Source organism: Solibacillus sp. FSL H8-0523 (assembly GCF_038051985.1).
Classification (GTDB): Bacteria; Bacillota; Bacilli; order Bacillales_A; family Planococcaceae; genus Solibacillus.
The window spans coordinates 3,113,073-3,343,758 of sequence record NZ_CP150291.1; the positions used below are offsets into that span (position 1 = coordinate 3,113,073).

The following is a 230,686-nucleotide window of genomic DNA, read 5'->3' on the forward strand; positions in this document are numbered from 1 at the left end:
GTTAACGTTTTATGTAAGCCTGTCTTTCCACCTAAAACTTGGCCATCAATAATATTCACAATCTCCGCAAATGTTAAACGCTCAATGTTTTCTTTCTTTTTCTTCTCAATACGAATTGTACCGACACGTTCAATCGAGCTTACTAAACGGCGATTTTCTGCTTCCTTAATCGCACGGTAAGCTGTTCCTTCACTCACTTGCATTTCTTTTGCAATTTGACGAACAGAAATTTTGTCTCCGACCGGTAGTGATTCGATATATTGTAAAATCTTCTCGTGTTTTGTTGACAATTACATCACCTATTTCTCTTCATTCATTTCTGTCCTTAGTGTAACACATTTAATCATCGCAATTACACCATTTTCACTAGTACAGTTCTGAATTATTTCAGCAATTGATTAAAAATTAGTAATACACAAACAGAAAAAACTGCCCTAGTAAGGACAAACTTACAGGACAGTTTTAAAAGATTAGAACTTCACCGACTCACCGGCAGTTAAAATCTGTACTTCTGCGTCTTCTACTAATTTTGCAAATTCGTTCGGATCTTGTTCGATTGGTGGGAATGTATTGTAGTGAATAGGCACAACAATTTTTGGCTTTAACAATGAAACCGCATAGGCAGCATCATCTGGCCCCATTGTAAAATTATCACCGATTGGTAAAAATGCGACATCAATTGGGTGGCGCTTCCCGATGAGCTCCATATCACCAAACAGCGCTGTATCACCCGCATGGTAAATGGTTTTTCCTTCTGCTGTAAATAAAATCCCCGCCGGCATCCCCATATAAATTATTTCGTTGTTTTCTGTTACATAGGATGAGCCATGAAATGCTTGCGTGAATTTCACCTTGCCAAATTCAAATTGACACGCCCCGCCAATATGCATATTGTGCACTTTGCAGCCTTGCCAACCTAAATAATTCGCCAATTCATTTGGGGCGACAACAAGCGCACCGCTTTTCTTTGCAAGTTCTACTGTATCTCCTACGTGATCATTATGACCATGCGTCAATAAAATGACATCTGGATTTTCATTTTCTACTTGTAAATCCGTTTGTCCATTCCCATTAATAAATGGGTCAATTAAAATCGTTGTACCGTTCGTTTTGATTTTTACGACGGAATGTCCATGATAAGAAATTTGCATAACATACCTCCTAAAAAATTGAGTCCCCCTTTTATTCGTTATTTCTGCACAATTCTCCTTTTTTTGATATGCTTAATAAGCAAAATTCAATTTATGATTTTTTTACAAAATCAAAGGAGTCTTTACTATGTCAAAACTTAATGAATTACAAGCTTATTTAATGGAGCACCAAATCGATGCGGCGTTTATTACAACACCGGATAATGTGTTTTATTTCTCAGGTTTTAGTAGCGACCCACACGAACGTTTACTAGGTATTATGGTCTTTAAGGATGCTGCACCATTTTTAATTTGTCCGAAAATGGAAATGCCTGACGTTGTGGCTGCTGGCTGGACACATGAGGTTGTAGGTCATGAAGATACAGAAAACGCATGGGATGTTGTAGCAAAAACAGTGGCAACACGTGAAACTGCATTTACATTACTTGCGATTGAAAAATCTCACCTAACAGTAGAGCGCTTTGAAGCCATTCAAGAACGCTATGAAAACTTAACATTCAAAGGCATTGACGATAAAGTAAACGCGATGCGTATTTGCAAAGATGAAAAAGAATTAGTAAAAATGCGTAAAGCGGCGGAGCTTGCAGACTATGCGATTCAAGTAGGCTGTGATGCAATTACTGAAGGCAAAACAGAAATGGAAGTCTTAAATGAAGTCGAATCAGCTATTAAAGCAAAAGGCTATGCAATGAGCTTTGATACGATGGTTTTAGCTGGCGAAAAAGCCGCTTCCCCTCACGGTACACCGGGTGACCGTAAAATCCAAAAAGGCGACCTGATTTTATTCGACCTTGGCGTAATTTACGAGGGCTACTGCTCTGACATCACGCGTACAGTAGCATTTGGTCAACCAGGCGAAGAACAAATGAAAATTTACAACACGGTTCGTGCAGCAAACGAAAACGCAATTGCCGCAGTAAAACCGGGCGTTCGCGCAATGGACTTAGATAAAATTGCACGTGACACGATTACAGAGGCTGGCTACGGTGAGTACTTCACACACCGTTTAGGTCACGGCCTTGGGATATCGGTCCATGAATTCCCTTCAATTAACGGGGCGAACGATTTCGTATTAAATGAAGGGGCAGTGTTCACAATCGAACCAGGCGTTTATAAAACAAACGTTGCCGGTGTTCGTATTGAAGATGACGTTGTCGTAACAAAGGACGGCGTTGAAGTATTAACGAAGTTCACGAAAGAATTAGTCATTCTTTAATTTAACTAGGGGGCAATCAGCAACATTTTGTTGTTGGTTGTCTTTTTTATTTGGGACCGTTCTGCTACGCTACGGGGAGAGTACGTTGAATGATGATTTTAGCCCCAAGTCCGTTGTACTGCGTTCCGAGGCATATCGAAATTAGTAGAAAAACTAGTTGAATAAAACGTGAAATTTATGCGTAACCTATAACGAGTAATTGACTAGCAGTAAGCAGTTAATTACTCGTTTTTTTCGTTTGCTAATAGCTAAATTATATCGAAAATGATTTTTTTACAATATTTAACTAGTTTTTAATAGTAAGAAATAAGGAATAGAATACTAATTATCTTTGAAAGGAAGTGGTGTATCATGAAAAAATGGTCAATCATCACCATCGTTGTGTTATTTTTCTCAATTGTACCTATTAGTCAAATGGTGCAACATACAGAAGCGGCCACAACACAATTTGTCGTTGCAAAAAATGAGATCCTTTTACGTGATGCACCTAAAATAAATGCAAAAACAATCACAAAAATTAAGAGTACGTCAAAAGTTATTGTTCATTCAAAAAAAGGGGAATGGGCATTCATTGAATATAATGGTAAAGAAGGATACATTTACGCCTCTACATTAACGAAGAAAAACCCAAATGCATTTGCTTCACCACCAGTTGTCACAAAAGGATTAATGCCAAAAGCGAACCGTAGTTACACGTATGAACCATCATTTGAAGGACCCGAAAAAGTAACATACAAAGCGTCAAATAATCCATCAATTGAAAATTCAATTGAACTGTTAGAATCTGACTATATGGGCTACACCTATATTGAAAGGGAGAACACACTGGAATTAGGTGTTGCGTATTCCGATGTCTTTTTCTTCTCTCTTAGCTATCCGATGAAAGAAAAAGGAACAATCATCGATACAGATTACGGTTTTGACGGCATCAATACGACAACAAAAGTAGCAGTTGAAAGTACTTCTGCTACTGTGAAAACAAAGGCCGGTACATTTAAAAATGTTGTCATTTTAACCTATCCAAATGGTACTAAACTTTATTTAGCTAAGGATTACGGAATTATCCGTATTACTGATTTTGACGGCACGATTACAACGGAGTTAATTGCAGTAAAATAAAAAAAACCACCACACTTTCTCTACTTAAAGAAAGCGTGGCGGTTTTTTAATTTATTGACTTAATCCTGTTAATACACCTAATACATCATCCACTACTACATATGGTAAGCCTTGCGCGTCTGCTACTGCACGGTATACGACTTTCCCATCAATTGTATTTACACCGCGCTTTAATGCTTCGTTATCTAAACACGCACGAATGTAGCCTTTATTCGCAATTTGTAATGCGTATGGTACTGTGTTGTTTGTTAACGCAATCGTTGATGTACGAGGTACGGCTCCAGGCATATTTGCTACTGTATAATGTACTACCCCGTGCTTCAGGAATGTCGGGTTGTCATGTGTTGTTACAATTTCAGATGTCGCGAAACAACCACCTTGGTCAATCGCAATATCTACAACTACTGAACCTGGAGACATCGCTTCGATCATTTCCTCTGTAACTAGTTTTGGTGCTTTTGCGCCTGGAATTAATACAGAACCGATTACTAAGTCAGCTGAACGCACCGCATCCGCAATATTATATGGGTTCGAAATTAATGTTTGCACATCGCGACCAAAAATATCATCTAATTGACGTAGACGCTCTGGGCTTAAATCGATGATCGTCACATCCGCGCCCATACCTACTGCGACCTTAGCAGCGTTCGTTCCTGCGATACCCCCGCCGATTACCGTTACTTTTGCGCGCTGTACACCTGATACACCACCTAATAAAATTCCCTTACCCCCTGGTAATTTTTCTAAGTAATGTGCACCAATCTGAGTAGCCATACGCCCTGCTACTTCGCTCATTGGCGTCAGTAATGGTAGTGAACCGTTTGGTAATTGTACCGTTTCATATGCAATGGCAATCACTTTATTTTCAAGTAACGCCTTTGTTAATTCTGGTTCTGGCGCTAAATGTAAGTATGTGAATAAAATTAATCCTTCGTGGAAATATTGGTATTCACTTGCTACTGGCTCTTTTACCTTTAATACCATTTCGGCATCCCATGCTTCGGCTGCCGTATCTACAATATGTGCCCCTACTAATAAATAATCATTATCTGTAAATGAAGAGCCTAAACCCGCGCCTGTTTCGATAAACACTTCATGACCATTTGCTATTAGTGATAACACTCCTGGTGGTGTCATAGCTACACGGTTTTCATTGTTTTTAATTTCTTTTGGTACCCCGATTTTCATGTGAAATCCTCCTTTGTGAATTATATAATGTACTAATTCAAATCCATTCTACCAACTTTATTCAAAAAATAGTAGATAAATTTTTAATATATAATATTTTCAGAAAAAAGGTGTTTTTATATTGTTTTTATTTTTTAAAAAACTTTACTTACATAGCCATGAAAAATATTTTATAATAGTATTGCAACAATATTTTTACTTTTCTGAAGAAATATTATACATATGCGATAGGAAATAATTGAATTTTTCACATTTTTTTACGTAAAGTGTTTCCAATCGAAAAACATTTGCTATAATAAAGCTATAGAAAACTAGGAGGTAATGGAAATGGCTAATCATTATAAAAGCATTGTAGTCGCAGTAGACGGTTCGAAAGAAGCAGAATACGCATTCCGTAAATCAATTGACGTTGCAAAACGTAACGACGGTGCGACAATTAACTTAGTAAACGTAATTGATACACGTTCATTCGCTGCAATCGAAGCATACGATCGTTCTATCGCTGAGCGTGCACAACAACACTCAGAAGAATTATTAAATGGTTACAAAAAACAAGCAGAAGAAGCGGGCGTTGCTAACGTAAACTTAGTAATCGAGTACGGTTCTCCTAAAAACATCATCACTAAAGAGCTTTCTAATGTTGTAGAAGCTGACTTAATCATCTGTGGTGCTACTGGTTTAAACGCTGTTGAACGTTTCTTAATCGGTTCTGTATCAGAAGCGATCGTACGTTCAGCGAAATGTGACGTATTAGTCATCCGTACGCCTGAGTGATTTTACCTTAACTGGAAATGAAAACGCCATCATCCTTTAATTTGGATGATGGCGTTTTTTAATTATTTTTTGCCTGTGACGGTGGCAAAAAAAAATGGATTTTCCGCGCGGTGCTCCTGTCGCTCTGCTTTCGTCGCAGAATTTAAAGTCAGTCCATAAGGAACTGACTTTAAATTTGCTGTCATGCCGTAGCCCGCCAATAAATATGCAATACTTTATACGGAAATTTCCTACATATGATTAAATTTCATTTATTGATTATTATCTTTGTTGGTCATTCCCCTCGCGCCACATGCTTACTTTTTCAAAGAACATTGCAAGTGCTTCGCGGTTTGACATATTTGGTACTTTTGCTAGTAACACCTCACGTGGTGCTTTTAATGTACTGCTTTGCTTTTGTAAAATTAAAATACTCTTCTCATGCGCACGTGATGTAAATAGGTTTTCCGGTAGTTGAATGACCGCTTGAATCCATGCATTACCTTTAATGAATTTGTGTAATTGCTTTGATTGCTCTGATTCAAACAAGTTTGCTGGCACTAAGAAGAATGCAAAGCCGCCCTCTTTTGTATAATTCATCGATTGCTCGATAAATAAGTGATGTGCATAGCTCATGCCCTCTGTTGCACATAATTCGTAATCAATTGCCACTTCTTCATTTGGATAATAGCCAACTGGTAAATCACACACGACTGCGTCCACTGGATCTACTAATAATTTTTCAAGTGCATCTTGACGGAATAATGTCACCGGCTGCTCGATTAAATCTCCCGTTGCAGCTGCAAGACGAATTAATAAATCATCCACTTCAACACCTGATGCTTGCACATTGCCCTGTAACGCATTCATGACCGTAAATAACAAGTTCCCTGTTCCAAGTGCTGGATCTACTACTGAAATCGGTCCTTGCTTTAATTGGTCCTCGAAGCATTGCTCCACAAAGTGGGCCACGAGTAAGCCTAATGTATCTGGCGTCATTTGGTGGTTGGGCTGTGCACTTTTACGCATGCCTTTTAAAATGGCAATTTGGATCGCTTTACGCATATCTTCCTTTGTTGCCTCTGCTACTTGCCACTCAAACTTGCCATCAAGCGTATCTTCTAACGCCTGTAATAATGCCTCTAAATAATCTAAACCTTCTGCTTCGACTACTTTTTCAGCATAGTCATTTACATATTTAAAAATCTGTTCGAATTTTTCCATCATTATAACTCCTTCATACACTAAAGAAATGAACAACCCACTCAAAGTATTTGAGTGGGTTTATGATACCTTTATTTACTTTACACTAAATTCATAGAAAACGAAATTATTTTGAAAGAGCTTTTACTGCTTCTAAGGCAGCTTCGTAGTTCGGGTGGTTTGTGCCCTCTGGAACATATTCCACATACGCTACTTTACCGTCTGCATCTACTACGAAAATTGAACGCGCTAATAGGCGTAATTCTTTCATATGTACGCCGTACGCTTCACCGAATGATGCTTCTCGGTGATCTGATACTGTTACTAATTTGTCGATACCCGCAGCGCCGCACCAACGTTTTTGTGCAAATGGTAAGTCCATTGATACTGTGTAGATTGCTACATCGTCGCCTAATTCAGCAGCAGCTTCATTGAATTTACGAGTTTGTTGGTCACATACACCTGTATCAAGTGATGGAACAACTGAGAATAAACGAATTTTACCTGCTAAATCATTTAACGTAACTGCTGATAAGTCGTTTGCTGTTACTGTGAAATTCGGTGCTTGGTCACCTACTTTAATTTCGTTGCCGATTAATGTTACTGGTTTGTTAATGAATGTTACTTGTACCATAATAACGCCTCCTTATTTATTACCTTATATTACTAAACTAGAAATACACTTTGCAACTGACGGGACTTAGAAACCAAAGAAAAAAGCCATTTTATAAGTAAGTACTCACAAAATAGCTTTCTTCTTGTTTAGAAGGTGTCGATACTTAAGATTACCCTCTACAATTACGCATTAAACCTTTTGTACATAAATATTTTCATGGACTACCATCGTATCGGCAAAATAATCCGCGATACTTTTATTGTTCGGTGCAAAGGCAACAATTAAATATGGTAAGTTCAGCATCGTACCGTTAATAAAGCGGCCGATACCTTCACGGAATAATACCGTCATCCAGTCTAATGCTTCACCGTTATCCTTTTGTACCTTAATGCCAAATACCATTTTGCCTAATGTTTGTTTGAAAAATTTGGTCATCAATACAAAATAGGCATAAAAGATGAGACCTGATACGATTGTAAACGGCGCATACCATGCACTGTCACTTACGCTCCAGTCCATTACCGCGAATAGCGGCCGTACCGAAATCCCCACAATGGCACTAATTACAATGAAATCTAGTGCAAATGCCCAAAAACGCATCCAAAAACCTGCTGTTTTCAACTGAATAGAAGGTTCAACAACGACTGCTGTATCTACGGTTTCCATTACATCTGACATCGCCAATCCCTCCTATTGCTCACCATATAAGTACATCATACGTGGTGAACTCGTTGATGAAATGATTTTTGAAATCGCCTGTGTTTCTGCTGATGGACTAAACATTGAACCGATTTTCACACCTAACAAAGAAGCCCAGCTATCAGACTCAGCTGCATACTCAAATAGTTGCGCTTCCTCTAATCCTTGTTCGGCACGTAATGTGTCTAATGCGACTTTTTCGTTACCGATTTCATCGACTAAGCCTGCCTTCACTGCTTGTGTCCCACCTAAAATTCGACCGTCTGCTACCTTTTTCACGTCCGCTTCAGACATGTTACGACCGTCTTCGATAATATCGACAAATTGTTCATACGATTCATCAATCATTTCTTGCAACATCGCTAGCTCATCTGGTGTGGATGGACGTGTGCCACCGAACATATCTTTATGTTCGCCTGATTTAATCGTTTCGTATTCGATGCCTACTTTTTCAGCAAGCTTGCTGTAGTTTAATGATTGCATAATGACACCGATTGAGCCAGTAATCGTTTCACGCTGCGCGAAAATTTTATCTGCAGGTGCGGCAATATAATAGCCCCCTGATGCAGCCATTGAGCCCATTGAAACGTAAATTGGAATTTGTTTTTCCTCTTTAATTTGTACGAGCTTTTCATGGATTTCAGCGGATTCAATGACACCGCCACCTGGCGAGTTCACTGAAAGTAGTACGGCCTTGACCGTCTCATCGGCTAATACCGTATCTAATTGTTCCATAAATGCTTGGTGATTATATTCCACCGTTTCCCAAATACTCGGCTCTCCAACATCTTGAATGACCCCGTTCACAGTTAAATGTGCGATACGGCTTGAGAACTCACCCGTTTCGATGACATTTTCATACGTCACCGGATCTCCTAGCATACTATCAAAGCTAGAAAAGAAATCTGTTTTGAAAATAGTAATAATCGTATTTATTCCAATAGAAAAGAATAATAATACAGCTGCGACAATAAGCGCAACGACACGTTTTGTATTCATTTATCTAACCTCCCTATGTACTGTACGAAAGTATTTTACAAAAAGTTTCATCTTTCAAAAAAAGTTTCTCAAAATAAAAAGGATGGAAAAATATCCACCCTCCTTATTACCCAGGAAATATGGGGAATTATCTGCTTTTTTCTTTTGAGCGAAGCTCCACGCGGCGAATTTTGCCGGAAATTGTTTTTGGAAGCTCCTCTAAAAATTCAATAATACGCGGATATTTATATGGCGCTGTTAATTGCTTTACGTGATTTTGTAGTTCTTCTACAATTGTCGGACTGTCCCTTTGACTTGGATCACGAAGTACGATGAATGCCTTTACGACATTACCTCGTATTTCATCTGGACTTGCAACAACCGCGCATTCTTGGACAGCTGGGTGCTTTGTTAAGGCATCTTCTACCTCAAATGGGCCAATTGTGTAGCCCGATGAAATAATAATGTCATCATTGCGCCCTTCAAACCAGAAGTAGCCGTCGTCATCCTTTGTTGCACGGTCACCAGTAATATACCAATCACCGCGGAACTGAATCGATGTGCGTTCTGAATCCTTATAATAGCCTTTAAATAATGCCGGTGTAGATTTATGCACCGCAATATCGCCAACCTCACCAGTAGCGACCGGCTCTCCGAACTCATCAATTAGCTCAATGCGATTGCCTGGAGTTGGTTTGCCCATTGAACCTGAACGTAACTCCGTATTTAATAATGTACCAATTAATAGCGTATTTTCTGTTTGCCCATAGCCATCACGAACGACAAGCTTGTGCTCGCGCTTAAATGTTTCAATAACTTCACGATTTAATGGTTCACCCGCTGAGACGGCACTACGTAATGATGTTAAATTAAACGTGCTTAGCTGATCGAGTTTTGCCATCATACGATATTCTGTTGGCGTACAGCATAGTACGTTAATGTGCTGACTTTGAATATTTTGTAGATACGCTTTTGCGTCAAATTTCCCTTTATAAACAAATCCCGTTGCTCCGCTACCAAGTACCGCTAAAAACGGACTCCAAATCCACTTTTGCCAGCCTGGTGCTGCGGTTGCCCACACGATGTCACCATCTTGCACACCTAGCCACTCACTTGCGGTTGTACGTAAGTGCGCATAACCCCAGCCATGTGAATGCATAACTCCTTTTGGATTCCCCGTTGTACCAGATGTGTATGCTAAAAACGCTAAATCATCCGCCTCTGTTTGAACTGCATCGAATACAGTTGACTGTTTTTCAGCTAAAGACATGAATGACGTCCAGCTTTCGCGTTCCTCACCAACGATAAAACATGTAACATTTGCTAAACTCTCTACCTGCTCAAACTCCGCGATATACTGCTCTTGCACGATGATTGCTTTGGCATTCGAGTGAATTAAACGATAATCTATATCCTTTGCACGCAGTAACTCCGAACTTGGAATAATAACTAATCCTGCCTTTAACGCCCCAATATATGACACATATGCTTCTATACAACGCGGCAGCATAATTAAAATAACGTCACCCTTTTTTAAGCCTTGTGCTAAAAAGGCATTTGCTGCTTGGTTTGCTTTGTCGAGTAGCGCTTCGTATGTATAACGCGCTTCTTCCCCATTTTCCTCTTGAATAATGAGTGCTGTTTTTTCCCCTTTATTAACGTGCTTTTCGAATTCATCCACAATATTGTAAATTTGTGGTGCGATTAATTGCTCGGTATTCATCTTCAACTCTCCCCTTTGATTGAAAAAATGATACTTACCATCTTAGTATAATAATTTTTCACAATAAACTCAAAAAATTCCGCTAATTTTTTGAATAAATTTTTATCACACGTCAAAAATAAAAGGAACGCCTCCATTTTGTAGGCGTCCCTTTTACTAATTATTTATTATTGATTTGAATTGCCGCGTAATTGTTGTTCAGCCATTTGTACAAGACGTTTTGTAATTTCGCCGCCGACTGAACCGTTTGCGCGAGATGATGCTTCTGCTCCAAGTTGCACACCGAATTCTTGTGCGATTTCGTACTTCATTTGATCAAGCGCTTGTTGTGCACCAGGTACACGTAATTTGTTTGAGCTACCGTTGTTGTTTGAAGCCATATGTTGCTCACCTCCTTGTGACATTAGAATGCACCGGATGAACATTTTCATACACGCTCAAAAACAGGTAATTCCTACTTCTACTAGGAAATCAAAGGCAACTTTGTATCAATTATAGTAAATCTGCAAATTTATCTTGTTTGACTTCTTTTTGTGGGAAGCTATAGACTTCGCGGTTTTTCACTGCGCGTTCGATTAATTCCTCGAATTCCGTGAAGCTTTCGAAGTGTTGTACTTTTTCTAGCTTTGGTTTTGTTTTTGGGCTAGATGGTGTGAAAATCGTACAGCAATCTTCGTATGGCTGAATCGACGTTTCGAATGTACCAATTTTTTCAGCGATTTTAATGATATCGTTTTTATCCGATGAAATCAGTGGACGTAAAATAGGTGTGTTTGTTACGTCGTTAATTGCAGTTAAGCTTTCTAATGTTTGAGAAGCTACTTGACCTAAGCTCTCGCCTGTAACAATACCTAATGCGCCAACTTCTTCACGTACTCGGTCTGCAACTTTCATCATCATACGACGCGTTGACGTCATCGACATATTATCAGGTACTGCATCTTTGACTGCTACTTGTAATTCAGTAAATGGAATAACAAATAAACGAATACGCGCACCAAATTTTGTTAATTCGTTGGCAAGATCTTTTACTTTTTGCAAGGCATTATCGCTTGTATATGGCGGGCTGAAGAAGTGAATCGCGTCAATACGAACACCGCGCTTCATCATTAAATAACCAGCTACTGGGCTATCGATACCGCCTGAAAGCATCAGTAATGATTTCCCATTCGAACCGATTGGCATACCACCAGCACCAGGAACTACCTGTGCCATCATGTAGATTGCATCTTCACGTACCTCAATGCGTAATGCAACATCAGGATTTTTCACTTGTACTTTAAAATTCGGGAACTGTGGTAGTACGGTTGCACCCATTTCACGCTGTAATTCATGCGTGTTCAGTGGGAATGACTTATCTGTACGATGAACCTCTACTTTAAATGTAACCAATTCACGCTCACGGTAGTCTTCTAAAATTTCAACAGCTAACGCTTTCATGACATCTAAATCTTTTTCACAAGAAGCAACTGGGCTAAATGATTGAATCCCAAAAACATGCGGTAAACGTTCCATTAATACCCCAAACTTTTCTTGGTTTTCGATTTCGATAAACATACGATCGCGCTCAGCACGAATTTTTAATGGTGCGATATCGTGAAATGAATAACGTACATTGTCACGTAAACGGCTAATAAAGTCTTTTTTGTTACGACCTTTCGTCGATAATTCGCCGTAGCGAACTAGAATTTCTTTAAAAATCATGGTGTAATTTCTCCTTTTAACTCATTCATTACTGCTGTAAATTGTTTTTTAAATGCCTCAATATCAGCATCTGTATTGTTTGCGCCAAAGCTAATGCGTAATACGCCGTTTTTAAAACGTCCATCAATATTTAACGCTTCTACGACATGGCTTGTTTTCGTTTGTTTCGATGAACAAGCGCTTGACGTCGATACAATAATATCACGTTTTTGTAGCGCATTAATTAATACTTCACCTTTTAAGCCTCGAACGCTAAAACTCATGATATGTGGTGCACCTTCACGCGTTGATAATACATGGACTTCTTCCCCAAATGTTGCAAAGAAATCATGTAGCTCATTTGCCCACTTTTTATAGTTTTCGAAGTGTTCCTGCATACTTTCAATGGCTAAACGGGCAGCTTTTGCCATCGCAACCGCTTGCGGCACAGCAACCGTACCACTACGTAGACCAAACTCTTGTCCCCCACCAACGATGAATGCCTTCACTTGTGGCTTTTTACGGAAGGCTAACACACCCGTTCCTTTTAACGCATGAATTTTATGACCTGAAATCGAAATTAAATCCGGGCCTAAGTCATCGTTAAATTTGATTGGTAGTTTCCCAAAGCTTTGAATGGCATCGACATGGAACATCGCTTGGCATGTTTCGTGAATCAGCTGTGCAGCTTGTTCGATCGGCTGAATCGCGCCGATTTCGTTATTCACATGCATGATGCTGACGATAATTGTATCTTTACGTAATTTCGCGCGCAACTCATCTAATGAAATGACACCTTGTTTATTTACTTTTAAATAATCGATTTCGTAGCCTTCTTCGGCTAAGCGTTTTGTCGCTTCTAAAATCGAAGGGTGCTCTACTTCTGTTGTGATGATGTGCTTACCACGGAATTCACTTGATTTTGCTAAACCGTAAAGCGCTGCGTTATTTGACTCTGTTCCACCCGCTGTGAAGAGTATATTTTTATCTTCTGTATTTAAAAGCTTCGCGATTTGCTCACGTGCTTTTGTCAGTAATGCATTCGATTCCACACCCGCTTTATGAATTGATGACGGATTGGCAAAGTACTGTTCATTCACTTGAATAAATGCTGCTAAAACATCTTTGTGCGGCTTTGTTGTCGCACTATTATCTAAATAGATCATTTTTTCATACCTTCTTTTTTTGTCCTAATATCCGAAAGAAAACCACCCGCATCATACATGCAAGGTGGTTGTTCATTTTGCTTATTTATTATACCGCTAAAATACTTAACATGTAACCGTTATGCTTATGAATTTGCTAGCAATTGCTCTTCAACTAATTCACCAATGCGTTTAATAGCACTTGGATCAATCATTTCTACCGCTTTTGCTGCATCTTCAAGCGCCTTCGCGTAACGGAAATTTTTAAAAGCTTCCTCTGCGTCTAGTAAACTTTCGTGTACTTGACGGTTATTCGCACGGTAACGGTTACCAAATTGAATTAAACGTTCAATAATTAATACATTTTCAATCATTTCTTGCGCTTTTTCGTGTGTATTTTCAATCGATTGCTTGGCCGCTACTAAATTCTGATTAACTTTAACAATATTCAGTGGCACTTCTTGCAAGCTTTGAATAACAACATAAATAAGTTCTTCCGCTTCTTCTAAACGTGCATCCATTTCTTCAGGGATTCCTGGAATATTAGCACGGTTTAATAAGCGGTCTGTATTTTGTAGTGTACGCTTTAACGCCTCTAAATCAGCACGGGCTTTGTTTTCATCGATGCGCAGGTTTTTTAATTGGTTCGAGAATCGTTCTTGCTCTTCTGCAATACGATCGATATCTTCGGTAATTTCGGATAGCTCTTCTTGTAAGCTAGAGTATGCGGACTTTTCTTCCTGTACACGCATTGATAACATCTCATAACGCTTTTGAAGTACTTCTAATTGCTTTAATCCTACTTTTGGAATTTCGGCTTCTTTTTCTTGTAAACGGTAACTGTGCTGTACATATTCAACTTCATTACTCATGTCTTTCGTTAAGCGCATGACGTCTGTAATCGTTGTGTACATTCCTGCACAATGACGTTCGACATATTTACGTGCCATTACCTCTTTTTCAAGTAAATCATAGAAATGATCGATTTCATCGTTAATTTCTTGAATACGCGGTGACACGGTTTGTAAATTTAATTCTGCTATGGCTGTTTTTAATGTATCTAATTCCCCGTCGAGTGCATCTAAGTATTCTGTCATCTCTAAATGACGTAAATAATAATTTTGTTCTTCCATTTCACGTTGACCATTTCGCAGTTCGTGAATCGACGTTGGAATTTTTGCTTGAATTTCAGTAAGTAATGTTGGCACTTCATTTAACAGGTTAAAAATTTCCTGTGCTTCGCTATTTAGCTGCAACACAATTTCGCGCGCCTGCAAATAATTTCCTTCTTTTGTTAATTCAGTAAACTCTTCGAATCTTGGTGTGAATTGCTCTAGACGCTTTTCTAAGCCTTCTAATGCAGGACCAAACGAGTGTTGATGAGCTAAAATCGTCTTACGCGCTGAGCGGTAATATTCTTTTAGTTGCTCCATTTCAATACGGTTCTTTTCTTCACTGCCAATTAATTCATCAAGCTCTGTAATAATTTGCACACGAACTTGCTCACAGTTTGTTAATTGCTGTTCAATTTCACGCTCAGTAGTAGATGCCTTTTTAAATTGGAAGCGATCAATATGCTCCTCTGCATCAAACAGCATTTCGTCTACTTTTGGAATTTTTTTATCCATTACATCTAGCCAACGATTACGCCAATCTTCGAACAACTCTTCTGTTTGACCATTCATGTTTAGTGCTTTCACTTTTGCTAACTCTTCAAAAATTGGATAATGTTGAATTTGTAACTTTTCTTTATCTAATCGCCCTATTTCTGCATTATGTTTACGTCGTATTACTAAGCCGACAATTAATAATGCTAATAGTATGACGACAACAATGATGATATACTCCATTGTAAGCCCCCTAATTCCAAGAAAAAATCAATAAATTGGCTATATACATATAACTAATAATAACACGTTTTTTTGGATTTGTTTAACTATTTACAGGTTTTTTTACAAGGAATCCCTTAATTTTAAAGGAGGACAATTATGCAAAAGCGAGACGGTCATATACATACACCTTTTTGCCCACATGGTAGTAGTGATTCATTCGAAAAATACATTACAAAAGCCATAGATAATGGGTTTACTGAAATTACGTTTACAGAGCATGCACCACTGCCATTTCCCTTTACCGACCCTACTCCGGACAAAGATAGTGGGATGAAGCATGAATTATTACCCGCGTATTTCGAACAATTACAAGTGGTAAAAGAACGCTACAAAGGGCAAATAATTATTAATATTGGTTTAGAAGTTGATTATATTGTAGGCTTTGAAGAGCAAACACGAAATTTTTTAAATAAAGTGGGGCCAATGCTTGATGATGCCATCCTTTCCGTACACTTTTTACAGCATCACGCACGTTACACATGCATTGATTTTTCAGATGAGGTGTATTTACAATTTGCAAAAGAGGTTGGTGGCATCCAACCAATGTACGATTTGTATTATGAAACAGTGAAGCAATCGATTTTAGCGGATTTAGGTCCATATAAACCGAAGCGCATCGGACATCCAACACTCATTCATAAATTTCAGCTTGCGCATAGTGAAACAATAGATGATAGTGCACAAATCGAATCTGTCCTACAACTCATGAAAGCACATCACTATGAACTTGATTTCAACAGTGCTGGCTTAAGTAAATCGTTTTGCCAGGAGCCTTATCCTACGATTGACCATGCTTTGTTTGCTAAAAAAATCGGTGTCCCCATCGTTTTTGGATCCGATGCACATACTGCTAACGATTTACATCAACACTATAATGTGTTACAACAAAAACTAACTTTTTAAATTTGGAGGCTACTATGTTCGCAAAAACAATGTATAACGGCACCCTTGCCGATCAGTATGACTTATTATCAAAACAGCTCGATGCATTATGCACAGGCGAAACAGATGCCATTGCGAACTACAGCAATGCTTCTGCCTTGTTAAATCAATTTTTAACGGACATTAATTGGGTAGGCTTTTACTTTATGAAAGGCGGCGAGCTTGTTCTTGGGCCATTCCAGGGGCTACCTGCTTGCGTACGTATCCCAGTAGGTCGTGGCGTTTGTGGGACAACAGTTGCTAAAAAAGAAACGATGGTTGTTGAGGATGTACACGCATTCCCAGGTCATATCGCTTGTGATGCTGCATCAAAATCAGAAATCGTTGTTCCAATTATAAAAAACAACGAAGTAATCGGCGTACTTGATATCGATAGTCCAATAGAAGCGCGTTTTAATGCGGAAGATCAAGCAGGCTTAGAAAAGTTTGTTGCTGTCTTACTTAAACATGTCTAACACTAAAAAGCTCCCCACGACTGTGGAGAGCTTTTTAATATTGTAATTCCATTGATTCTTCAAATAAGCAAACACGATTTTTCCCACTTCGTTTTGCATTATATAATGCAGTATCTGCATGTAGGAAAATCTCTTGGAAGTCTGGGCGTACTTGTTTATGCCATGTAATGAGTCCAGCTGAAATGGTTACAGATGGGCTAGTCGTTTGCGGTACAATGTCCACAACCATTTGCGCGATTTTTATCGCTTCGTGGTCTAAAATATTTGGAATATAGACCGCGAGCTCTTCCCCGCCCCATCTTGAGCAAATGCCACGCGTCCCGATTTCTTGTTGTAAAACAGAACCAATCTGAACGAGTACTTCATCACCGACCTGATGCCCATAGGTGTCATTTACCTTTTTAAAGTTATCAATATCGATTAATAAAAACATACCTGAATCATCTTGCTGAATCGATTGTTCTACATAATTATCCGAAAATCTTCGTGCATATAGCTTCGTTAAATGATCACGGTCCACCATTTCTTGCAAGCGGTTACGTAAAATTGAATTCGAAATGGCAAGTGATGAATGATGAATCAGTGATTGCATTAATTTAAAACTATCAAACGAGAAGAAATAAGGGTCTTCATGTAACACAATGCTAAATCCATTGATTCGTTCCTCGACAATCATTGGAATGGCCATAATCGATTTAAATGGGATTTCTTCATCGATTAAACGACTAAAATCCGCAATAAACAGCGAATCTTGTGTCACTTCAAAATGTTTTTCCACATGCTCGATATATGTCTGACTTGATTCGTGTAGGAGGAAATTTGTACAAGCCTTCATTGCCTTATATTCGTCTCCCTCTTTAAAGAAGAAGCCTATTTCCATTGGCTGGAATGATTTTAGAAGTTGCTTTTGTAAAAACAGTAGCATCTCATTAATGGACAGCTTCATATTTAAACGATGCGACGTTTCGTTGATTAATTGTAAATCGCTCACTAGGCGATGTGACTGATGATAAAGTTTTGCATTTTCTAATGCATTGCCTGACGCTTGCGCGAGCATACGAATAAATTCTTTTTCTGTATTTGAAAAAGTATATTCAATCGGTGCCTTTACTTGTAAAATTCCGTAGATCGCTTGTCGTCCTTTAATTGGCGCGTTTAATAAACGAACACCTAACTCAACTACTTCATCTTCCTTCATTTCACCTGAAACAAACGATTCAATTGTTGACGGGCGCTCTGACAAATAATCAAACGGCTTAATATGTACGCGCGTTTGGCGATCTTGGTCATTCGATAAAATAAGCTCTACTTCAAAATTCGTGAAGTTTTCTTCAATTGTGACCAGTACATTTTCTAAAATCACATCAATGTTCATCGTTGAATGGAATAAATCTGTGATGTTATATAATTTACGATATTTATTCTCATTGGATTGCACTTCATAGTTACGAAGTATAAATTGATAGATATTTGAAATTTCTTTAACAATATCTTGCGTTAGATTTATTTGGAGCGTAGGATCTTCATAGCTAAAAATGAGGATTGCTAAAATCTCTCCATCTACCATTAATGGCACAGCGTGTGTATAATGTTGAAAATACGGATACACGCTAAATACATCTGGTATCTCGATAATCTGTTGTCCATTTAAATAGGGTTGCACTTCGCTAAATGTAAGCTCAACCGAAAATTTAAATTCTTTGAAGTTCGGCTTCAGTACATCGTGACTTACTCGAAACAAAAAGCAATCTTTCATTGCAAAATTCTTAATTAAACTTTTTTCTAGTAAAATAAATGATTCATTAGACATGCCGTGTTTTTTGTTCATGCTAATAAAACTCAAGACATCTGATTTAAATCGGTCAACCAATAGCTGATAATCTACCATTTAACCACCTTTTCTTTCACATTTGCCGTTTTTACATTTTATTTTAATTTATTCTAAGTATACACATCTCGTGTCTATTTGACCATTTAATTTTGTTATATTTTTCTAATTTATATAACGAAAGATCTTATTTCAGACATTTTCTAGCACTTTCGTTAAATCAAAGCCACCCACCCATAGGTAATTAAACCTAAGAATTCCTCTAAATAAATAATTTTATTTTACAAATTAAATCCTTTAGCATATAACACTCTTATTGGTTGACGCCCACTTTAAAAAAAGTTACAATAGCAGTTGTGTAAAATGAATGCAGTAGTTGTATAGCTTATGTGTATATTTTATTCCTTCTATCTTAGTAGAATGGTGTATTGCGTAACCCTCTAGGCTGCATGGGCGAAGGTACATGAAAATAAAATATCTCGTAAGACAGGGTACAACTGGTTTTTTCTTTTACAACAAAAACCAAATTTGAAGGAGGAGACACAATTATGTCTCGTTATACAGGTCCATCTTGGAAACTTTCTCGTCGCTTAGGTATTTCTTTAAGCGGTACAGGTAAAGAAATCGCAAAACGCCCATACGCACCAGGTCAACACGGCCCGAATGCTCGCGGTAAAAAATCAGAATACGCTTTACAATTAACTGAAAAGCAAAAGTTACGCCACACTTACGGCATGACTGAGCGTCAATTCAAAAACGTATTCTTAAAAGCTGCTAAATTAAAAGGTCTACACGGTGAAAACTTCATGATCCTTCTTGAAACTCGCCTTGACAACTTAGTATACCGTTTAGGTTTAGCTCGCACTCGTCGTGCAGCTCGTCAATTAGTAAACCACGGCCATATCTTAGTTGATGGTAAACGCCTTGACATCCCTTCTTACTCAGTAAAACCAGGTCAAACGATCTCTTTACGTGAGAAATCAGCTAACTTAACAGTTGTTGCTGAAGCTATCGAAGTTAACAACTTCTTACCTGAATATGTATCATTCGATGCTGACTCTAAAGTAGGTACTTTCGTACGTTTACCAGAGCGCTCTGAATTACATGCTGAAATCAACGAACAATTAATCGTAGAGTACTACTCTCGTTAATCGTAACGAACTTCAGACAAAAACCATCAAACATTATGTTTGGTGGTTTTTTTTACGTTCTAAAAAAGACATTCACAGTCAATCCGTGAATGTCTTTTTATTAAAATAGCAGAGCAATTGCTAGTACACCTAAAATAATTAACACTAACAACGACGCAAAAAATGCTTTCCATTTCGAAATTTTATGCACTTCCGAAATCCCGACAATTGTTAGGATATACGTCCAAACACTGGCAATAATAATAAATGTCCCGCAAACAAACTGAAGTAGGAAATCGCTCATTTGTTGTGGCATGTAGGCTATCTCAAAAAATGATTGCGGAGCGAATTGCATCCAAAATAGGATAACCGGTAATATCCAAATATACGGCACCATCGTTATACTGATCATGCGGAACATATTTTTGAACGTTCCCACACCACCAAATGCTTTGGCGGATAATGTTAATACTCCAGCAGATAAGAACGTAGAAAGAAAGTACATTAAAAAACTCGATAGAAATGTTGAATAAATAATATCCCCTAATGTATATTCCCCGGTAAATTTTGTCCCCACAAAGCTAATCAGATTGCTCGCGAACATACCAACAATCCCAACAAAAATGAAATACGGTAGATTTTTTGTCGCTAATACATAGCGCATTGTCTCACGAGGTTTTAGCGCAATACTCAAAATCGCGTGACGATCATCGGCTAATGTATTTTGTTCAATAGTCAAAGATAGAACCTCCTAAAAATATGTATAGTATCTATTATACTAATATCATACAAGGGATTCAAAGTTATTGAAGCACAAATTATCTAGCCCTACTCTTCTTCCTTCAAAGAAACATAGCCTGCCTCTTCTATTAACGCTTGCCCTTCATCAGATAAAATCCAATCAATGAGTGCCTTTACATTTCCCTTTGGTTCACCCGCTGTTACAATATAAAATTCCGAGGCAATCGGATAACTATTTGCTCGAATCGTTTCTTTCGTCGGTTCTACACCGTTAAGCTTTAATAATTTGATTTCGTTATTTTTCACCATTTCATTTGAATAATATCGGAATGTATAGCCAATCGCATTTTTATAGTTCTTGTACTGTGACACCTCATGAATGATCCCACCCATCCCGGTTGCTACGTCTTCACTTGGCGCTTCCATTAATGGTGTCTCGCCCATTAAACGCTCGAGTGCGGTTTGTGAGCCACTATCTGCTGGACGCTGGAAGGCACGAATTTTTTCATTGTCCCCACCAACTTCAGACCAATTTGTCAACTCGCCTGAATAAATGCCCTTTATTTGCTCTAGTGAAAGCTCATCAATGTCATTTTTACTATTCACAAAAAACACAAACGCTTCTCTGCCAATCGGTGTTAAATGAAACGCAACACCTTGATTTTTCGCGCGCTCAATTTGCTGATCAGATGGACCTGCTACAAAAATCATGTCTACGTTACCATAAATTAAATTATCATACGCACCATGTGTTTGATTGACCATCACTTCACTCGCATAGGGGTTATACGTTTTTTCTGGATATACGGCCTCTGCAACGGCAGCGTATAGCGGATACAGCGCAGTTGCCCCGTCCATGATTGGTAAGTTGTCTTGTAATTGTAGTGAAGCCGGCTGATCTAAACGCACGATATTACTCTCTTCCACAAACGGCTCATACTGGTAAATATTTACTTCCGCGCTTACCGTTGACACTCGGCTATCAATCCATTTCATCATAGGCTGTATAGAGGCTGCAATCACCACAATCGCTACAATTCCCCAATACAGTTGTACACGCCTTTTCTGTTGAACAAAGAAACCAAATAGTTGAAGCACAAAGCCAATATAAAAACTGACCACTACTGCAACTAACAACGGTAAATAATGCATTCCACCACTTAACGAAATCATAAAAAATGCAATAAACGAAAAGAACCCTATCGGTATCAACGTAAATATCGCCAAAGCAATCTTTCCACCACAAGATTTTTCCACTATCATCACCCTCCTTTTTATAGTGTAATTTTACACTATCAGTTTAAAATTACAACTAAAAAATAAAAGATTCTCATTATTATAAGGATTGTTTTAAGTATAAATTTCTACATATTTATTGGTGGGCTAGGCATGACAGCGCTAAAGCCATGTATACTCCTGTGGGAACAGCAAATCTTTATTTGCGACGAAAGCGTAGCGACAGGAGCACCGCGCGGAAAATTCATTTTTTGTGCCGTCATCAAGAAAAACAAAAACGCCCTAGAAAATACTAGGACGCTTTGTACTTGCTTCTTTAATTAAGCAAATTTCACCATATGATATTTTTTCTTACCGCGGCGGATAATCGCGAATGCGTCCTCTAAACGGTCTTTCCCGTCGATTACGTATTCTAAATCCGTCACTTTTTCACCATTTACACTAATTGCACCGTTTGTCACATCTTCACGTGCTTGGCGTTTTGATGAAGAAATACCTGCTTCTACGATAAGATCTACAATGTTCTTGTCTTCTTTTGATACTTCTACAGAAGGAACACCTGCGAATGCGACTTTCATTTCCATTACTGATAATGCTTTTAAGTCACCAGAGAATAATGCAGCCGTAATGCGCTCTGCCTGCGCTAAGCCTTCTTCACCGTGAATCAGCTTTGTCATTTCAGCTGCTAATGTTTTTTGTGCTTTACGTAAGTGTGCTTCTGTTTCAACACTTTCTGCTAAGCCTTCAATTTCTTCGCGTGTTAAGAACGTGAAGATTTTTAAGTATTTCACAACATCTGCATCCGCTGTGTTAATCCAGAATTGGTAGAACTCGTATGGCGATGTTTTCTTCGCATCTAACCATACGGCGCCACCTGCTGTTTTACCGAATTTCGTACCATCTGCTTTTGTTACAAGTGGAATCGTAATACCGAATGCTTTGGCATTTTCATCATGCGTTTTACGGATCATTTCTAAACCAGTTGTGATATTGCCCCACTGATCTGAACCGCCTACTTGAATACGCACGTTGAAGTGGTCGTATAAATGGTTGAAGTCCATCCCTTGGATTAATGTGTACGCAAATTCAGTAAACGAAATCCCTGAATCAAGGCGTGATGCCACAGTATCTTTATTTAAAATGTAATTGACGTTAATTAGCTTCCCGTAATCGCGTAGGAAATCGATTAATGTCATTTGGCCAGCCCAGTCATTGTTGTTGACTAAAATCGCACCGTTGTCTGCATCCGATGAGAAGTCGAATAAACGCTCCATTTGCGCTTTTAAACCGCGCACGTTTGCATCTACTTGCTCCATCGTTTGTAGTTGGCGCTCTTCTGAACGACCTGATGGATCCCCTACTGTACCTGTTGCCCCACCTACTAGTAAAACTGGTTTGTGACCTGCTTTTTGGAAGCGACGTAATGTTAAAAGTGGTACGATATGACCGATGTGCATTGAATCTGCTGTTGGGTCAACCCCTACGTATAACGATACATTTTGCTCATTTAATAATTTTTCCATACCTTCTGCGTCTGTTTGTTGGTATAACAGGCCGCGCCACTCTAAATCTTGTAATAATTCGTTTGTCATTGTATTTCTCTCCTTTTACATGTTTGTTCATCTGCAATGTAAGGAAAAATAAAAACGCCCCTACACGCAAATTTGCATGCAGGGACGTTAAATTAACAGTTTAACGCGGTACCACCCGGCTTGAAGAAAAAAATTTCTTCCACTTTAAGCGTTTTTATCGCAGACGATGCGTTCAAGCTCCAAGAACGTAATTCGTAAAATCGTTTTGTCTAGCTTTCACCAACCGCTAGCTCTCTAAAACAGGGAACGTTTTTACTACTGCAAACTCTTCAATGCTTGAAATTTATACTCTCTATTCTACTTAGTATTTAGACGATGTCAATAATTATATTCGCTTAGATGGCAAATATGCTATAATAAACAGGATTTTAGGAGGGCGATACTGTGAAAGAATGGCTTGATCAATTAAACGAAAAAATCGAATCCCTTGCTTCTTCAAAGCCGATGCGCTATTTAAGAATTAGTGGTGGCGTATTTTGGAATCTTTCGTTATTAGCAATGATTTTTCTAACGACCGCCGTTATTGCCGTTGGTGGTATTGGCTTAGGTTATTTTGCTTCATTAGTAAAAGACGAGCCCCTACGTTCCAAAGAAGAAATGCGCGAACAAATTCTTAGCTATGAAGAAACAAGTGAAATTTACTTTGCAAATGATATTTACATAGGAAAAATTCGTACAGATTTAGACCGACGTGAAACATCACTAGCAAACATATCTCCAATTGTTATTAATGCTGTTATGGCAACTGAAGATGAATACTTCCGCGAGCATCCTGGAATTGTACCAAAAGCGGTGCTGCGCGGGCTATTACAAGACGTCTCGAACTCATCGACACAAACAGGTGGTTCAACGCTAACACAGCAATTAATCAAAAACCAAATTTTAACGAATGAAGTATCCTACGAACGTAAAGCAAAAGAAATTTTGCTAGCATATCGTTTAGAGCACTTCATGAGTAAAGAAGAAATTTTAGAAGCATACTTAAATATTATTCCATATGGTCGTAACTCATCAGGGCGTAATATTGCCGGGATTGAAACAGCCGCACAAGGAATTTTCGGTGTCAAAGCATCCGAGTTAAACTTACCTCAAGCTGCTTACATTGCCGGGATTCCGCAAGCACCTTTTAAATACACGCCATTCACGAACAAAGGTGAAAAAAAGAGTGCAGAGGGTATGCAACCAGGGATTGACCGTATGAAAACGGTACTTTACCGCATGCAAGAAGTTGGCTACATTACAGAAAAAGAATACGATGAAGCCGTTAAATACGATATTACAAAAGACTTCAAGGAGCGCGAAAATCGCCCCGAAGACAAATATCCTTGGTTAACTATAGAACTCGAGGAACGTGCCAAAGAGATTTTTGCAAAAAAGCTCGCTGAAAAAGATGGCATCGATCCCGCGCGTTTTACAGAAGAGTCCAATTTAAAACTAAAATATGGTATTTTAGCTGACCGTACATTACGTTCTGGTGGCTATCGTATTTACTCAACTATCGATAAAGATATGTATGACGCCATGCAACAAGTAACCAAAGACTTCACGCTTTATGGTCAAACCTATAAGAAAAAGGTAAAAGATCCTGAAACGGGCGAAGAAATCGAAGAGGATGTACCTGTTCAAACAGGTAGTATCGTCATTGATAATAAAACTGGCAGAATTTTAAGTTTCGTTGGTGGACGTGACCATGAACTAAATAAGTTAAATCATGCCACACAAGCATACCGTTCAAACGGTTCAACGATGAAACCATTATTAACGTATGCACCAGCATTAGAATACGGTGTGATTGGTGCAGGTAGTCCAGTGGTCGACGTAAAGTTCATACGTGCATACGATGACTATGAACCAGTAAACTATAACCCAGAGCAGCAACTTGGGATTATTCCTGCGCGTCAAGCGGTGGCGTCTTCTCAAAACTTACCGGTCTTACGATTATATGACTCAATTTTAGATCGACGCCCTGCAACCTACTTAGAAAAAATGGGCTTCTCAAGATTAACAGAAGGTGATTATGTCCACCTTTCAACAGCAATCGGTGGTATAACAAACGGTACGACAGTTGAAGAAAACGTGAATGCTTATGCAACGTTCGCAAATAATGGTCAATTCCTTGATGCGTACATGATTGAACGTATTGAAGATTTAGACGGCAACATCGTCTATGAGCATAAAGTAGAACCGGTTGAGGTATTCTCTCCGGAGACAGCTTACATGATGACAGATATGCTACGCGATGTCTTACAAGAAGGTGGTACCGCAACTCTTGGTAAAAGCCAGTTGAAGTTCTCATCTGACTTTGCAGCTAAAACAGGGACAACGCAAGATCATAAAGACGTTTGGTTAGTCGGTTACAACCCAAATATCTCGATTGGTGTTTGGCTAGGTTATAGTCAGCCACGTACATTATTTGCATTTAATAACCGTTACCAGCATCCAAGTAATCGTGTGAACCGCTTATGGGCCAATTATTTAAATGCTCTCTATGACGTTAATCCTGAATATATTGGCACGAAAGATACCTTCGAGCAACCTGAGGGCGTTGTCACACAAGACTTCTGTGGTATTTCTGGTCTAGCTCCTTCAAGCTCTTGCTCGAATGCAGGATTAGTTCGTTCTGATTTGTTTAATAAAAATGTATTCTTACCAACAGAACCTGATGATAGTTTCGTATCATCAACTACCGTTGTCGTAAACGATGGCACATATGCTGCCTTGCCAACAACACCAACAGAATTTGTCCAAATGAGTGGTTATGGTTTAAACCAAACATTCATTGATCGAATGCTAGGTAAATTAGGTGGCGATGCCTCAAGATTATTACCGTTTAGTTCAGGTAATGGCGTTGTGACTGCACAATTTAATGCTGACAGCGCTGCTCCAGAAGCAGTTTGGGCAACATTAACTGAAGGCTCGTTATCATGGACAGCTTCTGCTTCGAGTGATGTTGTCGGTTACCGTGTTTACAGTATGACAAACGAAGGGACAGCACTCGTAGGCTCACGCAAGGCTTACGAAGGGTTCCAAATGAGCGTAACACCTGGTGTACGCTACGTAGTTGTTGCTGTGGATATTACAGGCTTTGAATCACCTTACTCAAATGAGGTGGGTGAAATTACCAGTATTCCTGAACCACCAGAAGAAGAAGAAGAAGAAGAAGAAGAAGAAATTATCGAAGATGAAGTCATCGAGGAAGAAATCGATGTAGATCCATTTGAATCAACGGTAGAATAAACAATAAAATCCCTAAGCCAATATTAGCTTAGGGATTTTTTTCGTTTAGTTAGCCATTCTATAAAAAATCCCTGCACATGAAATACGATTCGCATACAGGGAGCGTTGTCATTTTATTTTTTAATAACTGCTACTAGCTTTTCAACCGCTTCATCGATTTCTTGCTCTGTTACCGTTAATGGCGGTAATAAACGGATGACTTTTGGGCCAGCTGCTACAGTTAGTAAGCCGGCTTCATCTAAAGCCGTTACATACGGTGCTACCTCTTCGCCACCTAAGCTAAGGCCCAGCATTAAGCCTTTCCCTTGAATACTATACTTCGCTTCAGGAAACGCTTGCTGTAGCTTATCAACGATGTATGTAGACTTGTGCTGGACATTTTGTAAGAATGCTTCGTCAAATATATGGTTAATGACTGTTTGTGCTACTGCCACACCTAGTGGATTGCCACCAAATGTCGTACCGTGCGTGCCCGCGCTAAATGTATCAAAGAATTTTGCCTTCGCTAAGATCCCACCAATTGGGAAACCACCGCCAAGACCTTTTGCCATCGACACAATGTCCGGTGTAATCGCTGTTTGCTCAAACGCAAAGCGCGTACCCGTACGGCCAATACCCGTTTGCACTTCATCAACAATGACTAATACATCCGAGCTTGCTTGAATGTCCGCTATCGCCTGTGCGAATTCATCAGTAACGCTGTTTACGCCACCTTCACCTTGAATGATTTCAAGCATGATTGCCGCAGTTTCTCCGTCTACCGCTGCTTTCAACTGCGCTACGTCATTAAATGGTAATGTAATGAATTCACTTACTAATGGACCGAAACCTTGGCGCACCTTATCTTGACCTGTCGCACTCATCGCACCAAATGTACGACCATGGAAGCTTTGCTCAAAGACAATAATTTTATGCTTGCTTGTATGCTTGCGTGCTAATTTAATGGCAGCTTCGTTGGCTTCCGCACCACTATTACAGAAAAATGCGTAGTCTAATGGAATATCTTTGACTAAAGACGCGGCTAATTGTTCTTGGCCTGGGCTTTCAAATAAGTTGCTAATATGCCATAGCTTTTCACTTTGGGTTTTAATCGCTTCCACAATCGCTGGATGTGCGTGACCTAAGTTACACACCGCAATACCACTTGTAAAATCTAAATAACGTTTACCTGTTGTATCAAAAACCTCTGTGCCTTTTCCTTCGACAATGGCAAACGGTCTTCTTGCGTAATTTTGAAATAATGCACTCATCTTACTAGCTCCTCACTTTGTATCGTCGTACCAGTTAATGTTTCATTGACAATTCGAACGGATGGAATCCCGGCTTGTAGGCAATTTAGCGCGCCCTGTACTTTCGGTATCATCCCTCCGTATATGTGACCTTCTTTAATCCAAGTATCGATTAAACTCGGTGTCACTTCGGTTTGGTATTCATCGTTAATACGAATTCCCGCAACATCTGTGACAAGTAATAGGCAATCTGCGCCAACTGCGAGCGCGATTTCACTTGCTACTGTATCCCCATTAATATTTAATGCCTGACCTGACTGCGTTGCGCCAATACAAGCAATGACTGGCACAACGCCTGCTTCAGTTAACGTATTTAAAATATCGACATTTACTCGTTTGACTTCCCCTACGTATTGATACGTTTCAAAATCTAAAAAGTCACTTGTTAGCAGCGCGTTATCAAAGCCGTTTAAGCCGATCGCTGCAATACCTGCCGCCTGAAGCTCATGTACAAGTGCTGGGTTTACTTTACCAATTAACGTTGATTGGACAAGGCCAATCATTTCTTCACTCGTAACACGCAGGCCGTTTACTGTATGTGACGTAATGCCTGCCGCTGCTAATTCGCGGTTAATTGCCGGACCGCCACCATGGGTAATTATCAGCTCAATCCCTTGTGCTTGCAGCGCTTTGAAATTACGAAAGAAGGCTTCGTTTAGACCTTCTAGCGCACTGCCTCCAAGCTTAATGACCATTTTACGAGCGGTATGATGCGTTGATTTGAACATAGTCATAAGTTAAATCACACCCCCATGCAAATCCGTGCCCTTCGCCAACTTCAAGCGACACGTAAATTTTTACTTCATGCTGCTTTAAAATTTCGATTAGCTCATCTTCTGAAAATTTAATTGGCTCACCGTTTTCGACCATTGTTGCGCCACCAATTTTAATTGTAATTTTTTCTGGATCAACCGTTGCACCTGAATAACCGACCGCGGCGATAATACGACCCCAGTTTGCATCACAGCCAAATACCGCTGTTTTAACAAGTGGTGAACCGACAACTGTTTTTGCAATTTTACGTGCTTCCTCGTCTGAAACCGCTCCCTCTACTTCCACTTCGATTAACTTCGTTGCCCCTTCACCATCACGTGCAATGGATTTCGCTAAATCCTCTGCAACAAGGCGTAGTGCTGTATAGAAGTTTTCCCAATCTGGATGTGCTGGTGACAGTGGCTCATTACCTGCTAGACCATTCGCCATGACAACAACTGTGTCATTTGTCGACGTATCTCCGTCTACTGTAATTGAGTTAAATGTACGGTCTGTCACGCTTGATAATGCCTTTTGTAATTCATCAGATTCAATGTTTGCATCTGTCGTAATAAAACCAAGCATTGTTGCCATGTTTGGCTCAATCATCCCTGAACCTTTTGCCGCGCCTGAAACTAACACTTCTTTTCCGTCAATAACGGTTGCGTACGTAGTATTTTTCATCACTGTATCTGTCGTCATGATTGCTTGCGCAAAATCAATGCCGTTTTCTAATTTTGAATCTGGTTTCAGTAGCGCCATCCCGCTTTGCACTGGCTCCATTTTCATAATTTCACCGATTACCCCTGTTGAAGCAACCCCTACTAAACTTGCATCAATGCCTAATTTTTCAGCAGTTAGCTGCTGCATTTGGTACGCATCTGCTAATCCTTGCTTGCCTGTACAAGCATTGGCATTTCCTGAATTGACGATTACTGCTTGCATTTTTTTCGTATTGTAAACAACTTCTTTTGTTACCTTAATCGGTGCTGCTTGCACAGCATTTGTTGTGAAGACACCGGCAACGCTCGCCGGAACGTCACTAATTAAAATGGCTAAATCTTTTTTCTTATGTTTGATTCCGCAGTGTACTCCTGCTGCTGTAAAGCCTTTTGGTGACACGATATTTTTGCTTGATAATTTTTTCATTTCAATTGTTGATGCCATGAGTTTGCCCCCTAAATAAAGTATGGTACAAGTTGTAAACCTGTTTGTTGTGGTAGCCCGAATTGCACGTTCATATTTTGAATCGCTTGACCTGCCGCGCCTTTAACTAAGTTATCAATCACCCCAATGATTGTTGCGCGCTTTGTTCGTTCATCAAGCTTGACGTAAATGTCACAGAAGTTGGAGCCCTTCACTCGGTTTGTGCCAATCGCATTCGCATCTTGAATAACACGCACGAATGGATGGTTTTTATACGTTTCATTTAAGCAATCGATTAATTGCTGCTGCGTCACACCTTCTGTCACTTGTGCATAAGACGTCGCTAAAATGCCGCGCGTCATCGGCACTAAATGTGTATTAAATGTAATCGTCGTATCAATACCTGCAAATAAGCTAATTGCCTGCTCGATTTCCGGAATATGCTGATGCTCATTAATTTTATAAATCGAGAAGCTTTCGTTCGCTTCACTATAATGTGCCGCTTGTGAAGGTTTGTTGCCCGCGCCTGAAATGCCACTTTTCGCATCAATAATTAATAAGCTCGGATCGATTAATTTATGCTTAATTAACGGAAGTAGTGATAATAATACCGCTGTTGGATAGCAGCCAGGATTGGCGATTAATTCAGCGTCACGAATTGCTTGTTCATTCCATTCCGTTAAGCCGTATACACTTTTATCAACGGCCGCTTGTGGCGCTGGTGTTTTTTTATACCACTGCTCGTAGCTTGCTAAGTCCTTTAATCGGAAATCACCTGATAGATCAATCAGTTTTGGACCTAAGCCAACAAGGGGTGGAAATAGACTGCTTGAGACTCCAGACGGCGTGCTCGCAAACACAACATCGTATTTTGCTAGTGCGTCATAATCAATTTTCTGTAATGGTACATTATATAAATCTGTTAAATGTGGAAATTTATCTGAGAATACCGTGCCTTCTTCAGATGATGTAAATAAGCCAATTTGTTCTACCTCTTTATGGTTATGCAAAAAGCGTAGCAGCTCTAACCCGCCATAGCCTGTTGCACCAATTATTCCTACCTTCATGATGTCACCTCGGATTTTCATTTCGTACGTCATTTCATTAAAAGATAAAATTAAGTATAGTTATGTATAATTATTTAGTCAACTGTATTTTTATATATTCTTAAATAATTCTAAATTTTTAATTTCATTATAGAACCAAACAGGCAAAGCTAGTGTAAAGTAGCTTTGCCTGCTCATTTAATCTTCCATTGTTGATAAGTCGCCCGTTGGTAAATCAAGCTCCCATGCTTTTAACACGCGACGCATAATTTTACCACTGCGTGTTTTCGGTAATTTGTCTTTGAATTCAATTTCACGTGGTGCTGCGTGCGCTGAAAGACCCGTTTTTACAAATTCACGAATTTCTGCTTCAAGCGCTTCACTTGGCACGGCACCTTCACGTAATGAAACGAATGCTTTAATTATTTCACCGCGTATTGGGTCTGGCTTTCCGATTACACCAGCTTCCAGGACATCCGGATGTTCAAGCAATTTACTTTCAACTTCAAACGGACCAACGCGCTCACCTGCTGTCATAATGACATCATCCACACGCCCCTGGAACCAGAAGTAACCTTCATCATCCATATAAGCAGAATCCCCCGACACATACCACTCACCTTTTAAGAAGTACGAGTCATAGCGTTCTGGATTGCCCCAAATCCCGCGCATCATTGCCGGCCAACCTTTTTTTATAGCTAAATTGCCCATTGTAAACGGTGGTACTTCATTTCCCGCATCATCAACAATCGTTGCGTAAACACCTGGCACAGGTTTTCCCATTGAACCGAGCTTGATTTCCATTGATGGGTAATTACAGATCATGTGGCCACCTGTTTCGGTCATCCACCATGTGTCATGAATACGGTGATCTAAGGTATCCATACCCCAGCGTACTACCTCTGGGTTTAACGGCTCCCCAACCGATAACACATGACGTAGTGACGATAAATCGTACTGTTGAATGACACTTGGACCTGCACCCATTAACATACGAAATGCGGTCGGTGCACTATACCAAACGGTTACCTTGTATTCTTGAATTGCACTGTACCAGGCTTGCGGACTAAAACGACCACCGATAATGACATTCGTTACCCCGTTCAGCCACGGACCGAAAATCCCGTATGCGGTTCCAGTTACCCAACCTGGGTCTGCTGTACACCAATAAATGTCGTCATCTTTTAAATCAAGTACCCACTTTGACGTTTGATATTGTTGAACCATCGCATAATGTACATGGAGTACCCCTTTAGGTGCACCTGTAGAACCTGACGTATAGTGTAAAATTGAGCCATCCTCTTTATCAACCCATTCGATGTCAAAGTCTGTAGATGCCTCTTGTAAGTGCTTGTTAAAGTCGATAATTTTATCTGTTTCTTCTATATGTTCTCCTACTAAAAAGACCGTTTTTAAGTGTGGCAATTTTTCAAGTGGTATGCGACTCAGTAGCGCTGACGTTGTTACGATTGCAACTGCCTCACTATCCGCTAGACGGTCATATACTGCACCTTCCATAAAGGCTTCGAATAATGGTCCAACAATTGCTCCAATTTTAAGCGACCCTAATAAGCTAAAATAAAGCTCTGGTGTCCGCGGCATAAAAATGAAAATCCGATCCCCTTTTTGTAAATTCGCTTTTGCCTGAATAACATTCGCTGCTTGGTTTGAATAGTACTTCATTTGTTCAAACGTATACGCCTCTTTACGTGAACCATCATTATAATGGAGCGCAACCTTGTCTTTTAGCTGTGAATCGGCGTGGCGATCAATCGCTTCATATGCAATATTTACCTTGCCTGTTTCATACCAAGAGAATGCTTTCTCAGTATTTCCCCATTCGTGTGTAGCAACTGTTTCCTCATAATTTTTTAAATTATGTTCCCCTGGAATCGCCGCTAATTTCTCCATTGTTTTCATCCCCATAAAACGCCCCCCTTTTTATATAACACAAAAACATTTTAACCCACTGTACTATAATAATCAAAAACTTTTTTAAATTTTCTAAAAATTAAGTTATAACATGTAAATTTAAGCGTTTTTTTACATTAATTAGAGTATAATGGAAATATCATAAGCAGGTGGTGTGACTATGAATCATGTAAAAAATCATTATTGCGTTGAGCTTGATACAAGGCATGGCAAAGTTTTAGTGGAGGGACCTGTTCCTTCTGAGCAGCTTGCTTCGTATACTTTACACGAAGATTTAAAAGCATTTCGCCCTTCTCAGCAGCAACACGAGGCACTTGTGGACATTGCAAAATTAGAGGAAGGCCGCATTATTGTTATTCGCCAAGATCATATGATTGTTGGCTATGTAACGTATTTGTACCCTGACCCACTTGAACGCTGGGCAGAAGATCGTATTCCAAATATGATTGAACTCGGTGCCATCGAGGTAATTCCATCATTTCGTGGGACAGGTGCAGGTAAAAAATTACTAGAAGTATCATTTATGGACGATTCAATGGAAGATTATTTAGTCATTACAACCGAATATTATTGGCATTGGGACTTAAAAGGCACAGGTCTTTCAGTGTGGGATTATCGTAATATGATGGAACGTATGATGACAACGACCAACTTTGAATACTATGCAACGGATGATCCAGAAATTACATCGCATCCAGCGAACTGTCTCATGGCACGTGTGGGGTCACGTGTTGGACCAGAAACGCTTGAGCGTTTTGACAGATTACGCTTTAGAAGCCGCTTCATGTATTAATTCTTATCACAAAGGGGACCTGAAAATGATTGTCGAAGAGATTATGAACCGTGAACTACATACGCTCACGCCTGAAAATTCAGTGCGTGATGCCGTGCGCTTAATGCGCGAAAAAAATATTCGTCATGTACCCATTGTGAACAATGAACATAACGTTGTTGGAATCGTCACAGATCATGACATCAAAAAGGCGTTACCTTCCTGCTTACGTGAGGAGCCGAACTCGACGATTTACGATGCAGCAGTTGATGAAATTATGACGAAAAATCCACTTGTTGGTCATCCGCTCGACTTTGTTGAAGAGGTTGCATTGACATTTTACGATGCTAAAATTAGCTGCTTACCGATTATTTCTGCCAATAAGTTAGTGGGGATTGTCACAACAACGGATTTATTGTACACATACATTGAATTAACTGGTGCGCATAAACCGGGCTCCAAAATCGATATCCGTGTAGAAGACCGTCCTGGCATCTTGAACGAAATCACAAAAGTATTTTACGAAAATCATGCCAATATGTTAAGCGTGCTTGTTTATCCAGATGGTGATAGTGAAAAAACGCGTATTTTAAGTGTCCGATTACAAGTAATTAATCCACTTCCGATTATTGAAGATTTACGAAATCAAGGCTTCCATGTATTGTGGCCTCATTTACCTGGCGTAACACGATGAAAAAAGCCGTTTTTATTTATTCACCAGATCAGCTTAATTACAAATTTTCGGACACACACCCGTTTAATCATAAACGCTTACATTTAACAATTGATTTACTAAAAAATATTGGCGCGCTTTCAGAAGATGACATCGTACCCGCGCGCATCGCAACAGATGAAGAAATCGCACTTGCTCATGACCCACAATATATAGAAGTTGTCAAAAAAGCCGGACATGGTGACTTAACAACGCAGCAAGGCGAACCATACGGCATTGGAACAGAGGATACACCGATGTTCCCAAACATGCATGAAGCGAGTGCCTTACTCGTTGGTGGTACACTTCAAGCCGTTGACTATGTGCTTCAAGGTAAAGCCGAGCACGCCATTAATTTAGGTGGTGGACTGCATCATGGTTTCCGTGGCCGTGCTTCTGGTTTTTGTATTTACAATGACAGTAGCGTCGCCATTAAATACATCCAAGAAAAATATGGATTACGCGTGCTCTATGTCGATACGGACGCGCATCATGGGGACGGCGTGCAATGGTCGTTTTACGATGACCCGAATGTTTGTACGTTATCAATTCATGAAACAGGCCGCTACCTATTCCCAGGCACCGGCAATATTACGGAACGCGGGAACGGAGAAGGTTACGGCACATCCTTTAACTTCCCTATTGATGCTTTTACTGAAGACGAAAGCTTTTTACAAGTGTATGAAGAATCTATGCGCGAAGTATTTGAATTTTTCAAGCCGGATGTTGTGTTAACACAAAACGGAGCCGATGCGCATTATTTCGATCCACTCACACATTTATACGGCACGATGAATATTTATCAAGAAATTCCAAAGCTTGCGCATAAACTTGCCCATGAATATTGCGAGGGTCGTTGGATTGCGGTAGGTGGTGGCGGCTATGATATTTGGCGAGTAGTGCCGCGCGCTTGGTCGTATATTTGGACGGAAATGACGGATCAGCAATTACCGAGCGGGCCATTACCACAAGCCTGGCTCGACAAATGGCAGGGCGAGTCGCCAGTACCATTCATTCCTACATGGGAAGATCCAAATCCATTATACGAAGCCATTCCACGTAAAGCCGAAATCGAGGAAAAAAATGCACAAATGCTCGAAAAGGCCTTACATATGATTCGCACAGAAAAAAATCGGAGTTAGTGAACAAAAGAGTGCTAAAGTGCCTTTTAAGCCCCGATCGGTCAAAACGCCTAAAACTATGCACGCTTTTGACAAAGTTTGCATAGTTTTTTTCGTTTTCACAAGGGAATTGCACCAAAATTTGAAAATATATACTATAATAATTACATTAACAAATTGGGGGTTTTTTTATGTATAAACACATTTTACTAGCTGTTGACGGCTCTGAAAACTCATTGCGCGCAGCACAAGACGCTGTAAAAGTAGCTTCTGAAGAATCGTTAATCGAACTGATTACCGTGATTCCAGCAGAAGGTATCGCTTCTCAGGCAGTACATGAAGGTACATTAGACAACCTAGAAGCAGAGTATACGCAAAAAGTAAATACAGAACAAGAATATATTCAACAAAACCATACGAACTCTAAATTAACGATTGTACACGGTCCAGCTGGTCGTATGATCTCTAACTATGCAAATAATAATAAAGTAGACCTAGTCGTAATCGGATGTCGTGGCCTAAACCCAATGCAAGAGATGGTATTTGGTAGTGTCAGCACCTACGTTACAAAAAACGCGAACTGTTCAACGCTACTCGTTAAATAATTTTTACTGAGCTTTTTTAATTCCAAATGAAAAGTCAGCCCGGCAATTCGGGCTGACTTTCACTGTTTTACAAGCTACTTTTTATTTACTTGAATCTCGTTTTTCAATGCGGTGAGGTAAGATGACATGCGGTTCATCTACTTCCTCTTTATTCATGTACTTCGTCAGTAGGCGCATTGCTACTGCACCAATATCGTACAGTGGTAAGACAACGCTTGATAATTGTGGTCGGACCATGCGTGCAAGCTTTGAATTTTCAAAACTAATCACTTCTACATCTTCAGGTACACGTTTGCCGTTATCTTGAACGCCGTGTACTAAGCCGATTGCTAGCTCATCATTGCCCACAAAAATAGCTGTTGGTGGTACGTCAATTGTTGCTAAGGTCGCCCAGCTTTCTAACCCATCATCATACGAGCCATCACCCGATACAATTAACGCCTCATCTAGCTCAATGCCTGCTTGCTGCAAAGCGTCTTTATAGGCCGCTAATTTATATTTCCCATTCACTGTGTACTGTAGTGGACCTGAAACAAAAGCAATGCGCTGATGGCCGTTGTTAATTAGTAGCTCTACCGCTTCTTTTGCTGCTGAATAATAATCAACGTTTACAGAAGAAATTTTTTCTACATCACAAATCGAACTTGCAAGTACAATTGGCACTGGGGATGTCTCTACCGCACGCTGAATATTTTCAGTTACCTCTTCACTCATCATGACAATCCCGTCTACTTGTTTTCCGAGCATTGTATCAAGGAGTGAGAGTTCCTTGTCTTCGTTTTGATCTGAGTTCGCCAAAATAATATTATAACGATACATCGTTGCAATATCTTCAATACCGCGCGCAAGCTCCGCATTTAAATTGTTCGAAATATCAGGGATAATGACTCCTACTGATGTTGTTTTTTTGCTTGCTAGCCCACGTGCAACCGCATTTGGTCGATATTCAAGTCGTTCAATAACTTCCAATACTTTTTTTCTCGTTGCTGGCTTAACATTTTGATTTCCGTTAACTACGCGTGAAACCGTTGCCATCGATACATTCGCCTCGCGTGCAACATCGTAAATTGTGACAGTCAAACTAATCTCCCCCTTTTACCTTAACCTTTTCATTAAAAATATCAAGAATACCGATATTTATGTATAGTTTCATCATATAATACTTTCATTTCCATTTTCAATTGAAAACCCAGTAAATTACTAGATTTTTCGACATTTTTGTGGAAATTATGATGAAAAGAGTCCTATCTCTACTGATAGTCCCCTTTTCCCCTTATTCTTTGTGCTGTATTAGCTTTTTTTGAAGCGCTAAATATGTTTCAATTTCTTCTGCCGTTAACGCTGAAAATAGATCCAAATAAATCTGTTCACCAATTTCTGCTGCCTTTTTTAGTGCATTTCTTCCCTCATCCGTAATATCAAGTTGAATTGTACGGCGATCCGTTTCATCATAAATGCGCACGACTAAGTCATTGGCCGCAAGCTTGTTGGCAATGCTTGTCATCGCTCCTTTTGTAAAACCGAGCATACCCGCTAGTTCTATTTGCTTTTTTGGTCCATTTACTTTCAATTCTTGTAAAACTAGAATGGGCGAAATGCCTATTGGGTACGGGAACTTTTTCGTGAAACGAACGATGTTGGCATTACTTACTTGTTCGAGTGTATGAATTAATTGAAAAATATTTTGTTGATCCATTGTTGTCAAACCCTTTACTTAATTACTTAATTTATCCTGTTAAAACGGATTATTATTTATTGCATCATACCGCTTTTTTCACCTACTTTTCAATAGTTTCCTACGGATCTAAGTACTTCTATATAAAAAGCCCCCAAAGTAGATACACTACTTAAGGGGCAAAAATTTTATTTAGACACTTCGTATTGCTTCATGAATTTTAAAATTTCGTTGTAGTACGCATTGAACGTTGGGATATCCATTTGTTGCTGTTGATCTGATAAGGCAACCGATGGATCTGGGTGAACTTCTGCCATAACCCCATCTGCACCAATCGCGATAGCAGCTTTTGTACATGGTAATAATAGATCACGACGACCTGTAGAGTGCGTTACGTCAACCATTACCGGTAAGTGCGTTTCTTGTTTTAAAATCGGTACAGCTGAAATATCTAACGTATTACGCGTTGCTTTTTCGTATGTACGAATACCACGCTCACAAAGGATGATGTTTTCGTTCCCTTTAGACATAATATATTCAGCAGCGTGAATGAACTCGTCGATTGTTGCTGCTAAACCACGTTTTAATAAAATTGGTTTTTTCAACTCGCCCGCTGCTTTTAATAATTCGAAGTTTTGCATATTACGTGCACCAATTTGGATTACATCTACGTAATCTAACGCTGTTTCTAAGTCAGCTGGTGTTACGATTTCAGTCACAACGCCTAAGCCGTGCTTGTCCGCTGCTTGTTTTAAGATTTTTAAGCCTTCTAAACCTAAGCCTTGGAAATCATATGGCGATGTACGTGGCTTGTATGCACCACCACGAATTAATTTTAAGCCTTTTTCAGCAATTGTTGCTGCAACTGCCTCTACTTGTTCGTATGATTCAACAGCACATGGACCGAATACGAATGATGGACCACCAGCACCTACTAAATCACCATTAATATTAATAACAGTATCTTCTGACTTTTCTTTACGTGAAACAAGTAATTCTTTTTTCTTTTCAGCTTCAAGTTGTTTTAAAGCCGTTTTGAAGATTTGTTTGAAGATGTAATCAACCGTCATTTGGTTTAATGGACCGTTGTTATGCTTTTGGATTAAATCGAGCATGTGACGCTCACGTAATGGATCGTAACGGTGCACACCTTGCTTCTCTTTAATTTTACCGATTTCTTCCACGACAGCTGCACGCTCATTAATTAAACGTAAAATATCTAAGTTCAAGCTATCAATCTGACTACGTAATCCTTCTAAATCTTGTTGACTCATATTCCTCTTACCCCTCTTCTTTGCGTATACGGCACTTTCAGATAACTTAAAAGTGTGATACATTTTTAAATAATAAACCTATTATAATCAACTCTCGCCAAATTGTCACGCATTTTTAATTTAGCGCATCAACTCGCTAAAGTATATTATAATAATAAAAGGAAAGGAAGCGTTTTCATATGACAAATAAATTGTTTGCACTCGACATCGGTACACGCTCAGTTGTCGGGATTATTTTAGAGCAACAGGGAGATCAATACCACGTTGCCGATATTTTAGTAAAAGAACATAAAGAACGTGCCATGGTAGACGGCCAAATACATAATGTCCTGTACGTAGCAGAACTCATCCAAGAAATTAAATCTGAGCTTGAACAAACACATGGCGATTTAAAGAAAGTAAGTGTAGCAGCAGCCGGTCGTGCGCTTAAAACGGAGCAAGCCAGTGTGACGATTCCGATAAAAAATCGCCCAATTTTTACTGAAGAAGACATCAACCGCATGGAATTACAAGCCGTACAGCAGGCACAGCAACAGCTCTTACAACAAAAAGAAGATGCTAAAAATAATCATTACTACTGCGTTGGTTATTCGGTACTGTACTTCCGCTTAGACGGTGAAGAAATCGGTAGCTTACTTGATCAGCAGGGAGACGAAGCAAGCGTTGAAGTAATTGCTACATTCTTACCACGTGTCGTTGTCGAGTCGTTACTTGCTGCGTTAAAACGCGCGGATTTAGAAATGGAAGCACTCACACTTGAGCCAATAGCTGCAATAAACGCCTTAATTCCACCGACAATGCGTCGATTAAATGTAGCCCTAGTCGATATAGGGGCTGGGACTTCGGATATCGCGATTACTGATAAGAGTACAGTCGTTGCATACGGAATGGTGCCAACAGCTGGTGACGAGATCACAGAAGCCCTTAGTGACCATTATCTATTAGACTTCCCAATTGCAGAGACAGCTAAGCGTCAAATGCATACAAGTGAGGAAATATTAATTCAGGATATTTTAGGCTTTGATCAATACTTCCCACGTGAAGAAGTGTTAGAAGCTATTTTCCCAGCAATTGAAAACTTAGCAAAATCCATTGGCGAGGAAATTCTACGTCTAAATAGCAACGAAGCGCCAAAAGCGGTCATGCTTGTAGGTGGTGGGAGTTTAACGCCTAACCTAACAGATGAACTATGCAAAATTTTACAATTACCTAAAAATCGTGTGGCTGTACGTGATGTCAACGCCATTCAGAACCTAACACGTGCAGAACATATTATGGCGACACCGGAGCTAGTAACACCGATTGGGATTGCAATCGCTGCACAAAAGGCACCTGTACATTACATGTCATTAACGGTAAATAACCAAGTAGTACGTTTATTTGAATTAAAGGAAATGACGGTCGGTGATGCCTTTTTAGCGGCAAATATTCGCGCAAAACAGCTATACGGCAAACCTGGACACGGCTTATCTATTACCGTAAATAATCAAAATGTTTTAGTACCCGGCGAACACGGACAAGCAGCAAAAATTTTAGTTAACGGTGAGGAGGCCTCTACAAAAACGCAAATTAAAAGTGGAGACATCATCGAGCTTGTTGCAGGCTTAGACGGCACGGATGCAAAAGTAACGGTGCGAGAAATTATTGACGAGGCGTCGGTACTATCCGTAACGATTCGCGATACCCAATATATGATTGAACCAAAAGTGTATGTAAATGGTGCCGTTGTAAATTTAGATACAGCATTAAATGACCGTGATGTAGTCGTTGTCGAAAGCGTGGAAACGATTGAGGATGCATTTAAGCATACGAATAACTTAATGCATTTACAGCAATTTAGTTCATACTGCGTGCATATTGATGGCAAGCCACTGTATTTACCAGAGTTCTCATCTCAGCTCTACGTAAACGGCAAACAAGGCAAAATTAATTATCCTGTTCAAAACGGGGATATCATTACATTTGAACAAAGTTCGCTACCAACAGCTGATCAGCTAGCAGCGCATTTGAATTTATTGTTAGAGGAAAAAGTTATCGTGACATTCCAAAATGAACAGGTTGAACTAATCAAACAAGCTCGTGAATTCTTTGTAAACGGACATGTCGTTCAATCAATTGCGACTGTACCAAACGGCGCAACGATTAAAATTTCAGAAAAAGATACGAGTAAATGGATCTATCAAGATGTATTCCGCTTCTCTACTTGGCAATTGCCAACTGCATTTAAAGGGTCCTTTACGATTTTGCGTAATGGCCAGCCTGCTACGTTTGATGCAGAAATTTTTGGCGGCGATCGTTTAGAAATTCAATTAACCGAACAACCGATTGTCCAATAAATTAACGCCTGGTGTGAAAGTTCTCACACCAGGCGTTTTTATGAAAAAAACGGCCCTCAAATTATTGAGAGCCGTAGTTCTTATTCTACATTTGAATGACGTGTTGAGTTTAATAACTCGTCTTGTGCTTCTTGTGCCACATCGACAATACCCTCTGTAGCCTCAGCTACTGCATCACCGACTGCATCGATAATTTCATCTAATGGCTCTTCGCCTTCAGAAGAAACCGTACCGTCATCTAGAATTGGTGCTTGCTTGGCTGTTTTTGCTTTTACCTTTTCAACAAGCGTTGTTGATTGCTCTTTTAACTGGGAAGAAAGCTGCACGGTTTTATCTTTCGCTGTCCCTGAAAGCTCAATCCCCTTATCCTTTAATGTTACAGCTTGTACAGCAACATCGTTTCGTAGCTCGCTGCCTGCTTTTGGTGCAAGTAACAATGCTACCGCAGCACCTACAATGCCTCCAACTAATGCGCCAATGACAAAGTCTTTTGCATGTAGTTTGTCATCACCATAAATCGCGTCGTTAATTTGCGTGTAATCTTGAGTTGCATTGTAATTTACTGGTTGTTCTACCGTCATAACAAATTCCCCCTTCGTTCACAAAATTAATAAGTATTATTTACGTTTTAAAAAGCCAAACTTTTGCTTTTGTTCCATAGATGGTGGTGTTTCGTTTGTTTTTGTACTTGTGTATACAACCTCATCTTGGTCGATTGGTTTACGTTGACGCCATTGACTGGCAATCCCCATCGCTACGTTACTCCATTGAACAACTTGTGCAATTTTGTCTTCGTTTTTATGAACTTCTGAAGAAATCGAAGAAGTGACACGCTGTACAGAGTTATTTAACCCATTTACCGATTCACCAACGCCTTTTACTGCATCTATGACAGAATTCAGTTTTTCCGATTTATCAGAAATATCATCTGCTAAAGCGTTTGTTTTTGTCAGTAACGTTGTCGTTTCACGCGTGATGCCTTCTAATTGACCCTCAATCCCTGCAACTGTTCCTGCAATTGAATTTAACGTATTCTTTAGTGAAAACAGTGTCATACCAATACTTACACATAATACTAAAAAGCCGATTGCTGCAACAAGTGCTGCAATATACAGTACTACTTCCATTCAATACGCCCTCCTCTATCTAGTTCAATTTAAACATTCGACAAAAAATAGTACAATCCCTTTTCTTTAAATTGAATTACATTTTTGTCCATATTTATATATTTCCCATTCGACCTTCAAATAAAACGCTTATTTCTTCGTTATGTATGAAAAACAGCTTAGCCAGTCATGCCGGTAAGCTGTTAAATTTGTTCTTATTTCAAAATTGCTTCAAATGCGTCTTGGTATTTGTGTACGTCGCCTGCGCCCATAAATAGGAACACTGCGTTGTCATGCTTTTTCAAGTGATCAATGGCTTCTAGCTTTAAAACTTCACAGCCTTCGATTAAGTTTGCTAAGTCTTCGATCGATAGCTCGCCTTGTTTTTCACGTGCTGAACCGAAAATGTCACATAAATAGACCGAATCGGCAGGGCTTAAGCTATCCGCAAAGTTTTGTAAAAATGCCTTTGTACGTGAGAATGTATGCGGTTGGAAAATCGCGACTACTTCACGCTCTGGATATTTTTGACGAGCAGATTGTAATGTTGCCGCAATTTCTGTTGGGTGATGCGCATAGTCATCTACTAATACAGCATTACCAATTTTTGTTTCCGTGAAGCGACGTTTCACCCCACCGTATGTTAGTAAACGCTCTTGAATTAAATTCGCTGGAACACCTTCGTAATGACATAACGAAATAACAGCAAGTGAGTTTAATACGGTATGGTCGCCGAATAACGGAATAAAGAATTTACTGTAAAATTCATTACGTACATATACGTCAAACTCCGTACCCTCTGTCGTTTTCACGATATTGCGCGCGGCAAAATCATTTTCCTGACCGAAGCCGTAGTAAATAACTGGTACGTTTGCTTGAATTTTTTGAAGTTGCTCATCGTCACCACAAGCGATAATCGCTTTATTTACTTGATGTGCTAGCTCTTGGAATGCGTTATACACATCTTCAATATCAGTAAAGTAATCCGGGTGATCGAAATCGATATTCGTCATCACTGCATAATCTGGGTGATACGCTAAAAAGTGTCGACGGTATTCACATGCTTCCATCACAAAATATGAAGCATCCGCTTTACCTGATCCTGTACCGTCACCAATTAAAAACGAAGTTGGCATATAACCACCGACAACATGACTCATTAAGCCTGTTGTTGACGTTTTACCATGTGCGCCAGTAATCGCGATTGATGTGTAATGATTAATGTAGTCACCTAAAAACTTGTGGTAACGAATGACTTCTATGCCTAAGTCGCGTGCACGTACTAATTCAGGATGCTCATCTGGAAACGCATTGCCCGCGATGACTGTTAAGCCTTCTGTAATATTATTTTCATCAAATGTTAAAATTTCAATTCCGCGGTCACGTAAAGGCTGTTCTGTAAAGTAATATGTGTCGACATCAGAACCTTGTACTTGCTCTCCAGCATCAAATAAAATTTGTGCAAGTGAACTCATGCCTGAACCTTTAATACCGGTAAAATGATAGCGTGTCATTATTGTTAAAACCCTCCTAGGATACGAAAGATCCCATTGAATTATGAATGATTATTTCTAAAAAGTATTCCTATATTATAGCACTAAATGCACAAAAGAATAATAGAACGACAATTCTAACTTTTCATTTCCTTCTATTTTTTAGTGCTTTAGTCACCAAATTGAATAGCCAAATCTTCTTCTGTAATAAAGACATCTCTTGGCTTACTTCCTTTTGGCTCGGAAACATACCCTTGACGCTCTAACATGTCAATTAGTCTAGCCGCGCGATTATAGCCAATATGGTATTTACGTTGTAAGAGAGAGGTTGAAGCTGAGCCTTGTTCGTAAACAAAACGGCATACTTCTTCAAATAATTCGTCTTGCTCTTCAACAGCTTCTGAACGCTTAAGAAGCTCCTCTTGCTTGAAAATATATTCTGGCTCCCCTTGCTCACGAACGAATTCGATAATTTCTTCAATTTCTTCATCCGTTACAAACGTACCTTGAATACGAGTTGGTGCTGACATACCGTTTCCTAAATATAACATATCTCCTCGGCCAAGTAAGCGCTCCGCTCCTTGTGCATCTAAAATCGTACGTGAATCGATTTGCGAAGATACCGAAAACGCAATACGTGTCGGGATATTTGATTTAATTAAGCCCGTAATGACGTCTACTGATGGACGCTGTGTCGCAACGATTAAGTGAATTCCTGCAGCACGTGCCTTTTGCGTAATGCGCACAATACTATCTTCCACATCTTGTGGGGACATCATCATTAAATCGGCTAACTCATCAATTACGATTAATAAGTATGGTAACTTTTGCGCGTGCATACCATTTTCGTCACACATTTTATTGTATGCTTCAATTTTACGTGCACCGCTATGCATAAATAACTGATAACGACGTTCCATTTCCTCAACCGCCCATTTCAAGGCAGCAGTTGCGGCTTTTACATCGGTAATAACCGGACTCACTAAATGCGGAATGTGGTTAAATGGTGCAAGCTCCACCATTTTCGGGTCGATTAACATCAGCTTTAACTCGTTTGGATTGGACTTATAAAGTAAACTCACTAAAATCGAGTTAATACAGACAGATTTTCCTGAGCCGGTTGCCCCTGCGATTAATCCGTGTGGCATTTTGCGTAAGTCAATTGTTACTGGTTTACCCGTTAAATCTAAACCTAATGCCGCTTCTAACGGTGAGTCTGAATTACGGAATGAATCAGAGTCCGTTACTTCTGACAGGCGCACTGAACGAGAAATACGGTTCGGAATTTCAATACCGATTGAACGCTTACCTGGAATTGGTGCGTCAATACGAATATCTTTTGCGGCAAGCGCAAGTTTAATATCATCTGCTAGGTTACGAACTTTACTTACTTTTGTCCCTTGACCAACTGTAATTTCAAACTGTGTAACTGCCGGCCCTTGAACGATCGATTCAATGTTCGCTTGGACTTGGAAATACGATAAGGCTTCTACTAAATTTTCACCTTGCTCATCCATCCATTCACGGTCTTCAACCATTTCCTCTGGTGGCTCTAAAAAGTCTAGTGGTGGCTTCACATACGGAATGCGTTTTTTCTCGGGTTCTTCAACCAGTTGTGCCACTTCTGGCTCTTTTTCTACTACTGGTGTTAGGATTGCCTCCGGTACAATCGTAGCAACTACCTCATTTACCTGCGCTTGTGTTTCTTGTGGCTTAACTTCAATAATCGACTCCCCTTCGATAAGGGGGGTCGGTAAGTTTTCTTCAACAGTTAACGATGTAGATACTCGTTCGGTTTCTGAAACTTCTCCAATGGCTTGTGCTAGTTCTTCTAATGACTCAATTTCCAGCGAAGTTGATGGGTCATTTTCTAATTGTTCAATTTCTACAATTGATTCGATTTCTATCACTTCTGCTTGTGGTACATTCATTGGCTCGTCATACTGATGTACTTCAATCGATTCATCTGGTTGTTCACGCTCTAGTAACCCGATTGCTGCTTGTTGTACTTGTTGCTCGTAAGCATTTGTTGGCTCCGCGCTTCCAGCTTGTGGTGTCTCTACTGTGAATGTCACTACTTGTTCGATTTGTAAACGCTCTTGTTCTAGCACTTCTGGCAGTTCAACTGGTTCCAGTTCTTCCACTTCATTGACTGGCTCAATCACGATTTGTGGCTTGGCTTCCAGAAGTTCTTGCTCTTGTTGTACCTCTACTTTTGGCTCGACTTGAATCGGCTCTTGTTCAAAAATAATTTCATTTGTTAACTGTTCATCGACTTCTTCTGGAGTTGTTTCTTCCGCTTCTGAATTATTTTCAGGAACTTCATCTAATTTTTCAATGCGCTGTGCAACGTATTGCTTTGTTAAGAGCTTTTGTTTATCTGACTTGAGCATTAACACATTAAACGGCAGACGGCTTCCCGAAGGCTGTGGCTGTACTGGCGTAGGTGTCATTTGCTGTGCTTGCTCCATTATTTTGTCCTGCTCTTGCTGCGGTAATTGCTCGACATTTAGCTGACCAATATGGATTGTGGAGTTTTCAATGGTCACATGCTTTACTTGCACATCGTTTAATACATCCTCTACAGACTGCGCTTTTGGTGAAGCTTCCTCTTCTTCTAACAAAATAGTAGGTGGATTCAAAGGCTCCAGAACCGGCTCTAATACGATTGGTTCTGGTTCTGTCACAGCAGGCTCATCTTCAAATAAAATTGGCTCTGCGTGTATTACAGTGTCTTTAGCAATCGGTTCTTCTACTACAACAGATGCTTCTGGTTCATGCATCACTTCTTGTTGCTGTAGTTCAAATGGCTCAATGATTGGTGGAAACACTTCTTCAACTGGCTCTTTATGAACTGGAAGATTCGCTTGTGGCTCTGATATTGCTATTTTTTCTAGTTGTGGCGCTACCTGTTCATCCGCTACGGGCATGATAGCTATTGGTTCATCGAATTTTGTTAGCTGCTCGACTGCAGCTTCTTTCGCTGGCTCAATCTTAACGGGCGTCTCTTCTTCAAGCTTGTGCTTTAAGTCATGCTGTTTTTCAATCAACTGCTCAATCGGTGTTGGCTTTAAAAAGCCATGCACCGGTGATGGCACTTCCGTCGGCACAAAACGTTTTCGATTTTCAAGCGGATTAATAAATTCCTTATTCACCGTTTTGCTGTCTTCACGCTTCGGATTTTTCGTCAGCACTTGACGCTCTTCCTTCGATACTGGCACTTTACGTACTTGTTCTGGCGTGCGAATCACATTCGAGTGCCCTTTCCCTTTACGGCGTCGTTCTAACAGATCACGAATGCCTGATACCTCTACATTAAGCACCTCATTTGACGGTCTTTTTTGCAAATGATTCGGTAAGGATAATCGCTCGTTATCCTCATTGTAATAGCCCGTCGTTTGCTGCTCGACACGCGGTTTCGGCTGTTGTTGTGGTTGTTGTGGTTGTGGCTCATATTCATCGTCCATTAATGGAAAACGAAACGTCTTCTTAGGTGACTGTGGCTCTTGATAGACGTCTTGTTGTCTTTGCCTGTTTTGCTCGGTAGACTGTTCCATTTCCTCGTCGTATTCTTCGTATTCATCGTATTCATTACTTTCATCCATCTTAAAATATTTATTAAATTGATTTTTAATCCAACTCATCTTAATCACTTCTTTCTCTAAAAACATTGCCTTACAAATACTTTATTTGTAGCGGTCTTATACGTATTACTTCAAAATACGTATACCTCAAAAGCATATCATATTTATTGCATAAATGCGCCATTCCTAAAGATTTTTCAAAGGCAAAATAAAAAGTCAGTACGAAAGACTTCCCTTCGTACTGACTTGTTTTAATTATCGAGTTGGAACGATGAATGCGCTACCTACCTCAGCATCTTCTTCTAATACTAAAATACCTTTTACTTCTGGTGCGCCTGGAATTGCTAACTCACGTGCTGAGCAAAGCATACCGAATGAATCTTCACCGCGTAAGTTACCTGCTTTAATTAATAAACCTGATGGCATTACTGCGCCAACTTTGGCTACCACTACTTTTTGACCCGCTTCAACATTTGGTGCACCACATACAATTTGTACAGATTCTTCACCGATGTTTACTTGGCAAACACTTAATTTATCCGCATTTGGGTGTTTTTCTTTTGATTCAACAAACCCAACAACAAATTTAGGTGAGAAATCTACGTCTAATGAAATTTCTACGCCGTTTTCTTTGATGGCTGCTTCTAATTTTTCAACTAACTCAGGTGTTACATCTACGTTACCCGCTACATCAAGTGTGATGTATTTGCTTGCATTGAATAAGTTAAAGGCTTTGATTTCACCTGTTTCTTCTTCTTTCAAGATTGCGATGTCGCCTGTACGCTCCATTTGTGTTTTTACGATTGATTCCATTGCTAATTGGACTAATAATACGTCCCCTACATGTGCTTTGTTGTAAGCTACTTTCATGATATCGTTACTCCTTTTTCTTGTTTTTCGCTAATATAAAGATTGGTTCAAAATGACCGTCTTCGTAGACAAATGAAAGACTCGTAATCGGTACGGCTCCCACAGTAAAGAAGTGCATCGTCATCTGTGCTAATACATCATAACCTACTTCGTTACGAATATCACCAATAATTAATACATCTTGGTGGGGTACAGATACCGTCATTTCGCCTTCAATTTGGCTCTCCATTTCCTTTAGGAAACTGTCATTTAAAATACGACTCGCATCATAGCCGTCGTTCTGATTTAAAAAATAATAGATATTGCCCGAAACTTCATCACGTTTGACAGAAGTCGGCAATTTTTTGACAGAAAAACGTGCTGCTTCACGCACTTGTTCTACCGTTACATTCAGTTTTTGTAGCATGGATTCATCAATTAAACGAAACGTTGTGCCTAAATCAAGCGCATAGAAAATACGTGTTTCTGCTGTATGATCTGTTGTGACAAACGCGTGACCCTCATTTGATTTTTGAGGGAATGAAGTTGAGCGAATAACCGGGTACACAGATGCCAGTCCATCAAAGCCTTGCTCTTTTTCACGTGTCATCGCTTGAAATGTTTGCTCGATTGTATAAATCACTTCATCAATTGCTGTTTGTTTTTTTGTTTCGTACTTCGATAGAATTCCCGCTAATGAAATCTCCATCCCGCGCCCAATCGTTTTATGATCAAGACGTAATTTATCGTGTTTTTCATCAAATGTAAATGTATATTGGGCCTCGCCTAGTTTCTTTTTTAGCTCGGCGACTAATTGTTTCGACTCCATGAGGTCACTTCCTTTTCTATTCCACCAACACAAAACGGCTCACAATTGTGAACCGTTTTGATTAACTCTCAATATTGTATCAAAAACGCTATGCATTTACTGCGTAGAAAGCTCGCGTTAATGAACAACCTTCACAGATTTTGCAATTTCCATCATGTTTTGGAGTTTTTCATCGATTTTTTTCTTATCAGAAATCGTTGAAATTTTTACACCACCAACACTGACTACTAATTCAAACGTTTCTTCATCTTGTTTATTTACTGCTGAAAACCCGAATACGCCATCTTTTTCAAAGGTTTTATCTTCGATGATGTTGTTCTTCGCATCATTCTTTATAAGTTCGTAATGTAATTGGCTATCTTCTGTTTCGTTTGGATTGACAAATAAAATATACGAGCTCTTACCGTTAATGACTGTATAGTTAGATTCATCGATGCCCTTTTCAATATTAAAACCAGTTGGTAAATACAGTTCGATATGGCCGATTGCTTTGTTCGTTTCATTTGGTTCACTCGTAAATACTAATTCTGCGTTTTCAATACCTGCTGTTGCATTTTCCTCTACCGTATTCCCACAAGCCGATAACACGAGGATACACGCTGCGACTAACAGTACATGAATCCATTTTCGATTCATTTAATTCCCTCTCCTTCGAACGTTCATTCGTTATGATTGATTGTGTTGCTTAAATAACACTTGTCCTACAAGTAATTTCAAAATATGCTCAAACATTTGCTGACGATCGATTAAATTGTTCGTAAAAATACCAATCGCCCCTTGATGATGACGAATATTTTCCGTATTGGTATAGACGTCCATAATTGGCCCAAGTTCCTTACCTATTCGAAGCTCTTTTGCAATAACTTCTGGTAATGCAAACTGCGCGCCTGAGCTTGAAATTACGGTGCCGTCTTTCATGGCTACCGCGCCCCAGTTACAGCAGTACATGACCCCTTCGATTTCATCCACGCCACCTTCTAAACCAAATGCTAAATCCGCATTCGTTTTCAGTAAAGTATTACGCGCTCGATTAATGGCACCTTGCCGTGTTTCTTCATTCGAAAACGGCTGCACTGAAACGTCCGATGCCACTTCTAAATTTTCCAACTGTGCTTCAGGGTAGTATTCACGAACAATCGCTTCTACCGCGCCAACCTTTGCTTTATTTTCTGTTCCAACTGCGATTTTCATTCGTTCATCTCCAAGATTATAATATCGTTTTATTTTAACAAACTAAAAACGAGAATGTGAACAATCCACATCCTCGTATTATAATACATGATTTAACTTTTTTACACGTTTGCACGAATTGAATCGATTGTCGAACGGTCTGCTGATTGAATTAATTTCACTAATAATTCTTTCGCAGCAGCATAGTCATCTACATGAATAATCGATGCAGACGTGTGGATGTAGCGTGAGCAAATGCCGATTACCGCTGAAGGAATCCCATCATTTTGCGTATGCACGCGACCTGCATCCGTACCACCTGGTGAAACAAAGTATTGATACGGGATATTATTTGATTCTGCTGTATCTAACACGAATTCACGCATCCCACGGTGTGTCACCATAGAACGGTCAAAAATTCGTAGTAATGGGCCGTTTCCTAATTGACCAAACTGTGTTTTGTCACCTGATGTATCATTCGCTGGTGATGCATCGAGTGCGAAGAATAAATCTGGCTTGATTAGGTTTGCTGAAACCGCTGCACCGCGTAAGCCAACCTCTTCCATAACGTTTGCACCTGAATAAATATGACTTTGTACTTCTTTGCCATGTAATTCTTTTAATAATTCGATGGCTAAACCACAGCCGTAACGGTTATCCCAAGCTTTTGCCATGATCTTATTCGGATTGGCCATTGGTGTGAATGGGCAAACTGGAATGATCGATTGACCTGGGCGTACCCCTAAGTTCATCGCATCTTCTTTAGAGTCTGCACCGATATCAATCAACATATTTTTAATGTCCATCGGTTTTGCACGCTCTGCATCTGTCAATAAGTGCGGAGGAATTGACGCAATAACCCCTGGAATTTCGCGGTCTTTAGCATATACTGTAACGCGCTGTGCTAGCATGACTTGGTTCCACCAGCCACCAAGCGTTTGGAAACGAATCATTCCGTTATCTGTAATCGATGTCACCATGAAAGCTACTTCGTCCATGTGACCGGCTACTAAAATTTTTGGCGCATTTTCATCCTGTGCTTTACGCACACCGAAAATCCCACCTAAATTGTCTTGAATCATTTCATCTGAATATTTTTCTAATTCTGAGCGCATAAAATTACGTACTGCACGCTCATTCCCTGGTGCACCAGGAAGCTCTGTTAATGTTTTAAATAAGTCCAATGTCTCTTGATTCACGCTGAACACCTCTAAAATAGATTTTTTTCATTATATCATAAATTCCAAATAGTATTTCGATTTTCGAACCATCTATTTTTTGTACACAAAATTCAGAGTATGATAAAGTAAAAGTACACTTAATTTTAAGGGGGATTTTTCATGAATGTAAAAGATTTCGCACTTGGTGTTGTCACAGGTATTGCAGCAGCAATCGTTGTAAAAGAACTTAGCAATCGTGCTGTACCATACGCTAACCCAAATAACATTTTAGCAACGGTTAAATCAGAATTTAAAAAACAAGCACCAATCGACGGTTCGTGGATTTATATGAAAACAGAAAACTTCAACAACGGCTTCACAGAAATCCCGGTGTTTAAGGGTGGTATTACGCGCACAATTGAAGGCGAAGTAGAGAACTATGAATTCGCTGCAGACGCTCGTTCTGGCGCAATCGTTAATATCGCACAAGTAAATTAATCTATAAAAAAACCTGAAGCACATGACGCGCTTCAGGTTTTCGTTTGTTAAAATGTAATCTTTGCTTCTTTAGAGCGCTTTAGACTATCGGTAATTTCCTTACCTGTTGCATCCCACTGAATCATACGGTAGTAGGCGTCATGGTAGAAAATAAAACGGTAGTTGTTTGCTAGCCCTTCTTTTATCAGCTTTTCTTTCGCAAATACGCTTGTCATTGGGTAATCGTCATACGCTAATACCCATAATGGATTTTGGTGTGCATGTGTTGGCATAATATCCGCCATATGTAGCGCCACTTCTCCGTTTTGCTCTAGGCGAATAACCGCATGCCCATCACTATGCCCACCCGTATGGATCATTTTAATACCTGGTGCAACGGTAAGTTCCCCGTCAAACGGCTTCACTAGATGCTGCACTGGCTCCCAATTTTCTTTCCAGTACGTATTTTTTGAACGAATATTTGGGTTACGCATCTCGTCCCATTCCGTTTGCGTGACGAAAATGTCTGCATTCGGAAACACGGGTACAAGCTGTTCACCTTCCCATTTCGTTAAACCGCCTGCATGATCAAAATGTAAATGCGTCATTAGAATCCCGTCGATGTCCGCTGGCTTCATGTCGAGTTCCACCAGGCTTCGTTCGATTGATGATTCTTCTGATACCCCAAAATTACGAAGTTGCTTTTCATTTAATTTTCCAGCACCTACACCTGTGTCGATTAAATAATTTTTGCCCTCGTATTGCAGTAACATCGGCTCACACGGTAATTCAATTTGGTTCAACTCATTCACCGGATATTTGCGAGACCACAGTGCTTTTGGCACTACCCCAAACATTGCCCCGCCATCTAGTGCTGTAACACCACCCTCTAACCAAGTAAGTGTCATGTTGTGAAATTCAAAACGATCCATTAATCCATCCCCCAAATCAGCAAATTATTTTGTTTTAAATTGACATTCTAATCGATAAATCGGTTGACCTTTTTTCGAGAATTTTTCCTCGTATTCAGTCATTACATTATCTTCTGGCATATTTACGTGTAAATCTAACGATACGTAGTTTAAAGCCATGCCGTATTGGTTCATGCTTACTAATGAATATTCAAAAAGACCACGGTTATCCGTTTTGAAATGGATTTCCCCGTTATCGACTAAAACAGTTTCATAAAGTTTTAAGAAGCCTTCATGTGTTAAACGGCGTTTCGCATGACGCGATTTTGGCCATGGATCCGAGAAGTTTAAATACACACGGTCTACATCGTTTTTCGCGAAGAATTTTTCTAAATCTTCCCCGTTTACTTTTAGTAGACGTAAGTTTGACGGTTTGTTTGCAGCTTCGATTTTTTCTAATGCACAAACAATCACGCTATCAAATAATTCAATTCCGATATAGTTGATTTCCGGGTTTTGTTGTGCCATTCCTAATACAAATTGGCCTTTACCCGTACCAACCTCAATGTGTACCGGGTTGTTGTTGCCAAATACTTCGTGCCACTTGCCTTTATAATCTTCAGGGTTTGGAATAATTACATCTTGATGCTGTGCAATATATTCTGCTGCCCATGGTTTATGCTTTAATCTCACTTCTATATCCTCATTTCTTTTATAACATCCTCTTTATTATAGCGTAAAAGGATGCGTTTTACTGTTATTTTGCTAAATGCCACGCTTTTTCGTCGACGTACACCAAAATCACATTCGTACCTGGCTGAAGCTGTTGCTTTTCACCGTCCGCATGGGACATCACTTGTTCATCAAACTGAAACTCAAATTGAATTTGTTGGACTTCAAACTGTTGCACTTCTTTCATTTGCGTATGCTTCGCAAAAAATACACTACCAAAAAGCAATAATAATTTCCACTTTGATAAATTCGATACGACGGTCACTTCAAGTTTACCATCTTGTGTATTCGAAACAGGTGATAAATTCATCCCGCCTCCAAAAAATGGTTGATTACTAACGGTTGCAAACCAAACATCATTATACACTTCACGCTTACCATTATGTATCGCTGTTAATTGAAACGGTTTAAATGTGAATAAGGCTTGTATAACATAATACGGATAGCTCAGTTTCCCAAGCTTCCACTTATTAAGTTTTTTCTTAAGCTGCGATTCGTTTGCCATAATGGCTACAAATGCATCAAAACCGATGCCGAAATTATTGACAAATCGCTTTTCATAATCATTAATTCGCGCCACACCTACATCATGCACAGTGGCTTGCTTACTTACTACGAACTGTTCAAGCTGCTTAGCATCTTTAAAAACATGATAGCCCCTCGCAAAATCATTGCCCGAACCTGCTGCAATAGCCCCAATATACACATGTTCACTCATTGCAACCCCATTTACAACTTCATGGAGCGTACCATCGCCACCAATCGCAATGATGCATACCGGTTGCTTTTTTGTTGCCGTCCTCGCAATGGAACGAGCAAGCTCACATGTATGTCCTGCATATTCGGTTTCATGAAATTCATACGGAATCGTTAAGTGTGGTTGCAATTGTCGCCACTTTTTTTGACCACGTCCATTGCCCGCATTTGGATTTAAAATAAAATGAACAAACATCTTAGCTTTCCTTATTTTCTGTGCTTCCCGTATTCCAAATGTCACGATGGAATGATGTTGTTTGCACATTATTCAAAATCGCTTGTGCTGCGCGCATTTGCATATGCTTCATTGGCGAAACAGAGCGATTCAACTGTTTCATCCATTCTGGGAACTTACGCTTGTCGACAAATTGCGTCCCGTACATCGATCCAGGGTAATCAATATAGCCATTGCGTGTTAATAACACTTTTTTGATGGGTACTTCGATTCCATTTTGCGTGAATAATTGCTCCATCAGCGTCTCCATACGATTTAATTGAATTAACGGGCTAAGTACTTTTTTATCATTTTTTCCAACCTTTTTAATCCAAAAGCGCTCACTATTTGCAATATAAACGGCTTGCTCTTCCTGCTCTAATATCGTAATACAAAGACAATCTGTCGGCGTTAAAATAATAATATCCAGTTCAATCGGCGCTTTTTTCACTTTAATAATTGGATAATAGAAAATTAAGTAGTTATCCGGCAACGTTTGCAACATCGCGCGCAGTAATGTGTCGCGCATGAACTTCGGATCGACATAGGATTTTTCGCGCATGGTAGAGCTTGCCCATTTCATTTGGAAATGGAAAAACTGATCGATAAACATTTTCTTTAATTCTTCTAATGTTTTTGGTGCATACACGATGTTTGGTTCAAAAAATAGCGTTGTATCTTCATCAGGCACTTCTTCTTCAATCGCCCAATCATTTGAGATTTTCACCTTTTCAATATCGTCAGTAGACTCCTCAACAATTTTTGCCTTTTTACCGAACGGGAAAATTTTTGATAAAAGTGATGACTTTTTCTCTTCTTCTTGGATTACTTCTTTCTCTAAATGTTCCCAACGGTCAATTACTTCACCTGTTTGCCATTGATGCTTGACACGATTCCACTGATTTTGTTTTAAACGGATAAACTGTGTCGGGTAACGCGCTAAATCAATTTGATAGCGCGAAATATAATCCTGTAATTTTACTAACTGAGCCATTGCATCTTCTCCCTAAATTCTCATCTATCATTTATTTTACAAGGTATTGGCAAAAAAAAATAGCGGATTGCGTGAAAGCAACCCGCTATTTTCATATTTTAGCAATTAAGCGTTAATCCCTTTAGGTATTTTCGTCTCGAATTGCGCTTGTAATTTACGTGTCCATTCTCCTGGTGTTCCGTTTCCAATCGCTGTTCCATCGACATCAATAATCGGTGTTACTTCAGACGTTGTAGAAGAAACAATCACTTCATCCATTTCAAGTAATGCCGCTTTTGTCATTGGCTCTTCTTTTACAGACATCCCAATCTCAGCAGCACATGTTAAAATCACTTGGCGTGTAATCCCGTTTAAGATTAGGTTATCTGCTGGGTGTGTGTATAACACGCCGTCTTTCACGCCGTAAATATTAGAAGATGAACCTTCTGTTATCGTTTCACCGCGGTGTAAAATCGCCTCATAGCAGCCTTTTTCGTGTGCTTCTTGTTTAGCAAGTACCGCACCTAGTAAGTTCAGTGATTTAATGTCGCAACGTAACCAACGAATATCTTCTACAAATGTTGCTTTTACACCATTTTCAAAGTTTGCCACTGGACGTGGATTTTCCTTCGCGTTCCCTGTAAGCACTGGTTTGACATCATCGCCCGGGAATACGTGATTACGTGGGCAAGTGCCGCGCGTAATTTGGAAGTATACGTGACCTGTGTCGATGTTATTTGCTTCTACTAATTGGTGTACTAGTTGGTGTAATTTATCCTTTGTATACGGAATGGCAATGCGAATTTTTTCAGCACTCGCGTAAAAACGATCGATATGCTCTGTTGCTGTAAATAATTCACCATTATAGACTTTCACAACTTCATAAACGCCGTCTCCAAACTGATAGCCACGGTCTTCCTTATCAATTACTACTTCTTCATCTTTTACAATTTGGTCATTAAATAAACTATAGCTCATTCTCGTTACCACCCTTTTGTTATTTAGTTGCTAATTTTACAATCGCTTCTGCATAAATCGCTGCTGCTTTTACTAAGTTCTCTACGACAACAAACTCATCGGCTTGGTGTGCAACATCTGGCTCACCTGGGAATAACATCCCAAAAGCTACACCTTTTTTCATGACACGCGCGTACGTACCACCACCTGTTGATAGTGGTTTACGGAAATCACCACTATACTTTTGGTAGACGTTCATTAATGTTTGCACGAGTTCATCATCTTCACTTACGTAGTGTGGTGCTGAGTTACCCGCTACATCTAATGTGAACGCTTCGTTTTGTAATAAACTTTGCGCAGACGTCATTTTTTCTTCAAATGGATACGTCACAGAGTAACGCATACTCACTTCAATGACTGCCCCGTTTTCAGTAAATGACACAATACCTGGATTTAACGTTGTTGGACCCGACATGTCGTCTTCAAAGTTTAATTGTAAAAACGTACCGTAGTGATCGTTGTCAAATACATTCACGATGAAGTCAACAAAGGCCTTTGCTTCTGCTGTTGTCACCACGTTTTGTAAAAATTTCGCTAACATCACCGCTGCATTTCGTCCTTTTTCAGGCTCCATTGCATGCGCGGATTTCCCTTTAATCGTAATTATAATCGTATCACCCTGCTCAATGAAAGAACCTTGAACATCATTTTCTTTTAAAAATGTGTGAAAATTCTCACTTGCGTTTAATCCGACATATTTCAATGTTGCAATTGCTTCATCCGGTACCATATTTGTACGCTTACCCGCTTTAAAGGATACAAGCTCATTTACTACTGGCTTTTCTTTGCTCGCAAATACTAAATGCGCGATACCTTTTTCCGCGTTGATTAATGGAAAATCTGCATCTGGTGCGAAGCCGATTGTAGGCATTTCTTCTTTTTCGAAATAACGATCGACACAACGGAAGCCACTTTCTTCGTCTGAGCCAATAATCATACGCACACGCTTGTTTAACTCAATGCCTTCATCTTGAATCATTTTCATCGCAAGCCACGCTGCCATTGTTGGGCCTTTATCATCAATCGCTCCGCGCGCATATAACTTACCGTCTACAATACGCCCTTCAAACGGCGGATACGTCCATGTTGCAGGGTTACCCGCCGGTACAACGTCCACGTGACAAAGAACACCGATTAAATCTTCACCTTGTCCCATTTCAATATGCCCCGCCATATGGTCCACATTTTTTGTGACCATACCACGTGCTGCACCTTGTTCAAGCATAAAATCTAACGCCGCTTTTGGCCCAGGACCGAATGGCATTTCGGCTGTTGCCTGTTCTTCATCAAGTACACTTTCGATTTGTAGTAATTGCTGTAACTCGGCAATTAGTTCCTGTTCACGCGCCTGTGCAATTTTTAACCAATCCATGAATAACACCTCGTTTATATAATATGATTTATTTTACTCCTTCTCGCTAAAAATACAATAACGAAAAGTAAGGGTATAACAAAACAAAATTCAATATAATTTTGTTCACCATCTTATTAGAGAAATACTAGTTTTCCCAATTCATCATTACTAAACTCACACTAGTTTATGAATTTTCTGTAAATTTTTTATTAATTGTGTTGTCGTTATGGAAAAATACTAAATTTTCCGCTATAATATAGGTGTCAGAACATTCATTCTGGCCAAACTTTCAGAAAAGGGGATGTCTAAGGCAAACTAAAAAGGCCTAAGTGCACTCCGCACAACACTTGTCGTCCGCTAGTCTTATGCCATGAGAATTTAAGATGAAGGAGTGGTTTTTAATTATGAAACCAACTACTGACAGAATGCTTAATCGTATTAAAGACGTGTACATGTTTATCCTGAATAAAGGTGAAGTAACTACACAGGATTTAGTCGAAGAGTTCAACATCACTCCTCGCACCATTCAAAGAGATTTGAATGTGTTAGCCTTCAATGACTTGGTAATGAGCCCAAGTCGAGGTAAATGGACAACGACGAAGAAAAAAGTAAAAATGACATCTTAGAATTCTTGAAAGCGGCTGATTCTTATTTTGTGAACAAAGGACTAAACTCCAAACATAACTTAAGGTGTCGATCAGTTACAACCTGTTATAAAGAGACTTTTATGCTGAAGTCTCGCCTAGTTCTTAAAACACTGAGAACGAAAAAAACGAACGTCCTTTTCGTCGGGGACGTTCGCTTTTTTTTGTCTATTTTTTTCTTAACGCTCTAATAAACTTTGTAATTCTTCTTTTGTCAGCTCGCGGTATTCACCAAGTGCTAATTCTTCATCTAAGGTAAGCGGCCCCATCGATAAACGTTTTAAATACGTCACCGTTTTACCAACCGCTTCAAACATACGCTTTACTTGATGGAACTTGCCCTCTTGTATCATTAATTCGATTTCCGACTGCTCACCTGAAGTTAAAATCTTTAATTCACCTGGCTTTGTATGATAGCCATCATCTAATGTAACCCCCTGTGCGAACGCTTCGATATCCGCCTCAGTAACAACCCCATCAATTTTCGCGTAATACCATTTCGGTACATGCTTTTTCGGTGAGAGTAAATTATGTGTTAACGTACCATCATTCGTAATGAGTAACAGCCCTTCTGTATCCTTATCTAATCGCCCTACCGGAAACGGCTCGAAATTCTGGAAATATGGGTCAAGTAAATCAATTACTGTTTGATCGTATTTATCTTCCGTTGCCGAAATGACACCTGGTGGCTTGTTCATCATGACATAAATGAACTCTACATATTCCACGCGCTCCCCTAAAACCGAGACATTTTGCTTTTCTGGATCCACATGCATCGCGGAATCCTTCACGACGTCACCATCTACCGTGACTGCCTTTTGCTTTAATAATACCTTTACTTCTTTACGTGTGCCGTAGCCCATGTTCGCTAATAATTTATCTAAACGCATATAAATCCCTCTCAAGTGAAAGAGGACGCCCATATAGACGTCCACTTTTCTTATTTTGCTAATCGTAATTTACGTAATATTTTTGTTAATTTTTCACCTAATAATAGCTGTGCTAAACCTAATTTAATCGAAATCGCTCCGTAAACTGCAACTCCAACAGCGGCACAAATCACGGCATATGCTAGTGCTAGTAATTTTGAATCGGCTGGTGCAATTGCACTTAACGCGAAATGCGTCACCCAAACCGATACCGCCATGAAAGCAGTTAATAAGAAAATCAATAAAATGCGACGACGCGCTACTTTCATTTGATAGTTTGTCACTTTGTTAATGACAAATACATTAATAACAATCGTGACAACATAACCAATTGCTGTTGCTAAAATCGCACCATCTACTGACATGAGCTTAATCAGTGGTGTGTTTAAGATTGTTTTGACAAACAGCCCTGCAAGTAAGCTGAACACCACCCATTTTTGATAATCGACCCCTTGTAAAATGGCAGCCGTCACCGAGAATAAACCAAATAAAATCGCAAGTGGTGCGTAGTGACTTAACACTTGCGTCCCCATTTCGCTATATGAATAGAAGAAGTGATATAAATCTTCTGCTAAAATGGCAATCCCAATTGCTGCCGGTACTGTAATAAATAACAGCACCTGATACGTTTTATCAATCGCGGCATGTACTTGACCTAAGTTACCCTGCGTGAAAAACTTCGTTACGGTTGGAATGATGGCCATCGAAAAGCCTGTCGCTAATACAACGGGAATCATGACGATCTTTTGTGTTAATAAGTTCAGCATTGTGAAGTACGTATCCGTTACTTCTGCTAGACCTGCTGCAGTCATCGCGCGGTTAAACGTTAGCATATCCACTAATTGGAAGAGCGAGCTCCCTAACCCAACAAATACTACTGGAATCGAATACTTAAAGATTTCCTTATACATATCTGAATAGGGCAACTGGTATTCCTTTGGTGCCACTACTTGCACCGCTTTTATTTCAGGACGCAGCTTTTTCCAGAAATAAAATAATGTAACAAGTCCGCCAAGTGCGCCAATAAACGCAGCAAATACCGACAAGTTGACAGCAGTTATGACGTCCCCATCAAACACATTTACAACTAAGAACGCCCCAGCAAGTAAGAAAATAATTCGTACAATTTGTTCAATGAGCTGTGATACCGAAGTTGGCATATAATGACCATACCCCTGCAAATACCCGCGCACTAAACTCATAATTGGCACAACAAGCAATGCATAGCTTACCCACTGAATTACATCAGAAATTTGCTGTACACTAAATGCCTGCTCTTTATCTGCAATAACAATATTGGCAATCGGTGTTGCTAATAAATTCATTAAAATAAACGCTACAATTCCTGTAAGCGTCATTAACAGTGCGCCCGTTTTTACTAAGCGGCGTCCGGCATCATAGTCACCGAGCGCATTGTATTTCGAAACAAATTTCGAAACCGCAATTGGCAGCCCGGCAATGGCAATACTTAGCATAATATTATACGGAATGTAAGCATAGTTATATAAACCGATATTTTCTTCGCCTACAATCGCATAAAACGGGAAAATATAAATTAAGCCTAAAAGCTTTGATAAAAATAAGCCGACCGTTAAAATCGCCGTTCCCTTCATTAAAGAAGACATGAAAAAACCTACCGTTCTCTATATAAGTTCAAGTGGTGTTCTTCTAAACACCTTTTAATTTCCAGTTTTAATACTGACGACTTCCCTTTGTTGGAAGTTCCAATACATTCCCTTTAACAGTTTACATGTGAAAGACCATTTACTCAAATAGTTTCTTCAATTCATGTATAATAGGTCATAGAAAACATTGAAGCATTAAGAAAATTATACGTAAAGAAAGTGAGAATTAACTATGTTTGATTGTATCGTTATCGGAGGCGGGCCTTCAGGTTTAATGGCCGCGATTGCCGCAGCCGAAAAAAATAAAAAAGTATTATTACTAGAAAAAGGCTCGAAGCTAGGGAAAAAACTAGCCATTTCTGGTGGTGGGCGTTGTAACGTCACGAATCGTTTATCGGTCGAGGAGATTATTAAGCACATTCCGGGTAACGGACGCTTTATGTTTAGTCCGTTCACGGTGTATAACAATGAAGACATTATTCGCTTTTTCGAAGGCTTAGGTGTGCCGTTAAAAGAGGAAGATCACGGGCGTATGTTCCCTGTTTCAAACCGTGCACAAGATGTGGTTGATGCACTGATCAATGAATTAAAACGTTTAAAAGTCGAAGTTCGTCTGCATACAGCGGTAAACAAATTAATGATGGACGACGAAAAAATTCATGGTGTCCGCCTAGAAAGTGGCGAAGAAATTCGTGCGAATACTGTGGTTGTCGCAGTTGGCGGTAAAGCTGTTCCACAAACCGGCTCAACAGGTGATGGCTATCCGTGGGCAGAGCGCGCTGGACATACGGTCACAACATTATTCCCAACAGAAGTACCCGTAACATCTAAGGAACCATTCATCCAATCACGTGAACTCCAAGGGTTAGCACTGCGCGATGTCGCCGTTTCTGTGTTAAATAAAAAAGGTAAAGTACTTGTGACGCACAAAATGGATATGCTGTTTACGCACTTCGGCTTAAGTGGCCCAGCGATTTTACGTTGTAGCCAATTCATCGTGAAAGAACAATTAAAAACGGGTAGTGCACCTGTACAAGTACGCATTCAGTCGTTAACAGACTACAATGAAGAAACAGCTTTCCAAATGTTAAATAAAACAATTAAAGAAGATCCGAAAAAGGCCGTTAAAAATTTATGGAAATCTCTTGCCCAAGAGCGTTGGTTACTATTTTTACTAGAACGTGCTGGCATTGATCCAATGCTTACAGGTATCGAATTATCACAGGAAAAGATTCGTAACTTTGCGCGTGAATTAGTCGGCTTTACGATGAATGTACACGGTACACAATCTCTCGATAAAGCTTTCGTTACAGGTGGCGGTGTATCAGTAAAAGAAATCGAACCAAAAACGATGGCCTCTAAGAAAAAACTAGGTCTTTATTTCTGCGGTGAAATTTTAGATATTCATGGCTATACAGGTGGCTACAACATCACATCCGCTTTAGTAACTGGTCGTATTGCGGGTATGAGCGCAGGTTCTTTCACTTTTTAAAGAAAGCACCTAGCGATTCCACTCATTACCTAGTATGATAAAAGCTATGTAAACTCAGGAGGCTATAGCACGATGCTAAATTCTGACGCAAAACAATCCAATTTATATTTAGCGGCAGATGAATCGATGCAGATTCATTTGTCCGTTAAAAAAATACGTGACCTAAACAAAGATGAGCTGTCTTTTGCAGTTCGTACATTTTGTTTTCTCGAACAAGAAGATGGCTTTGCCCAAAGTACGCTATTAAAGCTCGTTTTAGGGATTCATAAACAGGGCGATGGCATGACGCTTGCTATTGATTTAGTGGATCTCCCGAATATTTTTCCATTGCAATTAAAAAATATTATTGAGCACCTTCAAAAAAGCCCAGTTTTACTACAGCAGATCACACAGCAGCTTTCGTACATACAGGCGTCTGATAACCGTGAAAATGCCGAACAAGCTGCACGCGCAAAGGAATTTTTTGTTTCCCATACGCAAAGAGGCATTACAAGCTTTACAACAAACCGCCAAGCAACGGAAATGCTGTGGCTAACGAATCAACAACAGATTATTGCAAATATCAGTCCCTTTAAGCTGGATGAAAAAGGCGGGCATATTAACTTTACCGTAAAAATCGGCTTCAAAAATAGTCACTTACTGCAATGCTACGAAGTGGAATGCATGATGCACATGTTCAATGAAGGCGAAAAATTAGGCTATTATTTCGAGCTCTATTTAGATCAAGATAATTATCATCATCAATTAATGTATGAAAAATTACCAGATCAGTTCATGGACAACAAAGCTTTCCTACAACAAATTTTAGTGCAAATGAAAAAACGCAACGAAGAACACTACGATGAATACTTACAAGTTTTAATAGAAAAATTTATCGCGAGTATTTAATAGAAAAGCGCACAAAAGTCGGCCCTCATAAAGAGAGCCGACTTTTGTTCTTTATACATATAAATAAACCGCTAAAAACATTGCTACACTACCGCCCATTACGAATACATGCCAAATCGCATGGTTGTAGGGAATGTTATTGTTTTTATAAAAATACGTCCCGAATGTGTAGCAAAGACCACCCGCAAGTAGTGTTAAAAAACCTGCAATTCCAATATGCGCTAATAATGGTTTTACAACTAAAATAATAATCCAGCCCATCCCGATGTAAACAAGCAGCGATGCCTTTTTAAATCGGTGGACGAAAAATTGTTTCAATAGAATACCCGTTGCTGCTAAAATCCACTGAATCGCAAAAATGGTCCATCCGAGTGTGCCACCAATTGCGACTAATACAATCGGTGTATACGTTCCGGCAATAAGTAAAAAGATTGAACTATGATCGAGCTTTTTGAGGAAATTTTTATGGTTTGGCCATACGTGATACATCGTTGAGGCTAAATACAAGCAAAACATGGAAATGCCAAAAATCACATAACTAATAAGTTCTACCGTCGAGCCACTCACCTGCGCTTTTGCGATCAAAGCTAATGTTGCAGGAATTGTTAACAGCGCGGCGACACCATGTGTTAAGCCATTCCAAAATTCTTCCTTCGCACTATAACCACTTTGTTCCACCATGATTTGAGTCATAAAAAACACCTCTTTCTTACACTCATTATAAAAAAGAAGCGCTTTTTTCCATATGGGAAGATGTCATAGGTTTCATATGATATTTATCATATCGCTATAATAAAAGCCCATTAGAAAAGAGATTCTAATGGGCTCATATGTATTACGCTTGGATGTGACGCGCGATTTTTTCTGTTAAACGTGTTGTGATTTTTGGTAATAACACTTTAATTGCTGGTGTTAATACAGCACCTGATAAGCCACCTGCTGATACTTCAACGATACCTGTCATCAGTGTGCCGCCATCTTTTGCTTCGGCTTTGAATTCGCCGCCACCAGAGAAGTTATCTGAAAGGCCTTTGATTTGAAATTTGATGTTTGTTGGTTCGTTCATTTCAACGATTTTAATCTCTAATTCGATTTTTTTCGATAAGCCCTTGAAATTGCCTTCGAATGTCCAATGCGATGTTTGATCATCGACTTGTTTGTGCTCTTTGTAGGCTGGAACTAATGTTGCCCACTTTTCAATTTTGCTTACGAACGCCCATACTTTTTCTTGCGCTACTGGAATTTGTACTGCATGTGATGCTTGTGCCATCGTGCTACACTTCTTTCTACATAAATCGTTAAATGAAAATCATTTACATCCCTCATTATACTTGAAAATACTGTCGACTAAAGTCTTATTTTTGACGTTCATGTAACATTTGTACAATTGGCTTGAGTTGTTCCATTGAAAACTGATCCACATGTGCTACGCCATCTTCACGAAATGCGACCGTACCAACTTCCATTTGAAACAGTGGCTGTTGTGCAATGAATAGCTCGACGGAAGTGAACAATTCCGGTACATCTAGCCATTCTAACCCCGTTCCATTTAGTTGGATTTTCATGCCGTAATACACGCCGCCCCCCATTTCAAAGCGGTCGAGTAATGTTAGCTTCATGTTCGATAATTCATAACCGTCTGGTACAGTACGAAGCGCTAAATACGCGGCATTGCGCTTTAAGAATGCGGCCTGTTCGTATGTTGTCACAAAGTAAAACACTAATTTATTTCTTGAAGAATACAACTTTTGAATTTGATCGATTTGTAGCGCTTCTACAAGCGCGGGATCGAATTCATAGTCTTGCTCTACCGGAAACGGTTCTCGTGCCGAGTAATCCGCGCTACAGCCTGCTAGTACTACTACACATATCACACTCCATAAAAATCGCTTCACTCTCTCACTCCTAACCAAAATTCATTAAAATCCAAATGTACACTACACCTAATGCAATGATCAGCCAATCAAGCACTTTCTTTTTAAAAGGGGCATCCTCTTTTTGTAAGAAGAATTGTACCCCGATAATCGGTAACACGACTAAAATAAAATGAACATCGATCTGCATGACATACTCATTCACACGTAAATAATACAAATACCCATTAATTACGAGCACCAGCGCAATTGCAATTGAAGTTGATTTCCAATCCTGCTTTTGTTCACGTTTTATTTTCGGCATCTTCAGTAACCGAGCACTAATGATCGCGATTCCAGCCATAACACCACTTATTAAAAAAATACTTACTACACTTAACGTGGAGCGATTTATTTTTTCCAGCGATCGCTCATACGCTTTCGATTCCGTGTGCATCACTTCATATACTAATTTGGTATACACATCTTGTACGAGGTAACGGTCCGTTTTCCGCACAACTTTCAACTTCAGCTGTTCTCCGTTTGACATCGTAATGAGCACATCTTTTGCGCTCCAGTGCTCCATCGACGTTTCAACAAGTTTCATTACCTGTAAGAATTGTTGCATCTCGCTTATATCTTGCACGGATTTAAATTCATGTACTTGTACATAGCGGCTTGAATCTCGCGCAAAAAAACGTGTCTCCTCCGTGTACTGTGTACTAATATAAAATTCATCCACGCTCGCCTCAAGAATTAATCGCTCAAATGGCGTGACCGTTGTGACTTCCTGCTCCACCTGTGTAGGCCCTGTCAAAAACAGCAGTAGTGCTACGAGGACAAACGAAACAGCCGTCAGTGCATAACGCCAGTGAAACGTACGCTTTGTTGCCCTTTTCAATATTTTGTTTTGCAGTGCTTCGTTAAATTTCGGATCAAACCCTAGGGCTACGTCAATATCATCCTTCCATTTCGTCATTCAGCAGCACCTCCCATTCAAAATCCACGAGCAGCGTTTTTAATTTGTCTCGTCCACGCACAAGTCGGGTTTTCACTGTACTTTCACTCACCTGCAAAATATCCGCAATTTCACGAATTTTATAATCATCGTAATAATGTAAGAGCAACACTTCACGGTATTTAATCGGTAGCTGTAGCAAAGCAGCCAGTAATTCGGTTTGCTGCTCTTGCTGAATTTTGATTGCTTCAACAGATGGAGTCCCCGCTTTTGACGGCATAAATAGCTCTACTTTTCGCTTCCAACTCTGCAAATAATCATGACTTTTATGTACCGTAATTTTCACTAAATACGTTTTTAATGAAGAACGCCCTGCATATTGATGGTGCTGCTTGTAGTACGCTAAAAACACATCTTGTACAATTTCCTCAGCAGCAGCCCAATCCTTTACATACAAATAGGCGACGCGTATGCAGTATTCACCATAAGCGTTCATTACTTCCTTTAAATGCTCCGTCACACACCCACCTACTTTATCTATTTTCTATATAGTCTCAGATTCTCGAAAAATAGTTTCATTTTATCTAAAAATTTTTCTAATACGCTTCTTTTCACAGAATTCCACATGAATTCACAAAATTGTAATATTTAGAGTTGATAATAAATCTTTTTGCCTATACACAAGCTAGTTATTTTGATTTTATTATTAAATTCAACTAAATACTTTATACTTAATATTTTTATTCATTTTTATTCAACAAGTTACTTTTTCATTACTATATTTCCAGTAAAAATTAAAATATATCCATTATTGAATAAATTTAACATATAATAAAGTCATATACTGTATGCAACTTAAGTAAGGAGTGTAATGAATGCCGAAAATTGAACAACTTTTGCTTCAAGATATTCAGCCCGGTGATATCCTTGCTGCCGATATCTACGTTGAACGACAACTCATCATGACAAAGGGCAGTCCCATCACAGAAAAAGCAATCGATTTGCTTAAACGAAAAAGTGTGCATTTTGTTTCGATCTATTATAACGAGCAACCAACTGTATTGACGGATTTAGGTCTATCCGCGTTAAAAACTGAACAAGCTACACCAACTGAAAGCTTTACATTTAACTTTGCAACTACGTCAGAAGAAAGCTTCCAAACCTTTGACTTCTATGCGGTATTAGCAGAACTTGATATCGAAATTCGCTACGGACAAATGCTAAAAAATGAAAATAATATTGATTACTTACGTACGTTATTAGACTCCATTTTATCAAATAATGTATATTCTAATTATTTAATGCAATTAAAGAAGTGGGACTACCACTCTTATATCCATTCAATTGACGTGTTTATTATCGGTACGCTGTTTGCACGCCATTTAAATTTAGATAATATCAAACAGCTAGCAACAAGCTATTTACTACATGATATCGGGAAGTTAAAAATCCCGCGCGAAATCTTATCAAAACCTGGTCGCTTAACGATACAAGAGTTTGAAGAGATGAAAACCCATACGATTCAAGGGGAGGCCATTTTCAAGCAAATCGGCTTAGCTGACCTTTCTTATATAGCGAAATCTCACCATGAACGCCGCAATGGTGAGGGCTATCCAGAAAGCGTCCCGACAGCATTTACAGCGGAGCTTGAATTATTGCAAATTATAGACGTATACTCTGCGACTACGATGAAGCGTACTTACCGCGATGCGATGCGTGCAGCTGACGCCTTTAGTTTACTTTATCGTGATGAAGAGCAATTCAACGATAGTCTATTAACACTATTTGTTGACTTTATTGGCATTTATCCTGAAAACTCGATTGTCCTTTTATCTGACGGTTTTCATGGAATTGTTGAAAAAACAAATCCGCAATTCCCAACGTCTCCACGTGTGAAATGTATGGAAACGAACATTTCAATGCATATTTCAATCAATAACGACATCACAATTGTCAAAATGATTTCACACCAATCAGAGGATAAAACAGAGCTATTAAATACCTTTTATAACGAACTTGTCAGCGCAAATGTTGAAAGCGCGAAAAAGACCTATTTAAAGATTGTCGATAACTTTAAAGTAATTGAGTATTTTACGAAAATTTTTATTCCGGTATATAAAATTTTAAATTTACTGCATATGCAAAAAGCCATTTCAGATAAAAAGCATTCTGATGTAATTGGTTATATGAAGCAGCTAATGGAACAAAAAATTACGGAACAAATCGACAATGATTTATATAAAGAAGATGTGTTGATTTTAGTAGATGATCAATTCCAAAAAGATTATTTCTTTACCGTACTTTTAGGCCTTATTCATAATGACCACGTGAAGCCACACATCATGCCATTATCCTCAAGCTTAGATATGATTTTAAACAAGCTCGACACAGCCAATTTCACAACAACTTGTGTGCTGAGCAACGCCAATACCGATACGTTATTACTATCCTATTTACCGAATATGTTTGAAGTACCGAAAAATAAAATCGAAAACTACTTATCTAGCCTGATTGGTGATAATAAGGACGCATTTAACTTCCATTATTTGCTTGAAGATTTAGCAGTCGATAAAGTTCCGGTATTTATATAAACGAACACAAAGAGGACCATGCAACGATGCGTGATCCTCTTTTGTATGAAAAGCCCCTTTTATTTTACTTCAAATTTATAACCAAAGCCTCGAACCGTTTGAATGTATATCGGTTTTGCTGGATTCGTTTCAATTTTTTTCCTCAGCATACTAATATGTACCGTAACCGCCTTTAAATCGACAATTTCATCATAGCCCCATACCTGATTAATAATCTGGTCAACACTTAATACTTGATTACGATTTTCGACAAGATAAAATAAAATTTGCTTTTCTTTTGTAAACAAATGAACTTGCTCACCGTTTTTATAAACACTTTTTTCTTCAAAATCAATCATAATATCATTCACTTGAAGCCTTTGCTTCTTCATGCCTTTGTTCCTTCCTAAATGAGCATTAATGCGAGCAATGACCTCTTTTGGAATAAAAGGTTTTGTAATATAATCATCCGCTCCAACATCAAAGCCCATTAGCTTATCTTCTACCGTATCATTAGCGGATACAAAGAAGATTAACACTTCTGATTGTCGTCGAACGTCACGTGCAAAATCGATTCCTGATCCATCAGGCAAATTTACATCCACAAGCATTAAGTCAATTGTATGTGCCGTAAATTGAATTTTAGCTTCATCAATTGTTTTTGCTTTGACAGTACGGTGTCCAGCATTTTGTACATATAATGATAACACTTCTAATATATCTGCATCATCTTCAACTATTAAAATCGTCGCTTCCTCCATTAGTATTCCTCCACTTTCTGAATTTTCTATTTATCTAATATATAATAATATTTCATAATGTAAGACCTCGGCTGATGAACGAATAACATCGTTAAACATAATAGTGTAACGATTGAAACTATTTTTTCATTGTCCTTCCTCTTCGTTTTAATTTCACTTACCTTTTAATCTTATTCAATCCCTTTTACTATACTCACGTCAATTTTCACTGAATACTGACAAATGTTAATTTTTTAAACTATATCTTTTAATCTACAAAAAAAATAAGATACAATAGATAGTATATATGTAAAATTTGTGAAATTACTTAAATCCGAGGTGGACGTAATGATAAAACTGTATTCAACACCGAAAATCCAAATGCCCGTGTCACATGCAGATATAATTGACAGACCCAGACTGCTTTCTTTACTTCAGCAAGCTCACCATAAAAAACTAACCGTTATTCGAGCGCCCGCTGGATATGGTAAAACCACATTAGTGCTGCAATATTTTTATTCGCAAAATAAGCCAGTCGCATGGTTTTCAATTGATAAAGAAGACAATGATCCAGTACGTTTTTGGACATTTTTTTGCCATGCAATAGATCAGGCACATGGGCTTAGTGACCTATCCTCTTCGATGAAATCACTTATTCAATCACGTGAGTCCTATACAAATGGCTTTTTTATCGATAGTTTACTGCTAGAGCTATCGCATATTGAGACGCCTTTTTCTATTGTATTAGACGATCTACATATTATTGAAAACCCTATTATTTATAAAATGGTGGAAAATTTTATCGAATATTTACCAAGCCACATCCATTTATTTATTACAACAAGGTCTACCTTACCGCTCCCCACTACAAAATGGCATGTAAAGCAAATTATTAATGAAGTAAATACAGACGACATACGCTTCTCCCCGTATGAGGTTTTGCAATTTTTACATAATACGTCATTAACACATCATGAGGTAGAGGCGATTCATTCCAAAACGGAAGGCTGGATTTCAGGCATTATATTAATGCAGTTAAATGAAAATAACAGCTGGAATAAGCGGTTACTTGAAAATCAGCGTTATACATCTCAATATTTATGGGAGGAAATGCTTCACAATCTCCCACCTTATATTCAACAATTTTTAATCAAAACGTCCATTCTTCCTCTACTTGATATTGATTTATGCAATGCACTTACACATCGCACAGATAGTTTTGATATATTATCAGATTTGGTGGAAAAAGGCTTATTTATCATTCAAAATGACGGAGAAAAAACTACATTTCGCTATCATCATTTAATGATTGACGCCTTGCATACACAATTGCATAAACAGTTTACCCAAGATGAATTACTACAGTTAGCATTGGAAGCAGCTCAGCTCCTGTACCATTCAGAGGATATTGCCGCTGCTATCGAGCTTTCATTACGGTTTCAGCTGTATGAGATAGCGCATCAATGGTTAATGATTCATTACTTATATTTTTGTCAAATGGGGCAATTAACTACCTATCTACGCTGGTTACAGGTATTGCGCACGCATGTTTCACAAGTAGATTTTAATTTGTTAGTAACTGGCTATAATATTGCCATTACGATAAATGACACAAATACAGCAACATCCATAACACACGAATTAGAGGCACTACACGAGAAAAATGGCTGGAAGGAAAAAGCAGAACATGCGGAAATCTCGTATACATATGAGACAACAAAGGCGTATTCTATGATTGCAAACCGTAAAAATGTAAATGACGTATTAGCAATCTTGTTTAAGCAAGTTAAAGAGCCTATTGCCACCGATCATATATTGCCCTCACCTTTTGTGTATAATCCATTAGAATATACATTATTACGAACAAATTTAGCTGGAAAAGGTAATTTACCATCTATAGAGGATACAGAAAAAATCACCTCATTATTCCAGCAAACAAAATTCCAAAATTTGTATGTTTCGGCATTTATCACAGGAATTGCAGCTGAAATCTATTTTGAACGCAATCATTTTTCTTTAGCCAAAAAGCATATGGACTTGGCGCTAGAATTTGCTCATACGTACGATGATGCGAGCTTATTTGTTCCTATGTATATATTAAAAGCGAAGTTAGCCATTGCTAAACAACAATTTACACAGGCAAAAAGTATTTTACACGTAGTTCAACAATTAAATATCGAAAAGCAATGGACCTATTTTATAAAAATAACGGAGGCGTATTGTTTTATACAAGAAGGACAACTATTGCAGGCAGAGGAGATTTTAGAGGGCCATGCATTACAGCATCCATACTGGCATTTAACGCATGCAAGGTTAAAGATAAAGCTAGAGCAATATGACAGTGCACTACAATCGATTATAAAGGTGAAGTTAGAGGCGAAGATGAACGAGCAAATTGCTACTTGGCTTGAGGCCACTACGCTAGAGACAGTTTGCTACATAGCAAAAGGTGAACATGATGAAGCAGCAGTGATATTTGACGAAGTAATGGAAAAGGCTGCAACGTATTTTTACAGTCGCTTACTCGTACAGGAGCCATTATTACTGCCTTTATTACAACAATATGTAACCAATGAACAACTAGCTAGCCACTGGTCCATTGATTCAACCGAGTACATTGCGTTTATCCAGCCGTTTATAAGTGATAAAAAGGGGATAATTGACATACTTACCCCCCGCGAAATATCAATTTATGAATTGCTATGTAATGGTTTTTCTAATCGTGAAATTGCTGAAACGTTGAATCTTTCTGTTGGAACAATTCGAATTTATTTATCAACAATTTATGGGAAATTAGGTGTCAACTCACGTACACAGGCTATTTTAATGAAGGCAAAAATGTAATGCCTACTAATGTGTGCTGAGTATAAAACAGCTTAGATAATTAACAACAATTTAATCATCTATATAAAAAATGCACTGAAAAATCTAACCTAAATTAGATTTCTCGGTGCATTTTACTATTCATTATACTAACGCCAACCAAGCCACTGCTTCACACTATAGTGAATGCTGGCATTGATAGTTATCAATGTGATGTAGCTGATTCTTACAAAAAATAACTAGACAGTAACATAAAATTATTTTACAACAATATTTACTAATTTACCTGGGATGACAATGACTTTCACGATTGTTTTTCCTTCAATAAATTCTTGTACTTTGCTATCTTCAAGTGCAACTTTTTCTAATTCTTCTTTAGAAACGTCTTTTGCTACTGTTACTTTCGCACGCACTTTACCTAATACTTGTACAACGACTTCGATTTCGTCGTCTACAAGCTTCGATTCATCGAATGATGGCCATTCTGCATACGTAATAGTACCTTCGTGCCCTAAGATTGCCCAAAGCTCTTCTGCCACATGTGGTGCAAGTGGGGATAATAATTTTACAAAGCCTTCTGCGTATTCAGTTGGAATCACTTCTGCTTTGTAGCAATCATTAATGAATACCATCATTTGTGAAATCGCTGTGTTGAAACGAATACCTTCGTAATCGTCTGTCACTTTCTTCACTGTTTGGTGGTACGCTTTTTCTAAGTTTTTATCGTCAGACACTTGGACTTTATCAGCTAATTTGCCTTCTTCTGTCACGAATAGACGCCAAATACGATCTAAGAAACGACGCGCTCCGTCAAGACCATTTGTGCTCCATGCAACAGATGCCTCTAATGGACCCATGAACATTTCGTATAGACGTAATGTATCGGCACCATGAGACTCGATGATATCATCCGGGTTAACTACATTCCCTTTAGATTTCGACATTTTTTCGTTACCTTCACCTAGAATCATCCCTTGGTTGAATAACTTTTGGAATGGCTCTTTCGTGTGAACAACACCTAGATCATAAAGGACTTTATGCCAGAAGCGTGCGTATAGTAAGTGAAGTACTGCGTGCTCCGCGCCACCGATGTAAATATCAACTGGTAACCAACGTTTTAATAACTCTGGATCCGCAATTGCTTTGTCATTTGTTGGATCGATATAACGTAGGAAGTACCATGAAGAACCAGCCCACTGTGGCATTGTATTCGTTTCACGACGACCTTTTAACCCTGTAACTGGGTCTACAACATTTACCCACTCCTCGATGTTCGCAAGTGGCGATTCACCTGTACCTGAAGGACGGATATTTGTTGTTTTTGGTAACTCAAGAGGTAGTTGATCCTCTGGAATCGTTGTCATTGTGCCATCTTCCCAGTGAATAACTGGAATTGGCTCGCCCCAATAACGTTGACGTGAGAATAACCAGTCACGTAGGCGATACGTTACTTTCTTTTCACCAACCGCATTTTCTTCTAACCAAGTGATTGCCTTAGCAATCCCGTCTGCTTTGTTTAAGCCGTCTAAGAATTCTGAGTTAATGTGAACACCGTCACCAGTGAATGCTTCTTTATCGATGTCGCCACCTTCAAGAACCGCTGTAATTTCTAGGCCGAACTCTTTCGCGAATTCATAGTCACGCTCATCATGCGCAGGAACCGCCATAATTGCACCTGTACCGTAAGTTGCTAATACATAATCCGCGATCCAAATTGGCACTTGTTTGCCGTTGATTGGGTTCACTGCATAAGCGCCTGTGAAGACACCTGTTTTTTCTTTCGCTAAGTCTGTACGTTCTAAATCAGATTTTAGTGAAACCTTTTCAAGATACGCTTCTACCGCTTCTTTTTGCTCTGGAGACGTAATTTGTGCAACTAATTTATGCTCTGGTGCTAGTACACAGTATGTTGCACCAAATAATGTATCTGGACGTGTTGTAAATACCTCGAAGTCTTTGTCTGTGTTTGCAACAGTGAATTTCACTTGTGCACCTTCAGAACGGCCGATCCAGTTACGCTGCATATCCTTAATTGATTCAGGCCAGTCAACGTCTAGTAAGTCGTCGATTAAACGGTCTGCGTATTTTGTAATACGTAGTACCCATTGGCGCATTGGTTTACGCACAACTGGGTGACCACCGCGTTCAGAAAGACCATCGATTACTTCTTCGTTTGCAAGTACTGTTCCTAATGCTTCACACCAGTTCACAGCCACTTCGTCCACGTAAGCTAAATCCATTTCCACTAATTTCGTGAAAATCCATTGCGTCCATTTGTAGTATGAAGGATCTGTTGTGTTAATTTCACGATCCCAGTCATATGAAAAGCCTAGCTCATTAATTTGACGCTTGAATGTCGCAATGTTTTTAGCAGTGAATTCTGCTGGGTCATTTCCTGTATCAAGTGCGTATTGCTCTGCTGGTAAACCGAACGCATCCCAACCCATTGGATGAAGTACGTTATAACCTTGCATACGTTTGAAACGAGAAAGGATATCTGTTGCTGTGTAGCCTTCTGGGTGACCTACGTGAAGGCCTGCACCTGATGGGTACGGGAACATGTCTAATGCGTAGAATTTTGGTTTTGATTCGTCATTTTCAGTTTTGAATGTTTTGTTAACATCCCAAAACGCTTGCCATTTTTTTTCGATTTGCTGATGATTAAAGCTCACAATATTTCCTCCTTTTAAATACGATTGATTGCGCTGTAATGTAGTATTTCTTATTCACTTTAAAATTAACTGAATATTTGAACAATAAAAAAATCCCGTCCCCATCTTATAAAAGACAGGGACGAGAGATATTGTTAACTCCCGCGGTACCACCCAAATTAGTGACACAGCACTCAGCTTGTAGATTCTTAACGCGAATTCACGGCTTTCCTTACTAAAGTTCAGAAAAGCATACTCCGAGGCGAGTTCAATTTATCACTTACTAGCTTCCACCAGCCGCTAGCTCTCTAAAAAGTGAAACCATCTACTATTCCTCATCACAGTTCAATTTATTGTTATTCCATTCATTTTAATGGAAAGCTGGTAAAAGTACAAGTGCGAGATTGGTTACGAATTGCAGAGGTATCGTATAAAGTTTTACTTTTATTATCGGTGGGCTACCGCACGACTGCTATAAAGCCACGTAATATGTTAAAGTGCCGCTATGGATATTACAGCCGCTCCGCTTTCGCGAGGCGACCAGTTACTAAATAATTTAGTTAACTTTCTAGATTTTTTAAGCTCCTATCATATAGAAGACATGGAATAATCGCGAATACTAGTAAAATCGATAAAATGATCATGAGCACCTGCATACCGTACATATCGACCATGAAGCCGCCAAACACGGGACCGATCATGCGGCCAATCGTTGTAGCGCTGTTCACTAAGCCTTGATAAAAGCCTTGCTGTCCAGGTGGCGCAAGTCGATTAGCTATTAATGGAATGACGGGTGTAAAGAATACTTCACCAAACGTTAAAATAATCATTGCCGCTGCAAACATTTTGAAGTCCCCTGCAAAATAGACCACGATAAATGACAGAGACATTAACACTAAACCAAGCACTAATTGATGCTTAATTTTATTTTCCCAACGTTTAATAAGTGGGCGGATAATTGGCTGCACTGCGACAATCAAAAATCCATTTAGCGTCCAAAGTAAGCTATACTCAGACAAGCTCATCCCTAGCCCTTGTGTATAAGAAGAAATCGTCGCGCTCCACTGTGAATAACTTAACCAACATACAACAAGTGAAATACTTAAAATACCTATCGCTAGAATCGGACCTTTTTGACGTCCTTGCTCGTCTTTTCCAAGCGATTTTGTTGTGACATCTCGCTGATCAAAGCGTTTGTATGTCGTTAGGACAAGTACGAAAAACACCGCATAGAAAAATAAGTTTGCACTAAATACATAATCAAATATAAAATCTGCAATAATCCCAGCAAGTGCAGGACCAATCGCCACCCCGACATTATTTGCTAAGAAAATCGAGTTAAACGCCTTACGCCCACCTTCTGGCCACGCACTTCCGGCAATCGCATAAATCGCTGGATACACAATCCCGCCACTAAAACCGAGCATTGCTAAAAAGATGACGTATTGTGGCCAATCATGCCACAACGTTAATAAGGTAATCGAACACAAATTGAGCACGACCCCAATTAAAATCGCTTTATAACCACCTAATTTATCAAATAAAAAACCACCAACTAAATTACCAAACACCCCTGCTAACGAATTTAGCATCAGTACGACTCCAGCAACCGTTAATGACTTTCCTAAATGGTCATGAATATAAATACTATTTAAAGGCCATAAAAATGAATTTCCAACTGTATTAATAAACGTGCCAAGTATTAAAAACCAAACCTGTTTCGGCACAAAATTTCCTCCCCCAAAAAATTACTCAAGCAACAATTTTATTCCTATTACTAGAAATGTACAAGAAAAAAGATTTTCTATTAGTAGAGTTCCTAGCTCCATGTTAAAATAAATCGTTAGAGGAGTGAACAGACTTATGACTGAAACAAATTTCCCTTTCCCATCAGACGGAAAGCGCTATTATACATGGAACCGTTATTTACGTAACGAATTTGGTAAAAAGGTATACAAAGTTGCACTAGATGCTGGTTTTGACTGCCCGAACCGTGATGGCACGGTTGCATTTGGTGGCTGTACATTTTGCTCGGCAGCTGGCTCAGGCGATTTTGCCGGCAATAAAGTAGATCCAATCCCGGTACAATTCGAACAAATCAAAGCAAAAATGGAGAACAAGTGGAAAGACGGCTTAACGATGGCCTATTTCCAAGCCTACACAAATACACATGCCCCGCTTGAAGTATTAAAGGAAAAGTTCGAGGCAGCACTTGCTTGTGAAGGGGTTATGGGGATTTCCATTGCAACACGCCCTGACTGCTTACCAGACGATGTTGTCGAATATTTAGCAGAACTAAACGAGCGTACGTATTTATGGGTAGAGCTTGGCTTACAAACTGTACATGAAAAAACAGCAAACTTAATTAACCGCGCACATGATTACGCAACTTATGTCGAAGGGGTTAATAAACTGCGCAAGCACAACATCCGCATCGTCACACATATCATTAACGGCTTACCGCTGGAAGACTACGATATGATGATGGAAACCGCGCGTGAAGTGGCGAAACTTGATGTACAAGGCATTAAAATCCACTTACTTCATTTATTAAAAGGCACACCTCTCGTAAAACAATACGAAAAAGGCATGCTTGAATTCATGGAAAAAGACGCCTATGTAAATCTTGTGGCGGATCAGCTCGAAATTATTCCCCCGGAAATGATTGTGCACCGCATTACAGGTGACGGCCCAATCGACTTAATGGTCGGTCCTATGTGGTCAGTCAACAAATGGGAAGTACTAAACGGCATTGACGCGGAGCTCGAACGCCGCGGGTCTTGGCAAGGGAAACACTACAAAGCGGACGTGATTGAAAAATGAAGCTAGAACGCGTTATTCAGTACGCACAATCGCTCCTACAAATGTCGGTTGCTGAAGGAGATATCGCCGTTGATGCGACAGCGGGCAACGGACATGACACGCTCTTTTTAGCAAATCTTGTCGGTGATGACGGCTATGTCTACGCATTTGACGTTCAGAAAGAAGCCGTTGATGCCACGCTACACCGCCTGCTTGATAATGCATTAGAGCACCGTGCCCTCGTCTTACGCGACGGGCACGAAAACGTAGCAAAATATATTACCAAGCCGGTTTCAGCAGCCATTTTCAACTTGGGTTATTTACCAGGTAGTGACCACGAAATCGTGACAAAACCCAATACAACGATTCAATCCCTTGAAAGCCTACTCCAATTATTAAAAGTTGGCGGCATGATTGTGTTAGTCGTTTATCATGGCCATGAAGGTGGTAAAGAAGAACGCGACGAAGTCATTCGCTTTGTGAGTGACTTACCACAAAAATACATTCATGTACTTCGCTATGAATTTATTAATCAAAAAAATGATCCCCCGTTTATTATTGCTTTAGAAAAAGTAAAAGAACTTCCAACAGAGAGCTAAAATTTAGCTCTCTGTTTTTTAGAAAGGATGACTATTATGCGTTTATGGCATTTCGAATTAATCCCGTATTTACCAAAAAGTCAGCTTTTAGCACAGTGGCGCGAGCTCAATAGTATTTATGCCAAAGAAGATAGGCATGTTCTCATCAATTATATTTACGAGTACCCTAAGAGCGAGTTATCGATTTATACGGCGCTTGTCTTAGAAGAAATGAAAAAGCGCGGTGTCAACATTCGTACCGTTGATAAAATGAATCGCTATTTTGAAGGCGTTGACGTATTAGAAAACGATACACCTTACAAAAGACACCATAACGATGACTATTTAACAATTTGCTATTATAATTTATATGAGAAATTCATTCGTGGGCAAAAGGATTTTTCAAAGCAGCAATTCGAAGCGCTTGATGCTTTTTACAAACAGAGGGGGACACAGATTGAAAAAACGCTTACGTAAAAAAGCAGGAACTCGATACCATGTTTTAAAGCGTGCACAAAGGGCAAAAGTAAAGCGTAAAGGCAAAGGATGCATTGATTATGCGCTCGTGCCAATTGGCCTAAACGATCAATTAGCACTCGCTTCTGAAGGCTATACAATTGATTATCCATATGCCACGCATTGGCTCCTTCAACTCAATGAGGCAAAAGAAAAATTCCCAATCAAAAATGATGTGTATGATGCGATTCATTATCTACTCGTTGTCTATCTTTGCAACGAACAAGGGAAAACAAATAGCGATTTCGCCATTACTATTCATTTTTTACCTGCATCAACAGTCGATAACGTACAGGCATTTTTTAATACTCTATTAGATGCAATGAAACAGGATGTGTTTTGGGAAAACTAGCATTGCTGCAAGCGCCAGTTTTCCACTAAAAAAGTACATCACCCTAAAGTGATGTACTCAGCCCATGGATGGCGAAATGCCGTCATCCATTATTTTTTATTGTACTCTTCCCAGAAGTCCGCGTTTTTAATGCCTAACTTCTTCGGATCAAATACAGGATCCTTGCCCTCTTTTTTCTGCTGCTCATAGTCTTTTAATGCAAGAAGCGCTGGTTTCATAATAAATAGCATCATAATAACGTTGATCCATACGGTTAAACCTAGCCCTACGTCACCAAACGCCCACGCTAAGTCGGATGTTTTTACTGTTCCGTAGAATGCAGAAGCAAGTAGAATCACTTTCATTAAGAAAATACCGATTTTTTCAGCGCTACCTTTAAACATGTACGACACATTTGTTTCGGCAATGTAGTAGTAAGCCATTAATGTTGTAAATGCGAATAAGAATAAAGAAATTGCGACAAATCCTGAACCGAAGTTATTTAATGCAGGGAATGCATTATTTACAGCGGCTTGTGTGAAGCCTGAATATGTGATGGTTTCATCTAATTTCGCTTCGATTAATACTCCGTCTTGACTACCATCATGTACATTGTACGTGCCCATGAATAAAATCATTAACGCTGTCGCAGAACATACTAAAATTGTATCGATATAAACCGATGCTGCTTGTACTAAGCCTTGTTTAGCTGGATGAGAAACTTCAGCAGCTGCGGCTGGATGTGGGCCTGTACCTTGACCTGCTTCGTTTGAGTAGATCGCACGTTTTACACCCCAGAAAATTGCGCTACCGATCATCCCACCAAAAATCGCATCCGATGCAAAGGCACTACGGAAGATTAAAGCAAATACTGCTGGTACTTCAGAAATATTCATAATGATAACAATAAGTGCAACTAATAAATAAATTAATGCCATGAATGGCACTAAAACTTGCGCTACGTTGGCAATACGTTTGATTCCACCAAAGATGATGATGCCAAGTAAGATAACCGTTACTAATCCTGTAATCCATGGCGCAATCCCGAATGCATTTTCTACTGCACCTGAAATAGCATTAGCTTGTACACCTGGCATTAAAACTGCCACTGACATAATCATTGCAATGGCAAAAACGACACCTAATGCTTTAATTCCTGTCGATTTTTCGATGTAAAATGCTGGACCACCACGATACTGTCCGTCTTTCTTTTCCTTGTAAATTTGCGCTAATGTTGACTCCATATAGGCTGTCGATGCACCGATAAAGGCTGTCACCCACATCCAGAACACGGCACCTGGGCCACCAAATGCAATTGCTGAAGCCGTACCGATAATGTTACCCGTACCTACACGACCAGATAACGCAATCGACAATGCCTGGAATGACGATACCCCTGCATCTGATTTTTGCCCTGTAAACATCAGCTTGAACATATCACCAATTAAACGAACTTGAGCGAATTTTGTCAGAATAGAAAAGAACAGCCCGACAATTAAAATTCCATAAATCATTACTGGACCCCATAAAATATTATTGGCCCAACCTACAAAGTTATTAATAAAATCCATAACCTTCCCCCTTATTGAATTAGTGTATTAATTTAGATTTTAGTATATTACAAAGATTCAGAAATTTCGATATAAATTTTATAATAATTGAAAAAACCTAGCAAACAATTACTTATTTGCTAGGTTTCGTTTTATTCAATAATATAACCTAAGTCCCGTAAAACATTGTCAATAAAGTCTACACTATAGCGGAAAACTTCTTCACGCTCTAATTCAAAATAGAGACTATGTAAGCAACCTTTCCACTGTTTGTAGTGGAATTCAGAATGCTGAATTTGTTCATATGCCCATTTTTTTGTCGCCTGAACGTCTGTTACTTTATCATTTTCACCAGTCATCACAAGCAGTGGCACATTCGGTAGCTTAAATTCCGGATCACGAATGACGCGTGTCGCTTGCTGCCAATCACGATACCATTTTACCGTCACCGTATCATTTAACGGTAAATATTCTTTAAGCTCCATTAACACATCCGTGTTACGTGTAAAATGCTGTAATGACAGTTCATGCTTCAGTTTCATATTGGATGTAATGGCACTAAAACTCGATAACGCATTCGTTAGCTTACCTGGCGTTAGTTTTAGCTGAAGCCACGGTGATGTTAATATAATTCCTGCACAATCTATTTTTTTCTTTTGAAGTACGTAAGTTGCAATCGTTGCGCCTAACCCATGACCAATAACAAATAACGGTAAATTATATTCTAGTGCTACTTTAAATAGTAGTTTCGTATATTTTATATAGCCTTCAAAGTCTTCGTCGTGATATCTTGCAAATTTTGCTTGCTCTCCATGTCCCGGTAAATCTCCCATGACAACGTGAAAGCCTGCACTTCGAAACTTTTCAATTAACCATGCGTACCAGCGATGATGCTCATATACACTGTGAAGAATTACGATGACTGCTTTTGGTTGCTCTTCAGCTTCCCATTTCCACATGGCCAACCCACGCTTTCTATCAAATCTCTATTTTCTATCATACATCGCACCTAGAAGAAATGCTAATTGAAAATTCCTGTCCATCTGTTACGATAATAATAGCACTTACTATTTTATCTAAGAAAAGAGGAATTGCCCATGATTTACCCTTACAAAGACAAATCACCCGTGATCCACCCGAGCGCATTTATTGCTGATTACGTAACTGTTACAGGTGACGTGACAATCGGTGCTGAGTCAACAATTTGGTTTAACACGGTAATACGTGGTGATGTAAACAAGACGATTATCGGCGAACGTGTGAGTATTCAGGATTTATCATGCCTTCACCAAAGCCCAGCTTACCCGTTAATTATTGAAGATGAGGTAACGGTTGGACATCAAGTAACGTTACATAGCTGTACAATCAAAAAACGTGCTTTAATTGGTATGGGTTCCATCATTTTAGATGGCGCTGAAATTGGTGAAGGAGCCTTTATCGGTGCAGGTAGTCTTGTGCCTCCTGGAAAAGTGATTCCGCCTAACTGTTTAGCGATGGGGCGTCCTGCAAAAGTAGTACGTGAAATAACTGAAGAAGACCGCGCTGACATGGATCGTATTATTCGTGAATACGTAGAAAAAGGGCAATATTACAAGTCATTACAAAATGACGCTACGAACAATCACATGTAACAACATACAGTTTCTTCCTATTAAAGAGCGTAATTTTGTTTAAAAAAATGGAGTCACCAGTAGTTAATTACTACCGATGACTCCATTTGCATTTTATAGACCTGCTTTTGCTTTAAGAATTTCTGCTTTATCTGTTTTTTCCCAAGGGACATCTATATCTGTACGACCGAAGTGACCGTAAGCAGCTGTTTGCTTATAAATCGGACGACGTAAGTCTAACATCTTAATAATTCCTGCTGGGCGTAAGTCGAATAATTCACGTACCCATTCAACGATTTGCTCTGAATTTACTTTGCCTGTACCAAATGTGTCAACCGCGATTGATACCGGTTGTGCTACACCGATTGCATACGCTAATTGTACTTCCGCGCGATCAGCTAAGCCTGCTGCTACGATATTTTTTGCTACATAACGTGCTGCATAAGCGGCAGAACGGTCAACTTTTGTTGCGTCCTTACCAGAGAACGCGCCACCGCCATGACGTGCATAACCACCGTAAGTGTCTACGATAATTTTACGACCTGTAAGACCTGCATCCCCTTTAGGTCCACCGATTACGAAACGGCCTGTTGGGTTGATGAAGTATTTTGTCGCTTCATCTAATAATTCAGCTGGTACAACTGGTTTAATAACAAATTCTTTCATGTCTGCTTGAATTTGCTCTAATGTTGCTTCTTCATCATGTTGCGTTGAAATAACGATTGTATCCACACGTACTGGTACGTTGTTTTCATCGTATTCGATTGTTACTTGTGTTTTACCATCTGGACGTAAGTAAGCAAGTTCCCCTGATTTACGTACTGCTGCTAAACGACGCGCTAATTTATGTGCTAGAGAAATCGGCATTGGCATAAGCTCTGGTGTTTCGTTACATGCATAACCGAACATTAAGCCTTGGTCACCTGCACCAATCGCTTCTAACTCATCATCTGTCATTGAACCTTCACGTGCTTCTAACGCTTGGTCAACACCTTGCGCGATGTCAGGAGACTGTTCGCCAACCGCTACAAGTACTGCTAAGTTTTCAGCGTCAAATCCGTACTTACCGCGTGTGTAGCCGATTTCTGCTACCGTATCACGAATAATTCCTTTCATATCTACATATGTTGAAGTTGTGATTTCGCCCGCTACTAATACTAAACCTGTTGTTACCGTAGTTTCACAAGCTACACGTGCATTTGGATCTGCTGCTAAAATGGCATCTAAAATAGCATCTGAAATTTGGTCACAGATTTTGTCTGGATGTCCTTCCGTTACACTTTCTGATGTAAACAGTCGACGATTTGTCATGTCATTTTCCTCCTAAATTCACTCTTACTAAAGATACGGTACTCATTACCCATGTCCGCTTATTTTTTCGATAAAGTGAAACTTGGCTCGGTGCGATTTAACATCCCCAAGCTTTTACCAATCGGGCTTTAAGAGACCGTTGCTTGTCCACTTACGCCATGTTTCACTTCCCCATTAAAGTAAACAGTTACTGTCCCTTAATGCAGGATAAACGTCAAGCATTTGCTTTGACACGAGGTTTTGAAAGGCTGTTACTTTTATCGTTCTAATTTATAAACAAAAAAATCCCTTTTCTCATGAGTCGCGTTCATCACGCGTGAGGAAAGGGAATTATATTCGATACCTTTCACTCTTATCGTTCAAGGGTAGTTTTGCCCTTGCATCAGGTTGGCACCAACACGCGACTTGCGCAGGTTGCCGGGTTTCATAGGGCCTGCCCCTCCACCAGCTCGGGATAAGAGTATCCGTTCAATTACACATCTTACGTAAAAACGATGCCCCTGTCAATTAATTTTGTCTTATTTCGTACAGTTTTAAAATCGTTAGAAATTCATTAAAAAATAATTCAGAATTAGTATAGATTATTATATTCAATGTGTTATACTATTTTTGAATTAACAAACAACTCCCCTTCACAAGGGAATACTATAAAAAAGGATGGTATTTAATAGATGAATTCGGTAGAAATTGCTAACGAGCTGAAAGAACTTTTAAACGGGGAAAACATTCAATCTCAATTATCAGTTCCACAATTAGTTGAAAAAGCTACATCACGTGGAGAAGCAATGTTAACTGTAGAAGGCGCATTACGTGCTGAAACAGGTAAATATACTGGCCGTTCTCCTAAAGATAAATACATGGTTGAAGAAGAAGGTTCAAAAGACAAGATCGACTGGGGCAAAGTAAACCGTCCGATTTCTGCTGAAGTCTTCGACAAGCTTTACGTAAAAGTAATGGACTACCTAAAAGAGCGCGATGAATTATTCGTATTCGACGGCTTTGCAGGAGCAGATCCAGCTTCTCAATTATCTATTAAAGTAATTAATGAATATGCATGGCACAACTTATTCTGCCACCAATTATTCATCCGTCCAACAGCCGAAGACTTAGCTTCTTTCGCTGCTGACTTCACAATCGTATCTGCTCCAAACTTTAAAGCAGATCCAGAAGTAGATGGCACAGGTTCTGAAACATTCATCATCACTTCACTTGAAAAGAAAATCATCTTAATCGGTGGTACTGAATATGCTGGAGAAATGAAAAAATCAGTATTCGGTATTATGAACTACTTATTACCAGAGCAAGGGATTTTCCCAATGCACTGTTCAGCAAACGTTGGTGAAGAAGGCGATGTTGCTTTATTCTTCGGTTTATCAGGTACTGGTAAAACAACGTTATCAGCAGACGCTGACCGTAAATTAATCGGCGATGATGAGCACGGCTGGTCAGATACTGGCGTATTCAACATTGAAGGTGGTTGCTATGCAAAAACAATCAACTTATCAGAAGAAAATGAACCAGAAATTTACAACGCGATTCGTTTCGGTTCAGTATTAGAAAACGTCGTAGTAGATACTGAAACACGCATTTGTGACTATGATGACGGTTCATTAACTGAAAATACACGTGTAGCGTACCCAATCGACTACATCGATAACATCGTATTACCATCAGTAGCAGGTCACCCAAATACAATCATCTTCTTAACAGCAGATGCATTTGGCGTATTACCTCCTGTTTCTAAATTAACAAAAGAACAAGCAATGTATCACTTCTTAAGCGGCTTCACTTCGAAATTAGCTGGTACAGAGCGCGGCGTTACAGAGCCGGAGCCAGTATTCTCTACATGCTTCGGTTCACCATTCTTACCACTTCCTGCTACTGTATATGCGGAGCAGTTAGGCCAAAAAATCGACGAGCACGGTTCTCAAGTGTTCCTAGTAAACACAGGCTGGACTGGCGGCGAGTACGGTGTAGGTTCTCGTATGAAGCTTTCTTACACGCGTGCAATGGTTCGTGCAGCGATCGAAGGCAAATTAAACAATGTAGAAACAATCCAAGATGGCGTATTCGGATTAAACATCCCTGTCGCAATCGAAGGTGTTCCAACAGAAGTATTAAACCCTCGTGAAGCATGGGCTGACAAAGCAGCGTACGATAAAAAAGCAGCTGAACTAGCTGAGCTATTCAACAACAACTTCGCGAAGTTTGCAAATGTTGATGAAGTAATCGTGAAAAAAGGCGGTCCTTTAGCGTAATTTGCTAGGAAAAGGCATTCGCGCCAATATACTGGCGCGAATACCTAGACTCGCTCAATCAATGCGACATAACGTTTAACCTACGAGTGTCTTACTAACATGTTGCTCAGATCAGGATAAACATCATATAAATGTAATGTATATCATAGTACACAAAAAGGATGCTACGCACGGCTCTAATGCGTAGCATCCTTTTTTGATTTCATCCAACTACATAATTTCTGAACAGTTAAACGATTTAACTTCGGTGGGAAATGATGCTTTAAGCCAAATGAAAACCAGGTTTCTACAACTTTGCCTTCATCTTTTAAATAGAGCTCAAGCTGATAGGCATGCTCGATATCCACGTGCTGGTCTTCAGTACCATGAATGATCAGTACGGGCGCTTGAATGTCTGCCACATCATATAATGGTGTGCGGTCCTCATAGTTTTCTGGTACTTTATTTGGCGTGCCCCCAACAATACGCTTTAAGCCGCGACGCATATCCACACGTTCCCAATAAGTTGCCGTTGCATCTGAAACCCCAGCCCACGTTACAAGTGATTTCACCTCATCCGATAAAATTGCTGTCCATAACGCCATTAAACCACCGCGCGAAAAGCCGAATACATTCACTTTTTCAACCGCAATAAATTGTTTTAATACCATGATGGCGTTCATCGCATCATGACGATCATCGCCTGCAAATTCGTCTTTCCCTTCGCCCCCTCGATTGCCTCGGTAATACGGTGCAAATACGACAAACCCTTGGCTAGCAAATTGTGCAACACGCGCTGGGCGTACCATGCCGATTGACTGTAACCCACCTCGTAAGTAAAGAAGTGCTTCATAGTCCCCTGCTTCTTTCGGGCGTGCTAATAAGCCTTTTACACGTAACCCCTGTGACCAATAAGTGACCTCATCCAAACGAATGTGCGCATTTGGCGATGGGTATGGGCGTATTGCAAAAACCTTACCATTGTCGTTCATGATTTTTCACTTCCTGTAACATCTTTTTCATGCCGGCATCTCGCATGTAAAAGCTTAAATTTGGCTGTTGCCAAAGCTCTTCTTCTGTTAGCCATAATATCCCGTCTGTCTCATAGTCACCAACAAAAGGTTCGATTTCTTTTACCTTCACTGTGAAAACCGCCTTACAAAACGGAATGTTATCGTGCACAATATAATACGCAAACCACTTTGCACCTTCTACAATCACATTGGTTTCCTCATACACTTCACGAACAGCCGCTTCTACGAGTGTTTCTCCCTCTTCTTGCTTGCCTCCCGGAAACTCTACGCCTCGGCTTGTATGAATAGTACAAAGCCATTTCCCTTCGTGCTGCACGAGCGCTAATACATGCCTCGGCTCCACGGTAAATGGCCCTTCATCAAAACGTAAATCTACCTTTAATCCGTTTTCATCTATAAATGTAAACATTCGCTCAACTCCTACTTATTAGTGTAGCGAACGAACGCGGATCATTCAATAGACGTGTGCACGAAAATACGGTAGCTGTTCAACAAATCGCTTTGCTTCATCATCGCCAAACTCATGAATGAGCGCATAGATTTTTTGGAGCCGGTAATCAATCTCATGATTTAGTCGGTCCATATGATACGGAATATACGGCAGATGCGCACGAAACGCATTCGCTGCTTCTAAGCTTTGCATTTGTGTAAATAACTTCGAAAACACACGCGCTTTAATTGGATCCATTTGTAATACAAACTCATAGGATGACCCTGGTTGCAAGTTACATGTTAAATGAGCAACCGATACATAAACATTTTGCTTTCCCAAATTTACTCACCTCTAAGCGTAACATGAGCAAATTCGGCAAAACTATGCAAAAAACGACCCCAAATTCGGAGTCGTTTTCTTTATTATTTCCCTAAATACGCGTTTAACATCCAAGCGTGTTTTTCTAAGCTTTGGTAGGTTGCGTTTAATAAGTCTTCCGTACGATTATCCCCCGCTTCACCAGCTGTTTCCATCGCTTGTTTTAATGCTTTCATAATCGTTTCAAAATCGGCAATTGTTGTTTCTACCATTTGCTCTGTTGTTTCTTTGCCTGTTGCCTCTTCGATTAACGACAAGGCTAAATGCTCTTTTAACGTCGCAATCGGCTTACCACCCTTAGATAAAATGCGCTCAGCGACTTCATCTAAATTTAGTGTTACTTCGTTGTAAAGCTCTTCGAATTTTGTGTGTAGCGTGAAGAATGATGGACCGTTCACGTACCAGTGGTAGTTATGTAGTTTTGTGTACAATACTGACCATGTTGCAACTAATTCGTTTAATTGACCGTTTAATTTTGCTTCTGCCATGCTTGTCACCTCATAAATTATATTTAAAATTTCTATATAGAAATTTTATACCTAATTGAAAAACATTCTCACCAATATCATAATACACTTTCCTCACAATAACTGTGACAAAAAACTGAATTTCACCAATCTTTTTTATTATTGCCGAATGAAAACGTTTTAAAACATAATATAGTCAAATTTCACACTCCCTATTTATTGTAAAATAGAAGAGAATTTAAAAAGCTGGAGGTAAGATGATGACGACAACCATTATTATCATCGCAATTTTCGTAATTGTAATCATTACGGCTTTATTTTTAACAGCAGTGAACTGGGGTTATAAAGTAAAGCATACCGTCGATGTCATTACGCATCATGATCAAGAAAAAACAGAGGTGAAAAAATGAGCTTACCAATTGTATTAATTATTATCGTAACAATTATGAGTATTTTTGCGTTCTCAATTATTTTACTTGCTCGAAAAAACAACGTATCATTAAAGCAGACGGTTGATGCAAAACCGATTCGAGCCTATAAAAATGGAGAGCAAAAGCAGTGAAAAAATTAGTTATCGGCTTCATTCGCCTATATCAAAAATACTTATCCCCAATGAAGCCACCGTCATGCCGATTCCACCCTACTTGTTCGAGCTATGGTATTGAAGCCATACAAAAGCATGGGGCTATTAAAGGGTTGATTATGACGACTATACGCATCTTAAAATGCCAACCACTTCATCCTGGTGGCTTTGATCCAGTACCAGACAAATGGCCTTCGAAAAAAAAATAATTTTCGAAGGCTTTTTTTATTGTATTTTTTCCGATTTTCTTGTATTATTGGAACTGTTGAAAATAATCAAATCGTAATTATTACTATTTAAGGGGCATATACAGTATGAAAAAATGGTTTTTATTCATTCCAATGTTAGCATTATTATTAGCAGCATGTAATTCAGATAATGCTACACCTACAACCGATACAGAAAAAACAGATGACACTTTATCAATTTATACAACGGTTTATCCGCTACAATATTTTGCAGAACGAATCGGTGGCGAGGCCGTTAACGTTTCTTCTATTTACCCAGCAGGTGCCAACGAGCATACATTTGAACCGACTCAAAAAGATATGATGACGTTAGCAGATGCAGACATATTTTTTTACATTGGTCTTGGTTTAGAAGGCTTTGTTGAAAATGCTAAGAAAACATTAGCCAATGAAGATGTAAAATTAGTCCCTACTGCAGAAGGTGTAACAGAAGAACAGTTACACATCTCAACAGGACATACACACGAAGAAGCAATTGAAGAAGAGCATGATCACGAACATGATGAAGATGAACACGCAGAAGAAAATCATGACGACCATGCACATACAGACCACGATGCACACGTTTGGTTATCACCAATCATTTCACAGCAATTAGCATTAGCGATTAAAGATGAATTAGTTGCTGCTTTACCAGATCAAGAAGCAACATTCACGAAAAACTATGAAACACTTGTAGCCGATATAGATACATTAAACGCAGACTTTGAAACAATGGCTGCTGCAACGAAAAAGAAAACATTCTTCGTTTCACACGCGGCATTCGGCTATATCGCTGGTCACTACGGGTTGAAACAAGTACCTGTCGCAGGCTTGAACTCGCAAAGTGAACCTTCACAAAAAGAGTTAACATCAATTGTTGATTTAGCGAAAAAAGAGAACATTGAGTATATTTTCTTTGAGCAAAATGTTTCATCAAACTTAACTAAAATTATTCAAAACGAGCTTGGTGCACAAACGTTAACACTGCATAACTTAAGTGTGTTAACTAAAGAAGACATTACAAACAACGAAGACTACTTCACATTAATGCGTAAAAATATTGAAGTTTTAAAACAAGCATTAAACTAATTCAATGAAAAAGAGAGCTGTCACAAATGTGATGGCTCTCTTTTCATATACTCTGAATTTTACACGACTACGCTTTTTTACTTTGTTGGTACTGCTTTGCTGTAATCGATTTGACTTTTAGTGTTTTTAAATTCATTTGATAATATTTTTTATCTTTTTCATTCATGTAGAATAACTCATTTTTTTTAGTAAAGGCCTGCGTTGCGATATGGAAACTCTTATATTTTTCACTTTTTGCAACAGGATATTCCGCTTTTACCCAGCTATGAGTTGCAGCGATTTGCTTATCCGTTAACATGAAGTACTTGTAGCGCACTTCATCTGCTTTGTTGCCGATAGGATCATTCCACGTTGGATCAATGTGGTACCATTCCTTGTCAACCTTCGCTAAAATCCATGCATGGCGCTCATTATTTGAGTAACCCTTCACATATTTCGCTTCGATTTTTAGTTCTTCAAACATTTTTAACATTAACAATGCGTAAGCCTGACAAACACCTTTCTTTTCCGTTAGTAACGTGTACGTAATGTACTGGCTGTTTTTTGTTTTGCTTGAATAGCTACTATTTAACACGATGTAGTCATGGACTGCTTTAATTTTATCGATTTGCGTTGCATTTTTCTTAATGATTTTTGGAAGAATTTTTTTTACTTCAGCTGTTACATGATCTTCTTTTTTCTTGTCTGTTAAATATATTATTTTAAACGTTAATGTACCCGAAGTGCCCGTGTACGTCATCGCTAACTGCCATTTTGAAATATTTTCATACACATACTGTTCATTTTTTTGAATGTGATTTAACGCATTTTGTACAACCGTTTTAATTTTTGAGAAATCTCCCTCATACGTTAATATAAAATCCGTATTAAAGTTGCTTAGCTGCTGGAAAATATCGTTTGTTAACGTTTTCTCTGTTGAAACACTATTGGCACTTGTTGGGGCCGATCCCGTTGTTGGCAACATACTGAAAAGTAATACCACTATTAAAAATGAAGTAAATAATTTTTGCATTTTAAGTACCTCCCTAATTTTGCACTGAACTTATCCGATTGATGTTTATATACTATTAACATCATACTCAACCTATGTTGAAAACCTTTTAAAAATTTTTGGTTATATAATAAAAAGACTCGTTGAAATGATTATTTCACCATTTAAACGAGTCCTTTTTGTTATTTTTTTATCACTCAACTATTAACTGTTTCAACTGCCTTCTAAGTAGCTTATTAGACCCATTACGAGGCATATTATTGATAAAATGAATTTTTTTAGGTATTTTATAGTTCGCTAGATTCATTTTACAGAAATCGATTAATTGTTGTTCTGAAACTTTTCCTTTCAACACGACAAAACCAATTGGCACTTGTCCCCATTTAGCATCATCAATACCGCATACACCTGCTTCCTTCACCGCTTCATGAGCTAGTAACACATTTTCTATTTCAGCAGGGTAAATATTCTCGCCACCCGAAATGATTAAATCACTGCGACGGTCGACCACGTATAAAAAGCCTTGCTTATCTAAATAACCGATATCTCCCGTGTGTAGCCAGCCGTCTCTAGTCGTTGGCTTGTCTTTAAATTTGCCGACATAGCGTGGTGTCACATGTGGACCGCGCACTAGAATTTCACCAATTCCCTCTACATTAGGCTCATCAATGCGTACCTGATTGAAAAAGAGCGGCTTTCCTGCTGAGCCCACTTTACGAAAAGCATCTTCACTCGTTAAGGTTGTTGTTTGGGAAGAAGTTTCGGTCATTCCGTATGTTTGTGCTACGCATAATTGAAGCGCCTGGGCACGGTGTAAATACGCAGCAGGAACAGGTCCACCACCTGCAAGCATCGTTGTAAAGTTTTTATGTGCGGTTAAATTTGCCTCTTCCATTTGCGTTAAAATATTTTCTAACGTCACCGCAACGACCGACATTTTCGTCACGGAGCCTGATGCAATTTCTGCTGCACATCGTTTTGCATCAAATTTTTCATATAAACGAATTTTCATACCATATAATAAAGAGCGTACAATAATTGAAAAACCACTTATATGAAAAATTGGGACCGTACACAGCCACGAATCCTGTTCAGATAGCCCTAAGTTTAGCGCTGAACTTACCGCACTCGCGCTATGATTTCCAACTGTTTGACACACCCCTTTTGGGAAACCCGTTGTACCTGATGTATACATAATCGTTAATGCGAAATCATCGTCCCATTCTGAAGCAATTTCATATGCTTTTGGCTCTCTATCCGAAAGCGCTGAAAATAACAACATCCGGTCATCTGGTGCTAATTTTCCAAACTCAGAATCCGCAACTAAAATCATATCCACTTCAGCATCGGCAATTTGATAGCTCAGTTCCTGTTTAGATAAACGACCATTTAATAGCACCATTTCGCACTGCGCTTGCATACATGCATACAGTACTTCAATTAATGCCGGTGTAGAGGGCGCTAAAATTGCGACACGTTTTCCTGTTAACTCATAGGCATTTAATTGATAAGCACGTATCACGGATTTCTCGTATAACTCATGGAATGTCCACTGTTCATCATGAAAACTAACCGCTATACGATTTGGCGTTAAATATGCACGTTGTTTGATCCAGTTCGGTTGCATACAAATTCCTCCTTTAAATCCACTAAAAAAAGAGCACACAAATGTATGCTCTTTTCTTGATTGTTAACAACAAATCAAGGGAAACGTGGGAATTGACCGAAGTCAGGTTGACGTTTCTCTTTGAATGCGTCACGACCTTCTTTTGCTTCATCTGTTGTGTAGTAAAGAAGTGTTGCGTCACCAGCAAGCTGTTGAATACCAGCTAAACCGTCTGTATCTGCGTTCATCGCAGCTTTTAAGAAACGTAACGCTGTTGGAGACATTTGTAACATCTCTTCACACCATTGTACTGTTTCGTCTTCAAGCTGAGCGTAAGGAACAACCGTGTTTACTAAGCCCATATCAAGTGCTTCTTGCGCGTCGTATTGACGGCATAAGTACCAGATTTCACGTGCTTTTTTGTGACCTACGATACGAGCTAAGTAGCCTGAACCGTAACCAGCGTCGAATGAACCAACTTTAGGTCCAGTTTGACCGAAGCGAGCATTGTCAGCAGCAATTGTTAAGTCACATACTACGTGTAATACGTGGCCGCCACCGATTGCATAGCCTGCAACCATTGCTACTACTGGCTTAGGAATTTTACGGATTAATGTTTGTAAATCTAATACATTTAAACGAGGAATGTTGTCGTCGCCTACATAGCCGCCGTTACCGCGAACTTTTTGGTCGCCGCCTGAGCAGAATGCATGCTCGCCTTCACCTGTTAAAATAATTACGCCAATGCGCTCATCATCACGTGCACGTGTGAAAGCGTCGATCATTTCCGCTGTTGTTTTTGGGCGGAATGCGTTGCGTACTTCTGGACGGTTAATCGTAATTTTTGCGATTCCGTTATAGAACTCATACTTAATGTCTTCATAAGTATGTAATGAAGTCCATAGACGTTGCTTTGTCATTTGAGTTGTCCCCCTATTTTGTGCTTAAAAGCAATTAGTTAGTATTAACTTTAGTATAGACAAAAGTTAAATCATTTCCTCTACTATTGTAGCAAACTTTAGCGGATTTTCCACATGAATTGCGTGCCCCACTGCTGGAATTGTAAGATGTTTTGCATGAGTGAGCAAGTTTTGCATCTTTTCGTTCAGTGTGACAAATTTTTCGTCAAGCGCACCTGTAAGTAAAGTTACAGGCATTGGAAGTATGGTTAAATCATCCCAAAGGTTTGGCATGACACCTGTCCCCATACCACGTAAGCTATTTGCTAATCCAATTGCACGCTGCTGTAGACGTTCGGTGCGAATTTCTTGTTGTACATGTTCACTTAGTAATTTTTGTGAGGCAAAGAGTGCAATGTTTTCCCACTTGTCGACAAAGGACTCGATGCCGTTTGCTAGGATTTTTTCAGCTAATGCATCATCCGCCTCTTTACGTGCCGCGCGTTCTTCTTCGGATTTTAACCCTGGTGATGCGCTTTCTAATACTAACTGCTCAACCTTATCCGGATACTTCACCGCATAGCTCAACGCCACACGCCCGCCCATTGAATAACCGAGTAATGTAAACTTCTCTAAATGGAGCTGTTGGAATAATTCGTGCAATGTATCGATTTGATAAGTCATTGAATACACCGCTACGTTTTTAGGAGCTGATGTCTGCCCATGTCCAGTTAAATCAACCAGGATGCAGCGTACCGACTTTGACAGCGCCTTTACAACATGCTGCCATGTTTTCGTACTGCCTGTAAAGCCGTGTAGTAACACGAGCGTTTTCATACCTAGTGGATTCACTTGATCGACAAAAACATCGATTCCGTTTACAGCATATCGAGCCATTGTTCAATCACCTCATTAATGCGTGTCCATAATGCGCGGTGTTCACTGACGTTTTCCTCACGATTTGTAAACACTTCAATTAATTTAAGGGATTGTTGTTTATCGGCTGTAACCGTCGCTAAAAACTGCTCTTTTGTTGTGACGTTTACGTATTCCATGTCATACATTTTGGCCACTTGTTCGAACGTTAATGCTGTTGGTGTACCGAATAACTCCTCGTAATGTGCCTCAATTTTTGCCTGCGGTAAATATGAGAAGATCCCACCACCATCATTGTTTAGCACAACAATGGTTAAATCACAGTCTTGATAACGACTTGCGATAAAGGCATTGGCGTCATGTAAAAACGCTAAATCGCCGATTAATAAATAAGTTTTACGTTCCTTGCGACCGTTACTAAAGCCTAGCGCTGTCGAAGTAACGCCGTCAATGCCGTTCGCACCACGATTGGCAAATACTTGCACATCTCGATTCATCACAGGTAAAAACGTATCGATATCACGAATCGGCATACTGCTGCTGACAAAAACATCCGCGCCTTCTCGTAAATTTTCAAGCATTAATTGGACATAAGCGCCTTCGTCATTCGCTGATTCCCCGTATTTACTAATGACATCCGCTGCTAATAAATCTGCTGTTTTCCAAAACTCAATATAGGCAAGCTCCGTCGCCATCTGACCAAGTTCAATCTCACGTAACCATTCACCTGGTAACGCATGGATAAAGTGAGTTGCAGCATGTGTTGAATCACGGAACATCGGGTCTTCATCAATGACAATATAGTAATGTGGATTTGCCTGTGCGATAAACTGCATTAAAAATTTTGAAACGGGTTGCGCGCCAAAGCGAATGACCGCTTGCGGACGGACGTTGCGTTTAAAGCGTTCGTTTTTCATTAATGCATCATATGTAGTAATCGCAAAAACCTGGCAATCTTCAGGTACTTCGGTACGCAAGTTTGATAGACTCTCGATCATAACGGGCCATTTCAACTCGCGCACAAAATCCCAAAGCGCGGTTGTATCTGTACCAAGTGGTAGCTCTCCAATAACGATAATTCCGTTTTTCGTTTGCGTAATCATCGCCGTTAATTCCGTAAGCGTTTGCTTTGACGGGGTTAAGTTATTGGTAAAGCTTTTCACGAAACTTGTGCGTGGTAGTGTTTCTTTAAAATCAATGACTAACGGCTCGCGGAAAGGAATATTTACATGCACGGGTCCAAATGGTGCTGTTAAGGCAATCGTTACCGCGCGTGCCGTGTGGCGCTCAATATACGGTAGCGTTTGTGGTGCTTCGTCTGGAATTGGAAACTCTGCTGACCATTTCACATGTTCACCGTATAGACGCACTTGATTAATCGTTTGCGGAGCCCCGACTTCACGTAATTCATGTGGACGATCCGCTGTTAACACAATTAATGGCACACGAGCATATTTCGCTTCTACAATTGCTGGATAGTAATTTGCCGCTGCTGTACCGGATGTACAAAGTAGGACAACTGGTTTTGCTGTCGCTTTCGCTAAGCCCAACGCATAAAAGCCAGCCGCGCGCTCATCGACTTGACGATGCACGGCCAACTCCTTCGTTGATGCAAACGCATAAGCAAGCGGTGTTGAACGTGAACCTGGGCTCACAACTACTTGCTCGACTCCTGACGCAACAAGCGATGCGACAATCTTATACACATAATTCGATAACACTTCACGTTCATTCATGTAATTGTCCCCCTAATGCTCGTAACATTGGTCGGAATTTCACGAGCGTTTCTTCGTATTCCGATTGCGCTTCCGAATCGGCAACAATCCCGCCACCTGCATATAAATATGCCTTGTCCTGAACAAGTGCTGCCGAGCGAATCGCTACTGCGAATTCCCCGTTACCATCCGCATCTAACCAACCGACCGGGGCAGCGTACAGCCCACGATTCATCGGCTCGTAGTTACGAATAATCTGCAGCGCATCTTCCCGTGGAACCCCTCCAAGTGCTGGTGTTGGATGTAGATGCTTCACAAGCTGTAAAATCGTTGCTTCCTCATTTAATTGTCCTTCAACCGGTGTGTATAAATGCTGAATATCGCGAATTTTTAATAGCTTCGGTCCAGTTGGTACTTTTACGTCACGACAGTTTTTCTCAAACGTATCCGTAATCATTTCTACCACATAGTGATGCTCACCACGGTTTTTCGCGTCGTTTAATAGGTTACTCCCTAACGCCTCATCCTGCTCTGCCGTTTGTCCACGCTTAATCGAGCCTGCCACACACGATGAAAAAGCACGGCCATTATCAACCTTCACTAAGCGCTCCGGTGATGCCCCGTAAAACAGCATATCGTTATACTCTAAGCCAAATAAAAAGCTTTCCGGCTGCTCATTTGCGACATGCGATAAAATTTGTGGAGATGTAATCGCTTCCTCAAATTGCAATGCTAATGAACGCGCAATGACAACCTTTTGCGCTTCGTTTGCTTTAATTAAACTTGTTACTTGATCGATCGATTGTAAATATTCTTCTTTAAACGGCTCTGCGTAGCTTGTCATCATCGGCTTCGCATACGTTTTCACTTCTTTTACTTGCGTTGCGTGAATCAGTTCATCACGCTCTTTGCGTAATGCTTCAAATGTTTGCGCGCTACTTTCTTCACTCGTAATTAAATTGATCGTCACAAACGCTTGGTCGTTTCGAATGACTAACTGATGCGTTGACACGGTGAAATAGCTCTGCGGAAATTTCGCCCATTCGCCTGTCACTTCATTTTTCGGGTCAAACGTAAAGCCACCAAATAAAATCGGCTGTAGGTGCTGGTCTTCTTGAACGATTTGACTCGTAAGTTGCTTCCACTCTTGCTCTACATGATCAAAGCGCTTAGTGCCTTCATTATTTTCAATTGTATACGCGTGTCCTAAGCCAACTAACGTGAATGTTTTCTCACGGTTTTGCCAAAAATTGCGCTTACCTTTATATTTCGCTTCGCCTGCAGCAAAAAAGGCCAGTGCCGATAAGCGACTAACTTCGATTGTTTCCATATAAAAAATTTGCTTTGAATTCGAACCTACTTCGATTTCAGTGGCGTTGTACCACTTGTGTTGCATGAAAATTCCCTCCGTCATGTTGCAAATTCACTAGTATGATGCAAGTTGCGTTCTGTTTTGGAACACGTTAAATTCTCTAAATATTTGCTCATTTTATTTGCGTTCGTTCTTTAAATAATACCTTTCCTATCATACCATTTTTCAAACAAACGTTACATGTAATCACGCTTGTCTCTGTTCTTTTTGTTGCATTTCCTTTACAATAATGAAAGATTGTTTTCAAGTAAGGAGCGTTTTTTATTATGACAAAAGTCATTGAAGCGGACAAAGGCTTTAAAGTTTGGTGGCATTTAACACGCCCCCATACATTAACAGCTTCATTTGTTCCCGTATTTTTAGGAACAGCGATTGCGTTAGCAGTGGATCACGAAACGATTCATTTCGGATTGTTTTTTGCAATGCTCATCGCCAGTATGCTGATTCAAGCAGCAACGAATATGTTTAATGAATACTACGATTACAAGCGTGGCTTAGACAACGAACATTCAGTTGGCATCGGAGGTACAATCGTTCGTCACGGTGTGGCACCAAAGACAATTATGCTGATTGCATTAGCATTCTACGCCGTTGCCATGCTGCTAGGCGTCTACATTTGTGCGATGTCGTCATGGTGGTTAGTGGCTGTCGGCCTTGTTTGTATGTTAATCGGATATTTATACACAGGTGGGCCCTACCCAATTGCCTATTCGCCGTTTGGGGAAATCGTTTCAGGTGCTGTCATGGGGATGGGAATTGTACTGATTGCCTTCTTCATTCAAACAGGTGAAGTAACAGTTGAAGCGGTACTTATTTCGGTACCGAGTATGATTTTAGTTGGTGCGATTATGTTATCGAACAACATTCGTGACATTATTGGTGATACTGAAGGTGGCCGTAAAACAATGGCAATTTTAGTTGGTCGCCATAACGCAGTATCGGTTTTAGCTGCATTCTTTATCGTTTCGTATGTATGGATTATTGCGTTAGTCGTCTTTACACCACTTACAGTTTGGGCACTACTTGTGTTACTAAGTATTAAAAAGCCAATCGACGCCGTAAAATTATTCCGTGCTAAAGAAAAACCATTAGAAGTAATGCCTGCCATGAAATATACCGCGCAGACAAATACCATTTTTGGTTTCCTATTAGCAATTGGCTTACTAGCTTCATATTTTATCTAACAAACAAAAGCTGTACAAAGCGTATCGATTTACGCCTTGTACAGCTTTTTTAATGTTCTTCATTCACATGGTCAATACATGTTCACCGTCACCTTTTATAGCTTCGCGTACGCAACAATCGCATCATGCAAAAGGCGAGTTGCCCCTTCACCAACCTGGCTATCGTAATACGTTGTAAAGCGGTCATCATACAGATACATTTGCGCTAATCCAACATGTGCTTCCTTCGTATACTTTTTCCAGTAAAAGCTTAACCAGCGTTTGTGCAGTTCTGCTACTTCCATTGCCACTTCACTTGTCGCGTCATTCTCTACTATTGCTTCTTGTAAACGCATAAATAATTGTTGCTCTAACTGTTGTACAGCTTCGTACTGCGCTTCTGTCATGTCCTTTAATTTACCGTAGCCTTCTAGCACTTGCTGTTGGCCGTATTTTTTGCGAATTTCCTCGCCATATTTTTGCTCGTTGTCTTCAATTAACTTATTCTTAAATGCCTCAAATTTTTGTTCGTTTGTCATTGTTGTTTCCCCTTCCATCGTACTAATTGTTTGGTTGATTGTTTGTAGTAAGCCATCTAAATAACTGCGCTTTTGTTCAAGCAACCTTTGTTGATTTTTTAGCGCCTCTTTTACTTCAAAATCAGGATTTTCAAGTAATCCCTTAATTTGCTCTAGCTTAAAATCCAGCGCTCGGTAAAACAAAATTTGCTGCAAGCGGTCAATATCTGCCTGACTGTACTGGCGGTAACCATTTTGTGCGACCATTGAAGGCTTGAGTAATCCGATTTCATCATAATAGCGCAGTGTACGTGCACTGACACCCGATAATTTTACTAATTCATTTATAAGCAATACAATCACCTCTAAGGATTACTATAAAGTGTAACGTAACGTGAAGGTCAACGAAAAAAATAATTTTTATTTGAACTTTTTACCCCATTCAAAACTCTTACTTATAGAGAGGTGAACACGATGACAATTACCAAGCTGGTGAAAAAAGCAAAAAAAGGCCATAAAGATGCCCTCGTACAGCTTATTATGCAAGAACAGCAGCAATTTTACCATTTAGCCTATACGTATGTCGGCAACGAGCATGACGCACTCGATGCCCTTGAACAAATGATTGTTATTTTATACGAAAAAATTCATCAGCTCAAAGACGACACAGCGTTTTATAGCTGGAGCAAAACCATTTTGGTGAATGAATGCCGTGCCATCCTGAAAAAAAAGCACCGCGTCATTTTTATTGAGGATGAAGAATCGATCGAATTAACCGTCAATCCAATCGATCAACTCGATGATGAACTAACGCTCGAACATTATTTAACGATACTATCACCGGTGCATAAAGAAGCGATTCAGCTCAAATATCTACTCGATTACAATTACGAAACAATTGCTGAACTTACGAACGTTTCAATCGGTACCGCCAAAACCCGCGTATTTTATGCACTCAAAAAGCTACGGGCACATTTTGGAGAGGAGAATTTCCATGAATAAATTTGATCAGCAAAAAGCGAAACTAAACGATATCCCAGTACCAGAACAGCTTGAACAACGCTTACACAACGCCTTAGCAAAGCAATCTCAATCTAAAAGAGGGAGCAAAAAAGCCGCTCTTGCCCTACTAGTAACCGCAGCTCTTGCTTTATTATTCATTTCTTTTAATATGAATACATTCGCCTACTACGGCAAAAAACTATTCGGCTATGAACAGCTCATGGATGACACACTCGCAAAGCTAAACGAAACAGGTGCCGGCCAAGTCGTCGATGAGTCTCTCGTATTACAAGATGGAACAACCGTAACTATCGAAGGTGTGCTTTCCGATGCCAATCGCTTTATTATCTATTACAAGGCGCACAATCCGGTAAAATCATTAGAAAATGGTATTACATTTACAAAATTAACTGGTTTTTTAACCAACCATTTGCCAAGCAGCACGTATGTATTAAGCAGTGATCAACATACATTAACGGGTATTGCGAGTTATGATGCCGTTAATCCATTTGCCAAAAAACTCACGGTTTCTTTATATGACGATGCCCATAACGAATATGATTTCACATTCAAATATAACGCGAACGACGCACTCGCACCAACTTTGAAACATACGATTAATGAAAAAATCAAAACGGATATTGGTACGTTCACGATTAAAAAATTAACAACAACAAATGCCTCAACACTCATTACAGGAACTTTCAATAAAACAATCGATCGAACATTTCCAATACCTAGAGATTTTGTATTATACGCAGATGACAAAGCAATCCCAGTAAAAGAAAGCAGTATGCAAAGTTCCTTATTTAGTGGCTACACCATGGATCTATTATTTGACACCATTCCTGCTGACACAAAAAAACTCGAATTAAAGCTCGAGCAATCTTATTCAAAAGAGACAATTGATGTGGCCATTCCATTAAACCCTCTACCTGAAACAATCGTGGGGCCAAAAAACTTACAAATTTTAAATGCTTCTATACAGGATGGCATTACAGAAATTACGATTAGCTCCGAACCAAATGTAATTTTTGATGAGGTATCATTACAAACTCCCGACGGTAAGGTATCGCTTCAAACAACGAAAGGTTTTCACGAAAGCGATGCAGGCTATATCCGTACGTTACAATTTAATACAACAAATGAAGGTACCGATTTGCTTATAAAAAATATGTACTTCCTTGAGATGCAAACCGATACAATTACTATCCTCGATTAATTAACAAAAGCGTAGTCATGAATTGTTTTTCACGACTACGCTTTTGATTTCATCCATACTTGTAATTTTTCTATAAAAGGCATGCTATACATCTGTGGCAATGTTTGCATCTGATCTAAACCTAGTTCCTGACGATCATTTACTTTTACATCTGCTTGATAATAGTAACCGGTTACAGGTGCTTGCTCCTTCTCCCCACTTGCTAATTCGTAAAACTGGTGCAATTTCATTCGGTATATCCCGTCTAGCTCTTCTCGCTGAATTTGAAATCGCTCAAAGCCATTTTTGATTTCATAAACAAACACATTCGCAAATTCATAATCCTTTATTTGCTTATCGTCTATCTGATAAGCAATTACGCCTAAGCTATTTAATTCATCACCTGTTACATTTAAACCTAATTCTTCATTTAACTCTCTTACACCATCTAAAACCGTTTCGGTTGCCAGTAAATGGCCAGCAGCCGTAATATCATACTGACCAGGATAATCCTTCTTACATTGACTACGGAGCTGTAAATAAATCATCCATTCATCTTCTACCTTCTCAATCACCCAACAGTGAAATACTTCATGCCAAAAGCCCTTTTCATGTACTTCATCACGCAATGCCGTACCTATTTTATTATATTGTTCATTAAAAATCGCTAAACATTCTGTCATCTTCTTCATCCTCCGTTTTATTGGACCAAAAAAACGCTAAGCACTTAAATAAATGCTTAGCGTTTTCTATCTGCCTATGTATGACCCGTACGGGATTCGAACCCGTGTTACCGCCGTGAAAGGGCGGTGTCTTAACCACTTGACCAACGGGCCGTGGCGGAGAATGAGGGATTTGAACCCTCGCGCCGGTTACCCGACCTACACCCTTAGCAGGGGCGCCTCTTCAGCCTCTTGAGTAATTCCCCTAATTAAAAAATGGCTCCGAAGGCAGGACTCGAACCTGCGACCTGCCGGTTAACAGCCGGATGCTCTACCAACTGAGCTACTTCGGAACAGTCTTATATGGTGGGCCTAAATGGACTCGAACCATCGACCTCACGCTTATCAGGCGTGCGCTCTAACCAGCTGAGCTATAGGCCCTTTTTAAAAACTGGAGCGGGTGATCGGAATCGAACCGACAACATCAGCTTGGAAGGCTGAGGTTTTACCACTAAACTACACCCGCAAATGGTGGGTTTGGACGGAATCGAACCGCCGACACTTAGAGCTTCAATCTAATGCTCTACCAACTGAGCTACAAACCCACAAATGGCGGTCCCGACCGGGATCGAACCGGCGATCTCCTGCGTGACAGGCAGGCATGTTAACCGCTACACCACGGGACCATTTGGTTGCGGGGATAGGACTTGAACCTATGACCTTCGGGTTATGAGCCCGACGAGCTACCACTGCTCCACCCCGCGACAATATTATTAAGTTTATTATCGCCTGTTCTGAGTTCTACTTAGTTGACATCAACTTCGTTCCTCAGTTGCTGCTAATCGCTATCTTCGTTTAGCGATTTGCTCCACCCCGCGATAATACTATTTAACTTTTTTCGAGCTGTTCTCACCTGTAAATTATGGAGGAGGTAGAGGGATTCGAACCCCCGCGCGGTGTTACCCGCCTGTCGGTTTTCAAGACCGATCCCTTCAGCCGAACTTGGGTATACCTCCATGTTAATTATATGATTTACTGGTGGACCTTACAGGACTCGAACCTGTGACCGGACGGTTATGAGCCGTCTGCTCTAACCAACTGAGCTAAAGGTCCTTAAGATGGCTACCGAGGGAGTCGAACCCACGACCTTTCGGGTATGAACCGAATGCTCTAGCCAGCTGAGCTAGGTAGCCAGGATCTTTATTGGTTAATTTATGGTGGAGCCTAGCGGGATCGAACCGCTGACCTCCTGCGTGCAAGGCAGGCGCTCTCCCAGCTGAGCTAAGGCCCCATATAGTGGTCGGAATGACAGGATTCGAACCTACGACCCCTTGGTCCCAAACCAAGTGCTCTACCAAGCTGAGCTACATTCCGGAAAATGGTGCGCTCGACAGGACTTGAACCTACAACCTTCTGATTCGTAGTCAGATGCTCTATCCAATTGAGCTACGAGCGCAATTATTTATTTAAAAGATGGTGCCGAGGGCCGGAATCGAACCGGCACGGTGATCACTCACCGCAGGATTTTAAGTCCTGTGCGTCTGCCAGTTCCGCCACCCCGGCATTTTTTGGAGCGGAAGACGAGGTTCGAACTCGCGACCCCCACCTTGGCAAGGTGGTGTTCTACCACTGAACTACTTCCGCAAAATGCATAAGCTATTTTTATCTGACAGTATATGAAATTAAAATGGTGCGGGTGAAGGGAGTCGAACCCCCACGCCTTGCGGCGCTAGATCCTAAGTCTAGTGCGTCTGCCAATTCCGCCACACCCGCAGCAGACAAATATAAAACTGGTGAGCCATGAAGGACTCGAACCTTCGACCCTCTGATTAAAAGTCAGATGCTCTACCAACTGAGCTAATGGCTCTCTAAAGTGGTGCCGGCGAAAGGAGTCGAACCCTCGACCTACTGATTACAAGTCAGTTGCTCTACCAACTGAGCTACACCGGCATTTTAGAAATGGTGGAGGATGACGGGCTCGAACCGCCGACCCCCTGCTTGTAAGGCAGGTGCTCTCCCAGCTGAGCTAATCCTCCTGGGTATTAAAGTTACACTGTAAAGTGCTTGTCCTTTCTCTTAAGGACAAGATTTATATTATCAGCATTTGAGAAACAATGCAATACTTTTTTGAAACTTTTTTTAAAAATAATATTTCCTTCAAAGTTTCCCAGTAACTAGCCTTGTTTCCTAATGAAAACGATTACTTGGCATAACGAAATTTTAATATGATTACCCATTTTTTTCAACACTTGTTTTGCATTTTTATAAAATATTTTTTATTATATTAGTAAATTAATACGTCACAATGCCCAATTACAAAGGGAATCCGTTCATTCTTACAGTTAAATCCCCTTTAATTGTAGGTTATTTTATAATTATATCAAAACTCTAAATATTACCTGCTTATTTTTTTTAACATTATCTATTCGCTCTAATTTTTCAGCATACTTAACATAACCTATAACCTCTGAAAAAATTAGTGTCGGTATTTGATACATTAATTGTCCATAAATCGCGTTTGCTATTTTTAAAATTGTATCATTCCCCTGCTCTACCTGCTTTACAATCCGTTGCACCTTATAGTCCATTTTCGCTAAATTCGCCTGCGCAACTTCTTCAAAATTATCAAAAATTGCTTCATGTCCAGCAAAAACAGTCGATACATGTAAGTTTAAACATTGTTCAATCGATTTACGTTGCTGCCATACTGTCGGCAATAATGATTTGTTTGCATCAAAATCAATGAGTGCATTTGTCGTTCCTTTTTCAATAATTAAATCCCCTGTAAATAGCCAGTCTGTTTGTTGATCATATAGCGAAATCGAATCCAATGAATGTCCTGGTGTCTCTAAAACGAGTAAATCCCCGATAAAATCCTGCGCTTGAATAGGTTGTACAAATGTTTGAATTCGTAAACCTTCATCATTATATAGTGTTTTATACATTTTTTCTATACGCGTCTTCATGAGATCTTCGCAGCCATAGTATGTATACAATTCCTCAAAAAATTGAATTTTAGTATGCTGATATTGTTCTGTCAATGCTAAACGTTCTATTGCGGAAGGATGGGCAAATACCGGCATTTTCTTTGTCTCTATAATTTTATTAACCATTCCAATATGATCAGTATGATGATGCGTTAAAATAATTTGATCTATATCCGTTAAATCAAATCCATATTCAGCTAGCTTTTTATAAAAAAATGTTTCGTATTCAACTGAATCTATTCCCGCATCAATTAGAGTCAGTCTATTTTGAGACTCATATAAATAACAATTGATATTGGTCATTTGTCCGTATCTCTCTGGGTAAATAATGGGATACACTTTTTTACCTTTATATTCAAATATTGAACTCATTTCTAAATCCTCCATAATCCCATTTACGGTATAATCTTCGGAATAATAAATTACTATCGAACAAAAGTATATCGTTTCTAATTAAATATGAAAAGGAGTTCTACTATAAACGCGTTAGCTTCTAAATTTCAGTAGCTTGTAACCCCTCATCATGCACTTCAAACAAAGGATTTATCTTCGTTGCACTATTTTATCAAACTTAGAAATACCAGAAGTTTATTATTTCCACTGGAAACAGGCTAGTACTATAGAAACCGTAGAAGGTCCAGCGCAATTATTTAGAAACTCTAGCATTTAAAGCTGAGGTAGCTAATCAATCTGAACTATATATACAAAAAACTTTACCGCTCTTAGCCAATCCCGTCAAAGCCCTTTACAGATTAGAAAGAGTTGCTACAGTTCGGATTTACCCAACCGGTACATACCAATTTCGAACAGAATTTTATGACTGGTTTTCAAGCTGAACTATTCATTAAAACACCATCAATACTTGAATCCGACAAGATTACCATAGCAAATTGCCAACTTCCTATTCGTCAGTTAGAAGAAATTAATCATGTATACTAAGTAACAATTTAAAGCCTCTCGCAAAAAAATTACTTTAACGCTTGCCTCCAAAAAAGCGAGCGCCTTCACTTTTACACAAGACATTAATGAACCTCTATAACACAAAAAAACGCTAAGCACTTGAATAAATGCTTAGCGTTTTCTATCTGCCTATGTATGACCCGTACGGGATTCGAACCCGTGTTACCGCCGTGAAAGGGCGGTGTCTTAACCACTTGACCAACGGGCCGTGGCGGAGAATGAGGGATTTGAACCCTCGCGCCGGTTACCCGACCTACACCCTTAGCAGGGGCGCCTCTTCAGCCTCTTGAGTAATTCCCCTAATAAAAAAATGGCTCCGAAGGCAGGACTCGAACCTGCGACCTGCCGGTTAACAGCCGGATGCTCTACCAACTGAGCTACTTCGGAACAGTCTTATATGGTGGGCCTAAATGGACTCGAACCATCGACCTCACGCTTATCAGGCGTGCGCTCTAACCAGCTGAGCTATAGGCCCTTTTTAAAAACTGGAGCGGGTGATCGGAATCGAACCGACAACATCAGCTTGGAAGGCTGAGGTTTTACCACTAAACTACACCCGCAAATGGTGGGTTTGGACGGAATCGAACCGCCGACACTTAGAGCTTCAATCTAATGCTCTACCAACTGAGCTACAAACCCACAAATGGCGGTCCCGACCGGGATCGAACCGGCGATCTCCTGCGTGACAGGCAGGCATGTTAACCGCTACACCACGGGACCATTTGGTTGCGGGGATAGGACTTGAACCTATGACCTTCGGGTTATGAGCCCGACGAGCTACCACTGCTCCACCCCGCGACAATATTATTAAGTTTATTATCGCCTGTTCTGAGTTCTACTTAGTTGACATCAACTTCGTTCCTCAGTTGCTGCTAATCGCTATCTTCGTTTAGCGATTTGCTCCACCCCGCGACAATACTATTTAACTTTTTTCGAGCTGTTCTCACCTGTAAATTATGGAGGAGGTAGAGGGATTCGAACCCCCGCGCGGTGTTACCCGCCTGTCGGTTTTCAAGACCGATCCCTTCAGCCAAACTTGGGTATACCTCCATGTTAATTATATGATTTACTGGTGGACCTTACAGGACTCGAACCTGTGACCGGACGGTTATGAGCCGTCTGCTCTAACCAACTGAGCTAAAGGTCCTTAAGATGGCTACCGAGGGAGTCGAACCCACGACCTTTCGGGTATGAACCGAATGCTCTAGCCAGCTGAGCTAGGTAGCCAGGATCTTTATTGGTTAATTTATGGTGGAGCCTAGCGGGATCGAACCGCTGACCTCCTGCGTGCAAGGCAGGCGCTCTCCCAGCTGAGCTAAGGCCCCATATAGTGGTCGGAATGACAGGATTCGAACCTACGACCCCTTGGTCCCAAACCAAGTGCTCTACCAAGCTGAGCTACATTCCGGAAAATGGTGCGCTCGACAGGACTTGAACCTACAACCTTCTGATTCGTAGTCAGATGCTCTATCCAATTGAGCTACGAGCGCAATTATTTATTTGAAAGATGGTGCCGAGGGCCGGAATCGAACCGGCACGGTGATCACTCACCGCAGGATTTTAAGTCCTGTGCGTCTGCCAGTTCCGCCACCCCGGCATTTTTTGGAGCGGAAGACGAGGTTCGAACTCGCGACCCCCACCTTGGCAAGGTGGTGTTCTACCACTGAACTACTTCCGCAAAATGCATAAGCTATTTTTATCTGACAGTATATGAAATTAAAATGGTGCGGGTGAAGGGAGTCGAACCCCCACGCCTTGCGGCGCTAGATCCTAAGTCTAGTGCGTCTGCCAATTCCGCCACACCCGCAGCAGACAAATATAAAACTGGTGAGCCATGAAGGACTCGAACCTTCGACCCTCTGATTAAAAGTCAGATGCTCTACCAACTGAGCTAATGGCTCTCTAAAGTGGTGCCGGCGAAAGGAGTCGAACCCTCGACCTACTGATTACAAGTCAGTTGCTCTACCAACTGAGCTACACCGGCATTTTAGAAATGGTGGAGGATGACGGGCTCGAACCGCCGACCCCCTGCTTGTAAGGCAGGTGCTCTCCCAGCTGAGCTAATCCTCCTGGGTATTAAATAAGCGAAGCGACGTCCTACTCTCACAGGGGGAAACCCCCAACTACCATCGGCGCTAAAGAGCTTAACTTCTGTGTTCGGTATGGGAACAGGTGTGACCTCTTTGCCATCGCCACTTCACTTATTAAGTTGAAAGAATTTATTCTTTCAAAACTGGATAAACGTTTCATTGATGTTCATAAATTGTGGTTAAGTCCTCGACCGATTAGTATTCGTCAGCTCCACACATCACTGCGCTTCCACCTCGAACCTATCTACCTGATCGTCTTTCAGGGGTCTTACTTACTTGCGTAATGGGAAATCTCATCTTGAGGGGGGCTTCATGCTTAGATGCTTTCAGCACTTATCCCGTCCACACATAGCTACCCAGCGATGCTCTTGGCAGAACAACTGGTACACCAGCGGTGTGTCCATCCCGGTCCTCTCGTACTAAGGACAGCTCCTCTCAAATTTCCTACGCCCACGACGGATAGGGACCGAACTGTCTCACGACGTTCTGAACCCAGCTCGCGTACCGCTTTAATGGGCGAACAGCCCAACCCTTGGGACCGACTACAGCCCCAGGATGCGATGAGCCGACATCGAGGTGCCAAACCTCCCCGTCGATGTGGACTCTTGGGGGAGATAAGCCTGTTATCCCCGGGGTAGCTTTTATCCGTTGAGCGATGGCCCTTCCATGCGGAACCACCGGATCACTAAGCCCGTCTTTCGACCCTGCTCGACTTGTAGGTCTCGCAGTCAAGCTCCCTTATGCCTTTACACTCTACGAATGATTTCCAACCATTCTGAGGGAACCTTTGGGCGCCTCCGTTACTCTTTAGGAGGCGACCGCCCCAGTCAAACTGTCCGCCTGACACTGTCTCCTACCCCGCTAAGGGGCATGGGTTAGAAGTTCAATACAACCAGGGTAGTATCCCACTGACGCCTCCTCCGAAGCTGGCGCTCCGGGATCTCTGGCTCCTACCTATCCTGTACAAGTTGTACCAAAATTCAATATCAGGCTACAGTAAAGCTCCACGGGGTCTTTCCGTCCTGTCGCGGGTAACCTGCATCTTCACAGGTACTATAATTTCACCGAGTCTCTCGTTGAGACAGTGCCCAGATCGTTACGCCTTTCGTGCGGGTCGGAACTTACCCGACAAGGAATTTCGCTACCTTAGGACCGTTATAGTTACGGCCGCCGTTTACTGGGGCTTCAATTCGCAGCTTCGCTTGCGCTAACCACTCCTCTTAACCTTCCAGCACCGGGCAGGCGTCAGCCCCTATACGTCACCTTACGGTTTTGCAGAGACCTGTGTTTTTGCTAAACAGTCGCCTGGGCCTATTCACTGCGGCTCTCTCACGCTTGCACGCTAACAGAGCACCCCTTCTCCCGAAGTTACGGGGTCATTTTGCCGAGTTCCTTAACGAGAGTTCTCTCGCACACCTTAGGATTCTCTCCTCGACTACCTGTGTCGGTTTGCGGTACGGGCACCTCTCACCTCGATAGAGGCTTTTCTTGGCAGTGTGAAATCAGGAACTTCGTCCATACGGACTCGTCATCACAGCTCAATGTTAAAGTATGCGGATTTGCCTACATACACACCTTACTGCTTGAACACGCGCAACCAACGGCGTGCTTACCCTATCCTACTGCGTCCCCCCATTTCTCAAACGGTGAGGAGGTGGTACAGGAATATCAACCTGTTGTCCATCGCCTACGCCTATCGGCCTCGGCTTAGGTCCCGACTAACCCTGAGCGGACGAGCCTTCCTCAGGAAACCTTAGTCATACGGTGGACGGGATTCTCACCCGTCTTTCGCTACTCATACCGGCATTCTCACTTCTAAGCGCTCCACCAGTCCTTCCGGTCTGACTTCAACGCCCTTAGAACGCTCTCCTACCACGCATCCTATTGGATGCATCCACAGCTTCGGTGAATCGTTTAGCCCCGATACATTTTCGGCGCAGCGTCACTCGACCAGTGAGCTATTACGCACTCTTTAAATGATGGCTGCTTCTAAGCCAACATCCTGGTTGTCTAAGCAACGCCACATCCTTTTCCACTTAACGATTACTTTGGGACCTTAGCTGGTGGTCTGGGCTGTTTCCCTCTTGACTACGGATCTTATCACTCGCAGTCTGACTCCCGTGTATAAATATCTGGCATTCGGAGTTTGTCTGAATTCGGTAAAGCGAGATGCCCCCCTAGTCCAAACAGTGCTCTACCTCCAGTATTCTCAATCACGAGGCTAGCCCTAAAGCTATTTCGGAGAGAACCAGCTATCTCCAGGTTCGATTGGAATTTCTCCGCTACCCACACCTCATCCCCGCACTTTTCAACGTGCGTGGGTTCGGGCCTCCAGTAAGTGTTACCTCACCTTCACCCTGGACATGGGTAGATCACCTGGTTTCGGGTCTACGACCACGTACTAATTCGCCCTATTCAGACTCGCTTTCGCTGCGGCTCCGTCTTCTCAACTTAACCTCGCACGTAATCGTAACTCGCCGGTTCATTCTACAAAAGGCACGCTATCACCCATTAACGGGCTCTAACTACTTGTAGGCACACGGTTTCAGGATCTATTTCACTCCCCTTCCGGGGTGCTTTTCACCTTTCCCTCACGGTACTGGTTCACTATCGGTCACTAGGTAGTATTTAGCCTTGGGAGATGGTCCTCCCGGATTCCGACGGAATTTCACGTGTTCCGCCGTACTCAGGATCCACTCAGGAGGGAATAACTTTTGGGCTACAGGGCTTTTACCTTATTTTGCGGACCTTTCCAAGTCGCTTCGCCTAAATCATTCTTTTGTAACTCCGTATTGAGTGTCCTACAACCCCAAAGAGCAAGCTCTTTGGTTTGGGCTCTTCCCGTTTCGCTCGCCGCTACTCAGGGAATCGAATTTTCTTTCTGTTCCTGCAGGTACTTAGATGTTTCAGTTCCCTGCGTCTGTCTCAAACACGCTATGAATTCACGTGAGTGTACTATCCGATTAAAGATAGTGGGTTCCCCCATTCGGAAATCCCCGGATCAAAGCTTACTTACAGCTCCCCGAGGCATATCGGTGTTAGTGCCGTCCTTCATCGACTCCTAGTGCCAAGGCATCCACCGTGCGCCCTTATTAACTTAACCAAAAGTTAAACTTAAATCAGAAGATTTAAGATTTTAAGGATATTGCACGACCAATTTCTTGATCTATTGTTTGTTTATTACTTATCAATGTCGTTTTATCCAGTTTTCAAAGAACAAAGCAGCTGACTTCAATCACTTCATGACTGAACTTCGCTGAATTCGCTTCATGCAGCTTTGCGACGATAGCGCTAGCGACAGGAGCAAATATTTTTTTGAAGTATCTCATTCAATTAAGAATGAACCTTCAAAACTGAACAGCAAACGTTAATGAGTATCTTTCCCATGGAAAGATTTCCGAAATAATCCTTAGAAAGGAGGTGATCCAGCCGCACCTTCCGATACGGCTACCTTGTTACGACTTCACCCCAATCATCTATCCCACCTTCGGCGGCTGGCTCCATAAAGGTTACCTCACCGACTTCGGGTGTTACAAACTCTCGTGGTGTGACGGGCGGTGTGTACAAGGCCCGGGAACGTATTCACCGTGGCATGCTGATCCACGATTACTAGCGATTCCGGCTTCATGTAGGCGAGTTGCAGCCTACAATCCGAACTGAGAACGATTTTATCGGATTAGCTCCCCCTCGCGGGTTGGCAACCGTTTGTATCGTCCATTGTAGCACGTGTGTAGCCCAGGTCATAAGGGGCATGATGATTTGACGTCATCCCCACCTTCCTCCGGTTTATCACCGGCAGTCTCCTTAGAGTGCCCAACTAAATGATGGCAACTAAGAACAAGGGTTGCGCTCGTTGCGGGACTTAACCCAACATCTCACGACACGAGCTGACGACAACCATGCACCACCTGTCACCGTTGTCCCCGAAGGGAAAACTGTATCTCTACAGTGGTCAATGGGATGTCAAGACCTGGTAAGGTTCTTCGCGTTGCTTCGAATTAAACCACATGCTCCACCGCTTGTGCGGGCCCCCGTCAATTCCTTTGAGTTTCAGTCTTGCGACCGTACTCCCCAGGCGGAGTGCTTAATGCGTTAGCTGCAGCACTGAGGGGCGGAAACCCCCCAACACTTAGCACTCATCGTTTACGGCGTGGACTACCAGGGTATCTAATCCTGTTTGCTCCCCACGCTTTCGCGCCTCAGTGTCAGTTACAGACCAGATAGTCGCCTTCGCCACTGGTGTTCCTCCAAATCTCTACGCATTTCACCGCTACACTTGGAATTCCACTATCCTCTTCTGCACTCAAGTTCCCCAGTTTCCAATGACCCTCCCCGGTTGAGCCGGGGGCTTTCACATCAGACTTAAGGAACCACCTGCGCGCGCTTTACGCCCAATAATTCCGGACAACGCTTGCCACCTACGTATTACCGCGGCTGCTGGCACGTAGTTAGCCGTGGCTTTCTAACAAGGTACCGTCAAGGTAGCGCCAGTTACTACGCTACTTGTTCTTCCCTTGCAACAGAGTTTTACGAACCGAAATCCTTCTTCACTCACGCGGCGTTGCTCCATCAGACTTTCGTCCATTGTGGAAGATTCCCTACTGCTGCCTCCCGTAGGAGTCTGGGCCGTGTCTCAGTCCCAGTGTGGCCGATCACCCTCTCAGGTCGGCTACGCATCGTTGCCTTGGTGAGCCGTTACCTCACCAACTAGCTAATGCGCCGCGGGTCCATCCTATAGTGATAGCCGAAACCATCTTTCAACTTCAAAACATGTGTTTCGAAGTATTATCCGGTATTAGCTCCGGTTTCCCGAAGTTATCCCAGTCTATAGGGTAGGTTACCCACGTGTTACTCACCCGTCCGCCGCTAAATCAGAGAGAAGCAAGCTTCTCTAATCATTCGCTCGACTTGCATGTATTAGGCACGCCGCCAGCGTTCGTCCTGAGCCAGGATCAAACTCTCCATAATAGTTAGTTTGAAAGCTCATTTGCTTTGCTAGCGATTCAACTAATTAAAGTTGTAATCTATTGTTTGTTTCATTTAAGAAACTTGTTTTTCATTAACGTTGCTTGTTCAGTTTTCAAGGTTCATGTTTTTAAAAGTAACTTCTCCATGTTATCATTTATAAATTATTATGTCAATAACATTTTTTGCTTTAATTTTCCGCTTCATTAGCGACTTCATTACTATACATGAATGTATTTTTGAAGTCAATAACTATTTCGAAATATTTTTCTGAAGTTGTTATCCTCTTGAGGACAATTAATAATATACCTCAAAAGGATAAACAAAATCAAGCTTTTTTTGAAAAATATTTTTTAGGATCCACAACAAACATCATAATCCCAGTAATAACAATGATTCCTCCGATAATTTGTGTTGCTGTTAAATATTCATTAAAGATAACGATTGCTAAAACGGCCGCGCCTACTGGTTCAAATAATATCGCGATTGAGATAACATTTGTACTCACCCATTTCAGTGACCAATTGAATAAATTATGTCCTAATAAGTTTGGAATAATGGCTAACAAAACAAACCAGAACCAATCCATCGCTACATAAGGCCCAAATGATTCACCTTTTACAATTATATAGAAGAATAATGTAATCGTACTAATTGAGTAGACAACCATCGTATATGTCACCAGTGATAATCGCTTACGAACATCTTGACCAAATAATAAATAACCAGTTACAAGAGCGCACGCTACTAGCGCTAACAGATCCCCATATAAAGCAGAGCCACTAACTTTAAAGTCTCCCCAACCAATGAGTACACTTCCTATAATGGCAATACCTCCAGCTACAAACGTTTTGAATGTGATCTTTTCTTTAAAGAATAAGTACGTTCCCAAAAAGGCAAATAACGGTTGCATCGTTACAAGTACAGTTGAACTGGCAACCGATGTATAGTTCAACGATTCAAACCACAAAATAAAATGGAACGCTAAAAATACACCCGCAATCGCAGAAAAAATCCAATCACGTTTCGATAAATCCTTCACTTCATGTCGATACTTCATTAAAAACCACGGTAGCATAATCAATACCGAGAAAAGCATACGATAAAATGCAATGACGCCTGCATCTGCACTCGCTAGTTTTACAAAAATCGCAGAAAGGGAAACAGATATTACACCAATTAGAATTGGAATATACGGATGAATAGGTGGTTTGTTCATACCTCTCCCCCACTTTCTATTGAATTGAATTGTCCATGAGTATTCATTTTACTCGTTCTAATAGTAGAAAACTATAATAAATAGAGGATTTTCTTGATGTTAGTTCGAATCTCGATATACAAAGGAGATGGACATCATGGAATGGTTAACAAATAATCAATTTACCATTGAAATTTCAATTAAATTATTAATTGCTGCTACACTGAGTTTAATTATTGGGATAGAAAGGGAACTTAAAAAGAAGCCGGTTGGATTAAAGACAAGTATGGTCATTGCTACATTCAGTTGCTTACTAACAATCATATCTATTGAAACTGCGTATTCAACACCCGCGCGACCTGATATTAATATTACGATGGACCCCTTGCGCTTAGCTGCACAAATTGTGAGCGGGATTGGTTTTTTAGGTGCTGGAGTCATTTTACGTAAAGGTAATGACAGCATTACTGGGCTTACGACAGCAGCTATGATTTGGGGAGCTGCAGCGATTGGAATTGCCGTTGGTGCTGGGTTTTACATACATGCCTTTATCACAGTTGTTATCGTTGTTATTGGAATCGAAGTAATAGCACCGCTTCTCATGAAGTTCGGGCCAAAGCGATTGCGTATGCGTGAGGTAAAGCTTGTTATTATTACCGAGCAAGCAGAGCGCATTAAAGATTTGATTGATTATATGAAGGAACACGATATGCACATCGAAAATTTATCCATTCGTGATGTGCCGGCTTCTGAAAAACTTCTACATGAAATCGATATGCGTTTTTCAACAGTGGAAGCAAACCATACACTTTCGCTATACAACCGACTTCGCAAGTTACCATTTGTAAAAAACATTAAAATCGAGTATTTAGATTAACGGAGGAGAAGGGCAATGGGAGAATTATTTGGCTTATTAAAGGGTGGCAATCGACCGTCCCTCTTAGCAGCATTTATTAACACTTTTTTAGGAATCATTAAAGGCGTGGCATTTTTCTTTACCGGCAATGTCGCGATGTTTGCAGAAATGATGCACTCCTTTGGGGATGCAGCCAACCAATTTTTTGTATTTATTGGTTCGGCTCTTTCAAAAAAGGCACCAACACCAAGGTTCCCAAATGGTTATGGGCGTATTGTTAACTTAGTATGTTTAGGCGCCGTTTTAATTGTAGCGATCCTTTCCTACGAGACAATTAAAGAAGGTTGGCATCACTTCATGCATCCAGCTACAGAATCATCAGGTATTTGGATTGCATTAGCCGTTTTAGCACTTGGTTTTGTTTTAGAATTATTCGTGTTGCACAAAGCGGCAAAAGAAATTTTACATGAAGTAGGTGTAGAACCAAAAGGCATTCCTATTATTCAGTCTATACCCTATTTAAACCGCGCTAAGCCAGCAACGAAGCTTGTTTGGATGGAAGATTTAGTTGCGACTTCGGGGAATTTATTAGCGTTCTTAGCAATCATTATTGCGTATTTCACTGGATTTTATCGTTTAGAGGGGCTTGTATCAATGATTATCGGGCTTATGATGTTTTACGTAGTAGGCCGCGTATTTTTAGATAACGCTCGCGGGGCTATTGGTGAAACGGACGAAGAGATGCTTGTGCATATTGGGAATCTTGTTATACAAGATCCAAATGTAACCGACATCGCGCGCTTAGAAGTGGTTAAAGAGGGTGAATTTTTACATGTAGAGTTGGTTGCGGAAACGGATCCGAATCTTTCACTCGCTTATTTAGATGATGTACGTGATCATTTAACGCAATTACTCCTAAACCAAAAAGGCGTTACAAAAGTAACAATGGCCTTTGATGAGGATGACGGGGAGCGTAAATGGACACATACCGCTACAAAGCCTGAACAAGAAAAGGGCATGATTTAAAATCGAGTAGGAGGGAGTGATTAACTCCCGACCTCTCATACCACCGTACGTACGGATCCGTATACGGCGGTTCAATTAAGATGAATAACGCAAAGTTTCGTAACGAACTTGCAGACTTTTCAGCCCTTGGCTTTCCCAATAGGAATTGCCGAGGGTTCTGTGTAATATGGGGCTATTTGAAATGCGCCAGTACCCTTTTCGGGTATTTCCCCACTCGTATGCTTTCCCGTAAGGTACTTTTAGACGAATGAGATTTCTGACTCTTGTTCGGGGGTTCTTCCAATTCTTCCACAAACACATACGTAATCTTCGTTTAATCCAGCCATCTAATGCTTTAAATATGGAGTACGTATCCGCTAGAGCGAAGTAGCCACACCAACCTATCAGATATTGATTCAACTTTTCGATTCTGTATTCGATGGAATAAGGCATCTTTCTTGAGGTAATTTCTCGTATTTTCTTCTTCATTCGTATGAGGCTTGATTTCGCAATGCGAACTTTCGGTTCTTTATGATGTGTAAAACTGAAGCCTAGGAATTTACGGTTCCACGGACGGTCTACCGCTGATTTCTTTTCATTTACTTTCAGGCGAAGTTTTCCTTCGATAAATCGCTGTACACTTGCCATTACCCGTATTCCTGCACGCTCTGTTTTCACATAAATATTACAGTCATCTGCGTATCGAACGAATTTATGTCCACGTTTCTCTAATTCTTTATCGAGTTCGTCTAAGACGATATTAGAAAGTAAAGGACTTAAAGGACCACCTTGAGGTGTCCCTTCTTCTGTACTTGAAACTACTCCATTTATCATGACACCCGCTTGGAGGTATTTACGAATCAGTATTAATAATGGTTTATCTGAAATTCGTTTTGCTAATGTTGCCATTAGACGGTCATGGTTGACCTTATCAAAGAATTTCTCCAAATCCATATCAATCACCCATCGATAGCCCTCTTTTAAATAGCCTTTCGCTTTTCTGACCGCATCATGAGCGCTTCGATTTGGACGAAAGCCATAACTGTGGTCTGAAAATGTTGGGTCATATTCTTTTGATAAAATCTGCGAGATGGCTTGTTGAATCAAACGGTCTGTCACAGTTGGTATTCCTAATAAGCGCACACCGCCATCTGGTTTCGGGATTTCGACACGACGGACTGGCTGCGGTTCATAGGTACCATCTAAAATCTGCGATTTAATCGTATGCCAATTTTCGAGGATGTGCTGTCGTACGGTTTGTACGGGCATCATGTCTACTCCGTGGCTTCCTTTATTCGCTTCTACTCGCTTTAATGCTTGTATCATGTTTTGTCGCTCCAAAATTTGATTCAACATCACCATTTCGTTCCTTTCCGTGAATAGCTGTTCTTCTTTTACCCAACTGGACTACACCCTCCGCAAATACCCTCGTGGAATTCACCACTACTTTCTAAGCGTGAGGTTTCTACTGTTTTCTGTGTTCGTTCATCCTAATTGGAAAGCCAAGGGCTATTCTCTCCTAATTGTTCAGTCCTTCCAAGTAATTCTAGACTTACTTGTACTATGACCTCTGCTGACTTCTGACAGTTCAGCTACTTGTCACCAAGTAGGTTATGAAGGGTACTTCACATTACTGTCAGACCTCCCCGGGTAAGCGCATGCACTTTCACACCATCTATCCGCCTCATTTACTTGATATGACCTTCGACAGAAGGGACTTTATCTTGTCTTGCAGATTCATCCAATCATACCTAGCCTTCTATGAGATTCGTGTTCCTCGGACCGGTGTTTTGCCGCCAGCTTCCTTCAGATTCCGCGTCGCCACGGACACCCTTGCTTTTGGCTAACCTCTACTTCTGTCTTCGGGGTTCGGGACTTGCACCCTATAGTTCATGCGCATGCCGGGCGCACAAGAAGGGCATGTAGTCAAAATCCATGACTACATGCCCTTTCCTTATATTATAAAGACATTTCTAAAATTTTGCGTACGTCCTCAGCTTGTAACTTATTAAAGTTGCCGAATGGGCCGTTTACCAAGCAATGCTTCACCATTTCATTAAAGTGCGTTGAATCAATCTCGTAATCTGCTAAGCGACTTGGTGCGCCGATTGACGTCCAAAACGCTGAGAGTGCGTCGATTCCTTCTAACGCAACTTGCTCCTCTGTTTTACCTGCTGCGTCAATACCGAATACATTCACTGCTACTTTCGCAAAACGCGCTGGGTTGATATGGACATTATGCTTCATCCAGTTCGGGAAAAGGATCGCTAATCCACCTGCATGCGCGATGTCATAATAAGCCGATACCGCATGCTCAATATTATGCGTTGCCCAGTCACCACGTGAACCTAATGCTAAGAAACCATTTAAGCCAAGTGTCCCTGCAAGCATTAATGTCTCGCGGTGCTCATAGTTTGTTGGGTCCTTTAATGCTTTTGGTGCTACGTCAATTAAAGTACGTAAAATACCTTCGCTCATTTCATCCGTAATTGGCGTGTTCGTTGCATTGTTGAAATATTGCTCGAAAATATGTGACATCGTATCCACGACACCGTTAACTGTTTGATTGGCTGGTACGGAATACGTATACGCTGGATCTAAAATTGAGAATTTCGGGAAGCATGCCGGACTACCCCAGCCGAATTTTTCCTTCGTCTCTAAATTTGTAATAACCGAACCAGAATTCATCTCAGATGCAGTTGCTGCTAATGTTAACACTGTTGCTAGTGGTAAAGCTTCTGTTGCCATTACCTTTTTCATTACAATGTCCCATGCATCCGCGTCTAGTTTTGCCCCAGCGACGATTAGTTTTGAACAGTCGATTACCGAACCGCCACCTATTGCTAATACGATGTCGATGTTGTTTTCCTTACAGATTGCAATCCCTTTACGTGCTGTTTCAACACGTGGGTTTGGTTCGACACCTGCCAATTCAAACACATTCATATTTAAATCGCTTAAAATCGCCTGAATGTCCCCGTATACACCGTTTGTTTTAATGCTGCCGCCACCGTATACGATTAATATGTTTTTGCCGTACTGTGGAAGCTCATTACGTAGGTGCTCAATGCTTCCTTTACCAAAGTGAATTTTTACTGGATTATAAAATGAAAATGCGTTCATGCTGATTCCTCCTATTTTTAAAAAGCCCCACCTCTAATAATAGAAGTGAGGCTAAATGTTCAATTACACCTCGGCGTAATAGCGTCCAGATTTTTTCGAGTATACTCGAAAAACTCCTTAAAAATCTGTGACATCCGCCGGGGGCTTGGGCCAACACGAAGTTGGTCACTTAGGTGGGGGTTGCCGCATGACGCGGCGTTCTTAGCCTAAGTTCCTCTATTCAGCTGGGGTTTGAACCCCAACTGAATTAATTTAATTTATACCCAACCACGGAAGCGTGATGCTTCTGCAGTGCGACGTACACCTACCATATAGGCAGCTAAGCGCATGTTAATGTTACGGTTTTGAGCTGTTGTATATACATTGTCAAATGCCGTTACCATCTTCGCATATAATTTTTCACGAATTTCTTCTTCTGTCCAGTAGTAGCCCATGTTGTTTTGTACCCACTCGAAGTATGATACAGTTACGCCACCTGCTGATGCTAATACGTCTGGTACTAAAAGAATACCACGCTCTGTTAAGATTTTTGTTGCTTCTGCTGTTGTTGGACCGTTTGCCGCTTCCACAACAATGTTTGCTTTAATATTATGTGCGTTTTCTGCTGTAATTTGGTTTTCAATCGCAGCTGGCACTAAAATGTCACAGTCTAACTCTAATAGTTCTTTATTTGAAATCGTATTTTCGAATAATGTTGTTACCGTACCGAATGAATCACGACGATCTAATAAATAGTCGATATCTAAACCGTTCGGATCGTGTAGGGCACCATGTGCATCTGAAATACCGATTACTTTTGCACCTAAATCACTCATGAATTTTGCCAAGAAGCTTCCTGCGTTACCAAAACCTTGAATAACCACACGTGCTCCCTTCACATCGATGCCACGTTTTTTCGCTGCTTGTTCAATAACAATCGTTACACCTTCTGCAGTTGCACGATCGCGGCCTTGTGAGCCACCAAGTACGATTGGCTTACCTGTAATGAACCCTGGTGAGTTAAACTCGTCCATACGGCTGTATTCATCCATCATCCACGCCATGATTTGCGCGTTTGTAAATACGTCCGGTGCTGGAATATCCTTTGTCGGCCCAACGAATTGTTTAATTGCGCGTACATAACCACGGCTTAATCGTTCAATCTCGCCCATCGACATTTCACGTGGGTCACAAATAACGCCACCTTTACCGCCACCATACGGAAGATCCACGATACCACATTTTAATGTCATCCACATAGAAAGCGCTTTCACTTCCTCTTCACTAACCATCGGATGGAAGCGTACCCCGCCCTTAGTAGGTCCTACTGCATCATTATGTTGCGCACGGTAACCAGTGAATACTTTTGTCGACCCATCATCCATTTTCACAGGAATACGTACTGTCAACATGCGAAGTGGTTCCTTTAATAGGTTGTACATCGCTTCGTCATAACCAAGTTTATTTAATGCCTCATGTATTACTTCTTGGGTTGATGTGAACAAGTTTAAATTTTCAGCCATTGTTATTCGCCTCTTTAAAATTTAATGTATTTGTGTGTTTCCGCCAACATTGTAACATACTTCAATATAACTTTGTTAAATAATTCGTCACATTTTGAACACTTTTCTAAATTCAGTTGAATATCACTAAATTAAGTGTATTTTCAACAAAAAATTCTGCATAAACACTAATTTTCACTCAAAAAGAAAACATGTCCAAGCGCTTAACGAAGCAGGCTTGAACATGTATCTCTTTAATGGCCCGATTGTTCAATCCAGTCCTTTAATTTGTCTTTTAAAATTTTAAATCCGTCTGCATCGACCTCATCCACACGATCTTGCAAGGAACGTCGAGGTTGCGACTCTTTTTTGCGATAATACGGTGCTTCTTGAAGTTCGCGAATCGATAAGCTGATTTTCTTTTGTTCTTCATCGACTTCAAGCACCTTTACTTGAATATCTTCCCCTACCGATAGAAAGTCATTCACATCTTTTACAAATCCGTAAGTAATTTCTGATATATGCACGAGACCTTGCGTCTGTTCATCTAAAGCGACAAAAGCTCCGTATGGTTGGACTCCTGTTACTTTACCGGTTAGCACGTCACCTACTTCAATTTTTTTTACCATACTTTGTTCCTACCTTCTATTTTTCGTAAATACACAAATGTCATGTTAAATTATAACATATGATAAGTTTTGGAACAAAGAAACGCCTTAATCTAGAATTTTTCGTGTATAGGAGATAGATAATTCAACGTAATTGGAAAGGATTGTGCGGGATTTCATCTAGAATAATTGCATTTTCAAAAAATTTTGCATTATTTCATCGGATTGTTGTAAAATGGGTACTTGTATATTTATAAGGAGGTCATATTTTGTCATCTAGAGATCAATTCACATCTAAGATTGGATTCATTTTAGCTGCTGCTGGTAGTGCAATCGGATTAGGGGCGATTTGGAAGTTCCCTTACATGGCCGGCACAAATGGTGGTAGTGTTTTTATTTTATTATTCATTTTATGTACAGTCATTATCGGGCTACCGATTTTAATTGCAGAATTTATGATAGGGCGTCGCGGTCAAAAAGATCCGATTACGTCATTTAAAGAGCAAGCACCAGGGAAGCCTTGGTACATGATTGGTTGGATCGGTCTTGTTGCTTGTGGATTAATTTTATCGTTCTATAGCGTAGTTGGTGGATGGATTTTAAGTTATATCGGCCGCGCACTGACATTTTCATTAACAGGAAAAGACGTTGATTTTGGCGCACTATTTTCAGATATTATTGCAAATCCTTGGGAAGTGTTGCTTGCACAAGCCGCATTTATGCTACTTACGTTATTGATTGTACAAGCTGGAATTAAAAAAGGCATTGAAGCAGCGAGTAAGTGGATGATGCCGCTGTTATTTATTTTCTTCATTTTACTATTCATTCGTTCAATTACATTAGACGGTGCAATCGAAGGCGTGAAATTCATGTTCATTCCAGATTGGTCGTACTTTAATGGAGAAACATTAATTTTAGCGCTTGGTCAGGCATTCTTCTCGTTAAGTATTGGGGTAGCAGCGATGATTACATACGCCTCGTATTTATCGCGTAAAGAAAAGATTGTTACTTCTGCGATAAACGTGGCGACAATGAACATCGCGATTTCATTACTTGCTGGTTTAGTTATTTTCCCAGCAGTATTCGCGCTTGGCTTCTCGCCAACTGAAGGACCTGGACTCGTATTTATAATGATTCCGGCTGTCTTTGAGCAATTACCGTTTGGTAGCGCACTATTACTGGTGTTCTTTATTCTATTATTATTCGCAACTGTCACATCAGCCATCGCTTTACTAGAAGTTGTTGTCTCGATGGGAATTCGCGAAAAAAGCGAATCGCGTAAAAAAGCATCTTGGCTGTTTGCGGCCATTATTTTCATCGTTGGGATTCCGAGCGCCCTATCATTTGGACTTTTATCTGACGTTTCAATTTTTGACCGTTCGATTTTCGACTTTGTTGATTATTTTACAAGTGCCATTTTAATGCCTATTGGTGCCTTGTTAACATCGATTTTTGCGGGCTATCATTACTCGAAAAATATTTCACGTGAAGAAATGCAAACATCACCTGTGATTTATCATATTTGGTACTTTATCGTGCGTTACTTAGCGCCAATCTGTATCATCGCTATCTTCGTTAATAAAGTATTCTTTAGCTAAATTATAAGCTACCTCATTTGTGGGGTAGCTTTTTTATTATTCATCTTTTTGACAAAAAATTGCATTTCATAACGCTTGCTGCATATTATAATTAGAATTATCAAAAAACTAATCGGAAGGATGTGCACCACATGAAACTTGCACTTCATGAACAACTAAAGCTATTACGTTTAGAAAAAAATTTGACGATTGAAGAGCTTTCAAAGAAAACCCAAATCGGTGTTGAAAAATTAACAGCCTTTGAAAACGGTGACCAAACCCCTTCAACACAAACCATGCTCTTATTATCAACAATTTTACAAGTACCCGTTTCCAACTTAGTAGATGGCACCACAAATGTATCTTAAACCAAAAAATGTGAGCGCCCATCTAGGTGCTCACATTTTTTAAATAATACATTTTGCTTCGAATTTCACGGCGATTAATTTGTAGGAAATCGCGACGCAATTTTCAAACGGAATCCATTGTTCGTAAGAGTATTCATAAACGGTTTGAATGACTTTTGCTAGCTCAGATGGGTCGTCAATTCCTTGTAATGCCGCAACAACATCTGCAGTCTCCGTTTCATAACTTCCTTGCCCTAAGCTAAATGGATCCCAATCAAGTAATAGCTGGACACACTTCTGGTTCATTTCCACATTTTCCATTTTATTCACCCTACTACTCTCTTTCTATTCGTTAGTATGATAACATAGGTTCGAACAGATCAAAAAGAAAAGAGGGCTAATAATGTCATTTTTTAACGAAATTCATGAGCGCAAGGGTTCTAGCTCGATTAAATTGGATAAAATGCGCGATGTTTACAACTTAGAAGATACATCGAAGCTATTACCAATGTGGATTGCTGACATGGACTTCCCCGCACCACCTGTCGTAAGTGAAGCAATTACAGAACGCTTAAAGCACCCTATTTTTGGTTATACGTACGCAAACTGCGATGTGAAAGATGCTGTCGTGAACTGGTATCAAACACGTCATAACTGGACAATCGATTCCGAAACCATCTTATTCCAACCAGGTGTTGTGCCTGCAATCGCTGCAATCATTGAAACCTTTACGAACAAAAACGATAAAATCGGCATGGTAACACCTGCCTATCCACCATTTGTGAACGTCCCATCTGCCCAGCAGCGTGAAGTTGTAACATGTGAGCTAACAGAGCAAAATGGGCATTATACGTTAGATTTCGACAAACTCGAAAGCATGTTTAAATCGGGCATTGCGATGTTTATTTTATGTAACCCACATAACCCAATTGGCATCGTTTGGAGCAAAGAAGAGCTAGAGCAACTTGTCGCGTTATGTATTAAATATGACGTGTATTTACTTGCCGATGAAATTCATGCGGATATTTTAATTACAAAAACATACACGCCTACATTAACAGTTAAGGATGCTGACAAAGCCAAAATCATCACTTGTATCGCACCTACAAAAACCTTCAACATCGCTGGTATTCATGCAGCAATGATGGTTGTACCAAATAAAGAGCTCTTTACTGCTTTAGAAGCAGACGCGCAAGCACACGGGCAGCTCGGTTTGAATATTTTCGCCTGTACAACGGTAGAGGCCGTGTACACAAAAGGCGCTCCGTGGTTAGATGAGCTGTTACCTTATTTAAAGACGAATATGGAATATGTCGTAAATGAACTAAATGCATTACCTGGCATTCACACAACAGTTCCTGAAGCAACGTACTTAATGTGGATTGATTACCGCGAAACAGGTCTTGACGAACAAGAGATGATGGAACGTCTACTACATAAAGGGTTTGTTGCACTGGATCCAGGTACAAAATACGGCGAAGCAGGTCGCGGCTTCCTCCGTATGAATGTTGCCTCTCCGTTTGATTTAGTAAAGCAAGGCGTTGACGGGATTAAAAAAGCTTTGCAATAAAATGAAGATTTTTAATCCGATCCGTTCTGCCGCGCTACGGCGGACGCTTTCCGCGGGCACGAAAGTAAATTTTATTAGAAAAGCAAGCCTATGCAATGGTGATGAACCAAAACCATACAAAAAAGCGTCTTCCTCGTGGGAGACGCTTTTTTTTGCTTATTGCTTTTGCATAGTTATTTTTTGTTCCTTAGCCATGCGTTCATTACGTTCTTGTAATGCGCGTGCCTCTAGATGTTTTGCCTTTTCGGCTTGACGAGCAGAAATTCGACGGAATAAAAAAAATGTCGCAAAAACAATAATAATTAAAATGCCAAATTCAATAGCAGCCGGGAAGTAAAGCGATTTATCTTCCGGGAAATATAAAAAGCCACCAGAGAAATTGATTAATAATTGATCCACCCGCGAAACACATCCTTTAAAAATTAGTCAATAATTGTGATTGACTCAATCTTAACATCTTCTTTTGGTTTATCGTGCATATTTCGGTCAACGTTCGCAATTTTGTCAACAACTTCCATACCTTCGATTACTTGTCCGAATACTGTATGTTTACCGTCTAACGTTGGTGTACCGCCTACTTCTTTGTAAAGTGCTACTTCTTCTTTAGACCAGCCGCGAACTTCCATTTGTTTTAACATTGCTACATCAAGTGATGGGTTTTGAACGATGAAGAATTGAGAACCGTTTGTATTTGGTCCCGCATTTGCCATTGATAATGCGCCGCGTAAGTGAATTAACGCTTCTACACACTCATCTTCAAATGAACCGCCCCAAATTGATTCGCCGCCCATACCTGTACCAGTTGGGTCGCCACCTTGAATCATAAACTTTGGAATAACACGGTGGAAAATAATGCCGTTATAGTAGCCAGCTTTTGCGTGACCTAAAAAGTTTTCAACTGTTTTTGGTGCATGTTGTGGGAATAATTTAATTTTAATTGAACCCATTGTTGTGTTCATTTCTACTAATACTTCACCTGGATTTAATTCTTTTGCTAATTGTGGAAACATATTTGTCTCTCCTTTAAATAAATTGTAAACGGTTGGGTATAGATAACAAGTAGTATGCGTTTTCTAGTGTTTTCTATGTCCTCCGTCATTGCCAAGTTTCAGTTTACCACAAGTTATGCATTTTCTGCTATTAACTTGCTAAGCACTTTCTTCGGAAATCGAAATAAGTTATACTAAAATTTAATTATTCAAAAATCAAGAAAGAATGTGATCTATTTTGACAAAAAATACGAAACATAATTTCATCATCATTTTGGTAGCCAATTTTATCGTAGCAGCCTCTACTACAATGATTATGCCGTTCTTGTCGCTATATATCGATACGCTAGGTGAATTCAGTGATAGCTATGTACAAACATGGGCAGGTTTAATTTTTGCAGCAACATTTGTTACGGCTTTAATTATGTCACCTATTTGGGGACGCATCGCCGATAAATACGGCTATAAACCGATTATGATTATTAACTGTTTCGGCATCGCGACTAGTATTTTTTTAATGGGCTATGTACAAAATGTCGAGCAGTTCTTCTTACTGCGACTCGCAATGGGCGTTGTTACCGGCTTTATACCAACCTCAATGGCATTCATTAGTAAGCACACACCAAAAGAAGTGGCCGGTAAAACACTAGGCACCCTACAAATGGGTAGTGTCGGTGGGACATTATTCGGTCCGGTACTCGGTGGGATGATGGCCGATGCATTTGGCTTTAAGTATACGTTTATCATTACTGCAACGTTAATTACCGTTGCCGCAATCATCATTATTATTGGCATTCATGAGCCTACCATTATTCGCAAATTAAAAAGCTCGGTTTACGCGCGAAAAAATGTCGTTTGGGCCATTTTCCACCACCGCCTCCTTTTAAATGTCATGCTCGTCACAACACTCATTCAAATCGGCAACTTTAGTATTCAACCGCTACTTTCCCTTTACGTATCCGAACTTTCTCATGCACAGGAAGTCGCGATGCTTGCCGGAATTACCTTTAGTGCCGCGGGGCTTGGGAATCTATTATTTGCACGTTTTTGGGGAAAATTAAGTGACCATCACGGCTATGAAAAAGTGTTATCCTACTTACTCATTTCAGCAGTCGTCTTTATTATTCCACAGGCATTTGTTACCGAGCTGTGGCAACTAATCGTGTTACGCTTTTTATTTGGGATTGTGTCGGGTGGACTTATTCCTATTACAACCGCACTTATTCGCCGTGAAGCACCGATTGAAGTGCAGGGTGAAATTATGGGCTATAACCAAAGTTTCCGTTTCTTAGGTAATATTTTAGGACCTGTACTTGGGGGATTTGTTGCAAGTCTTGGTGGCATTCACTCTGTATTTTATACAACCGGCCTTTTATTTTTAATTGCCTTTGTCGTCATCTACTTTTTACGAAAGCTTCCGATTCAGTACATGGACGAGCTTTTAAAAAATCACGCTTAAATGTATGGTCTAATTATGTTATTCTTTTTAGATATATTTAACGTAATTGATTGGGAGGCTAATCTATGAAACAAGTTTTTGGCTATGTATTAATTTTATGTAGCATCCCTTTACTGCTTTTTGTCGGAAGCGAAGCATGGAAAGAAATCGCGAAAGCACAGCAACACAGTCAAGTCATTGAAAAATCAATCGAGCTTCCAGAAGAAACGGTCTCTCCCTTACCGATTACTTTGTATGACGCAAACAACGCTATTTTTAGTGAGGAATATACAGAATGGTCACAGCCATTGAAGCTTGATGAAATTCCCGAAGTGGTTAAGGAAATTTTTATTTATAGTGAAGATGAACATTTCTATAATCATTTGGGCTTTGATGTCAGTGCGATTGCACGTGCCTTTATCGCCAATACGAGTGAGCAATCCATCCAACAAGGTGGCTCGACAATCACACAGCAGCTTGTACGTATGCGCTATTTATCGGTTGATAAAACATACGAGCGTAAATTAATGGAACTTTTTTATTCATATGAACTTGAAAAGTACTATTCGAAAGAACAAATTTTAGAAATGTATTTAAATGAAATGTACTTTAGTAACCAAGTATACGGGATTGGAGCAGCGGCAACTTATTATTTTGACCGCCCAATTGATAAGCTATCCTTAGCGGAAATGGCATTTATCGCAGCCATTCCAAACAATCCCTCATTATATGATCCGTTACAAAATTTTGACAACACGAAGGCTCGTCAAGAACGCTTACTTGATAAATTAGTCGAGCATCAACTTTTAACTACGCAAGAAGCAGTGATGTATAAGCAAGAACCGATTACGCTTGCGGTAAAATCAAAAATTCAGAACTATCCAAGCTATAGCACCTATGTGTTACAAGAATTAAAATGGTTAATCGGTCAGCAAACCGGCTACCATGAGCAAATTGCCAAAACGACCGATAAAATGGAAAAAGAGTTTTTACAGCTTGAGCTTCAAAAAGAAGTCGATGAAATTTTAAAGCAAGGCATTCATGTGTATACTGCATTACAGCCCGAGAAACAGCAGCAAGACGAAGCGGCTATCAATACAATTTTAGGGAACGCTGAATTACAGGCGAGTGCAACGATTATCAATAATGACACGCGTGAAATCGTTAGCATTTATGGCGGCAAGGATTATAAAAAGCACGATTTACACCGTGCCTTCCAATCGCCTCGCCAGCCGGGTTCTGCATTTAAGCCGATTAGCGTGTTTGCACCGTATTTTGAAACGACCACTGCTACGAAAAATTCGACTGTTAGTGGTGCCCAGTATTGTGTCGGCAATTTTTGCCCGGAAAACTACGGGGGCATTTGGTATGGTAACGTAACAATTGCTAAGGCCTTCCAAGAAAGTATCAATACAAGTGCACTTCGATTATATGATGCAATCGGTGTGGATACCGCATTTTCATATATTGATCGTTTCCAGTTCGGCTCAATCGTAGACAAAGACCGCACATACGCTACGGCTTTAGGTGGCTTAACGTACGGGGTAACTTCACTTGAATTAGCAGATGCCTATTCAAGCTTTATCGATGGGTTTTATGCACCAGCGCGTAGTATTCGCAAAGTCACAAACTTACAGGGCGAAACGATTTATAGCTGGCCACGTGAGCGTGAAGAAATTTGGTCGGCAAGCACGGTCAATACAATGCGCGATTTACTGAATGAAGTTGTGACGTCAGGAACAGGTAAAGGCTTGTATAGCTATTCAGGCTACATCGGCGCGAAAACCGGCACGACGAACCAATTCAAAGATTATTGGGTTGCCGGTTTAACGAATGATTACACAACAGCCGTGTGGATTGGCTACGATACCCCGCGCTCGATGCAAGCCATTGAAAAACAAAAAATTCACTTCAAAATCTTTAATGCAATAACTGATTGAAAAAAGCGTATTTGTCTGGGATTTCCTCAGACAAATACGCTTTTTTATTAAACAAACGGCAAACTCGCGAGTACTCCGTTATATAGCTTCACGACCGCATAGACAATTAACGCGAGTAATAAAAACCATGATAACACTTCAAAGAAAATCAGCCCAATGACACCAACAAATGACATATGCTGACTCATTTTATAGACATTAAAAATAAAATAAAAAAATACCGTTACTATAAAAACCGTTACTAGAACCATAATAGACTGAATCCCGATGACAGAAGCGAAAGCACCAAAGAAGAAAATTACATAGCCTCCACGTGCCGCATGAATTGTTTGGCCTTCTTTATCCTTCGAGAAAAATAACATGCCTAGCTCATGAATCGTTTCGCCAATTAATTTTAAGGCTGAAAAAATCATGAAAAAAATAAGTGCAAACACAATTAATAACACAAAGCGCAACTCTAAATCTGATAAAAACTCGCGCATTCCATTATAAACGCCGATTGCCTGAAAAAGCTGCAGTGATTCTGATACGGCAAATAGCCCAAATGTAAAGCTAAATAAAATGATTGTAATTAGTGGTAAATAGCCATATAAATATGGATTTTTCATAAATAATTTCCCTCAAAACTTGTCATATTTCTTCATTTACCCCGCAGTAACGGGCAGTAAGACGCCCATGTCAAGACTTGGTGGGCGATTAGCTGCCCGCAAAAGCTCGATTGGTGAAAACTAACAATCAGTGGAGTTTGAAAACCCCCACTGATTGAAGTTTTACTTTATCATAGCGAACAATGATGTTACGAGCAACCCTCTATTGACCTTGGCTGTTACCTGTAGCGTCTGCGGTATTGTGGATAAGGGTATGGGTATGATGGGTACGGCGGATAATAATAGTACGGAGGTGGATAACGATTAAATGATCCCCCTAAAAAACTACCTAAAAACCCTCCTAAAAATGGTGCACCAAATGGATAAAGCCCGTAGCCACCGTATGGATATGGATTCACCAACTAAGACTGCCTCCTCCCCTTTCTATTAGCATATGTATGTCATCCTATTGAGTTCGTAAATACTCCTAAAAAAACGCCTGTTAAGTTTTTACACTTAACAAGCGATTTTTAAACGTCTATTATTGGTTGTCACGTAATTCTACTAATGTCGCAAGCGTACGAACCATAGCACCTGTCCCACCTTTAGGGCCTAATGCATGTGGTGCATCTGCATCTGAAGTTCCTGCAATATCTAGGTGAATCCAAGGGGTATTTTCTGCGAATTCTCCTACGAAACCACCACCGAAAATCATATGACCGTCACGACCTGGTGAGTTGTTTAAGTCAGCCACATCTGATTTACGGATACGTTTTTTGTCGCTTTCCGTTAATGGTAAGCGCCATACGAACTCACCTGTTTCGAGTGCAGCATACATAAATTCTTCGAAAAATTCTTCGTTGTTCGTTAACGCGCCTGTTTTATCTTTACCAAGCGCAACGATAACACCACCTGTTAATGTCGCGACATCGATTAAATAATCTGCGCCCTGTTGTTTTGCATACGTAGTAGCATCTGCAAGTACTAAGCGACCTTCCGCATCGGTATTTAACACTTCTACAGTTTTGCCGTTGTACATGGTAATGACATCATCTGGCTTAAACGCTTCGCCTGAAACCATATTGTCTGTAGAACCGATAACTGCGACAACATTTTGTTTAGGACGTGTTTCACCGATAATGCGCATCGCACCAAGTACAGAAGCTGCGCCACCCATGTCGCCTTTCATTCCAACCATGCCTTCGCGTGGTTTTAGTGAATAACCGCCTGTGTCGTACGTTACGCCTTTACCGACAAAGCCGATGACATCTTCCCATTTTTCTTTCCCTTGGTATTTGATAGTAATTAAACGAGGTTCCTCTACTGAGCCTTTATTAACAGATAAGATACCACCCATACCAAGCTCTTCTAGTTGTTCTTTGTTTAACACTTCGATTTCTAGGTCATACTGATTCGCAAGCTCTGTTGCATAGTTTGCTAAATCCGTTGCTGTTAATAAGTTTGGCGGTAAGTTAATTAATGTACGCGCTTCATTTACCGCATCCGCATAAATTTTCCCTACTTCAAAGTTTGTGACAACATCATCCATTTCCGTATCTGTTACGAATTGGATTTGATCAAAGTGTACGTCTGTTTCGTTTGACGTTGTTTTATAGTTTTGTACAGAGTAAAAGCCTAGGTTTAAGCCTTCACCAGCTAAGTAAGCAACTTCTGTTTCTTCTAGATCATCTGTTGTAAATGACTCTATCCAAAGTGCCACATTACCAATTTTCGCTGCTTTTAATTCTTTACCTACTGCGGCAAATACTTCACGTAAGTCATCAGCCTTTAGGTTTTTTCGTTCACCTAAACCAACGAAGTATACGCGTTTTAATGTCGCTTGTGGGCCTGCATATGGTAGTTTCGTAATTTTTTTTAAGTCTGTCGTAATTTCGCCTGCACGTAACCAAGCGTCTACTGTTTCACCGTAAAATTCGCTAAATGCTGGCCAGTTTTTCATTTGCTCGCGGTGCTTTTGTACCCCGATAATTAATGTTTCTGAAGTTTGTGTGTCGAATGTTTGTGCTACTGTATTGATATTCATAACAAAACGCCTCCTTATATCTAGTTTCCATTATAACCAAAAAAGGTAGTTCGGGAAACGAAATACCCTAAATTCCCCGATTTTTTAAGTAATGTAGATGCTTTGCCAACAAACGAGCAATTTCGACTTTTATCGAATTAAGATATAAAAAAATAATAGCATCAGTGCTATAATAATAGCAATTACGAGAAAGTAGGTGTAATCATCGAACTTTTACAAAATACGCCACTTTGGCTAGGTGTGAGTGCCATTCTTTTTGCGCAATTATTAAAGGTGCCGATTAATTTTATTGTCACAAAAAAAATCGACTGGAGCTTACTGACATCTACAGGGGGTATGCCGAGTTCGCATTCAGCCGCCGTTACAAGTATTGCAACCGCAGTTGGCCTTGAAACAGGCTTTGATTCCCCTACTTTCGCTGTCGCTGCGATGCTCGCCGGAATCGTCATGTACGATGCAAGCCACGTGCGCTTCCAAGCCGGACAGCATGCCGCGGTGCTAAATGAACTACGTCACGACTTACAGCTATTTTTCAAGGAAATTAAACGCTGGCCAGAAATGAACGAACGGGAAAGAATTCAAGACTTAAAAACACTCCTTGGACATAAAAAAAGCGAGGTTCTCATCGGAGGACTCGCAGGAATTGTACTGTCTATTACTTGGTATATATTCCTAATCTAAAAAACACGCTTACAATTGTAGGCGTGTTTTTTACATCTTGGTTAGAACATTCGGTAGCCTGCTTTACGTAGCGCGATCATCACAAATCCTGCAACAATTGCCCCACCAAAACCACCTGATAAAATTAAAATATCTACAAGTTGTAGCGCTTGAGCTTTGTCGACTAATGCCGGGAAAGCTGTTCCTGGCTTGAAAATATAATCTAAAAAGCTCACTTCATCAATAATGAAGACAACGACAATCGGATAAAGCACGGCCATTAGCCACGTCATTCGTAATAACATGTTGATCAAAAAGCCAATTCCGAAAAACATGACAAAAAATAACACAATTGAAATAATTAATTGCACTAACGAAACATCATTCATGTTATGTATACCCCCAATAATCTCTCATAATTTTACATGATTAGTGGGTAGCTTTCAATCAGACATCCATAATAATGAAAATAAGAACGTAATTGTCAGAATTTATTCATATTAAATCTAGTTTCTATCATTTTCTAAGTGTTATTTCTTGAAATATAAATGATATTCGCTATAGCCAAATACATCGCCAGGATTAATATCTTCAATAATGGGATGCATGTGACGTGCCACATGCTCTTGTGCCATCTCTTTTAGCATGACAGACGATAACTCATTGACCGCAATGTCACTCGGCGCCATCCAGCATGCCTCGATAATTTCACGCTCTTGCAGTACAAAAGGTGCATCCTCCTCAACTGGTTTACAATAAAAGATCGCCATATTGTCACTAATTTCTCGTGCAATAACACCCGAACGAAATCCAACAAGCCCAATGACATGACACGCAATCCCTGTTTCTTCTAACACTTCACGCATCGCAGCCGTTGTTACCGTTTCTGCTTCTTGTACAAACCCTGCCGGTAAGGACCAAATGCCTTTTAATCCACCATATGTTTTTTTTACAAGTAGCCATTCACCCTTCGCATTTTCTACGATCGAACCCACCCCTAGCCACACTTTCCCTCTGTCCCTCTTTGCCATATTTAGTCCCCCGTATACGAAAAACATGCAAAGTATTCACTTTACATGTTTTTGTTGTTAAGTTCTTTGTACATTAGTTGACAATATTATGCTCATATAAGTAATCATAGGCAATATCAATAAATAAAAACTCTTCATTTGCTAGTGCCATTGAATACGTGCGTGTTAATTCGCCTGTTTCGATATCACTATAAACCGATGACAGATCTCCCTTATGATCCTTCGCTAGCTTAATAATATTTAATAAAAAATACGGACGCCAGCTCCAGTTTTTCCCGACAGCTGTCTCTTGCACTTCCCACTTGCCGTCTATCCAGCAAATGTTCGGGCTCGTTTGAAATCCGTTATTATCACAAATATAAATTCGGAACGCACAGTTTTGAAGTGTGTTCGCTAGCTGCATTAACTTTTCCTGTTGCTTACTAGAGGGTTGTATTTGCTCAACAATTGTACAAATTGTTTTTTCGAGACGTTTCATTTCCTCGTATTTATGCAGTAGCTGCTTTTTCTCCGTCGTAATAAACTGCTCGCATTCACTACGGAAACGTTCCTTTAACGCATCACGTGACGCAAATTCTTTATTTGGTGCTTGTAAATACGGGCCTTTATAATAGCGTGCGCCGTTTTTCCAGCCGTGCTGTAGCTGGTATACCGTTTCAATGTTTTCAATTAATAACAGTGTACCCATCTTCACCGCAAGTGCACGTATTGTAGCAAAGGCATGGTTTTGTGCGCCCCACAAGTTATAGTTTAGCTGCCCGACATTAATTTTTAATACAGCCGGTTCTACCATCAGTAAGTTTTCTAGTAGTGTTTGTGAACCAACATCTGCAAGCGCAATTTTCACCCCATACGTTTTAATGTAGCGAATGGCATGATGAAGTTGCCTCACATCACCTTTGTATTTATGTTCAGCCATCACCAATGTAATTTGCGGTAAATTTTCCTCGTCAATCAGCTCTTTTAACATGGCAAAATAACTTTCTCCGTAATCATTCGCTAACAAATTTGGATTGCACGGGATATAGAGCCCTACTTCCGCGATTAAATGCGACGCTGCTTGCAACGCTTTACGAACAAATAGCTGCTCAATTTCAGCACGCATCTCTATCGGTACCTCTTGCTCGTATGTAAAGTGCTCAATATTTACAAGGCCCGTTTCACCTTCTATTTGGCCAATCACTTCATACGCAACGACACGATGACCATCTGCACTATAAATTGGTTCATATAATATTTCAATTTGATCAAGTTTATCTAGTATTTCTAAAATACCCATGAATAAGCCTCCCTTTGTATAAAGACATATTTTATATGAAAAGGTTATGCCTCCAGATGAAAATTCATCCTCGTTATACCCCTTCTTAATCCCATTAACTTAATAATAATTCAAAAAATTCATTATGACAAAAGTATACGCTATTTCCTAGTAACGCGATAGGGTTTATTTTGTTATAGCAAAAAAAAGCTTTCTTCGATTTATATGTCTCGAAGAAAGCTTTTATTAAAAGTTTACATTATAATCGGTGCCAAAATATTTCGGTACCATTGTTTCGTATACTTGACCGTCAATCTCATGGCGTAGGCGTTTCACTTCGATATGGAAGTAATCGAGAATGTTTTGCTCGGTCATAATTTCTGACACTGGGCCTGTAATAATCGGTTGGTCTTTTGCGACCATTAATACTTTATCACCAAAATAAAAGGCATGGTTTGCATAGTGTGTATTAATAACACAAGCTAAGCCGCGCTCTTTTACTAACTTTTTAATCGTTTGTAAAATAATCTTTTGCTTATGAATATCTAAATGTGATTCTGGTTCATCTAATACTAAAATCTTCGGCTCCGCAACTAATGTACGCGCGATTAGAGCAAGCTGTAGTTCCCCACCACTTACCGCTGTACAAGGCTGATCTGCCAAATGTGAAATACCAACAAGCTCTAGCGCTTCATGTGCGGCATCACGGTCTTTTTGTGATGGCTGTTGGAATGCGCCAATATACACCGCGCGTCCCATTGTCACTAGATCTAAAATCGAATAGCTAAATGTCATTTTCGATGCTTGTGGTACATAGCCGATAATTTTCCACACGTCTTTTTGTGGCATTTTTGATAACACTTTCCCATCTAGCAGCGTTTCGCCACGCTCCCATTTGAATAAGCCCATCATACATTTTAACATCGTTGTTTTGCCGGCACCGTTTGGCCCAAGAATCGATAAGATTTCGCCTGGCTGTAAAGTGAAATTAATGTCGTTATTGTACAAAAACGTTTGCTCTTTTTTACGTCCTTTTTTCTTGTAAAAATAGTTGCCGTCTTTTACTTGTAGCATTATCCCCAGCCACCTCCAGTTTTGCGTAATAAATAGGCAAAGAATGGTGCACCGATAATGGCCGTTAAAATCGATAACGGAATTTCCGCTGCTGTTAAGCTACGGGCTAATGTATCAATAACTAGTAAATACATCGCACCGATCGAAATCGAGGCTGGCAGTACGTATTGGTTATTACTGCCGACAATCATACGCGCAATATGCGGAATAATTAAACCAACCCAACCGATAATCCCGGCAATAGCCACGGCTGCTGCCGTAATTAATGTCGCACCGCCGATTACTAACCATTTTAATTTCGTAACTGAAATCCCGAGTGAACGTGCTTCTTCTTCTGACAGCGATAAAATATTTAAGCGCCAGCGAAGTGTCACTAAAATCAGAATGCCGACTAAAATTAACGGGCCACCAATCATTAAATCTGAATAACTCGCCGTCCCAAGACTTCCCATTAACCAGTACGTAATCGATGGTAGCTTTTCTTCCGGATCTGCTAGAAACTTCACTAACGAAATAAGTGCTTGGAACAAGGCCCCTGTTACCGTACCTGCTAAAACGAGCATGAAAATTGGCATATCGCGCTTCACGCCACCAATTAAAAATGTAAATCCAATTGCCAACATACCCATTACTAACGCAAACATTTGCATCGTGAAACCTGTACCGAAAAATAATATCCCGATAGACGCACCAAAGCCAGCCCCGGCAGATACACCAAGTATATCAGGACTGACTAATGGGTTTGCAAACATCCCTTGGAATGCAGCACCAGCGATCGATAATCCACCGCCAATTAGCATGGCTAATAAAATACGTGGAAGACGAACGTTCATCACGACCGTCTCCTCTGTATCTGTCCATGTTTGCTCCATTGGAATGACTTGCGATAACAATATTTTCATTTGTACGATGAAATCAATCTGATAACGACCGATTCCAATCGATACAAGCGCTATAATGAGTGGCAATAGTAAAAGTGTCAGTTTAATTAACTTTGACTTCATAATGAGCCACCTTCATTGTGTTAGTATTTTGCTGCTTCTGATGATGGATTGAAGATGCCTGTTACTTGCTCATCAGATAAATCGTAATTGTAGTATCGTTTGTAGTAATCTTTAACCTCTGCGTTCATGTCATAGTCAAACACTTCTGGGTAGTTGTGCTGCGCCATCCATTTTAACATTAAAGGTGCGTCCCCACTTGGTGGATACCAGCGATAGATTCCCAGTGGCATTTTGTAAACTTTGCCGTCTTGTACCGCTTTTACTTTACTCCAGTCTTGCCCTTTGAACGTGTTGTCCATTAAATCTTGTGGTTGCGTTTCTGTGAAGTTTGTAATGTAAATGATGTCTGGGTTCATTTCATATATTTGCTCCATGTTTACTTGCTTAATTCCCTCGATACCTGCTTCAGCTGCTACATCAATCCCGCCTGTTGCGTTTAACCAACGATTACCGTGCATGCCTGTACCGGCAGTTGAAATTTCACCATCGCTATGATATTGCAGGAAGAATACGCGTGGCTTGTCTTCTTCTTTAATCGCTGCTTCAGCTAATTTGTCGTTAATTTCTTTTTGGTTTGCTTCACCTTCAGCAATAATTTGTGCTGGGCGCTCAGTTGTACCTGTAACTTCGCCTGTTAACTTTAACCAACGATTGATTGTATCTAGTGGGTTTAATGACGTATTCGCTGTATCAAGCGCTACCGTTGTAATACCCGTTTCTTCAAGCTTTTTAACTGTTTTTTCTTGGTTGGCAATTTCAAAGTATACGTCTGGATCAAGTGCTAATAATTGCTCCACGTTTACTTCGCCATTTTCAATAAAGTTTGTTTTCGCGTCTAAAATTGTTGGCGAAATATCTTTTAAGATTGAAAATGCTGCTGCGTTATATGAGTTCGGGTGAATCCCTTTAATTTCTTCAGTTGAGTTCGTTGCGATGAACCATGTAGAGAAGTACGGTAAAACAGACCCCATTACCACGCTATCTAATTGTGCTGGAATTTCAACTTCACGATTTAATTCATCGATCACCATTTTCGATTCTTGTGTTAGTTCTAATTCTTTACTTACTGTCGTTTCTTCATCACTACCACAAGCTGCTAATAATAAAGCAGACATTGCCGCCGCTGTTAAAAACTTATACTTGCCCTTCATTTATAGACCCCTCACTAAATTTGTTAGATTTTTCTAATTGAGAATGAGAACGATTTTCATACCTTCTAGTACTTTAATTTAAATAATGGAGATAGTCAATCTTTTTACACATACTTAGAATTTTTAGAATTATTAATTTGATACTACGATAATTATTTTTGATTTAAAATCATTTTTATAATACTTTCATCAGAAAATAGTTTATGCTAATTGAGAATAGTTAAAACGAGGAGGGCTTTTTGTGGCTCAAACAAAAGATATTTTATTTATCGATCCCGGACATGCTTTTGGTATCGAAAATCGAACATCTCCATTTATTACGGAAAACTTTACTGTGATTGACCAATATGATTTTGCCGATTTAGATGTAACACCATATAAATGTATCGTCGTACACGATTTTGTCGATCAAGTGTATTTAACGCGTCACCGTGCGAAAATTGAAGATTACTTAAATGATCGCAATATCGTTGTTTGGAGTGGGCATTTAATTCGTGAATGGCTACCAGGTTGTCCGATTTTCACTCCGAAAATAGTAAACGGCGTTGCGGACTATGACATTTCATTCGTAAAAGAGCACCCGGTTTTTGAGGGCGTTGATACAAATGAAATGACGTACAACAAAGGCGTTGCAGGCTTCTTTGCACGAGGCTCGCATACACCTGTTCCTGAGGGAGCTGAGGTGTTATTAACATTACCGAATGATGCGCATATTACGTATATTGACCGCAACACAACAAACGGCACGATTTTTGCACACGCCGGTCGAGACTTATTTGCACAGCGCATGCAAAAAAAATCTACAGACCGTATTAGTACGCAGTTGTTACAGTGGATTCATGATGAAGCAAAACGCTTAAAGGGGGATATTTAGCCGTGAGGAAAATCGCTGTAATCTTTAGTGGAAATGCACCACATGATCGTACATTTAATGAACCAAAATATAAAAAATACATCACAGAACTATTGTACTTCCCTGACTTCGAGAAGGCAGACTTGTCAGTGTTTGATGTGTTATTCGTGCCTTCTCAGCTAAATGAAAGCTTACTCATGAAAAACCGTGAGAAAATTCAGGGCTTTGCGGAAAGCGGTGGGGTTGTCGTGGCATTTGGTCCACAGCCATTCGACTGGATTCCTAACCAAAAATGGGAAGACCGCGAAACGAACTTCTGGTGGTGGCTTGAAAAAGGTGCCGACAGCGGTTTACGCTTAGCAGCACCCGAGTACGATTTATTTAAAAATTATTTAACGCTTGCTGATGCAACGTGGCACCAACACGGCGTATTTTGGCCAATAGATGGTGCGGAGAAAATCATCACAACCGTCGATGGTGGCGCTGTACTCTACGTCGATAAAGTAAGCTCAAAAGGTACATGGATTGTCACAACACTTGATCCAGACTACCACTTTGGCTCATACTTCATGCCGGCAACAGAACGCTTCTTAGACGGCTTCTTCCCTTGGTTGGTACAAGGCGAAATTTAAAAAATAAGGGTGCCCTTGTTCATATTGAACGAGGGCACCTCTAATCATTTATTCACAAATTTGCGGCTCTGCTGGTCGTGCTGCTGCTTTAAAGCTTGAGCCACAGCCACATGAAGCAAGTGCATTAGGGTTGTCGATGGTAAAACCGCCACCCATAAGTGATTGTTTAAAATCGATTTTTGTTCCTTGTAAAATGCCGGCATCTTCTTTTGACACTAAAATACGAATGCCGTGCTGGTTATCTGTAAAATCATCTTCGTTTACTTCATTATCAAAAGCCATGCCATACGATAGTCCGCTGCAACCGCCGCCTTTTACGGCAACACGTAAGCTCGCGTTGTCTTCTTCGTTATGAGCCATCATTTCTTTGACTTGAAATGAGGCTGCTTCTGTTAAAATTACTACTTCTTTTTCAATCGCCATTCCAGTCACCTTCCTTTGCATTTATCATATCAATAGTATTTCCCATCTGACAACAAAACTGCCTTAAAAGAAAAAAATACTAGTTACGCCAAAAAAACAAAAGGAATATTGTACTAATTTTTTCACAATATTTCTAATTATTAGTTACTACTTGTTAAAATTCTTGCTATAATAAACTATAAAGCCTCCACAGAAAGGTATGGTTACATGGAAATTTCTCCATTTTACGAAAAAAGTGTAGATTGTATACACTGCAAAAAAAGCTTCCCTACATTAAAAGTCCGTTCAAAATCGATTAAAATAGAACATACCGATACGGATTTCCAGCCGATTTATGCAGATCAGCATGTAAATGCTTTATATTATAATGTATTCGTCTGTCAGCATTGTGGATTTTCATTTACTGAAGACTTCAATAAATACTTTGCGCCTGGCGTAAAAGAACAACTCGATGCTCAAATTTGTAATAAATGGGTACCCCATAATTTTAAAACCGAACGTAGTATATTCGATGCAATCCAAGCGTATAAATTAGCATTTTTATGTGCAACGATAAAAAAAGAAAAGTATGTCATCACTTCTGGTTTGGCACTACGTCTTGCATGGTTATATCGTTCATTAAACAATGAGGGCCAAGAAAAACGTTTCTTAAAAATTGCACGCGATCATTACATGGAAACATTCTCAAATGGAGACTATTCAAGCACACAAATGTCTGATGTGCGTGTCATGTATATGATTGCCGAGCTCTCTCGTCGCTTAGAGGATTACGAAAACGCCACACGCTTCTTCTCACGCGTTATTGAGAGCCAACGTGTTGGTGGTGGTGAAGGTAAGCTTGTCGACATGGCAAAAGAGCAATGGGAGCTTGTACGCGAAGCCCGTGAACAACTAGCTAATTCATAAAATGTTATAAGAAAAGCGCATTCGCGCCCTTTTAGCTGCGACAAGTGTTGGAGGAAGGATCCTAGCGTGCTTGCCACGCGTAGAGCCTTTCGAAACGCCTCGAGCAGCTGGCGCGCATGCCTAGACGTAAAAAGAGCAGGAGAAATAATTCTCCTGCTCTTTAGTCATGTTTAATTAGAATACTTGCTCGACTTCAATAATACCTGGCACTTCTTCTAATAATGCACGTTCAATACCAGCTTTTAATGTGATTGTAGAACTTGGGCAGCTACCGCATGCACCTAATAAACGTAATTTTACGATACCGTCTTCAATGTCTACTAATTCACAGTCACCGCCGTCACGTAATAGGAACGGACGTAATTTATCTAAAACTTCTTGTACTTGTTGATATTGTTCTGTTTCTGTCATTTTACTCGACTCCCTTCACTAAAGTTATTATAATGTGAAGAAGTAAAAAAATCCATTATTGAATAACGAAAGGTTTGAATTTCTATGTCTACTAAAGCTCCAGTGATTGAAGTTTTCGGTGCAGATATTATGTGCGCCAGCTGTGTCAATGCTCCGTCCTCTAAGGATACATACGAATGGCTACAAGCAGCCATCTCGCGTAAATATCCAGATCAAGCCTTTTCGATTCGCTATATCGATATCGAAGGTGCTATTGAGAATGAACGCGACCAAGATTTTGCCAATCGTATTCAAGAAGATGAATTTTTCTATCCACTCGTATTAATTAACGATGAAGTGGTCGGTGAAGGCTATGTGCAAATCAAGCCCGTCTTTGCTGCACTTGAAAATGCTGGGTTCACTTCAATCGACGAATAAAAAGAACGTCCAAGCCTATCATACCCTGGCTTGGACGTTTTTATTACACATATTAGAACACTCGCATAACTGTCAACTTTTCACAAAATTGTTCCTAGTTCTCGTTTTGCTTTTTGTAATACCACATATAACCAGATTTCATTAAACGTGCGATACGGCCTGTTACGGTTGTATCTCCTAAATTTACGAAACCTTGTTTTTTACCTAAAGAGCCCATGAAGCCCTTCATTTTAATTTCAGAAAGTTTTTCAGGTAATGTTTCACCTTTCCAACGCATCTTTAATACTTTTACCACGCGCTCTGCTTGCTCTTCTGCTAATTGTGCAGTTGGTGGTAAGTGTGATGATGCACAGTCCCCGATAACATAAACATCCTCGTCCCCTACTACATGGTAGTGATCTGTGATAATTGGACGATTGAATTTATCTTTCTCTACGTCTAATTCACGTACGATTTGAACGGGCTGAACACCAGCTGTCCAAACGATTACATCTGCATCGATGATTTCGTCGTGGTTGTGCAGGTGACCTTCTTCAACACGTGTAATGTTTGAATTTGGAATAACTTCTACATTATTTTTTTCGAACCATTTTTTAATATATTCACTTAGCTTCTCTGGGAAGTCACGTAAAATACGGTTAGAGCGGTCAAATAATTTAATATTTAAATCTGAACGGCTTTCACGTAGCTCACTCGCAAGCTCGATGCCTGATAGACCCGCTCCGATGATTGCAACTGTTGCGCCTGGTGCTAAACCACAAACACGCTCAAATGTTTGACGTGCTTTCCCGATTGTTTGAATGCTCATTGTGAATTCATCTGCGCCCGGAACACCATGGTATTTATCAACACAGCCTAAACCAACAACAAGCTGATCGTAATCAAGTGCTGTATCATCTTCTAAATACACTTTTTTATCTTCGCGGTCGATACGAACGATTTCTCCATATACTCGTTTTAATCGATCATGCTCAGGAAAATCAACACGAACTTCTTTGTCTGTTGATGTACCTGCTGCAAGTGCGTAAAATTCTGTTTTGATGCTGTGGAAGGCTGTACGGTCCACTAATGTAACTTCTACATCTGCTGGTAAGTTCGGTAAAATACGTAATAACACACGCATATTCCCAAAGCCGCCGCCAAGTAATACTAATTTTTGCATAGCGCTTTTCCCTCTTATCTATAAGTAATGATGATTAATCAGACAAGATTTTCATTTAGCAAATATCCCGTCACTTGCTAAATGAAAATCGATTTTGTTCACAAAGTTTCCATAATCATTATAACGGTTTGTGATAAGTTTCACAATATATTAAAATGGATTTTGTGAAAAAATTCACATAGAGAAATTCGATCAATTTCATGAGAACTGATGTAAGTACGTAGCAATTGACGCACAGCAAAAAACAAAGTAGCATGGACAAGTAGTGAGGTGACAGGATGTTTAATATGGCCGAATTTTGTATTACCAATTTAGCAAACGGCGCACAAAAAACATATGAGGCGCTTGAAAAAGACCCTGATTTTGATGTGCTCGAATACGGCTGCATGAGCTATTGTACGAAATGTGCCAATGGTTTTATTGCGGTAGTAAACGGTGAGGTTATTGAAGCTGATACGCCTGACGAGTTAACAAAGGCGATTTATCAATATATCGAAGAAAATCCGATGTGGTAGCCACATCGGATTTTTGTTATTTATTTAACTCAAGTAAGTTCTCTACACAATACGTAGGTAGCTTTTCCTTTTGCTTCACAAGTTCAGTTGGTGTCACGCCCGTATTCACATGAATCGTATCGCAACCAAAGTTGATACCACATAAAATGTCGGTGTCGTAATTGTCACCAACCATGACCATTTCATTCTTAGTAAAGCCGTGCTCGTCCGCCACAATTTGTAGCATCACTGGTGATGGCTTCCCAACAAAAATCGGTTTCACGCCAGCCACGTTAGCTACTAGGTTTACAAATGAGCCATTCCCTGGTGCAAAACCATCTTCATACGGAAATTTAATATCCCCATTTGTGCCAATTAACTCTGCTCCATTTTGTACGTAGCTACTTGCCTTCGCTAGCTTCGCGTACGTCATGTCACGGTCTATGCCCATTACAAGAATGTCTGCTTGTTCATCGGTAATTGTTAATCCCTCTTCCACAAGGGCTGTACGAATCCCTTGCTCCCCGACTACATTCACACGTTTATCCTTACTCCTGCTCGCCACATATTTTGCTGTCGCGAGTGAGCTTGAATAAATATGTGTAAGTGGTGCCGTAATGCCTATGTCTTGAAGCATTTGCTGCAGTGTTTCGCGTGTTTTTGATGAGTTGTTCGTTAAATAAAATGGCTCCACGCCTTGCGCTTGTAGTTCATGAACAAACTGCGCAGCCGATTCAATCCCAGCTTTACCACGATAAATCGTACCATCTAAATCAAAGCAATACGCTTTATACATATTACTTATCCTCTGGTAAAAATGCTGAAACAGGACCTAACTCGTTTGTTAAGTAGTCATGTACTTTGCCTGAGAATTGTTTCAACGTTGGTAAGTTTTTCGTTAACACGTTTAAAATCTCATCATTATCTACAGCGATAAATTCGCGTACAATCATTTTACGTAAGCCTACTACTGCTTTTAAAGGTGCGTCCATTTCAGGTGTAATCACTTTTTCATCCACGAATATATCAATAATATCTTCATAGCTACCTGGGTCACGCATGATGAACCCGTCGATTACTAAGTTCCCTACATCCATCATGGCTTCCATCATGTTGTGACCAATGCGTTGTAATGCTAATGTATGAATTTCGCCCTGTAACCAGTTGTCTGTACCTTCAAAAATGGCGATTAGTTCGTCTAAGTGTGCTAAGTTTTTTGTAATTTTATTTCTATCTACGAAATACATAGATAAAGCCTCCATTCAGTCAAATAAAGTTGATAGTGTTTTCCTATATATAGTACCATATTCTTTAGATATGGAAGGGGTTCAAAACAAAATGGAACGATTTTTCTTATATGATGATGTAGAAGATACAAAAACGCGCTTTGTGAGTTTCGCAGGAAAAACACAGCGCTATGATTTAGCGATTCTACAAAGCAGCCGATTTTTCGGTAAAGTGCTTGTGCTCGATATTCAATTCAATCGCTTTGCCATCCTTGGTTCAGATGACATTGAAGAACCAGGCTACTTAGAACACGCCTATAGCCGCACAGAAGCAGAAACAGAAGATTTACGTGAATATTTACGCGAGTTATTAAGTTAAAAAAACGAGGGAGCATATCATATGCCTCCTCGTTTTTTGTTAATCCATTTGTTGTTCTACTGCTGTTTCTTCTAGTACCGGCGCTTCCACTGTAGCCTCTACTGCTACGATTTCTGGTGCACGCCCTGTTTTTTGCACGATGAAATACGCACAGCCAAAATTACAATACTCGTATAAATAATCTTGAACCGTACTAATTTTCGTATCAAATGTAGATTTCTGATTTTTGTCATCAAAAAATCCTTTTAAACGTAGTTGACCGTAACCCCAGTCCCCAACGATATAATCATATTTTGTTAAAATATCTGAATAACGTGCACTAAATGCCTCTTGTTGGAAGCCTTCACGCACATTTTCAATGATTTCATACGCATAGCCTTCTGCAATAATCAAATTGGACACCACCTATCTTACATTCCATGTTATAGAACATTTCCCTCGAAAGCAATATCGACCTTAAATTTCTAGTTTGTGATTTGCCGCAGCGTTTACTTGCTCATCGGCATGGTAGCTACTACGCACAAGTGGACCAGCCTCACAATGACTAAAGCCTTTTTCCATCGCAATTTTACGCATTTTCCCGAACTCTATTGGTGAATAGTACTTCTTAACGGGTAAGTGCTTTTTCGTTGGCTGTAAGTATTGACCAATTGTCATAATGTCGACGTTGTTTGCACGTAAATCATCCATAACCTCATAAATTTCTTCTAGTGTTTCCCCTAAGCCAATCATTAACGATGATTTCGTTGGGATATTTGGCTCCATTTCCTTCGCGCGGCGTAAAAACGCTAATGAGCGGTCATACGTCGCTTTTGCACGTACACGCGGTGTGAGACTGCGCACCGTTTCGATATTATGGTTTAAAATGTCCGGCTTTGCGTCCATTAAAAGGCGTAAACTTTCCTCGCGCCCTGTTAAATCAGACGGCAATACTTCAATCGATGTTAATGGGCTTTTACGACGAATGGCGCGTACCGTTTCGGCGAGTACTTCCGCGCCTCCATCTTTTAAATCATCACGCGCAACCATCGTAATGACAACATGTTTTAAATTCATTAATGCAACCGAATCTGCTACACGTTCTGGCTCTGCTAAATCCAGCTCATTCGGCAAACCGGTTTTCACCGCGCAAAAACGACAGGCACGTGTACAAATGGAGCCTAATATCATCATAGTTGCAGTTCGACGTTCTCCCCAGCATTCATGAATATTTGGACAACGTGCTTCCTCACATACTGTATTTAGGTTTTTTTCACGCATTAATTTTTTCAGCGCTTTGTACTCATCATTCGTATTTAGCTTAATTTTTAGCCATTCTGGTTTTCGTAAATATTCTTCTTTTGAATTAGTTGGTTTACAAGATGTCATGTATTCTTCTCCTTTTCACTCAACCATTTTTACGTTATTTCTGTTGTCAATGTACCATATTCCGTCATTTACAACAACTGACTTTTCTTGCAAGTCCAACAATTCCGATAGTTCGGTGTTCCGTTATCGATCATAAGGAATTGGTACTTCTATCGATGGCTGCGTTCCTTCCCCTGCACTATAAATATGGGGTACCGTTCCTCTTACTAACCCCATGGCAACGGGAATTTTTTGATTAACCGTCGCTGAACTACTTGCAAACGGGATGATGATTTGCACATTCACTTCAATAAAAATATCCACGTCCACTTTTGCATTGTTAATACCAAATTCGGTGATTGTCGTTTCTACATTACTATCGACACTTCCGATTAAATGCAGTCGAATTGGGATTTTGGGCCCTAAATTGCCTATAATCGGAATATTCAACGCCTGGCCGAGGGGAACAAAAAATACAATCCCGTCCCCAGCTTCCATTTTTCCTACATCATACTCCACGTTATCTAAATTCGGTAAGCTTGTTAAATCGCCATTTTCTGCTTGCTGTAAATATTCTTTTACTAATGTAACCGTTTCGGAACGTACTTGGTTAATAATGTCTGTATTAAACTTTGTCGTGATCATATCATCCGATTGTGTAGGTAGGTCAACAATGATGTCATTTACATCTAATACGCTTGATGTTCTAGAATTAATCGCTTTCGTTACGACATAAGACGCCACCTTATGCGTTTGTACTTCAGCATACTCTAAATAGAGAGGCATTAATCGCGCATTTAATACATAAATACTTACAATAATCATGACAATTAAACTCGTTAATATTAACGTAATAACATTTTTACGTCCGTGTTGTCGTTTAGGAAATCGCATCCGTCTTTTATTAGGAAAATGCAAAAAAATCCTCCTTCCCATAAATTATGAGTAGGAGGACTTTGTTATTCGACTGGGACAACATAGTCTGTTTCAATTTTTTCAACATTTACTATCGGATAATCACTTAAACAAATTTCATAGGTTGCGTCTAATAATTGATCGTTTTCTTCAAATATACGCAACCAAGGACGTGTCACATCCACTAAATTTTGTTTGGAAACAATACCTCTACGTCCATCACTTAAATACACAATCGATCCATTTGCATAATGTACGACACTGCGTAAAAAAGCATCGACTACACGTGCATCGAATTGTTTCCCTCTACCTTCCGCAATAATGGCAATTGCTTCCGTCGGTAACATCTTTTTGCGGTAGACACGATTGGACGTTAACGCATCAAATACGTCTGCAACAGCAATGACTTTCGCAAATGGGTGAATTTCAAAATCAACTAACCCACGCGGATAACCACTACCATCAATTCGTTCATGATGCTGGAACGCACAATGGGCGACAAGTAAGGAAACCGAATGCAGGTTACGTAAAATATCGAATCCAAAACGTGAATGCTGCTTCATTTCTTCAAATTCTTCATCCGTTAATTTGCCCGGCTTTTGCAAAATTTCTGATGGGATTAATATCTTACCAATATCATGTAACAATGCTCCAATACCAATTAAGCGAATGTCTTCATAGGAATAGCCTAACTCTTTTGCAATCGCAACGGAATACATCGTTACCTGAAACGAATGTTGATAAATATATTCATCGTATAAATAAGCATCTGTTAATACCATTAATACTTCGTTACTATTCATAACCGCACTTAGAATATCCTCTACAATGAGCCCAAGCACTTTTGATTGTTGATCTAATATATATGATGCTTGTGAAGCTTTCGCTTGTTTCACATCAGTAAAAGCCATAGTCATATTTCTTACGGCTTCAATTCTCTTTGCAGATGCCACAGTTTCTTCAACTGTAATCCCTGAAGATATATTGTCATCAATATATAAATATTGAATATTTAAATCACGTAATCGATCAACAATGCGGCTTGTAACAATAACATCTTTATGTAATAGTGGATGCCCTGCTTCATTCCAGATAGTTCTTCCGACTACCATACCTTCCTTTAAAACATTAATCGATATTAATCGCATTTCTCGATAATCTCCATTCTAATATTACGTTCATTATATATCCCTTATTATGTCTATGGAAAGATTTATTTGGAGATTAACCAAACTTTTTCATACAATATTCTTTAAATACATCTCGTAAAAATTGTGGTAAAAGATAGTCTTTTTTTGCATATTTGAAACTTGGAAAGAAAAAGCCAAATGTAAATAAATCCAGTGTCGCTAAACGATATTCTTTGCCCGCTTCCACAGGCACTCCGTGAATGAGTAATTCACGTGCGGCATTCATTTTCATACCGTAGTGAAGCATTTTACCGAAAATCACACCACGGAAGCCAAGTCCCTTTAATTCAAGACGCGGCCACTCTTCATTTTCTGCTTGCAGGAAAATTTCTTTTAACTCTGCTCCAGTTAAATGAACTACACATATATTAATCGGGTGCGGCAACATTTTATGAATGTCATACTTTGAAATCGAGCCCTTTTTCATAGACTCAACAAAAACTCCTGCATTAAATAACACACAATCGGCATTGGTATAATTAAAGAGACATTCGGCAAACAAATCCGAGAGCTGTGAGCGATGGAACCATTCTTTATTATATGGTTTTGTCACTTGAAAAACAGGTTGCTCCAGTAGCTGCTTCGCCTCTTTTTGCATCGATTCTAACCATTCCCCTTCACCCATTGCTTCTGGCAATAACGCGTTTTCATATAGCCGATCCGACTTTTTCTCAAGTGTTTTTGTCTCGTGGTCAAACTCCAATGTTAAATGACCTGTATACATCCCAAATTTCCCACCGCCTGTTAATAACACTCCGTTTTCTAAACGTCCTTGCTCGAATACATGGTGTGTATGAGAGCCGAAAATGACATCAATCGCAGGGCATTCCTGTGCGAGTAGCTCGTCTTCTGTAATGCCTAAATGCGACATGCAAACAATAACATCGACTTCATCTTTTAACGCATATGCCCATTTAATGATCTCTGGTCTTGGCAGCGTAATATCCCAGCCAAGCTGTCTGTAAAACAAATCAAACGGGGCCGTCGCTGCTAATACCGCAATTTTCGTACCGTACTGCGTCGTTAAAATCGTATATGGCTTCATCCACTGCGGATTTTCTTTTTGTGTGGAAAACAAATTCCCAACGACAACCTCAAAGCGCGCATCATCGTATAGATGATAAAGCTCATCATGCGACAATGTAATGCCTTCGTTATTCCCAAGTGTGACCACATCATAATTAGCATCATTTAGCATCTTGATATTACATTTGCCGAGTGTGGCTTCTGTTACCAAATTCGAACGGTCTAAATGATCACCTAAATCGATTAAAAAGCTCGTCTCGCCTTGTACTGCGAGCATTTTTCTCGTTTGTTCTATAAAGTATTGGCTGCGTTTCCAATACGTAAAATGACTGTGTAAATCATTTGTATGGAAAATATGAATTCGTTCTCGCATAACGGTCACCTCGTTTGGTATTAATTTGGCTCTTCACCCTAATTTAAAAATGACAAACTTAAATAAATAAAATAAGCACGTTTCAATCTTATCCGTTCTGCTACGTTACGGCGGACGCTTTCTGCGGGCACGGCCAAAAGCATCCCCAACTTACGATGATTAGCCAATTATTCCCCAAACAACCCGAGCTGTTTGGGGGCTAGGTTTTCAAATTCAATTTGTAGGATTTGCTGCATACGCTTCGCGTTTTTGGCAGCGTGTCCACCAGAGTTATTGTTAAACACGACAACCACGTGCTTGGCTTGTTTGTTCAACAAGCGTACTTGCTCGCTTAGCTGCTGTAACTCTTCCTCGTTGTAGTCATATAAAAAACGCACTTTACGCCAGTTTTCCGCATGACCGATGTTGCGCCAACCATGTACATTACGCCCGTGTATACGCACGAGCACCTTGTCATGTGTTGCCACCGGTACGAACGGTACTGAGCCACTACCTGCTTGTGGCTCATCGCACACAACATGAATCAAATCGTTGTCTTTTAGAAAGACCAATGTTTTATCCTTCATTTGCGCGCTGTACCACGATTGATTGCGAAACTCTATGGCCACAGGGTAATTTGCTAATTGTTGCTTTATATAATGGATATAGTTCACATTTTTTGTCTGACAATCAAACCATGGTGGGAATTGGACTAATACCATTGCAAGTTTCTCATGCTTCCTAAACACATCAAGACATGCTCGAAAGGCATTGAACATATCATTTTTCGTTTCAAATGGCAGTTCATCACGTAAATGTCCGGTCATTCCTTGGTACGCCTTGACGACATATTGAAAGGTATCAGGCGTCCCTTTACACCATTTTTCGGCGTTTTCAATAGAAGGAATCGCATAAAAAGATGTATCTAATTCTACGACTGGAAAATGTCCGCTATAATCAAATAATTTATCTTTTGCTGTTGTAACAGAGCTGTAAACATCCGGGTGATCTCCCCAGCCTGTTAAACCGATGTTAATCATGTGGTTCACCTCACTTATATTGTACAAGAAAACGAACTTACAACGTTAGAAAAACAATACGTAACTTAATGTAAACAAAAAATCAGACGCATTCTGGTAGGAAATGCGCCTGATTACATGTGTATTCAATTTTTAATTTAAATCTGTTGCTGTAAAAAATAATTGCCTTGCCTGTACTGAATGATAATAGTGTTGTTGCTGACTTTCTTCTAACAGTGCTTTACGCTTCGCGGGTGAGAGCTCCTGAGCTAATATGCGCTGACGAGCCATAGCTAAGAATGCAATATATTCCGCATAATCAGTTGGATACTGTTCAGCTAATTCATTTCGAATCTTTTTAGCAAGCAACGGGCTCGCACCACCTGTTGAAACGGCAATGACTAAGTCGCCGCGCTGTACCTTTGCCGGAACATGAAATGTGCTCTGTTTTGGATTATCGACAATATTTACTAATTGCTCTGGCTGACAGCAACTCGCCACTTGTGCATTAACGCTCTGACTATTTGTTGCCGCAATGATGATGAAGGCACCCTCTACGTCTGCCACCTCAAATGTTCGCGCTACCCAGTGAACGATCCCTTGTTGCACTAGCTCATAAATTGCCTCATTTATTTTAGGGCTAATCACAGAAACAATACTTCCCTCTGCTACTAGACCAACAATTTTTCGAGACGCTACGTTGCCACCACCAACTACCACAGCTTTTTTGTTTCGTATATTTAACATGACCGGATACATCTTCTCAATCCTTTAACTATGGAAATCGCGTCCATCTGTTACTGCCAGCACGTAGCCTGTACGAATGACAAAGTCACCAAAATGTTCCCCGTCTTCGCGCTCCTTTGCATAGCGCATTAAAATCGGTTCGAGTTCCGCTAATATTTCTTGTTCACCAATATTTTCACGGTATAACTTATTTAAGCGTTGCCCTTTAAAGTCGCCACCTAAGTATAAATTATATTTACCCGGTCCTTTTCCGATAAAGCCGATTTCGCCCATGGCCGCGCGTGAGCAGCCATTCGGACAGCCCGACATACGGATACCAATTTCTGTTTCAAGCAGTCCAATTTCTGCTAGTGTCGCATCAAGTTTTGTAATTAAAGATGGTAAGTAACGCTCTGCCTCAGCCATTGCTAATCCACAAGTTGGTAGTGAGACACAGGCAATCGAATTGCGACGTAGTGCCGAATAATGTGCACCGTCTGTTATATTATATTTTTTCAGTAGCGCATCAATTGCACGTTTCTTTTGCGGTGTTACATCCGCTATTAATAAGTTTTGATTTGGTGTTAAGCGGAATAGCCCTGTATGGATTTTCGCAATTTCTCGAAGACCTGTTTTTAATTGATAGTCTTCAAAATCACGAATTCGGCCATTTTGCACAAATAATGTAAAATGCCACTTTTCGTCTGCGCCTTTAATCCAGCCATACTCATCACCCGTACGTTTGAATGAATATGCACGTACTTCTCCTAACTCCCAACCTAAACGGCGATGTAATTCTTCCTTGAACCAGTCGACACCACGCGCATCCACCGTATATTTAAAGCGCGCATTTTTTCGAACAGAACGATTACCATAATCGCGCTGGATCGTTAAAATTTTCTCTGCTGTTTCTAGTAAACGCTCCTTTGGAATAAAGCCAACTAAACGCCCAAGCTGCGGGTAGGTTGAGATATCGCCATGCGTCATCCCCATTCCTCCACCAACCGCTACATTAAAGCCGATTAGTTCATCGTTTTCTACAATGGCAATAAAGCCAATATCTTGCGAGAATACGTCTACATCATTACTCGGTGGAATCGCAATGCCGATTTTAAATTTACGAGGCAAATACAACTCGCCATAAATCGGTTCAAGTTCGACATCTACTTTCTCTCCATCGTATATTTTTTCACCGTCTAGCCAAAGCTCATGATACGCGCGTGTTCTCGGTAATAAATGCTCACTTAATTTTGCTGACCATTGATAAACCTCATCATGTAGTGCAGATTGATTTGGGTTGACGTTACACATCACGTTTCGATTGACGTCACCGCAAGCCGCGATACAATCGAGTAGCACATCATGAATTTCTTGCATATATTTTTTTACATTCCATTTTAAAATGCCGTGTACTTGGAAGGCCTGACGCGTTGTTAATTTTAACGAACCATTCCCGTATTTTTCAGCCATCTCATCCATCACGAGCCATTGCTGTGATGTTGCTGTACCTCCTGGTGTTCGTACACGCACCATAAATTGATACGCTGGCTCTAGCTTTTGCTTCTCGCGCTCATTACGCACATCACGATCATCTTGCAAATAACTACCATGGAACTTCATGAGGCGGTTATCATCATCCGGAATACCCGAGCTTAAAGGGTATTGCATTGTGCGTTCAAGCGTTCCACGTAAATAATTACTTTCATTCTTAATACGTTCTACATCATTTGGCGTACCAGGTTGTGGTGGTAAGACAATTTTTTCAGTCATTGTAGCTCTCTCCATTCATTTTGCTTAATAAACATCTCGTTGATAACGCTGCTGAGCTCGTAAGCTTTGTACATATTGCTCGGCTTCCTGCTGCGTTTTATTTCCCGCTTGTTCGACAATCGTCTGCAGTGTTTGATCTACTCCGACTGCTAGCGTCTTTTTATCACCACATACATAAACAACAGCGCCTTCTTGTAACCATTTATAAAGTTCATGCACATTTTCCTGTAAACGGTGCTGTACATAAACCTTTTGCTCTGTATCGCGAGAAAATGCAACAGATAGCTCTGTTAATGTCCCGTCCTGTAACCACCGCTTCCATTCGGTTTGATAAAGGAAATCGGTCATAAAATGCTGATCCCCAAAAAATAGCCAAGCCTTCCCTGTATCGCCTCGTTCTGCACGTTCCTCCACAAATGAGCGGAATGGTGCAATACCCGTACCCGCACCAATCATAATAATCGGCGTCGTTGGATCTTTTGGTAATTTAAAGTTCGGATTTTTATGTACGTATACCGGGACACGCGCACCTTCTTCAAGACGTGCTGCTACTTGATTCGAACATACACCACCACGCTCCCGACCATCCGTTTCGTAGCTCACTTTGCCAATTGTCAAATGAACTTCTTCTTCATTTGCTAGCTGACTGCTTGCAATCGAATAAAGACGTACTGGAATTTTGCGTAATAGCTCTACAAATTGCTGACTTGACCATGTAAACGGTCCAAATTTATGTACAACGTCAACAAGGTCTCGCCCATAACTAAATTCCTTCCATGCGTCGTCACTGGCGATTAATGTTGCAAGTGCCTCATTTGCTGTATAGTTAGCAATCTTTTGAAGTAATGGCTTTGATAGCACCGTAATTTCCAGCTTATTTAAGAGTGCTTCTTTTAAAGTGAGATGCTCTTCTTGTACAAGCACTTCCTCATTGCCATCAAACGTTAGTGCCTCTAGCAGCTGGTCCACTAACTCCGGTGCGTTTTGCGGTAAAATACCAATGCTATCGCCTGGCTCATACGTAAGCCCAGAGCCTTCTAGTGACAATTCAAGATGACGTGTTTCTTTATTTGAACCACGACCATTTAAATTGATATTTGCCAATACTTCCGCATAAAAGGGATTTTTCTTTGAATAGCTCGTCTCTACTTGTGCTATTTGTACCTCTTGCTGTACAGGCTGCACTGACGAGCCCGCTAAAGAAGTAAGCGTATTTGTCACATCTTCTAGCCATTTCTCTGCTTGCTCGTCATCATCTAAATCACAATCCACACGTGGAACAATGCGCTGCGCTCCTAATTTTTCAAGCTGTTCATCAAAATCAAGCCCTGTTTTACAGAAAAATTCATACGAGGAATCACCCAGCGCTAACACTGAAAATTTCACTTGTTCAAGCTTCGGTGCGCGCTTACTATATAAAAATTCATGTAGCTGAATCGCGTTATCTGGTGGCTCGCCCTCACCATGCGTACTCGTCACAATAAACAGGTTTGTCAATTTTTTAAGTGCATTTGTTTTAAATGCAGACATTGCTGAAATCGTCACATCCACGTTACTAACTCGTAATTTTGCTGCAAGCTTTTCAGCTAGACCCTGTGCATTTCCTGTTTGCGAGCCAAATAAAATCGTCGCAGCTTGTCGTTCTGTTTTTGTAGCAAGCTTTACGGTTTCTGCCCCTTCACTTTGTGGTACTGCTAGGGCCTGCGTAGCGCTAAAATAGCCTGTTAACCAAATTTTTTGATAGTCTGTTAATGTTGAAAGTAATTCATTTACTAATTTAATTTGATCCTCTTGAAAAGGACTGTTTCCTACATGTAAAGCCAACTTTTCCACCTCGCCAATTTATTTCAAACGAATTTTTTCGTTTTTCTCAATTTGAATGACAATCCCGTCTTGAACGACGAGTGTCACTGTCCCATATTTCAACGATTCTAACGATGCCTTTATGTTTTCTAGCACCTCATCTAAATTACTTTCTTTTTTCGACATGATGCTTCCCTCCTAGCGTATTACCTCATGTACACGTTCAATTAAAACTTGCTCAACATTGTCGTCGTAGCCTAGACTGTCACATAAAATCACATGTGAGGTATCTAGTGTTTCAATTTTCTTTTGAATGCCATTTCGCAATAAACCCGAAAATAATAAATACGGCACGATAAACAGCTGCTTCAATGGTCGCTGCTTCAATTGTGCTACAATCTCCTCAAACGAGGGTGTTGCTCCGTATAAAAAACATGTGCTCACACGGTGGAAGCTATACGTCTGTTCAAGTTGCTGCGCAATCATCGCCATGTCACGCGCAACATCCGGATCACTACTCCCACGCCCAACTAATAACACCTCTGCTTCTGGTACAAGCTCTAGCTGTTGTTCTAAAATACGCTTATATAGCGTCTCAATCAGCTTTGGATGAATACCAAATGGTTGCGCTACGGTTAAAGTCATCTGCGGAAATTGCTCGCTTGCCTGCACAAGAAGCTTTGGTATATCCTCTTTTGCGTGTTGCGCGGCTAATAACAAAATCGGAACAATCGCAATTTTTGTCGCTCCCCGTTTCACACAGTGTTCAATCCCCTGCAAAATATCTGGTTCCGCTAATTCTAAAAAAGCTAACTCTTGAATTTCAATTGAAATGTGCGGCTTCACACGGTCTATAAAGAGAAGTGCCTCCTCGATTCCTTGCCGTACCCTTGTGCCATGCGCAACATATAAAACCGCCTGCATACCTTCACCTACCTACACAATGTGTTCCGTTAACAATGCTTGAGGTCGCAACTGTTCGAACCATTGAATCTTTTCCCGAACTGTTACAACTTCCCCAACAATAATCATGCTTGGATTTTTAATTTTTTGTTCCTCAACGATACGAACAATGGTATCTAATGTACCGACAACTGTTTTTTGCTCCACGTACGTTCCCATGTGCACAACAGCAACCGGTGTCGTACCATTACGACCATTCGTCAAAAGCTGCGAGCAAATATAAGGTAAATTCCCAACCCCCATATAAATAGCTAATGTGTCGATTCCTTTTGCTAAGCTTTCCCATTTAATTGAATCATCCTTACCCTCACGCATATGCCCCGTCACAATCGCAAAACTAGAGCTTAAATCTCGATGCGTCACGGGAATTCCTGCATAAGCAGCTGCTGCGATACCAGATGTGACGCCTGGTACAATCTCATACGGAATGGCATGATCTGCAAGCACCTCTGCCTCCTCTGCACCCCGACCGAATACGAAAGGATCGCCTCCCTTTAATCGCGTCACAGTCAACCCTTGCTGTGCATACTGGACAAGCGAATAATTAATATGCTCCTGAATCATTGCATGACGATTTGGCATTTTACCGCAAAAAATTAATTTTGCATTTGGCTTTGCATAGTTCAGTAAGTCCTGATTAATTAAACGGTCGTATAAAATAACGTCCGCTTCCTTAATGCAACGAAGACCTTTTAATGTAATTAATTCCTCGTCTCCTGGTCCAGCACCTACAATATAAACTTTTCCCATTAAAATACTCTCCTTTAATGCAATAAATGCCCTTTTTATTTATTGTGCCGACTCGTTATTCCTTGATATTTCTAGGTTTTACATTAATTCTTATAAAATAACTAGGTTTACTATATTTTATATTGTAACTACTTTACTAAATATTCCACAATTAGTAAAATAGAAATAAATAATCAGTTCCATTATGAAAAATAATCGTTTAGTGAGGTGATATGAAATGAACCTGGAAGAACTACAAACTTTTATTAAACTTTGTGAAATAAAAAACTTTACCAAAACAGCAGAACTACTAACTATGTCTCAGCCAACAGTCAGTTTGCATATAAAAAATCTTGAACAACAATTTCAATCACAATTAATCCAACGCTCTACAAAGCAAATTAGCATTACCCCTACTGGAGAAATTCTATTAGATCAAGCAAAGCAGATTATTCAATTATATGAACAAACGAAACAACAAATACTTGAGCATCATCACACAATTCAGGGCGATTTAACGATTGGTGCAAGCTTTACAATTGGGGAATACATTTTGCCTACACTGCTTATTAAATTAAAATCGCAGCACCCAAATTTAAGCCTACAAATTTCGATTGGCAACACCGAGGAAATTGTGGCGGCCGTGAAGAAATTTCAAGTAGATATTGGACTAATTGAAGGTGCAACAAACGAAAAGTCACTTATCATCCAACCATTTATGAAGGATGAATTAGTCGTCATTGCATCAAAAGAGCACCCACTAGCAAAGAAGAAGCAGCTTCATGTGTCAGACCTGCAAAATGAAGACTGGGTTTCAAGAGAATTAGGCTCTGGCACACAAGCGAATTTAATGCATTTCCTACACGCCAATGGGTTAAAAGTAAACTCCATGTTGACGATTAGTAGTAATCAAGGGATTAAACAATCCGTTATAAATGGGCTAGGCATTTCCTTACTTTCTAAGCATGTTGTAGAGAGAGATCATGCCAATGGGGATATCGCCATTCTTCAACTAGATACACCGCCTCTTTTCCGGACATTATCGTATATTTATTCGTCGATTATGCTTAAAAAGGGCAATGTCAAAACCTTTTTGGACATACTGACGACTTAAAATAAAAAGAAACGAGGCAGAAAAATGATTGAAACTATAAAGATACACGACATTCTAACAATCGCCTTTGAGGCTGGACAGAAAATTTTAGACATCTATCATGCAGAGTCATTCGAGGTGGATTTGAAAAGTGATGCATCGCCTGTAACAATTGCTGATAAAACAGCGCATCAATACATTTATGAACAGCTTACTGATAAGTACCCAGACATTCCTATTATTAGTGAGGAGGGGGAAATTCTTGATTTTAAAACACGCCAACAATGGCCCTATACTTGGCTTGTTGATCCGTTAGATGGCACGAAGGAGTTTATTAAAAAGAACGGTGAGTTTACGATTAATATTGGCTTAATCGAAAACGGCTCACCTATTGCTGGTGTCATTTACATACCCGCACAGGAGACAATGTACTTCGCAAGTAAAGCAACTGGTTCATACAAATTGAGCGATTGTACACGGATCATAGGGCAATCAACAGAACAACTACTAGCTTCAGCACAAAAGCTACCGCTACCAAAACAGCATGACGCCATTCGCGTTGTTGTCAGCCGCTCACACTTTTCACCCGAAACGGAATGCTATCTAAAGCAGTTAGCACAACTCTATCCAAAGGTCGAAACGATTTCCTCTGGTAGCTCAATTAAAATGTGCCTTGTTGCAGAAGGCGCGGCGGATATTTATCCTCGTCTTAGCTATTCAATGGAATGGGATACAGCAGCGGGCGAGGCCATCGTAACATATAGCGGTGCGCATGTTGAAGTGTACCCGTCTAAAGCACCAATGCAGTACAATAAACAGCAGCTGAAAAATCCTTTCCATATCGTTCATCGTGCATAATGTGTACAAATTAAAAGTGGCTAGCACATAAGTGAACTGATAAAAAAACACTTTTTCTCACATCAAAAAAATACAAATTTTCTCCATGGAAAATTTGTATTTTTGTTTTTTATCTATAATCGTTTTGCAATTTCCTTTACTAAATAATCCGTTGCTTCCTCTAACAAAATATTTGTTGTATCAATCGTAATCGTTGGATTTACTGGTGCTTCATATGGGCTGGAAATCCCTGTGAAATGGCGAATTTCCTCAGCTCTTGCCTTTTCATACAGCCCCTTCACATCACGGGCTTCACATATATGTAATGGCGTGCTCACATAAATTTCAATAAAGTCTTCACCAATAATTTGCTTCGCCTTTTGACGCTCCTGCTCGAATGGTGAAATAAAGGATGTTAATGTAATTAATCCCGCGTCATTCATTAGCTTTGCTACCTCTGCAATGCGGCGAATATTTTCAACACGGTCTGCCTCATTAAAGTTTAAATCTTTATTTAACCCAAGACGGACATTATCTCCATCTAATAACATCGTATGGTAACCAAGTAATACAAGACGCTTTTCCACTGCGTTTGCTAATGTGGATTTGCCTGAGCCTGAAAGTCCTGTAAACCATAATGTTAGTGGCTTTTGATTTTTTTGCTCGGCACGTACCTCGCGCGTAATATCTGTTTTTTGATAAATTACATGCTCCGTTTCGGATATGCCGCGTTCAATAACACCACAGGCTGACGTCATATTCGTTACACGATTAATGAGGATAAATCCGCCTAGCTCTTCGTTTTGGGCAAATACATCGAAAACAACTTTTTCTGCAAGCGCGATATGACATGTTGCGAGTTCATTTTTTTCAATTTGCTCCGTCGAAACTTCTTCGCCTGTATTAATGTCTACTTTATGCTGAATTGAAATGACGGTTCCCGGAATCATTTTCGTTCCAATTTTTACTAAGTAATTTTGTCCCGGCACAAGATTCGTATCATCCATCCATAAAATTTGTGCACGTAACATGTCTGCGATTTTCATGTCAGTTGATGTGGTTAATACACAACCGCGCGATACGTCTACCTCGCGATCTAGCTGAATCGTCACGGGGCTACCATCATGAGCTGTTTGAACTTCTTGATCCGTCAATAAAATACTCTTAACTTTAGCGCTTTCATTACTCGGTAAGGAAATAACCTCATCCCCTATCGTAATTGTGCCGCGCACCTGTCCTTGGAACCCACGGAATGTATAGTTCGGACGACTAACACGCTGCACCGCCATCATAAACGCCTGCTCTGCAGTTTCCTGACCGGTATTAATTTGCTCTAGGTAAGGAAGTAGCGCTAGCTCGTCATACCACGGCGTATTTTCGGATGATGCTGTAATATTATCACCGTTCGTCGCCGAAACGGGAATCACTTGAATCGTTGCAAATGAAAACTCTTTCGCAAATTGTAAAAAATCGTGCTTAATTGCAGCAAAACGCGTCTCATCAAAATCAATTAAGTCCATTTTATTAATGGCTAGCACAATATGCTTTACGCCCATTAATGCACAAATACGTGCATGGCGCTTTGTTTGTGTAATAATCCCTTTTTTTGCGTCAACTAAAAGAATCGCTAAATCGGCAAAGGATGCCCCTACCGCCATATTACGCGTATATTCCTCATGACCTGGCGTATCCGCTACGATAAAAGAACGTGTACTTGTCGTAAAATAACGGTAGGCAACGTCAATCGTAATTCCCTGCTCACGCTCTGCTAGTAAACCATCTAATAGTAATGAATAATCAATTTCTCCATTGCGGCTACCGACCTTACTATCAAGCTCTAGTGCCTTTTCCTGGTCTGCAAATAATAGCTTTGCATTATAAAGCATATGGCCAATTAGTGTTGATTTCCCATCATCCACACTGCCACATGTAATAAACTTCAATAAACTTTTGCCCATTAGAAATACCCCTCTCGCTTACGTCGCTCCATACTGCCGACTGCCTCCTGGTCAATGACGCGTGTCGTACGCTCAGATGTAACTGCTCCAAGTGTTTCTTCAATAATTTCATCCAATGTCACCGCATCAGATTCAATTCCACCTGTCAGCGGATAGCAGCCTAACGTACGGAAGCGAACTTTTTTCATTTCAACTTTTTCACCTAGCTCTAAACGCAAGCGGTCATCATCGACCATGACATAATTGCCATGACGATAAATAACAGGGCGTTCCTTGGCGAAGTATAGTGGCACGATATCGATATTTTCTTGACGAATGTATTGCCAAATATCCTTTTCAGTCCAGTTCGAAAGCGGGAACACGCGAATACTCTCGCCTTTGTTAATTTTTGTATTATAGAGCTTCCACATTTCAGGACGTTGATTTTTTGGGTCCCAGGCATGATTTTTATTACGGAATGAAAAAATGCGCTCTTTAGCTCGTGATTTTTCCTCATCTCGGCGTCCACCACCAAAGGCCGCTGTAAAGCCGTATTTATCGAGTCCCTGCTTGAGGCTTTGCGTTTTCATAATGTCTGTATACGCCGCGCCGTGATCTTGCGGATTAATGTTTTGCGCGATTCCTTCTTCGTTTTTATGAACAATCATTTCTATGCCTAATTCCTTTGCTCGACGATCTCTAAATTCAATCATTTCTTTAAATTTCCACGTCGTATCAATATGCATAAATGGGAACGGCGGCTTTTCTGGATAAAAGGCCTTCATCGCTAAATGCAGCATAACGGAGCTATCCTTGCCGATTGAATAAAGCATTACAGGGTTTTCACATTCTGCTGCTACTTCTCGAATAATGTATATGGCCTCCGCCTCTAGTTGACGCAGGTGTAAGCTTTCTGTCATGTCTATTAACTCCTATCCTATGATTTCGTAGTAAAAAGAGCTTGCTAAAATCAGAACAAGCCCTTCACTTGCCTTTATACGTTCTGCATTATCCATGCAAGCCACACTCCGTTTTTCCTTGCCCTTGCCATCTTCCTGCACGTAAGTCCTCGAGTGTAAAGGCCGGCTTTGTACAATGCTCACAGCCAATACTCGGATAACCTTGATCATGCAGCACGTTATATGTCAATTCATGCTTAGATACGTAGCGCCAAACATCCTTCCACGTCCAATGAATCAGCGGGCATATTTTTACCGATTGAAAGCGGTGATCTTGGTTAATGTACTGCACATGCTGACGTGTTTCAGATTGCTCGCGACGCAAGCCTGAAATCCATGCCTTTGCTCCCGTCAATACTTCATTTAACGGGTCTAGCTTACGGATTTGACAGCATTTATTTGGATTCGTTTCCCATAATTTCTCACCGAACTGCTCAGCTTGTTCCTGTAACGATACATCCGATTTCTTTAATACAATATTTAAAGTGGGATATTTTTCACGTACACGTTCAATCGTTTCATACGTCTCTTTAAAATGGACATCGGTATCTAAAAAGACAATTTGTGCGTCTTTTTGTACCTTCGCGATTAAATCAATTAATACAATGCCTTCTATGCCAAAGCTACACGCGTACACAACATCCTTGCCATATGTGCGATAGCTCCATTCTAATACTTGAAGGGCCCCTTTAAATTCGTCTGTTTCATCAAACGTAACAGACTCCTCTACCCACGTTTCATACGTTAACAAATCAGTTCCTCCTAAATAATAAAATCCTCTGGAATAAACACTTTGATTTCCTTCGGGCTTACATAAACACACTCATTTAACTGAAGCTCCAGCTGTGTGAAATCCTCACGACTCAGCTCGACTTCCACATATGCATCGCTCTCCTCACGCTTCATTTCGATATACCATGTCGGCCCAATCGAATGCATAAACGTAATCGTTGCGGCAATCGCCTCTTCATTATATTTTTCGCGTTCGATTTTCAAATGATGTGGGCGCACATAGCCAACCGCCTGCACATCAGTAGCTTCTATATGATCGGGTACATCAAGCTGCGTTGAACCAAATGCTAATTTCCCTTTATGTAGGCGTCCGTGAAATAAATTGACATTGCCTAAAAAGTCATAAACAAATGGTGTCAATGGCTGGTCATATACTTCTGTCGGTGTGCCAAGCTGCTCAATTTTACCTTTATTCATAATGACAATGCGGTCTGCTACATCAAGTGCCTCTTCTTGGTCATGCGTTACAAAGACACTTGTCACGTTAATTTCATTGTGCAGCTTTCTTAACCAGCGGCGTAGCTCTTTTCGCACTTTCGCATCTAGTGCCCCGAACGGCTCATCTAATAATAAAATTTTCGGTTCAACAGCTAATGCACGAGCTAACGCCACACGTTGGCGCTGTCCACCAGAAAGCTGTGACGGATAACGTTTTGCAAAGCCACTTAGCTTGACTAAATCTAGTAATTCATTCACTTTGTTTGCGATTTCCTGCTTAGACGGGCGTAAGCTTCTTTTACGTACATTTAAGCCGAATGCAATATTATCGAATACCGTCATATGCTTAAACAACGCGTAATGCTGAAACACAAAGCCAACATTGCGTTGATTAACTAGCACATCACTTAAATCTTGACCATCAAATAAAATTTCTCCTTGATCAATTGATTCCAATCCCGCAATAATACGAAGCAATGTCGTTTTACCTGAGCCTGATGGTCCAAGTAAGGCAACTAGCTCTCCTTTTGGAATCGTCAAATTAATATCTGTTAATGCTTGAAAAGAGCCGTAATGCTTTGTTACATTGCGTATTTCAATCGACATATCTCTCACCTAACCTTATACTTGATGTTCTTCTTTTTCTGATTTCCATTCAATCCACGTTTTCACAAGTAGCGTCACAAGCGCTAGTAATGACATGAGTGAGGCTACAGCAAAGGCTGCGGCAAACTGATACTCGTTATACAAGATTTCCACATGCAGTGGCATCGTATTGGTCATCCCTCGAATTCTTCCAGATACAACGGAAACTGCCCCGAACTCGCCAATCGCGCGCGCATTACATAAAATCATGCCATAAATCAGTCCCCATTTAATTGAAGGTAATGTGACCTGACGGAACATTTGCCAACCATTTGCACCGAGTGAAATCGCCGCTTCCTCTTCAGCCGTTCCTTGTGCCTGCATAACGGGAATCAGCTCACGGGCGATAAATGGTAAGGTAATAAAAATCGTGGCAATAATAATCCCCGGTACAGAGAAAATCATTTTTATCCCCCAGTCCGCTAGCCAGGTTCCTAACGCACCACTCGGACTAAAAAGTAAAATAAAGACAAGCCCTGCAATGACAGGAGACACGGCAAATGGCAATTCAATAATCGATAATAAAATTTGTTTTCCTCTAAATTGAAACTTTGTAATACACCACGCAGCCGCAATACCAAAAATCGTGTTAATTGGCACCGTAATGACTGCAACTAGTAGTGTCAGCTTAATCGCGGACAGTGCATCACTTTCTGTAATGGCTGCAAAATAAACTGCAGCCCCCTGCTCAAATGCTTTTACAAAAATAAAAATAAGTGGCACGAGAAGAAACAGAATTAAATACAAAAACATAGTTGATATTAATACACGCTTCGTCCAGTTCACCGGCTCCTTCTTTTTCACAGTAGCCGTCGCAAGCTCCCCCTCGTATTTTGCTGCCTCAGTATTCACATCGTTTCCCCCCTATTCACTTTGAAATTCATGTCGTCTGCTCCATTTTTGAAGCAAGTTAATAATGATTAAACAAATAAACGAAATAACAAGCATCACTGTCGCAATCGCCGTCGCACCCGCATAATCGAATTGTTCGAGCTTTGTCATTATCATCAGTGGCGCAATTTCGGTTTTCATCGGCATATTCCCTGCAATAAATACAACCGATCCATACTCACCTAAGCCACGTGCAAATGCCAATGAGAAGCCTGCTAATAACGCTGGCAATACTTCCGGAAAAATAACCTTCGTAAAGGTTAAGCGTTTGGAGGCGCCTAAGCTTGTTGCTGCCTCCTCCACCTCTTTTTCCAGATTTTCTAATACTGGCTGCACCATGCGTACAACGAACGGTAATCCGATAAACATGAGCGCAATCGTAATCCCGATTGGTGTAAAGGAAATTTTAATACCAAGATCTGCGAAAAACTGACCAATCCAGCCATTCGGTGCATATAGCGTCGTTAACGCAATACCGGCAACCGCTGTTGGCAAAGCGAATGGCAAATCAATAATGCCATCAATGATTCGCTTTCCTGGGAATGTGTAGCGTACAAGCACCCAGGCAATAATAAAGCCAAAGATGGCATTAAAAAATGCTGCGGCAAATGCCGTTGTGAATGAGATTTTATAGGCATGCATCATTCGCGTACTCGTAGCAACCTTCCAAAACTCACTCCAGCTGAGCTTTGACGTCTCAATAAAAATCATCGATAACGGAATTAAAATTAATAAGCTAATATATAATGTCGTAATGCCCATCGACAGTCCGAAACCAGGCAGAACATTTTTCTTTTTACGCTTTTTCATCACTTAACCGCCCTACTATTCATAGATGGAATCAAACACACCGTCATCAGCAAAGTGTGTCTCTTGTGCCTCTTTCCAGCTTCCGAATTTCTCATCAATCGTGAATAACTGAATATCTGGGAATTGGTCTTTGTATTTTGCTGCAATTTCCTCTGAGCGCGGACGATAATAATTTTCAGCCGCAATTTCCTGACCTATGTCCGTGTATAAGTAATTTAAGTAAGCTTCTGCAACCTCACGCGTACCTTTTTTATCAACTATACGATCAACGACCGCTATTGACGGCTCCGCAAGAATACTAATTGACGGTGCGACAATTTCGAATTGATCTTCACCTAACTCATTAATAGCTAAAAAAGCCTCATTTTCCCAAGCAATTAATACATCGCCAATTTGTTTTTCAACAAATGTCGTAGTAGAGCCACGTGCACCTGAATCTAAAACCTCTACGCGCTTATAAATATTTTCAACAAACTGCTGTGCCTTCGTTTCGTCATTGCCGTATTTCTCAAGTGCATAGCCCCACGCTGCTAAGTAATTCCAGCGCGCACCACCAGATGTTTTTGGATTTGGTGTAATAACCGATACACCGTCTTTCACTAAATCATCCCAGTCTTGAATGTCCTTTGGATTGCCTTTACGTACTAAAAAGACAATTGTCGATGTATATGGTGCTGAATTGTCCTCTAAACGATTAATCCAATCTTCATCTAACAGCTGTCTTTCTGCAATCGCATCCACATCATAAGCTAATGCAAGCGTTACTACGTCAGCATCTAATCCGTCAATTACAGAACGGGCCTGACTACCAGAGCCACCATGTGACTGATTAATCGTCACAGTTTGTCCTTTTTCCTGCTGCCAATAATTCGCAAATTCCTCGTTGAATTCTTTGTATAACTCACGTGTTGGATCATACGAAACATTTAATATTTCAATGGCATCATTTGATTTTGCAGAGCCAGATCCTGCTTCGTCTCCACAAGCTGCTAATAATGCTACCGTGCTTAAAATGATTGCTGCTCTGCTAAAAATTGAACGTTTTTTCATAATAAATTCCTCCTAGTTTCCTCAAAAAATGTATTTATGCCTTTAGTTCTTCTAATCAGCAAATTTAAATTATCCTTACTAACTATGTATGAATTAAATAACACTACTTACTCTCCAAAGGATATAAACAAAAAGGCAGCTCGATATAAGCTGCAATTAAGTTGCACCCTTACATCGAACTGCCTCTAGTTTTCTAGTGAGCTTTAATTCATAGTATTCTAATAAACATTATAATATTTGAATCCCTTTAAATTGTCAAGTTTATTTTTAGATTTTTCTGACATCATTAAGATGTTTGCAAATCCTTAAGCGATTACGCATAATTATTAATAGCAATCCGACATAGTGATTGTATACATACAACTTTTTAAAGGAGGATTTTCCATTGCAAGTATTACAATCCATTGAGCAATTTAATGAACTTAAAAATGGTTCAGCAGTTGTCTTCGAATTTACGGCAGACTGGTGCCCCGATTGCCGTTTTATCGATCCTTTTATGCCTGAGGTCGTAGAAAAATTTGCTGACTATGAATTTGTTAAAGTAAATCGTGATGACTTCATCGATTTATGTATCGAATTAAATGTCATTGGGATTCCGAGCTTTGTTGCTTACGAGCAAGACACTGAGCTAGGTCGCTTCGTAAGCAAAGACCGTAAGACACAAGAAGAAATTGAAAACTTTATTGCTGGTTTAAAATAAAAAATGCTTCAAACGCAAAAACCGCGTTTGAAGCATTTTTTAATTATTTAATGATACCTTCATGCTCTTCGTTTTTCCAAAGCTTGCCTTTTTTCTTTTCACCTAATGCCCAAAAGATAATAACAACTGCTACGACAAGTACAGCAGCAGGTACGCCTAATGTAATTGGCCAGAATAAATTTTCCATTAAAATCACTCCTTATATGCTCATTATGTATACTATCCATTATTCCATCTTATACAATTATTGTAAACATATACAGCGCAATTTAGCAAAAATTCCTTATTTTTCAGAACAATTATTCACGAATTCAACACAAATTCTCTTTAAACAAAGAAAAAACACTTGCTGCATCGTACAGCAAGTGTCTGAGTATTGAGTTATCCGATAGAACCTTCCATCTCAAACTTGATAAGACGGTTCATTTCTACTGCATATTCCATTGGTAATTCTTTTGTGAATGGCTCAATGAAGCCCATTACGATCATTTCTGTCGCTTCTTCTTCAGAAATACCACGAGACATTAGATAGAATAATTGCTCTTCAGATACTTTTGAAACTTTCGCTTCGTGCTCTAAAGATACATTATCGTTTAAGATTTCGTTGTATGGAATTGTATCAGATGTTGATTCGTTATCCATGATTAGTGTGTCACATTCAATGTTTGCACGTGCACCTTTAGCATTTTTACCGAATTTTACTTGACCCATATATGTTACCTTACCGCCTTGTTTTGCAATCGATTTTGAAACGATTGTTGAAGACGTGTTTGGTGCTAAGTGAATCATTTTCGCGCCTGCGTGTTGGTGTTGACCTTTACCTGCGATGGCGATAGATAATGTCATACCACGAGCACCTTCACCTTTAAGGATACATGCTGGGTATTTCATTGTTAATTTAGAACCGATGTTACCGTCGATCCATTCCATCGTACCGTTCTCTTCAACAACCGTACGTTTCGTTACTAGGTTGTATACGTTGTTTGCCCAGTTTTGGATTGTTGTGTAACGGCAGTAAGCGTTCTTTTTAACGATGATTTCTACTACAGCTGAGTGTAGAGAGTTAGATGTGTAAACTGGTGCTGTACAGCCTTCAACGTAGTGTACAGATGCATCTTCGTCTACGATGATTAGCGTACGCTCGAATTGACCCATGTTTTCAGAGTTAATACGGAAGTAAGCTTGTAAAGGCGTATCTAGTTTAACACCTTTTGGCATGTAGATGAATGAACCACCAGACCATACTGCTGAGTTAAGTGCTGAGAACTTATTATCTGTGTAAGGGATTACAGTACCCCAGTGCTCTTTGAAAATATCTTCATTTTCTTTTAACGCTGAGTCTGTATCTTTGAAGATAATCCCCATATCTGTAAGGTCTTGCTTCATGTTATGGTAAACTACTTCAGATTCGTACTGAGCTGATACACCTGCAAGGTATTTTTGCTCTGCTTCAGGAATACCTAATTTATCAAAAGTTGCCTTGATTTCTTCAGGTACTTCATCCCAAGATTTTTGCGTCGCTTCTGATGGTTTTACGTAGTACGTAATTTCATCGAAGTTTAATGATGCAAGGTCCCCGCCCCATTGAGGCATTGGCATTTCATAGAATTTATTAAGAGCTTTTAAGCGGTAATCAAGCATCCACTGTGGCTCATCTTTCATAGTAGAAATTTCACGAACGATTTCTTCTGTTAATCCACGCTCAGAACGGAAAATCGATACGTCCTTATCATGGAAACCATATTTGTAATCGCCGATATCAGGCATTTTTTTAGCCATGTTGTCTCCTCCGTTCATTTAAAAGGTCAAATCGCTCGTTTAGCCGTGATAGACGTTGGAGGTTCCCGACAAGTGTGCTCGCACACGTAGGAAGGAATCGAAAAGTCCGAACGGCTAGCGCTTTAACCTAGATAGATAAAAGTAGAAGAGCTAAGGTGCAAATTGTGCGACTTAGCCTACTACCACTTACTTCATTTCGTTGTTTACGCCTTTTTCCATTGCTTTCCAAGCCAATGTCGCGCATTTAATACGTGCTGGGAATTTTGCGACACCTTGCAGTGCTTCAACATCGCCAAGATCGTATTTTTCATCGTCGAAGTCCTGACCTAGCATCATTTTCGAGAAAATCTCCGCTAGTTCTAACGCTTCGTCTAATTTTTTGCCTTTAACGATTTGTGTCATCATTGATGCAGAAGACATTGAAATTGAGCAGCCTTCGCCGTCAAATTTTGCATCTTCTACGATGCCATCGTTTAGCTTTAATGTTAAATGGATACGGTCACCACAAGTTGGGTTGTTCATATCAATTGTTACTGTATTTTCATCTAAAGACCCTTTGTTACGAGGATTTTTATAGTGATCCATGATTACGGAACGATATAGTTGATCTAAATTATTAAAAGACATCGCCAAAATACTCCTTCGCTGAGCGCAGTCCAGCTACAAGTGCGTCTATATCTGCTTCGTCATTGTACATGTAGAAGCTTGCACGCGCTGTGGCTGATACTTGAAGCCATTTCATTAACGGTTGAGCGCAGTGGTGTCCGGCACGAACGGCAATCCCACTCATATCTAAAACGGTTGCGACATCGTGAGGATGCACATCGTCTAAATTGAATGTTACAAGTCCGCAACGTTCCATTGGGTCACGTGGTCCGAAAATCGTTAAGCCTTCAATCGTTGAGAGATTGTCCATCGCATAGCCCGCTAATGCGTGCTCATGTGCTGCGATGTTGTCTAAGCCGATTTCTTCTAAAAAGTCGATTGCTGCACCTAAACCAATTGCACCTGCAATGATTGGGGTACCACCTTCAAACTTCCATGGTAACTCTTTCCATGTTGATTCTTGTAAGCCTACAAAATCAATCATTTCTCCACCGAATTCTACCGGTTCCATTTCTTCAAGAAGCGCTTTTTTACCATATAGTACACCAATTCCAGTAGGAGCACACATTTTATGCCCAGAAAGTGCTGCAAAATCAACATCTAAATCTTGTACATCGATTTTCATGTGCGGTGCTGCTTGCGCTAAGTCCGCTACCATGATTGCGCCATTTTCATGGGCAATTTTTGCGATGTCTTTGATTGGATTGATTGTACCTAATACGTTTGAAACATACATAACTGAAACGATTTTCGTTTTTGGCGTAATCGTCTCACGTACCTTTTCTAATGAAAGTGTACCATTTGCTTCAAGTTCGATATATTTCAGTACTGCGCCTTTTTCTTTGGCAAGCTGTTGCCACGGAATAATGTTTGAGTGATGTTCCATGTACGTAATGACAATTTCATCGCCCTCGACAATGTTCTGACGGCCATAGCCTGACGCTACTGTGTTTAATGCGGTTGTTGTACCACGTGTAAAAATGATTTCTTGCATTGAGCTTGCATTAATAAACTTACGAACCTTTTCACGGGCGCCTTCATAAGAATCTGTCGCACGATTTCCAAGTGTATGCACACCACGGTGAACGTTTGAATTATCAAGATTGTAGTAGTTAGTTAATGCTTCAATTACTTGAATCGGTTTTTGCGAAGTTGCAGCACTATCTAAATAAACTAAAGGATGTCCATTGACTTCCTGATTTAAAATCGGAAAATAGCTTTTAATCTCTTTAGGTATCATTATCGAACTTTCCTTTCGATAACCTCCGTCAGCTGCTTTTTAACGCCTTCGATTGGAAGGTTCCTAACAACTGGCGCAAGGAATCCATGAATTACAAGGCGCTCTGCTTCTGTTTGAGAGATACCACGGCTCATTAAGTAGTACAGTTGAGTTGGGTCAACACGTCCAACAGATGCTGCGTGTCCTGCTGTTACATCGTCTTCATCAATTAATAGAATTGGGTTTGCATCGCCACGTGCTTTTTCAGAAAGCATTAATACGCGAGACTCTTGTTCAGCATTTGCTTTCGTACCACCGTGCATGATGTGACCAATCCCGTTAAAGATTGATTGTGCGGCATCTTTCATAACACCGTGTTTTAAAATTTGACCGTCTGAGTTTTTGCCCCATTGACGGATTAATGTTGTGAAGTTTAATTTTTGATTGCCGCTACCTACAGTAACCATTTTGAAATCTGAAGTAGAGTTATCGCCGATTAAGTTCGTTGTGTTTTCATAAATTGTATCTGAGTTTGTCATTAAACCTAATGCCCAGTCAATTTTTGCATCGCGTAATGCGTGGCCACGACGACTTACATAAGCAGTGAAGCCTTTTGCTAAGTTATCTACTGCACCAAAAGTAACTTGCGCATTATCTTTTGCGATTACTTCTGTTACAACGTTCACTTGGCCTTTTGCTTCTTCAAATGTAGAGATATATGTTTCTACATATGTTACTGCTGAAGATTCTTCTGCAACGATTAATACGTGGTTGAATAAAGAAGCTTCTGGATTGTCGTTTAAGAATACAACTTGTAAAGGTGCTTCAATCACTACGTTACGAGGAACGTATACGAAAATACCACCGTTTACTAATGCTGTGTGATAAGCCGTTAATTTATGCTCATCTACTTTTACAGCCGTTGTCATGAAATATTTTTCTACTAAATCCGCATGCTCACGAATCGCAGTTTGAATATCTGTGAAAATCACACCTTTATCAGTAAGTTCTTTAGAAACTTTGATAAATGCTGGTGTGTTGTTACGTTGAATATATAAATTTTCTTGTGTTTCAGCATCGATTACCGCTTTCACTTCTGCAGGCACTTCGTCTAAAGAGGCGAAAGGTGCGCTTTCTACAGTATGTGTAGGAAAATCGATGAAATTCCACTTCGAAATATTTGTTCTGTCTGGCTTTGGTAATTCTAGTGTTGTTGCTTTTTCAATCGCAGCGACACGGAAATCAGCAAATGCTGCTGGCTCATTGTTAGTTGTTGAGAACGAGCGTACTTCTTCTGCTGATAACGCTAATTTTGTTTCAACCGTCATCTTCGTCGTCCTCCCTAATTATGCTTCTTCTGTTACCGCGTCAGTATTTTCAATACCTAGCTCTTGTTTGATCCAGTCGTAACCTTCTGCTTCTAAACGGTGAGCTAATTCTGCGCCACCAGATTTCACTACTTTACCTTGCATCATTACGTGCACATGATCAGGTGTGATGTAGTTTAATAAGCGTTGGTAGTGAGTGATCATTAAGCAACCGAAGCCTTCGCCGCGCATTTGGTTGATCCCTTTAGATACTACTTTTAATGCATCGATATCTAAACCAGAGTCGATTTCATCTAAGATACCGAATGTTGGTTTGATCATCATCATTTGTAGAATTTCGTTACGTTTTTTTTCACCGCCAGAGAAGCCTTCGTTTAAGTAACGTTGCGCCATTTCTTCTGGCATTTCTAAGAATTCCATTGTTTTGTCTAATTCACGGATGAATTTCATTAACGAAATTTCATCGCCTTCTTCACGACGTGAATTGATTGCAGAACGTAAGAAGTCAGCATTCGTTACACCAGGAATTTCTGATGGATATTGCATTGCTAAGAAAAGACCCGCTTGAGCGCGCTCATCTACTTCCATTTCTAATACGTTTGCACCATCGATTAATACTTCACCTTGAGTTACTACATATTTAGGGTGCCCCATAATTGCTGAAGCTAACGTTGATTTACCAGTACCGTTTGGTCCCATGATTGCGTGTACTTCGTTTGTGTTAATTGTAAGGTTTAACCCTTTTAAAATCTCTTTTCCGTCGATTTCAACGTGAAGATCTTTAATTTCTAAAGTTGCCATTAAATTACCTCCAAATGTTCATTAGCACAAAAATATTGTGCTTTTTTTGTCATAAACAATCTTAACTGAAATTATTGCTTGTTGCAAATAGTTTAGAATGATTTTAATTAAAAAATCGCTCTTTCTCTGTGAAAACGCTTTATTTTGGTTTGTTTTCACTAGAGATGACGCGTTTCCTCTGAATTTATCATTTTCAATTCGAAAGTTTCAATTGAGAATCAATTTCACTGTTTGCATGTTGAAAAAGTCTGTTACTTTTGACTTTTCAATGTAACAGCCTTAATTTATATTTAGTTCATTATTTTACGATCCGTATTATCTTAATCATTAAATTAATCACCTCACATCAAAGTCATTTTTGACAGACCTTTTATGGTGTCTGCACCCCTTCATATGGGCTTTCTTTAGGAGATTGTTGCGCTTTAATAAGCGTTTGCCATTTACGCTTAATCTCGTCTTTATTAAATAATTCCTGCAATTTCCAAGCTCATATTTCTCACAAAAAATAATATTTCATTTTAAGGCTCCCCCTATTTTTAGAAATTCAATCCATTTCACTTCGCTATTCCCTCATTCTTTTTTTTAGAAAACAGCCCTTTCTTTATTAAATTGTGGACACAAAAAATAGAGTGCCCCAAAAATCAGGGACACTCTATTTATTAAGCGTTGACCGTTTGCTCTTGTAAGTAATAGTGCACACTTGCTGCAACCGCGCGCCCCTCTTTAATCGCCCACACCACTAAGCTTTGACCACGGCGTGCATCACCTGCCGCGAATAAGCCTGGGATACTTGTTTCATAGTCTTTAATCGATGCGCGGATACGGTTGTTTGTAAATTCTACGCCAAAATGCTCTGGTGTTTCTTTTTCTGCGCCTTCAAAGCCAATTGCCACAAACACATGCTGGGCTGGCCATACTTTTTCTGTGCCTGGGAGCTCCTTAAAGTAGTGGAAGCCATCTTCACCTAAGATTTTTTCCATTTGAATCGTGTGAAGCTCTTTCACGTTGCCTTTTACATCCTTCACAATTTTTGTCGTTTGAATGCAGTATTCACGTGGATCACGTCCGTATTTTGCATCTGCTTCTGCATACGCATAATCTAACGTATACACATTCGGGTCTTTTGGCCACATCGTATCCTCTGTACGCGTCGTTGCTTGCTGTGGGTGCTTACCGAATTGGTACACCGAGCGGCATTTTTGACGAAGTGCTGTTGCGACACAGTCTGCACCTGTATCACCACCACCAATGACAATCACGTCCTGACCCGCTACATTTAATGCTTTTTTATCTTTAAATTTTGAATCGAGTAAGCTCTTTGTCACCTCTGTTAAATAATCCATTGCTAAATGAATATTCCCCGCATCGCTACCTTCCATATGAAGCGTACGCTGCTTTTGTGCACCGGTACATAAAATGACGGCATCATACTGCTGCTGCAGCTGTTCTTTTGTAATGTCTTTCCCCACTTCTGTGTTGGCCACAAATTGAATGCCCTCAAGTGATAATAAATTCACGCGGCGTTCAATCACTTCTTTTTCAAGCTTCATATTTGGAATGCCGTACATAAGTAAGCCACCAAAGCGGTCAGAACGCTCGTATACGGTTACCGAATGCCCCATTTGATTTAATTCATCTGCTGCCGCTAAGCCTGCTGGACCTGAACCAACGATGGCTACTTTATAGCCTGAACGTTCCGCTGGGATACGTGGTGTTACCCAGCCATTTTCAAAGCCTTTATCAATAATGGTACGTTCAATAGATTTGATGGCTACAGCTGGATCCGTAATCGCTAGCGTACAAGAACCTTCACAAGGTGCTGGACAAACGCGCCCTGTGAATTCTGGGAAGTTGTTCGTCATGTGTAGACGTTTTAGTGCTTCCTCCCATTGCCCTTTGTACACTAAATCATTCCACTCTGGGATGACGTTGTTAATTGGGCATCCTGCTGCTGTGCCACGAATTTCAATTCCCATATGGCAAAACGGTGTCCCACAATCCATACAGCGTGCACCTTGTGTTTGTAATTTTTCGTCTGGCAGCTTGCTCGTATATTCCTTCCAGCTCGAAATACGCTCTAGTGGTGCTTTTTCTTGAACCTTTTCACGCTTATATTCCATAAATCCCGTTGGTTTTCCCATTAGAACCCCTCCTCTTATTTCGAACTCACAAGCTTTTTCTGACTTTCCGTTACTTCCACAAAGGCTTGCATCGCCGCATTATCATCTGTTAAGCCATTTAATTTATGGCGCTCGATTTTTTCGATAATCACTTTATAATCGGTCGGTACCACTTTGACAAATTTCGGTACCATCAGCTCCCACTTCGCTAACACATCAAGCGCGTATGAACTATCTGTTTCTTCTAAGTGTTTAATAATTAACTGGCGCACCTGGTCGATTTCTGAGGCATCTTCTAACTTTTCAAATTGAATCATTTCCATATTACATTGCGCTTTAAAGTATGCTTCGTCGCTCGGTAGGATGTAGCCAATACCACCCGACATCCCTGCACCAAAGTTTTGACCGACATCGCCTAAGACAATGATTTTACCGCCCGTCATATACTCACAGCCGTGATCACCAATACCTTCTACGACGATATTCGCACCGGAGTTACGAACACCAAAGCGGTGACCCGCGCGTCCGTTAATAAACGCTTGCCCGCTCGTCGCACCATATAAGCACACATTGCCCGCAATGACGTTGCTTTCTTGCTCGCCCTTAATTGGCGCAATGGCAACGACTTTACCACCTGATAAGCCTTTACCAAAGTAGTCATTCACGTCTCCAATAACGCGCATCGCCATACCACGTGGTGTAAACGCGCCAAAGCTTTGGCCCGCATGACCTGTGAACGTTAACTTGATCGTATTGTCCGGTAGACCAACCTCACCATATTTACGTGAAATTTCACTCCCTACAATCGTCCCCATAACGCGGTCCGTATTTTTGATTGGATAACTAAGTTCAATCGCTTCTTTATCCGCAATGGCTTTTTCTACTTTTGGTAATAACTCACGCACATCAAAGCTTTCTGCGATTTGATGATCTTGCTCAACTTGCTTTGTGCGCACTCCTTGCATCTGGTGCAGCAATGCGGATAAATCCAGCTGACTTGCTTTCCAGTGCTTTTTTGAACGCTCGGAAATTTGTAGGACGTCTGTACGACCAACCATTTCTTCTACGGTACGGAAGCCTAAAATGCTCATGTATTCACGCATTTCTTCTGCGATAAAGCGCATATAATTGACGACATGATCGGCGTTCCCCATAAACTTCGCACGTAGCTCCGGATTTTGCGTTGCGACCCCAACTGGACATGTATCTAAGTGACACGCACGCATCATGACACAGCCTAAAACGATTAATGGTGCTGTCGCAAAGCCGTATTCCTCTGCACCAAGTAAGGCTGCCATGACAACATCTTTCCCCGTCATGAGCTTCCCATCTGTTTCAAGTACTACGCGGTCACGCAGGCCGTTTAACATTAACGTTTGGTGCGCCTCGGCTAAGCCTAGCTCCCATGGTAACCCTGTATGTTTAATCGACGTTTTCGGAGATGCCCCTGTACCGCCGTCATAGCCTGAAATAACGATGACGTCTGCTGCACCTTTTGCAACACCCGCTGCAATTGTCCCAACACCCGCTTTTGCGACAAGCTTTACCGAAATACGCGCATAACGATTCGCATTTTTTAAGTCATGGATTAACTCGGCCATATCCTCAATCGAATAAATATCATGATGTGGTGGTGGTGAAATTAAGCCTACCCCCGGTGTTGAACCACGTACATCTGCTACCCAAGGATACACCTTGTTGCCTGGTAATTGACCACCTTCACCTGGCTTTGCTCCCTGCGCCATTTTAATTTGTAATTCATCCGCATTCACAAGATAATGCGATTTCACTCCGAAACGGCCTGACGCGATTTGCTTAATACTTGAACGGCGGTTATCACCGTTCGCATCGAGTACAAAGCGAGCTGGATCCTCGCCGCCCTCCCCTGAGTTTGAGCGTGCTCCTAGCTTATTCATCGCAATCGCCAATGTTTCATGCGCCTCTTTTGATAACGATCCAAATGACATCGCGCCTGATTTAAAGCGTTTCACAATCGATTCTACCGATTCAATTTCCTCCATTGGCAAACGACGCTCTGCCTTTTTAAATTCAAATAGATTACGTAAGAAGCCGATACGCTCCTCATTGGCCATTTCTGCATACATGCGATACAGCCCGTAATCATTTTTACGTGTTGCCCATTGTAGTGTATGGATTGTTTTTGGGTTGAATGCATGATGCTCCCCATCTGCACGCCACTGGAATTCTGAGCCTGATTGTAATTCAGCTGACATCGATTCGAGTGCTGCTGTATGGCGACGCTGTGCTTCTTCACCAATTGTTTGTAAATCGATGCCGTCAATTTGAGACGCTGTTCCTGTGAAGTAATCATCAATCACCACTTTTGAAATACCGACTGCTTCAAATACTTGTGCCCCACGGTAAGATTGGACCGTTGAAATACCCATTTTCGACATCACTTTCACAACGCCATCTGCCGCACCTTTACGGAATTTTTGAACGGCCTTTTCGAATGATACGTCTAAGTGTTTGTTGTCAATGGCTTCTGTAATCGTTGCGTACGCTAAGTACGGGTGAATGGCGTCAACACCAAAGCCGATTAAGGCAGCGAAGTGATGGACTTCACGAGTCTCTGCACTATTCACAAGAATGCTTGCTTTCGTACGTAAGCCGATGCGTACTAAATATTGATGAATCGCACTTGCTGCAAGCAACACGGGAATTGTCAGCTGTTTCGCATCTTCTACATAGTCATTTAATACAATGATTGTGCGACCACCAAAAATCGCCGCTTCCGCTTCTGTTTTAATACGGTTTAATTCATTTTCTAAAGATTCCGTAAATTTTAGTGAGATTTCTGCTACTTCAAAGTCAGCATCCACGTTGTCTAATAGCTTTTCGTACTCGGCTGTCGTTAATACCGGTGTTTCTAAAATGATGCGACGTGCGTTACGAGCTGTCGGGTGCAGTAAATCTCCCTCTGCGCCAAGCATTGTCATTGTTGATGTCACAACATGCTCACGAATTGAATCGATTGGCGGGTTTGTTACTTGCGCAAAAAGTTGCTTGAAGTAATTAAATAATGACTGCGGGCGATCTGATAATACCGCTAGTGGTGAGTCATTACCCATTGAGCCCAATGGATCCTTTCCGTCTTTTGCTAATGGTACGATATATTTTTGTACGTCTTCATACGTGTAGCCATGAATTTTTTGACGCAATGTTAAGTCATTTACGTGTGCTTGTTGTTCTTCTGTCACATCAAGCTTTACCATATTTTCTTCTAACCACTGTTTATAAGGCTGTGCTGCGGCCATTTCTGCTTTAAGCTCTTCATCTGAAATGATTTTTCCTTGCTCTAAATCGATTAACAGCATGCGGCCTGGGCTTAAACGGTCTTTATATAAAATATCTTCCTCTGCGTAATCAACAACGCCTGTTTCAGAAGAGAAAATCACATGGTCGTCCTTTGTAACGTACAGTCGACCTGGACGTAAGCCATTACGGTCTAAAATGGCCCCAATTTGCTTGCCGTCTGTGAAACAAATGGCAGTTGGTCCATCCCAAGGCTCCATTAGGCTTGCGTGATATTGATAAAAGTCTTTACGGTCTTCCTCAATGCGCGGATTTTCTGTCCACGGCTCTGGAATCATCATCATGGCCGTTTCAGCTGGTGTACGACCTGCTAATACGAAAAATTCAAATGCGTTATCCAGCATCGATGAATCGGAGCCAGTTGTATCGATGATTGGTAGAAGCTTTTCTAAATCATCCCCAAACGCTTCAGAAACGAACTGTTGCTCACGTGCACGCATCCAGTTAATGTTACCGCGCAGTGTGTTAATCTCCCCGTTATGGATGATGTAGCGGTTTGGATGGGCACGTTTCCAAGACGGGAATGTATTCGTTGAGTAACGTGAGTGTACAAGCGCGAGCGCCGATACGAAACTTTCATCCTGTAAATCAATATAGAAGTCACTTACTTCCTCAGGCGCTAATAAGCCTTTAAAGACCATTGTCTGACTTGAAAGACTTGGAATGTATAGCTCGAAGCCTTGCTCGTTCGCCCAGTGCTCTAACTGTTTACGAATGACATATAATTTACGCTCAAAGCTTTTTGAATCCGCTACGTTTGACCCAATGAAAACTTGACGAACAACAGGTGCGCTTGATTTTGCGATTTCACTTAAATTTTCTTTATTTATAGGAGCTGTACGCCAGCCGATTAATTGTTGGCCTCCCTCGGCGATTAGCTCATTCATTTTGTGTTCAATTTGTGAACGTTCGTCTGTATTGTCTGTAAAAAACATTTGACCAACGCCGTAAGTACCTTTTTCAGGTAAATTTAGTTCCGGACAATTTAATTTGAAGAAAGCATCTGGAATTTGCACCATAAGCCCTGCACCGTCACCTGTCTTACCGTCTCCCCCACGTCCAGCACGGTGTTCTAAGCGACATAACATCTCTAAACCATTTTTTACGATTTGATGTGAAGGTTTTCCCTTCATATTTGCATACATCCCGATACCACATGCGTCATGTTCAAACTGCGGATCGTACAAGCCTTGTGCTTTCGGTAACTGGTGAAAATTCATAATAATTCCCCCTCATTCTTTCACTACGTATTTACATTTTAAAGTTTTCAAAATAATATAAACAATATATAGTTTGGATAGAAACAATCTACTTTTTAGATGAATGGGGTGGGATTTATGGAATTACGACAATTACGTTACTTTGTCGAGGTAGCAGAGCGCGAACATATTTCCGAAGCAGCAGAGCATCTACACGTTGCCCAGTCTGCGATTAGCCGTCAAATCGCCAACCTGGAAGAGGAGCTCGGAGCGCCACTTTTTGAGCGTGTCGGACGTAACGTCAAACTGACACCGATTGGTAAAACTTTTTTAGAACACAGTATTACCGCACTGAAGGCAATTGATTTTGCCGCCAAGCAAGTAGAGGAATATTTAGACCCTCAAAAAGGAACGATTAAAGTTGGCTTCCCAACAAGCTTAGCCAGTTACGTATTACCAACTGTCATTTCTGCATTTAAAAAAGAGTACCCTGAAATTTCATTCCACTTACGCCAAGGCTCATATAAGTATTTAATTGAGGCCGTAAAAAACCGTGAGCTTAATTTGGCATTGCTCGGTCCCTTACCACCAAAAGATGAATCAATCAACACGACCGTGCTGTTTAGCGAAAGCATTCACGCACTACTTCCCGCAACACACGAACTCGCAAAGCGTGACTCTATCAATTTAATCGATTTAAAAAATGATAATTTCGTATTATTCCCTGAAGGGTATATTTTACAAAAGGTCGCGATTGATGCATGTCGATCAGCAGGCTTTGTGCCATCGATTACTTCTGAGGGCGAGGATATGGATGCACTAAAAGGGTTGGTTGCTGCGGGCATTGGCGTCACACTTTTACCTGAAAGCTCCCTGTACGATTCAACACCACGGATGACGGTGAAGATGCCCATTACAAGTCCAGCCATTCGCAGAACAGTCGGCATTATCGCACCAACATCGCGCGAGCTTGCCCCATCTGAAAAAGTGTTTGTCGATTTTGTGTCTAATTTTTATTCACGGTTATCGAGGTTTCAGTAGAAAAAAGCCATTTCCCGAATTTAGTCTCGGAAAATGGCTTTTGCTTTATAGAGCGATTTAATTATTTACCGTCAACTGGAACGACTGAACCGCCCCATTCTTCAACGATGAAGTCTTGGATTTCTTTTGAGTGTAATGCTTCAACTAATGCTTTAATTTCTTTTGAATCCTCATCACCAGATTGAACCGCGATGATATTTACGTATGGTGAATCACCAGACTCGATTGCAATTGAATCTTCTAATGGGTTAATGCCGTTGTCGATGGCGAAGTTCGAGTTGATTAATACCGCATCGCCCTCTTCGTTATCGTACATTTGGAATAATAATTCTGCTGCTGTATTGTGGTCAAATACGAAGTTTTTCGGATTTTCTACAATATCTTTTAGTTCCGCTGTTGTTTTATCAATACCGTCTGTTAATTTGATTAAGCCTTGTGCTTCAAGTAATGACAGCATACGACCGTGGTCTGCTACAGAGTTTGAAAGTAAAATTGTTGCGCCTTCAGGAAGCTCTTCTAACGATGCATATTTTTTAGAGTAAATACCGATTGGCTCGATGTGAATGCCACCAGCGTTCGCGAAATCATAGTTGAATTCCGTTTTTTGAGCTTCGAAGTACGGAATGTGTTGGAAATAGTTCGCATCTAAGTCACCAGACTCTAAGTTTTGGTTTGGTAACACGTAATCTTGGTACGTTTCGATTTCTAGTGTAATGCCTTGCTCTTCTAAAATTGGTTTTACTTGCTCTAAAATGACCGCGTGTGGTGTGTTTGAAGCACCTACTTTTAATGTCGATTCGTCTTCGCCACATGCTGCTAGCGCAAGCACTGAAGCACCTAATAATACTGAAGATAATAATTTTTTCATCGTTTTTCCCTCTATTCTTTGTTTTTAGCACCAAAACTTCATCGAACATTTTTTATATTCTGGAAATTCACCCTACAGAGGCACCTCTAAGAGATGCATGTCCGAAAAAGCATTGGTTATATAATTACGGCCTAGAAGCCTAACTATCGTTTATCCACTTTTGTTGTAATGAAGTCACCGATGTATTGAATGATAAATACAACGATTAAAATAATGACTGTTGCCATTAACGTTACGTCTGTTCGGTTACGTGAGAAGCCGTCAAGGAAGGCTAAGTTCCCTAAACCACCTGCACCGATAATACCGGCCATCGCTGTATAGCCGACAAGTGCGACTGCTGTTACTGTAATCCCCGAAATCAAGGCCGGTAAGCTTTCTGGCACTAACACTTTCCAAATAATTGTCGACGTTTTCGCGCCCATTGAACGCGCTGCCTCAATCACACCTTTATCAATTTCGCGTAGTGCGATTAATACCATACGCGCATAAAATGGTGCTGCGCCGATAATTAAAGCCGGTAATGCCGCGTTTGCACCACGGATGGTACCGAGTAAAAACTTCGTGAACGGGATTAATAAAATGATTAACACGATAAACGGAATCGAACGGAAAATATTGACGATTGAACCCGTTAAAAAATTCACAATTTTATTCGCCCATAGCTGATTGTCACTCGTTAAGAATAAGACAATCCCAATTAATATCCCAAGTACGAATGTCACCGCTGTTGCGATGGTTGTCATATAGAGCGTTTCATATGTGGCATCCAGCATCTTACCCCAATCGACGTTCGGAAATAACTGATCAATCATGCTCAATCACCTCCGTTTGAATGGCTTGCTTCGTTAAGAAATTTAAGGCTTCCGTTACTTGCGCTTTATCCCCATCAATATGGATGAACAGCGTACCAAATGAACCACCTGTTGTATTTGAAATTTTGCCGTGCACAATATTGACGACAAGATTAAACTCTTTAATAATTTGCGAGATAACCGGTTGCTCGGTTGTTGCCCCAGTAAATGTTAACTTCACGATTTTTCCTGATGGGTAGCTCGCTAAAATTTGCTCGAGTGAGTCTTGCATTTCCTGTGTTTCCCCGGAAGCTTGTGACACGAAGTTTTTCGTAATCGGTGCTTGTGGGTTTTGGAATACCGTTAAAACATCGCCTTGCTCAACCACTTTCCCTGCTTCCATCACAGCGACACGGTTACAAATTTTGCGGATAACGTGCATTTCATGTGTAATGAGCACGATCGTTAATCCAATTTGTTTATTAATGTCCAGTAGTAACTCTAAAATCGAGTCCGTTGTTTCCGGATCAAGTGCGGATGTTGCTTCGTCGCAAAGCAATACTTCTGGGTTGTTTGCTAACGCGCGGGCAATGCCGACACGCTGCTTTTGACCACCTGATAATTGGGAGGGATACGCTTTACCGCGCCCTTTTAAACCAACTAGTTCAATCAATTCATCCACACGCTTTTGACGCTTGTCCTTTGCTACACCGGCAATTTCAAGTGGAAACGAGATGTTTTCTTCCACCGTACGTGACCAAAGTAAATTAAAGTGTTGGAAAATCATACTAATTTTCTGGCGCGCCTCGCGTAGCTGACTACCTGACGCTTTTGCAATATCCTGACCACTTACAATAACGGAGCCAGTTGTTGGCTTTTCTAAGCCGTTTAATAGACGAATCATCGTACTTTTACCGGCACCACTGTATCCGATAATCCCGAAAATTTCACCTTTAGCAATCGATAAGTTTACATCGTCCACAGCTGTTAGTTCACCGTTTTTCGTTTTGTACACTTTCGATATATTTTTTATATCAATCATTGCGTGAACTCCTTTAGCTTGAAATAACCTCTTCGTTATGTTCAATTGTTTGCTTGTTTGAACAATAAAAAAACCTTTCTACCTGATGACAAGTAGAAAGGTTTCGCAAATATATACGTAGAACCGTTCTCTCATCTTTCAAAGTCTTAAACTTTGTGTGAATTGGCACCTTTGCATCGCTGCTGGTTGCCGGGCTTCATAGGGCACTTCCCTCCACCTCTCTTTATAAGAGTAACGCTATTAAGTTTGTTGTTTGACTATTATGAATGTTACTTTAACACGCTGAAGCAAAGACGTCAATTATTTTTTTAATATTTCGTACAAATATGGTACGGATTGAAATGCATAGATTTTTTGTTCGATCTCTCCGTTATTCGAAACGATTAAACAAGGCACACTTTCAATTTTTAGCTCATATGCTAAATCCCCTAAATAGTTGATATTTGCCATACCTAGGGGCAAATCTGGTAGTAATTGCTCAATCACTCCCAAAAATTTCTTGGCCACATCACATGTGCCACAAAGCGGTGTATAAATAAAAAATGCACTTTTCCCTTGTTGCTGTATCGTTTGTTCCCATTCTGGTCTTGTCCATTGTTCCATCAAGATGTCATTCCTATCTAACTAAAAATTTCGCCTGCTGTAATAAATCACGCAGGATGGCTGTCGGTGTTTTCTCCACTTCGATATATTGTGCAGGAATCGTATATTGCTTGGCTTCTGGGTACACTCGGTTCATAAGCTTCCGCAATTTTTCACCATTCTTATCCGCATCAAAAAAAGTTACGATTTCATCATGCTCAAAAGCTTCCAATAAATCAATTAAATCGACTTCGCTAATTGTGCCGTTTGTACAAAGTATCGTTACTTCCTCTGCTAAGATCGGCACTAAACGCAGTTTGTCTGCCCGTCCTTCTACGACAAGACATTTTCTCATGAATGCCACCTCCTATTCAATGAACATAACCAAAAAACGCCAAAACCTAAACATCATAGGCTTTGGCGTTTGAATCTTATTGCTCGATTAATGCTGCGTATGCGTCAACAGCCATTAATTCTTCTAGCTCAGCTTCGTCAGAAAGTTCGATTGTAATCATCCACGCTGTTTCGTATGGAGATTCATTCACGAACTCTGGGCTATCCGATAATTCATCGTTCACAGCTACTACTTTACCTGACACAGGTGCGTAAAGTTCAGAAACTGTTTTTACTGATTCAACACTACCAAATGGTTGATCTTTAGAAATTTCGTCGCCTACTTCTGGTAGCTCAACGAAAACGATGTCGCCTAATTCAGATTGTGCGAAGTCTGTAATACCGATTGTTGCTTTGTTACCTTCAATTTTTACCCACTCGTGTTCTTTTGTATAACGTAAGTCTTTAGGTGTGTTCATGAGAAAACCTCCAAATAATATGTAGTACATTCCACTTCATTTTGCCATAGTTCGTTCGGAAATTCAACGCAATTCGCAGTTTATTTCCAAGTTTCTAAGAAGTCAGACTCCTTAAATCCTAATGTTAATTTTTTACCATCCGTTACAAGTGGTCGTTTGATTAACATGCCATCTGATGCTAAAAGCGATAATTGCTCGTCCTCAGACATTGTTGCTAACTTGTCCTTTAAACCTAACTCACGGTACTTCACGCCTGATGTGTTAAAGAATTTTTTTAATGGTAAGCCACTTTGTTCATAATATGCTTGTAATTGCTCTTTAGAAGGCGTTTGCTCCACGATATGGACGCTGTCATACGCGACACCATTGTCGTCTAACCACTTTTGCGCCTTTTTACACGTTGTACATTTCGGATATTGAATAAATTGAATTGACATTTTTTTGCTCCCTTTGTGTAATGAATTTCCCTTTATTGTAATCGAAATACTTAAACAAATCGAGCAATATTCTATAATAATAAGAAAAGTGCTAAAGCGCCCTCTAAGCCCCGATCGGTCAAAACGCCACATCCATGTGGCATGCCCGAAGTGACTCACATCGTGTGAGCCTCAAGCTTTGTAGGGCCCGACTAGAAAGTAACGCTTAACCACGCATCTCAAGGCGGGACCTAAAGATGCGAGGGGCTGGCGCTTTAGCCTAGACACCGAAAAAGAAAAAACGAGATGCAGGGCCCTACATCTCGTTTTACAGTATCTAATTAAACGACGAATTTTTCAGCTTCGATTAATTTTGCTGAAGCTTCGCGTTTTTTCGGAATTAAATTGTATGGGTTGTTACGAGTTAATTTACGTAATGCTGAAAGAATCATACGTGCATCATCGCCTTCTACTGATGCGATTAATGTTTCTTTTGCTTCTTTTTCGATCTCTGCAAATGCTTCTTGGCAGAAAATTTGTGTGTAAAGAATTTTTTGCGCTGCTTTTTCTTCACCATCACGCGCGATTGCTTTTTGCGTACGGATGACAGCTGATTCCATTGCGTATAGTTGGTTTGCAATGTTTGCGATGTTTACAAGGATTTCTTGCTCTGCATCTAATTTCGCACCGAAGCGTTGTGCTGCTGCACCTGCTACAAGTACCGCGATTTTCTTCGCGTTCTTCACTAAATACTTCTCTTGCTCTAATGCTCCTGTACCGATTTCTTCAGGCATTAACATTAATAGCTCGTTTTGTAACTCTTGTGCCACTTGTAATAGTGGTAACTCACCTTTTAACGCTTTTTTCATGAATGTGCCTGGCACGATCATACGGTTAATTTCGTTTGTTCCTTCGAAAATACGGTTAATACGAGAGTCGCGGTAAATACGCTCTACTTCGTACTCAGCCATAAAGCCGTAACCACCGTGTAATTGCACAGCTTCGTCAGCAACGTAATCTAATGTTTCAGAGCCGAATACTTTCGCGATTGAGCACTCGATTGCGTATTCTGCGATGGCACCAGCGATTGCCTTACCGTCTTTTTGTTCTGCTTCAGATAACTGGTTTAAGCGGTCCTCGAAGTAACCAACTGTACGATAGTTTAATGACTCAGACGCATAAATATGAGACGCCATTGTCGCGATTTTCTCTTTTGTTAAGTTGAAGTCTGATAGCTTCGTTTTGAATTGTTGACGTTGGTTTGTGTAAGCTACCGCCAGCTCAAATGCACGCTTCGAAGCCCCTACCGTACCCACACCTAATTTATAACGACCGATATTTAAGATGTTGAACGCAATCACGTGACCACGGCCAATTTCACCTAATACGTTTTCTACTGGTACTTGTGCATCTTCTAAGATTAATGTACGTGTAGAAGATGATTTAATACCCATTTTCTTCTCTTCTGGACCTACAGAAACGCCTGGGAATGAACGCTCAACGATGAAGCCTGTGAAGTGCTCGCCATCAATTTTCGCGTAAACTACGAATACATCTGCAAAGCCTGCGTTTGTAATCCATTGTTTTTCACCATTTAAGACGTAATGTGTGCCCGCTTCGTTTAACTTCGCTGTTGTTTTCGCGCCCAGTGCATCTGAACCTGAACCTGGCTCTGTTAATGCATAAGCTGCAATTAATTCACCTGAAGCTAACTTCGGTAAGTATTGTGTTTTTTGCTCATGGTTACCGAATAATACGATTGGTAAAGAACCAATTCCTACATGTGCACCGTGTGTGATTGAGAAGCCGCCAGCTGGTGACATTTTTTCAGCGATTAATGCTGAAGAAATTTTGTCTAAGCCAAGACCTTCGTATTCTTCTGGTACGTCAGCTGCTAATAAACCTAGTTCACCCGCTTTTTTAAGTAAGCGTACAGAATGCTCGAATTCATGGTGCTCTAAGTTCTCGATTACTGGTACAACTTCTGTTTGCACATAATCTTGTGTCGATTGTGCAATCATTTTTTGCTCATCTGTGAAATCCTCTGGCGTAAATACGCGATCGATTTCTACGTCCTCGATTAAGAAGCCGCCGCCTTTAATGATGTTTGTTGTTTGTTCCATTATGAATTCCTCCCTAGTTTCCCTTTGTGATTAACCCTTTTATTGATTCACTTACAGTACTTCAAACACGCCTGCTGCGCCCATACCGCCGCCGATACACATTGTTACGACACCGTATTTACCGCCACGACGTTTTAATTCGTTAATTAGCTTGATTGATAGAATGGCACCTGTAGCCCCTAGTGGATGCCCTAATGCAATCGCGCCGCCGTTTACGTTTACTTTGTCCATATCAATGCCTAGCTCACGTACAACTTGAATGGATTGTGAAGCAAACGCTTCGTTAATTTCCCATAAATCCACTTGGTCTTGTGTAATGCCTGCGATTTCTAACGCTTTTGGTACGGCAACGATTGGACCGATTCCCATTACTTCTGGTGGTACGCCGCCTACTGCAAAACCTAAGAATTTTGCAAGTGGCTTCATGCCCAGCTTTTCTGCCTCTTCACGGTCCATCACAAGTACTGCTGCTGCACCGTCTGACGTTTGTGAAGCATTCCCGGCTGTTACTGAACCCTTTACGTTGAATGCTGGGCGTAATTTCGCTAAACCTTCAACCGATGTTCCTGGACGAACGCCTTCATCTGTATCAAAAATTTTCTTCTTTTCTTTTAATTGATTGTTTTCATCTACATAATATTCGATGACTTCTACTGGTACGATTTCATCTTTGAATTTGCCTTCTTTAGTTGCTTTTTCAGCTAATTCATGTGAACGTACCGCGAATGCATCTTGATCTTCACGGCTGACGTTGTAGCGATTTGCTACTTCTTCCGCTGTGTGACCCATACCGATGTAGTACTGTGGTGCTTCTTCCGCTAATTTCGGATTTAAGCGCACCGTGTTTCCTGTCATCGGAATCATACTCATTGATTCTGTCCCGCCTGCTACGATTGCTTTCGCATGACCAAGCATAATGCGCTCAGCAGCATAAGCAATTGTTTGTAAGCCTGAAGAACAAAAGCGGTTTACTGTTAAAGCAGGTGTTGTATCTGGAAGGCCTGCTAACGCACCAACTAAGCGGGCAACGTTCATACCTTGCTCTGCTTCTGGCATTGCACAACCCATAATTAAATCATCAACTGGACCTTCATAGCCCGCACGTTTTAACGTTTCTTTTACTACTACTGCACCAAAGTCATCTGGACGAGTGTTCGCAAGTGTTCCTTTTTTTGCTCGACCAATTGGTGTTCGTGCACCTGCAACGATAACGGCTTCACGCATAATGATGTTTCCCCCTTGTAATGGGCTAGCAAGTGTTTCTTGCTAGCAAAGTATTTTCATGAACGCTTCATTAGTTACGTAACGGCTTTCCTTTTACAAGCATGTGCTGCATACGCATTTGTGATTTTTGGTCTGCAACAAGCTCTAGGAAGGCTTGTTTTTCTAAGTTTAATAAGTACTCTTCAGACACTTCTGTTCCGTATGGTACTTTACCGCCTGCGATGACGTACGCAAGCTTTTTCGCGATTTTTAAGTCATGCTCAGAAATGTAACCTGAGTCAAACATGCCTTGTGCGCCAAGTAGTAATGTCGCATAACCTGGTGCGCCGACTACTTTTACTTTACCTTTTACCGGTGCTGTATAGCCTGCGTTCGCAAGTGATAATGCCGCTTGTTTTGCGTCATAAATTAGGTGATCTGGGTTTACAGAGATCCCGTCTGCGAAGTTTAAGAAGTTGTTTTCACGCGCTTCTTCACCTGATGTTGAAACTTTTGCCATCGCAACCGTTTCAAACACTTTGTTGGCAATATTTTGATAGTCGATTTCTACGCCATTCGGTAAGCCTTTAATGAACTTTTGGTAAAGTCCTAAGTTACCTGCACCACCTGGGATTAAGCCAACACCTACTTCAACAAGCCCCATATACGTCTCCGCAGATGCTTGGATGTGTGCAGCTGGTAAACATACTTCTGCACCTCCACCTAAAGCCATTTGGAATGGTGCTGCCACAACTGGTTTTGTTGAATACTTAATACGACGCATCGCTTGTTGGAATGACTTAATGACGAAATCAAGCTCGAAAATATTATCGTCTTGTGCTTCCATTAAAATCATCGCCAGGTTTGCACCTACGCAGAAATTCTTGCCTTGGTTACCAATAACAAGCCCTTTGTAGTTTTTCTCTACTTCATCAACTGCAAAGTTAATCATTTGTATGATATCTAAGCCGATTGCATTAGATTTTGAGTGGAATTCAAGAAGTGCAATGCCGTCACCTAAATCGATTAGGCTTGCCCCTGAATTTGACTTAATGACACCATGTTTTTTCTTGTAGCGTTTTAAGTCGATCGCTTTTTCGTTCACTGGTACTTTTACGTACTCCGTGCCGTTGTAGTAAGTTAAGTCGCCGTCGATTTCAGAGTAGAACGTTGTCAGCCCTTTTTCTAAAAGTGCTGTTACAAATGCAGGAATTTCGCGGCCTTCCTCTTTCATTTTAGCAACTGATTTTTCTACGCCGATTGCATCCCACATTTCGAATGGACCTTGTGCCCAACCGAAGCCCCATTTCATCGCGTTGTCGATTGCTAAAATGTCGTCTGCGATTTCACCTGTAAGCTGTGCCGAGTAGATTAATGTTGGTGCGAATGAGTTCCATAATAATTCGCCGACACGATCTTTTGCGTAAATTAACGTTTTTAATTTACCGCCTGGACCTCTTGCTTGCTTGGCCATTTCAAGTGATGGTGCTGCTAGTTTTTTAACTGGTTCATATTCAAATGTTGATAGGTTCAGCTCTAAAATCGCTTTGCCTTCTTTTTTAAAGAAGCCTTGGCCTGATTTTGCGCCTAACCAACCGTTTGTAATCATTTTGTTTAAGATTGGTGATTCATCAAATACTTCTTTTTCCTCGCCTGTTGCATGGTCATAGACATTCTTCGCAACATGTGCGAATGTATCAAGTCCGACAACATCTAGTGTACGGAATGTCGCTGATTTCGGGCGACCGATAATTGGACCTGTTACCGAATCTACCTCACCTACTGAGTAGTTGCGGGCGATCATTTCGTTCATTGTGACGATTAAACCATACGTACCAATGCGGTTTGCAATGAAGTTTGGTGTATCCTTGGCGATTACTACCCCTTTACCAAGCACGTCTTCACCGAATTCTTGCATAAACGCTACCACTTCTGGCTTTGTTGTGTTTGATGGAATGACTTCTAGTAATTTTAAATAGCGTGGCGGGTTGAAGAAGTGTGTGCCAAGGAAATGTGCTTGGAAATCTTCCGAGCGCCCTTCTGCCATCGCGTTAATGCTTACCCCTGAAGTATTCGATGATACGATTGAGCCTGGTTTACGAACTGCATCAATCTTTTCGAATAACCCTTTTTTAATGTCTAATTTTTCTACGATAACTTCGATGATCCAATCAACATCTTTTAACTTGTCTAAATCATCTTCGAAGTTACCTGGTGTAATTAATGCTAGATTTTTTTTCGCTGAAAGTGGTGCTGGCTTCTGCTTTAATAGCTTTTGCACGGCCGAATTAACAAAACGATTTTTTACCGCCTTTGCATCAAGTGTTAAACCTTTTGCCTCTTCTTCTTTTGTAAGCTCGTTCGGTGCGATATCTAATAATAATGTAGGAATACCGATATTTGCTAAATGTGCTGCAATACCTGAACCCATAACCCCTGAACCTAAAACCGCTACTTTTTGAATTTTGTAAGACACGAGCACTTCCCCCTTCTCCCTTGAATGAACAGTCATTCATTTTGAAATGAAAAAAAAACTTCAAACAGCTTTTCTGTTCTTAGTGTAGATTATTTTGACAATTTACGCAATAATTTTCTCACAATTTATAACAAATAAATTATTCTTATATTTTAATTAAAATAGTTGTTCCATATATCAAGAGATTGTTTTAGTAATAAGTTTTGCAATTTTATTGGTAGGCTACGGCATGACAGCATTATGGCCACGCGGTACGTGTCCATACTACTGTCTTTAATGCCGCGTGTGAGGCCTGCCGATACAAAATATTACTCTCTTTACAAATTCAAGTGCGCAAAATCAAGTCGCTTGCGCTATCGCGAGGCGGCGGATGTTGAAAAATTTTTTCTTATTTCCTTTATCATACTTTTAATCATAATTTTTTACTTTTATCAAGTTATTCAATTAAGTTTAGTATTTCCTTAATTAAAACTAATCTTTTTAAAGGGAATATTATTTCAATTTAAGTGTTGAATAATTTTATCAAGAAGGCTCACTTTATACCAAAGTGGCGCGGAGCGAAGGCGGCAGACTCCTGCGGGAACAGCGCGTGCGGAAAATCCATTTTTTGTGCCGCCGTAAGAGGCACAAAAAATTAGTTGGAGCCGTGCCCGCGGAAAGCGTCCGCCGTAGCGTAGCAGAACGGAACCGCATTATAAGGATCATTTTATTTTTATTACTTTGTCATCCGTAACTTCGGAGATTAATAATAATAATAATATAGAAAGTTTAATTACTTTTCGTAATCGACTCGTTTCGTGTACAATGAGCTTAAAGGAGCGTGATACACATGCAAGAAATTACAACAATTGAACAATTTACAGAATTAACAGGGACAGACAAAGCGGTCATCGTTAAGTTCTTCGCTGGCTGGTGCCCAGATTGCACACGTATGGATATGTTCATCGATCCAATTATCGAAGAGTATAGCCAATATGACTGGTACTCTTTAAACCGTGATAACTTCCCAGATTTAGCTGAGAAGTATCAAGTAATGGGGATTCCTTCACTATTAATCTTCAAAAACGGTGAAAAATTAGCTCACTTACATAGCGCTAATGCAAAATCACCTGCACAAGTAGAAGAATTCTTAAACGCACAAGTTTAATCAAAAGGTAAAGCGCCCGTTTAGCCCCGAGAAACGTTGGAGGGGCTGGCGCTTTAACCTAGCCGTAATCGAGTAGGAGGGAGTGATTAACTCCCGACCTCTCACACCACCGTACGTACGGATCCGTATACGGCGGTTCAATTAAGATGAATAACGCAAAGTTTCGTAACGAACTTGCAGACTTTTCAGCCCTTGGCTTTCCCAATAGGAATTGCCGAGGGTTCTGTGTAATATGGGGCTATTTGAAATGCGCCAGTACCCTTTTCGGGTATTTCCCCACTCGTATGCTTTCCCGTAAGGTACTTTTAGACGAATGAGATTTCTGACTCTTGTTCGGGGGTTCTTCCAATTCTTCCACAAACACATACGTAATCTTCGTTTAATCCAGCCATCTAATGCTTTAAATATGGAGTACGTATCCGCTAGAGCGAAGTAGCCACACCAACCTATCAGATATTGATTCAACTTTTCGATTCTGTATTCGATGGAATAAGGCATCTTTCTTGAGGTAATTTCTCGTATTTTCTTCTTCATTCGTATGAGGCTTGATTTCGCAATGCGAACTTTCGGTTCTTTATGATGTGTAAAACTGAAGCCTAGGAATTTACGGTTCCACGGACGGTCTACCGCTGATTTCTTTTCATTTACTTTCAGGCGAAGTTTTCCTTCGATAAATCGCTGTACACTTGCCATTACCCGTATTCCTGCACGCTCTGTTTTCACATAAATATTACAGTCATCTGCGTATCGAACGAATTTATGTCCACGTTTCTCTAATTCTTTATCGAGTTCGTCTAAGACGATATTAGAAAGTAAAGGACTTAAAGGACCACCTTGAGGTGTCCCTTCTTCTGTACTTGAAACTACTCCATTTATCATGACACCCGCTTGGAGGTATTTACGAATCAGTATTAATAATGGTTTATCTGAAATTCGTTTTGCTAATGTTGCCATTAGACGGTCATGGTTGACCTTATCAAAGAATTTCTCCAAATCCATATCAATCACCCATCGATAGCCCTCTTTTAAATAGCCTTTCGCTTTTCTGACCGCATCATGAGCGCTTCGATTTGGACGAAAGCCATAACTGTGGTCTGAAAATGTTGGGTCATATTCTTTTGATAAAATCTGCGAGATGGCTTGTTGAATCAAACGGTCTGTCACGGTTGGTATTCCTAATAAGCGCACACCGCCATCTGGTTTCGGGATTTCGACACGACGGACTGGCTGCGGTTCATAGGTACCATCTAAAATCTGCGATTTAATCGTATGCCAATTTTCGAGGATGTGCTGTCGTACGGTTTGTACGGGCATCATGTCTACTCCGTGGCTTCCTTTATTCGCTTCTACTCGCTTTAATGCTTGTATCATGTTTTGTCGCTCCAAAATTTGATTCAACATCACCATTTCGTTCCTTTCCGTGAATAGCTGTTCTTCTTTTACCCAACTGGACTACACCCTCCGCAAATACCCTCGTGGAATTCACCACTACTTTCTAAGCGTGAGGTTTCTACTGTTTTCTGTGTTCGTTCATCCTAATTGGAAAGCCAAGGGCTATTCTCTCCTAATTGTTCAGTCCTTCCAAGTAATTCTAGACTTACTTGTACTATGACCTCTGCTGACTTCTGACAGTTCAGCTACTTGTCACCAAGTAGGTTATGAAGGGTACTTCACATTACTGTCAGACCTCCCCGGGTAAGCGCATGCACTTTCACACCATCTATCCGCCTCATTTACTTGATATGACCTTCGACAGAAGGGACTTTATCTTGTCTTGCAGATTCATCCAATCATACCTAGCCTTCTATGAGATTCGTGTTCCTCGGACCGGTGTTTTGCCGCCAGCTTCCTTCAGATTCCGCGTCGCCACGGACACCCTTGCTTTTGGCTAACCTCTACTTCTGTCTTCGGGGTTCGGGACTTGCACCCTATAGTTCATGCGCATGCCGGGCGCACAAGCAAAAACGAAGCCCACAAATGTGAGCTTCGTTTTTTTAATGCGCTTGAATCGGAACAATTGCAGTTGGCTCGAAATCGAATTTAACGACTTCATCTGTGTGGTTGCCGTGTACTTGGTATAATTTTTGATAGCTTGGCATTAATACATAGATATGATGATTCGCTTCAAATAATACCGGTGCCTCTTCATCTAAGCTAAATGGATTGAATGCCGAAATTGTTAAGCTGATTTTTGCTGTTTTTAAATCAACCGCATATAGATTGCCGTCTTCTGCTAATACATAGGCAGTATCATCCTCTGTTACAAGTATCGCTGATTTATAAGCACTTGGTAGCTCCACTAATTTTAGTTCGCCTGTTTTGCTGTTGATGACACCAACTTTTGTTTGCGCTTCATTTCCTACAGAATAATTCGTGAAGAAATAATCACTGCCGCCTACATGCTTCACTGTCCCGACACGTGCACCTTCATCTGGTAAGACAATATCTGTCACTTTGTTTGTAGCGACATCATAGACAACGACTTTGCTCATACAGCCAAATGCTAATTTTTCTGCGTCGCCTTTACCGCCATAAGCTGTACCATGTAGACCGGCGCAGCTATCTGTAATAACAGCTTGCTCGATGCCGTCTTTATCAACGATTTTCACACCTGTTGGCAATGCATCGCCTTCTTTTTCAACAAATGTTGTTGCTAAGAAGCCATTCGATAATGGTACGGATGCACCGTGATGTGCGATGCCTTTGTATGTGTAATCCGGTTTTAAGTTATCTGTTGCAAGTAAAGCGTTCGTATAAACATCTACTTCACCGTTGCCATCATTAAAGATTGCCGTACGTCCTGCATGACTAATCATATGTGCTGGTTTATCAGCCGCGCGTTCTGTTTTTGCAATTGCTGGTTCCTCAGTGTAAGGATGTGCATGATCCCCATGGTCTTCTACATAAAGACCTGAATCAATTAATGTATACGAATCTTTATTTGCAGCATCGCGCGCAAATACGTAGCGTCCATCATCGGTTACGTTAAACGCATGCTGACCAATTGCAAAATCTTTAATTTCTGCGTACTTGTCATCTAACACCTTCACACCATCCGCTGTACTGACAACAAAGCGTAAGTTTGATGCTTCCTCATGCTCGTGCTCATCATGGTGTTCTGTTTCTTTATTATGTCCCGCTTCGTCTTTATGTACATGTGCCGTTACTTGCTCGGCTGTTTTTTCCTCTTTTACTTCATCTGTATTACATGCTGCTAAACTTAATGTTAATACTGATAATAGTGCAATACTTTTCCAATTTGATAATTTCAATTCCTTCACCTCTAAATAGTAATGTTTACGTTTTATAATGTAACGCGCCAAAAATCGCTTGTCAATATAAATCGTAACAGTTACGTTTTGAATGCTATATTTGTATTCACTAGCTTTCCATATTACAATGGTCTAGCCAATTTGTTAGACGAAAGGAATTACAATGACTTCAGATCAACGAAAAAAACTAGCGCTTCTTATGCTCAATATGTTTATTGCAGTTGGAAGCTTTGGGATTATCATTCCGATTATTCCCGCTTATTTAAAAGAATTAGGCCAAGGCGGAACCGCTGCCGGGCTGATTATTGCGATTTTTGCATTCGCTCAATTTTTAGTATCACCGATTGGCGGGAAGTGGACCGACAAATATGGTCGCCGTCCGCTTATTAATATCGGGCTACTCACATTAGCAATCTCAATGTTTATCTTTTACTTTGCAGATTCTATTGCGTTACTCTATGTATCACGCGCGATTGGTGGGATTGGCTGTGCCTTTTTAATTCCAGCGATTTATGCATATGTAGCGGATATTACGACAATGGATCAACGTGCAAAGGGTAACAGCTTTATTTCTGCTGCGATGTCATTAGGGATTGTAATTGGCCCTGGTATTGGTGGATTTTTAGCAGATTTCGGTTTAAAAATGCCGCTACTTGTGTCAGCGATTGTTGGACTTTTAGCGTTTGTGGTATCATTTTTCACATTAAAGGAAAGCCAGTTAGAGAAAATGGATATGTCGCAGCAACCAGATTCTTCGATGGTGAAAGACATTATCCTTTCGGTAAAAAAACCGTTCTTCATCCCACTTATCATTACACTCATTATGAGCTTCGGGTTAATGGCCTATGAAACCGTACTCGGCCTTTATGTAGACGATCAATTCGGTGCGACACCGCAGGAAATTGCGTTTATGGTTACTGCAACAGGCTTAGTTGGTGTCATTATGCAGCTGTTTGTTGTGGATTGGATTGTAAAAGCGATGGGCGAATTAAATGTGTTACGTTTATTTTTAATGGTAACCGCATTTGGTTTCCTTCTATCGATTATCGCCAACAGCTACAATATATTCTTTGCGATTTCGCTATTAATTTTCTTAGCGACATCGATTTTACGCCCAGTATTAACCACACTGATTTCAAAGCTAGCTGGTAATGAACAAGGCTTTGCGATGGGGATGAATAATGCCTATATGAGTATCGGAAATATTTTAGGACCGCTACTCGCCGGAGCATTATATGATATTCGAATTTTGTATCCATTCATTGCTGGGCTTATTATATTAATAGGAACAACTATTTTCACATTTATGTGGAAAGGTACGAAAACACAAAAAGCGATATAAGGAGGATTTATATGAAAGTAATTATTTTTGGGGCAACAGGTGGCGTTGGTCAACACGTTGTCGAAATGGCAAAAAACGCAGGGCATGAGGTAACAGCATTTGTCCGCACACCTGAAAAATTAAAAACAACAGGCGTAAACGTGATTCAAGGGGATGCATTTAACGCTGAGCAAGTTGCCGCAGCAATTCCTGGACACGATGCAGTCATTTCTTGTGTTGGTTCTAGCACAGGTGTAAAAAAATCAAACGAACTTGAAACAATGGGCAAAAACATTGCAGACGGTATGGAACAAGCGGGCGTGAAACGTTTAGTATACTGTGCATCTGCTGGTGTTGACCGTGAAATCCCAGGCATTATGGGCAAGATGATGATGAAAATGCTTGCGAATCCATTAGCCGATCACCGTGCTGCCTTAAACTACTACAAATCAAAGGGCGTTACATTTACAATCGCGCGTCCAATGGGCTTAAAAGATGAGCCACTTAAAATAGATTACAAAGAATCATTTGATAGCGTGCCAAAAGGGTCTAGCTCGATTCCACGTGCAAGCGTTGCACACTTTATGGTTAAAGCATTAGATGATGCGAAATATGAAAATGCATCAGTTGGTTTATGCGGCTAACAAAGACGAACCCTATCTCTACGTTGAGATAGGGTTCATCTTTTATTTATTGTCGATTTCTTCAAGTCGCTGCAAAAGTTGTCGGAACTCATCGGCTAATGCATTTGGAATACGGAACATCGAATACATGTCATCTAATGGATACGGATTTCGTATAATGCTCTCACCTTCTCGTAGCCATAAATCAAACGTGACTTTTTTGCCGTTATTGTACTCAATTTCAATTTTTAAATCGGTATTTTCTAGTGTAATCAACTCTTTATTAGGTGTTGCTTCTGTAAACAATTCATTAACACGCGGTAAATCTTCCTCGAGCACATAGGCATTCATACCACTACCACCTTGCTCATACAGCCTTAAACTTCGAACGTCATCTTCTAGTACATCTTGTCGCATTTCTTTCAGTTCTTCAAATGCAATCGGCACCGTATATTCAATTCCCTTTTCATCCTGCAAGATACGCGGTGCGGTGCGCGTTAATGTCCAACTAAAGCCGTTATCGCCTGTAATGAAATACTGATCATCCTTTGTTTCAATTTGAATATTCGTATATGTTTTTTCAACGACGTCCATCGCGGCATTTTCACGCTCACGTGTATGAAGCATGCCATCATTAAAAATATAAATATATTGGTCCTTATAGCGGTTTTGTAGCCATAAATCTTTGAAATGCTCTGGCTTCGCTTCAAGCATATCCACTTTACTACTATTCATTAACAACTCTTTTGCCGTAAATTGATAATATGACGAAAGTTGCTTGTCATCTTCTTGATAAATGACTAATAAGTTTGCACCAACCGCTTCTGTACGATATAACAACGGCGAATTATACAGCTCTACTTGCTCAAAAATATTCGCATAGTGCAGTTGACCATTTTCAATAATAATCGACTTTGGTTCATGACCACCTAGTAATACAACATGTTCTTCGATAAAGTCAGTCTTATACATTGTTACACCTGGATATTTAAGTTGCCCAGAAACGATTTGATAGTCTGCTCCTTCGTTTCGATAAATAAATACCATGTTCATCGTTTCACTATCAATGAAGTAAAAGCGTCCATCTCCTCCATCATGAAAGTATGTTGTTCCTGTACTAGCAATACCTAAATCCAACATCTGACCATTAGGCGTTTCCAATACACGTCGTACCCCTTCTGCCTGTTGAATTTGATACAATGTGTGACCACTCAATGTTTGCATCATCGCATTTTTGACATTTACCTTCTCATTTTTAATGATTGGTGCTAATGGAGCATCTCGGTAAGTAAATGCGAACTCTTTTGGCAACTCTACATTGTCTACATAATATTTCATAGTTTGTCGTGCGTCGACTTCAACTTTGTTTGTTTGCTTATTGATAACAAGTGTATCAATTAGCTCTTCACCATCTGGACGCGGTAGCCTTAATAATACTGTTGTCGAATACGTTTCATCAATTGTACGAAGCACTTGAAGCGGACCAGCTAAATCAAAGCTGCTATAGCGAAAAAATGCTTCCTCCGCATTCGTTATCGCGATTTTCTTTAAAGTTTTTTCATCTTGCTGTGCAATTGCTGCATAATATTGCCCTATTAATTGCTCTTCACTATCTGTTAAATAGGCCTCATTAATTTCTACCGCTTGCTTTGTTTCCTGCGGTGTAAAATAAAGCACCGCGCCAATTAGTAGCATCAATATAGCAACGAGTGCTGGCTGGAAAAATGGTACCTGTTTTTTACGTTTCTTTTTCCCGTCCATTACTTTTTGTACAAACGCCTCGTTCATCAGTGGCTCATTACCAATCGTTTCATCAATAGCTTTTTTCACTTGAGAACTCGTCATCCCACGCACCTCCTTCCAACGTTTGCTTTAACTTTTCGCGTCCGCGCCTTAGTCTTGTTTTCACCGTATTGTCTGAACACGATAGCATCTCGGCAATTTCATCAATTTTTAGCTCTTTGTAATAATAGAGAATAATGACTTCCCGGTATTTCACGGGCAAGTTGAGCACCGCCTCACCTAAAGTACGATTTTCCGATAGCACCAGTACTTCCTGCTCGGCTGACTTTGTTCCTTTAATCAATTTTTGAAATTTTTCAGTTAAAATGGTATTTTTATAGCTCCAGCTGCGTAAATAATCAGTACTCCGATTAATGGTCATACGATATAAATAGGTGCGATAGCTGGCTTCACCGCGAAATTGGTCGTGCTGCTCAAATGCCTTCAGTAACACATCCTGTACGATATCCTCTGCTGCCTCTTTGTTTTTCACATATGTATACGCAAGGCGCAGTAGCTCTTCACCATGTGTTTTTATAAATTGCTCTAGCTGCATCATGTCACCACCTTTTAAATTTAATTTACCGTTAGACGGTGCGCACTTTGAAATAGTTTCAAATGGTTGAAAATTTGTTTATTGGGTATATTATAACTTTATAAAGACGAGAGGAGTGCTAGTATGCGAGTACTACTAAATGTCAATGGTAGGTCACAATATAGTGCAGATATCCGGCCCGAGCTTCAAAACTCTGCCTGCGGACCAACAACTGCTCATGTTATTTTAAATTATTTATGTCGAGAAGATGAAAAAGTCGTAACAAAAGATATTAATGAGCTGTACAAACTACTCGGTGGCACAAAAATCGGCCTCTTTAAATGGCGCATGATTCGGAATTTACGCAAGCTTCTAGGAGATGATTGGTGCGTAGAGGAATGTACGCTAACACAAGCAATCGAACAGTTGCGCGTAGGCAACCCTGTTGCTATGCGTTTTGATGCGTATTTCTCATGGCAGTTTTTCTCAAAAAATAAACCGCTTTATAAATACCACTGGGTACCTCTCATTGGCTATGAAGTGAAAGACGATGAATTGTACTTAACGATTCACGATAATGGTGGACGCAACCGCGACAGCCAAGTACGTACATTTAAATACGATGATAATCGCAAAGTATTAGACTTTGTGAAAATCGAACCGAAAAAACGCTAACCTTGTGTTAGCGTTTTTTTGTCTGGCTTTCTACTTGTATAACACCCCTAACCATTGGCAATACTTGGTACTACGAATGCGTCGCTTGCCACTAGCGCATGCGGTTATCATCCCTTATCTAAGAAAAAAGTGCGAGGAATTCTCTATGAAATCACTTGGTAAAATTAGTATTCTCCATATTGTTTTTTTATCGATGACAGTCATTGGCTTGAAAAATCACGTGACGATCATTCCTTCTTTACTAAATGGTGCTGGACGCGATTCTTGGATGTCCATCATTTTGGCGGCGCTCATCACAATTCCGTGGCTTTATGTTTTTTTCCACCTTCAAAAAGGGCTACAGTCAGATTCCGTTCGTACGCGTCTGCTTACAAACTACCCTAAATTAGGGAATGTATTAATTTATATCATTGTTTTTTATGTATTGGCCATGGCGGCGTTTACAATGCGTGAAACGATTCAATGGGTATCCACAACCTTCTTAATCGAAACACCCTTTATCCTATTGTTTTTCTTTTTTTCAGTTGTTTGCATTTTATTAGCTACGTCCTCTGTATTAAGTATTACGATGGCGAATGTCATAGTCCTATTTGGTGTCGTTATATTGGGCTTTTTCGTTGCTTTTGTCAATATACAAGTAAAAGATTATTCACTTGTACGGCCATTTTTCGAACATGGCTTTTCACCCATTATTAAAACGACTCTTTATCCTGCTTCTGGCTTTTTTGAAATTCTATTATTTTTGTTTATTCAACAGCATTTTAAGAAAAAATTAAAGTTTACACATCTACTCATTATTCTCTTTATTCTTGTGGGCTTAACGCTTGGTCCATTGTTAGGTGCGATTACCGAATTTGGGCCTACAGAAGCTGCAAAACAACGCTATCCTGCTTTTGAAGAATGGCGTATCGCAAAAATTGGTGGCTATATTTCACATTTAGATTTCTTTTCGATTTATCAATGGTTAACCGGTGCGTTTATACGCGTTGGCTTTTTGTTATTTATCGCGATTGAGCTATTAGGGATCACAGGAAAGACGAAGCAAGTTTGGAAAACCGTTGCACCCGCCTATATTTTTTTAACATTACCGCTGTTTTTAATGAACGACAGTATATTTATCGAGGTGAAAGGAAAGTATTTTCTAATAAGTACAACTTTGTTCTTTTTTATTTTAGCCTTTTTATTACTTTTCCTTTTGCGAAAGAGAACAAAGAATAAGGTGGAAAGCGATGCAGCAAATTGATACGATTTCGTTAAAATCGCAATTTAAACATTGTGAGGATGTTCATTTTCAAACGTATTCTTTTCAAGCGAGCAATGTCACGCTCATCACATGCGATGCGATGATTGACAAGTACTCACTTAATGAAATTATTGTACCAAGGCTTCAGTCCATTTGTAGTGACCCTGATACCCCACTAGATGAAACGATGCTTTTACAAAATTTATACATTCCTGATTTACAAAAAATTGATGATTTAAACGATGCAGTGTCCAATGTTTTTGGCGGCTTTGTGCTCATTTATGTGGAAAAGCTTCAAATATTATTATCGAGTAATATTGAAAAAAAGCCGAATCGAAGTCCAGAAGAAACGAAATTAGAGGTACAAATTAAAGGCCCTAGAGACAATTTTATTGAAGATTTAGCTATTAATATTGCGCTCATTCGTAAACGACTACCTACTGATTCTCTTGCTGTTGAAAAGCTATCTATTGGGGAGCGTTCGAAAACAAAGCTTGCGATTCTTTATTTTCACGATATTGCAAGTTTGTCCATATTAAAAGAACTAAAACAAGATTTGGAATCTGTTAGTACAGATGTTCTTTTAAGCAGTGAATCCCTTATGGAACGATTTAATAAACGCTCCTATTTTTTACCGCTAAACGATACGACAGGTCGCCCCGATTTTGCTGTTATGGCATTGTCATCAGGACGCTTTGTCATTTTAGTTGATGGCATTTCTTATGCAGTGATTACCCCTGTCGATTTATTTATGCTATTAAAATCAGGTGAGGATCTTGATTATCCAGCGATTACAAGCTCATTAGAACGCGTATTACGGATTTTTGGTATTCTCATTGCACTTTTATTGCCTGCATTTTGGCTTGCCTTAACGACATTTCACCAAGAACAATTGCCGTTCCCCTTACTTGCGACAATCGTTCAAGCCAATACGGGATTACCACTTCCCTCCGCGTTAGAAATGCTCGGTATGCTGTTCATGTTTGAGCTCTTTCGAGAAGCTGGGTTACGTCTCCCAAGTACACTTAGTGGAACAATTAGTGTAGTTGGCGGACTGATAATTGGAGATGCTGCAATCCGTTCAGGAATCACAAGCCCAGCCATGATTGTCGTCATTGCGGTTTCAACCATCGCGACCTTTACGCTTGTCAATCAATCGCTCGTTACAGCGGTAAGTGTCGCGCGCGTTTTGTTTATTATCGTAACCTCTATTTTCGGTTTATTTGGCTTATTTTTATCGATGTATTTAGTCGTTCTTTATTTGGCAAACGTGCGTGTTTACGGTGTTCCGTACCTTAACTTTACAGCGGATCTTTCTTGGTCGAATATAAAATTATCGTTATTCCGCCCACCTAAGAAAGACTATAAAAAACGAACAGCCATTAAAACACTTCAGGATAAAACAAGGGAGGAAGAATGATGAAGAAGCTTCTATTTCTCCCATTCTTTCTTTTACTCGCAGGATGCTGGGATACCAATCAACCTGAGCGAATGTATTATCTGTACGGTATTGGTATTGATTTTGAGGATGATGAATATGTCATGTATGCACAAATTATTGATTTTACGAATATCGCGAAATCCGATCAACCCAATCCAGAAGCATCTCAGGCAGAAGTTGGTGTAGCAAGAGGACGTACATTTGATGAAGTGTTTTTCAACTTATATAAGAGCATGGATGAAAGGCTATTTTTAGGCCAACTTGAATATGTCATCTTTTCAGAAGAAGCGGTCAAACAACACAAAGGTAAGGCAATCGTTAACTCGTTTATTCGCTATCGGGAATTGCGCTATACTACATGGACCTACATTACCGATGCCCCTTTAGAAGAAGTGATGCTAACGACACCGATTATTAATAAAGCGATTACCTTATCAAAGGTGGCCGACCCAACTAATTCCCTAAAACAATCATCGTTGATTCAACCAATCAACTTCCGTGAAATTTTGATTAATCTAGATGAACCGAGCCATTCGGCCATCATCCCTTTTATTGAAATTAGTGAAAACTGGTCAACGGATAAAGGACCAGATACCGTCTATTCTATTGAATCGGTTGTCTTAGTTAATTTACAGGATCCGTATAAGGGACATTTAAAAGGTGACGATGTACGAGGTCTCCAATGGATGACGGAAAAAACGGTGCGTAGTGAAATTACAGTAAAAATGGACGGTTTTGCAGATCCCTATGTAACAAATGTCGTACAATCCATTAAACCAACGATACGTCCCATCATTAATGAGGATTCGATACACTTTGAGTTAGATGTAAAATGCGTTGTTGAAGGGGTAGAATCCGAGAATCAGGAGATTATGGAGAAATTAATAAAAAAAGTTGAAGAGACGATGGAAAAGGAAATTGAAACAACCTATAAAGCCGCATTAAAGATGGACGTCGATGTTTTTCGTCTATCAGAAACTGTCTATCGAAAACATAATAAAGCATGGAAAAAGATGAATGAAGACGGCGTTATCCCGTTGGACGAAAACTCAATTCGTTCGATTAACGTTGAAGTCGTTAAAATGAATGGAGAACGGGTTATTTCAAATAGGAAAGATAGTCAATAACGGCTCATAATTGTAACCTGGGATTGCTTTTCTAATAAAATTTCACTTGATTCGTGGGCTACGGCATGACAGCATTATGGCCACCAATCATAAAATTTTGCCCTCGTTAAGCTTGCTATTGAAAGGTTCTTTTTTATACCATTGATTATAAGTAGTGTGGCGCGGAGCGAAGGGTGAGTTGCAAAAAACACCCGCTTCAACGAAAAGAGTTGGACGGAGTGGAGCGGCGGACTCCTTGGCGATTAAGCGTGCGCGGAAAATCCAATGTTCCATGCCGCCGCAAGAGGCATGGAACATTTAGTTGGAGCCACGCCGCCCGGAACGCAGTACAACGGATATGAGCTTAAAATCATCTCCCATCAATGCTTTTCTCCCGTAGCGCAGCAGAATGGATAAGGTTAAAAGGTCCCCATTTTATTTATCTAAAACTTTGTCATCTCCAACTTACGGTGATGAACCCAAAAAAACACAAACTTTCTCCGCAAAGAGAAAATTTGTGTTTTTGTTTTATCGCAGACTCTTATTTTAATGAACGCGCATGCTTAGCGATTAAACGATAGCCTTTTTGCTCCACTGATTGGAATATTTCAGGCGTGTATCCATCTAAACGTAATGCATCAAGCTCTGCATCTATTTCTGCTTCACAGTTGATTTTAGCTAACTGATGCGACAAGCGTAACATGTCCTCGTTTTCGCTAATTTTAATACGTTGACCCGGTTTTAATGTTGGTAATGCTTCTAACACACCATCAATCGAGCCATGATTTTGAATCAGCTGTAACGCCGTTTTTGGTCCGATTCCTTTAACGCCTGGGTAGCCGTCACCTGAATCGCCCATAAATGCTTTTACCTCCGCAAATTGCTTCGGTGCAATGCCGTATTCATCGACAAAGCGTGCTTCTGTGTACACTTCGTATTCTGTGTAGCCCTTTTTTGTGAACGCAATCGTTGTCGATGGATTCAGTAACTGCAGTAAATCGCGGTCGCCACTAATGACCGTGATTTGCGCGTCGTCCTTCCACTTTTCAATCATCGAACCGATTAAATCATCCGCCTCTAATCCTTTTGTGCCGAAGTTTTGCCAGCCGATCATTTTTGATACATTTTTTGCCATATCAAATTGAGGTAGCATTTCTTCTGGTGGTGCTGGGCGGTTCGCTTTGTAGCCGTCATAGAGCTCATTGCGGAATGTGTGCGCACCCATATCCCAACAAACCGCTAAGTGTGTCGGTTTCATTAAATTTTGTGCAGTTAATACGTGACGAGCAAAGCCCTGTACCCCGTTCGACGGCGTGCCATCATCTAAGCGAATAAATTGGTTCATCGCTGCAGATGCGAAAAACGAACGGAATAAAAGTGCCATGCCATCTACGATTAATAAGTGTGGTTTTGTCATAATGATACTTCCTCTCAAACTTCTAGACACTCATTATAGCAAAACCGCCACGTAAAGGCTGTTTGAAGCACTTACTGCTGTGGGAGTAAAAATTCAATAATGCGATTGACGTCTTGACTAAAAACACGATCCTCAGTCATACTTGGCACGATTTCGCGAATCTGCTCCCACTGTTCACGTAATTTCGGCGACATTTTTTCGACACCGCGGTACTCAACAGCCTGTGCTGCACAAAATGCTTCGATTGCCAAAACGGTACGTACGTTGGCAATAATCATGCGCGCATGACGAGCTCCGGTTGTGCCCATACTTACGTGATCTTCCTGATTCGCAGACGATGGAATAGAATCAACCGATGCGGGATGTGCAAGTGTCTTGTTTTCTGACACAAGGCTTGCCGCGCTATATTGTAAAATCATGGCGCCGGATTCAAGTCCAGGGTTCGCACTTAAGAACGCTGGCAACCCTTCATTTAACTGTGGATTCACTAAGCGCTCAATACGGCGCTCCGATACATTTGCAAGTTCTGCGATCCCGATTTTTAAAAAGTCCATCGCAAAGGCAATCGGCTGACCGTGGAAATTGCCTCCAGAAATGACTAAATCCCCATCTTCAAAAATCAACGGATTATCCGTAGCAGCATTCATTTCAAGCTCAAGCTTTTCTTTTACATAATTCAATACTTGCCAGCTTGCCCCGTGAATTTGAGGTATGCAGCGCAGCGAATACGGATCTTGTACGCGCTTGTCGCCTTGATGGGTAATGAGCTCACTGCCCTCTAACCAGTCACGCATACGCGTAGCCACATCAATTTGCTCTTTCATCCCACGCGCCTCGTGAACCGCTGGGTGAAATGCATCAATAATACCGTAGAGCGATTCCATGGTCATCGCAGCAATCCACTCACTCGCATAGGCTAGCTTTTCTGCCTCAATGTAATTGACAATTCCTTGCGCGGTCATTGCCTGCGTCCCGTTTATCAGTGCCAGTCCTTCTTTTGCTTGTAGCTCGATTTTCACAAGCTCCAAACGCTCAATAATTTCTTTTGATGACTGACGCTCTCCGTTTATAAATACTTCACCCTCGCTAATGAGCGCCAATACTAAATGTGAAAGTGGCGCTAAATCACCAGATGCCCCAAGTGAACCCTGCTGTGGGATTACCGGAAGAATGTCCTCATTAATCATGAAACATAATCGCTCTAATACTTCTAATCGAATGCCTGAGAACCCCTTTAACAATGCATTCAAACGTAGTACCATCATCGCCTTTGCAACGAGTGGTGGAAATGGCTCACCAAATCCACAGGCATGCGAGCGAATTAAGTTCAACTGTAATTTACTTACTTCCTGCTCCGCAATTTTCACATCGCAAAATTTTCCGAAGCCTGTATTAATCCCGTATACCGTTTTATCCTGCTGTACGATGCGTTCGACTGCTGACCGACTTTTTTCTACGCGCTTCTTTGCATCATCTGAAATGACTACCTGTTGTTTCCCATATAAAATAGTCTCCATTTGTTCCATAGTTAACTGTTGCCCGTTTAATTGAATCATGTTAGCCCACCCTTTATGATTTTTCGAAACGATAATTGTCTTAAATTTATTATTGTACAAAGAACATTTTATTTCCACCTATTTTTATCTCAAATGAATATTTATTCTCTAAAAGTCCTATTTTATATGTTTTACGAAGTTTTTTACTTCAACGAGATTTATCTCTAACACACTAATACACTAATTCATTAGTATTCTACTATATTAACAAAAAAAAAAAAGACCCGATTTCTCGAGTCTCCTTCTATATCATTTTGTTCGTTTCATATCACGAATCGCTTGAATCGACAGACGAACAAGTAAGATGGCACATAAAAATAAACCTAAATAGGCAGCGGTATTTAAATAGACCGCGTAAGCCGTATGCATAAACTGTGAAATTGCGAGTAAAGCGACGGAAATTATACCAAATGTAATGCCGACAAGTAACAGGACAAAACGTGAAAAAAGCTGTGTGACAAACATCGCATTTGCTTTATCTGAAAAAATATCATGATGCAAAATAATCTTACCGCTTTCGGCTTTTTTAATCATTTGATCAATACGGCGCGGAAGTTTACGTATATTTGGCAATAACAGTGCGAGCTCTTCTTCAATCATTTGCTTCGTCTCTTTTGGTTCCTTAAATGGCTTCATCAAGCTTGCTTTTAAATAATCATTTGAGAAATCTTTAATCTCACTAAAAATAGTAAAGTTTGGGTCAATCGTTGACAGTGTCCCATCTAACGTGACGATTGCACGTAATGCAACGCTGACAGATGGGTAAAAATGCAAGCCAAAATCTCGTGCCACCGAGAAAATGGAATAAATTAATTCGTCCGTTTCGATACGTGTCACATAATTAATCTTCAACAAGATTTGGCTAATGGCCTGCTCCATCTCTTGGCGATTCACTTCTTCTGCATTTTCAACTAATAGACTAATGCCGTCTACTACAAGCGCGGCATCATTTTGATGAATCCCTACTAGGAAGTACTTCAGCCCGTCCTGCTGTTGCACCGCTAGCCGACCCACCGCTCCATAATCGAGCATCGCGACACGCCCGGTACCCTCTTCAATATAAATATTGCCTGGATGTGGATCGGCATGGAAAATCCCTGAAATGAGCGCTTGTTCTAAAAAGGCATACAGTAGTGTTTGGGCAAAATCATGACGATTCGTTTGCGCGGCCTGCTGTGCAAACAACAGACTCCCTACCGTAACGGACTTGCCTTTTACATACTCCATCACGAGCACATTTTCATTACTAAAACTTGTATAAACATTCGGCACTTTGACATCGATATTGCCACTTTTCACGATTAGCGCCATTTGCTCCATATTGCGCGCCTCGATATGAAAATCAATTTCCTCACTTAGCGCGAGACTAAAACCTTTTGCTAAATCGTAAAATCCTAAGTTTTCCGCCCATTGTGATTTACTTGAAATCCAGCTGGCAAATTCCATTAAAATCGCTAAATCATCATGCATAATATGCTTCACTTCAGGACGCAAGAGCTTGACGACAACCGGCTCATTTGTGTCCTTTAATACCGCCTTGTGTACCTGACCAATCGATGCGGCAGCTAAAGGCGTTTTACTGAAATAAGAAAAAATATGCTCCGTGTCATTCTTAAAATTATCTTGTAAAATTTGATTCACTTGCTCTTCTGCTAATGGTTTGACGTGCTGTTGTAGCTTTTCTAATTCCTCGATAAAAATCGGCGATAGTAGCTCTTTTCGTGTAGATAACACTTGTCCAAATTTAATAAACACGCCACCACACTGCTCCAATGTATCACGCAGTGCCTTTGCTAATTCGCGTTCGTCCTCGCGAGCACGTGCGTATTTTACGGTGCGTGTGACGCCATTTCTCACAGCGATGCTTACAACCTCGCGCAAACGCTTTTGACGCTTCCAGTACGTAATAACTGTTTTAATATACGAACGTTTGCCTACCGGATTCCCGTTTTCATTGAGCTCAATCGGATCAAATAACTCGAAAAATAAATACAACAGCATGGAAATCAGTAGCATACTACCAAACCACAGCAACGTAGCACTATTCACGACATTTGACATGAGCCCTTGATCGTAATAGTCTGTCCCACGTAAATAGGTGTACCAAAATACAAAGGTTGTTAAAGCGACACTGATTATGACTGATAATAGGCGCTTTACTGTGCTTACTTGCGAGCCTATCAACCGCCCACTAATGAAAAAGATTAAAATACCTGCGCCTACTAATTGAATGATTGTTGAAATAACGCTCAACAAGCTCGCCCCCTTAGTTCATCGTAATATGTACCTGAATGTCTACATTCCCTTTTAACGCTTTACTAATCATACAAGTTTCCTCTGCCTTATATGCATAGCGCTCAGCTAACTTTAGCGTGCGCTCGGACTTCTCGTTAAGTGTGATCGCGACATGATGATGAATTTCCTTATACGTAAACACACCATTTGTCACATCGACAACGCCCTCAGATTTTAATGTTACATCCGCGTCAACTTGACTCCGTTCATACATCGCCGCAAGTGTAATGATATAGCATGTAGCGGCTGCGCCTAGTAGCATCTCATCTGGATTCGTCCCAATGCCCGGACCATCCATTTCTGGTGGAATTGAAACTTGTGTTTGTAGGCGCTCCGCAGTTAACGCGCCAACCGCATTTCGTCCCTGTGGCCAATCGATGTTTAGTGTAAATGTATGCGTTGCCAAAAAATTCACTCATTTCATTTTTCTTCTACTATAACATTTTTAAGAGGTCAAAGAAAAAACGCAACCCCCTCGAAAGGAAATTGCGCTTTTTTGGATCATCACCGTAAAACGGAGTTGCTTTTTCTAATAAAATTTCACTTAATTGATTGGTGGGCTTCGGCATGACCGCATTATGGCCACGTGGTACGTGTCCATACTACTGTCTTTAATGCCGTTTGCGAGGCCCACCAATCCATCATTTTTCCCTCATCATAATAGTTAAGAGCACAAAATTAAGCCGCTTGCGCTTACGCTAGGCGGCGGATGGTGAAAAAGTTACTGTTTCTTTATTGAAATTGCTTAAATCAATGATCTGCTGATTGAAAACTCATTTATTAAAAGTTTTTATTAACGTTGATTATAAGTTGCACTGATTTAAAAGGAACAAGCTTTGTTTTATCATTTTTTAAAGAGCTTCACTTTATACCAAAGTAGAGTGGCGCGGAGCGAAGGCGGCAGACTCCTGCGGGAACAGCGCGTGCGGAAAATCCATTTTTTTTTGCCGCCGTCAGAGGCACAAAAAATTAGTTGGAGCCGTGCCCGCGGAAAGCGTCCGCCGTAGCGCAGCAGAACGGATTCAATTAGAAAAGCTTGTTTTTTCTTGCCATCCCTAACTTATGACAAACAACATGTTTACCAAACGTTTTCTTTATACTTCTTGTAATAATTCACCTGGCGCATGAACATGTAGAACTTACGCTTGCAGTGCTTGTCTTGTTTATAAAATAACGGATTGACCATTTTCTTTTCTTTTAATAAACGGGCAATATCCGCTTTTACAACTGGATCAGCCACGAATTTTTTCAGTACGATTTTTGGCACAACAGAAAACAGCATATCACCTTTTAAGTACGTGCATGGCTTTTCCTTGCCGTAAATTAAATCATCGACAAAATAACGTGCCATATTGTGCCCCAGTGCCGTTACGTAATAGCTTGAACGACCTTGGCGAATGTTAACTTCGAATACTTTAAACTTGCCATCGCGTTCATCGTATTTTAAATCGAAGTTCCCGAAACCACGATAATTTAACGCCTCTAAAAAGCCGCGCAGTTTTGTCATCATTTCTTCGTCATAACGAGTGATTAACGCCGTATAGTTTCCAATCGCCGTTTTCGTATGCTCTTGTAGTACGACCTGTGCATATGACACAAGCTGTGTTTCGCCTTTTGAGCTTACATAGACAACCGAATCCCACATCGCTGTATCTTCACCAGGAATGTAGTCTTGGATAATTAATGTGTCCGCATATCCACTATTTTTAATCATTGTTACTACGCTGTTTAATTCCTCGATATTTTCAACTTTAAAGACTTTTGCTTGTCCTTCAAATGGATTGCGGGTGTATTCGATGCCGTTACTTGGCTTGATAATGACTGGATACATCATATCCTTTGTAAATTCGCCGTCTGTTTTACAGTTGTAAAACACCGTAGTTGGAATATCGATATCATGCTGTTCGCATAATTTATAGAAGTTTTCTTTAAATTGTACTTCGTTCATTAAGTCTTCTTCGATGTAGTTAAACACAAAGTAGTCTTTTAAAAGAGCTCGGTTTTCAATAATTAAGCGTACATATAAATCATTCGTACCGACTAATAGTAATTTTTCGGCCGCTTCTTCATATTTTTTCGCCACGCTAATTAAAATTTTCGCGAATTGTGCTGGATCGCCTAGTTTTTTATCGTACTCAATTGCACGTGGAATCGTACTTAAATTTGTAAATGGCAGTACGCCCTTCCCAACTAGCACCGGATGGATTTTATATTCTTCATGGAATGAAATCGCCATGTTGTATGCATTAATATCAGTACCTACAATAATCGGTAAAAAAGGTTGTCGGCTCATTGCGTTTAGTTCCCCTCAACATTTGTTCGTTTGTTTTTTTACCTATTTATCATACACCACTCACTCGATTTATGCTGTATTTTGCGAACTTAATTTTGACTATTCCTAACGCAATTAATGAAACTTCTTCTATTTAGAAACGTACAAATAACTAAGAGGTGAAAATGATGAACGAACAACTACAATTATTTTTCCATAATATCGAAAAAATCCGTCTTTATTTCGGCTCCGATTCCACACCATTTGAAAAGGAATTAGCGCTTAAATTAACCGTACGTAATCATGCATTTTACTATGAGGATTATGAAAAAGTTATTCAGCAAATTAAGGCCAATACAAAATGGTATAACAGTGCACGTACAAGCCAAAAGATTGCGCACAACTATTATGTACATTTTGCAAAAACACCAGAGCAGGTCCCTCACACGATACATATGTACAAGCAACTAACAAAACAGTTTAAGCGTAATGAACAAACGTATTTAGCAGCGATGTATTTAAAAACCGACACCGATTTAGTCAAGATGCAGCAATTGATGCAGGCACTACAACAGCAACCGAGCTTAAAATATTCTGCATTTGCACCACAAACGGTTGCCTTACTTGCCACACGTAATCATGACGAGGCAACATTGGCACAAACCTACGAACGCTATTACAATGCCCTTATTTCTCTAGGCTACGAACGTAAAGGGGTTACAAAAAATAGCGCAGTACTCTTAACGCTCGGCACCGGAACATTTTGTGAACAAACGTTTCAACATGTACAGCAAATTTCCGCAATCATTCAAAAGTCCGATGTGAAATTGAAACCCTGTCACTACAACACAATCGCACTACTTGCTTTAGCGAAATTCGATGTCGTACAGTTCCCAGCCCTCTATGCTATTCACGATGAAATTTGTCACGTATTAAAATTAAAAAAACATGACTGCAACACGCTGTCATTAGCCGCGCAAATTTACACATCAAACGAGGCGATTGGCGATTTACCAGAATATGAGCTCGATTTTAGCGATATGCTGCACATTCATAACGACGCTTCAAGTGATGGGGATAGCGGTGGTTCTGATGGCGGCGGTGGTGGAGATTAAACATTAGAAAAACACATTTCGCGTCAACAAAAAGGCATGCCAAGTAACTTCGACATGCCTAAACTATTATTTTGTTATAAAATTCTTCGGCTCACAAAGCTCGAACTTACCAATCGTGCTTTCTGCGGCACCCTTTGTACTCCCTAATACAACAACCGCCGAATTCACCGCTGCCTTACATTTTGTAAAGGCGTTACCACCTGCATCTATTGTACAGTTTAACGTATCAATTGCGGCTCCACCTCCGCGTGAAGAGCAGCTATCGAATGTTGAATTATGAACCAAAATCTCGGCGTCATACGTGTGGATTGCGCCTGACATTTCTGCACGGCTTTCTTTAAATTGACAGCCACTCATCACAAGCTTAACCTTTTGGACTTTCCCTGTAATGCGGCTAAAGAAATCGCGTTTCTTCATGTGACTCGCTTCGGTTCCCGCAATATACATACTACCACCTTTACCAAGCGTTGCATTATGTTCAAAAACGCAGTTGCGTAACACGAAATGGTCGCTATTCGTAAAGTAAATCGCCCCACCGCGTTCCTCGTCAAAGCATTTTTCAAACGAGCATGTATCAAGCTCGACTTTGGCATTATTCATTTCAATAGCGCGCACATTGTTTGCCCCAAAGAAGTGAACATCCTGTAATTTCGTTAAGCCTACATTACGTAGAGACAACATCGTTTTATTGGCATCCATTGACGCGATAAACTGTGCCCCGTCTGCCTTTAACACACCCCCGTCGACAATAATCGTCGCCTCATTGCCGAACGTTACCTTCATGCCGTTTAAATCCAGCTCCGCACCTTTACTAACAATCACTTCACCATTTAAATACGTCGCATAGCCAAGTTTTTTCTTTTGCCCACTCAGTAAGGTCATTTGCATTAAGCGCTCCTGGTATTCAAAGCCTGGTAAAAAGTATGGCAGTTCCGTTAATGGAATTGCTATATTTTGCTCAAATGCCGCTTGTACAACCTTCGTTGCTACTTCTGTATCTTTTTTTAACATGGCTAAACGGAAGCCGCGAATGAACTGCACTTCCTCATAGCTTAGCTGCAACAGTTCCTCGAATAATACGAGTAGCTCCTGCTCTTTTTCGGTAATTTTACGATCCTGTTGTGCGTACTGATATAAATCAAGCATGAAAATATATTGATGACGCGTTTCAGTTAATAATTGTAATAAATTATGTACAGTCTGCGGATCAGCCTCTAATGCTGCGGCAATTGCGAGCTTTTTAAAATCCGCCGGTAAATCAACTAGCGTAATTTGCTTTTTTAACGCATCCTTCGCCATCTCACTTGGATAGCCATTGACACAAACAAGCATCGCATAACCGATTGCGTAAATTTTACGGAATTGAATCGTTTCATTTGCCAGTGGATGTTTTTCATCGAGTAGTTCGCGCTTCACCTGGCGTAAATTATCTAAAATTGACATGTTATTCCCTCCAAAGTCGAATCACTGTAAATCTTTCTCTTTATATAACGGTTATTTTCCAATTATTTGTACTTTATTTCCCAAGAAATAATGAATTCCGACAAAAAACCACATCACGTCTGTGATGTGGTTTTTGTCTTATTCTGCTTTACGCTCTTTTGCATATTCAGCAGCTGCTGTAAATACAACGTCTGAAGATGAGTTTAATGCTGTTTCACATGAGTCTTGAATTACACCGATGATAAAGCCAATCGCAACAACTTGCATCGCTACATCATCTGAAATCCCGAATAAACTACATGCTAACGGAATTAATAATAGTGAACCACCGGCAACACCTGATGCACCAGCAGCTGATACTGCTGACAGCACCATTAAAATGACCGCTGTAATAAAGTCAACTTCAATACCTAGCGTATGTGCTGTTGCCATCGTTAATACCGAAATCGTCACAGCAGCACCCGCCATGTTAATTGTCGCGCCTAATGGAATCGATACAGCGTATGTATCTTTATCCAACTTTAACTTTTCAGCTAACGCCATATTGACTGGAATGTTGGCAGCTGAGCTTCGTGTGAAGAATGCTGTAATCCCACTTTCTTTTAATGACATGAATACAAGTGGGTATGGGTTACGACGTGCCACGATAAATACCATTAATGGATTCACAACTAATGCAACGAAGAACATTGTTCCTACTAAAATTAAAATTAAACGACCATATTCACCTAGCGCTGAAAGACCTGTTGTCGAAATGGCCTCAAAGATAATCCCCATAATCCCGAATGGTGCTAAGCTAATTACCCATTGTACTACCTTCGTTACTGCATCTGAGATGTTTGAAATGACTGATTTCGTTGTGTCGTTTGATGCTTTTAGTGCAATCCCTAGCACAATCGCCCATGCTAAAATCCCAAGATAATTTGCATTCATAATTGCAGTTACTGGGTTTGTTGTAATGTTAAATAATAATGTTTCAAATACTTCAAAAATACCACTTGGAGGTGTAACATCCTGTGCCGCTGTTTTTAATGTTAGTGTTGTTGGGAAAATGTAGCTTACAACTACGGCTACAAAGCCCGCTAAAAACGTACCTGCTAAATATAACGCAATAATCATTTTCATATTTGTCGCCTTACCGCCCACATGTGACGCGATGGCGTTAATTACTAGTACAAATACCAGAATTGGTGCAACTGCTTTTAAAGCTGCGATAAATAAAGAACCTAAAATCGTAATGCCGCTTACTTGTTCTGGAATTGTTAACGCGAGAATGGCTCCCAGCACAATACCAATAATAATGCGGTTTACTAAATTAATACTATTCCATTTGTTGAACAAACTTTTCATAATTCCCTCCGCTATTCTAAGATGTTATTTGCTTCTTTTGTGAAGCGAGTGAAACCTAAAAATCGATATGAAAACAAATTTCACATCGATTTGAAGCCTCATATAATAACACTTCATTTTTCGTTAATTTGCTATACAACAATAATAACTTGTATTTCTAAATAACACAACTGTATTTTCCAGGAGTACATTTGATAAATTAGTTAAAATCACTTTAAAGATTGCTATACAAGTGTTTTTGGTACTAAAACCAAACAGAACCCGAACGAAATTAATTTTCACCCACCCAAAATTCCATAATACACATACAATTGTTAATAATAAAAACTTTACGTTCGTGTTATTTTGTAAAAAATAGAAGCTAATACTTGTTGAAATAGCATTCCAAAGACAACCGGCATAGCTACTTTTGAAGGGAAGTATGTTGTTGCGATGACAACCCCAACAGCAATATTGCGCATCCCTCCGTTAAAAATAAATGTCGCTTGATCGGCCTTGGTTTTTAAAAATAGCTTCCCAAGCACTAACGCTAGTACATAGCCTGATGCTGCTACAAGAAGTACTACCCCAATCACAAATGCGAGTTCGGCATTGATATTTTTCACATACGGTGCAATCGCGCTACTATTTATCATGATAATGCCAAATAGAGAGCATTTCGATAGCAATGCAAATGGCTGACTAAAGCGTTGTTGTAACGTTCCCTTCGTCCATTCCCCCACAATCATCCCTAGAATCGACGGTAATACAATCATCCAAATTAAATCAAAAATAAGTGAAACCGTATCAAGTTGAATCATTTCTCCGACAACAACATGTAAAAGTAACGGCATTAAAATGGGTGCCAGGAGCGTATCAATTAAAATAATGGCTAAACATAATGGAAGATTCCCTTTACTAATTGTTACCCAAATAACACTCGTAACACCTGTAGGTACAGCTACCGAAAGTAAAAAGCCGATTGTTAATAAATGATCATCAAAAATAATTTCCGCTAATGTGTACGCCCAAAGCGGCATTAAAATATGTAAAAATGCGATGACAAATAAAATGGTTCTCGGATAAGTTTTAAACACTTTAATGTCCCTAAATTTTAAGCTTAAACTGCTGATAAACGTCATAAGTGCAAATAAAATCGGTACTAAAAATAACAAATGACTCCCTATTTGCTCCATTAGTACGCCGATCACTAAACTTACTGGCGTTAGAATCGGCATATACCGCTGCATAAATTGATTAAGTTGTTGAACCATGACGATTGCCTCGTTTCTCAAGTTTGTTTCCATATGGCATTTTAGCATAGATTTTGTTTACCAAGATGCGGTCTACTCAACAATTTCCTCCTATTTCACTATCAAGAGGCTATGAAATAGACCCAGGTTCAAAGTAGCACAGACAAAACAATCGCACTAAAAAAATTTAGAAAAGTAAAATCAATCTGGGTTTTTTAACTTAGTTTTAACCTTCCAGAGGTAAATTAGCACACAATAGGAATTTATTAGGGAGTGTGTTAAAATGCAACAAAACCTTGCAACAAATACGTACAAAACTTGCTTTACTCGCGATTTAAAACCCGGACAAATCGTTTATGAGGACGTATACGTTGAAAACCGCCGCTTACTCGCTAAAGGGCATGTTTTAACAGAACGTATCATTAGTTTGCTACGAAATCGGAATGTCCAACAAGTACTAATCGAAAGAACAGCAACGAATATGGGTGATTCGTTGAAATCCTTTACGAAGGAAGCAACAAATCCAATCTCTACGGATATTCGCCACGATTACTTACGGGCATTAGGCCAGTTAAGCTCAGAAACACGTTATGGTAAATTGCTAAATAATGCAGAGGATATTCAATTATTAGCGGGGTTATTTACATCTTATTTAGAAAATCCAACCGTCTATAAACTTTTATCGAATTTAAAAAATCATGACGAAGCTACATATTTGCATTCAATTGATGTTTTTACACTGGGTACACTTTTTGCAATCTCAGAAGGCATACTTACTATTGAAGAAGTTGGCTTAGGTTTCTTGTTTCACGACATAGGTAAACTCTACACTGCGAGCGAATTACTTAAAAAGGTACAAAAATTAACCAAAAATGAATACGCTGTCATACAGTATCACGCTATGCAAGGCTATGAAATCCTACATCAACATGGCTTGGCTCATATCGCGCATTTTGCAAAATCACATCACGAGCGTGTCGATGGTTCTGGCTATCCAGAAGGCTTAGAAGCAAGTGAGCTTTCAATTGAATTACAAATTTTACAACTGGTCGATGTCTATTCAGCTTTAACAATGGATCGCCCCTATCACCCTGGTGATTGTGCAGTCATTGCCCTTGAAAAACTATTTAAAAAAGTTAGCCAGTTTAACGCAGGGTTACTGTACCGCTTCATTGATTTTGTTGGGATTTATCCTGAAAACGCGATTGTCCTATTATCAGACGGAAGTCAGGCCATTATTCAACAAGTCAATACCCTGTACCCGCTACTGCCAACAGTCAAGATTTTCAATACTGGTAACGTGCTACATATGCCAATGGACTTTAGCCTGTCGATTCATAAGCTCATTACATTCCATGTAGATTCACCGCAAGATTTATTTAGTAAATTCTCGGATTTCTTACTGAACAATGATGTCTTGCAAATGCGTCGTTACTACGAAAAATTAAAGCAACATTATCCGCAAAATGAATGGTTTTCACATATTTATTTACCTGTCTTTCATGTATTTCGTGTCATTGAAAACTATGAGATGGTGCCTGAAAAGCGCTTTAAAGAAGTGAAATCTACCCTTGTCTCCTTACTTGAAGATACATTAAAGTTATTCCGAAAAAGTGATCATGCCAAAAAGAAATTCATCCTCCTACTTGGGGATATCAAAAAGCCTGCTGTCATTAAGCTTTTCGAAGGCTTATTACACAGTCAAAATATTTACTCTTTCATTTCACCAGCAAATCAATCAAAAGAAGCCATTGAAAAACTGGTAAAACTCTGTAGCGTAGATAGCTTAATTTTAGTTAGTGAGCAGTTCATTAATATGCCAACGTTAGATATTCAGTATTATCATCTAACCGAATTTCAGCTTGAATCTTTCATGTCTCACTATGTATCTACTTCAATTGAACATCAACAATTAATAGATGACTTACAACGCTTTAATAAAACCGAGCACTTACTTTTTATTCAATAAGGAGAGCTGTTGCATATGATTACAGAAAATCTTCATTTACCCTCTTTACTAACACGGAAATATGTAGAACGTTTTGAGCGAACAATGCTTCTTCAACCGATGGATTATGTCGTTTCTGAACAGCAAGCACTGGAGCTACTTCAACAAATTCAATTAAAAACAAAAAATAATCCTTGGCTATTTGAACCGCTAAGCATGACAAGCTTTCAACAACAATATGCCTTTGTATATGAAGACTTTTCTGGACAAACGTTGCAACAATATCAAACTAGTAATCACCTGTCATTACACGAAATTATTCAAATCGCCCTAGAATTAACGAATGCCAGCATTAGCATTCATCAACAAGGCGATACAATAGAGCATTTTTCACCAAGCTATATTTTCATCCATCCTCAGTCACATAAAATAAAATTGCTAGCACCGACAACAATGAAACGTAGTCTTCTAAAAATACAGCCGCAAATAACTGATAAAAATTTACAAGATATAGCTTATTTAGCACCTGAGCAAACAGGTCGCGTCGCTACAGAAGCGGATGAACGAACCGACCTCTATGCTATTGGCGCTATTTTATTCGAGCTTGTTACAAACACTAAATTGTTCCATGCAGATAATGTCGTGGATTATTTATACTTTGTGCTGACAAAAGAACCTAACAAAGCCTTACTTGAAGCGCACTGTCAACTCGAAATACTTCGTGAAATCATCTTAAAATTACTAAGCAAGGATAAAGAAGAGCGCTATCAAACCGCGTTTGGATTACGACATGATTTATTAAAAACAATGAATTTACTTGTGGAACACGAATTTAACACACAGTTTCATCTTGGAGAGCAGGATATCCCCCTTCAGCCGATGATTTCAACCAAGCTTTACGGCCGTGATACCGAACAAATTTTTTTACAGCGTATTTATGAAAAAGTGAAGTTAGGTAGCAAAGAAATCGTTTTTATAAAGGGGATCTCTGGAAGCGGGAAGTCTGCCCTTGCAAAATCAATCAATACACAAGTTATTCAAAACCAAGGCTACTTTTTAGAAAGTAAGTTCGACCAATTACAAGAACAGCATTCATTTCAACCAATCGTTGAACCCCTGAGAAAATTACTGCAGCTAATTTATTTAGAAGGTGAACAATCTATCAAAAGCATTCAAAAAAATATGCGTACTATGGAACTAATCCTTACAGATAGTTTAATCCAACTCATACCTGAGCTTGAATGGTTTATGAACGAAGATTTTCGGATTGTTCACGAAAGTAAGCAGTATACGCTTCAAGTAAACGCGTTTATTTTCTCATCAATTGAAAAGGTGCTGCAAATTATTACTTTACAAAAGAAGACGGTCGTCATCTTTATTGATGATTTGCAATGGGCCCAAACCGAAGCGATTCAAATGTTGCAACAAATCTACAATCAATATGAAGGCGGTTATTTATTATTAATCATTGCTAGTCGCGAGGAAGTCGAACAGACAAACGAAATACTACTTCTATGGCAAAAAGAATTACCTGCATTTAGTACGATTCAAGTTCGTTTACTTTCACAAGCACACATTTTTTCACTCGTTAGTGATGTGTTAAAGTCTCAATGTGAAACCGCACATATTGTCGCACAACGTATTTTTCAAATGACGCAAGGAAATCCTCTTTTCGTACATGAAGTATTTCGGATTTTTATTAAGAACAACACGGTCTTCTATCAATTAGAGGAAGGACGTTGGGATTTAGATACCCAAAAATTACAACAAAGTATAGGTAATACAAATCTTTTTAGTTTTATAGAAAGTCGTATGAATATGCTTTCTGATTCGTCATTATCTTTATTGCAAATCGCGTCTTGCTTTGGCCATCATTTTGACTTTTATCTTTTAACAAAACTACAAAATGCACCTTACTACGAAATCCTTTCGAACTTAGAAGAATTGATTTCCAATGGCTTTATTCAGCCACTTGATACATTTTTAGATTTTACACACGAATCGATAATTGAAAATAGCCAACACTTACAATCAATGAAGTTTCAATTTGTTCATGACCGCATTCAGCAATCTGCCTATGAAATGCTGCCTCATGAGGTACGGCTACAAACACATTTTTCTATTAGCCAGTTATTACAACAGGAAGATATCCTTGAAAACCAATTACAAGCGCTTGTTCGTCAACTCAATCATTGTATGGAATTACTTTCTCCTACAGAGCATCAACAATTAGCCCTTTGGAATTACGAGCTCGGTCTGAAAGCTAAAAACGCGGGTCTTTATAGTAATGCGCGTCAATATTTCAATCAAAGTTTACGCTTCTTACCAGATGAAAAGTGGTACTCGATGCGGGAAGATACGATTCAAATCTATATGGCAATCGGGGAATGCGAATATTTAGTAGGTAATTATGAACAATCTAAAATTTATATTTTTGAAGCATTATCTCATGCACAATCGAAACTTGAAAAACTAAAAATTTACCGTTTAATGTCACTCATTTTCATTGAAGAGGAAAACACCGAACTCGTGTTGAACGCAGGCTTACAAGCTATGGAATTATGTAATCTAAACATTAAAATTGAGCCAAAAACTTGGGAAGTGGCAAAAGAATTTATCTTTGTTAAAATCGCGCTACGCAATAAAACAAACGAACAGCTAATGAATTTGAAGCCCATTGAAAATGAAGAAATTGATGTTGTCATTCAAATTATGATTAACATCGTCAGTAATTCGTTCCGTATGAGTCAAAACTTAACAGGCATGATTCTACTACGCTTAATGCGATTGCAATTACAATACGGTGCGCCTACCGAAAGCGCCATTGTCTTTATAAATTATGCCTTACTACTCATTTCTGGACCTAACGATGTTAAAGAAGCATTACGCTTCGGCAAATTGGCCGTATGGATGGCCGAAGAAACCGAAGATGCTTATATTAAGTCCCGTGTCTATTTTATTTATAGTATTTTCCTTAATCATTGGGAAAATGATTTTGATCGGAGTATCCGCTATATGAGGAACCTCCAACAAAATATGGAGCAACTCGGTCTCTATTACACGGTTACTGCCACTTCTTGTTTTTTAAGTAATGCCAAATTGCTTGATGGGCGTTCTTTACAAATAATTTCCGATGAACTCAACTTGCAGCAAAAACTTTACGGAAAATATACAAGTGTTTTAGCAATTGATTTTTTAGAAGAGTTTAAACACTGGGTTCGCGTGCTTACATCACCTGGTACGGATCTTATTTGGGATTCACATATTACGTTAAAAAATGAAGAAGCTGTGCTAATGATGCATTATACCCTTCGACTTCGTATGGCTTATTTGTTTAAAAATGAAATACAAATAAAACGATTGCTTCAAGATTTAGCGAAACAATCTGAAGAGGTCTTTTCGTTACCGACAACACCCATTTATCATTTCTTCCGCACGCTTTGTTATTTTGATTTCTTAAACGAGGACATGCAGCATCATTTTTCTAGAAAAGAATTAGCAAAAAATATTCGCGCTAGCTTACGACATTTTAAGCACTGGGCTAAACACGCCCCGCATCAGTACGAGCATTACTACACAGCGCTTTTAGCTGAGCAATATGCCCATAAAAGGCAATGGAAAAAGGCAACGCGCGCATACATTGAAGCGATCCAACTCGCTAAAATTTATCAGTTTCCACATGATGAGGCTGTCCTTCACGAACGGCTCGCAAAGTTGTATGTGAAACAGCTTGATGAGACAAAAGCGACCTACCATATTACACAAGGGATTGAAAAACTGCATGAATGGGGTGCGGTGGTCATTGCAAACAACTGGGAGCAGGACTATTCGGACTACATTACAACACGCAACATCAAATCACAGCCACTATTATCGTATGACATGATTAATTTATTCGATGCGACCCACCTTTTAGCGAATGAAGAGTTCGATACGGAGCAGATGCTACAGCAAATGTTACAGTCGATTTTAAAGCAAGCGAATGCAACGTCTGCCTATTTTATTCGTTACGTGCAGCCAACGTTTTATGTGTTAGCCAGTGCAGCTAATTCTGATCAATCGCTCTCATTTTCAGTACGTTCGGAATTAACGGAGCCTTCGATGAAAATTTTGCTCGACTATGTTGTTCAACTCGATGAACCGCTTGTGATTGGTAATTTAGAAAAGGACCTTGCGTTTACACATATCAAGCGTCCTGCAAAATCGATTCTTTGTATGCCGATTAAGTATAAGGGCAAAATTCAGGCATTTTTATATTTAGAAAATCAGCTATTATTAAATGCCTTTAGTAATGTACAGCTTGAGTTACTGCGCATTATTTCGACGCAAATGGCGGTAACATTAGAAAACACTGAAATTTACAATGAGCTCGAAAACCGCGTAAAGGAGCGGACAACCTCACTTGATCAAATGAATGTATCGTTAAAGGATGCTAATGAACGACTGGCAATTAATGAGCAGGAACGTAAAAAACTACTGCAAAGCATCTCTCATGAATTGCGCTCCCCTTTAACATCTACTTTAGGTTATATTGAATCAATTTTAGATGGTGTTGTACAAAATCCTGAGCAACAGACCTATTATTTACAGCGGAGCCGTGAGCGTTTACTTGCACTGAATCGACTTATACAAGATTTATTTGAATTAGCGAAACTTGAGGCTGGTCGTATGGATTTTTCATTCACTAAAGTATCTGTCCAAGATTTTTTCGAAGAATTTGCGTACCGATTTGAAGCTAATGTACTCGGTGCAAATCTCAGCTATTCGACATCAGGAAACTTGCAACCAAATCAATATGTCCTAGTTGATTTACTACGTATGGAACAGGTCATTTCCAATTTTATTTCGAATGCCATTAAGTACACAGAAAAGGGCCGCATTTCTCTGAAAATGTATGTTGAGGATGGGGAACTTATTTGCATTGTGGAGGACAGTGGGATCGGGATTCCTGAACATGAATTACCATTTGTTTTTGATAGCTACTTCCGCGCATCGAATTCGCATGTGTTGAATTCACACGGGATTGGTCTAGCCATTTGTAAAGAAATTATTACACAGCATCAAGGGAAAATTTATGTCGATAGCAAGGAGACCGGCTCACGCTTTTACTTTACATTGCCGATTCAATCTACATAAATAGGCACACATTTCGGCTTCTAAAGCTATCAATAGGACATGTGGCATCGTATATGTTATTTTTATGATATAGCATTATAGGAGGCGTTTGTATGTCACTTTATAAAAGTGGTTATGTATCATTATTAGTCGGCATTGTTTTATTAGTCGTGTCAATATTCTTTACGAGTGATTGGGGTCTTGGCGCTTGGCTAACTTTATTTGTCGCAAGTATTATTATTTGTACCGTTGGAATCATTATGCTGATCGTTCATTTAATCAAACAAATTAAGGCCGATAAAATTCGAAAAATGCAACAATAAAAACAAGCTGCTACGCGTAGGCATAGCAGCTTGTTTTTTTAATGTCTGGCCAGTCACACATTTACGTAGAACACGCGCGAAGAACATTTCTTCCAAGACACATTTCACTATCATTTATCTTCTTTCACCGACACAATTTTAACTGCGTCCTCATATTGAACACGTACCGTTTTGCGTGCTAATACAGACGTTCTCGCTTTTACTGGGACTATTTTTTTGTCCCCATTTAACTCGATTTCTACTAAAAAACACTTTGCCCCACACTGCACCTGCCTCACACTCCTAAATTCATTATAAATTTCATAGCAGGTTTTTGCGAATAATATGCAAAAAGCATCGAATGTAAAATCAGCATTTGGTACACTAAGAGATAGAAAAATGTATTGTGATTTGAGGTGAAGACAATGAATAAACGAAAACGCGCTTTATGGGGCTTTATCATTGGCGATGCTTATGGCGTGCCAATGGAATTTATGGATCGAGATACATTTAACGTACGCGATATGATTGGCTATGGTTGCTGGGATGTACCGGCTGGAACATGGTCTGATGATAGTGCGATGACGCTCATTACAATCGAGCATTTAATTAACGACACATCACTTGCTGATTTAAAGCGTGAATTTTGTAACTGGGCGTTTCGTGGCTACTGGACTTATAATGACGAGCCTTCATTTGATGTTGGCTTAACAATTGCTGAAGTGCTTAACCGCTGGGAACAAAACGGGATTTTTGAACAGGCAAAAAGCGATGAAAAAAGTAATGGGAATGGCGCGTTAATGCGCATTTTACCGATTGCCTTTTATAGCTACAAACGCTCGATTGAAGAACGCTATGTGAAAGATTACGCAACCTTAACACACGGCCATATCCGCTCAACACTTTGTTGTATGCACTATACATATGTTGTGCACAGTTTGATGGACGGCTTGTCGATTGAAGCGAGTCTACAAGCAGCAAATCAGTTACTAGATCCCTTGTTAAGAGATTATCCTGAAGAGCGTCCGCATTTTGAGCGCATTTATAACATTACGCGCCTAACACGTGATGACATTAATAGTAATGGCTATGTCATTCACACGTTGGAGGCTGTATATTGGAGCTTGCTACATAGTTCAAGTTATTTTGAGACGATTTATAATGCAGTTCATTTAGGTAGTGATACCGATACCGTTGCGGCAATTGCAGGTGGCCTAGCTGGGATTTACTACGAGGAACTCGATATTCCACAAGACTGGATGGGGCTCATTCCAAAACGTGAGGAAATTGACACACTGCTAAATCGTTTCGTAAAAGTTATTTTTTAATAAACTATATGAAATGGATACATTATTGCGTGTGCAACGTTTGAAAAAACACAATTTGATACTAGCATTCAATTCAAATTAAATAAATAAAAATAAGCAGTGCCCCTTTTTACGGGAGCACTGCTTTTATGTTGTGGCCATTAAATCGCTGTCTTTGTCTTCATCTTCAATTTCGCCAACGATTTCTGTTAAAATATCTTCCATTGTCACAAGCCCTATCGTTTTCCCTTTTTCGTCTGTTACAAGCGCCATATGGTTACGCGTTAGCTGCATTTTTTTAAATACACCTTTAATGGCAGCTGACTCTTTGTAGCGTGGGATTTCACGAATAAATGTATCCATTGTACTCATACGACCTGCTGCAATATCTGTCAGCATTTCTTTTGTGTTAATAAAGCCAACAATTACGGCCGTGCTTTTACTGCTATCCATTACCGGGTAACGTGTATATTCGTATTCATCGATGACCGCTAATGTTTGTTCAAGCGTAAATGATTTTTCGAGCGTAATCATGTCATTGCGCGGAATCATCACTTCACGTAATTCGCGTGTGTCGAATTCGAAAATGTTTTCTAAATACGCAAGCTCCGTTTGGTTAATTTCGCCGCCCTCATAACTTTGCGTAACAATCATTTTTAATTCTTCCTCTGAATACACCGTGTCATGTCCGGCTGGCTTCACACCAAAGCCTTTTAATAACAAGCGTGCTGAACCGTTTAATACCGAGATAAATGGTGCTGTTACTTTACCGAACCAATAAAGGATTGGTGCGAGTATCAGAGTCATTTTTTCAGCATACTGAATCGCTAATGTTTTTGGCATTAATTCGCCAAGTACAACGTGTAAGAACGTTACGATTGATAATGCGATAACGTATGACAATGCAGTTGCCATCGCTGCTGGTACGTTAAAATATTCAAATACTGGCTGTAGCATTTTTTCAACAGTAGGCTCACCTAGCGCACCTAAAATTAAGGCCGTGATGGTAATACCTAGCTGACATGCAGATAAATAGTAATCTAGATTTTCTGTTACTTTTTTTGCAGTAATAGCTTTTTTATTACCTTCTGAAATCAACTGATCGATACGTGACGTACGCACCTTTAAAATCGAAAACTCTGCACCTACGAAAAACGCAGTAAGTGCAATGAAAAGCGCGATTAATAATAAATTAATAATGATTATACTGTCCAATTAGCTCCCCCATCTTGAGGGATTCACCTCCGGAATTTATTGTTCGAATTCATATTGTTTTAGTAAGACTTCTTTAATATGCAAATGATCCATATCTTTTACAATCCAAGCATGATCTGCGGATTTGATGGTATCGCCTATTTTTAAATCGTCCCCGTTTTTCATTGCTTCGATATTCATATGCTGCATCCAACCACCGATTGTGTCGATGTCTTCACTATCTTCAAACTCAATGCCGAAACGATCCGTTAATTCGACTAACGGTACACGTGCATTAATAGTATATTCGTTTTCTCCTGTTTTTCGTATTTCATCCACTTCGTCTTCATCGAATTCGTCACGAATTTCACCAACGATTTCTTCTAAGATATCTTCCATCGTCAAGATGCCCGCTGTACCACCGAATTCGTCTAATACAACCGTCATGTGCACTTTTGCTTGTTGCATTTTTAGCAGTGCATCTTGAATTGGCGTGGCTTCTAAAACGTAAGGAATGTTGCGTACGAATTGCTCTAACTGGAAATCACGTTTTGATACGATATAGCTCAATAATTTATTAGCATTTACATAGCCGATAATATGGTCTTTATCATTATTTTCAATAATTGGGTAGCGCGTGTAATTCGATTCATCTAAGATGGCAATAATCCCCTCAGGGCTCATATTTTTATCCAGTGTCACTAAATCTGTACGTGGCACCATAATGTCTTTTGCTCTGCGCTCATCAAAAGCGAATACATTTTCTAAATAGCCAAGCTCTTGCTGGTCAATTTGCCCACCTTGGAAGCTTTGCACCATAATAATTTTTAATTCTTCTTCTGAATACGCTTGATCTTCACCTGCTGATTTTACACCAACTGCTCTTAATAAGATGCGAGATGTTCCATTTAATGCTTGAATAAATGGATACATGACTTTACCAAAATAGTAAAGTGGTGGTGCTAATAATAGCGTCACTTTTTCTGAAAACTGAATCGCTAATGTTTTCGGAGCCATTTCCCCAATGACGACGTGCAAGTAGCTGACAATCGCTAAAGCGATCACATAAGAAGCTGCAGATGCTACAACGTCTGACACGTTGAAATAGTCGAATACCGGTAATAGTAACTGCTTTACATAAGGCTTAGTAAATGCTCCTAAACCAATGGCTGTAACGGTGATACCTAACTGACAGGCTGATAAATAATAATCTAAATCACTAACAACTTTTTTTGCGATAATCGCTTTGGTATTGCCTTCTGCGGCCAAGTGGTCAATGCGTGATTTACGAATTTTTACGACCGCAAACTCTGCTGCCACGAAAAATCCAGTTAACCCTAAAAAGATGATTAATAAAACGATGTTTATAATGGTGTTTATGTCCAATTACTTCCCTCAATGAAGAGGGATTCACCTCCAAATAATTTTGTTTGCTGCTACATATTTACCCTTCTTTTTGCGATTCATTCTCTCAGATTGAAAATATGTATGTACTTCATAAGCTCTTAAAAGTAATACGTGATACTTCACGAAAAGGTTTCACTTATTTTAAAAAACCTTAAAACCGTAACGTTACAGTTTCATTGAGTATAAACGTTTCATGTAGCAAATGCAAAAAAACAGGTAGCCGCGATTTTATGGCCTACCTGTTTTTTTGATTATTTTTCTACTTCTGTTGACGATTTAATAATATTTCCGTTATATAATTGTACTTTTTCGTACTCTTTTTTATCGACTTGTAATACAAATGTATGTGGTACGCCTTCTTCATCACATTTGTCCCCACCGATATCAAATAATTGAACTGCTAAATAATTTTTGTAATCATATACACCATCCACTGCGATTCCACAGCTATCCGAATAGGTAACAACAAAGGCTGCCATGTACTTTTCTAGATCAATGTCAAAGCCATCCACTTGGAAACGTGCTTTTAACTCTTCTAGCTGACCTTCTGTGTTTGCATAAGCAATATGTGGTACGAGTGACTCATAAATTGGCGCAATTTTTTCTTCATATTTCACAATTTCAAAGGGTACCGCCTGTTTTTCACTAAACATTGGCCCTTTTTCTTCCTTGCTACTACATGCTGCTAATACTAGCAGTGTCATGATTAATAATACGTATTTTTTCATGGAGCTAATTCCCTTCTATATATACTCTTCTTTGTGATTTTAGTAAAATTCAGCGGTATTATCAAATTTCTGCATTTATATTAAAGAAAAAAGCACTTATGAACAATTTCGTTCATAAATGCCCTTAATTATGCGTTCGCTTTTGCGCGCTGGCTTTGATGCAATTTTTTCATAGCAAAGCGTGCAATTGGTTGTGCGATTAATAGCTCAATCCAAAAGGCAATCGCAAAGTTACGCGGCCAGATATAGAAGAGGTTTTGAATCGGCTTAAGAGAAATTTTCCCTTCACCAACCCAGCTTCCGATAATTGATAAACAGATTGATAATATCGTTACATTTAATACGGTATTTAATAGAACGCGTGCATTAAAGCCGTCCGTTTGACCAACAAACTTCGGCATAATTTTCCCCACAAGTGGGTCAGCAACAAGGCGGACTAATAATACTACAATTACCCACATAATAGGTAATAGTTTTAATGTGTCGAAGTAAACTTCTTTCGAAAAACCACGTTCAAATCCGATGATGAGCGGTGCGATTGTATTTACAGAAACAAAAATATAATTTTACGATAAGTCATTCAGCAGAACAGTTAACGATTAAAGCACAAGGCAATTTACAGGCAACCGAAGAAGTAGCAACAGCCTCAGAGGAAGTACTTGCTTCAATGGAAGAAATGGCTACTTCTGCAGAATCCTTAAGAAAACACCGTTCGAATTAAACTCTCGAACGGTGTTTTTCTCTTTACTCTTCGTTTGCTAATTTTTCTTTAACAAATGTCGGTAGCATAAATGCGCCAACATGTAAGTCGGTATTATAATACTTCGTTTTTAAGCCGAAATTGTTCCACTCCGTAGGCTTCACATCTTGAATTGGATCAAATGTTTTTGAGGCAAAACCGAATAACCAATGACCTGATGGATAGGTCGGCATATGGAATTGATACACGCTTGCAATTGGGAAAATATTTTTGATTTTCTTATGCGCTTTTCTCATATTTTCCGCATATTCCGCGAAATATGGCGATTCATGCTGGTTAATTAAAATTCCGTCATCAGTTAATACTCGGTAACATTCCTTATAAAATGCAGTTGTAAATAAGCCTTCACCCACTGAAATCGGATCGGTTGAATCCACTAAAATTAAATCAAATGACTTGTCCTGAGCATTTTTTACATATGCTAACCCGTCATCAAAAATCATCGTCATGCGCGGGTCTTCTTCTACCCCTGCCGCTGTTAATGGTAAATATTTTTGACTTAAACGGAATACTAATTCGTCAATTTCTACCATAACTACTTTTTCAACTGATTTGTAGCGTAGTACTTCACGCGCTGTACCTCCGTCGCCACCACCAATAATTAATACATTTTTAATATTCGGATTTGTAGCAAACGCTGGGTGTGTGATCATATCGTGATAAACAAATTCATCTTTTTCATTGACCATCATCAGTCCGTCTAGTGTAAAAAATGTACCGAAATCGTCGCCTTTATAAAAATCAATTTGCTGGAATGGTGATGCTTCACTGTGTAGTTGCTCGTTGTAGCGTAGTGAAAATCGGCAATCATCACTCCATTGTTCTGTATACCATTTCATTACATCGCTGCCTCCACAACTTCTTGTTTTACAGAAATTTGCTCAATTTCTTGCTCTGCGAATTGGCGGATTTTATCAGCCATGCCACGTGGAACTTCGAATGATTCTGTCTTTTTCGCTTGTAATTTCTGTTCTAAATATTCGGCTGCCTTCCATGGGCTCACTGAATCACCACATGTGTACACGTCTACTGAAGCAAAGCCGTATTCTGGCCAAGTATGGATTGTTAAATGTGATTCCGCAATAATTACCGCGCCTGAAACGCCGTATGGGTTGAAGTGGTGGAAACAAGATTCTACAATTGTTGCACCAGAATAATCCGCTGCCTCGTTCATAAATTGCTCAATTAATTTGTTTTGCTCAATAATTTCTGCTGGGCAACCATAAAATTCGATTAATACGTGTCTTCCTAATGTTGATAATTCAATGCTCATTTATCTATCTCCCTTAAGTACTAAAATTTGATGTTTTTCTTGTGTTTCCACCAGAACATTGCCAATATTGCGACTATAGAAGTCATAAACCTGCAAGACGCGGGGTG

206 protein-coding genes, 40 tRNA genes, 3 rRNA genes, 1 pseudogene, 2 riboswitches and 2 other annotated features (2 of these 254 only partly in view) are annotated in these 230,686 nt (G+C 40.1%); of the genes and pseudogenes, 62 read left to right on the plus strand and 188 right to left on the minus strand.

The genetic code is table 11. The features are described from left to right. Both NSQ62_RS15520 and NSQ62_RS15525 read right to left on the minus strand, forming a co-directional pair. Nucleotides 1-290, minus strand: the 5' end (the start) of a protein-coding gene (locus NSQ62_RS15520) for a DRTGG domain-containing protein (protein WP_341321040.1). The gene continues 1,018 nt to the left of window position 1, outside the view; the window shows 290 of its 1,308 coding nt (coding positions 1-290); it begins with the start codon at nt 288-290; the stop codon falls past the left edge of the window. Between the two features lie 180 nt (nt 291-470). Further along, nucleotides 471-1,151: a metal-dependent hydrolase gene (locus NSQ62_RS15525; protein WP_341321041.1), complete on the minus strand. Its 681-nt coding sequence runs from the start codon at nt 1,149-1,151 to the stop codon at nt 471-473. A gap of 127 nt (nt 1,152-1,278) precedes the next feature. On the opposite strand from NSQ62_RS15525, the gene NSQ62_RS15530 reads away from it, so the two are divergent. Both NSQ62_RS15530 and NSQ62_RS15535 read left to right on the plus strand, forming a co-directional pair. Next, on the plus strand, nt 1,279-2,367 hold the full coding sequence (locus NSQ62_RS15530; RefSeq protein ID WP_341321042.1) for a Xaa-Pro peptidase family protein: 1,089 nt from the start codon (nt 1,279-1,281) through the stop codon (nt 2,365-2,367). Between the two features lie 351 nt (nt 2,368-2,718). Continuing rightward, a complete protein-coding gene (locus tag NSQ62_RS15535) occupies nt 2,719-3,486 on the plus strand; it encodes an SH3 domain-containing protein (RefSeq protein ID WP_341321043.1) in 768 nt (255 codons plus the stop codon). A gap of 51 nt (nt 3,487-3,537) precedes the next feature. Here NSQ62_RS15535 and ald read toward each other — a convergent pair whose 3' ends face one another. Beyond that, nucleotides 3,538-4,674: an alanine dehydrogenase gene (ald, locus tag NSQ62_RS15540; protein WP_341321044.1), complete on the minus strand. Its 1,137-nt coding sequence runs from the start codon at nt 4,672-4,674 to the stop codon at nt 3,538-3,540. A 327-nt stretch (nt 4,675-5,001) separates the two neighbouring features. On the opposite strand from ald, the gene NSQ62_RS15545 reads away from it, so the two are divergent. After that, nucleotides 5,002-5,448: a universal stress protein gene (locus NSQ62_RS15545; RefSeq protein WP_341321045.1), complete on the plus strand. Its 447-nt coding sequence runs from the start codon at nt 5,002-5,004 to the stop codon at nt 5,446-5,448. Nucleotides 5,449-5,510: 62 nt separating this feature from the next. On the opposite strand, the gene NSQ62_RS15550 is transcribed toward NSQ62_RS15545, so the two are convergent. From NSQ62_RS15550 to ezrA, 10 genes are all read right to left on the minus strand, one after another. Continuing rightward, nucleotides 5,511-5,633: a hypothetical protein gene (locus NSQ62_RS15550; protein WP_341321046.1), complete on the minus strand. Its 123-nt coding sequence runs from the start codon at nt 5,631-5,633 to the stop codon at nt 5,511-5,513. Between the two features lie 76 nt (nt 5,634-5,709). Beyond that, entirely contained in the window at nt 5,710-6,651 is a 942-nt protein-coding gene (locus NSQ62_RS15555) for a class I SAM-dependent methyltransferase (RefSeq protein ID WP_341323952.1), read from the minus strand. A 106-nt stretch (nt 6,652-6,757) separates the two neighbouring features. Further along, the gene (gene tpx, locus NSQ62_RS15560) at nt 6,758-7,264 is read right to left on the minus strand and encodes a thiol peroxidase (RefSeq protein WP_341321047.1); all 507 of its coding nucleotides are present in this window, start codon (nt 7,262-7,264) and stop codon (nt 6,758-6,760) included. Between the two features lie 171 nt (nt 7,265-7,435). After that, a complete protein-coding gene (locus NSQ62_RS15565) occupies nt 7,436-7,924 on the minus strand; it encodes an RDD family protein (RefSeq protein WP_341321048.1) in 489 nt (162 codons plus the stop codon). Nucleotides 7,925-7,936: 12 nt separating this feature from the next. Further along, nucleotides 7,937-8,944 (minus strand): signal peptide peptidase SppA, encoded by a 1,008-nt coding sequence (gene sppA, locus NSQ62_RS15570; RefSeq protein ID WP_341321049.1) that lies wholly within the window; start codon nt 8,942-8,944, stop codon nt 7,937-7,939. 127 nt (nt 8,945-9,071) lie between these two features. Continuing rightward, the gene (locus tag NSQ62_RS15575) at nt 9,072-10,646 is read right to left on the minus strand and encodes an AMP-binding protein (RefSeq protein WP_341321050.1); all 1,575 of its coding nucleotides are present in this window, start codon (nt 10,644-10,646) and stop codon (nt 9,072-9,074) included. A gap of 167 nt (nt 10,647-10,813) precedes the next feature. Further along, nucleotides 10,814-11,026 carry an alpha/beta-type small acid-soluble spore protein gene (locus NSQ62_RS15580; RefSeq protein ID WP_341321051.1) on the minus strand — a complete coding sequence of 71 codons (213 nt, stop codon included), beginning with the start codon at nt 11,024-11,026 and terminating at the stop codon, nt 10,814-10,816. Between the two features lie 112 nt (nt 11,027-11,138). Beyond that, the gene (thiI, locus tag NSQ62_RS15585; RefSeq protein WP_341321052.1) at nt 11,139-12,350 is read right to left on the minus strand and encodes a tRNA uracil 4-sulfurtransferase ThiI; all 1,212 of its coding nucleotides are present in this window, start codon (nt 12,348-12,350) and stop codon (nt 11,139-11,141) included. Next, nucleotides 12,347-13,495 carry a cysteine desulfurase family protein gene (locus NSQ62_RS15590; protein ID WP_341321053.1) on the minus strand — a complete coding sequence of 383 codons (1,149 nt, stop codon included), beginning with the start codon at nt 13,493-13,495 and terminating at the stop codon, nt 12,347-12,349. Before NSQ62_RS15590 ends, thiI begins: the two co-directional genes overlap by 4 nt. 125 nt (nt 13,496-13,620) lie before the next feature. Further along, nucleotides 13,621-15,324, minus strand: a complete 1,704-nt coding sequence (ezrA, locus tag NSQ62_RS15595) for a septation ring formation regulator EzrA (RefSeq protein WP_341321054.1) — start codon at nt 15,322-15,324, stop codon at nt 13,621-13,623. Between the two features lie 138 nt (nt 15,325-15,462). On the opposite strand from ezrA, the gene hisJ reads away from it, so the two are divergent. Both hisJ and NSQ62_RS15605 read left to right on the plus strand, forming a co-directional pair. After that, nucleotides 15,463-16,269, plus strand: coding sequence for a histidinol-phosphatase HisJ (gene hisJ, locus NSQ62_RS15600; RefSeq protein WP_341321055.1), 807 nt, complete (start codon nt 15,463-15,465; stop codon nt 16,267-16,269). A 14-nt stretch (nt 16,270-16,283) separates the two neighbouring features. Then, the gene (locus tag NSQ62_RS15605) at nt 16,284-16,763 is read left to right on the plus strand and encodes a GAF domain-containing protein (protein ID WP_341321056.1); all 480 of its coding nucleotides are present in this window, start codon (nt 16,284-16,286) and stop codon (nt 16,761-16,763) included. Nucleotides 16,764-16,797: 34 nt separating this feature from the next. Here NSQ62_RS15605 and NSQ62_RS15610 read toward each other — a convergent pair whose 3' ends face one another. Then, a complete protein-coding gene (locus tag NSQ62_RS15610) occupies nt 16,798-18,651 on the minus strand; it encodes a GGDEF domain-containing protein (RefSeq protein WP_341321057.1) in 1,854 nt (617 codons plus the stop codon). Between the two features lie 488 nt (nt 18,652-19,139). Here NSQ62_RS15610 and rpsD point away from each other — a divergent pair, with 488 nt between their 5' ends. After that, complete coding sequence (gene rpsD, locus NSQ62_RS15615) at nt 19,140-19,742, plus strand: 30S ribosomal protein S4 (RefSeq protein ID WP_341321058.1); 603 nt, start codon at nt 19,140-19,142, stop codon at nt 19,740-19,742. Between the two features lie 100 nt (nt 19,743-19,842). On the opposite strand, the gene NSQ62_RS15620 is transcribed toward rpsD, so the two are convergent. From NSQ62_RS15620 to tyrS, 3 genes are all read right to left on the minus strand, one after another. Then, nucleotides 19,843-20,460 (minus strand): Yip1 family protein, encoded by a 618-nt coding sequence (locus tag NSQ62_RS15620; RefSeq protein WP_341321059.1) that lies wholly within the window; start codon nt 20,458-20,460, stop codon nt 19,843-19,845. A gap of 89 nt (nt 20,461-20,549) precedes the next feature. Beyond that, nucleotides 20,550-21,725 (minus strand): PstS family phosphate ABC transporter substrate-binding protein, encoded by a 1,176-nt coding sequence (locus NSQ62_RS15625; RefSeq protein ID WP_341321060.1) that lies wholly within the window; start codon nt 21,723-21,725, stop codon nt 20,550-20,552. 293 nt (nt 21,726-22,018) lie between these two features. Beyond that, entirely contained in the window at nt 22,019-23,290 is a 1,272-nt protein-coding gene (gene tyrS, locus NSQ62_RS15630) for a tyrosine--tRNA ligase (RefSeq protein ID WP_341321061.1), read from the minus strand. A 77-nt stretch (nt 23,291-23,367) separates the two neighbouring features. Beyond that, nucleotides 23,368-23,572, minus strand: a binding site (T-box leader). Nucleotides 23,573-23,674: 102 nt separating this feature from the next. Between tyrS and NSQ62_RS15635 the strand changes: the two genes are divergently transcribed. Continuing rightward, on the plus strand, nt 23,675-26,527 hold the full coding sequence (locus NSQ62_RS15635; RefSeq protein ID WP_341321062.1) for a transglycosylase domain-containing protein: 2,853 nt from the start codon (nt 23,675-23,677) through the stop codon (nt 26,525-26,527). Nucleotides 26,528-26,640: 113 nt separating this feature from the next. Here NSQ62_RS15635 and NSQ62_RS15640 read toward each other — a convergent pair whose 3' ends face one another. From NSQ62_RS15640 to acsA, 5 genes are all read right to left on the minus strand, one after another. Further along, nucleotides 26,641-27,777, minus strand: coding sequence for an acetylornithine transaminase (locus NSQ62_RS15640; protein ID WP_341321063.1), 1,137 nt, complete (start codon nt 27,775-27,777; stop codon nt 26,641-26,643). Then, nucleotides 27,774-28,550: an acetylglutamate kinase gene (argB, locus tag NSQ62_RS15645; RefSeq protein ID WP_341321064.1), complete on the minus strand. Its 777-nt coding sequence runs from the start codon at nt 28,548-28,550 to the stop codon at nt 27,774-27,776. Before argB ends, NSQ62_RS15640 begins: the two co-directional genes overlap by 4 nt. After that, nucleotides 28,513-29,736 (minus strand): bifunctional ornithine acetyltransferase/N-acetylglutamate synthase, encoded by a 1,224-nt coding sequence (gene argJ, locus NSQ62_RS15650; RefSeq protein WP_341321065.1) that lies wholly within the window; start codon nt 29,734-29,736, stop codon nt 28,513-28,515. The genes argB and argJ overlap by 38 nt, the downstream gene beginning before the upstream one ends. Before the next feature lie 11 nt (nt 29,737-29,747). After that, a complete protein-coding gene (gene argC / locus NSQ62_RS15655) occupies nt 29,748-30,782 on the minus strand; it encodes an N-acetyl-gamma-glutamyl-phosphate reductase (RefSeq protein ID WP_341321066.1) in 1,035 nt (344 codons plus the stop codon). A gap of 177 nt (nt 30,783-30,959) precedes the next feature. Next, nucleotides 30,960-32,681 carry an acetate--CoA ligase gene (gene acsA, locus NSQ62_RS15660; RefSeq protein WP_341323953.1) on the minus strand — a complete coding sequence of 574 codons (1,722 nt, stop codon included), beginning with the start codon at nt 32,679-32,681 and terminating at the stop codon, nt 30,960-30,962. Nucleotides 32,682-32,853: 172 nt separating this feature from the next. On the opposite strand from acsA, the gene NSQ62_RS15665 reads away from it, so the two are divergent. The 4 genes from NSQ62_RS15665 (at nt 32,854) to NSQ62_RS15680 (ending at nt 35,903) form a co-directional block, all read left to right on the plus strand. After that, complete coding sequence (locus NSQ62_RS15665; protein WP_341321067.1) at nt 32,854-33,486, plus strand: GNAT family N-acetyltransferase; 633 nt, start codon at nt 32,854-32,856, stop codon at nt 33,484-33,486. Between the two features lie 25 nt (nt 33,487-33,511). Next, nucleotides 33,512-34,159: an acetoin utilization AcuB family protein gene (locus NSQ62_RS15670; protein ID WP_341321068.1), complete on the plus strand. Its 648-nt coding sequence runs from the start codon at nt 33,512-33,514 to the stop codon at nt 34,157-34,159. Further along, on the plus strand, nt 34,156-35,319 hold the full coding sequence (locus tag NSQ62_RS15675) for an acetoin utilization protein AcuC (RefSeq protein WP_341321069.1): 1,164 nt from the start codon (nt 34,156-34,158) through the stop codon (nt 35,317-35,319). The genes NSQ62_RS15670 and NSQ62_RS15675 overlap by 4 nt, the downstream gene beginning before the upstream one ends. 170 nt (nt 35,320-35,489) lie before the next feature. Then, nucleotides 35,490-35,903, plus strand: a complete 414-nt coding sequence (locus NSQ62_RS15680) for a universal stress protein (protein WP_341321070.1) — start codon at nt 35,490-35,492, stop codon at nt 35,901-35,903. 81 nt (nt 35,904-35,984) lie between these two features. On the opposite strand, the gene ccpA is transcribed toward NSQ62_RS15680, so the two are convergent. From ccpA to NSQ62_RS15695, 3 genes are all read right to left on the minus strand, one after another. Continuing rightward, nucleotides 35,985-36,983: a catabolite control protein A gene (gene ccpA / locus NSQ62_RS15685; RefSeq protein ID WP_341321071.1), complete on the minus strand. Its 999-nt coding sequence runs from the start codon at nt 36,981-36,983 to the stop codon at nt 35,985-35,987. 193 nt (nt 36,984-37,176) lie between these two features. Next, nucleotides 37,177-37,599 (minus strand): MarR family transcriptional regulator, encoded by a 423-nt coding sequence (locus tag NSQ62_RS15690; RefSeq protein ID WP_341321072.1) that lies wholly within the window; start codon nt 37,597-37,599, stop codon nt 37,177-37,179. 167 nt (nt 37,600-37,766) lie between these two features. Next, the gene (locus NSQ62_RS15695) at nt 37,767-38,852 is read right to left on the minus strand and encodes a bifunctional 3-deoxy-7-phosphoheptulonate synthase/chorismate mutase (protein ID WP_341321073.1); all 1,086 of its coding nucleotides are present in this window, start codon (nt 38,850-38,852) and stop codon (nt 37,767-37,769) included. 179 nt (nt 38,853-39,031) lie between these two features. On the opposite strand from NSQ62_RS15695, the gene pilM reads away from it, so the two are divergent. Continuing rightward, nucleotides 39,032-41,188: a pilus assembly protein PilM gene (gene pilM / locus NSQ62_RS15700; protein WP_341321074.1), complete on the plus strand. Its 2,157-nt coding sequence runs from the start codon at nt 39,032-39,034 to the stop codon at nt 41,186-41,188. 80 nt (nt 41,189-41,268) lie between these two features. Here pilM and NSQ62_RS15705 read toward each other — a convergent pair whose 3' ends face one another. The 9 genes from NSQ62_RS15705 to NSQ62_RS15745 all read right to left on the minus strand — a co-directional run bounded on the left by NSQ62_RS15705 (nt 41,269) and on the right by NSQ62_RS15745 (nt 51,418). Further along, nucleotides 41,269-41,769 carry a YtxH domain-containing protein gene (locus NSQ62_RS15705; protein WP_341321075.1) on the minus strand — a complete coding sequence of 167 codons (501 nt, stop codon included), beginning with the start codon at nt 41,767-41,769 and terminating at the stop codon, nt 41,269-41,271. A 36-nt stretch (nt 41,770-41,805) separates the two neighbouring features. Then, nucleotides 41,806-42,315 (minus strand): DUF948 domain-containing protein, encoded by a 510-nt coding sequence (locus NSQ62_RS15710; protein WP_341321076.1) that lies wholly within the window; start codon nt 42,313-42,315, stop codon nt 41,806-41,808. A gap of 194 nt (nt 42,316-42,509) precedes the next feature. After that, nucleotides 42,510-43,808, minus strand: coding sequence for a UDP-N-acetylmuramate--L-alanine ligase (gene murC, locus NSQ62_RS15715; RefSeq protein ID WP_341321077.1), 1,299 nt, complete (start codon nt 43,806-43,808; stop codon nt 42,510-42,512). Between the two features lie 149 nt (nt 43,809-43,957). Further along, complete coding sequence (locus tag NSQ62_RS15720; RefSeq protein WP_341321078.1) at nt 43,958-47,431, minus strand: DNA translocase FtsK; 3,474 nt, start codon at nt 47,429-47,431, stop codon at nt 43,958-43,960. Nucleotides 47,432-47,626: 195 nt separating this feature from the next. Then, on the minus strand, nt 47,627-48,241 hold the full coding sequence (gene ytpR / locus NSQ62_RS15725; protein WP_341321079.1) for a YtpR family tRNA-binding protein: 615 nt from the start codon (nt 48,239-48,241) through the stop codon (nt 47,627-47,629). Between the two features lie 7 nt (nt 48,242-48,248). Beyond that, nucleotides 48,249-49,049 (minus strand): DUF1444 domain-containing protein, encoded by an 801-nt coding sequence (locus NSQ62_RS15730; protein ID WP_341321080.1) that lies wholly within the window; start codon nt 49,047-49,049, stop codon nt 48,249-48,251. 117 nt (nt 49,050-49,166) lie between these two features. Continuing rightward, the gene (locus NSQ62_RS15735; RefSeq protein WP_341321081.1) at nt 49,167-49,685 is read right to left on the minus strand and encodes a hypothetical protein; all 519 of its coding nucleotides are present in this window, start codon (nt 49,683-49,685) and stop codon (nt 49,167-49,169) included. Nucleotides 49,686-49,715: 30 nt separating this feature from the next. Continuing rightward, on the minus strand, nt 49,716-50,240 hold the full coding sequence (locus NSQ62_RS15740) for a DUF84 family protein (RefSeq protein ID WP_341321082.1): 525 nt from the start codon (nt 50,238-50,240) through the stop codon (nt 49,716-49,718). A 101-nt stretch (nt 50,241-50,341) separates the two neighbouring features. Continuing rightward, complete coding sequence (locus tag NSQ62_RS15745) at nt 50,342-51,418, minus strand: M42 family metallopeptidase (RefSeq protein WP_341321083.1); 1,077 nt, start codon at nt 51,416-51,418, stop codon at nt 50,342-50,344. 141 nt (nt 51,419-51,559) lie between these two features. Between NSQ62_RS15745 and NSQ62_RS15750 the strand changes: the two genes are divergently transcribed. After that, the gene (locus tag NSQ62_RS15750) at nt 51,560-51,877 is read left to right on the plus strand and encodes a hypothetical protein (protein WP_341321084.1); all 318 of its coding nucleotides are present in this window, start codon (nt 51,560-51,562) and stop codon (nt 51,875-51,877) included. Between the two features lie 47 nt (nt 51,878-51,924). Here NSQ62_RS15750 and NSQ62_RS15755 read toward each other — a convergent pair whose 3' ends face one another. From NSQ62_RS15755 to pepV, 6 genes are all read right to left on the minus strand, one after another. Continuing rightward, nucleotides 51,925-52,788 carry an MBL fold metallo-hydrolase gene (locus tag NSQ62_RS15755; RefSeq protein WP_341321085.1) on the minus strand — a complete coding sequence of 288 codons (864 nt, stop codon included), beginning with the start codon at nt 52,786-52,788 and terminating at the stop codon, nt 51,925-51,927. A gap of 24 nt (nt 52,789-52,812) precedes the next feature. Further along, the gene (trmB, locus tag NSQ62_RS15760) at nt 52,813-53,460 is read right to left on the minus strand and encodes a tRNA (guanosine(46)-N7)-methyltransferase TrmB (RefSeq protein WP_341321086.1); all 648 of its coding nucleotides are present in this window, start codon (nt 53,458-53,460) and stop codon (nt 52,813-52,815) included. Between the two features lie 64 nt (nt 53,461-53,524). Continuing rightward, a complete protein-coding gene (locus NSQ62_RS15765) occupies nt 53,525-54,451 on the minus strand; it encodes a YegS/Rv2252/BmrU family lipid kinase (protein ID WP_341321087.1) in 927 nt (308 codons plus the stop codon). Between the two features lies 1 nt (nt 54,452). Further along, on the minus strand, nt 54,453-55,463 hold the full coding sequence (locus NSQ62_RS15770; RefSeq protein ID WP_341321088.1) for a nuclease-related domain-containing protein: 1,011 nt from the start codon (nt 55,461-55,463) through the stop codon (nt 54,453-54,455). A gap of 105 nt (nt 55,464-55,568) precedes the next feature. Beyond that, nucleotides 55,569-56,420, minus strand: a complete 852-nt coding sequence (gene dat / locus NSQ62_RS15775; protein WP_341321089.1) for a D-amino-acid transaminase — start codon at nt 56,418-56,420, stop codon at nt 55,569-55,571. A gap of 19 nt (nt 56,421-56,439) precedes the next feature. Further along, nucleotides 56,440-57,831 carry a dipeptidase PepV gene (gene pepV / locus NSQ62_RS15780; protein ID WP_341321090.1) on the minus strand — a complete coding sequence of 464 codons (1,392 nt, stop codon included), beginning with the start codon at nt 57,829-57,831 and terminating at the stop codon, nt 56,440-56,442. A gap of 386 nt (nt 57,832-58,217) precedes the next feature. On the opposite strand from pepV, the gene NSQ62_RS15785 reads away from it, so the two are divergent. Continuing rightward, on the plus strand, nt 58,218-58,439 hold the full coding sequence (locus tag NSQ62_RS15785; protein ID WP_008408196.1) for a DeoR family transcriptional regulator: 222 nt from the start codon (nt 58,218-58,220) through the stop codon (nt 58,437-58,439). A 197-nt stretch (nt 58,440-58,636) separates the two neighbouring features. On the opposite strand, the gene NSQ62_RS15790 is transcribed toward NSQ62_RS15785, so the two are convergent. Together NSQ62_RS15790 and NSQ62_RS15795 are read right to left on the minus strand one after the other, a co-directional pair. Further along, nucleotides 58,637-59,347: a pseudouridine synthase gene (locus NSQ62_RS15790; protein WP_341321091.1), complete on the minus strand. Its 711-nt coding sequence runs from the start codon at nt 59,345-59,347 to the stop codon at nt 58,637-58,639. Between the two features lie 50 nt (nt 59,348-59,397). Beyond that, complete coding sequence (locus tag NSQ62_RS15795; RefSeq protein ID WP_341321092.1) at nt 59,398-61,011, minus strand: polysaccharide biosynthesis protein; 1,614 nt, start codon at nt 61,009-61,011, stop codon at nt 59,398-59,400. A gap of 232 nt (nt 61,012-61,243) precedes the next feature. Here NSQ62_RS15795 and NSQ62_RS15800 point away from each other — a divergent pair, with 232 nt between their 5' ends. After that, nucleotides 61,244-62,503, plus strand: a complete 1,260-nt coding sequence (locus NSQ62_RS15800) for an NAD(P)/FAD-dependent oxidoreductase (protein ID WP_341321093.1) — start codon at nt 61,244-61,246, stop codon at nt 62,501-62,503. Between the two features lie 72 nt (nt 62,504-62,575). Then, on the plus strand, nt 62,576-63,391 hold the full coding sequence (locus tag NSQ62_RS15805; protein WP_341321094.1) for a cysteine methyltransferase: 816 nt from the start codon (nt 62,576-62,578) through the stop codon (nt 63,389-63,391). Between the two features lie 51 nt (nt 63,392-63,442). On the opposite strand, the gene NSQ62_RS15810 is transcribed toward NSQ62_RS15805, so the two are convergent. The 5 genes from NSQ62_RS15810 to NSQ62_RS15830 form a co-directional block, all read right to left on the minus strand. Next, the gene (locus tag NSQ62_RS15810) at nt 63,443-64,084 is read right to left on the minus strand and encodes a hemolysin III family protein (protein WP_341321095.1); all 642 of its coding nucleotides are present in this window, start codon (nt 64,082-64,084) and stop codon (nt 63,443-63,445) included. A 142-nt stretch (nt 64,085-64,226) separates the two neighbouring features. Then, nucleotides 64,227-64,661: an SRPBCC family protein gene (locus NSQ62_RS15815; RefSeq protein ID WP_341321096.1), complete on the minus strand. Its 435-nt coding sequence runs from the start codon at nt 64,659-64,661 to the stop codon at nt 64,227-64,229. Between the two features lie 85 nt (nt 64,662-64,746). Continuing rightward, entirely contained in the window at nt 64,747-65,286 is a 540-nt protein-coding gene (locus NSQ62_RS15820) for a hypothetical protein (RefSeq protein ID WP_341321097.1), read from the minus strand. 10 nt (nt 65,287-65,296) lie between these two features. Further along, nucleotides 65,297-66,223, minus strand: coding sequence for a hypothetical protein (locus NSQ62_RS15825; RefSeq protein ID WP_341321098.1), 927 nt, complete (start codon nt 66,221-66,223; stop codon nt 65,297-65,299). Further along, a complete protein-coding gene (locus tag NSQ62_RS15830; protein WP_341321099.1) occupies nt 66,204-66,722 on the minus strand; it encodes a sigma-70 family RNA polymerase sigma factor in 519 nt (172 codons plus the stop codon). The genes NSQ62_RS15825 and NSQ62_RS15830 overlap by 20 nt, the downstream gene beginning before the upstream one ends. Nucleotides 66,723-67,077: 355 nt before the next feature. Between NSQ62_RS15830 and NSQ62_RS15835 the strand changes: the two genes are divergently transcribed. After that, entirely contained in the window at nt 67,078-68,793 is a 1,716-nt protein-coding gene (locus NSQ62_RS15835; protein WP_341321100.1) for an HD domain-containing phosphohydrolase, read from the plus strand. A 59-nt stretch (nt 68,794-68,852) separates the two neighbouring features. Here the strand turns inward: NSQ62_RS15835 and NSQ62_RS15840 are convergent, their stop codons facing one another. Then, nucleotides 68,853-69,533 carry a response regulator transcription factor gene (locus NSQ62_RS15840; RefSeq protein ID WP_341321101.1) on the minus strand — a complete coding sequence of 227 codons (681 nt, stop codon included), beginning with the start codon at nt 69,531-69,533 and terminating at the stop codon, nt 68,853-68,855. Between the two features lie 327 nt (nt 69,534-69,860). Between NSQ62_RS15840 and NSQ62_RS15845 the strand changes: the two genes are divergently transcribed. Beyond that, the gene (locus NSQ62_RS15845; RefSeq protein WP_341321102.1) at nt 69,861-72,356 is read left to right on the plus strand and encodes a LuxR C-terminal-related transcriptional regulator; all 2,496 of its coding nucleotides are present in this window, start codon (nt 69,861-69,863) and stop codon (nt 72,354-72,356) included. Nucleotides 72,357-72,592: 236 nt separating this feature from the next. Here the strand turns inward: NSQ62_RS15845 and leuS are convergent, their stop codons facing one another. Together leuS and NSQ62_RS15855 are read right to left on the minus strand one after the other, a co-directional pair. Then, the gene (gene leuS, locus NSQ62_RS15850) at nt 72,593-75,007 is read right to left on the minus strand and encodes a leucine--tRNA ligase (RefSeq protein ID WP_341321103.1); all 2,415 of its coding nucleotides are present in this window, start codon (nt 75,005-75,007) and stop codon (nt 72,593-72,595) included. A 114-nt stretch (nt 75,008-75,121) separates the two neighbouring features. Further along, nucleotides 75,122-75,337, minus strand: a binding site (T-box leader). 209 nt (nt 75,338-75,546) lie between these two features. Continuing rightward, entirely contained in the window at nt 75,547-76,713 is a 1,167-nt protein-coding gene (locus NSQ62_RS15855) for an MFS transporter (protein ID WP_341321104.1), read from the minus strand. A 136-nt stretch (nt 76,714-76,849) separates the two neighbouring features. On the opposite strand from NSQ62_RS15855, the gene NSQ62_RS15860 reads away from it, so the two are divergent. From NSQ62_RS15860 to NSQ62_RS15875, 4 genes are read left to right on the plus strand one after another with little or no spacing between them, the layout of a single operon-like run. Next, nucleotides 76,850-77,809 (plus strand): TIGR01212 family radical SAM protein, encoded by a 960-nt coding sequence (locus tag NSQ62_RS15860; RefSeq protein ID WP_341321105.1) that lies wholly within the window; start codon nt 76,850-76,852, stop codon nt 77,807-77,809. Next, on the plus strand, nt 77,806-78,387 hold the full coding sequence (locus NSQ62_RS15865; protein WP_341321106.1) for a class I SAM-dependent methyltransferase: 582 nt from the start codon (nt 77,806-77,808) through the stop codon (nt 78,385-78,387). The genes NSQ62_RS15860 and NSQ62_RS15865 overlap by 4 nt, the downstream gene beginning before the upstream one ends. A 36-nt stretch (nt 78,388-78,423) precedes the next feature. Beyond that, on the plus strand, nt 78,424-78,843 hold the full coding sequence (locus NSQ62_RS15870) for a pyrimidine dimer DNA glycosylase/endonuclease V (RefSeq protein WP_341321107.1): 420 nt from the start codon (nt 78,424-78,426) through the stop codon (nt 78,841-78,843). Then, the gene (locus tag NSQ62_RS15875; RefSeq protein WP_341321108.1) at nt 78,824-79,234 is read left to right on the plus strand and encodes a hypothetical protein; all 411 of its coding nucleotides are present in this window, start codon (nt 78,824-78,826) and stop codon (nt 79,232-79,234) included. Before NSQ62_RS15870 ends, NSQ62_RS15875 begins: the two co-directional genes overlap by 20 nt. A gap of 89 nt (nt 79,235-79,323) precedes the next feature. Here the strand turns inward: NSQ62_RS15875 and NSQ62_RS15880 are convergent, their stop codons facing one another. Further along, the gene (locus NSQ62_RS15880) at nt 79,324-80,775 is read right to left on the minus strand and encodes an alanine/glycine:cation symporter family protein (RefSeq protein ID WP_341323954.1); all 1,452 of its coding nucleotides are present in this window, start codon (nt 80,773-80,775) and stop codon (nt 79,324-79,326) included. A 140-nt stretch (nt 80,776-80,915) separates the two neighbouring features. Further along, nucleotides 80,916-81,722 carry an alpha/beta hydrolase gene (locus NSQ62_RS15885; protein ID WP_341321109.1) on the minus strand — a complete coding sequence of 269 codons (807 nt, stop codon included), beginning with the start codon at nt 81,720-81,722 and terminating at the stop codon, nt 80,916-80,918. Between the two features lie 138 nt (nt 81,723-81,860). Here NSQ62_RS15885 and NSQ62_RS15890 point away from each other — a divergent pair, with 138 nt between their 5' ends. Continuing rightward, on the plus strand, nt 81,861-82,394 hold the full coding sequence (locus tag NSQ62_RS15890; RefSeq protein ID WP_341321110.1) for a gamma carbonic anhydrase family protein: 534 nt from the start codon (nt 81,861-81,863) through the stop codon (nt 82,392-82,394). Nucleotides 82,395-82,487: 93 nt separating this feature from the next. On the opposite strand, the gene metK is transcribed toward NSQ62_RS15890, so the two are convergent. Beyond that, nucleotides 82,488-83,684 (minus strand): methionine adenosyltransferase, encoded by a 1,197-nt coding sequence (gene metK / locus NSQ62_RS15895; RefSeq protein WP_341321111.1) that lies wholly within the window; start codon nt 83,682-83,684, stop codon nt 82,488-82,490. 349 nt (nt 83,685-84,033) lie between these two features. Continuing rightward, a riboswitch (SAM riboswitch) is annotated at nt 84,034-84,145 on the minus strand. A gap of 210 nt (nt 84,146-84,355) precedes the next feature. Between metK and pckA the strand changes: the two genes are divergently transcribed. Then, nucleotides 84,356-85,942 carry a phosphoenolpyruvate carboxykinase (ATP) gene (gene pckA, locus NSQ62_RS15900; RefSeq protein WP_341321112.1) on the plus strand — a complete coding sequence of 529 codons (1,587 nt, stop codon included), beginning with the start codon at nt 84,356-84,358 and terminating at the stop codon, nt 85,940-85,942. Between the two features lie 176 nt (nt 85,943-86,118). Here pckA and NSQ62_RS15905 read toward each other — a convergent pair whose 3' ends face one another. The 4 genes from NSQ62_RS15905 to NSQ62_RS15920 all read right to left on the minus strand — a co-directional run bounded on the left by NSQ62_RS15905 (nt 86,119) and on the right by NSQ62_RS15920 (nt 88,254). Further along, nucleotides 86,119-86,913 carry a prolyl oligopeptidase family serine peptidase gene (locus NSQ62_RS15905; protein ID WP_341321113.1) on the minus strand — a complete coding sequence of 265 codons (795 nt, stop codon included), beginning with the start codon at nt 86,911-86,913 and terminating at the stop codon, nt 86,119-86,121. Then, entirely contained in the window at nt 86,897-87,364 is a 468-nt protein-coding gene (locus NSQ62_RS15910) for an NUDIX domain-containing protein (protein ID WP_341321114.1), read from the minus strand. The genes NSQ62_RS15905 and NSQ62_RS15910 overlap by 17 nt, the downstream gene beginning before the upstream one ends. 45 nt (nt 87,365-87,409) lie before the next feature. Continuing rightward, a complete protein-coding gene (locus tag NSQ62_RS15915) occupies nt 87,410-87,727 on the minus strand; it encodes a transposase (protein ID WP_341321115.1) in 318 nt (105 codons plus the stop codon). Nucleotides 87,728-87,810: 83 nt separating this feature from the next. Further along, nucleotides 87,811-88,254, minus strand: a complete 444-nt coding sequence (locus NSQ62_RS15920; protein ID WP_341321116.1) for a DNA starvation/stationary phase protection protein — start codon at nt 88,252-88,254, stop codon at nt 87,811-87,813. 236 nt (nt 88,255-88,490) lie between these two features. Between NSQ62_RS15920 and ytzI the strand changes: the two genes are divergently transcribed. From ytzI to NSQ62_RS15940, 4 genes are all read left to right on the plus strand, one after another. Next, complete coding sequence (ytzI, locus tag NSQ62_RS15925) at nt 88,491-88,643, plus strand: YtzI protein (protein ID WP_341321117.1); 153 nt, start codon at nt 88,491-88,493, stop codon at nt 88,641-88,643. Next, entirely contained in the window at nt 88,640-88,795 is a 156-nt protein-coding gene (locus NSQ62_RS15930; RefSeq protein WP_341321118.1) for a hypothetical protein, read from the plus strand. The genes ytzI and NSQ62_RS15930 overlap by 4 nt, the downstream gene beginning before the upstream one ends. Continuing rightward, complete coding sequence (gene yidD / locus NSQ62_RS15935; RefSeq protein ID WP_341321119.1) at nt 88,792-89,025, plus strand: membrane protein insertion efficiency factor YidD; 234 nt, start codon at nt 88,792-88,794, stop codon at nt 89,023-89,025. The genes NSQ62_RS15930 and yidD overlap by 4 nt, the downstream gene beginning before the upstream one ends. Before the next feature lie 105 nt (nt 89,026-89,130). After that, a complete protein-coding gene (locus NSQ62_RS15940; RefSeq protein WP_341321120.1) occupies nt 89,131-90,135 on the plus strand; it encodes a zinc ABC transporter substrate-binding protein in 1,005 nt (334 codons plus the stop codon). Nucleotides 90,136-90,202: 67 nt separating this feature from the next. On the opposite strand, the gene NSQ62_RS15945 is transcribed toward NSQ62_RS15940, so the two are convergent. The 6 genes from NSQ62_RS15945 to NSQ62_RS15970 all read right to left on the minus strand — a co-directional run bounded on the left by NSQ62_RS15945 (nt 90,203) and on the right by NSQ62_RS15970 (nt 97,618). Next, nucleotides 90,203-91,147 (minus strand): transglutaminase domain-containing protein, encoded by a 945-nt coding sequence (locus NSQ62_RS15945; RefSeq protein WP_341321121.1) that lies wholly within the window; start codon nt 91,145-91,147, stop codon nt 90,203-90,205. Nucleotides 91,148-91,319: 172 nt separating this feature from the next. Beyond that, complete coding sequence (locus NSQ62_RS15950; protein WP_341321122.1) at nt 91,320-92,753, minus strand: o-succinylbenzoate--CoA ligase; 1,434 nt, start codon at nt 92,751-92,753, stop codon at nt 91,320-91,322. Nucleotides 92,754-92,827: 74 nt separating this feature from the next. Beyond that, nucleotides 92,828-93,652 (minus strand): 1,4-dihydroxy-2-naphthoyl-CoA synthase, encoded by an 825-nt coding sequence (gene menB, locus NSQ62_RS15955; RefSeq protein WP_341321123.1) that lies wholly within the window; start codon nt 93,650-93,652, stop codon nt 92,828-92,830. Between the two features lie 66 nt (nt 93,653-93,718). After that, nucleotides 93,719-94,528 carry a 2-succinyl-6-hydroxy-2,4-cyclohexadiene-1-carboxylate synthase gene (gene menH / locus NSQ62_RS15960; protein ID WP_341321124.1) on the minus strand — a complete coding sequence of 270 codons (810 nt, stop codon included), beginning with the start codon at nt 94,526-94,528 and terminating at the stop codon, nt 93,719-93,721. Next, nucleotides 94,510-96,243, minus strand: coding sequence for a 2-succinyl-5-enolpyruvyl-6-hydroxy-3-cyclohexene-1-carboxylic-acid synthase (menD, locus tag NSQ62_RS15965; RefSeq protein ID WP_341321125.1), 1,734 nt, complete (start codon nt 96,241-96,243; stop codon nt 94,510-94,512). Before menD ends, menH begins: the two co-directional genes overlap by 19 nt. Further along, the gene (locus NSQ62_RS15970; protein ID WP_341321126.1) at nt 96,236-97,618 is read right to left on the minus strand and encodes an isochorismate synthase; all 1,383 of its coding nucleotides are present in this window, start codon (nt 97,616-97,618) and stop codon (nt 96,236-96,238) included. The genes menD and NSQ62_RS15970 overlap by 8 nt, the downstream gene beginning before the upstream one ends. Before the next feature lie 242 nt (nt 97,619-97,860). Between NSQ62_RS15970 and NSQ62_RS15975 the strand changes: the two genes are divergently transcribed. After that, complete coding sequence (locus NSQ62_RS15975) at nt 97,861-98,778, plus strand: 1,4-dihydroxy-2-naphthoate polyprenyltransferase (RefSeq protein ID WP_341321127.1); 918 nt, start codon at nt 97,861-97,863, stop codon at nt 98,776-98,778. A gap of 95 nt (nt 98,779-98,873) precedes the next feature. Here NSQ62_RS15975 and NSQ62_RS15980 read toward each other — a convergent pair whose 3' ends face one another. Then, nucleotides 98,874-99,638 carry a MerR family transcriptional regulator gene (locus tag NSQ62_RS15980; RefSeq protein WP_341321128.1) on the minus strand — a complete coding sequence of 255 codons (765 nt, stop codon included), beginning with the start codon at nt 99,636-99,638 and terminating at the stop codon, nt 98,874-98,876. 111 nt (nt 99,639-99,749) lie between these two features. Between NSQ62_RS15980 and NSQ62_RS15985 the strand changes: the two genes are divergently transcribed. Together NSQ62_RS15985 and NSQ62_RS15990 are read left to right on the plus strand one after the other, a co-directional pair. After that, nucleotides 99,750-100,277 (plus strand): sigma-70 family RNA polymerase sigma factor, encoded by a 528-nt coding sequence (locus tag NSQ62_RS15985; RefSeq protein WP_341321129.1) that lies wholly within the window; start codon nt 99,750-99,752, stop codon nt 100,275-100,277. Then, a complete protein-coding gene (locus NSQ62_RS15990) occupies nt 100,270-101,499 on the plus strand; it encodes a DUF4179 domain-containing protein (RefSeq protein ID WP_341321130.1) in 1,230 nt (409 codons plus the stop codon). The genes NSQ62_RS15985 and NSQ62_RS15990 overlap by 8 nt, the downstream gene beginning before the upstream one ends. Before the next feature lie 35 nt (nt 101,500-101,534). On the opposite strand, the gene NSQ62_RS15995 is transcribed toward NSQ62_RS15990, so the two are convergent. The 46 genes from NSQ62_RS15995 to NSQ62_RS16220 form a co-directional block, all read right to left on the minus strand. Continuing rightward, a complete protein-coding gene (locus NSQ62_RS15995) occupies nt 101,535-102,161 on the minus strand; it encodes an NUDIX domain-containing protein (RefSeq protein WP_341321131.1) in 627 nt (208 codons plus the stop codon). A gap of 81 nt (nt 102,162-102,242) precedes the next feature. Beyond that, nucleotides 102,243-102,314: transfer RNA gene (locus NSQ62_RS16000), tRNA-Glu, on the minus strand. 1 nt (nt 102,315) lies between these two features. Then, nucleotides 102,316-102,406 (minus strand) — tRNA-Ser (locus NSQ62_RS16005). An 11-nt stretch (nt 102,407-102,417) separates the two neighbouring features. Next, nucleotides 102,418-102,493, minus strand: a tRNA-Asn gene (locus tag NSQ62_RS16010). An 11-nt stretch (nt 102,494-102,504) separates the two neighbouring features. Then, nucleotides 102,505-102,581, minus strand: a tRNA-Ile gene (locus tag NSQ62_RS16015). An 11-nt stretch (nt 102,582-102,592) separates the two neighbouring features. Next, nucleotides 102,593-102,666: transfer RNA gene (locus NSQ62_RS16020), tRNA-Gly, on the minus strand. Between the two features lie 3 nt (nt 102,667-102,669). Beyond that, a tRNA-Phe gene (locus NSQ62_RS16025) sits at nt 102,670-102,745 on the minus strand. A 5-nt stretch (nt 102,746-102,750) separates the two neighbouring features. Next, nucleotides 102,751-102,826 (minus strand) — tRNA-Asp (locus NSQ62_RS16030). Nucleotides 102,827-102,829: 3 nt separating this feature from the next. Continuing rightward, nucleotides 102,830-102,904, minus strand: a tRNA-Met gene (locus tag NSQ62_RS16035). A 159-nt stretch (nt 102,905-103,063) separates the two neighbouring features. Continuing rightward, nucleotides 103,064-103,156: transfer RNA gene (locus NSQ62_RS16040), tRNA-Ser, on the minus strand. A gap of 20 nt (nt 103,157-103,176) precedes the next feature. Then, nucleotides 103,177-103,253: transfer RNA gene (locus NSQ62_RS16045), tRNA-Ile, on the minus strand. Nucleotides 103,254-103,259: 6 nt separating this feature from the next. Further along, nucleotides 103,260-103,333, minus strand: a tRNA-Met gene (locus tag NSQ62_RS16050). A 22-nt stretch (nt 103,334-103,355) separates the two neighbouring features. Continuing rightward, nucleotides 103,356-103,431: transfer RNA gene (locus NSQ62_RS16055), tRNA-Ala, on the minus strand. A gap of 6 nt (nt 103,432-103,437) precedes the next feature. Next, nucleotides 103,438-103,514 (minus strand) — tRNA-Pro (locus NSQ62_RS16060). A gap of 5 nt (nt 103,515-103,519) precedes the next feature. Beyond that, a tRNA-Arg gene (locus tag NSQ62_RS16065) sits at nt 103,520-103,596 on the minus strand. Nucleotides 103,597-103,614: 18 nt separating this feature from the next. Further along, nucleotides 103,615-103,703: transfer RNA gene (locus NSQ62_RS16070), tRNA-Leu, on the minus strand. A gap of 6 nt (nt 103,704-103,709) precedes the next feature. After that, nucleotides 103,710-103,784, minus strand: a tRNA-Gly gene (locus NSQ62_RS16075). A gap of 44 nt (nt 103,785-103,828) precedes the next feature. Beyond that, nucleotides 103,829-103,913 (minus strand) — tRNA-Leu (locus tag NSQ62_RS16080). Between the two features lie 18 nt (nt 103,914-103,931). Then, nucleotides 103,932-104,007, minus strand: a tRNA-Lys gene (locus NSQ62_RS16085). A 7-nt stretch (nt 104,008-104,014) separates the two neighbouring features. Beyond that, nucleotides 104,015-104,090 (minus strand) — tRNA-Thr (locus NSQ62_RS16090). 10 nt (nt 104,091-104,100) lie between these two features. Further along, nucleotides 104,101-104,176 (minus strand) — tRNA-Val (locus NSQ62_RS16095). Nucleotides 104,177-104,515: 339 nt separating this feature from the next. Further along, nucleotides 104,516-105,499, minus strand: a complete 984-nt coding sequence (locus NSQ62_RS16100; protein WP_341321132.1) for an MBL fold metallo-hydrolase — start codon at nt 105,497-105,499, stop codon at nt 104,516-104,518. A 724-nt stretch (nt 105,500-106,223) separates the two neighbouring features. Beyond that, nucleotides 106,224-106,295: transfer RNA gene (locus NSQ62_RS16105), tRNA-Glu, on the minus strand. A 1-nt stretch (nt 106,296) separates the two neighbouring features. Next, nucleotides 106,297-106,387 (minus strand) — tRNA-Ser (locus tag NSQ62_RS16110). An 11-nt stretch (nt 106,388-106,398) separates the two neighbouring features. Continuing rightward, nucleotides 106,399-106,474 (minus strand) — tRNA-Asn (locus NSQ62_RS16115). Between the two features lie 11 nt (nt 106,475-106,485). After that, nucleotides 106,486-106,562: transfer RNA gene (locus NSQ62_RS16120), tRNA-Ile, on the minus strand. Between the two features lie 11 nt (nt 106,563-106,573). Then, nucleotides 106,574-106,647: transfer RNA gene (locus NSQ62_RS16125), tRNA-Gly, on the minus strand. Between the two features lie 3 nt (nt 106,648-106,650). Beyond that, nucleotides 106,651-106,726: transfer RNA gene (locus NSQ62_RS16130), tRNA-Phe, on the minus strand. Nucleotides 106,727-106,731: 5 nt separating this feature from the next. Continuing rightward, a tRNA-Asp gene (locus tag NSQ62_RS16135) sits at nt 106,732-106,807 on the minus strand. 3 nt (nt 106,808-106,810) lie between these two features. Continuing rightward, nucleotides 106,811-106,885: transfer RNA gene (locus NSQ62_RS16140), tRNA-Met, on the minus strand. Between the two features lie 159 nt (nt 106,886-107,044). Continuing rightward, nucleotides 107,045-107,137, minus strand: a tRNA-Ser gene (locus tag NSQ62_RS16145). A gap of 20 nt (nt 107,138-107,157) precedes the next feature. Further along, nucleotides 107,158-107,234, minus strand: a tRNA-Ile gene (locus NSQ62_RS16150). A 6-nt stretch (nt 107,235-107,240) separates the two neighbouring features. Beyond that, nucleotides 107,241-107,314 (minus strand) — tRNA-Met (locus NSQ62_RS16155). Nucleotides 107,315-107,336: 22 nt separating this feature from the next. Further along, nucleotides 107,337-107,412: transfer RNA gene (locus NSQ62_RS16160), tRNA-Ala, on the minus strand. 6 nt (nt 107,413-107,418) lie between these two features. After that, nucleotides 107,419-107,495 (minus strand) — tRNA-Pro (locus NSQ62_RS16165). Nucleotides 107,496-107,500: 5 nt separating this feature from the next. Further along, nucleotides 107,501-107,577, minus strand: a tRNA-Arg gene (locus tag NSQ62_RS16170). 18 nt (nt 107,578-107,595) lie between these two features. Then, nucleotides 107,596-107,684 (minus strand) — tRNA-Leu (locus tag NSQ62_RS16175). A 6-nt stretch (nt 107,685-107,690) separates the two neighbouring features. Beyond that, nucleotides 107,691-107,765, minus strand: a tRNA-Gly gene (locus NSQ62_RS16180). 44 nt (nt 107,766-107,809) lie between these two features. After that, nucleotides 107,810-107,894: transfer RNA gene (locus NSQ62_RS16185), tRNA-Leu, on the minus strand. 18 nt (nt 107,895-107,912) lie between these two features. After that, a tRNA-Lys gene (locus NSQ62_RS16190) sits at nt 107,913-107,988 on the minus strand. 7 nt (nt 107,989-107,995) lie between these two features. Next, nucleotides 107,996-108,071 (minus strand) — tRNA-Thr (locus tag NSQ62_RS16195). 10 nt (nt 108,072-108,081) lie between these two features. Next, a tRNA-Val gene (locus NSQ62_RS16200) sits at nt 108,082-108,157 on the minus strand. 14 nt (nt 108,158-108,171) lie between these two features. After that, nucleotides 108,172-108,287: ribosomal RNA gene (gene rrf, locus NSQ62_RS16205) — 5S ribosomal RNA — on the minus strand. Between the two features lie 65 nt (nt 108,288-108,352). After that, a 23S ribosomal RNA gene (locus tag NSQ62_RS16210) occupies nt 108,353-111,280 on the minus strand. A 310-nt stretch (nt 111,281-111,590) separates the two neighbouring features. Then, nucleotides 111,591-113,145: ribosomal RNA gene (locus NSQ62_RS16215) — 16S ribosomal RNA — on the minus strand. Together the 16S, 23S and 5S rRNA genes with 20 tRNA genes alongside form the textbook arrangement of a ribosomal RNA operon. A 325-nt stretch (nt 113,146-113,470) precedes the next feature. Then, nucleotides 113,471-114,361 carry a DMT family transporter gene (locus tag NSQ62_RS16220; protein WP_341321133.1) on the minus strand — a complete coding sequence of 297 codons (891 nt, stop codon included), beginning with the start codon at nt 114,359-114,361 and terminating at the stop codon, nt 113,471-113,473. Between the two features lie 136 nt (nt 114,362-114,497). Here NSQ62_RS16220 and NSQ62_RS16225 point away from each other — a divergent pair, with 136 nt between their 5' ends. Continuing rightward, nucleotides 114,498-115,217: an MgtC/SapB family protein gene (locus tag NSQ62_RS16225; protein ID WP_341321134.1), complete on the plus strand. Its 720-nt coding sequence runs from the start codon at nt 114,498-114,500 to the stop codon at nt 115,215-115,217. 15 nt (nt 115,218-115,232) lie between these two features. Then, nucleotides 115,233-116,222 carry a cation diffusion facilitator family transporter gene (locus tag NSQ62_RS16230; RefSeq protein ID WP_341321135.1) on the plus strand — a complete coding sequence of 330 codons (990 nt, stop codon included), beginning with the start codon at nt 115,233-115,235 and terminating at the stop codon, nt 116,220-116,222. Nucleotides 116,223-116,297: 75 nt separating this feature from the next. On the opposite strand, the gene ltrA (NSQ62_RS16235) is transcribed toward NSQ62_RS16230, so the two are convergent. The 4 genes from ltrA (NSQ62_RS16235) to yugI form a co-directional block, all read right to left on the minus strand. Then, complete coding sequence (gene ltrA, locus NSQ62_RS16235; protein ID WP_341323894.1) at nt 116,298-117,560, minus strand: group II intron reverse transcriptase/maturase; 1,263 nt, start codon at nt 117,558-117,560, stop codon at nt 116,298-116,300. Between the two features lie 600 nt (nt 117,561-118,160). After that, entirely contained in the window at nt 118,161-119,324 is a 1,164-nt protein-coding gene (locus NSQ62_RS16240; RefSeq protein ID WP_341321136.1) for an iron-containing alcohol dehydrogenase, read from the minus strand. A gap of 257 nt (nt 119,325-119,581) precedes the next feature. Further along, nucleotides 119,582-120,826, minus strand: coding sequence for a Glu/Leu/Phe/Val dehydrogenase (locus NSQ62_RS16245; RefSeq protein WP_341321137.1), 1,245 nt, complete (start codon nt 120,824-120,826; stop codon nt 119,582-119,584). Between the two features lie 233 nt (nt 120,827-121,059). Next, nucleotides 121,060-121,434 carry a S1 domain-containing post-transcriptional regulator GSP13 gene (gene yugI / locus NSQ62_RS16250; RefSeq protein ID WP_341321138.1) on the minus strand — a complete coding sequence of 125 codons (375 nt, stop codon included), beginning with the start codon at nt 121,432-121,434 and terminating at the stop codon, nt 121,060-121,062. A gap of 248 nt (nt 121,435-121,682) precedes the next feature. Between yugI and NSQ62_RS16255 the strand changes: the two genes are divergently transcribed. Both NSQ62_RS16255 and NSQ62_RS16260 read left to right on the plus strand, forming a co-directional pair. Beyond that, nucleotides 121,683-123,011, plus strand: coding sequence for a sodium-dependent transporter (locus tag NSQ62_RS16255; protein WP_341321139.1), 1,329 nt, complete (start codon nt 121,683-121,685; stop codon nt 123,009-123,011). A gap of 131 nt (nt 123,012-123,142) precedes the next feature. Beyond that, nucleotides 123,143-123,358 (plus strand): helix-turn-helix transcriptional regulator, encoded by a 216-nt coding sequence (locus NSQ62_RS16260; RefSeq protein ID WP_341321140.1) that lies wholly within the window; start codon nt 123,143-123,145, stop codon nt 123,356-123,358. A 39-nt stretch (nt 123,359-123,397) separates the two neighbouring features. On the opposite strand, the gene NSQ62_RS16265 is transcribed toward NSQ62_RS16260, so the two are convergent. Then, entirely contained in the window at nt 123,398-123,658 is a 261-nt protein-coding gene (locus NSQ62_RS16265; RefSeq protein ID WP_341323955.1) for a DUF1871 family protein, read from the minus strand. A gap of 82 nt (nt 123,659-123,740) precedes the next feature. Here NSQ62_RS16265 and NSQ62_RS16270 point away from each other — a divergent pair, with 82 nt between their 5' ends. Further along, on the plus strand, nt 123,741-124,907 hold the full coding sequence (locus tag NSQ62_RS16270; protein WP_341321141.1) for a MalY/PatB family protein: 1,167 nt from the start codon (nt 123,741-123,743) through the stop codon (nt 124,905-124,907). 156 nt (nt 124,908-125,063) lie between these two features. Here NSQ62_RS16270 and NSQ62_RS16275 read toward each other — a convergent pair whose 3' ends face one another. Continuing rightward, nucleotides 125,064-125,306 (minus strand): hypothetical protein, encoded by a 243-nt coding sequence (locus tag NSQ62_RS16275; RefSeq protein ID WP_341321142.1) that lies wholly within the window; start codon nt 125,304-125,306, stop codon nt 125,064-125,066. Between the two features lie 23 nt (nt 125,307-125,329). Beyond that, complete coding sequence (locus NSQ62_RS16280; RefSeq protein WP_341321143.1) at nt 125,330-125,917, minus strand: peptidylprolyl isomerase; 588 nt, start codon at nt 125,915-125,917, stop codon at nt 125,330-125,332. 217 nt (nt 125,918-126,134) lie between these two features. Between NSQ62_RS16280 and NSQ62_RS16285 the strand changes: the two genes are divergently transcribed. Both NSQ62_RS16285 and NSQ62_RS16290 read left to right on the plus strand, forming a co-directional pair. Further along, a complete protein-coding gene (locus NSQ62_RS16285; protein WP_341321144.1) occupies nt 126,135-127,355 on the plus strand; it encodes an MFS transporter in 1,221 nt (406 codons plus the stop codon). Between the two features lie 65 nt (nt 127,356-127,420). Continuing rightward, nucleotides 127,421-129,274: a transglycosylase domain-containing protein gene (locus NSQ62_RS16290; protein ID WP_341321145.1), complete on the plus strand. Its 1,854-nt coding sequence runs from the start codon at nt 127,421-127,423 to the stop codon at nt 129,272-129,274. Nucleotides 129,275-129,321: 47 nt separating this feature from the next. On the opposite strand, the gene NSQ62_RS16295 is transcribed toward NSQ62_RS16290, so the two are convergent. The 3 genes from NSQ62_RS16295 to NSQ62_RS16305 form a co-directional block, all read right to left on the minus strand. After that, entirely contained in the window at nt 129,322-129,882 is a 561-nt protein-coding gene (locus NSQ62_RS16295) for a YufK family protein (protein ID WP_341321146.1), read from the minus strand. 218 nt (nt 129,883-130,100) lie between these two features. Beyond that, nucleotides 130,101-130,283 carry a uroporphyrin-III methyltransferase gene (locus NSQ62_RS16300; protein ID WP_341321147.1) on the minus strand — a complete coding sequence of 61 codons (183 nt, stop codon included), beginning with the start codon at nt 130,281-130,283 and terminating at the stop codon, nt 130,101-130,103. Between the two features lie 119 nt (nt 130,284-130,402). Beyond that, nucleotides 130,403-131,905 carry a leucyl aminopeptidase gene (locus NSQ62_RS16305; protein WP_341321148.1) on the minus strand — a complete coding sequence of 501 codons (1,503 nt, stop codon included), beginning with the start codon at nt 131,903-131,905 and terminating at the stop codon, nt 130,403-130,405. Nucleotides 131,906-132,109: 204 nt separating this feature from the next. Here NSQ62_RS16305 and NSQ62_RS16310 point away from each other — a divergent pair, with 204 nt between their 5' ends. Further along, nucleotides 132,110-132,586, plus strand: a complete 477-nt coding sequence (locus NSQ62_RS16310) for a divergent PAP2 family protein (protein WP_341323956.1) — start codon at nt 132,110-132,112, stop codon at nt 132,584-132,586. Nucleotides 132,587-132,627: 41 nt separating this feature from the next. On the opposite strand, the gene NSQ62_RS16315 is transcribed toward NSQ62_RS16310, so the two are convergent. The 6 genes from NSQ62_RS16315 to NSQ62_RS16340 form a co-directional block, all read right to left on the minus strand. Then, complete coding sequence (locus NSQ62_RS16315) at nt 132,628-132,954, minus strand: YuiB family protein (protein ID WP_341321149.1); 327 nt, start codon at nt 132,952-132,954, stop codon at nt 132,628-132,630. A gap of 141 nt (nt 132,955-133,095) precedes the next feature. Beyond that, entirely contained in the window at nt 133,096-133,596 is a 501-nt protein-coding gene (locus tag NSQ62_RS16320; RefSeq protein WP_341321150.1) for an NUDIX hydrolase, read from the minus strand. Between the two features lie 73 nt (nt 133,597-133,669). Beyond that, nucleotides 133,670-134,875, minus strand: a complete 1,206-nt coding sequence (locus NSQ62_RS16325) for an EAL-associated domain-containing protein (RefSeq protein WP_341321151.1) — start codon at nt 134,873-134,875, stop codon at nt 133,670-133,672. A gap of 225 nt (nt 134,876-135,100) precedes the next feature. Next, a complete protein-coding gene (locus NSQ62_RS16330; RefSeq protein ID WP_341323957.1) occupies nt 135,101-135,931 on the minus strand; it encodes an ABC transporter ATP-binding protein in 831 nt (276 codons plus the stop codon). Then, nucleotides 135,928-136,932, minus strand: coding sequence for an iron ABC transporter permease (locus NSQ62_RS16335; RefSeq protein ID WP_341321152.1), 1,005 nt, complete (start codon nt 136,930-136,932; stop codon nt 135,928-135,930). The genes NSQ62_RS16330 and NSQ62_RS16335 overlap by 4 nt, the downstream gene beginning before the upstream one ends. A gap of 20 nt (nt 136,933-136,952) precedes the next feature. Then, nucleotides 136,953-138,083, minus strand: a complete 1,131-nt coding sequence (locus NSQ62_RS16340) for an ABC transporter substrate-binding protein (protein ID WP_341321153.1) — start codon at nt 138,081-138,083, stop codon at nt 136,953-136,955. A gap of 241 nt (nt 138,084-138,324) precedes the next feature. Here NSQ62_RS16340 and NSQ62_RS16345 point away from each other — a divergent pair, with 241 nt between their 5' ends. Beyond that, complete coding sequence (locus tag NSQ62_RS16345) at nt 138,325-138,957, plus strand: phosphate starvation-inducible protein PhoH (protein WP_341321154.1); 633 nt, start codon at nt 138,325-138,327, stop codon at nt 138,955-138,957. 2 nt (nt 138,958-138,959) lie between these two features. Then, nucleotides 138,960-139,568, plus strand: coding sequence for a hypothetical protein (locus tag NSQ62_RS16350; protein WP_341321155.1), 609 nt, complete (start codon nt 138,960-138,962; stop codon nt 139,566-139,568). 48 nt (nt 139,569-139,616) lie between these two features. Here the strand turns inward: NSQ62_RS16350 and NSQ62_RS16355 are convergent, their stop codons facing one another. Further along, complete coding sequence (locus NSQ62_RS16355) at nt 139,617-139,991, minus strand: iron-sulfur cluster assembly accessory protein (protein ID WP_341321156.1); 375 nt, start codon at nt 139,989-139,991, stop codon at nt 139,617-139,619. Nucleotides 139,992-140,198: 207 nt separating this feature from the next. Here NSQ62_RS16355 and NSQ62_RS16360 point away from each other — a divergent pair, with 207 nt between their 5' ends. Next, nucleotides 140,199-140,897 carry a DUF2225 domain-containing protein gene (locus NSQ62_RS16360; RefSeq protein ID WP_341321157.1) on the plus strand — a complete coding sequence of 233 codons (699 nt, stop codon included), beginning with the start codon at nt 140,199-140,201 and terminating at the stop codon, nt 140,895-140,897. A gap of 174 nt (nt 140,898-141,071) precedes the next feature. On the opposite strand, the pseudogene NSQ62_RS16365 reads toward NSQ62_RS16360, so the two are convergent. Then, nucleotides 141,072-141,364: pseudogene (locus tag NSQ62_RS16365) on the minus strand (NifU family protein). 28 nt (nt 141,365-141,392) lie between these two features. Between NSQ62_RS16365 and NSQ62_RS16370 the strand changes: the two are divergent. Continuing rightward, nucleotides 141,393-141,725: a YuzD family protein gene (locus NSQ62_RS16370; RefSeq protein ID WP_341321158.1), complete on the plus strand. Its 333-nt coding sequence runs from the start codon at nt 141,393-141,395 to the stop codon at nt 141,723-141,725. A 94-nt stretch (nt 141,726-141,819) separates the two neighbouring features. Here NSQ62_RS16370 and NSQ62_RS16375 read toward each other — a convergent pair whose 3' ends face one another. Next, nucleotides 141,820-142,887 (minus strand): NAD(P)/FAD-dependent oxidoreductase, encoded by a 1,068-nt coding sequence (locus NSQ62_RS16375; protein WP_341321159.1) that lies wholly within the window; start codon nt 142,885-142,887, stop codon nt 141,820-141,822. Nucleotides 142,888-143,165: 278 nt separating this feature from the next. Here NSQ62_RS16375 and NSQ62_RS16380 point away from each other — a divergent pair, with 278 nt between their 5' ends. Continuing rightward, on the plus strand, nt 143,166-143,402 hold the full coding sequence (locus NSQ62_RS16380; RefSeq protein ID WP_341321160.1) for a YuzB family protein: 237 nt from the start codon (nt 143,166-143,168) through the stop codon (nt 143,400-143,402). 16 nt (nt 143,403-143,418) lie between these two features. Here the strand turns inward: NSQ62_RS16380 and NSQ62_RS16385 are convergent, their stop codons facing one another. Together NSQ62_RS16385 and NSQ62_RS16390 are read right to left on the minus strand one after the other, a co-directional pair. Continuing rightward, complete coding sequence (locus NSQ62_RS16385; RefSeq protein ID WP_341321161.1) at nt 143,419-144,177, minus strand: TIGR01457 family HAD-type hydrolase; 759 nt, start codon at nt 144,175-144,177, stop codon at nt 143,419-143,421. 1 nt (nt 144,178) lies between these two features. Then, nucleotides 144,179-144,628 (minus strand): DUF86 domain-containing protein, encoded by a 450-nt coding sequence (locus NSQ62_RS16390; protein ID WP_341321162.1) that lies wholly within the window; start codon nt 144,626-144,628, stop codon nt 144,179-144,181. A gap of 91 nt (nt 144,629-144,719) precedes the next feature. Here NSQ62_RS16390 and NSQ62_RS16395 point away from each other — a divergent pair, with 91 nt between their 5' ends. After that, a complete protein-coding gene (locus tag NSQ62_RS16395; protein WP_341321163.1) occupies nt 144,720-144,986 on the plus strand; it encodes a DUF3055 domain-containing protein in 267 nt (88 codons plus the stop codon). Between the two features lie 39 nt (nt 144,987-145,025). Here the strand turns inward: NSQ62_RS16395 and NSQ62_RS16400 are convergent, their stop codons facing one another. The 12 genes from NSQ62_RS16400 to cobA form a co-directional block, all read right to left on the minus strand. After that, nucleotides 145,026-145,379 carry a YutD family protein gene (locus NSQ62_RS16400; protein ID WP_341321164.1) on the minus strand — a complete coding sequence of 118 codons (354 nt, stop codon included), beginning with the start codon at nt 145,377-145,379 and terminating at the stop codon, nt 145,026-145,028. A 63-nt stretch (nt 145,380-145,442) separates the two neighbouring features. After that, nucleotides 145,443-146,354 (minus strand): lipoyl synthase, encoded by a 912-nt coding sequence (gene lipA, locus NSQ62_RS16405; RefSeq protein ID WP_341321165.1) that lies wholly within the window; start codon nt 146,352-146,354, stop codon nt 145,443-145,445. Between the two features lie 123 nt (nt 146,355-146,477). Then, the gene (yunB, locus tag NSQ62_RS16410) at nt 146,478-147,227 is read right to left on the minus strand and encodes a sporulation protein YunB (RefSeq protein WP_341323958.1); all 750 of its coding nucleotides are present in this window, start codon (nt 147,225-147,227) and stop codon (nt 146,478-146,480) included. Between the two features lie 65 nt (nt 147,228-147,292). Then, nucleotides 147,293-148,396, minus strand: coding sequence for an HD-GYP domain-containing protein (locus tag NSQ62_RS16415; RefSeq protein ID WP_341321166.1), 1,104 nt, complete (start codon nt 148,394-148,396; stop codon nt 147,293-147,295). A 76-nt stretch (nt 148,397-148,472) separates the two neighbouring features. Next, nucleotides 148,473-149,837 carry a bifunctional UDP-sugar hydrolase/5'-nucleotidase gene (locus tag NSQ62_RS16420; RefSeq protein WP_341321167.1) on the minus strand — a complete coding sequence of 455 codons (1,365 nt, stop codon included), beginning with the start codon at nt 149,835-149,837 and terminating at the stop codon, nt 148,473-148,475. A 167-nt stretch (nt 149,838-150,004) separates the two neighbouring features. Then, nucleotides 150,005-150,856 (minus strand): DUF72 domain-containing protein, encoded by an 852-nt coding sequence (locus tag NSQ62_RS16425; protein ID WP_341321168.1) that lies wholly within the window; start codon nt 150,854-150,856, stop codon nt 150,005-150,007. A gap of 132 nt (nt 150,857-150,988) precedes the next feature. Next, complete coding sequence (locus tag NSQ62_RS16430; RefSeq protein ID WP_341321169.1) at nt 150,989-151,582, minus strand: NAD(P)-dependent oxidoreductase; 594 nt, start codon at nt 151,580-151,582, stop codon at nt 150,989-150,991. Between the two features lie 24 nt (nt 151,583-151,606). Next, complete coding sequence (gene cysI / locus NSQ62_RS16435; RefSeq protein ID WP_341321170.1) at nt 151,607-153,331, minus strand: assimilatory sulfite reductase (NADPH) hemoprotein subunit; 1,725 nt, start codon at nt 153,329-153,331, stop codon at nt 151,607-151,609. Nucleotides 153,332-153,355: 24 nt separating this feature from the next. Beyond that, on the minus strand, nt 153,356-155,155 hold the full coding sequence (locus tag NSQ62_RS16440) for an assimilatory sulfite reductase (NADPH) flavoprotein subunit (RefSeq protein WP_341321171.1): 1,800 nt from the start codon (nt 155,153-155,155) through the stop codon (nt 153,356-153,358). Nucleotides 155,156-155,173: 18 nt separating this feature from the next. Then, nucleotides 155,174-155,320, minus strand: a complete 147-nt coding sequence (locus NSQ62_RS16445) for a YezD family protein (protein ID WP_341321172.1) — start codon at nt 155,318-155,320, stop codon at nt 155,174-155,176. Between the two features lie 12 nt (nt 155,321-155,332). Beyond that, on the minus strand, nt 155,333-156,058 hold the full coding sequence (locus tag NSQ62_RS16450; RefSeq protein ID WP_341321173.1) for a sirohydrochlorin chelatase: 726 nt from the start codon (nt 156,056-156,058) through the stop codon (nt 155,333-155,335). A gap of 12 nt (nt 156,059-156,070) precedes the next feature. Then, nucleotides 156,071-156,847, minus strand: a complete 777-nt coding sequence (gene cobA / locus NSQ62_RS16455) for a uroporphyrinogen-III C-methyltransferase (protein WP_341321174.1) — start codon at nt 156,845-156,847, stop codon at nt 156,071-156,073. Between the two features lie 217 nt (nt 156,848-157,064). Between cobA and NSQ62_RS16460 the strand changes: the two genes are divergently transcribed. Further along, nucleotides 157,065-157,940, plus strand: a complete 876-nt coding sequence (locus NSQ62_RS16460) for a LysR family transcriptional regulator (protein ID WP_341321175.1) — start codon at nt 157,065-157,067, stop codon at nt 157,938-157,940. A gap of 24 nt (nt 157,941-157,964) precedes the next feature. After that, nucleotides 157,965-158,777 carry a 3'(2'),5'-bisphosphate nucleotidase CysQ gene (gene cysQ / locus NSQ62_RS16465; RefSeq protein WP_341321176.1) on the plus strand — a complete coding sequence of 271 codons (813 nt, stop codon included), beginning with the start codon at nt 157,965-157,967 and terminating at the stop codon, nt 158,775-158,777. 113 nt (nt 158,778-158,890) lie between these two features. On the opposite strand, the gene cysC is transcribed toward cysQ, so the two are convergent. The 7 genes from cysC to NSQ62_RS16500 all read right to left on the minus strand — a co-directional run bounded on the left by cysC (nt 158,891) and on the right by NSQ62_RS16500 (nt 166,278). Further along, nucleotides 158,891-160,714: an adenylyl-sulfate kinase gene (gene cysC, locus NSQ62_RS16470; RefSeq protein WP_341321177.1), complete on the minus strand. Its 1,824-nt coding sequence runs from the start codon at nt 160,712-160,714 to the stop codon at nt 158,891-158,893. Next, nucleotides 160,714-161,613, minus strand: coding sequence for a sulfate adenylyltransferase subunit CysD (cysD, locus tag NSQ62_RS16475; protein ID WP_341321178.1), 900 nt, complete (start codon nt 161,611-161,613; stop codon nt 160,714-160,716). The genes cysC and cysD overlap by 1 nt, the downstream gene beginning before the upstream one ends. 88 nt (nt 161,614-161,701) lie before the next feature. Beyond that, entirely contained in the window at nt 161,702-162,403 is a 702-nt protein-coding gene (locus tag NSQ62_RS16480) for a phosphoadenylyl-sulfate reductase (protein ID WP_341321179.1), read from the minus strand. An 11-nt stretch (nt 162,404-162,414) separates the two neighbouring features. Further along, complete coding sequence (locus NSQ62_RS16485; protein WP_341321180.1) at nt 162,415-163,488, minus strand: sulfate ABC transporter ATP-binding protein; 1,074 nt, start codon at nt 163,486-163,488, stop codon at nt 162,415-162,417. Between the two features lie 15 nt (nt 163,489-163,503). Then, on the minus strand, nt 163,504-164,331 hold the full coding sequence (gene cysW / locus NSQ62_RS16490; protein WP_341323959.1) for a sulfate ABC transporter permease subunit CysW: 828 nt from the start codon (nt 164,329-164,331) through the stop codon (nt 163,504-163,506). A gap of 60 nt (nt 164,332-164,391) precedes the next feature. After that, nucleotides 164,392-165,228, minus strand: coding sequence for a sulfate ABC transporter permease subunit CysT (gene cysT / locus NSQ62_RS16495; protein ID WP_341321181.1), 837 nt, complete (start codon nt 165,226-165,228; stop codon nt 164,392-164,394). Between the two features lie 15 nt (nt 165,229-165,243). Then, the gene (locus NSQ62_RS16500) at nt 165,244-166,278 is read right to left on the minus strand and encodes a sulfate ABC transporter substrate-binding protein (RefSeq protein ID WP_341321182.1); all 1,035 of its coding nucleotides are present in this window, start codon (nt 166,276-166,278) and stop codon (nt 165,244-165,246) included. A gap of 385 nt (nt 166,279-166,663) precedes the next feature. Here NSQ62_RS16500 and NSQ62_RS16505 point away from each other — a divergent pair, with 385 nt between their 5' ends. Beyond that, nucleotides 166,664-166,978 carry a thioredoxin family protein gene (locus NSQ62_RS16505; protein ID WP_341321183.1) on the plus strand — a complete coding sequence of 105 codons (315 nt, stop codon included), beginning with the start codon at nt 166,664-166,666 and terminating at the stop codon, nt 166,976-166,978. 43 nt (nt 166,979-167,021) lie between these two features. On the opposite strand, the gene NSQ62_RS16510 is transcribed toward NSQ62_RS16505, so the two are convergent. The 8 genes from NSQ62_RS16510 to gltB all read right to left on the minus strand — a co-directional run bounded on the left by NSQ62_RS16510 (nt 167,022) and on the right by gltB (nt 179,387). After that, nucleotides 167,022-167,165, minus strand: a complete 144-nt coding sequence (locus NSQ62_RS16510) for a hypothetical protein (RefSeq protein WP_341321184.1) — start codon at nt 167,163-167,165, stop codon at nt 167,022-167,024. A gap of 194 nt (nt 167,166-167,359) precedes the next feature. Then, nucleotides 167,360-168,757 (minus strand): Fe-S cluster assembly protein SufB, encoded by a 1,398-nt coding sequence (sufB, locus tag NSQ62_RS16515; RefSeq protein ID WP_341321185.1) that lies wholly within the window; start codon nt 168,755-168,757, stop codon nt 167,360-167,362. A 186-nt stretch (nt 168,758-168,943) separates the two neighbouring features. Next, nucleotides 168,944-169,384: a Fe-S cluster assembly sulfur transfer protein SufU gene (gene sufU, locus NSQ62_RS16520; protein WP_341321186.1), complete on the minus strand. Its 441-nt coding sequence runs from the start codon at nt 169,382-169,384 to the stop codon at nt 168,944-168,946. After that, the gene (locus tag NSQ62_RS16525) at nt 169,374-170,603 is read right to left on the minus strand and encodes a cysteine desulfurase (protein ID WP_341321187.1); all 1,230 of its coding nucleotides are present in this window, start codon (nt 170,601-170,603) and stop codon (nt 169,374-169,376) included. The genes sufU and NSQ62_RS16525 overlap by 11 nt, the downstream gene beginning before the upstream one ends. Continuing rightward, the gene (gene sufD / locus NSQ62_RS16530) at nt 170,603-171,910 is read right to left on the minus strand and encodes a Fe-S cluster assembly protein SufD (RefSeq protein WP_341321188.1); all 1,308 of its coding nucleotides are present in this window, start codon (nt 171,908-171,910) and stop codon (nt 170,603-170,605) included. Before sufD ends, NSQ62_RS16525 begins: the two co-directional genes overlap by 1 nt. 18 nt (nt 171,911-171,928) lie before the next feature. Further along, complete coding sequence (gene sufC / locus NSQ62_RS16535) at nt 171,929-172,711, minus strand: Fe-S cluster assembly ATPase SufC (protein ID WP_341321189.1); 783 nt, start codon at nt 172,709-172,711, stop codon at nt 171,929-171,931. A gap of 659 nt (nt 172,712-173,370) precedes the next feature. Further along, a complete protein-coding gene (gene gltD / locus NSQ62_RS16540; protein ID WP_341321190.1) occupies nt 173,371-174,852 on the minus strand; it encodes a glutamate synthase small subunit in 1,482 nt (493 codons plus the stop codon). Between the two features lie 14 nt (nt 174,853-174,866). Continuing rightward, on the minus strand, nt 174,867-179,387 hold the full coding sequence (gene gltB, locus NSQ62_RS16545; RefSeq protein WP_341321191.1) for a glutamate synthase large subunit: 4,521 nt from the start codon (nt 179,385-179,387) through the stop codon (nt 174,867-174,869). 117 nt (nt 179,388-179,504) lie between these two features. Here gltB and NSQ62_RS16550 point away from each other — a divergent pair, with 117 nt between their 5' ends. Next, on the plus strand, nt 179,505-180,407 hold the full coding sequence (locus NSQ62_RS16550; RefSeq protein ID WP_341321192.1) for a LysR family transcriptional regulator: 903 nt from the start codon (nt 179,505-179,507) through the stop codon (nt 180,405-180,407). 61 nt (nt 180,408-180,468) lie between these two features. On the opposite strand, the gene NSQ62_RS16555 is transcribed toward NSQ62_RS16550, so the two are convergent. The 10 genes from NSQ62_RS16555 to NSQ62_RS16600 form a co-directional block, all read right to left on the minus strand. After that, nucleotides 180,469-181,275 carry a MetQ/NlpA family ABC transporter substrate-binding protein gene (locus NSQ62_RS16555; RefSeq protein ID WP_341321193.1) on the minus strand — a complete coding sequence of 269 codons (807 nt, stop codon included), beginning with the start codon at nt 181,273-181,275 and terminating at the stop codon, nt 180,469-180,471. Nucleotides 181,276-181,418: 143 nt separating this feature from the next. Next, nucleotides 181,419-182,087, minus strand: a complete 669-nt coding sequence (locus NSQ62_RS16560; RefSeq protein ID WP_341321194.1) for a methionine ABC transporter permease — start codon at nt 182,085-182,087, stop codon at nt 181,419-181,421. Beyond that, on the minus strand, nt 182,080-183,108 hold the full coding sequence (locus tag NSQ62_RS16565; protein WP_341321195.1) for a methionine ABC transporter ATP-binding protein: 1,029 nt from the start codon (nt 183,106-183,108) through the stop codon (nt 182,080-182,082). Before NSQ62_RS16565 ends, NSQ62_RS16560 begins: the two co-directional genes overlap by 8 nt. Nucleotides 183,109-183,236: 128 nt before the next feature. Continuing rightward, a riboswitch (SAM riboswitch) is annotated at nt 183,237-183,340 on the minus strand. 68 nt (nt 183,341-183,408) lie between these two features. Next, nucleotides 183,409-183,711: a thioredoxin family protein gene (locus tag NSQ62_RS16570; RefSeq protein ID WP_341321196.1), complete on the minus strand. Its 303-nt coding sequence runs from the start codon at nt 183,709-183,711 to the stop codon at nt 183,409-183,411. 13 nt (nt 183,712-183,724) lie between these two features. Then, nucleotides 183,725-184,045, minus strand: coding sequence for a toprim domain-containing protein (locus tag NSQ62_RS16575; protein ID WP_341321197.1), 321 nt, complete (start codon nt 184,043-184,045; stop codon nt 183,725-183,727). Nucleotides 184,046-184,121: 76 nt separating this feature from the next. Beyond that, the gene (gene gcvH, locus NSQ62_RS16580) at nt 184,122-184,502 is read right to left on the minus strand and encodes a glycine cleavage system protein GcvH (RefSeq protein WP_341321198.1); all 381 of its coding nucleotides are present in this window, start codon (nt 184,500-184,502) and stop codon (nt 184,122-184,124) included. An 80-nt stretch (nt 184,503-184,582) separates the two neighbouring features. Then, nucleotides 184,583-184,939 carry an arsenate reductase family protein gene (locus NSQ62_RS16585; RefSeq protein WP_341321199.1) on the minus strand — a complete coding sequence of 119 codons (357 nt, stop codon included), beginning with the start codon at nt 184,937-184,939 and terminating at the stop codon, nt 184,583-184,585. A gap of 320 nt (nt 184,940-185,259) precedes the next feature. Further along, nucleotides 185,260-187,041 (minus strand): acyl-CoA dehydrogenase family protein, encoded by a 1,782-nt coding sequence (locus NSQ62_RS16590; RefSeq protein ID WP_341321200.1) that lies wholly within the window; start codon nt 187,039-187,041, stop codon nt 185,260-185,262. Between the two features lie 51 nt (nt 187,042-187,092). Then, nucleotides 187,093-188,265, minus strand: a complete 1,173-nt coding sequence (locus NSQ62_RS16595) for an acetyl-CoA C-acetyltransferase (protein ID WP_341321201.1) — start codon at nt 188,263-188,265, stop codon at nt 187,093-187,095. 70 nt (nt 188,266-188,335) lie between these two features. Beyond that, a complete protein-coding gene (locus NSQ62_RS16600) occupies nt 188,336-190,720 on the minus strand; it encodes a 3-hydroxyacyl-CoA dehydrogenase/enoyl-CoA hydratase family protein (protein WP_341321202.1) in 2,385 nt (794 codons plus the stop codon). Between the two features lie 829 nt (nt 190,721-191,549). Between NSQ62_RS16600 and NSQ62_RS16605 the strand changes: the two genes are divergently transcribed. Continuing rightward, on the plus strand, nt 191,550-191,867 hold the full coding sequence (locus NSQ62_RS16605) for a thioredoxin family protein (RefSeq protein WP_341321203.1): 318 nt from the start codon (nt 191,550-191,552) through the stop codon (nt 191,865-191,867). 141 nt (nt 191,868-192,008) lie between these two features. Here NSQ62_RS16605 and ltrA (NSQ62_RS16610) read toward each other — a convergent pair whose 3' ends face one another. Beyond that, a complete protein-coding gene (gene ltrA, locus NSQ62_RS16610) occupies nt 192,009-193,271 on the minus strand; it encodes a group II intron reverse transcriptase/maturase (protein ID WP_341323894.1) in 1,263 nt (420 codons plus the stop codon). 590 nt (nt 193,272-193,861) lie between these two features. Next, nucleotides 193,862-195,139 (minus strand): PQQ-binding-like beta-propeller repeat protein, encoded by a 1,278-nt coding sequence (locus tag NSQ62_RS16615; RefSeq protein WP_341321204.1) that lies wholly within the window; start codon nt 195,137-195,139, stop codon nt 193,862-193,864. Nucleotides 195,140-195,302: 163 nt separating this feature from the next. Between NSQ62_RS16615 and NSQ62_RS16620 the strand changes: the two genes are divergently transcribed. Continuing rightward, a complete protein-coding gene (locus tag NSQ62_RS16620; RefSeq protein WP_341321205.1) occupies nt 195,303-196,481 on the plus strand; it encodes an MFS transporter in 1,179 nt (392 codons plus the stop codon). 11 nt (nt 196,482-196,492) lie between these two features. Then, nucleotides 196,493-197,104 (plus strand): NAD(P)-binding oxidoreductase, encoded by a 612-nt coding sequence (locus NSQ62_RS16625; RefSeq protein WP_341321206.1) that lies wholly within the window; start codon nt 196,493-196,495, stop codon nt 197,102-197,104. 42 nt (nt 197,105-197,146) lie between these two features. Here NSQ62_RS16625 and NSQ62_RS16630 read toward each other — a convergent pair whose 3' ends face one another. Together NSQ62_RS16630 and NSQ62_RS16635 are read right to left on the minus strand one after the other, a co-directional pair. Further along, a complete protein-coding gene (locus tag NSQ62_RS16630) occupies nt 197,147-198,928 on the minus strand; it encodes a hypothetical protein (RefSeq protein WP_341321207.1) in 1,782 nt (593 codons plus the stop codon). After that, nucleotides 198,897-199,424 carry a sigma-70 family RNA polymerase sigma factor gene (locus NSQ62_RS16635; protein ID WP_341321208.1) on the minus strand — a complete coding sequence of 176 codons (528 nt, stop codon included), beginning with the start codon at nt 199,422-199,424 and terminating at the stop codon, nt 198,897-198,899. The genes NSQ62_RS16630 and NSQ62_RS16635 overlap by 32 nt, the downstream gene beginning before the upstream one ends. 120 nt (nt 199,425-199,544) lie before the next feature. Between NSQ62_RS16635 and NSQ62_RS16640 the strand changes: the two genes are divergently transcribed. The 4 genes from NSQ62_RS16640 (at nt 199,545) to NSQ62_RS16655 (ending at nt 203,886) form a co-directional block, all read left to right on the plus strand. Beyond that, on the plus strand, nt 199,545-200,075 hold the full coding sequence (locus NSQ62_RS16640; protein ID WP_341321209.1) for a C39 family peptidase: 531 nt from the start codon (nt 199,545-199,547) through the stop codon (nt 200,073-200,075). Between the two features lie 145 nt (nt 200,076-200,220). Further along, entirely contained in the window at nt 200,221-201,318 is a 1,098-nt protein-coding gene (locus NSQ62_RS16645; RefSeq protein WP_341321210.1) for an endospore germination permease, read from the plus strand. Further along, the gene (locus NSQ62_RS16650; protein ID WP_341321211.1) at nt 201,305-202,738 is read left to right on the plus strand and encodes a spore germination protein; all 1,434 of its coding nucleotides are present in this window, start codon (nt 201,305-201,307) and stop codon (nt 202,736-202,738) included. The genes NSQ62_RS16645 and NSQ62_RS16650 overlap by 14 nt, the downstream gene beginning before the upstream one ends. Beyond that, nucleotides 202,735-203,886 carry a Ger(x)C family spore germination protein gene (locus NSQ62_RS16655; RefSeq protein WP_341321212.1) on the plus strand — a complete coding sequence of 384 codons (1,152 nt, stop codon included), beginning with the start codon at nt 202,735-202,737 and terminating at the stop codon, nt 203,884-203,886. The genes NSQ62_RS16650 and NSQ62_RS16655 overlap by 4 nt, the downstream gene beginning before the upstream one ends. A gap of 520 nt (nt 203,887-204,406) precedes the next feature. Here the strand turns inward: NSQ62_RS16655 and NSQ62_RS16660 are convergent. From NSQ62_RS16660 to NSQ62_RS16680, 5 genes are all read right to left on the minus strand, one after another. Beyond that, nucleotides 204,407-205,282 carry a 5'-3' exonuclease gene (locus tag NSQ62_RS16660; protein WP_341321213.1) on the minus strand — a complete coding sequence of 292 codons (876 nt, stop codon included), beginning with the start codon at nt 205,280-205,282 and terminating at the stop codon, nt 204,407-204,409. Between the two features lie 71 nt (nt 205,283-205,353). After that, nucleotides 205,354-206,838 (minus strand): histidine ammonia-lyase, encoded by a 1,485-nt coding sequence (gene hutH / locus NSQ62_RS16665; RefSeq protein WP_341321214.1) that lies wholly within the window; start codon nt 206,836-206,838, stop codon nt 205,354-205,356. A 249-nt stretch (nt 206,839-207,087) separates the two neighbouring features. After that, a complete protein-coding gene (locus NSQ62_RS16670) occupies nt 207,088-209,091 on the minus strand; it encodes an AarF/UbiB family protein (protein WP_341321215.1) in 2,004 nt (667 codons plus the stop codon). Nucleotides 209,092-209,104: 13 nt separating this feature from the next. Continuing rightward, nucleotides 209,105-209,539, minus strand: a complete 435-nt coding sequence (locus tag NSQ62_RS16675) for an SACOL1771 family peroxiredoxin (protein ID WP_341321216.1) — start codon at nt 209,537-209,539, stop codon at nt 209,105-209,107. 672 nt (nt 209,540-210,211) lie between these two features. After that, nucleotides 210,212-211,426, minus strand: coding sequence for a carboxylate--amine ligase (locus tag NSQ62_RS16680; protein ID WP_341321217.1), 1,215 nt, complete (start codon nt 211,424-211,426; stop codon nt 210,212-210,214). 164 nt (nt 211,427-211,590) lie between these two features. On the opposite strand from NSQ62_RS16680, the gene NSQ62_RS16685 reads away from it, so the two are divergent. Continuing rightward, complete coding sequence (locus tag NSQ62_RS16685; RefSeq protein ID WP_341321218.1) at nt 211,591-212,520, plus strand: DUF4003 family protein; 930 nt, start codon at nt 211,591-211,593, stop codon at nt 212,518-212,520. A gap of 66 nt (nt 212,521-212,586) precedes the next feature. Here NSQ62_RS16685 and NSQ62_RS16690 read toward each other — a convergent pair whose 3' ends face one another. The 3 genes from NSQ62_RS16690 to NSQ62_RS16700 all read right to left on the minus strand — a co-directional run bounded on the left by NSQ62_RS16690 (nt 212,587) and on the right by NSQ62_RS16700 (nt 216,566). Next, the gene (locus tag NSQ62_RS16690; protein ID WP_341321219.1) at nt 212,587-213,963 is read right to left on the minus strand and encodes a right-handed parallel beta-helix repeat-containing protein; all 1,377 of its coding nucleotides are present in this window, start codon (nt 213,961-213,963) and stop codon (nt 212,587-212,589) included. 138 nt (nt 213,964-214,101) lie between these two features. Beyond that, entirely contained in the window at nt 214,102-215,313 is a 1,212-nt protein-coding gene (gene sstT / locus NSQ62_RS16695; RefSeq protein ID WP_341321220.1) for a serine/threonine transporter SstT, read from the minus strand. Nucleotides 215,314-215,642: 329 nt separating this feature from the next. After that, entirely contained in the window at nt 215,643-216,566 is a 924-nt protein-coding gene (locus NSQ62_RS16700) for a bile acid:sodium symporter family protein (RefSeq protein ID WP_341321221.1), read from the minus strand. A gap of 262 nt (nt 216,567-216,828) precedes the next feature. Here NSQ62_RS16700 and NSQ62_RS16705 point away from each other — a divergent pair, with 262 nt between their 5' ends. The 3 genes from NSQ62_RS16705 to NSQ62_RS16715 all read left to right on the plus strand — a co-directional run bounded on the left by NSQ62_RS16705 (nt 216,829) and on the right by NSQ62_RS16715 (nt 223,931). Next, complete coding sequence (locus NSQ62_RS16705) at nt 216,829-218,514, plus strand: HD domain-containing phosphohydrolase (protein ID WP_341321222.1); 1,686 nt, start codon at nt 216,829-216,831, stop codon at nt 218,512-218,514. Nucleotides 218,515-218,529: 15 nt separating this feature from the next. Further along, nucleotides 218,530-223,629 (plus strand): ATP-binding protein, encoded by a 5,100-nt coding sequence (locus NSQ62_RS16710; RefSeq protein WP_341321223.1) that lies wholly within the window; start codon nt 218,530-218,532, stop codon nt 223,627-223,629. A gap of 92 nt (nt 223,630-223,721) precedes the next feature. Next, nucleotides 223,722-223,931: a hypothetical protein gene (locus NSQ62_RS16715; RefSeq protein WP_341321224.1), complete on the plus strand. Its 210-nt coding sequence runs from the start codon at nt 223,722-223,724 to the stop codon at nt 223,929-223,931. 110 nt (nt 223,932-224,041) lie between these two features. Here the strand turns inward: NSQ62_RS16715 and NSQ62_RS16720 are convergent, their stop codons facing one another. Continuing rightward, nucleotides 224,042-224,200, minus strand: coding sequence for a hypothetical protein (locus NSQ62_RS16720; protein ID WP_341321225.1), 159 nt, complete (start codon nt 224,198-224,200; stop codon nt 224,042-224,044). A gap of 135 nt (nt 224,201-224,335) precedes the next feature. On the opposite strand from NSQ62_RS16720, the gene NSQ62_RS16725 reads away from it, so the two are divergent. Then, nucleotides 224,336-225,238 carry an ADP-ribosylglycohydrolase family protein gene (locus tag NSQ62_RS16725; RefSeq protein ID WP_341321226.1) on the plus strand — a complete coding sequence of 301 codons (903 nt, stop codon included), beginning with the start codon at nt 224,336-224,338 and terminating at the stop codon, nt 225,236-225,238. Between the two features lie 126 nt (nt 225,239-225,364). On the opposite strand, the gene NSQ62_RS16730 is transcribed toward NSQ62_RS16725, so the two are convergent. From NSQ62_RS16730 to NSQ62_RS16745, 4 genes are all read right to left on the minus strand, one after another. Next, nucleotides 225,365-226,432: a hemolysin family protein gene (locus NSQ62_RS16730; RefSeq protein WP_341321227.1), complete on the minus strand. Its 1,068-nt coding sequence runs from the start codon at nt 226,430-226,432 to the stop codon at nt 225,365-225,367. A gap of 36 nt (nt 226,433-226,468) precedes the next feature. Continuing rightward, nucleotides 226,469-227,797: a hemolysin family protein gene (locus NSQ62_RS16735; protein WP_341321228.1), complete on the minus strand. Its 1,329-nt coding sequence runs from the start codon at nt 227,795-227,797 to the stop codon at nt 226,469-226,471. Between the two features lie 272 nt (nt 227,798-228,069). Next, entirely contained in the window at nt 228,070-228,546 is a 477-nt protein-coding gene (locus NSQ62_RS16740) for a Fe-S oxidoreductase (RefSeq protein WP_341321229.1), read from the minus strand. Nucleotides 228,547-228,674: 128 nt separating this feature from the next. Further along, the gene (locus NSQ62_RS16745) at nt 228,675-228,947 is read right to left on the minus strand and encodes a hypothetical protein (protein WP_341321230.1); all 273 of its coding nucleotides are present in this window, start codon (nt 228,945-228,947) and stop codon (nt 228,675-228,677) included. Nucleotides 228,948-229,084: 137 nt separating this feature from the next. Here NSQ62_RS16745 and NSQ62_RS16750 point away from each other — a divergent pair, with 137 nt between their 5' ends. After that, nucleotides 229,085-229,267 carry a hypothetical protein gene (locus NSQ62_RS16750; protein WP_341321231.1) on the plus strand — a complete coding sequence of 61 codons (183 nt, stop codon included), beginning with the start codon at nt 229,085-229,087 and terminating at the stop codon, nt 229,265-229,267. Nucleotides 229,268-229,290: 23 nt separating this feature from the next. Here the strand turns inward: NSQ62_RS16750 and speE are convergent, their stop codons facing one another. The 3 genes in view from speE to NSQ62_RS16765 are tightly spaced (each overlapping or abutting the next) and all read right to left on the minus strand, a layout consistent with a single transcriptional unit that may run on beyond the window. Continuing rightward, a complete protein-coding gene (speE, locus tag NSQ62_RS16755) occupies nt 229,291-230,145 on the minus strand; it encodes a polyamine aminopropyltransferase (RefSeq protein WP_341321232.1) in 855 nt (284 codons plus the stop codon). Further along, nucleotides 230,145-230,579: an adenosylmethionine decarboxylase gene (speD, locus tag NSQ62_RS16760; protein ID WP_341321233.1), complete on the minus strand. Its 435-nt coding sequence runs from the start codon at nt 230,577-230,579 to the stop codon at nt 230,145-230,147. Before speD ends, speE begins: the two co-directional genes overlap by 1 nt. After that, on the minus strand, nt 230,580-230,686 hold the end of the coding sequence (locus NSQ62_RS16765) for an aminotransferase class I/II-fold pyridoxal phosphate-dependent enzyme (RefSeq protein WP_341321234.1). It continues 1,384 nt past the right edge of the window; only the last 107 of its 1,491 coding nucleotides appear in the window; the start codon falls outside the window, past its right edge; the stop codon is at nt 230,580-230,582. It lies immediately after the preceding gene.

What these genes read in the sequence shown, in the direction of transcription:
- NSQ62_RS15525 (WP_341321041.1), bottom strand. Translation starts at nt 1,151, where the DNA reads ATGCAAATTTCTTATCATGGACATTCCGTCGTAAAAATCAAAACGAAC.
- NSQ62_RS15530 (WP_341321042.1), top strand. Translation starts at nt 1,279, where the DNA reads ATGTCAAAACTTAATGAATTACAAGCTTATTTAATGGAGCACCAAATC.
- NSQ62_RS15535 (WP_341321043.1), top strand. Translation starts at nt 2,719, where the DNA reads ATGAAAAAATGGTCAATCATCACCATCGTTGTGTTATTTTTCTCAATT.
- ald (WP_341321044.1), bottom strand. Translation starts at nt 4,674, where the DNA reads ATGAAAATCGGGGTACCAAAAGAAATTAAAAACAATGAAAACCGTGTA.
- NSQ62_RS15545 (WP_341321045.1), top strand. Translation starts at nt 5,002, where the DNA reads ATGGCTAATCATTATAAAAGCATTGTAGTCGCAGTAGACGGTTCGAAA.
- NSQ62_RS15550 (WP_341321046.1), bottom strand. Translation starts at nt 5,633, where the DNA reads ATGACAGCAAATTTAAAGTCAGTTCCTTATGGACTGACTTTAAATTCT.
- NSQ62_RS15555 (WP_341323952.1), bottom strand. Translation starts at nt 6,651, where the DNA reads ATGGAAAAATTCGAACAGATTTTTAAATATGTAAATGACTATGCTGAA.
- tpx (WP_341321047.1), bottom strand. Translation starts at nt 7,264, where the DNA reads ATGGTACAAGTAACATTCATTAACAAACCAGTAACATTAATCGGCAAC.
- NSQ62_RS15565 (WP_341321048.1), bottom strand. Translation starts at nt 7,924, where the DNA reads ATGTCAGATGTAATGGAAACCGTAGATACAGCAGTCGTTGTTGAACCT.
- sppA (WP_341321049.1), bottom strand. Translation starts at nt 8,944, where the DNA reads ATGAATACAAAACGTGTCGTTGCGCTTATTGTCGCAGCTGTATTATTA.
- NSQ62_RS15575 (WP_341321050.1), bottom strand. Translation starts at nt 10,646, where the DNA reads ATGAATACCGAGCAATTAATCGCACCACAAATTTACAATATTGTGGAT.
- NSQ62_RS15580 (WP_341321051.1), bottom strand. Translation starts at nt 11,026, where the DNA reads ATGGCTTCAAACAACAACGGTAGCTCAAACAAATTACGTGTACCTGGT.
- thiI (WP_341321052.1), bottom strand. Translation starts at nt 12,350, where the DNA reads ATGATTTTTAAAGAAATTCTAGTTCGCTACGGCGAATTATCGACGAAA.
- NSQ62_RS15590 (WP_341321053.1), bottom strand. Translation starts at nt 13,495, where the DNA reads ATGATCTATTTAGATAATAGTGCGACAACAAAGCCGCACAAAGATGTT.
- ezrA (WP_341321054.1), bottom strand. Translation starts at nt 15,324, where the DNA reads ATGGAGTATATCATCATTGTTGTCGTCATACTATTAGCATTATTAATT.
- hisJ (WP_341321055.1), top strand. Translation starts at nt 15,463, where the DNA reads ATGCAAAAGCGAGACGGTCATATACATACACCTTTTTGCCCACATGGT.
- NSQ62_RS15605 (WP_341321056.1), top strand. Translation starts at nt 16,284, where the DNA reads ATGTTCGCAAAAACAATGTATAACGGCACCCTTGCCGATCAGTATGAC.
- NSQ62_RS15610 (WP_341321057.1), bottom strand. Translation starts at nt 18,651, where the DNA reads ATGGTAGATTATCAGCTATTGGTTGACCGATTTAAATCAGATGTCTTG.
- rpsD (WP_341321058.1), top strand. Translation starts at nt 19,140, where the DNA reads ATGTCTCGTTATACAGGTCCATCTTGGAAACTTTCTCGTCGCTTAGGT.
- NSQ62_RS15625 (WP_341321060.1), bottom strand. Translation starts at nt 21,725, where the DNA reads ATGATAGTGGAAAAATCTTGTGGTGGAAAGATTGCTTTGGCGATATTT.
- tyrS (WP_341321061.1), bottom strand. Translation starts at nt 23,290, where the DNA reads ATGACAAACGAATTATTACAAGATTTAGAGTGGCGCGGCCTGTTATAC.
- NSQ62_RS15640 (WP_341321063.1), bottom strand. Translation starts at nt 27,777, where the DNA reads ATGAGTGCATTATTTCAAAATTACGCAAGAAGACCGTTTGCCATTGTC.
- argB (WP_341321064.1), bottom strand. Translation starts at nt 28,550, where the DNA reads ATGACTATGTTCAAATCAACGCATCATACCGCTCGTAAAATGGTCATT.
- argJ (WP_341321065.1), bottom strand. Translation starts at nt 29,736, where the DNA reads ATGGCATCAACAATTGAAATGAAAAAATTATCAAGCAAAAATATCGTG.
- argC (WP_341321066.1), bottom strand. Translation starts at nt 30,782, where the DNA reads ATGAAGGTAGGAATAATTGGTGCAACAGGCTATGGCGGGTTAGAGCTG.
- acsA (WP_341323953.1), bottom strand. Translation starts at nt 32,681, where the DNA reads ATGAAAACAATGGAGAAATTAGCGGCGATTCCAGGGGAACATAATTTA.
- NSQ62_RS15665 (WP_341321067.1), top strand. Translation starts at nt 32,854, where the DNA reads ATGAATCATGTAAAAAATCATTATTGCGTTGAGCTTGATACAAGGCAT.
- NSQ62_RS15670 (WP_341321068.1), top strand. Translation starts at nt 33,512, where the DNA reads ATGATTGTCGAAGAGATTATGAACCGTGAACTACATACGCTCACGCCT.
- NSQ62_RS15675 (WP_341321069.1), top strand. Translation starts at nt 34,156, where the DNA reads ATGAAAAAAGCCGTTTTTATTTATTCACCAGATCAGCTTAATTACAAA.
- NSQ62_RS15680 (WP_341321070.1), top strand. Translation starts at nt 35,490, where the DNA reads ATGTATAAACACATTTTACTAGCTGTTGACGGCTCTGAAAACTCATTG.
- NSQ62_RS15690 (WP_341321072.1), bottom strand. Translation starts at nt 37,599, where the DNA reads ATGGATCAACAAAATATTTTTCAATTAATTCATACACTCGAACAAGTA.
- NSQ62_RS15695 (WP_341321073.1), bottom strand. Translation starts at nt 38,852, where the DNA reads ATGAGTCAACAAGATTTAGAAGGATTACGTAGTCAGATTGATAGCTTG.
- pilM (WP_341321074.1), top strand. Translation starts at nt 39,032, where the DNA reads ATGACAAATAAATTGTTTGCACTCGACATCGGTACACGCTCAGTTGTC.
- NSQ62_RS15705 (WP_341321075.1), bottom strand. Translation starts at nt 41,769, where the DNA reads ATGACGGTAGAACAACCAGTAAATTACAATGCAACTCAAGATTACACG.
- NSQ62_RS15710 (WP_341321076.1), bottom strand. Translation starts at nt 42,315, where the DNA reads ATGGAAGTAGTACTGTATATTGCAGCACTTGTTGCAGCAATCGGCTTT.
- murC (WP_341321077.1), bottom strand. Translation starts at nt 43,808, where the DNA reads ATGACACGCTATCATTTTACCGGTATTAAAGGTTCAGGCATGAGTTCA.
- NSQ62_RS15720 (WP_341321078.1), bottom strand. Translation starts at nt 47,431, where the DNA reads ATGAGTTGGATTAAAAATCAATTTAATAAATATTTTAAGATGGATGAA.
- ytpR (WP_341321079.1), bottom strand. Translation starts at nt 48,241, where the DNA reads ATGAAAGTAGCTTACAACAAAGCACATGTAGGGGACGTATTATTAGTC.
- NSQ62_RS15730 (WP_341321080.1), bottom strand. Translation starts at nt 49,049, where the DNA reads ATGGAGTCGAAACAATTAGTCGCCGAGCTAAAAAAGAAACTAGGCGAG.
- NSQ62_RS15735 (WP_341321081.1), bottom strand. Translation starts at nt 49,685, where the DNA reads ATGAATCGAAAATGGATTCATGTACTGTTAGTCGCAGCGTGTATCCTC.
- NSQ62_RS15740 (WP_341321082.1), bottom strand. Translation starts at nt 50,240, where the DNA reads ATGAAAATCGCAGTTGGAACAGAAAATAAAGCAAAGGTTGGCGCGGTA.
- NSQ62_RS15750 (WP_341321084.1), top strand. Translation starts at nt 51,560, where the DNA reads ATGAATGTAAAAGATTTCGCACTTGGTGTTGTCACAGGTATTGCAGCA.
- NSQ62_RS15755 (WP_341321085.1), bottom strand. Translation starts at nt 52,788, where the DNA reads ATGGATCGTTTTGAATTTCACAACATGACACTTACTTGGTTAGAGGGT.
- NSQ62_RS15765 (WP_341321087.1), bottom strand. Translation starts at nt 54,451, where the DNA reads ATGTTTGTTCATTTTATTTTAAATCCAAATGCGGGCAATGGACGTGGT.
- NSQ62_RS15770 (WP_341321088.1), bottom strand. Translation starts at nt 55,463, where the DNA reads ATGGCTCAGTTAGTAAAATTACAGGATTATATTTCGCGCTATCAAATT.
- dat (WP_341321089.1), bottom strand. Translation starts at nt 56,420, where the DNA reads ATGAGCTATAGTTTATTTAATGACCAAATTGTAAAAGATGAAGAAGTA.
- pepV (WP_341321090.1), bottom strand. Translation starts at nt 57,831, where the DNA reads ATGGATTGGTTAAAAATTGCACAGGCGCGTGAACAGGAACTAATTGCC.
- NSQ62_RS15785 (WP_008408196.1), top strand. Translation starts at nt 58,218, where the DNA reads ATGAAACCAACTACTGACAGAATGCTTAATCGTATTAAAGACGTGTAC.
- NSQ62_RS15790 (WP_341321091.1), bottom strand. Translation starts at nt 59,347, where the DNA reads ATGCGTTTAGATAAATTATTAGCGAACATGGGCTACGGCACACGTAAA.
- NSQ62_RS15795 (WP_341321092.1), bottom strand. Translation starts at nt 61,011, where the DNA reads ATGTCTTCTTTAATGAAGGGAACGGCGATTTTAACGGTCGGCTTATTT.
- NSQ62_RS15800 (WP_341321093.1), top strand. Translation starts at nt 61,244, where the DNA reads ATGTTTGATTGTATCGTTATCGGAGGCGGGCCTTCAGGTTTAATGGCC.
- NSQ62_RS15805 (WP_341321094.1), top strand. Translation starts at nt 62,576, where the DNA reads ATGCTAAATTCTGACGCAAAACAATCCAATTTATATTTAGCGGCAGAT.
- NSQ62_RS15810 (WP_341321095.1), bottom strand. Translation starts at nt 64,084, where the DNA reads ATGACTCAAATCATGGTGGAACAAAGTGGTTATAGTGCGAAGGAAGAA.
- NSQ62_RS15815 (WP_341321096.1), bottom strand. Translation starts at nt 64,661, where the DNA reads ATGGCACAAGCATCACATGCAGTACAAATTCCAGTAGCGCAAGAAAAA.
- NSQ62_RS15825 (WP_341321098.1), bottom strand. Translation starts at nt 66,223, where the DNA reads ATGACGAAATGGAAGGATGATATTGACGTAGCCCTAGGGTTTGATCCG.
- NSQ62_RS15835 (WP_341321100.1), top strand. Translation starts at nt 67,078, where the DNA reads ATGCCGAAAATTGAACAACTTTTGCTTCAAGATATTCAGCCCGGTGAT.
- NSQ62_RS15840 (WP_341321101.1), bottom strand. Translation starts at nt 69,533, where the DNA reads ATGGAGGAAGCGACGATTTTAATAGTTGAAGATGATGCAGATATATTA.
- NSQ62_RS15845 (WP_341321102.1), top strand. Translation starts at nt 69,861, where the DNA reads ATGATAAAACTGTATTCAACACCGAAAATCCAAATGCCCGTGTCACAT.
- NSQ62_RS15860 (WP_341321105.1), top strand. Translation starts at nt 76,850, where the DNA reads ATGACTGAAACAAATTTCCCTTTCCCATCAGACGGAAAGCGCTATTAT.
- NSQ62_RS15865 (WP_341321106.1), top strand. Translation starts at nt 77,806, where the DNA reads ATGAAGCTAGAACGCGTTATTCAGTACGCACAATCGCTCCTACAAATG.
- NSQ62_RS15870 (WP_341321107.1), top strand. Translation starts at nt 78,424, where the DNA reads ATGCGTTTATGGCATTTCGAATTAATCCCGTATTTACCAAAAAGTCAG.
- NSQ62_RS15885 (WP_341321109.1), bottom strand. Translation starts at nt 81,722, where the DNA reads ATGTGGAAATGGGAAGCTGAAGAGCAACCAAAAGCAGTCATCGTAATT.
- NSQ62_RS15890 (WP_341321110.1), top strand. Translation starts at nt 81,861, where the DNA reads ATGATTTACCCTTACAAAGACAAATCACCCGTGATCCACCCGAGCGCA.
- metK (WP_341321111.1), bottom strand. Translation starts at nt 83,684, where the DNA reads ATGACAAATCGTCGACTGTTTACATCAGAAAGTGTAACGGAAGGACAT.
- pckA (WP_341321112.1), top strand. Translation starts at nt 84,356, where the DNA reads ATGAATTCGGTAGAAATTGCTAACGAGCTGAAAGAACTTTTAAACGGG.
- NSQ62_RS15905 (WP_341321113.1), bottom strand. Translation starts at nt 86,913, where the DNA reads ATGAACGACAATGGTAAGGTTTTTGCAATACGCCCATACCCATCGCCA.
- NSQ62_RS15910 (WP_341321114.1), bottom strand. Translation starts at nt 87,364, where the DNA reads ATGTTTACATTTATAGATGAAAACGGATTAAAGGTAGATTTACGTTTT.
- NSQ62_RS15920 (WP_341321116.1), bottom strand. Translation starts at nt 88,254, where the DNA reads ATGGCAGAAGCAAAATTAAACGGTCAATTAAACGAATTAGTTGCAACA.
- ytzI (WP_341321117.1), top strand. Translation starts at nt 88,491, where the DNA reads ATGATGACGACAACCATTATTATCATCGCAATTTTCGTAATTGTAATC.
- NSQ62_RS15930 (WP_341321118.1), top strand. Translation starts at nt 88,640, where the DNA reads ATGAGCTTACCAATTGTATTAATTATTATCGTAACAATTATGAGTATT.
- NSQ62_RS15940 (WP_341321120.1), top strand. Translation starts at nt 89,131, where the DNA reads ATGAAAAAATGGTTTTTATTCATTCCAATGTTAGCATTATTATTAGCA.
- NSQ62_RS15945 (WP_341321121.1), bottom strand. Translation starts at nt 91,147, where the DNA reads ATGCAAAAATTATTTACTTCATTTTTAATAGTGGTATTACTTTTCAGT.
- NSQ62_RS15950 (WP_341321122.1), bottom strand. Translation starts at nt 92,753, where the DNA reads ATGCAACCGAACTGGATCAAACAACGTGCATATTTAACGCCAAATCGT.
- menB (WP_341321123.1), bottom strand. Translation starts at nt 93,652, where the DNA reads ATGACAAAGCAACGTCTATGGACTTCATTACATACTTATGAAGACATT.
- menH (WP_341321124.1), bottom strand. Translation starts at nt 94,528, where the DNA reads ATGGCTCGATATGCTGTAAACGGAATCGATGTTTTTGTCGATCAAGTG.
- menD (WP_341321125.1), bottom strand. Translation starts at nt 96,243, where the DNA reads ATGAATGAACGTGAAGTGTTATCGAATTATGTGTATAAGATTGTCGCA.
- NSQ62_RS15970 (WP_341321126.1), bottom strand. Translation starts at nt 97,618, where the DNA reads ATGCAACACAAGTGGTACAACGCCACTGAAATCGAAGTAGGTTCGAAT.
- NSQ62_RS15975 (WP_341321127.1), top strand. Translation starts at nt 97,861, where the DNA reads ATGACAAAAGTCATTGAAGCGGACAAAGGCTTTAAAGTTTGGTGGCAT.
- NSQ62_RS15985 (WP_341321129.1), top strand. Translation starts at nt 99,750, where the DNA reads ATGACAATTACCAAGCTGGTGAAAAAAGCAAAAAAAGGCCATAAAGAT.
- NSQ62_RS15990 (WP_341321130.1), top strand. Translation starts at nt 100,270, where the DNA reads ATGAATAAATTTGATCAGCAAAAAGCGAAACTAAACGATATCCCAGTA.
- NSQ62_RS15995 (WP_341321131.1), bottom strand. Translation starts at nt 102,161, where the DNA reads ATGACAGAATGTTTAGCGATTTTTAATGAACAATATAATAAAATAGGT.
- NSQ62_RS16100 (WP_341321132.1), bottom strand. Translation starts at nt 105,499, where the DNA reads ATGAGTTCAATATTTGAATATAAAGGTAAAAAAGTGTATCCCATTATT.
- NSQ62_RS16220 (WP_341321133.1), bottom strand. Translation starts at nt 114,361, where the DNA reads ATGAACAAACCACCTATTCATCCGTATATTCCAATTCTAATTGGTGTA.
- NSQ62_RS16225 (WP_341321134.1), top strand. Translation starts at nt 114,498, where the DNA reads ATGGAATGGTTAACAAATAATCAATTTACCATTGAAATTTCAATTAAA.
- NSQ62_RS16230 (WP_341321135.1), top strand. Translation starts at nt 115,233, where the DNA reads ATGGGAGAATTATTTGGCTTATTAAAGGGTGGCAATCGACCGTCCCTC.
- NSQ62_RS16240 (WP_341321136.1), bottom strand. Translation starts at nt 119,324, where the DNA reads ATGAACGCATTTTCATTTTATAATCCAGTAAAAATTCACTTTGGTAAA.
- NSQ62_RS16245 (WP_341321137.1), bottom strand. Translation starts at nt 120,826, where the DNA reads ATGGCTGAAAATTTAAACTTGTTCACATCAACCCAAGAAGTAATACAT.
- yugI (WP_341321138.1), bottom strand. Translation starts at nt 121,434, where the DNA reads ATGGTAAAAAAAATTGAAGTAGGTGACGTGCTAACCGGTAAAGTAACA.
- NSQ62_RS16260 (WP_341321140.1), top strand. Translation starts at nt 123,143, where the DNA reads ATGAAACTTGCACTTCATGAACAACTAAAGCTATTACGTTTAGAAAAA.
- NSQ62_RS16265 (WP_341323955.1), bottom strand. Translation starts at nt 123,658, where the DNA reads ATGGAAAATGTGGAAATGAACCAGAAGTGTGTCCAGCTATTACTTGAT.
- NSQ62_RS16270 (WP_341321141.1), top strand. Translation starts at nt 123,741, where the DNA reads ATGTCATTTTTTAACGAAATTCATGAGCGCAAGGGTTCTAGCTCGATT.
- NSQ62_RS16280 (WP_341321143.1), bottom strand. Translation starts at nt 125,917, where the DNA reads ATGTTTCCACAATTAGCAAAAGAATTAAATCCAGGTGAAGTATTAGTA.
- NSQ62_RS16290 (WP_341321145.1), top strand. Translation starts at nt 127,421, where the DNA reads ATGAAACAAGTTTTTGGCTATGTATTAATTTTATGTAGCATCCCTTTA.
- NSQ62_RS16295 (WP_341321146.1), bottom strand. Translation starts at nt 129,882, where the DNA reads ATGAAAAATCCATATTTATATGGCTATTTACCACTAATTACAATCATT.
- NSQ62_RS16305 (WP_341321148.1), bottom strand. Translation starts at nt 131,905, where the DNA reads ATGAATATCAATACAGTAGCACAAACATTCGACACACAAACTTCAGAA.
- NSQ62_RS16315 (WP_341321149.1), bottom strand. Translation starts at nt 132,954, where the DNA reads ATGAATGATGTTTCGTTAGTGCAATTAATTATTTCAATTGTGTTATTT.
- NSQ62_RS16320 (WP_341321150.1), bottom strand. Translation starts at nt 133,596, where the DNA reads ATGGCAAAGAGGGACAGAGGGAAAGTGTGGCTAGGGGTGGGTTCGATC.
- NSQ62_RS16325 (WP_341321151.1), bottom strand. Translation starts at nt 134,875, where the DNA reads ATGGGTATTTTAGAAATACTAGATAAACTTGATCAAATTGAAATATTA.
- NSQ62_RS16335 (WP_341321152.1), bottom strand. Translation starts at nt 136,932, where the DNA reads ATGAAGTCAAAGTTAATTAAACTGACACTTTTACTATTGCCACTCATT.
- NSQ62_RS16340 (WP_341321153.1), bottom strand. Translation starts at nt 138,083, where the DNA reads ATGAAGGGCAAGTATAAGTTTTTAACAGCGGCGGCAATGTCTGCTTTA.
- NSQ62_RS16355 (WP_341321156.1), bottom strand. Translation starts at nt 139,991, where the DNA reads ATGGCGATTGAAAAAGAAGTAGTAATTTTAACAGAAGCAGCCTCATTT.
- NSQ62_RS16360 (WP_341321157.1), top strand. Translation starts at nt 140,199, where the DNA reads ATGGAAATTTCTCCATTTTACGAAAAAAGTGTAGATTGTATACACTGC.
- NSQ62_RS16370 (WP_341321158.1), top strand. Translation starts at nt 141,393, where the DNA reads ATGTCTACTAAAGCTCCAGTGATTGAAGTTTTCGGTGCAGATATTATG.
- NSQ62_RS16375 (WP_341321159.1), bottom strand. Translation starts at nt 142,887, where the DNA reads ATGCAAAAATTAGTATTACTTGGCGGCGGCTTTGGGAATATGCGTGTG.
- NSQ62_RS16380 (WP_341321160.1), top strand. Translation starts at nt 143,166, where the DNA reads ATGTTTAATATGGCCGAATTTTGTATTACCAATTTAGCAAACGGCGCA.
- NSQ62_RS16385 (WP_341321161.1), bottom strand. Translation starts at nt 144,177, where the DNA reads ATGTATAAAGCGTATTGCTTTGATTTAGATGGTACGATTTATCGTGGT.
- NSQ62_RS16390 (WP_341321162.1), bottom strand. Translation starts at nt 144,628, where the DNA reads ATGTATTTCGTAGATAGAAATAAAATTACAAAAAACTTAGCACACTTA.
- NSQ62_RS16395 (WP_341321163.1), top strand. Translation starts at nt 144,720, where the DNA reads ATGGAACGATTTTTCTTATATGATGATGTAGAAGATACAAAAACGCGC.
- lipA (WP_341321165.1), bottom strand. Translation starts at nt 146,354, where the DNA reads ATGACATCTTGTAAACCAACTAATTCAAAAGAAGAATATTTACGAAAA.
- yunB (WP_341323958.1), bottom strand. Translation starts at nt 147,227, where the DNA reads ATGCGATTTCCTAAACGACAACACGGACGTAAAAATGTTATTACGTTA.
- NSQ62_RS16415 (WP_341321166.1), bottom strand. Translation starts at nt 148,396, where the DNA reads ATGCGATTAATATCGATTAATGTTTTAAAGGAAGGTATGGTAGTCGGA.
- NSQ62_RS16420 (WP_341321167.1), bottom strand. Translation starts at nt 149,837, where the DNA reads ATGCGAGAACGAATTCATATTTTCCATACAAATGATTTACACAGTCAT.
- NSQ62_RS16425 (WP_341321168.1), bottom strand. Translation starts at nt 150,856, where the DNA reads ATGATTAACATCGGTTTAACAGGCTGGGGAGATCACCCGGATGTTTAC.
- NSQ62_RS16430 (WP_341321169.1), bottom strand. Translation starts at nt 151,582, where the DNA reads ATGTTAAATATACGAAACAAAAAAGCTGTGGTAGTTGGTGGTGGCAAC.
- cysI (WP_341321170.1), bottom strand. Translation starts at nt 153,331, where the DNA reads ATGACTGAAAAAATTGTCTTACCACCACAACCTGGTACGCCAAATGAT.
- NSQ62_RS16445 (WP_341321172.1), bottom strand. Translation starts at nt 155,320, where the DNA reads ATGTCGAAAAAAGAAAGTAATTTAGATGAGGTGCTAGAAAACATAAAG.
- NSQ62_RS16450 (WP_341321173.1), bottom strand. Translation starts at nt 156,058, where the DNA reads ATGCAGGCGGTTTTATATGTTGCGCATGGCACAAGGGTACGGCAAGGA.
- cobA (WP_341321174.1), bottom strand. Translation starts at nt 156,847, where the DNA reads ATGGGAAAAGTTTATATTGTAGGTGCTGGACCAGGAGACGAGGAATTA.
- NSQ62_RS16460 (WP_341321175.1), top strand. Translation starts at nt 157,065, where the DNA reads ATGAACCTGGAAGAACTACAAACTTTTATTAAACTTTGTGAAATAAAA.
- cysQ (WP_341321176.1), top strand. Translation starts at nt 157,965, where the DNA reads ATGATTGAAACTATAAAGATACACGACATTCTAACAATCGCCTTTGAG.
- cysC (WP_341321177.1), bottom strand. Translation starts at nt 160,714, where the DNA reads ATGGGCAAAAGTTTATTGAAGTTTATTACATGTGGCAGTGTGGATGAT.
- cysD (WP_341321178.1), bottom strand. Translation starts at nt 161,613, where the DNA reads ATGACAGAAAGCTTACACCTGCGTCAACTAGAGGCGGAGGCCATATAC.
- NSQ62_RS16485 (WP_341321180.1), bottom strand. Translation starts at nt 163,488, where the DNA reads ATGTCGATTGAAATACGCAATGTAACAAAGCATTACGGCTCTTTTCAA.
- cysT (WP_341321181.1), bottom strand. Translation starts at nt 165,228, where the DNA reads ATGAAAAAGCGTAAAAAGAAAAATGTTCTGCCTGGTTTCGGACTGTCG.
- NSQ62_RS16500 (WP_341321182.1), bottom strand. Translation starts at nt 166,278, where the DNA reads ATGAAAAAACGTTCAATTTTTAGCAGAGCAGCAATCATTTTAAGCACG.
- NSQ62_RS16510 (WP_341321184.1), bottom strand. Translation starts at nt 167,165, where the DNA reads ATGGAAAATTTATTCTGGCCAATTACATTAGGCGTACCTGCTGCTGTA.
- sufB (WP_341321185.1), bottom strand. Translation starts at nt 168,757, where the DNA reads ATGGCTAAAAAAATGCCTGATATCGGCGATTACAAATATGGTTTCCAT.
- sufU (WP_341321186.1), bottom strand. Translation starts at nt 169,384, where the DNA reads ATGTCTTTTAATAATTTAGATCAACTATATCGTTCCGTAATCATGGAT.
- NSQ62_RS16525 (WP_341321187.1), bottom strand. Translation starts at nt 170,603, where the DNA reads ATGATACCTAAAGAGATTAAAAGCTATTTTCCGATTTTAAATCAGGAA.
- sufD (WP_341321188.1), bottom strand. Translation starts at nt 171,910, where the DNA reads ATGACGGTTGAAACAAAATTAGCGTTATCAGCAGAAGAAGTACGCTCG.
- sufC (WP_341321189.1), bottom strand. Translation starts at nt 172,711, where the DNA reads ATGGCAACTTTAGAAATTAAAGATCTTCACGTTGAAATCGACGGAAAA.
- gltD (WP_341321190.1), bottom strand. Translation starts at nt 174,852, where the DNA reads ATGGGAAAACCAACGGGATTTATGGAATATAAGCGTGAAAAGGTTCAA.
- gltB (WP_341321191.1), bottom strand. Translation starts at nt 179,387, where the DNA reads ATGAATTTTCACCAGTTACCGAAAGCACAAGGCTTGTACGATCCGCAG.
- NSQ62_RS16550 (WP_341321192.1), top strand. Translation starts at nt 179,505, where the DNA reads ATGGAATTACGACAATTACGTTACTTTGTCGAGGTAGCAGAGCGCGAA.
- NSQ62_RS16555 (WP_341321193.1), bottom strand. Translation starts at nt 181,275, where the DNA reads ATGAAAAAATTATTATCTTCAGTATTATTAGGTGCTTCAGTGCTTGCG.
- NSQ62_RS16560 (WP_341321194.1), bottom strand. Translation starts at nt 182,087, where the DNA reads ATGATTGATCAGTTATTTCCGAACGTCGATTGGGGTAAGATGCTGGAT.
- NSQ62_RS16565 (WP_341321195.1), bottom strand. Translation starts at nt 183,108, where the DNA reads ATGATTGATATAAAAAATATATCGAAAGTGTACAAAACGAAAAACGGT.
- NSQ62_RS16570 (WP_341321196.1), bottom strand. Translation starts at nt 183,711, where the DNA reads ATGGAACAATGGACAAGACCAGAATGGGAACAAACGATACAGCAACAA.
- NSQ62_RS16575 (WP_341321197.1), bottom strand. Translation starts at nt 184,045, where the DNA reads ATGAGAAAATGTCTTGTCGTAGAAGGACGGGCAGACAAACTGCGTTTA.
- gcvH (WP_341321198.1), bottom strand. Translation starts at nt 184,502, where the DNA reads ATGAACACACCTAAAGACTTACGTTATACAAAAGAACACGAGTGGGTA.
- NSQ62_RS16585 (WP_341321199.1), bottom strand. Translation starts at nt 184,939, where the DNA reads ATGTCAATTCAATTTATTCAATATCCGAAATGTACAACGTGTAAAAAG.
- NSQ62_RS16590 (WP_341321200.1), bottom strand. Translation starts at nt 187,041, where the DNA reads ATGGAACAAACAACAAACATCATTAAAGGCGGCGGCTTCTTAATCGAG.
- NSQ62_RS16595 (WP_341321201.1), bottom strand. Translation starts at nt 188,265, where the DNA reads ATGCGTGAAGCCGTTATCGTTGCAGGTGCACGAACACCAATTGGTCGA.
- NSQ62_RS16605 (WP_341321203.1), top strand. Translation starts at nt 191,550, where the DNA reads ATGCAAGAAATTACAACAATTGAACAATTTACAGAATTAACAGGGACA.
- NSQ62_RS16620 (WP_341321205.1), top strand. Translation starts at nt 195,303, where the DNA reads ATGACTTCAGATCAACGAAAAAAACTAGCGCTTCTTATGCTCAATATG.
- NSQ62_RS16625 (WP_341321206.1), top strand. Translation starts at nt 196,493, where the DNA reads ATGAAAGTAATTATTTTTGGGGCAACAGGTGGCGTTGGTCAACACGTT.
- NSQ62_RS16630 (WP_341321207.1), bottom strand. Translation starts at nt 198,928, where the DNA reads ATGACGAGTTCTCAAGTGAAAAAAGCTATTGATGAAACGATTGGTAAT.
- NSQ62_RS16635 (WP_341321208.1), bottom strand. Translation starts at nt 199,424, where the DNA reads ATGATGCAGCTAGAGCAATTTATAAAAACACATGGTGAAGAGCTACTG.
- NSQ62_RS16640 (WP_341321209.1), top strand. Translation starts at nt 199,545, where the DNA reads ATGCGAGTACTACTAAATGTCAATGGTAGGTCACAATATAGTGCAGAT.
- NSQ62_RS16645 (WP_341321210.1), top strand. Translation starts at nt 200,221, where the DNA reads ATGAAATCACTTGGTAAAATTAGTATTCTCCATATTGTTTTTTTATCG.
- NSQ62_RS16650 (WP_341321211.1), top strand. Translation starts at nt 201,305, where the DNA reads ATGCAGCAAATTGATACGATTTCGTTAAAATCGCAATTTAAACATTGT.
- NSQ62_RS16655 (WP_341321212.1), top strand. Translation starts at nt 202,735, where the DNA reads ATGATGAAGAAGCTTCTATTTCTCCCATTCTTTCTTTTACTCGCAGGA.
- NSQ62_RS16660 (WP_341321213.1), bottom strand. Translation starts at nt 205,282, where the DNA reads ATGACAAAACCACACTTATTAATCGTAGATGGCATGGCACTTTTATTC.
- hutH (WP_341321214.1), bottom strand. Translation starts at nt 206,838, where the DNA reads ATGATTCAATTAAACGGGCAACAGTTAACTATGGAACAAATGGAGACT.
- NSQ62_RS16680 (WP_341321217.1), bottom strand. Translation starts at nt 211,426, where the DNA reads ATGAGCCGACAACCTTTTTTACCGATTATTGTAGGTACTGATATTAAT.
- NSQ62_RS16685 (WP_341321218.1), top strand. Translation starts at nt 211,591, where the DNA reads ATGATGAACGAACAACTACAATTATTTTTCCATAATATCGAAAAAATC.
- NSQ62_RS16690 (WP_341321219.1), bottom strand. Translation starts at nt 213,963, where the DNA reads ATGTCAATTTTAGATAATTTACGCCAGGTGAAGCGCGAACTACTCGAT.
- sstT (WP_341321220.1), bottom strand. Translation starts at nt 215,313, where the DNA reads ATGAAAAGTTTGTTCAACAAATGGAATAGTATTAATTTAGTAAACCGC.
- NSQ62_RS16700 (WP_341321221.1), bottom strand. Translation starts at nt 216,566, where the DNA reads ATGGTTCAACAACTTAATCAATTTATGCAGCGGTATATGCCGATTCTA.
- NSQ62_RS16705 (WP_341321222.1), top strand. Translation starts at nt 216,829, where the DNA reads ATGCAACAAAACCTTGCAACAAATACGTACAAAACTTGCTTTACTCGC.
- NSQ62_RS16710 (WP_341321223.1), top strand. Translation starts at nt 218,530, where the DNA reads ATGATTACAGAAAATCTTCATTTACCCTCTTTACTAACACGGAAATAT.
- NSQ62_RS16715 (WP_341321224.1), top strand. Translation starts at nt 223,722, where the DNA reads ATGTCACTTTATAAAAGTGGTTATGTATCATTATTAGTCGGCATTGTT.
- NSQ62_RS16725 (WP_341321226.1), top strand. Translation starts at nt 224,336, where the DNA reads ATGAATAAACGAAAACGCGCTTTATGGGGCTTTATCATTGGCGATGCT.
- NSQ62_RS16740 (WP_341321229.1), bottom strand. Translation starts at nt 228,546, where the DNA reads ATGAAAAAATACGTATTATTAATCATGACACTGCTAGTATTAGCAGCA.
- NSQ62_RS16745 (WP_341321230.1), bottom strand. Translation starts at nt 228,947, where the DNA reads ATGCCGAAGTTTGTTGGTCAAACGGACGGCTTTAATGCACGCGTTCTA.
- speE (WP_341321232.1), bottom strand. Translation starts at nt 230,145, where the DNA reads ATGAAATGGTATACAGAACAATGGAGTGATGATTGCCGATTTTCACTA.
- speD (WP_341321233.1), bottom strand. Translation starts at nt 230,579, where the DNA reads ATGAGCATTGAATTATCAACATTAGGAAGACACGTATTAATCGAATTT.